At 70.3% G+C, this 218662-nt stretch carries 205 protein-coding genes, 2 tRNA genes, 2 pseudogenes and 1 riboswitch (1 of these 210 cut by a window edge); of the genes and pseudogenes, 90 read left to right on the top strand and 119 right to left on the bottom strand.

All coding sequences use genetic code 11. The annotated features are described in order from the left end of the window. The 3 genes in view from ACLF3G_RS13480 to ACLF3G_RS13470 are tightly spaced (at most 44 nt apart) and all read left to right on the top strand, a layout consistent with a single transcriptional unit that may run on beyond the window. On the top strand, positions 1 to 18 hold the end of the coding sequence (locus ACLF3G_RS13480; protein WP_430669896.1) for a ketopantoate reductase family protein. 996 nt of this gene lie to the left of the window's left edge; the window shows 18 of its 1014 coding nt (coding positions 997–1014); the start codon falls outside the window, past its left edge; the stop codon is at positions 16 to 18. A 44-nt stretch (positions 19 to 62) separates the two neighbouring features. Then, positions 63 to 1058 carry a Bug family tripartite tricarboxylate transporter substrate binding protein gene (locus ACLF3G_RS13475; RefSeq protein WP_430669895.1) on the top strand — a complete coding sequence of 332 codons (996 nt, stop codon included), beginning with the start codon at positions 63 to 65 and terminating at the stop codon, positions 1056 to 1058. Between the two features lie 44 nt (positions 1059 to 1102). Further along, positions 1103 to 1963, top strand: a complete 861-nt coding sequence (locus ACLF3G_RS13470) for an alpha/beta fold hydrolase (protein ID WP_430669894.1) — start codon at positions 1103 to 1105, stop codon at positions 1961 to 1963. A 21-nt stretch (positions 1964 to 1984) separates the two neighbouring features. On the opposite strand, the gene ACLF3G_RS13465 is transcribed toward ACLF3G_RS13470, so the two are convergent. From ACLF3G_RS13465 to ACLF3G_RS13455, 3 genes are read right to left on the bottom strand one after another with little or no spacing between them, the layout of a single operon-like run. After that, complete coding sequence (locus ACLF3G_RS13465) at positions 1985 to 2953, bottom strand: Bug family tripartite tricarboxylate transporter substrate binding protein (RefSeq protein WP_430669893.1); 969 nt, start codon at positions 2951 to 2953, stop codon at positions 1985 to 1987. After that, positions 2950 to 4080, bottom strand: coding sequence for a CaiB/BaiF CoA transferase family protein (locus ACLF3G_RS13460; protein WP_430669892.1), 1131 nt, complete (start codon positions 4078 to 4080; stop codon positions 2950 to 2952). Before ACLF3G_RS13460 ends, ACLF3G_RS13465 begins: the two co-directional genes overlap by 4 nt. Next, positions 4077 to 5063 carry a Bug family tripartite tricarboxylate transporter substrate binding protein gene (locus ACLF3G_RS13455; protein WP_430669891.1) on the bottom strand — a complete coding sequence of 329 codons (987 nt, stop codon included), beginning with the start codon at positions 5061 to 5063 and terminating at the stop codon, positions 4077 to 4079. Before ACLF3G_RS13455 ends, ACLF3G_RS13460 begins: the two co-directional genes overlap by 4 nt. A 131-nt stretch (positions 5064 to 5194) precedes the next feature. Here ACLF3G_RS13455 and ACLF3G_RS13450 point away from each other — a divergent pair, with 131 nt between their 5' ends. Beyond that, positions 5195 to 6172, top strand: coding sequence for a hydroxymethylglutaryl-CoA lyase (locus tag ACLF3G_RS13450; RefSeq protein ID WP_430669890.1), 978 nt, complete (start codon positions 5195 to 5197; stop codon positions 6170 to 6172). Between the two features lie 23 nt (positions 6173 to 6195). Here ACLF3G_RS13450 and ACLF3G_RS13445 read toward each other — a convergent pair whose 3' ends face one another. The 3 genes from ACLF3G_RS13445 to ACLF3G_RS13435 are packed head-to-tail and all read right to left on the bottom strand — an operon-like array spanning position 6196 to position 9739. Then, complete coding sequence (locus ACLF3G_RS13445) at positions 6196 to 8313, bottom strand: molybdopterin cofactor-binding domain-containing protein (RefSeq protein ID WP_430669889.1); 2118 nt, start codon at positions 8311 to 8313, stop codon at positions 6196 to 6198. Further along, entirely contained in the window at positions 8310 to 8774 is a 465-nt protein-coding gene (locus ACLF3G_RS13440; RefSeq protein WP_430669888.1) for a (2Fe-2S)-binding protein, read from the bottom strand. The genes ACLF3G_RS13445 and ACLF3G_RS13440 overlap by 4 nt, the downstream gene beginning before the upstream one ends. Then, positions 8771 to 9739 carry a Bug family tripartite tricarboxylate transporter substrate binding protein gene (locus ACLF3G_RS13435; protein WP_430669887.1) on the bottom strand — a complete coding sequence of 323 codons (969 nt, stop codon included), beginning with the start codon at positions 9737 to 9739 and terminating at the stop codon, positions 8771 to 8773. Before ACLF3G_RS13435 ends, ACLF3G_RS13440 begins: the two co-directional genes overlap by 4 nt. 153 nt (positions 9740 to 9892) lie before the next feature. Between ACLF3G_RS13435 and ACLF3G_RS13430 the strand changes: the two genes are divergently transcribed. After that, on the top strand, positions 9893 to 10579 hold the full coding sequence (locus ACLF3G_RS13430) for a GntR family transcriptional regulator (RefSeq protein WP_430669886.1): 687 nt from the start codon (positions 9893 to 9895) through the stop codon (positions 10577 to 10579). 108 nt (positions 10580 to 10687) lie between these two features. After that, positions 10688 to 11355 (top strand): annotated as a pseudogene (locus tag ACLF3G_RS13425) (IS3 family transposase); the annotation flags it as partial. A gap of 22 nt (positions 11356 to 11377) precedes the next feature. Here ACLF3G_RS13425 and ACLF3G_RS13420 read toward each other — a convergent pair. The 5 genes from ACLF3G_RS13420 to ACLF3G_RS13400 form a co-directional block, all read right to left on the bottom strand. Beyond that, complete coding sequence (locus tag ACLF3G_RS13420; RefSeq protein ID WP_430669885.1) at positions 11378 to 12397, bottom strand: MBL fold metallo-hydrolase; 1020 nt, start codon at positions 12395 to 12397, stop codon at positions 11378 to 11380. A 247-nt stretch (positions 12398 to 12644) separates the two neighbouring features. Continuing rightward, complete coding sequence (locus tag ACLF3G_RS13415) at positions 12645 to 13052, bottom strand: Zn-ribbon domain-containing OB-fold protein (RefSeq protein ID WP_430669884.1); 408 nt, start codon at positions 13050 to 13052, stop codon at positions 12645 to 12647. Between the two features lie 5 nt (positions 13053 to 13057). Beyond that, entirely contained in the window at positions 13058 to 14254 is a 1197-nt protein-coding gene (locus ACLF3G_RS13410; RefSeq protein ID WP_430669883.1) for a thiolase family protein, read from the bottom strand. Next, a complete protein-coding gene (locus ACLF3G_RS13405; protein WP_430669882.1) occupies positions 14251 to 15471 on the bottom strand; it encodes a CaiB/BaiF CoA transferase family protein in 1221 nt (406 codons plus the stop codon). The genes ACLF3G_RS13410 and ACLF3G_RS13405 overlap by 4 nt, the downstream gene beginning before the upstream one ends. 21 nt (positions 15472 to 15492) lie before the next feature. Beyond that, positions 15493 to 16635, bottom strand: coding sequence for a CaiB/BaiF CoA transferase family protein (locus ACLF3G_RS13400; RefSeq protein ID WP_430669881.1), 1143 nt, complete (start codon positions 16633 to 16635; stop codon positions 15493 to 15495). An 89-nt stretch (positions 16636 to 16724) separates the two neighbouring features. Here ACLF3G_RS13400 and ACLF3G_RS13395 point away from each other — a divergent pair, with 89 nt between their 5' ends. Next, the gene (locus ACLF3G_RS13395) at positions 16725 to 17441 is read left to right on the top strand and encodes a GntR family transcriptional regulator (protein ID WP_430669880.1); all 717 of its coding nucleotides are present in this window, start codon (positions 16725 to 16727) and stop codon (positions 17439 to 17441) included. A 72-nt stretch (positions 17442 to 17513) separates the two neighbouring features. Here the strand turns inward: ACLF3G_RS13395 and ACLF3G_RS13390 are convergent, their stop codons facing one another. From ACLF3G_RS13390 to ACLF3G_RS13375, 4 genes are all read right to left on the bottom strand, one after another. Then, positions 17514 to 18938: an ABC transporter substrate-binding protein gene (locus tag ACLF3G_RS13390; RefSeq protein WP_430670046.1), complete on the bottom strand. Its 1425-nt coding sequence runs from the start codon at positions 18936 to 18938 to the stop codon at positions 17514 to 17516. A 214-nt stretch (positions 18939 to 19152) separates the two neighbouring features. Continuing rightward, positions 19153 to 20061 (bottom strand): ABC transporter permease, encoded by a 909-nt coding sequence (locus ACLF3G_RS13385; protein WP_430669879.1) that lies wholly within the window; start codon positions 20059 to 20061, stop codon positions 19153 to 19155. 19 nt (positions 20062 to 20080) lie between these two features. Next, positions 20081 to 21034 carry an ABC transporter permease gene (locus tag ACLF3G_RS13380; protein WP_430669878.1) on the bottom strand — a complete coding sequence of 318 codons (954 nt, stop codon included), beginning with the start codon at positions 21032 to 21034 and terminating at the stop codon, positions 20081 to 20083. Positions 21035 to 21046: 12 nt separating this feature from the next. After that, positions 21047 to 23092 carry a dipeptide ABC transporter ATP-binding protein gene (locus ACLF3G_RS13375; protein ID WP_430669877.1) on the bottom strand — a complete coding sequence of 682 codons (2046 nt, stop codon included), beginning with the start codon at positions 23090 to 23092 and terminating at the stop codon, positions 21047 to 21049. A 94-nt stretch (positions 23093 to 23186) separates the two neighbouring features. On the opposite strand from ACLF3G_RS13375, the gene ACLF3G_RS13370 reads away from it, so the two are divergent. Both ACLF3G_RS13370 and ACLF3G_RS13365 read left to right on the top strand, forming a co-directional pair. Further along, the gene (locus ACLF3G_RS13370) at positions 23187 to 23954 is read left to right on the top strand and encodes an SDR family NAD(P)-dependent oxidoreductase (RefSeq protein WP_430669876.1); all 768 of its coding nucleotides are present in this window, start codon (positions 23187 to 23189) and stop codon (positions 23952 to 23954) included. Between the two features lie 199 nt (positions 23955 to 24153). After that, positions 24154 to 24282: pseudogene (locus ACLF3G_RS13365) on the top strand (transposase); the annotation flags it as partial. Between the two features lie 29 nt (positions 24283 to 24311). Here the strand turns inward: ACLF3G_RS13365 and ACLF3G_RS13360 are convergent. From ACLF3G_RS13360 to pdxH, 3 genes are read right to left on the bottom strand one after another with little or no spacing between them, the layout of a single operon-like run. Next, positions 24312 to 25190, bottom strand: coding sequence for a universal stress protein (locus ACLF3G_RS13360; protein ID WP_430669875.1), 879 nt, complete (start codon positions 25188 to 25190; stop codon positions 24312 to 24314). Between the two features lie 46 nt (positions 25191 to 25236). After that, on the bottom strand, positions 25237 to 26718 hold the full coding sequence (locus ACLF3G_RS13355; protein ID WP_430669874.1) for an AAA family ATPase: 1482 nt from the start codon (positions 26716 to 26718) through the stop codon (positions 25237 to 25239). Next, positions 26715 to 27269 (bottom strand): pyridoxamine 5'-phosphate oxidase, encoded by a 555-nt coding sequence (gene pdxH / locus ACLF3G_RS13350; RefSeq protein WP_430670045.1) that lies wholly within the window; start codon positions 27267 to 27269, stop codon positions 26715 to 26717. The genes ACLF3G_RS13355 and pdxH overlap by 4 nt, the downstream gene beginning before the upstream one ends. Positions 27270 to 27435: 166 nt before the next feature. On the opposite strand from pdxH, the gene fabI reads away from it, so the two are divergent. The 3 genes from fabI to aroC all read left to right on the top strand — a co-directional run bounded on the left by fabI (position 27436) and on the right by aroC (position 29970). Then, entirely contained in the window at positions 27436 to 28284 is an 849-nt protein-coding gene (fabI, locus tag ACLF3G_RS13345; protein ID WP_430669873.1) for an enoyl-ACP reductase FabI, read from the top strand. A gap of 69 nt (positions 28285 to 28353) precedes the next feature. Beyond that, a complete protein-coding gene (locus ACLF3G_RS13340) occupies positions 28354 to 28821 on the top strand; it encodes a hypothetical protein (RefSeq protein ID WP_430669872.1) in 468 nt (155 codons plus the stop codon). A 45-nt stretch (positions 28822 to 28866) separates the two neighbouring features. Then, a complete protein-coding gene (gene aroC, locus ACLF3G_RS13335; RefSeq protein ID WP_430669871.1) occupies positions 28867 to 29970 on the top strand; it encodes a chorismate synthase in 1104 nt (367 codons plus the stop codon). On the opposite strand, the gene ACLF3G_RS13330 is transcribed toward aroC, so the two are convergent. Further along, on the bottom strand, positions 29967 to 30539 hold the full coding sequence (locus tag ACLF3G_RS13330; RefSeq protein WP_430669870.1) for a Crp/Fnr family transcriptional regulator: 573 nt from the start codon (positions 30537 to 30539) through the stop codon (positions 29967 to 29969). The genes aroC and ACLF3G_RS13330 overlap by 4 nt on opposite strands. Before the next feature lie 68 nt (positions 30540 to 30607). Here ACLF3G_RS13330 and ACLF3G_RS13325 point away from each other — a divergent pair, with 68 nt between their 5' ends. From ACLF3G_RS13325 to ACLF3G_RS13305, 5 genes are all read left to right on the top strand, one after another. Next, positions 30608 to 31141, top strand: coding sequence for a Spy/CpxP family protein refolding chaperone (locus ACLF3G_RS13325; RefSeq protein ID WP_430669869.1), 534 nt, complete (start codon positions 30608 to 30610; stop codon positions 31139 to 31141). Positions 31142 to 31201: 60 nt separating this feature from the next. Then, on the top strand, positions 31202 to 34066 hold the full coding sequence (locus ACLF3G_RS13320; protein ID WP_430669868.1) for a molybdopterin oxidoreductase family protein: 2865 nt from the start codon (positions 31202 to 31204) through the stop codon (positions 34064 to 34066). Then, a complete protein-coding gene (locus ACLF3G_RS13315; protein ID WP_430669867.1) occupies positions 34063 to 34800 on the top strand; it encodes a 4Fe-4S dicluster domain-containing protein in 738 nt (245 codons plus the stop codon). Before ACLF3G_RS13320 ends, ACLF3G_RS13315 begins: the two co-directional genes overlap by 4 nt. A gap of 91 nt (positions 34801 to 34891) precedes the next feature. Beyond that, complete coding sequence (locus ACLF3G_RS13310; protein WP_430669866.1) at positions 34892 to 35830, top strand: dimethyl sulfoxide reductase anchor subunit family protein; 939 nt, start codon at positions 34892 to 34894, stop codon at positions 35828 to 35830. A gap of 90 nt (positions 35831 to 35920) precedes the next feature. Beyond that, a complete protein-coding gene (locus ACLF3G_RS13305) occupies positions 35921 to 37117 on the top strand; it encodes a hypothetical protein (protein WP_430669865.1) in 1197 nt (398 codons plus the stop codon). A 44-nt stretch (positions 37118 to 37161) separates the two neighbouring features. Here ACLF3G_RS13305 and ACLF3G_RS13300 read toward each other — a convergent pair whose 3' ends face one another. The 4 genes from ACLF3G_RS13300 to ACLF3G_RS13285 form a co-directional block, all read right to left on the bottom strand. Beyond that, on the bottom strand, positions 37162 to 38712 hold the full coding sequence (locus ACLF3G_RS13300; RefSeq protein WP_430669864.1) for an FAD-binding oxidoreductase: 1551 nt from the start codon (positions 38710 to 38712) through the stop codon (positions 37162 to 37164). Positions 38713 to 38942: 230 nt separating this feature from the next. Beyond that, a complete protein-coding gene (locus tag ACLF3G_RS13295) occupies positions 38943 to 39587 on the bottom strand; it encodes an NrsF family protein (protein ID WP_430669863.1) in 645 nt (214 codons plus the stop codon). Continuing rightward, a complete protein-coding gene (locus tag ACLF3G_RS13290; RefSeq protein ID WP_430669862.1) occupies positions 39574 to 40218 on the bottom strand; it encodes an RNA polymerase sigma factor in 645 nt (214 codons plus the stop codon). The genes ACLF3G_RS13295 and ACLF3G_RS13290 overlap by 14 nt, the downstream gene beginning before the upstream one ends. 1 nt (position 40219) lies before the next feature. Next, the gene (locus ACLF3G_RS13285) at positions 40220 to 40681 is read right to left on the bottom strand and encodes a YHS domain-containing (seleno)protein (RefSeq protein ID WP_430669861.1); all 462 of its coding nucleotides are present in this window, start codon (positions 40679 to 40681) and stop codon (positions 40220 to 40222) included. Positions 40682 to 40805: 124 nt separating this feature from the next. Between ACLF3G_RS13285 and ACLF3G_RS13280 the strand changes: the two genes are divergently transcribed. From ACLF3G_RS13280 to ACLF3G_RS13235, 10 genes are all read left to right on the top strand, one after another. Continuing rightward, on the top strand, positions 40806 to 41381 hold the full coding sequence (locus ACLF3G_RS13280; RefSeq protein WP_430669860.1) for an NUDIX hydrolase: 576 nt from the start codon (positions 40806 to 40808) through the stop codon (positions 41379 to 41381). Then, positions 41378 to 41830 (top strand): GNAT family N-acetyltransferase, encoded by a 453-nt coding sequence (locus tag ACLF3G_RS13275; protein WP_430669859.1) that lies wholly within the window; start codon positions 41378 to 41380, stop codon positions 41828 to 41830. Before ACLF3G_RS13280 ends, ACLF3G_RS13275 begins: the two co-directional genes overlap by 4 nt. 139 nt (positions 41831 to 41969) lie before the next feature. Further along, positions 41970 to 43664 (top strand): flagellar basal-body MS-ring/collar protein FliF, encoded by a 1695-nt coding sequence (gene fliF, locus ACLF3G_RS13270; RefSeq protein WP_430669858.1) that lies wholly within the window; start codon positions 41970 to 41972, stop codon positions 43662 to 43664. Further along, positions 43661 to 44665, top strand: coding sequence for a flagellar motor switch protein FliG (gene fliG, locus ACLF3G_RS13265; protein WP_430669857.1), 1005 nt, complete (start codon positions 43661 to 43663; stop codon positions 44663 to 44665). Before fliF ends, fliG begins: the two co-directional genes overlap by 4 nt. Then, positions 44662 to 45279 carry a hypothetical protein gene (locus tag ACLF3G_RS13260; protein ID WP_430669856.1) on the top strand — a complete coding sequence of 206 codons (618 nt, stop codon included), beginning with the start codon at positions 44662 to 44664 and terminating at the stop codon, positions 45277 to 45279. The genes fliG and ACLF3G_RS13260 overlap by 4 nt, the downstream gene beginning before the upstream one ends. Then, positions 45276 to 45599, top strand: coding sequence for a flagellar motor switch protein FliN (gene fliN / locus ACLF3G_RS13255; RefSeq protein WP_430669855.1), 324 nt, complete (start codon positions 45276 to 45278; stop codon positions 45597 to 45599). The genes ACLF3G_RS13260 and fliN overlap by 4 nt, the downstream gene beginning before the upstream one ends. A gap of 12 nt (positions 45600 to 45611) precedes the next feature. Continuing rightward, complete coding sequence (locus ACLF3G_RS13250; RefSeq protein WP_430669854.1) at positions 45612 to 46985, top strand: sigma 54-interacting transcriptional regulator; 1374 nt, start codon at positions 45612 to 45614, stop codon at positions 46983 to 46985. Positions 46986 to 46988: 3 nt separating this feature from the next. Further along, positions 46989 to 49052: a flagellar biosynthesis protein FlhA gene (flhA, locus tag ACLF3G_RS13245; RefSeq protein ID WP_430669853.1), complete on the top strand. Its 2064-nt coding sequence runs from the start codon at positions 46989 to 46991 to the stop codon at positions 49050 to 49052. After that, positions 49049 to 50026, top strand: a complete 978-nt coding sequence (locus ACLF3G_RS13240; protein WP_430669852.1) for a GTP-binding protein — start codon at positions 49049 to 49051, stop codon at positions 50024 to 50026. The genes flhA and ACLF3G_RS13240 overlap by 4 nt, the downstream gene beginning before the upstream one ends. Next, positions 50023 to 50838, top strand: coding sequence for a cellulose synthase operon protein YhjQ/BcsQ (locus ACLF3G_RS13235; protein WP_430669851.1), 816 nt, complete (start codon positions 50023 to 50025; stop codon positions 50836 to 50838). The genes ACLF3G_RS13240 and ACLF3G_RS13235 overlap by 4 nt, the downstream gene beginning before the upstream one ends. Here ACLF3G_RS13235 and ACLF3G_RS13230 read toward each other — a convergent pair. After that, the gene (locus ACLF3G_RS13230) at positions 50766 to 51968 is read right to left on the bottom strand and encodes a tetratricopeptide repeat protein (protein WP_430669850.1); all 1203 of its coding nucleotides are present in this window, start codon (positions 51966 to 51968) and stop codon (positions 50766 to 50768) included. The two genes, ACLF3G_RS13235 and ACLF3G_RS13230, sit on opposite strands and share 73 nt — an antisense overlap. A 29-nt stretch (positions 51969 to 51997) precedes the next feature. Between ACLF3G_RS13230 and ACLF3G_RS13225 the strand changes: the two genes are divergently transcribed. From ACLF3G_RS13225 to ACLF3G_RS13215, 3 genes are all read left to right on the top strand, one after another. Next, entirely contained in the window at positions 51998 to 53167 is a 1170-nt protein-coding gene (locus ACLF3G_RS13225; protein WP_430669849.1) for an OpgC family protein, read from the top strand. A gap of 5 nt (positions 53168 to 53172) precedes the next feature. After that, a complete protein-coding gene (locus tag ACLF3G_RS13220; protein WP_430669848.1) occupies positions 53173 to 53931 on the top strand; it encodes an SGNH/GDSL hydrolase family protein in 759 nt (252 codons plus the stop codon). A gap of 145 nt (positions 53932 to 54076) precedes the next feature. Continuing rightward, complete coding sequence (locus ACLF3G_RS13215) at positions 54077 to 54298, top strand: NepR family anti-sigma factor (RefSeq protein ID WP_430669847.1); 222 nt, start codon at positions 54077 to 54079, stop codon at positions 54296 to 54298. 138 nt (positions 54299 to 54436) lie between these two features. On the opposite strand, the gene ACLF3G_RS13210 is transcribed toward ACLF3G_RS13215, so the two are convergent. The 6 genes from ACLF3G_RS13210 to ACLF3G_RS13185 all read right to left on the bottom strand — a co-directional run bounded on the left by ACLF3G_RS13210 (position 54437) and on the right by ACLF3G_RS13185 (position 61812). Beyond that, positions 54437 to 56107, bottom strand: coding sequence for a formate--tetrahydrofolate ligase (locus tag ACLF3G_RS13210; protein ID WP_430669846.1), 1671 nt, complete (start codon positions 56105 to 56107; stop codon positions 54437 to 54439). A gap of 68 nt (positions 56108 to 56175) precedes the next feature. Then, positions 56176 to 57144 (bottom strand): Bug family tripartite tricarboxylate transporter substrate binding protein, encoded by a 969-nt coding sequence (locus tag ACLF3G_RS13205; protein WP_430669845.1) that lies wholly within the window; start codon positions 57142 to 57144, stop codon positions 56176 to 56178. A 41-nt stretch (positions 57145 to 57185) separates the two neighbouring features. After that, positions 57186 to 58328 (bottom strand): M24 family metallopeptidase, encoded by a 1143-nt coding sequence (locus ACLF3G_RS13200; RefSeq protein WP_430669844.1) that lies wholly within the window; start codon positions 58326 to 58328, stop codon positions 57186 to 57188. Beyond that, positions 58328 to 59314, bottom strand: coding sequence for a Bug family tripartite tricarboxylate transporter substrate binding protein (locus tag ACLF3G_RS13195; RefSeq protein WP_430669843.1), 987 nt, complete (start codon positions 59312 to 59314; stop codon positions 58328 to 58330). Before ACLF3G_RS13195 ends, ACLF3G_RS13200 begins: the two co-directional genes overlap by 1 nt. A gap of 165 nt (positions 59315 to 59479) precedes the next feature. After that, on the bottom strand, positions 59480 to 60802 hold the full coding sequence (locus ACLF3G_RS13190; RefSeq protein ID WP_430669842.1) for a ferredoxin reductase family protein: 1323 nt from the start codon (positions 60800 to 60802) through the stop codon (positions 59480 to 59482). After that, positions 60799 to 61812: an NADP-dependent phosphogluconate dehydrogenase gene (locus tag ACLF3G_RS13185; protein WP_430669841.1), complete on the bottom strand. Its 1014-nt coding sequence runs from the start codon at positions 61810 to 61812 to the stop codon at positions 60799 to 60801. The genes ACLF3G_RS13190 and ACLF3G_RS13185 overlap by 4 nt, the downstream gene beginning before the upstream one ends. Positions 61813 to 61986: 174 nt before the next feature. On the opposite strand from ACLF3G_RS13185, the gene ACLF3G_RS13180 reads away from it, so the two are divergent. The 3 genes from ACLF3G_RS13180 to ACLF3G_RS13170 all read left to right on the top strand — a co-directional run bounded on the left by ACLF3G_RS13180 (position 61987) and on the right by ACLF3G_RS13170 (position 63626). Continuing rightward, positions 61987 to 62970, top strand: a complete 984-nt coding sequence (locus ACLF3G_RS13180) for a Bug family tripartite tricarboxylate transporter substrate binding protein (RefSeq protein WP_430669840.1) — start codon at positions 61987 to 61989, stop codon at positions 62968 to 62970. A gap of 184 nt (positions 62971 to 63154) precedes the next feature. Beyond that, positions 63155 to 63292, top strand: a complete 138-nt coding sequence (locus tag ACLF3G_RS13175) for a hypothetical protein (protein WP_430669839.1) — start codon at positions 63155 to 63157, stop codon at positions 63290 to 63292. Between the two features lie 127 nt (positions 63293 to 63419). Next, the gene (locus tag ACLF3G_RS13170; protein WP_430669838.1) at positions 63420 to 63626 is read left to right on the top strand and encodes a DUF1289 domain-containing protein; all 207 of its coding nucleotides are present in this window, start codon (positions 63420 to 63422) and stop codon (positions 63624 to 63626) included. 50 nt (positions 63627 to 63676) lie between these two features. Here the strand turns inward: ACLF3G_RS13170 and ACLF3G_RS13165 are convergent, their stop codons facing one another. Further along, positions 63677 to 64792, bottom strand: a complete 1116-nt coding sequence (locus tag ACLF3G_RS13165; protein ID WP_430669837.1) for a 2-aminoethylphosphonate--pyruvate transaminase — start codon at positions 64790 to 64792, stop codon at positions 63677 to 63679. A 47-nt stretch (positions 64793 to 64839) separates the two neighbouring features. Then, the gene (locus ACLF3G_RS13160; protein ID WP_430669836.1) at positions 64840 to 65463 is read right to left on the bottom strand and encodes a DUF1194 domain-containing protein; all 624 of its coding nucleotides are present in this window, start codon (positions 65461 to 65463) and stop codon (positions 64840 to 64842) included. An 87-nt stretch (positions 65464 to 65550) separates the two neighbouring features. On the opposite strand from ACLF3G_RS13160, the gene ACLF3G_RS13155 reads away from it, so the two are divergent. The 4 genes from ACLF3G_RS13155 (at position 65551) to ACLF3G_RS13140 (ending at position 70504) form a co-directional block, all read left to right on the top strand. Next, positions 65551 to 66516, top strand: a complete 966-nt coding sequence (locus ACLF3G_RS13155) for a Bug family tripartite tricarboxylate transporter substrate binding protein (RefSeq protein ID WP_430669835.1) — start codon at positions 65551 to 65553, stop codon at positions 66514 to 66516. A gap of 322 nt (positions 66517 to 66838) precedes the next feature. Further along, positions 66839 to 67498 (top strand): exopolysaccharide biosynthesis protein, encoded by a 660-nt coding sequence (locus ACLF3G_RS13150; protein ID WP_430670044.1) that lies wholly within the window; start codon positions 66839 to 66841, stop codon positions 67496 to 67498. A gap of 16 nt (positions 67499 to 67514) precedes the next feature. After that, positions 67515 to 68135: an exopolysaccharide biosynthesis protein gene (locus tag ACLF3G_RS13145; RefSeq protein WP_430669834.1), complete on the top strand. Its 621-nt coding sequence runs from the start codon at positions 67515 to 67517 to the stop codon at positions 68133 to 68135. 36 nt (positions 68136 to 68171) lie between these two features. Beyond that, positions 68172 to 68406: riboswitch (cobalamin riboswitch) on the top strand. Positions 68407 to 68560: 154 nt separating this feature from the next. Beyond that, the gene (locus ACLF3G_RS13140) at positions 68561 to 70504 is read left to right on the top strand and encodes a TonB-dependent receptor plug domain-containing protein (RefSeq protein ID WP_430669833.1); all 1944 of its coding nucleotides are present in this window, start codon (positions 68561 to 68563) and stop codon (positions 70502 to 70504) included. A gap of 141 nt (positions 70505 to 70645) precedes the next feature. Here ACLF3G_RS13140 and ACLF3G_RS13135 read toward each other — a convergent pair whose 3' ends face one another. Beyond that, a complete protein-coding gene (locus tag ACLF3G_RS13135; protein WP_430669832.1) occupies positions 70646 to 72052 on the bottom strand; it encodes an alpha,alpha-trehalose-phosphate synthase (UDP-forming) in 1407 nt (468 codons plus the stop codon). Then, positions 72049 to 72783, bottom strand: coding sequence for a trehalose-phosphatase (gene otsB, locus ACLF3G_RS13130; protein ID WP_430669831.1), 735 nt, complete (start codon positions 72781 to 72783; stop codon positions 72049 to 72051). Before otsB ends, ACLF3G_RS13135 begins: the two co-directional genes overlap by 4 nt. 132 nt (positions 72784 to 72915) lie before the next feature. Here otsB and ACLF3G_RS13125 point away from each other — a divergent pair, with 132 nt between their 5' ends. From ACLF3G_RS13125 to ACLF3G_RS13115, 3 genes are all read left to right on the top strand, one after another. Further along, complete coding sequence (locus tag ACLF3G_RS13125) at positions 72916 to 73314, top strand: cupin domain-containing protein (RefSeq protein ID WP_430669830.1); 399 nt, start codon at positions 72916 to 72918, stop codon at positions 73312 to 73314. A gap of 28 nt (positions 73315 to 73342) precedes the next feature. Beyond that, positions 73343 to 73427, top strand: a tRNA-Leu gene (locus ACLF3G_RS13120). A gap of 35 nt (positions 73428 to 73462) precedes the next feature. Then, positions 73463 to 74872 (top strand): FAD-binding oxidoreductase, encoded by a 1410-nt coding sequence (locus tag ACLF3G_RS13115; protein WP_430669829.1) that lies wholly within the window; start codon positions 73463 to 73465, stop codon positions 74870 to 74872. On the opposite strand, the gene ACLF3G_RS13110 is transcribed toward ACLF3G_RS13115, so the two are convergent. Both ACLF3G_RS13110 and ACLF3G_RS13105 read right to left on the bottom strand, forming a co-directional pair. Beyond that, on the bottom strand, positions 74857 to 76146 hold the full coding sequence (locus tag ACLF3G_RS13110) for a hypothetical protein (protein WP_430669828.1): 1290 nt from the start codon (positions 76144 to 76146) through the stop codon (positions 74857 to 74859). The genes ACLF3G_RS13115 and ACLF3G_RS13110 overlap by 16 nt on opposite strands. Positions 76147 to 76190: 44 nt before the next feature. Next, complete coding sequence (locus ACLF3G_RS13105) at positions 76191 to 77528, bottom strand: aspartate aminotransferase family protein (RefSeq protein ID WP_430669827.1); 1338 nt, start codon at positions 77526 to 77528, stop codon at positions 76191 to 76193. 129 nt (positions 77529 to 77657) lie between these two features. On the opposite strand from ACLF3G_RS13105, the gene ACLF3G_RS13100 reads away from it, so the two are divergent. Genes ACLF3G_RS13100 through ACLF3G_RS13075 form a run of 6 tightly spaced genes read left to right on the top strand, consistent with a single transcriptional unit; the run spans position 77658 to position 82801 of the window. Then, positions 77658 to 77948 carry an acyl carrier protein gene (locus ACLF3G_RS13100; RefSeq protein ID WP_430669826.1) on the top strand — a complete coding sequence of 97 codons (291 nt, stop codon included), beginning with the start codon at positions 77658 to 77660 and terminating at the stop codon, positions 77946 to 77948. Positions 77949 to 77980: 32 nt separating this feature from the next. Continuing rightward, positions 77981 to 78436 carry a 3-hydroxyacyl-ACP dehydratase FabZ family protein gene (locus ACLF3G_RS13095; RefSeq protein WP_430669825.1) on the top strand — a complete coding sequence of 152 codons (456 nt, stop codon included), beginning with the start codon at positions 77981 to 77983 and terminating at the stop codon, positions 78434 to 78436. Continuing rightward, positions 78429 to 79622 carry a beta-ketoacyl-ACP synthase gene (locus ACLF3G_RS13090; RefSeq protein ID WP_430669824.1) on the top strand — a complete coding sequence of 398 codons (1194 nt, stop codon included), beginning with the start codon at positions 78429 to 78431 and terminating at the stop codon, positions 79620 to 79622. Before ACLF3G_RS13095 ends, ACLF3G_RS13090 begins: the two co-directional genes overlap by 8 nt. Then, positions 79619 to 80887, top strand: coding sequence for a beta-ketoacyl-ACP synthase (locus ACLF3G_RS13085; RefSeq protein WP_430669823.1), 1269 nt, complete (start codon positions 79619 to 79621; stop codon positions 80885 to 80887). Before ACLF3G_RS13090 ends, ACLF3G_RS13085 begins: the two co-directional genes overlap by 4 nt. Further along, positions 80887 to 81909: a zinc-binding dehydrogenase gene (locus tag ACLF3G_RS13080; protein WP_430669822.1), complete on the top strand. Its 1023-nt coding sequence runs from the start codon at positions 80887 to 80889 to the stop codon at positions 81907 to 81909. The genes ACLF3G_RS13085 and ACLF3G_RS13080 overlap by 1 nt, the downstream gene beginning before the upstream one ends. 1 nt (position 81910) lies before the next feature. Next, entirely contained in the window at positions 81911 to 82801 is an 891-nt protein-coding gene (locus tag ACLF3G_RS13075; RefSeq protein ID WP_430669821.1) for a lipid A biosynthesis lauroyl acyltransferase, read from the top strand. On the opposite strand, the gene ACLF3G_RS13070 is transcribed toward ACLF3G_RS13075, so the two are convergent. The 6 genes from ACLF3G_RS13070 to ACLF3G_RS13045 all read right to left on the bottom strand — a co-directional run bounded on the left by ACLF3G_RS13070 (position 82802) and on the right by ACLF3G_RS13045 (position 87912). Then, positions 82802 to 83920, bottom strand: a complete 1119-nt coding sequence (locus ACLF3G_RS13070; RefSeq protein ID WP_430669820.1) for a THUMP domain-containing class I SAM-dependent RNA methyltransferase — start codon at positions 83918 to 83920, stop codon at positions 82802 to 82804. Further along, a complete protein-coding gene (gene ychF, locus ACLF3G_RS13065; protein WP_430669819.1) occupies positions 83917 to 85011 on the bottom strand; it encodes a redox-regulated ATPase YchF in 1095 nt (364 codons plus the stop codon). Before ychF ends, ACLF3G_RS13070 begins: the two co-directional genes overlap by 4 nt. A 13-nt stretch (positions 85012 to 85024) precedes the next feature. Continuing rightward, positions 85025 to 85483 carry a hypothetical protein gene (locus tag ACLF3G_RS13060; protein WP_430669818.1) on the bottom strand — a complete coding sequence of 153 codons (459 nt, stop codon included), beginning with the start codon at positions 85481 to 85483 and terminating at the stop codon, positions 85025 to 85027. 5 nt (positions 85484 to 85488) lie between these two features. Further along, entirely contained in the window at positions 85489 to 86064 is a 576-nt protein-coding gene (pth, locus tag ACLF3G_RS13055; protein ID WP_430669817.1) for an aminoacyl-tRNA hydrolase, read from the bottom strand. Positions 86065 to 86070: 6 nt separating this feature from the next. Beyond that, positions 86071 to 86772, bottom strand: a complete 702-nt coding sequence (locus ACLF3G_RS13050) for a 50S ribosomal protein L25/general stress protein Ctc (protein WP_430669816.1) — start codon at positions 86770 to 86772, stop codon at positions 86071 to 86073. 180 nt (positions 86773 to 86952) lie between these two features. After that, complete coding sequence (locus ACLF3G_RS13045) at positions 86953 to 87912, bottom strand: Tim44 domain-containing protein (RefSeq protein ID WP_430669815.1); 960 nt, start codon at positions 87910 to 87912, stop codon at positions 86953 to 86955. A 163-nt stretch (positions 87913 to 88075) separates the two neighbouring features. Between ACLF3G_RS13045 and ACLF3G_RS13040 the strand changes: the two genes are divergently transcribed. After that, entirely contained in the window at positions 88076 to 89662 is a 1587-nt protein-coding gene (locus ACLF3G_RS13040) for an ABC transporter substrate-binding protein (protein WP_430669814.1), read from the top strand. A 25-nt stretch (positions 89663 to 89687) separates the two neighbouring features. On the opposite strand, the gene ACLF3G_RS13035 is transcribed toward ACLF3G_RS13040, so the two are convergent. The 3 genes from ACLF3G_RS13035 to thrC are packed head-to-tail and all read right to left on the bottom strand — an operon-like array spanning position 89688 to position 93720. Then, positions 89688 to 91019 (bottom strand): TldD/PmbA family protein, encoded by a 1332-nt coding sequence (locus ACLF3G_RS13035; protein WP_430669813.1) that lies wholly within the window; start codon positions 91017 to 91019, stop codon positions 89688 to 89690. Then, complete coding sequence (locus tag ACLF3G_RS13030; RefSeq protein WP_430669812.1) at positions 91016 to 92281, bottom strand: M16 family metallopeptidase; 1266 nt, start codon at positions 92279 to 92281, stop codon at positions 91016 to 91018. The genes ACLF3G_RS13035 and ACLF3G_RS13030 overlap by 4 nt, the downstream gene beginning before the upstream one ends. 35 nt (positions 92282 to 92316) lie before the next feature. Further along, positions 92317 to 93720 (bottom strand): threonine synthase, encoded by a 1404-nt coding sequence (gene thrC, locus ACLF3G_RS13025; protein ID WP_430669811.1) that lies wholly within the window; start codon positions 93718 to 93720, stop codon positions 92317 to 92319. A gap of 88 nt (positions 93721 to 93808) precedes the next feature. Between thrC and ACLF3G_RS13020 the strand changes: the two genes are divergently transcribed. Beyond that, positions 93809 to 94774 carry a Bug family tripartite tricarboxylate transporter substrate binding protein gene (locus ACLF3G_RS13020; protein WP_430669810.1) on the top strand — a complete coding sequence of 322 codons (966 nt, stop codon included), beginning with the start codon at positions 93809 to 93811 and terminating at the stop codon, positions 94772 to 94774. Positions 94775 to 94778: 4 nt separating this feature from the next. Here ACLF3G_RS13020 and ACLF3G_RS13015 read toward each other — a convergent pair whose 3' ends face one another. The 7 genes from ACLF3G_RS13015 to argH all read right to left on the bottom strand — a co-directional run bounded on the left by ACLF3G_RS13015 (position 94779) and on the right by argH (position 102880). Then, the gene (locus tag ACLF3G_RS13015; RefSeq protein ID WP_430669809.1) at positions 94779 to 95612 is read right to left on the bottom strand and encodes an alpha/beta fold hydrolase; all 834 of its coding nucleotides are present in this window, start codon (positions 95610 to 95612) and stop codon (positions 94779 to 94781) included. A 26-nt stretch (positions 95613 to 95638) separates the two neighbouring features. Continuing rightward, positions 95639 to 96148, bottom strand: coding sequence for a GNAT family N-acetyltransferase (locus tag ACLF3G_RS13010; protein ID WP_430669808.1), 510 nt, complete (start codon positions 96146 to 96148; stop codon positions 95639 to 95641). Between the two features lie 4 nt (positions 96149 to 96152). Next, on the bottom strand, positions 96153 to 98858 hold the full coding sequence (locus ACLF3G_RS13005) for a DUF4175 domain-containing protein (protein ID WP_430669807.1): 2706 nt from the start codon (positions 98856 to 98858) through the stop codon (positions 96153 to 96155). Beyond that, positions 98855 to 100201, bottom strand: a complete 1347-nt coding sequence (lysA, locus tag ACLF3G_RS13000; RefSeq protein WP_430669806.1) for a diaminopimelate decarboxylase — start codon at positions 100199 to 100201, stop codon at positions 98855 to 98857. Before lysA ends, ACLF3G_RS13005 begins: the two co-directional genes overlap by 4 nt. A gap of 96 nt (positions 100202 to 100297) precedes the next feature. Beyond that, positions 100298 to 101272: a Bug family tripartite tricarboxylate transporter substrate binding protein gene (locus tag ACLF3G_RS12995; RefSeq protein WP_430669805.1), complete on the bottom strand. Its 975-nt coding sequence runs from the start codon at positions 101270 to 101272 to the stop codon at positions 100298 to 100300. Positions 101273 to 101363: 91 nt separating this feature from the next. After that, positions 101364 to 101489 carry an LPS translocon maturation chaperone LptM gene (locus tag ACLF3G_RS12990; RefSeq protein ID WP_430669804.1) on the bottom strand — a complete coding sequence of 42 codons (126 nt, stop codon included), beginning with the start codon at positions 101487 to 101489 and terminating at the stop codon, positions 101364 to 101366. After that, complete coding sequence (gene argH, locus ACLF3G_RS12985; protein WP_430669803.1) at positions 101486 to 102880, bottom strand: argininosuccinate lyase; 1395 nt, start codon at positions 102878 to 102880, stop codon at positions 101486 to 101488. The genes ACLF3G_RS12990 and argH overlap by 4 nt, the downstream gene beginning before the upstream one ends. A 15-nt stretch (positions 102881 to 102895) precedes the next feature. Here argH and ACLF3G_RS12980 point away from each other — a divergent pair, with 15 nt between their 5' ends. Next, on the top strand, positions 102896 to 103477 hold the full coding sequence (locus ACLF3G_RS12980; protein WP_430669802.1) for a TlpA family protein disulfide reductase: 582 nt from the start codon (positions 102896 to 102898) through the stop codon (positions 103475 to 103477). 15 nt (positions 103478 to 103492) lie between these two features. After that, the gene (locus ACLF3G_RS12975; RefSeq protein WP_430669801.1) at positions 103493 to 104752 is read left to right on the top strand and encodes an aminopeptidase; all 1260 of its coding nucleotides are present in this window, start codon (positions 103493 to 103495) and stop codon (positions 104750 to 104752) included. A 7-nt stretch (positions 104753 to 104759) separates the two neighbouring features. Here ACLF3G_RS12975 and ACLF3G_RS12970 read toward each other — a convergent pair whose 3' ends face one another. The 3 genes from ACLF3G_RS12970 to ACLF3G_RS12960 form a co-directional block, all read right to left on the bottom strand. Then, on the bottom strand, positions 104760 to 105506 hold the full coding sequence (locus ACLF3G_RS12970; protein ID WP_430669800.1) for an SDR family NAD(P)-dependent oxidoreductase: 747 nt from the start codon (positions 105504 to 105506) through the stop codon (positions 104760 to 104762). A gap of 70 nt (positions 105507 to 105576) precedes the next feature. Continuing rightward, entirely contained in the window at positions 105577 to 107169 is a 1593-nt protein-coding gene (locus ACLF3G_RS12965; protein WP_430669799.1) for a GMC family oxidoreductase, read from the bottom strand. After that, positions 107166 to 108167: a Bug family tripartite tricarboxylate transporter substrate binding protein gene (locus ACLF3G_RS12960; RefSeq protein ID WP_430669798.1), complete on the bottom strand. Its 1002-nt coding sequence runs from the start codon at positions 108165 to 108167 to the stop codon at positions 107166 to 107168. Before ACLF3G_RS12960 ends, ACLF3G_RS12965 begins: the two co-directional genes overlap by 4 nt. 160 nt (positions 108168 to 108327) lie before the next feature. Between ACLF3G_RS12960 and ACLF3G_RS12955 the strand changes: the two genes are divergently transcribed. Continuing rightward, a complete protein-coding gene (locus ACLF3G_RS12955) occupies positions 108328 to 108783 on the top strand; it encodes a cytochrome c (RefSeq protein WP_430669797.1) in 456 nt (151 codons plus the stop codon). 15 nt (positions 108784 to 108798) lie between these two features. Here the strand turns inward: ACLF3G_RS12955 and ACLF3G_RS12950 are convergent, their stop codons facing one another. Beyond that, positions 108799 to 109485: a cytochrome b/b6 domain-containing protein gene (locus tag ACLF3G_RS12950; protein WP_430669796.1), complete on the bottom strand. Its 687-nt coding sequence runs from the start codon at positions 109483 to 109485 to the stop codon at positions 108799 to 108801. A gap of 78 nt (positions 109486 to 109563) precedes the next feature. Here ACLF3G_RS12950 and ACLF3G_RS12945 point away from each other — a divergent pair, with 78 nt between their 5' ends. Next, complete coding sequence (locus ACLF3G_RS12945) at positions 109564 to 110262, top strand: hypothetical protein (RefSeq protein WP_430669795.1); 699 nt, start codon at positions 109564 to 109566, stop codon at positions 110260 to 110262. A gap of 57 nt (positions 110263 to 110319) precedes the next feature. On the opposite strand, the gene ACLF3G_RS12940 is transcribed toward ACLF3G_RS12945, so the two are convergent. The 4 genes from ACLF3G_RS12940 to ACLF3G_RS12925 all read right to left on the bottom strand — a co-directional run bounded on the left by ACLF3G_RS12940 (position 110320) and on the right by ACLF3G_RS12925 (position 113987). After that, positions 110320 to 110631: a c-type cytochrome gene (locus ACLF3G_RS12940; RefSeq protein ID WP_430669794.1), complete on the bottom strand. Its 312-nt coding sequence runs from the start codon at positions 110629 to 110631 to the stop codon at positions 110320 to 110322. A 221-nt stretch (positions 110632 to 110852) separates the two neighbouring features. Continuing rightward, the gene (locus ACLF3G_RS12935) at positions 110853 to 112127 is read right to left on the bottom strand and encodes a PQQ-dependent sugar dehydrogenase (RefSeq protein ID WP_430669793.1); all 1275 of its coding nucleotides are present in this window, start codon (positions 112125 to 112127) and stop codon (positions 110853 to 110855) included. Between the two features lie 256 nt (positions 112128 to 112383). Further along, entirely contained in the window at positions 112384 to 113184 is an 801-nt protein-coding gene (locus tag ACLF3G_RS12930; protein WP_430669792.1) for an alpha/beta fold hydrolase, read from the bottom strand. 14 nt (positions 113185 to 113198) lie between these two features. Beyond that, entirely contained in the window at positions 113199 to 113987 is a 789-nt protein-coding gene (locus ACLF3G_RS12925) for an SDR family NAD(P)-dependent oxidoreductase (protein ID WP_430669791.1), read from the bottom strand. A 99-nt stretch (positions 113988 to 114086) separates the two neighbouring features. On the opposite strand from ACLF3G_RS12925, the gene ACLF3G_RS12920 reads away from it, so the two are divergent. The 7 genes from ACLF3G_RS12920 (at position 114087) to ACLF3G_RS12890 (ending at position 117978) form a co-directional block, all read left to right on the top strand. Then, positions 114087 to 114890, top strand: a complete 804-nt coding sequence (locus tag ACLF3G_RS12920) for a DUF3750 domain-containing protein (protein ID WP_430669790.1) — start codon at positions 114087 to 114089, stop codon at positions 114888 to 114890. 139 nt (positions 114891 to 115029) lie between these two features. Continuing rightward, the gene (locus ACLF3G_RS12915; RefSeq protein ID WP_430669789.1) at positions 115030 to 115479 is read left to right on the top strand and encodes a Rap1a/Tai family immunity protein; all 450 of its coding nucleotides are present in this window, start codon (positions 115030 to 115032) and stop codon (positions 115477 to 115479) included. 17 nt (positions 115480 to 115496) lie between these two features. Next, positions 115497 to 115787, top strand: coding sequence for a glycine zipper domain-containing protein (locus ACLF3G_RS12910; protein WP_430669788.1), 291 nt, complete (start codon positions 115497 to 115499; stop codon positions 115785 to 115787). 9 nt (positions 115788 to 115796) lie between these two features. Then, positions 115797 to 116267 (top strand): M23 family metallopeptidase, encoded by a 471-nt coding sequence (locus tag ACLF3G_RS12905; protein WP_430669787.1) that lies wholly within the window; start codon positions 115797 to 115799, stop codon positions 116265 to 116267. A gap of 63 nt (positions 116268 to 116330) precedes the next feature. Then, on the top strand, positions 116331 to 117251 hold the full coding sequence (locus ACLF3G_RS12900; RefSeq protein ID WP_430669786.1) for a LysR family transcriptional regulator: 921 nt from the start codon (positions 116331 to 116333) through the stop codon (positions 117249 to 117251). Between the two features lie 97 nt (positions 117252 to 117348). Beyond that, positions 117349 to 117705 carry a hypothetical protein gene (locus ACLF3G_RS12895; RefSeq protein WP_430669785.1) on the top strand — a complete coding sequence of 119 codons (357 nt, stop codon included), beginning with the start codon at positions 117349 to 117351 and terminating at the stop codon, positions 117703 to 117705. Between the two features lie 69 nt (positions 117706 to 117774). Then, on the top strand, positions 117775 to 117978 hold the full coding sequence (locus ACLF3G_RS12890) for a DUF4170 domain-containing protein (protein WP_430669784.1): 204 nt from the start codon (positions 117775 to 117777) through the stop codon (positions 117976 to 117978). Here ACLF3G_RS12890 and ACLF3G_RS12885 read toward each other — a convergent pair. The 6 genes from ACLF3G_RS12885 to ACLF3G_RS12860 form a co-directional block, all read right to left on the bottom strand. After that, positions 117946 to 118905 carry a sterol desaturase family protein gene (locus tag ACLF3G_RS12885; protein WP_430669783.1) on the bottom strand — a complete coding sequence of 320 codons (960 nt, stop codon included), beginning with the start codon at positions 118903 to 118905 and terminating at the stop codon, positions 117946 to 117948. The genes ACLF3G_RS12890 and ACLF3G_RS12885 overlap by 33 nt on opposite strands. After that, positions 118902 to 119357, bottom strand: a complete 456-nt coding sequence (gene mntR / locus ACLF3G_RS12880; RefSeq protein ID WP_430669782.1) for a manganese-binding transcriptional regulator MntR — start codon at positions 119355 to 119357, stop codon at positions 118902 to 118904. Before mntR ends, ACLF3G_RS12885 begins: the two co-directional genes overlap by 4 nt. Positions 119358 to 119411: 54 nt before the next feature. Further along, positions 119412 to 120266 carry a metal ABC transporter permease gene (locus ACLF3G_RS12875; protein WP_430669781.1) on the bottom strand — a complete coding sequence of 285 codons (855 nt, stop codon included), beginning with the start codon at positions 120264 to 120266 and terminating at the stop codon, positions 119412 to 119414. Further along, complete coding sequence (locus tag ACLF3G_RS12870) at positions 120263 to 121111, bottom strand: metal ABC transporter permease (RefSeq protein WP_430669780.1); 849 nt, start codon at positions 121109 to 121111, stop codon at positions 120263 to 120265. Before ACLF3G_RS12870 ends, ACLF3G_RS12875 begins: the two co-directional genes overlap by 4 nt. 181 nt (positions 121112 to 121292) lie before the next feature. After that, positions 121293 to 122165 carry an ATP-binding cassette domain-containing protein gene (locus ACLF3G_RS12865; protein ID WP_430669779.1) on the bottom strand — a complete coding sequence of 291 codons (873 nt, stop codon included), beginning with the start codon at positions 122163 to 122165 and terminating at the stop codon, positions 121293 to 121295. Further along, on the bottom strand, positions 122165 to 123082 hold the full coding sequence (locus ACLF3G_RS12860) for a metal ABC transporter substrate-binding protein (RefSeq protein ID WP_430669778.1): 918 nt from the start codon (positions 123080 to 123082) through the stop codon (positions 122165 to 122167). Before ACLF3G_RS12860 ends, ACLF3G_RS12865 begins: the two co-directional genes overlap by 1 nt. Before the next feature lie 277 nt (positions 123083 to 123359). On the opposite strand from ACLF3G_RS12860, the gene ACLF3G_RS12855 reads away from it, so the two are divergent. Beyond that, the gene (locus ACLF3G_RS12855; RefSeq protein WP_168051108.1) at positions 123360 to 123566 is read left to right on the top strand and encodes a cold-shock protein; all 207 of its coding nucleotides are present in this window, start codon (positions 123360 to 123362) and stop codon (positions 123564 to 123566) included. Positions 123567 to 123682: 116 nt separating this feature from the next. Here the strand turns inward: ACLF3G_RS12855 and ACLF3G_RS12850 are convergent, their stop codons facing one another. The 5 genes from ACLF3G_RS12850 to rplM form a co-directional block, all read right to left on the bottom strand. Further along, positions 123683 to 124267, bottom strand: coding sequence for a hypothetical protein (locus ACLF3G_RS12850; RefSeq protein WP_430669777.1), 585 nt, complete (start codon positions 124265 to 124267; stop codon positions 123683 to 123685). A gap of 176 nt (positions 124268 to 124443) precedes the next feature. Continuing rightward, positions 124444 to 124971: a gamma carbonic anhydrase family protein gene (locus tag ACLF3G_RS12845; protein ID WP_430669776.1), complete on the bottom strand. Its 528-nt coding sequence runs from the start codon at positions 124969 to 124971 to the stop codon at positions 124444 to 124446. Between the two features lie 18 nt (positions 124972 to 124989). Continuing rightward, positions 124990 to 125949 (bottom strand): N-acetyl-gamma-glutamyl-phosphate reductase, encoded by a 960-nt coding sequence (gene argC / locus ACLF3G_RS12840; protein WP_430669775.1) that lies wholly within the window; start codon positions 125947 to 125949, stop codon positions 124990 to 124992. Between the two features lie 129 nt (positions 125950 to 126078). After that, entirely contained in the window at positions 126079 to 126603 is a 525-nt protein-coding gene (gene rpsI / locus ACLF3G_RS12835) for a 30S ribosomal protein S9 (protein ID WP_430669774.1), read from the bottom strand. Positions 126604 to 126605: 2 nt separating this feature from the next. After that, complete coding sequence (rplM, locus tag ACLF3G_RS12830; protein ID WP_430669773.1) at positions 126606 to 127109, bottom strand: 50S ribosomal protein L13; 504 nt, start codon at positions 127107 to 127109, stop codon at positions 126606 to 126608. Between the two features lie 218 nt (positions 127110 to 127327). On the opposite strand from rplM, the gene ACLF3G_RS12825 reads away from it, so the two are divergent. The 4 genes from ACLF3G_RS12825 (at position 127328) to ACLF3G_RS12810 (ending at position 131538) form a co-directional block, all read left to right on the top strand. Next, positions 127328 to 127753, top strand: coding sequence for a VOC family protein (locus tag ACLF3G_RS12825; protein WP_430669772.1), 426 nt, complete (start codon positions 127328 to 127330; stop codon positions 127751 to 127753). Further along, on the top strand, positions 127737 to 129452 hold the full coding sequence (locus tag ACLF3G_RS12820; RefSeq protein WP_430669771.1) for a dihydroxy-acid dehydratase: 1716 nt from the start codon (positions 127737 to 127739) through the stop codon (positions 129450 to 129452). Before ACLF3G_RS12825 ends, ACLF3G_RS12820 begins: the two co-directional genes overlap by 17 nt. Next, on the top strand, positions 129453 to 130298 hold the full coding sequence (locus tag ACLF3G_RS12815) for an SDR family oxidoreductase (protein WP_430669770.1): 846 nt from the start codon (positions 129453 to 129455) through the stop codon (positions 130296 to 130298). Between the two features lie 61 nt (positions 130299 to 130359). Next, positions 130360 to 131538: a M20 aminoacylase family protein gene (locus ACLF3G_RS12810; protein ID WP_430669769.1), complete on the top strand. Its 1179-nt coding sequence runs from the start codon at positions 130360 to 130362 to the stop codon at positions 131536 to 131538. Positions 131539 to 131541: 3 nt separating this feature from the next. On the opposite strand, the gene ACLF3G_RS12805 is transcribed toward ACLF3G_RS12810, so the two are convergent. From ACLF3G_RS12805 to ACLF3G_RS12775, 7 genes are all read right to left on the bottom strand, one after another. Continuing rightward, positions 131542 to 133560, bottom strand: coding sequence for a hybrid sensor histidine kinase/response regulator (locus tag ACLF3G_RS12805; protein WP_430669768.1), 2019 nt, complete (start codon positions 133558 to 133560; stop codon positions 131542 to 131544). 91 nt (positions 133561 to 133651) lie between these two features. After that, entirely contained in the window at positions 133652 to 134617 is a 966-nt protein-coding gene (locus ACLF3G_RS12800; protein ID WP_430669767.1) for a Bug family tripartite tricarboxylate transporter substrate binding protein, read from the bottom strand. Positions 134618 to 134744: 127 nt separating this feature from the next. Beyond that, entirely contained in the window at positions 134745 to 145448 is a 10704-nt protein-coding gene (locus tag ACLF3G_RS12795; protein WP_430669766.1) for an SdrD B-like domain-containing protein, read from the bottom strand. 159 nt (positions 145449 to 145607) lie between these two features. Then, a complete protein-coding gene (locus tag ACLF3G_RS12790; protein ID WP_430669765.1) occupies positions 145608 to 147599 on the bottom strand; it encodes an acetyl/propionyl/methylcrotonyl-CoA carboxylase subunit alpha in 1992 nt (663 codons plus the stop codon). A 5-nt stretch (positions 147600 to 147604) separates the two neighbouring features. After that, positions 147605 to 149227: a carboxyl transferase domain-containing protein gene (locus ACLF3G_RS12785; RefSeq protein WP_430669764.1), complete on the bottom strand. Its 1623-nt coding sequence runs from the start codon at positions 149225 to 149227 to the stop codon at positions 147605 to 147607. Between the two features lie 145 nt (positions 149228 to 149372). Further along, positions 149373 to 150458: an OmpA family protein gene (locus ACLF3G_RS12780; RefSeq protein ID WP_430669763.1), complete on the bottom strand. Its 1086-nt coding sequence runs from the start codon at positions 150456 to 150458 to the stop codon at positions 149373 to 149375. 147 nt (positions 150459 to 150605) lie between these two features. After that, positions 150606 to 151712, bottom strand: coding sequence for an alpha/beta fold hydrolase (locus tag ACLF3G_RS12775; protein WP_430669762.1), 1107 nt, complete (start codon positions 151710 to 151712; stop codon positions 150606 to 150608). A gap of 71 nt (positions 151713 to 151783) precedes the next feature. Between ACLF3G_RS12775 and ACLF3G_RS12770 the strand changes: the two genes are divergently transcribed. Next, positions 151784 to 152695 (top strand): aminotransferase class IV, encoded by a 912-nt coding sequence (locus ACLF3G_RS12770; RefSeq protein WP_430669761.1) that lies wholly within the window; start codon positions 151784 to 151786, stop codon positions 152693 to 152695. On the opposite strand, the gene ACLF3G_RS12765 is transcribed toward ACLF3G_RS12770, so the two are convergent. From ACLF3G_RS12765 to ACLF3G_RS12755, 3 genes are read right to left on the bottom strand one after another with little or no spacing between them, the layout of a single operon-like run. Next, positions 152688 to 154745 carry a hydantoinase/oxoprolinase family protein gene (locus ACLF3G_RS12765; protein ID WP_430669760.1) on the bottom strand — a complete coding sequence of 686 codons (2058 nt, stop codon included), beginning with the start codon at positions 154743 to 154745 and terminating at the stop codon, positions 152688 to 152690. The two genes, ACLF3G_RS12770 and ACLF3G_RS12765, sit on opposite strands and share 8 nt — an antisense overlap. Further along, positions 154745 to 156340: a hydantoinase B/oxoprolinase family protein gene (locus ACLF3G_RS12760; protein WP_430669759.1), complete on the bottom strand. Its 1596-nt coding sequence runs from the start codon at positions 156338 to 156340 to the stop codon at positions 154745 to 154747. Before ACLF3G_RS12760 ends, ACLF3G_RS12765 begins: the two co-directional genes overlap by 1 nt. Beyond that, positions 156340 to 157959 carry a thiamine pyrophosphate-binding protein gene (locus ACLF3G_RS12755; protein ID WP_430669758.1) on the bottom strand — a complete coding sequence of 540 codons (1620 nt, stop codon included), beginning with the start codon at positions 157957 to 157959 and terminating at the stop codon, positions 156340 to 156342. Before ACLF3G_RS12755 ends, ACLF3G_RS12760 begins: the two co-directional genes overlap by 1 nt. A 105-nt stretch (positions 157960 to 158064) precedes the next feature. Between ACLF3G_RS12755 and ACLF3G_RS12750 the strand changes: the two genes are divergently transcribed. The 3 genes from ACLF3G_RS12750 to ACLF3G_RS12740 all read left to right on the top strand — a co-directional run bounded on the left by ACLF3G_RS12750 (position 158065) and on the right by ACLF3G_RS12740 (position 160919). Beyond that, entirely contained in the window at positions 158065 to 158811 is a 747-nt protein-coding gene (locus ACLF3G_RS12750) for an SDR family NAD(P)-dependent oxidoreductase (protein WP_430669757.1), read from the top strand. 91 nt (positions 158812 to 158902) lie between these two features. After that, positions 158903 to 159313 (top strand): hypothetical protein, encoded by a 411-nt coding sequence (locus tag ACLF3G_RS12745; RefSeq protein ID WP_430669756.1) that lies wholly within the window; start codon positions 158903 to 158905, stop codon positions 159311 to 159313. Between the two features lie 58 nt (positions 159314 to 159371). Beyond that, the gene (locus ACLF3G_RS12740) at positions 159372 to 160919 is read left to right on the top strand and encodes a UxaA family hydrolase (RefSeq protein WP_430669755.1); all 1548 of its coding nucleotides are present in this window, start codon (positions 159372 to 159374) and stop codon (positions 160917 to 160919) included. Here the strand turns inward: ACLF3G_RS12740 and ACLF3G_RS12735 are convergent. Then, positions 160909 to 161928 (bottom strand): phosphotriesterase family protein, encoded by a 1020-nt coding sequence (locus tag ACLF3G_RS12735; protein WP_430669754.1) that lies wholly within the window; start codon positions 161926 to 161928, stop codon positions 160909 to 160911. The genes ACLF3G_RS12740 and ACLF3G_RS12735 overlap by 11 nt on opposite strands. 189 nt (positions 161929 to 162117) lie before the next feature. Here ACLF3G_RS12735 and ACLF3G_RS12730 point away from each other — a divergent pair, with 189 nt between their 5' ends. Further along, entirely contained in the window at positions 162118 to 162759 is a 642-nt protein-coding gene (locus tag ACLF3G_RS12730) for a DUF4189 domain-containing protein (protein ID WP_430669753.1), read from the top strand. A gap of 7 nt (positions 162760 to 162766) precedes the next feature. Here the strand turns inward: ACLF3G_RS12730 and ACLF3G_RS12725 are convergent, their stop codons facing one another. The 3 genes from ACLF3G_RS12725 to ACLF3G_RS12715 are packed head-to-tail and all read right to left on the bottom strand — an operon-like array spanning position 162767 to position 163945. Then, positions 162767 to 163123, bottom strand: a complete 357-nt coding sequence (locus ACLF3G_RS12725) for a DUF952 domain-containing protein (RefSeq protein ID WP_430669752.1) — start codon at positions 163121 to 163123, stop codon at positions 162767 to 162769. Between the two features lie 10 nt (positions 163124 to 163133). Continuing rightward, on the bottom strand, positions 163134 to 163580 hold the full coding sequence (locus tag ACLF3G_RS12720) for a cell wall hydrolase (RefSeq protein ID WP_430669751.1): 447 nt from the start codon (positions 163578 to 163580) through the stop codon (positions 163134 to 163136). Continuing rightward, entirely contained in the window at positions 163577 to 163945 is a 369-nt protein-coding gene (locus ACLF3G_RS12715; protein ID WP_430669750.1) for a hypothetical protein, read from the bottom strand. Before ACLF3G_RS12715 ends, ACLF3G_RS12720 begins: the two co-directional genes overlap by 4 nt. 48 nt (positions 163946 to 163993) lie before the next feature. Here ACLF3G_RS12715 and ACLF3G_RS12710 point away from each other — a divergent pair, with 48 nt between their 5' ends. Further along, on the top strand, positions 163994 to 164215 hold the full coding sequence (locus ACLF3G_RS12710; RefSeq protein WP_430669749.1) for a hypothetical protein: 222 nt from the start codon (positions 163994 to 163996) through the stop codon (positions 164213 to 164215). Here the strand turns inward: ACLF3G_RS12710 and terL are convergent. From terL to ACLF3G_RS12650, 12 genes are all read right to left on the bottom strand, one after another. Beyond that, positions 164207 to 165649, bottom strand: coding sequence for a phage terminase large subunit (gene terL, locus ACLF3G_RS12705; protein WP_430669748.1), 1443 nt, complete (start codon positions 165647 to 165649; stop codon positions 164207 to 164209). The genes ACLF3G_RS12710 and terL overlap by 9 nt on opposite strands. Continuing rightward, positions 165646 to 165942, bottom strand: coding sequence for a hypothetical protein (locus ACLF3G_RS12700; protein WP_430669747.1), 297 nt, complete (start codon positions 165940 to 165942; stop codon positions 165646 to 165648). The genes terL and ACLF3G_RS12700 overlap by 4 nt, the downstream gene beginning before the upstream one ends. Then, entirely contained in the window at positions 165939 to 168224 is a 2286-nt protein-coding gene (locus ACLF3G_RS12695) for a phage tail fiber protein (RefSeq protein WP_430669746.1), read from the bottom strand. Before ACLF3G_RS12695 ends, ACLF3G_RS12700 begins: the two co-directional genes overlap by 4 nt. Positions 168225 to 168256: 32 nt before the next feature. Beyond that, on the bottom strand, positions 168257 to 168697 hold the full coding sequence (locus ACLF3G_RS12690) for a hypothetical protein (RefSeq protein ID WP_430669745.1): 441 nt from the start codon (positions 168695 to 168697) through the stop codon (positions 168257 to 168259). Beyond that, positions 168697 to 170577, bottom strand: a complete 1881-nt coding sequence (locus ACLF3G_RS12685; protein ID WP_430669744.1) for a hypothetical protein — start codon at positions 170575 to 170577, stop codon at positions 168697 to 168699. The genes ACLF3G_RS12690 and ACLF3G_RS12685 overlap by 1 nt, the downstream gene beginning before the upstream one ends. 3 nt (positions 170578 to 170580) lie before the next feature. Beyond that, a complete protein-coding gene (locus ACLF3G_RS12680) occupies positions 170581 to 171150 on the bottom strand; it encodes a hypothetical protein (protein ID WP_430669743.1) in 570 nt (189 codons plus the stop codon). 98 nt (positions 171151 to 171248) lie between these two features. Further along, on the bottom strand, positions 171249 to 172088 hold the full coding sequence (locus ACLF3G_RS12675) for a phage capsid protein (protein ID WP_430669742.1): 840 nt from the start codon (positions 172086 to 172088) through the stop codon (positions 171249 to 171251). 154 nt (positions 172089 to 172242) lie between these two features. Further along, on the bottom strand, positions 172243 to 172971 hold the full coding sequence (locus tag ACLF3G_RS12670) for a capsid assembly protein (RefSeq protein WP_430669741.1): 729 nt from the start codon (positions 172969 to 172971) through the stop codon (positions 172243 to 172245). 8 nt (positions 172972 to 172979) lie between these two features. Beyond that, the gene (locus ACLF3G_RS12665; protein ID WP_430669740.1) at positions 172980 to 174398 is read right to left on the bottom strand and encodes a portal protein; all 1419 of its coding nucleotides are present in this window, start codon (positions 174396 to 174398) and stop codon (positions 172980 to 172982) included. A 5-nt stretch (positions 174399 to 174403) separates the two neighbouring features. After that, positions 174404 to 174661 carry a hypothetical protein gene (locus tag ACLF3G_RS12660; RefSeq protein WP_430669739.1) on the bottom strand — a complete coding sequence of 86 codons (258 nt, stop codon included), beginning with the start codon at positions 174659 to 174661 and terminating at the stop codon, positions 174404 to 174406. Between the two features lie 164 nt (positions 174662 to 174825). After that, positions 174826 to 175254, bottom strand: coding sequence for a hypothetical protein (locus ACLF3G_RS12655; protein WP_430669738.1), 429 nt, complete (start codon positions 175252 to 175254; stop codon positions 174826 to 174828). A 32-nt stretch (positions 175255 to 175286) separates the two neighbouring features. After that, a complete protein-coding gene (locus ACLF3G_RS12650; RefSeq protein ID WP_430669737.1) occupies positions 175287 to 175712 on the bottom strand; it encodes a hypothetical protein in 426 nt (141 codons plus the stop codon). 173 nt (positions 175713 to 175885) lie between these two features. Between ACLF3G_RS12650 and ACLF3G_RS12645 the strand changes: the two genes are divergently transcribed. Beyond that, a complete protein-coding gene (locus ACLF3G_RS12645) occupies positions 175886 to 176530 on the top strand; it encodes a S24 family peptidase (RefSeq protein ID WP_430669736.1) in 645 nt (214 codons plus the stop codon). Positions 176531 to 176540: 10 nt separating this feature from the next. On the opposite strand, the gene ACLF3G_RS12640 is transcribed toward ACLF3G_RS12645, so the two are convergent. Next, positions 176541 to 178478, bottom strand: a complete 1938-nt coding sequence (locus ACLF3G_RS12640) for a lysylphosphatidylglycerol synthase domain-containing protein (RefSeq protein ID WP_430669735.1) — start codon at positions 178476 to 178478, stop codon at positions 176541 to 176543. Then, entirely contained in the window at positions 178475 to 180094 is a 1620-nt protein-coding gene (locus tag ACLF3G_RS12635; RefSeq protein ID WP_430669734.1) for a lysine--tRNA ligase, read from the bottom strand. The genes ACLF3G_RS12640 and ACLF3G_RS12635 overlap by 4 nt, the downstream gene beginning before the upstream one ends. Positions 180095 to 180284: 190 nt before the next feature. Between ACLF3G_RS12635 and ACLF3G_RS12630 the strand changes: the two genes are divergently transcribed. The 4 genes from ACLF3G_RS12630 to ACLF3G_RS12615 all read left to right on the top strand — a co-directional run bounded on the left by ACLF3G_RS12630 (position 180285) and on the right by ACLF3G_RS12615 (position 185434). After that, positions 180285 to 181295, top strand: a complete 1011-nt coding sequence (locus ACLF3G_RS12630) for an aspartate-semialdehyde dehydrogenase (protein WP_430669733.1) — start codon at positions 180285 to 180287, stop codon at positions 181293 to 181295. 166 nt (positions 181296 to 181461) lie between these two features. Further along, on the top strand, positions 181462 to 184236 hold the full coding sequence (locus ACLF3G_RS12625) for an ATP-dependent DNA helicase (RefSeq protein ID WP_430670043.1): 2775 nt from the start codon (positions 181462 to 181464) through the stop codon (positions 184234 to 184236). Between the two features lie 58 nt (positions 184237 to 184294). Then, a complete protein-coding gene (locus ACLF3G_RS12620) occupies positions 184295 to 184726 on the top strand; it encodes a tellurite resistance TerB family protein (protein WP_430669732.1) in 432 nt (143 codons plus the stop codon). A 51-nt stretch (positions 184727 to 184777) separates the two neighbouring features. Continuing rightward, positions 184778 to 185434: a hypothetical protein gene (locus tag ACLF3G_RS12615; RefSeq protein WP_430669731.1), complete on the top strand. Its 657-nt coding sequence runs from the start codon at positions 184778 to 184780 to the stop codon at positions 185432 to 185434. Here the strand turns inward: ACLF3G_RS12615 and ACLF3G_RS12610 are convergent. Genes ACLF3G_RS12610 through ACLF3G_RS12600 form a run of 3 tightly spaced genes read right to left on the bottom strand, consistent with a single transcriptional unit; the run spans position 185427 to position 188520 of the window. Then, positions 185427 to 186332, bottom strand: a complete 906-nt coding sequence (locus ACLF3G_RS12610) for an MBL fold metallo-hydrolase (protein ID WP_430669730.1) — start codon at positions 186330 to 186332, stop codon at positions 185427 to 185429. The two genes, ACLF3G_RS12615 and ACLF3G_RS12610, sit on opposite strands and share 8 nt — an antisense overlap. 53 nt (positions 186333 to 186385) lie before the next feature. After that, complete coding sequence (locus ACLF3G_RS12605) at positions 186386 to 187567, bottom strand: amidohydrolase family protein (protein ID WP_430669729.1); 1182 nt, start codon at positions 187565 to 187567, stop codon at positions 186386 to 186388. Further along, the gene (locus ACLF3G_RS12600; protein WP_430669728.1) at positions 187564 to 188520 is read right to left on the bottom strand and encodes a threonine dehydratase; all 957 of its coding nucleotides are present in this window, start codon (positions 188518 to 188520) and stop codon (positions 187564 to 187566) included. Before ACLF3G_RS12600 ends, ACLF3G_RS12605 begins: the two co-directional genes overlap by 4 nt. Positions 188521 to 188595: 75 nt before the next feature. On the opposite strand from ACLF3G_RS12600, the gene ACLF3G_RS12595 reads away from it, so the two are divergent. After that, positions 188596 to 189135 (top strand): hypothetical protein, encoded by a 540-nt coding sequence (locus ACLF3G_RS12595; protein ID WP_430669727.1) that lies wholly within the window; start codon positions 188596 to 188598, stop codon positions 189133 to 189135. Positions 189136 to 189170: 35 nt separating this feature from the next. On the opposite strand, the gene ACLF3G_RS12590 is transcribed toward ACLF3G_RS12595, so the two are convergent. From ACLF3G_RS12590 to groES, 3 genes are all read right to left on the bottom strand, one after another. After that, positions 189171 to 189374: a cold-shock protein gene (locus tag ACLF3G_RS12590; protein ID WP_430669726.1), complete on the bottom strand. Its 204-nt coding sequence runs from the start codon at positions 189372 to 189374 to the stop codon at positions 189171 to 189173. 282 nt (positions 189375 to 189656) lie between these two features. Continuing rightward, positions 189657 to 191306: a chaperonin GroEL gene (gene groL / locus ACLF3G_RS12585; protein ID WP_430669725.1), complete on the bottom strand. Its 1650-nt coding sequence runs from the start codon at positions 191304 to 191306 to the stop codon at positions 189657 to 189659. Positions 191307 to 191404: 98 nt separating this feature from the next. Further along, positions 191405 to 191716, bottom strand: coding sequence for a co-chaperone GroES (groES, locus tag ACLF3G_RS12580; protein WP_304814245.1), 312 nt, complete (start codon positions 191714 to 191716; stop codon positions 191405 to 191407). A 282-nt stretch (positions 191717 to 191998) separates the two neighbouring features. Between groES and ACLF3G_RS12575 the strand changes: the two genes are divergently transcribed. Continuing rightward, a complete protein-coding gene (locus ACLF3G_RS12575) occupies positions 191999 to 192292 on the top strand; it encodes an usg protein (RefSeq protein WP_430669724.1) in 294 nt (97 codons plus the stop codon). Here ACLF3G_RS12575 and ACLF3G_RS12570 read toward each other — a convergent pair. From ACLF3G_RS12570 to ACLF3G_RS12560, 3 genes are read right to left on the bottom strand one after another with little or no spacing between them, the layout of a single operon-like run. Then, positions 192279 to 192803: a hypothetical protein gene (locus ACLF3G_RS12570; RefSeq protein ID WP_430669723.1), complete on the bottom strand. Its 525-nt coding sequence runs from the start codon at positions 192801 to 192803 to the stop codon at positions 192279 to 192281. The genes ACLF3G_RS12575 and ACLF3G_RS12570 overlap by 14 nt on opposite strands. A gap of 57 nt (positions 192804 to 192860) precedes the next feature. Continuing rightward, positions 192861 to 193556, bottom strand: a complete 696-nt coding sequence (locus ACLF3G_RS12565; protein WP_430669722.1) for a TVP38/TMEM64 family protein — start codon at positions 193554 to 193556, stop codon at positions 192861 to 192863. Further along, on the bottom strand, positions 193556 to 194410 hold the full coding sequence (locus tag ACLF3G_RS12560) for a glycosyltransferase family 2 protein (RefSeq protein WP_430669721.1): 855 nt from the start codon (positions 194408 to 194410) through the stop codon (positions 193556 to 193558). Before ACLF3G_RS12560 ends, ACLF3G_RS12565 begins: the two co-directional genes overlap by 1 nt. 47 nt (positions 194411 to 194457) lie before the next feature. Between ACLF3G_RS12560 and ACLF3G_RS12555 the strand changes: the two genes are divergently transcribed. Genes ACLF3G_RS12555 through tldD form a run of 3 tightly spaced genes read left to right on the top strand, consistent with a single transcriptional unit; the run spans position 194458 to position 199267 of the window. Next, positions 194458 to 195525: a COX15/CtaA family protein gene (locus tag ACLF3G_RS12555; protein ID WP_430669720.1), complete on the top strand. Its 1068-nt coding sequence runs from the start codon at positions 194458 to 194460 to the stop codon at positions 195523 to 195525. Positions 195526 to 195548: 23 nt separating this feature from the next. Beyond that, positions 195549 to 197840 (top strand): PAS-domain containing protein, encoded by a 2292-nt coding sequence (locus tag ACLF3G_RS12550; RefSeq protein WP_430669719.1) that lies wholly within the window; start codon positions 195549 to 195551, stop codon positions 197838 to 197840. Continuing rightward, positions 197837 to 199267 carry a metalloprotease TldD gene (gene tldD, locus ACLF3G_RS12545; RefSeq protein ID WP_430669718.1) on the top strand — a complete coding sequence of 477 codons (1431 nt, stop codon included), beginning with the start codon at positions 197837 to 197839 and terminating at the stop codon, positions 199265 to 199267. Before ACLF3G_RS12550 ends, tldD begins: the two co-directional genes overlap by 4 nt. Positions 199268 to 199281: 14 nt before the next feature. On the opposite strand, the gene ACLF3G_RS12540 is transcribed toward tldD, so the two are convergent. The 3 genes from ACLF3G_RS12540 to ACLF3G_RS12530 form a co-directional block, all read right to left on the bottom strand. Then, a complete protein-coding gene (locus tag ACLF3G_RS12540; protein ID WP_430669717.1) occupies positions 199282 to 200295 on the bottom strand; it encodes an aldo/keto reductase in 1014 nt (337 codons plus the stop codon). Between the two features lie 85 nt (positions 200296 to 200380). Further along, positions 200381 to 201073, bottom strand: a complete 693-nt coding sequence (locus ACLF3G_RS12535) for an ArsR/SmtB family transcription factor (RefSeq protein ID WP_430669716.1) — start codon at positions 201071 to 201073, stop codon at positions 200381 to 200383. A gap of 78 nt (positions 201074 to 201151) precedes the next feature. Continuing rightward, positions 201152 to 201367 (bottom strand): DUF1127 domain-containing protein, encoded by a 216-nt coding sequence (locus ACLF3G_RS12530; RefSeq protein WP_430669715.1) that lies wholly within the window; start codon positions 201365 to 201367, stop codon positions 201152 to 201154. A 136-nt stretch (positions 201368 to 201503) separates the two neighbouring features. On the opposite strand from ACLF3G_RS12530, the gene ACLF3G_RS12525 reads away from it, so the two are divergent. From ACLF3G_RS12525 to ACLF3G_RS12505, 5 genes are all read left to right on the top strand, one after another. Then, complete coding sequence (locus ACLF3G_RS12525; RefSeq protein ID WP_430669714.1) at positions 201504 to 202835, top strand: TrkH family potassium uptake protein; 1332 nt, start codon at positions 201504 to 201506, stop codon at positions 202833 to 202835. Beyond that, complete coding sequence (locus ACLF3G_RS12520) at positions 202828 to 203493, top strand: potassium channel family protein (RefSeq protein WP_430669713.1); 666 nt, start codon at positions 202828 to 202830, stop codon at positions 203491 to 203493. The genes ACLF3G_RS12525 and ACLF3G_RS12520 overlap by 8 nt, the downstream gene beginning before the upstream one ends. Positions 203494 to 203565: 72 nt before the next feature. Then, on the top strand, positions 203566 to 204744 hold the full coding sequence (locus ACLF3G_RS12515) for a pyridoxal-phosphate-dependent aminotransferase family protein (protein WP_430669712.1): 1179 nt from the start codon (positions 203566 to 203568) through the stop codon (positions 204742 to 204744). 98 nt (positions 204745 to 204842) lie between these two features. Next, positions 204843 to 205184 (top strand): GNAT family N-acetyltransferase, encoded by a 342-nt coding sequence (locus ACLF3G_RS12510; protein ID WP_430669711.1) that lies wholly within the window; start codon positions 204843 to 204845, stop codon positions 205182 to 205184. Positions 205185 to 205212: 28 nt separating this feature from the next. Further along, positions 205213 to 205686 carry an N-acetyltransferase family protein gene (locus tag ACLF3G_RS12505; protein WP_430669710.1) on the top strand — a complete coding sequence of 158 codons (474 nt, stop codon included), beginning with the start codon at positions 205213 to 205215 and terminating at the stop codon, positions 205684 to 205686. A 4-nt stretch (positions 205687 to 205690) separates the two neighbouring features. Here the strand turns inward: ACLF3G_RS12505 and ACLF3G_RS12500 are convergent, their stop codons facing one another. Continuing rightward, complete coding sequence (locus ACLF3G_RS12500; RefSeq protein ID WP_430669709.1) at positions 205691 to 207034, bottom strand: glutamate--cysteine ligase; 1344 nt, start codon at positions 207032 to 207034, stop codon at positions 205691 to 205693. A gap of 52 nt (positions 207035 to 207086) precedes the next feature. After that, entirely contained in the window at positions 207087 to 207806 is a 720-nt protein-coding gene (locus ACLF3G_RS12495) for a 16S rRNA (uracil(1498)-N(3))-methyltransferase (RefSeq protein ID WP_430669708.1), read from the bottom strand. Positions 207807 to 207835: 29 nt separating this feature from the next. On the opposite strand from ACLF3G_RS12495, the gene ubiA reads away from it, so the two are divergent. From ubiA to ACLF3G_RS12480, 3 genes are read left to right on the top strand one after another with little or no spacing between them, the layout of a single operon-like run. Next, positions 207836 to 208735, top strand: coding sequence for a 4-hydroxybenzoate octaprenyltransferase (gene ubiA, locus ACLF3G_RS12490; RefSeq protein WP_430669707.1), 900 nt, complete (start codon positions 207836 to 207838; stop codon positions 208733 to 208735). Next, positions 208732 to 209367, top strand: a complete 636-nt coding sequence (locus tag ACLF3G_RS12485) for a class I SAM-dependent methyltransferase (RefSeq protein ID WP_430669706.1) — start codon at positions 208732 to 208734, stop codon at positions 209365 to 209367. Before ubiA ends, ACLF3G_RS12485 begins: the two co-directional genes overlap by 4 nt. A gap of 11 nt (positions 209368 to 209378) precedes the next feature. Then, positions 209379 to 209792 carry a type IV secretion protein Rhs gene (locus ACLF3G_RS12480; protein ID WP_430669705.1) on the top strand — a complete coding sequence of 138 codons (414 nt, stop codon included), beginning with the start codon at positions 209379 to 209381 and terminating at the stop codon, positions 209790 to 209792. Position 209793: 1 nt separating this feature from the next. On the opposite strand, the gene ACLF3G_RS12475 is transcribed toward ACLF3G_RS12480, so the two are convergent. Next, complete coding sequence (locus ACLF3G_RS12475) at positions 209794 to 211047, bottom strand: hypothetical protein (RefSeq protein WP_430669704.1); 1254 nt, start codon at positions 211045 to 211047, stop codon at positions 209794 to 209796. On the opposite strand from ACLF3G_RS12475, the gene ACLF3G_RS12470 reads away from it, so the two are divergent. After that, entirely contained in the window at positions 211038 to 211886 is an 849-nt protein-coding gene (locus ACLF3G_RS12470; RefSeq protein WP_430669703.1) for a creatininase family protein, read from the top strand. The genes ACLF3G_RS12475 and ACLF3G_RS12470 overlap by 10 nt on opposite strands. Before the next feature lie 61 nt (positions 211887 to 211947). Here the strand turns inward: ACLF3G_RS12470 and ACLF3G_RS12465 are convergent, their stop codons facing one another. After that, positions 211948 to 213708 carry a M10 family metallopeptidase gene (locus ACLF3G_RS12465; protein WP_430669702.1) on the bottom strand — a complete coding sequence of 587 codons (1761 nt, stop codon included), beginning with the start codon at positions 213706 to 213708 and terminating at the stop codon, positions 211948 to 211950. A gap of 233 nt (positions 213709 to 213941) precedes the next feature. On the opposite strand from ACLF3G_RS12465, the gene ACLF3G_RS12460 reads away from it, so the two are divergent. Then, positions 213942 to 214016, top strand: a tRNA-Gln gene (locus tag ACLF3G_RS12460). Positions 214017 to 214279: 263 nt separating this feature from the next. On the opposite strand, the gene ACLF3G_RS12455 is transcribed toward ACLF3G_RS12460, so the two are convergent. The 4 genes from ACLF3G_RS12455 to ACLF3G_RS12440 all read right to left on the bottom strand — a co-directional run bounded on the left by ACLF3G_RS12455 (position 214280) and on the right by ACLF3G_RS12440 (position 218309). Further along, positions 214280 to 216019 carry a recombinase family protein gene (locus ACLF3G_RS12455; protein ID WP_430669701.1) on the bottom strand — a complete coding sequence of 580 codons (1740 nt, stop codon included), beginning with the start codon at positions 216017 to 216019 and terminating at the stop codon, positions 214280 to 214282. Beyond that, positions 215997 to 216509, bottom strand: a complete 513-nt coding sequence (locus ACLF3G_RS12450; RefSeq protein ID WP_430669700.1) for a DUF2924 domain-containing protein — start codon at positions 216507 to 216509, stop codon at positions 215997 to 215999. Before ACLF3G_RS12450 ends, ACLF3G_RS12455 begins: the two co-directional genes overlap by 23 nt. Positions 216510 to 216520: 11 nt before the next feature. Further along, entirely contained in the window at positions 216521 to 217099 is a 579-nt protein-coding gene (locus ACLF3G_RS12445) for a DUF3489 domain-containing protein (RefSeq protein ID WP_430669699.1), read from the bottom strand. A gap of 259 nt (positions 217100 to 217358) precedes the next feature. Next, on the bottom strand, positions 217359 to 218309 hold the full coding sequence (locus ACLF3G_RS12440) for a toll/interleukin-1 receptor domain-containing protein (RefSeq protein ID WP_430669698.1): 951 nt from the start codon (positions 218307 to 218309) through the stop codon (positions 217359 to 217361). Positions 218310 to 218662 lie beyond the last annotated feature (353 nt).

Genomic DNA, 218662 nt, shown 5'->3' with positions numbered 1-218662 from the left:
CCGGTGGTGGCCGGCTGACCCGACACGCCTGATCAATCCGCCATCAACAAACGGAGGAAACAATGAAATCGACACGACGGTCACTGCTACCGATCCTGGGCTGCCTCGCCGCCCTGGTCTCAGCGACCACGCCGGTGCTGGCGCAGGAGTGGCCCAACCGGCCAATCCGCCTGATCGTCCCCTTCGGGGCTGGCAGCGGCACCGACATCGTCGCGCGCATCATCTCCAATGACGTGGCCGAGATCCTCGGTAAGCCCGTGGTCATCGAGAATGTCGGCGGCGCTGGCGGCACCATCGGCGTCACCCGCGCCGCGCGCGCCGCGCCGGATGGCTACACGATGGTGATCGGTGCGGTCGATACCTTCGCGCAGAGCCAGTACCTGTTCCGCAGTCCGCCCTCCAATACGGTCGAGGAATTCGCATCCGTCGGGCTGGCGGTGGAACAGCCGCTGGTGCTGCTGGCGCGTAAGGACCTGCCGGGTGGTTCGCTGCGCGAGTTCGCCGACTATGCCCGCGCCAGGCCGGGGCAGATGAGCTTCGCCTCCGCCGGCATCGGTGCTGCGCCCTACCTCGCCTGCGCCATGTTCAACGCCGCGGTTGGCATCCGCGATGTCGTCCATGTTCCCTATCGTGCCGCGGCGCCGGCGCTGCAGGACATGATGGCGGGTCGGCTCGACTACTACTGCCCGCTCGCGGCTGCGGCGGTCAGCTTCATCCAGGACAACTCGCTGCAGGTGCTTGCCGTACTGACGGCGGAGCGTTCGCCGCTGTTCCCCAATCTGCGCACCGCCCAGGAACAGGGCATAGCCGTCGTTGACGGCTACTACTGGAATGCCTTCTTCATGCCGATCGGGACGCCCGAGCCGATCCTTGATGCGATGAATACCGCGCTTCGGACGGCGCTCAGCCGGCAGGCCGTTCAGGATCGTCTGCGAACTGCCGCTTCGACCGCCGTGGCGCCGGAGCGCCGCTCCCGGGAATACCTGGCGACCTTCCTGCGCAGCGAAATCACGAAATGGGCGTCGATCATGCGGACGGCCGAAGTTCCGCAGCAGTAGCCGCCCAACAGGCAAGTGCGTGCGGACAGGAAAGGATGACGAAGATGCCGGATGCCAAGGTACGGGGCGTGACCCTGAACTACCAAGTGATCGGCGACCAAGGCCCATGGATCGCGCTGACCCCCGGCAGCCGGCGTGGCTATGCGGAGCTGGTGCCCATGTCGCGCGAGCTGGCGCGGCATGGCTACCGGGTGCTGCTGCATGACCGGCGCAACTGTGGCGCGTCTGACGTCTCCATCGACGGTGAGGGGTCGGAGTACGAGATCTGGGCCGACGACCTGCGAGAGCTTGCGCAGGGCCTGGGCGCCACGCGGCTGCATGTCGGGGGCTCATCCTCTGGCGCGCGGCTGGCCGTGCTGTTCGCGCTGCGGCACCGCGCATCGCTGGATGCATTGCTGCTGTGGCGCGTCACCGGTGGGCGCCATGCCTCTGAAAAGCTCGCCGCGCGATATTATGGCGACTTCATTCCCTTGGCTGAATCAGGCGGCATGGCGGCGGTGGCGGAGACCGAGCATTTCGCCGCCTGCATCGCCGCCAGGCCGTCCAACCGCGACCGCCTGCTGGCGATGGATCCGCAGCGCTTCATCGCGGTGATGCGCAACTGGCAGGATCATTTCATTCGCGCCGCCAACATGCCGATCATTGGCGCGACGGAGGAGCAGCTGCGGGCCATGGATGCGCCGACCTGCATCATCGCCGGCAACGATCTGGTCCACAGTCCGGAAACGGCGCGGAAGATGGCGGCGCTGCTGCCTGACTGCACCTACCACGACGACGTGGTGGCGCAGCGATCCGATGAGGACCTGCTGGTCGAGTGGGACCGAGCCGAATGGAAGTCGGCGGAGCCACGGATGGTGCGGATCTTCACCGGCTTTCTGGCCCGACATAAGCGCGACGCCGGATAGCCGGGCGCCACCGCGGGTTGTTCAGTCCACCTTGAGCTGAGCCCCGCGGACCACCGGTTCCCATCGCACCAGGTCAGCGGCAATGAACCTGGCGAAGGCGTCGGGGCCGCTGACATCGGGCACCATGCCCTGGCGCGCCAACGCCTCCAGCACGTCGGGCGCTCCGAGAGCTGCGACGCAGGCCGCATGAATTGCCAGCACTGCCGCCCGCGGCGTTCCTGCCGGTGCGACAAGACCGTACCAGGCATCGCCAGAGACGCCTGGCATCCCTGCCTCGGCAAAAATCGGCGCCGGCTGCGGGCCGGGCATGCGCACCGGACTGGTCAGTGCAAGTGGCACGGCACCTCCCTGGATCGCGGCGGAAAGCTCGCTCGGGGCGCCCCAGGTCAGCTGGACATCGCCGGATGCCAGGGCTGCCATCGCCGGCCCAGCACCGCGATACGGCACGTGCGTGATGTCCAGGCCAGACTGGGCCTTCACCAACTCCAGCAGAAGATGCGCAAGGCTGCCATTTCCGGAGGTGCCGCAGGCAAGACCCCGGGCCGAGCGGAGATCCGCAAGCTGACGAAGACCGGATCGCGGACCAGCCACCAGCATCATTGGAGAAGACATCAGCTTGGTGACCGGCGCCAGGTCGCGCTGAACGTCGTACGGCAAGGTCGGGTACAGGAAGGGCGTGATGGTCAGCGGTGCCGGAGCGAGCAGCACGGTATGCCCATCCGGGGCGGCCCTGGCGACCAGCGCCGTGGCGATCGTCGTGCCGGCTCCGGCGCGGTTCTCGACCACGACCGGGACCGGCCATTGCGCCTCGAGCTTGCTGGCAAGGATCCGCCCGACAGCGTCGGTCGCGCCACCCGGCGCGAAGGGGACGATGAGGCGTACAGGCTGCCGGGGCTGCCAGCCTGCCGCGACGGCCTGGGCCGACGCCTCGCTGTTGCGCAAGGCAAGGGCGAGGCCCAGCGCCCCCGTAAACGCGTCTCGTCGTTTCATGGCTTCAGCACTTCCTCGTTGTGGGCACCCAGGCGGGGGGCTGCGCCCCTCACGCGCGGACGCTCCCCGTCGAGGGACAGCGGAAGCGCGACCAGCGAGAAATCCTCGCCTGGGACATTCTGCATCATGCCGAGCGCCTGGGTCTGCGGCTCGGCCAGTGTTTCCGGAATGCTGTTGATCGGCGCGCAGGGGACGCCGGCACGCTGCAGCCTCTCAAGCCAGGCGGCACGCGGCGTCTCCCGCATCACGGCCGAGATCATCGGGAGCAGTGCCTTCTGGTTCGTAAGCCGTGAACGGTTGGTGGCGAACCGGTCATCGGCCGCCCATCCGGCGTGGCCAAGTTCTGCGGCGAAACGCACGAAGAGACGGTCATTGCCGCAGCAGACAAGAATCGGGCCATCCGCCGTGTCGAAGGACTGGTAGGGCACGAAGTTGGGGTGGCCGGAGGCGTGGCGCTCCGGCAGCTTGCCCGTGTTGACGTAGCTGCTCATCTTCTGGCCAGCCCACAGTAGGGCGGTTTCGAGCAGCGAGGTGTTAACCACGCCGCCGATTCCCGTGCGGTGCCGTCGCTCCAGCAGTGAAAGTGCGCCAAGGACGGTCCACAGGCCCGTGCCCTGGTCGACGACAGAGGCGCCCATCCGCACCGGAGGGCCGTCCGGCTCACCCGTGATCGACGACAACCCACCAAAGGCCTGCAGCAGCGGCTCGTAGCCCGGCCGCAGCCGCTCCGGTCCGACATGCCCGAAGGCGGACATGGCGCAGTAGATAAGCCGCGGGTGACGCGCACAGACCTCGCCGGGCCCGATCCCCAGGGCCTCCGCCACACCAGGGCGGAGGTTGTGCAGCATGATGTCGGCGGTCTCGAGCAGGTCGTGCAGTGCATTGACCCCGGCGGGCGACTTCAGATCCAGCGTGACCGATCGCTTGCCGCGGTTGAACTCGTGGAAGTTCAGCGCATCGCCGTAGCGGAATGCCGGCCCCATCTGGCGTGCGTCGTCGCCGCCATCGGGCTTCTCGACCTTGATCACATCGGCGCCAAGATCCGCGAAAATCGCGCCAGCGAAAGGGCCGGCAAGCACCTGGCCCAGCTCGACCACGCGCAGGCCGGAAAGGACTCCCTCGTTCACTGCAGTTCGATTCCGGCTGCTGTCACCAGGCGCTTCCACTTCTCGATCTCCGCGGCCTGGAAGCTACTCAGGTCCTCGGGCGTCCCGGGGCGCAGCACCATGCCGTTGGCGGTCAGGCGTTCGGTGACGCCGGGGCGCACCATGATGTCGTTGATCAGCCGGTTCATGCGGGTGATGATCGGCACGGGCGTGCCGGCAGGTGCATAGATCGCGTTCCAGGACAGCATCTCGTAGCCGGCGAAGCCCTGCTCCTCCACCGTCGGAACGTTGGGTAGCATGGGAACGCGCTGCCGGCTGGTCACGCCGATGGCACGCACGCGACCTTCACGTGCATGTGGCGCCGATGTCGTGGCATCGACGAACATGACCTGCACGACACCGCTGATCACGTCCGTGATGCCGAGAGGGTTCGAGCGGTAGGGGACGTTGATCATGTCCACATTGGCGGCCGACTTGAACATCTCGCCGGCGACGCGCGAGGAGGCCGAACCGGACGCGAAGTTGAGCCGCCCCGGATTGGCGCGCGCATAGGCGGCGAGTTCCTGCATGGTACGGACCGGCAGGTCGTTGTTCACCACCACCAGAAGCACGCCAACCCCGATCAGGGCCACCGGCGCGAAGTCCTTCACCGGGTCGTAGGGCAGCCGACGGAACAGCGCGGGGTTGGAGCCATGCGTGGTATTCGCGGTGGAGAGGAACGTGTATCCGTCTGGCCTTGCGCGCGCCACAGCCTCGCTGGCGATGAAGCCGTTGGCACCGCCCCGGTTGTCCACCACGACCGGTTGGCCGAGATCCGTGGAAAGTGGATCAGCAAAGTAGCGCGTCGTCACGTCCGTACCGCTGCCAGCCGGAAAGGCGACGATGAATTGGATGGGACGAGCGGGCCAGTTCGGCTCGGACGGTTGTGCAGCGGCGATGCGGGATACGGCAGGTGCTGCAATCAACGCAGTCAGTGCCGCCCGTCTCGAAAGGGTGCGATCCATCAAGCATCCTCCAGTTCCGGAGCCCTCTGGCGGGGCGCCTTTCGCGGCGTTAGCCTTTGCCGTGAGCGACAGCGTTCCCGCTACTGCGGGCAAGTGTCAATGTTCCGCCGTGCATGACAGGAGCAGACGCCATGTCTGATCTACCCAAGCGGGTTCACTTTCACGAGGAAGGCCCGCGCGAGGGTTTCCAGATTGAGCGCGAGACGTTTCCATTGGCGCAGCGCGCTGCGCTGGTGAACGCCCTGTCCGAGACGGGGCTGGAGGAGATCCAGGTTGCCTCCTTCGTGTCGCCGAAGGCCGTACCGCAGATGGCGGATGCCGAGGCGCTGTTCGAGGCAGTCAAGCGAAAGCCGGGCGTGCGCTATGATTCGGTTTGGCTCAACGAGCGGGGGTTCGAGCGCGCCCGTGCTTGCCCTGGCGTGCATGTCACCGGACGCATCGCACTTTATGCTTCCGATGCCTTCGCGCTGCGCAACAACAATTGCACCGCTGCGGAAATGCGAAGTCGCGTGAATGGTTGGCTCGACCGTTATGCTGAAGTCGGCGTGCCGATGGAACGCGCGCTCGTGATGGCAGCCTTCGGCTGCAATTTCGAGGGCGAGGTCCCTCCAGCGCGGGCGATCACCGAGCTCGTTTGGGCGGACCGTGCCTGCCGCGAACGTGGCTTCACGCTGCCGCGCGTCTATCTCGCGGACACCATGGGCTGGGCCAATCCACAGTCGGTGCGCCGTCTGGTTGGAATGCTGCGCGAGGCGCTGCCGGAGGCGGAGGTGGGGCTGCACCTGCATGACACGCGCGGCCTTGGCGCTGCCAACGTGCTGGCGGCGCTCGAGATGGGCGTCAGCCACTTCGACAGTTCGGTTGCAGGCCTGGGTGGCTGCCCCTTCGCAGGTCACGGAGAAGCCAAGGGTGCCGGTAACATCTGCACGGAAGACATGGTCTTCCTCTGCCACGAGATGGGCATCGAAACCGGCATCGACCTCGACGCGCTGGTCGAGGCGGCGCGGCTCGCTGAAAGCATCATCGGGCGAACCCTTTCGGGGCGCCTGATGCATGCGGGTACGCTGGCGCATTACAGGGATCGGCAGGCGACCGCGCGCAGCAGCTGATCTGGCCGCGCGCGTGGCGCCGCTCAAGGCAATTGCGGTGCCTGCGCCAGGTTTTCCACGGTGAAGGGCATGGCACGTGGGCGTACGCCCAGGGCACCATGGATGGCATTGGCGATCGCGGCGACGGTAGGGCCGAACGAGGGTTCGCCGGCACCGAGCGGCGGCTGGTCGGGGCGGTCGAGCAGCCGCACCTCGACCTCCGGAACTTCTTGGAAACGCAGGATGGGATAGCTGTCCCAACTGTCGCTGGTGATCCGGCGGCGATCGAAGCGCACGGCTTCCTTCAGCGCCTGGCTGGTCGCATGGATGGCACCACCTTCCAGCTGGTTCACGACGCCGTCGGGATTCACGACCTCGCCAAGGTCGGCCGCGATCCAGATGCGGCGGACGCGGATCTCGGCTTCCGCCTCGACCTCCGCCACCACCGCGCACCAGCCGCCGAGGTTCTTGTAGCGCGCGACAGCCAGGCCGAAGCCGCCCCCTTCCCGCGCCTGGCGGCTGCTCCAGCCGGCCATGTCGGCCGCCGCGCGCAGGACCTCCGCCGCGCGTGGGTCGTCGATGTGGTCCAGGCGGAAATCCAGCGGGTCGCGGCCGGCGCGGGCCGCGAGTTCGTCCATGACGGATTCGATCGCCCAGACATTCACCGGCGCGCCGAGGCCACGCATGGCGGAGGTGCGGATCGGCATGTCCGTCACCGTACGCAACCGCACGCGCAGCGACGGGACGCGATACAGCGGCACGGCGTTGCGATGCGCGCTGCCACCGCGTTCCAGCCCGTGATTGATCGCGGGCGGCACGGCGAAGGGCTCGGCGAGATGTGCAGCGGCCAGCAGCGTCGGCAGCTTGCCGCGCCCGGGCCGGGAGGAATGGCCGTTGCTAGTGACGTCCACCTCGAAGCCGGCGAGCCGGCCTTCGGCATCCAGCGAGGCCGAGACATCGACCACCATCGCGGAGGATACCGGCGACCAGCCGAGTTCATCCGCGCGCGTCCACAGCACGCGCACCGGCCGGCCCGGCGCGGCCCGTGCGGCCAGCGCGGCATCGAGCGCCACGTCGTCGGCGCCGTTGTGGCCGTAGCAGCCGGCGCCCTCGACGTGGCGGACGAGCACCTGCGCCTCCGGCATGCGCAGCGCCTTCGCGAGGTCCATGCGAAGGTTGTAGGGCCCCTGCGTGTGCGACCAGACCTCCACCCGCTCGCCGTGCCACTGCGCGATGGCGCAGGACGGGCCGATGGAGGCGTGCGCGACGGGCGGGCGGAAGAAGCTGGCGGTGACGATGTGAGCTGCGGCCGGCGCCGGGTCACTGCGCTCGAAGGCGACCGATTCATCGGCGGGCGCGGCACGCAGCCAGTCCGCCATCGCGCCTTCCTCCGGCAGGCTGTCCCGCTCGTCCCAGCATGCGGCGGCGGCGAGGCGGGTCGCGGCGGTCTCGGCGTCGGCCTCCGTCTCCGCCAGCACGGCGAGGAAGCTGCCGTCGCGGTGGATCACGGTGCCCGCCGGCAGCTTCGCGGCCGGCAGATCCAGCAGCGTCGCGGCGCGGGAGGGTGGGCGCAGCACGCGCGCGTGCAGCAGGCCGGGCGGGCGCATGTCGTGCAGGAAGCGCGGGCGGCCGAAGACCTTGTCGGGCAGGTCGCGGCGCGGCGCGGACTGGCCAGCGATGCGGCGCGCCGCGGCGGGCTTGGCGCGGGCGCCGGGCGTCGCGTCGCAGTCCAGAAGCGCCTGGTCGGCGAGCTGCCAGTAGGACCCGGCCTCGCCCTGCGGACCGATGAAGGCGCCATCCTCGACGCGCAGTTCAATGAGGCTGGCGCCGCTGCGCTGGGCCGCGACCTGGAGGAAGATCGCGCGCGCCTCGGCACAGACATGGCGCAGCGCGGCGCCGCTGTTCTGCACGGAGAGCGAGCCGGAGGTCACGCCCTCATCCGGGCTGTCCGGCGTGGCGACGGTGGTGACGTCGATGCGCGACAGCGCCACGTCGAGTTCATCGGCGGCGATCTGCGACAGCGCGGTCAGGATGCCCTGTCCGATCTCGACCTTGCCGGGGCGGATCACGACGCGGCCGGATGCGGTGAAGCCGAGCCAGCGCGACAGGCGCGGGTTGGCGGCCAGGCTGCCAGGCAGAGGCGGGGACGGCTTCGCGCTCATGCCGCCATCTCCCGGGCTGCGCGCAGCACGGCGCGGATGATGCGGTTGTGGCTGCCGCAGCGACACAGATGCGGGTCCAGCGCCTGGCGGATCGCGGTGGCATCCGGGGCCGGGTTGTCGCGCAGCAGGGCGGCGGAGGCCACCAGGATGCCAGGCAGGCAATAGCCGCACTGGCCGGCCTGCTCGGCCAGGAAGGCGGACTGTAGGGGATGCGGCGCCTCCGGCGTGCCCAGCCCCTCGACGGTGGTGACCTCCCGGCCGGCGACGCTGCCGCTGGGCAGGGCGCAGGACATGGTGGGCCTGCCGTCCAGCAGCACGGCGCAGGCGCCACAGGCTTCGGCGGCGCAGCCGAAATGCGGGCCGGACAGGCCCGCCGGGCCGCGCAGCGCGGCCAGCAGTGGCATGTCTTCCGCCACGTCGAGTTGGACGGCGGCGCCGTTCAGCCGGAAGGCAATGCTCATGTCGGCTGGATGCCCGCGAGGCGGATCCACTCGCGGCGGCGCTCGATGTCCTCGCGCAGCAGCGTGTCGTACTCCGCGACGGTCATCGGGGCGATCTCGGCGCCGAGGCGGGCGAAGGCGGCCTGGATGGAGGCGGTGCCCAGGATGCGGTTCACCGCGGCATTGAGCTTCTCCACCACCTCCCGCGGGGTGCCGGCCGGCGCCATGACGCCGTTGAAGCCGACCTGCTGGAAACCCGGCAGCGTCTCCGCAATGGTTGGCGTATCCGCCATCAGGGAGGAGCGCACGAGGCCGGTGGTGCCCAGGGCACGAACGCGGCCGCTTTGAATCAGCGGCATCATGGTGGCGATGCCGTCGAACATCATCGGCACGGTGCCACCGGCTACCGCGTTGCGGGCGTCGCCGCTGAGGCGGAACGGCACGTGCTGCACCTCGATGCCGGCGGCATGGCGGAACACCTCGAAGGCGATGTGGTAGGGGGTGCCCGGGCCGGAGGAAGCGTAGTCCATCGCGCCGGGCCGCGCCTTGGCCAAGGCGACAAGCTCGGCGACGCTGCGCGCCGGCACGTCCGAATGCACCACCAGTACCTGGTAGGTGCGGTTGAGACAGGCGACGGGGACGAGGTCCCGCATCAGCACGTAGGGGCGGTTTGGCAGCAGCGTCTCGTTCGCCGTATGGGTCACCGTCAGCATCATCAGCGTGTGGCCGTCGGGGGCAGACCGCACCACGGCATCGGTGCCAATGACGCCGCCACCGCCCGGCCGGTTCTCCACCACGAAGGGCTGGCCGAAGGCCTCGCCCAGGGGCTCCGTCAGCAGGCGAGTGAAGGTATCGGCGCCGCCGCTGGCGGCGAAGGGGATGATGATGCGGACGGGGCGGTTCGGCCAGGCGGCCTGGGCGCTGGCCAGGCGTGGCGCGGCGAGGGCCGATCCGGCGAGTGCGGCAAGGCTGCGGCGGGTGAACATGGCATTTCCTTTCCCTCGATGACCACCGGCGGCAGGGAGGTGATAAGGCTGCTGCCAGCAAAATCGATTTTTCTTATGGGCGCCACGTTATGTCGACGATCGGGTTGGCGCAATGGGCTTGGCTGGCGCGGGACGGCGCGGCTATGTCGGGGCATGACCCGCCCAGCGGCCAAGGCCGAGCCGACTACCCTGTCGACGCAGATCTATCGGCGCCTGCGCGCCGAGTTGATCGACGGGCTGCTGCCACCGGGAACGAAGCTGAAGGTGCAGGCGCTGGCCGATGCCTACGGTACAGGCACAAGCCCGGTGCGGGAGGCGCTGAGCAGCCTGGCGGCGGAAGGGCTGGTGGAACGGCTGGATCAGCGCGGCTTCCGCGCAGCCCCGGTGACCCTGCCGCAATTCGAGGAACTGCTGCGCGCCCGCTGCTGGGTGGAGGAAGTGGCGCTGCGGGAATCCATCCTCGCTGGGGATGCGGCGTGGGAGGAGGCGCTGGTGGTGGCGCGCTACCGCCTCGGCGGCCTGGCCCGGCGCAGCGACCCGTCCAGCCCGCGCGACGACCCTGCCTGGGATGCCGCGCACCTGGCCTTCCACCGGGCCCTGGTGGCGGCCTGTCCCTCCGCCACCATGATCGGCTTCTGCGAGACGGTACGCGAACGCGCCGCCCGCTACCGAGGCCTGGCGTTGACCGTCGCCTATCCATCCCGCGACGTGGCGGCGGAGCACGAGGCGCTGGCCGAGGCAGCGCTTGCCCGGCGGGTGCCGGAGGCCTGCGGGCTGCTGGTGGCGCATTACCGCCGCACCGCGGATTACCTGCGGCTGGCGCTGGAACGCCTGACCTGACCCGGGCTGCGGCGGGCCCCTCAACCGGGCGCGCCTGCCATCCAGAACCGCATCCGTCCATCTGGCCTGCTGCCGGTTTGGTGGACACCTGGATAGGCTTTTCACCCGATCCGCAGCCCTTGCAGGGGACGAAGGACATTCAGCCGCAAGTTCAAGCTCGAGGCGGTAAAGTTGGTCAGGGATCGCGGAGTGGCGATGACTCAGGCCTGGCGCGACCTCGAGATGGCGGAGAGCGTGCTGCGCCGGTGGATGCGGGAGACCGAGGCTGACCCTCGGCATGCCTTCCCTGGTCCTGGGCAGGTGAAGCCCGAGCAGCAGGAGATCGACCGGATGCCACATGAAGTCCGCCTTCATCGCGAAGCACAGGGGTATCTGGCCGCTGCCCTGGTTGTGCTCGGCGCTGGGTGCAGCGCGCTCCGGCTTCCATGCCTGGCTGACCCGCAAGCCGAGCCAACGCGCCTGTGACGAAGAGCGGATCGGCGCACTGGCCCGCGCCAGCTTCCTGGCGAGTGACCGGACCTATGGCGCCCGCCGGGTATGGCACGGCGTCCTGGCGGACGGCGTCGATTGCGGTCCGCACAGGATCGAGCGGTTGATGCGCCAGGGCGCGCTGCGGGCCAGGCCGCGGCGACGTGGCCTGCCGCCGGACCGGAGCGAACGGGCACCAGGCGGCGGGTCCCAACCAGAAGTGGGCGGCCGACTTCACCTACGTCTGGACCGCCAAGGGCTGGCTCTATGTCGCCGTCGTCATCGACCACTGCGATGAGGAGATCGTCCGTCTCACCGGCGTGGTCGCGATCAGTCCACGACCGGCTTGACGAAGCGCAGGATTCCGGCCGCATCGAGGCTCGGCATGAGCTGATTCCGTGCCGTGAGGTGGTGCAGGTGGGCCTGTGCCTCGGACAGAGCGAAGCCTAGCGCTGCATGGTCGAGCGGCCGCGTGAAAATCGGGCCGAGTGCGTCATGCACAGTCAGCCCCACCCTTCCTGCCCTGCCAGCTGCCTCCAGCAGCAGCGCCAGCCGCTCCTCGTGATGTGCGATCAGGTAATCGATTCGTTCGTGCAGCCCGAAGAAGGGCTCGCCGTGGGAGGGCAGGACGAGAGCGCTGTCGGGCAGGACGCGAAAGCGTGCCAGGGCGGTGAGGAAGACGCCCAGCGGATCCCCCGCGGGCTCCGTCGGCTGCACGCTGATATTCGGCGTGATTCGCGGCAGCACATGGTCCGCCGAGATCAGCACCCCATCCGCAGCATTCCACAGACAGGCCATTTCTGGCGCGTGCCCGGCCCCAATCATCACCCGCCAATCCCGGCCGCCCACTTGCAACACGTCCCCCTCTCCGATCACGCGGAAGGTTCGCGGCAGCGGTGAGACGGTGCGCGCGTAGAGCATCCCGCGCGCCCGCAGGAAATCGAGGTGCTCCTGCGGGCTGCCAGCTTTTCGGTAAAATTCCACAAGCTGCGCCACGCGGGCCTGCTGGTCGTCCATGCACAGCAGCCAGGCTCGCTGCCACTCGCTACGCGGCATCAGCAGCGGCGCCTTCCAGCGCGCGCATATCCAGCCGGCTGAACCGATGTGGTCAGGGTGGAAGTGGGTGACCAGGACGCGGCTGATCGGGCGGCCGCGCAGTGCAGTGGCGAAGATCCCCTCCCACAGCGCTCGTGTTGCTTCGGTGCCGTGGCCAGTGTCCACCAGCAGCCAACCCTCGCCGTCCTCGATCAGCCAGGCATTCACCTGCCTCGGCGGAAACGGAAGCGGCAACGAGATGCGGTACAGGCCTGGCGCAACCTGCATCACCTCGCCCGGTGCATGGTCCGTCACGCAGGCCCCGTCGACGGCTTCACTTCGGCCCTCATTCAGGCTTCTCCACTTTTCGCGTCGGGTCCCAGGATGATCTTGAAGATGCCGCACAAGAGCCGATAGCCAGCCACCGGTAAAACAGACGCCTTCTCATCCTCCGTGGTGATGACAATCACCTTGCCAATCCATCGGCATTCTCACTCCATTCCGACAGACTGGCGAAACGAGCCGACCCACTCATCAAGCAGGCAGGCTCCACCTTTTTCCGTTACGCCAATGACCACCGTGGCAAAATTACGCCATCCGGCATGATCGCGTAGACCAGACCCACCTCGCGCCCCATGCTGTCTTCGCCCAGCATTGCGCCTTCCAGGTTGCTGATCATGGTCGGTCCTTCCTCCAGACGCACCGCTATCGCGTTGTAGGGCGGTGGATAAGCCGGCAGGTAATGCCGGTGGAACACGACCCACGAGACGATGCGCCCTCGTCCAGAGAGCGGCGTCCAGACCAGTTTGCACGAGAGGCAGCTGGGGCACGAGGGGCCGGGCGGGTAGAGCCAGGTCCCGCAATTGGCGCAGCGCTGCAGCTTCATGCCGCGAGTCTTGATGCTCTCCCACATGGGTTGGTCGTAAAGCCCCATGACAGGGCGCGGGGTCTGGGCGTCAATGGCGTTCATGGGGCTCACCGTCCGTAGATGACCGAGAAGCATTTGCCCGCGACATCCGAGGTGTAGTGGACATGGCGCGCATCGGCGACCTGGCGCTCGCCGCATTCACCGCGAAGCTGCCGCACGCATTCGATCTGGTGCGCCCAGCCCTGCATGTAGGTCTCGCTGAGGTGGCCACCGCTGGTGTTGGTGGGCAACTTGCCGCCGGGGCCGATGCGGCTTTCGCGCAGGAACTTGCCAGCCTCGCCGACACTGCAGTAGCCGTAGCCCTCCAGCGCCAGCGGCACATGGACCGAAAAGCTGTCATAGACCTGCAGGATGTCCATGTCCTTCGGACCGAGGCCCGATACCGCGTAGGATTGTGCCGCGGCTTCCTGCTGGGCGGGCAGGTAGAACTGGTCGATGCGCGGCTCCAGGCTGGTGGCGCCGCGATTGAGGTCGGACCGCCCCACACCCTCGATGAAGATGGGCCGGTCGGTCATGCGCTTGGCGCGTTCGGCCTCGGCGATGATCAGCGCCACGCCGCCGTCGTTGATGAGGCAGTAGTCGAACAGGTGCAGCGGCTGGCAGACGAAGGCCGAGCCCAGATAATCGTCCAGCGTGATGGGTTTGCGCATGATCGCGTTGGGGTTCATCGAAGACCAGCCGCGCTGAGCGACCGAGACCTCGCCCATCTCGGCTTCGGTGAAGCCGCGCGCGTGCTTGTAGCTTTGCAGCGTCAGCGCGTAGAGCGCGCCCTGCGAGGTGAAACCCCAGGGTGAGTGGTACACGTAGGACAGGAAGGCGCCGCCGCCCATCGCCTCGGGCCCGCCATACTGCGTGCCGACGCTGCGCTGGTCGTTGCCGTAGACCAGCGCCACAACCTCGGCATAGCCCGCCTCGATGGCCATCACGGCCTGCGCGACGGCAAGCACGGCGTCGGCCTGCCCGCCCCAGCGTGGGTCAATGCCAGCCAGTTCGCCCAGGCGCTCATAGGCGGTGGTCGGGCCTGCGATCAGCCCGTCCACCTCGTCGCGACTGATCTTCGCATCCGCGAGGGCGTTGCGGAACGCCTCCAGCCCATAGCCGTAGGAGTCATTGGGCCGCTCGCCATTGCGGCAGCGCTTCCAATCGCCCACCCAGTCGGTGTGGCCCACGCCCACCACTGCGGCTGCGCGTTTGTTGCGTGGACTGGGATGGCGCGCCGCGCGCACCGTGCTGGCTTGGCTCATGCGAGGATCTTTCTCTCTGCGAGTGCGGCGATCTCGGCGTCGCTCATGCCCAACAGGCCTGTCAGCACCTGCTGCGTGTGTTCGCCGAACAGCGGTGGACGGCGCAGTTCCACGCGCTCGCCATCGATGTTGAACGGGGGCGACGTGAAGAGCGAAGGCCCCATCTCCGGATGATCCAACGTCTGCCAGTAGCCACGCGCGGCAAGCTGCGGATCCTCCTCGACCAGATCACGCGCGGAGGAGACGCGCGCCGCCGGAACGCCCGCATTCTGCAGGATGCCCGCTGCCTCGACCGCGCCCCGCGCACGGGTCCAGGCGGTAACCGCGGCCTCAAGCTCCTCCATCGCGGCCAGGCGCCCTGCGGCCGAGCGCAGCTCGGTGCGCGTAGCGAGATCCTGCCGGTTAATGGTTGCAGCCAGCGCCAGCCATTCCGCATCGGTTTCCACGGCAATGGCGCACCATGCGTCCTCCCCGGCGCAACGGAAGACGTTGTGCGGTGCATCCCGGCGGGAGCGGTTTCCCGTATGCTCCGGCTCGCGGTCATGCGTGGAGGCTTCCAGGATGGAAGCGCCGACGAAATTCGCGGTTGATTCAACCTGGCTGAGGTCGATCTTCATGCCATGCCCGGTATGGCGGCGGTAGCGCAGCGCGGCCAGGACGGCGAAAGCGGCATGGTAGGGATTGGCCGCGTGGTCCGGGTAATGCGTTCCGGGGCCGAGCGGCTTCTCGCCACCGCCATAGCCCGTCATCCACATCAGCCCGGTGACGGCGGCGATCGTCATGCCCACGCCGAGCAGCGTGGAGAGCGGCCCGTCCTCGCCGTACATCGGCATGGAGAGGTAGATAATGTCGGGCTTGACGGCTCGGACCTCATCATAGGTGAGACCCAGTCGCTCCATTGCACCCGGCCCGAAGTTGTTGCTCACCACGTCGGATTGCGCGATGAGCCGAAGCGCGATCTCACGCCCCTCCGGATTCTTCAGATCCAATGAGATGCTGCGCTTGCCGGTATTGCGGGAGGCGAAGTAGCCGCTGCGGTTGGTCCCCGCGACGCCATCCTTGAACGGCCCCCCGCGACGGACGGGATCGGGGCGGGACATGCTCTCGATCTTGAGGATCTCGGCGCCGAAATCAGAAAACACCTTGGTGCCGAAGGGGCCGGCGCCAGCCCAGGTGAGATCGGTGAAGCGGATACCGCTCAGGAAGTCGGGATGCATGGGGAGGCTCCTTCTCTGCTGTCAGCCGCGCACCGCCGGCGCGTCGTGCTGGCCGAGCGCCGGCGGTGGGGCGACGCCCCACACCGGTTCGGACATCTTGTAGGGTGCGCCGGGGAAGCGCGGACCGCCCTCGTTCAGGCGCACGAAGTAGTCGCGGTAGGCGAGCTGCGGGTCGTCGAGCACGTCACGCACACGGCTCACTGGCGCCATGACGATGCGGCGCTTCAGCGCGTTCTCGACCAGCTCCTGCCGAGTGAAGTTGCGGGTGAAGGCCTCGAAGATCGGCTTGAATGCGGTCCGCGCCTCGGGCTTCGAACGATATTTGCGGTCCAGCCATTGCGGCTCGCTGAACGGTGCCAGAGAGGGGTGTCCGACCTCCGCCATCCATTCCAGCAGGCCCTTCCAGGACACGCCGGTGGTCGGGGGCGAGGCCAGGAACACGTGTCCGTCGCGGCATTCGTAGATGTTCTCGCTGGCGTCGCGCGTGCCTTCGCCGGCGCGGTGGGAGACGCGCCGCTCGAGATCCCACACCTGAATCGCGTTCTGTAGCGAATGCGCGATGGCCTCCTGCGCCGAGACATCCAGGATGTGCCCGCGCCCGCGCGTCTCCGCGTCGTACAGGCACATCGCGGTGGCAACAGCGGCATAGACGGAGACCACCATGGCCGATTGTCCGCCAGGCAGGCGCAGCGGCGGCTCATCGCCGTTGCCGGTCATCCAGGCAATGCCGCCCGCGGCCTGCAGCGTGAGGTCGGAGGCGGGAGCGTCCTGCAGGGGGCCGCCCAGGCCGTAGGGTGAGACATGTGTGATGATGGCGCCGGGGTTCAGATCCCGCAGCCAGGCGATGTCATCGGCTCCCAGCGGCCCGCCGCGTTCCAGAACCACCACCTGCGCCTCCCGTGCCAGGTCGGCGAAGGCCGAACGGCCCTCATTCCCGCTCAGGTCCAGCACGCGGCTCTGCTTGCTGGCGTTGTGGAAGGCGAAGGTCTCGGCGCCACCGGGGGTTTCGGCCGTGTCGCGCGCGCGGTCCGGCAACCCCCCCGGCGGCTCGATGCGGATGACCTCGGCGCCCAGATCGGCGAAGAGCCGGGTGGCATAGCGTGCGAGGTCATGCGTCAGGTCAAGCACGCGTACCCCGGTGTAGGGGCGGAATGCTGAAGTCATGAGGAATCTCCTGCCGGCCTGGCGGGACCGGGTGTTAAGGACGTGTAAGTCGGCGTCCGCAAATATTTTATATTGTGCGGCGCACAAGAATGGCACATTGCACCACGGCCGATCCGCTTCCGGTTCGGCCGGTACGGGGCGACGTGGCCCTGTCGTGGCGAGAGAGCAGACGAATGGCGTTCAAGACCAAGCAGGATCAGGTGGCGGACATCATCCGCGCGCGCATCATCTCCGAGGCCTATCCGCGCGGTACGAAGCTGAAGCAGTCGGATATTGCGAAGGAACTGGGCGTCTCTATCACCCCGGTGCGCGAGGCGCTGCACATGCTGGGCGCCGAAGGGTTCGTTCAGGCGATTTCGCACAAGGGCCTCATCGTGCCGCTGGTGCAGACAGACACGGCACGCGAGACCTATGAACTGCGCGTCATGCTGGAGCGGGACCTGACCGCGCGTGCGCTGGACCGATTGGACGACGAGACTCTTGCCGCGCTGCGCGAGAGTCAGCGTGTCATCGCGGCGCTGGCGGCGGGTGGCGGGCGGCTGGCCAGCCGCACCGAAAACTACCGCTTCCATTTCCGCCTGTACGAGCTTGCCGATCGGCCGCAGACCCTGCAGTTCGTCCGCGTGCTGTGGGCGCGATACCCCTTCGTCACGCAGGAGCGCGGCGGCGCCCGCCTCAAGAACATCGACGAGCATGAGTGCTTCCTCCGCTTGGCGGAAGCGGGCGACAAGGCGGGCGCGGTCGAGGCCATGGTCGCGCATATCCAGAGCGGCTGGACCGATCTCCTGGCGAGCGGGGTGGTCTGATCCCGACCCTCGCCGAGCGGCGGACCGCGCCCTGTTGGCCCTCATCAAGGACTGCAGCCCGCCGGTCATGGCTCAGCTCCGCTCAGGCGCCAGCCAGACGTCACGCAGATCCTGGTAGATCATGTGCGTCGGCGCCATGGACCAACCACGCACGCGCTTGTTCATCACCACGATGCGCTGCCACCACAGCAGCGGAACCGCATAGGCCTGCTCGAACGCGCGCGTTTCAAACTGGCGCAACAGGCGCTTGCGTTCTGCAGGATCGGTGCTCTCCGCCTGGACGTCGAACAGCCGGTCCAGCTCCCGGTCGGTGGCACGGGCGGTGGCCACCGATGCCTTATCGAAGGAGACGTACTTCACCAGCACGTTCGTCGGATCGTCGCTGAACTGGGTGAAGCTGTCGACCATCACGTCGAATCCGCCACTGCCCTGCGCCGCGTACCAGGCCGCCAGTTCCACCTGCTGGTGTTCGGCCCGGACGCCAATCTGTCGCCACTGGTCGATGAGGAAGATGCCTGAGGTGACATAGGGCTGGTGGTTGCGGTTCATCAGCGTGAAGGTCAGGTTCTCATGTCCGGCCTCCCGCAGCAGGCGGCGCGCTTCCGCGCGGTTCGCCGCTATGTCGCGGCCATAGCCGGGCCACTGCTGCATCTCCTCCGGCGTTGCGGACCAGACACTGCCCGGCCGCACGAGGCCGCCCACGGCACCAAGCTGCGAGATACGGCTGAGCGACGCCGAACCGCCCCAGCGGTCGATGGCGAGCGACAGGGCACGCCGCACGCGGGCATCGTTGAAGGGCGGACGTTCCGTGTTGAAGCTGGCGATCATGTGCAGCATCCAGCTGCTCTCATGGACCTGCGCATCCTCCCCGAGGCCGCGCACGATCCGGTCACGCTCGTTCGGCGTGAAGCCGCGGAACTCTGCCATGATCTGCCGCCCGGCGAGCGCATTGACCATGGCCGAGGGCGTCATGGTGATGGCGCGGAATCCATCGAGATAGGGCTGGCTCTCACGGAAATAGCCATCAAAGCGCTCGCCTACCCAGTGCGAACCGGCGACATGCTCGACGAAGCGGAAGGGGCCCGTCCCCATCACGTTGCGGACCGGGAAGGCCGGGTTCTGTGCCAGGCGGGCGGCGCTGAAGATGGAGTTCCAGGGCGATGCGAAGGTATCCAGGATCGACGCGTCCACCTTCTTCATCGTCATCACGACGGTCAGCGGGTCAGGCGTCGTGATCTGGTCGATCTGCTCGAAGGCCGGCAGGCGGTTGGAGTTCACGCCCTCCGGTGGCGCACGCAACCTTTCGTAGCTGGCTCGCACATCCTCCGAAGTCAGCACGGTGCCGTCATGGAAGCGGACGCCGGAGCGCAGCTTGAAGGTGAAGGTCTTCTGATCCTCGGAGACGGTCCAGCTCTCCGCAAGATCCCCCACGATGTTCGGATAGTTCCCCGGCTCATAGGTGAGCAGCGTCGAGTAATGCGGCGCAACGCGATGCATCACGGCGAAGGTGCCTGTCTGATGCAGATCATAGGTGGGCGGCTCCGCACCCACAGCGAAAGTCAGAACACCCCCCTTCCTCGGTGCACCGCCATCCTGGCGCTGCTGCGCGAGAGCGGGCGAGGCGAATGCAAGCGCGGGCAATGCAAGAGCGGCTCTTCTGGAAATGCTGGTCATCTCGGGTTCTCCCTTGGATGAGGTGTTCTTCTGGGGCTCACATCCGAAATTTCGGATCGAGCCAGTCGCGCAGCGAGTCGCCGAAGAGGTTGAAGGCGAACACGGCGAGCGAGATGGCGAGGCCAGGGAAGATGATCATCCACGGGGCCTCCTGATAGAAATTGGAGCTATCGCCCGCGAGCATGAGACCCCAGGCGGGCTTCGGCTCCGACACGCCAAGGCCAAGGAAGGAGAGCGATGCCTCCAGCAGGATAGCCTGCGCGATGTAGGCGGTCAGCAGGATGAGGTAGGGCGCGAGCACGTTGGGCGCCATATGTCGGGTTATGATGTGCCAGGCTGAGTATCCACCGGCACGGGCGGCATCGATGTAGGGCATCGAGCGCACCGAGAGCGCAGCCGATCGCACGACGCGCGAGGAGCGCGGGATGATGGGGATGGCGATGGCCAGGACGAGGTTCATGTCGATGCCCAGCACTTCCGCCTTGCCCAGCACGGCAACGACGACCAGCGCGAGGACGATGATGGGAAAGGACAGCATCACGTCGACGAAGCGCTGGATGATGAGGTCGGCTCTGCCGCCGAAGTAGGCTGATGCAATGCCGAGAAGGCCACCCAGCGTGCATCCGATCAAGGAGGACAGGAAGCCGATGGTGAGGGCGGTGCGCGCGCCATAGATGATGCGCGAGAGGATGTCGCGCCCGAAGGCATCTGTGCCGAAGGGATGCTCGAGGGAGGGCGCGGACAGCATCGCGGCGAAGTCGATCACCTCGGGCTCGAAGGGTGCGATGACGTCTGCGAATATGGCGGCAAGGCCCATGACGAGGATGACCAGCAGACCCGCGGCCCCGAGCGGCTGGGCGTAGCAGAAGGCGAGGATCGCGTTGGGCCGGCGCGGCGCCGCTGGCGCGTCGGCAGCGGGTGCGGTCTCGGCTGTGGTGGTGGACATGTGGTGCCTCCCCTCTGTCTCAGCCGTGCCGTACGCGCGGGTCAAGGACGCCGTAGAGCAGGTCCACCAGCAGGTTCATTGTGACGAAGACAGCGGCTAGCAGCATGACGAGGGCCTGGATCAGGATGAAATCGTTGCGCGAGATCGCCTCGACGAAGAGGCGGCCGATGCCGTTCAGGTTGAACACCTGTTCGGTGACGACCAGACCGCCGATGAGGAAGGCGAATTCCAGGCCGATGATGGTGACGGCGGGGAGCAGGGCATTGCGCATGGCGTGGCGGCCGACGACCAGGCGCTCGAACACGCCCTTGGCGCGTGCGGTGCGGATGTAGTCCTCGCGCATCACCTCGATGATCGAGGATCGCACCATTCGGGCGACCACCGCGGCGTAGCGGTAGCCGACGGCGAGTGCGGGCCAGATGAGCTGCGACATGTTCTGCAGCGGTGATTCGTGGAAGGGGGTGTAGGTGACCGGAGGGGACCACTGGAACACCGTCAACAGCATCAGGATGATGATCATGCCGAGCCAGAAGGACGGCACGGCAAGGCCGGCGATGGTGAAGACGCGGACGACGTAGTCGATCCATGTATCGCGGAACAGCGCAGAGATGGTGCCCAGCGGGATGGCGATCAGCACCGAGATGATGGCAGCCATGAGGGCGACCTGGACGGTGAGCCCGATGCGCACGCCGATCTCCTCGGCAACCGGGCGTCCAGTCCACATGGAGTTGCCGAGGTCGAGGGTGACGAGCCCGGTCATCCAGTCGGCGAACTGGACGGGCAGCGGCTTGTCGAGGCCAAGACGTGCGCGTTCGCGCTGCAGGATCTCTTCGGTGACGTGCCCGCCATCGGCCCTCAGCTTCACCTCGACGACGTCGCCCGGGACGACGCGCAGCATGAGGAAGGTGAGAAGCGCGACGCCGAACAGGGTCGGAACCATGAGGGCCACGCGGCGGGACAGGTAGCGGAGCATCGCGCGGTTTCCCTAGATCTTGATGCAGGCGGCCATGTGGCCGGGGCGGATTTCGCGCAACTGCGGGATGGTGCTGCGACATTGCGCGTCGGCCAGGGGGCACCGCGTGTGGAAGACGCAGCCCTGCGGCGGTGACAGCGGTGACGGCAATTCGCCGGTCAGCGAACGTGCGGCACGTTGCCGTTCCACCGCGGGATCCGGGATCGGTGCTGCATCGAGCAGGGCCTGGGTATAGGGGTGCAGCGGCTCGGCGTAGAGCGCGTCACGATCTGCCGTTTCCATGATGCGGCCGAGATACATCACGACGATGCGATGCGAGAGGTGGCGCACCACTGCCAGGTCATGCGCGATGAACAGGTAGGCAATGCCGAGGCGCTCCTGCAGCTCGGCCAGCAGGTTTACGATCTGGCCCTGGATGGAGACGTCCAGTGCCGAGACGGGTTCGTCGCAGACGATGAAGTCGGGCTCCATGGCGAGTGCGCGTGCGATGCCCACACGCTGGCGCTGTCCGCCGGAAAGCTGGTGTGGGTAGCGTTCCGCCATCTCGCGCAGCAGCCCGACCTGGTCGAGCAGCTCGTCCACCCGGGCTTGAGCTGCCGAGGTGCTGAAGTTCAGGCGCTTGCGCAGCGGCTCGCTGATGGTGCCACCGACAGTCATGCGTGGGTTGAGCGAGGAGTAGGGGTCTTGGAAGATGACCTGGATGCGTGTGCGCAGTGCCTTCATCCGCCGGGTGGAGACGGTGGCCAGATCCTCGCCGTCGAACAGGATTTTCCCACCAGTGGCTTTCTCGAGCTGCAGCACGAGCCGGCCGACCGTGGTTTTGCCGCAACCGCTTTCGCCAACGAGCCCCAAGGTTTCCCCACGGGCGATGCGGAAGGAAACGTCCTGCGCGGCACGTACGGTGGCGGTGCCGCCGAAAAAGCCGCGCAGCCGGACGGGAAAGTGCTTGGTGAGGCCGCTGACCTCGAGCAGCGTGGCGCCCTGGTTGGGGCGCGCGAGAGCGCGGCCGCTCAGCGGCTGCGGCGCGGGCGGCATGTGCTCGGCGAAATGACAGGCGGATGATTGCTCGGGGGTGACCTGGCGCAGTGCGGGGTCGGTTGCGCAGATGTCCTGCCGCCAGCGGCAACGCGGCGCAAAGCGGCATCCCGCAGGCGGGTGCAGCATGTTGGGCGGCGCGCCCTCGATCGTCTCCAGCATTCCACCGCGGGCTTGGTCGAGGCGCGGGACGGAGCGCAGCAGGCCCACGGTATAGGGATGACGCGGAGCACCAAAGACACGTGCCGCGGGGCCCTCCTCGGCGATGCGCCCGGCGTACATGACAGCCACACGATCTGCGTAGCGGGCCACGACGCCGAGGTTGTGGGTGATGAGCACGAGGGTGATGCCGAGCCTGCGGGAGAGGTCCTTCATCAACTCCAGGATCTGCGCCTGGATGGTGACGTCGAGCGCGGTGGTCGGCTCATCGGCTATGATCAGGCGCGGATTGCAGGCAAGGCCGATGGCGATCATGACGCGTTGGCGCATGCCGCCTGAGAAATGGTGCGGGTACTGGGTAAGCCTACGTTCTGCGTCGGCGATGCCGACCAGGCCGAGCAACTCGATGGAACGCGCGCGAGCCTGATCGTCGTCCATGCCCATGTGGATCTTGAGCGGCTCGGCCAACTGCATCCCGATACTGAGCACCGGGTTGAGACTGGTCATCGGCTCCTGGAAGATCATGGCGATGTCGCGCCCGCGGCGCTCACGCATCTGTGCTTCGGAGAGGGCGAGAAGATCCTGGCCTTGGAACATGATGCGCCCGGCGGCGATGTGCCCGATCGGCTTGGCCAGCAGGCGCATGACAGCCAGCGCCGATACCGATTTGCCGCAGCCGCTTTCACCGACGAGGGCCAGCGTCTCCCCGGCCCGAACCGACCAGCTCACGCCATCCACCGCGCGCACAACGCCGCGGCCTGTACGGAATTCAACCACCAAGCCTTCGACGGAGAGGATGGGCTCCTTCCCGCTCTCGGCGTAGCTGTCCGGAGGCCTCTCATCGAGGTGGAGCAGCTGATTCATGGCTTTCCCCCGCTTCTCACCGATATAAAATGCATTCTATATGGCCGGGACGCAAGCCTGCATTCCGCATCCTGTTCAGCCAAGGACCCATCTGGTGAAAATCGACGACCTTGCCGGCAAAGCCGTGCTCATCACCGGCTCCTCGACCGGCATCGGTGCCGCAGTGGCCCGCGGCTTCGGGGCGCAAGGCATGCGGGTTGCCGTGCATGGCAACAGCAACATGGAACAGGCGGAGCAGGTAGCGGCGGATGTGCGCGCCGCCGGTGGCGAGGCCGTCGTTCTACGCGCGGACGTGCGTGACGCCACCGCCTGCACGGAACTTGTGGAGACGGCCTGCAAGGCCTTCGGCCGCCTCGACATCCTGATCAACAATGCCGGCGGCCTGGTTCGGCGCTCCCCAATCCGGGACGCATCCGATGATCTGTTCGACGAGGTGGTGGGGCTGAATGCGCGGTCTGTCTTCAGCTGCTCGCGCGCGGCACTCCCCTTCATGGAACGCCAGAACGGGGGCGTGATCATCTCCACCACGTCGCTCGCCGCACGAAATGGTGGCGGCGGACGATCGGTGCTGTACGCCGCCTCCAAGGGCTTCGTCTCCAGCTTTACCAGAGGCCTCGCGAAGGAGGTCGCACGCTTCAACATCCGGGTGAATGCCGTGGCGCCCGGAGTGATCGACAAACCGGATAAATCCGCCTCGACACCCGCGCATCAGATCGACGCGGCGCTGCGCATGACGCCGATGCGACGGCAAGGCAATCTGGAGGAATGCGTCGGTGCCTACCTCTACCTGAGTTCGCATGCGCTCTCCTCCTTCGTGACGGGTCAGGTCATTGAAGTGAATGGCGGCCTGCTAATGCCTTGAAGCCGGCGAGGGTGTCGCGTCTGCCGGCACCGGAGATGCCGCTTTTCCGGTCCACTCAGCGGCGACCGCGGCTATGACAGCGGTCGCTTCCGCACCGCCCTGCAGGACAGGGGCATTACCCCCGTTCAGGGCAGTGCCCTGAACACCCGCAACGCGCAGACGCAAACTGCCCGCCCCGCATGGCACCGCGCTCTACCGCCAGCGCCACCGCATCGAGAACATGTTCGGCAGGATCGAAGACTGGCGCCGCATCGCAATGCGCCAGGCTCGCTGCGCCCACACCTTCTTGAGCGCCATCACCCTCGCTGCCACCGTCACCTTCTGCCTCGAGCAACGAGTCCTGACCCTAGGCTTGCGTCAGCGGCACATCAAAATCGGGATTTCCGAATTCTCCAGCACGTGCCGCGTCACGCCGCCCAGAATCAACTGCCGCAGCCGCGAATGGCTGTAGGCGCCCTGGCACATCAGGTCCGCGCCGAAGTCGCGTGCCGCGCCCAGAAGCCCGGCGCCGACTTCCCGCGTCTGCGACTTGAAGGCCACGGCCTCCGCCTCGATCTCGTGCCAGCGCAGATAGGCGCGGATGCCCTCGGCGGAGGGGCCGCGGCGCTGGTAGTCCTCGGAGTGCAGGATGCGCACGGCGTCCGCCTGGTGCAGCCAGGGCAGTGCCGCGGCGACCGCGGCGGCGCTTTCGGCACTGCCGTTCCAGGCGATGCAGATGCGCTTGCCCATCACCTCCGGCGCCGCGCGCGGCGCGATCAGCACCGGGCGGCCCGAATCGAACAGCACGGCGTGCAGCGCGTCGGAGGAGGAGACATCCTCGTCCGCCTCGGGGTGCGGCACCACGGCCATGTCGTAGAGGCGCGACTGCTGCGCCACCACATCCTCCTCCCGCCCCGCGATCGATTCGAAGGACAGGGTGACACCCGGCACCTTCAACGCGGTGTCGGGGTTCGACGCCATGGTGAGGTCGCCATGCGTCGCGGTGAACCGCTCGAACAGCGCGCGCACGCGGCCGGCACGCTCGCCGCTTTCGCGTTCGGTGGCGGCCATCATCTCCTCGATCATCGCGCCCGACAGGCCCTCCCCGGCCAGCGGCGCGACATCGCGCGCGTCGACGCGGACATGCAGGCAGTGCAGGTGCGCGCTCCAGATCCTGGCCACCTTCAGCGCGGTGGCGAGGGCGGCCTCCCCGGCGGCGGTTCCGGTCAGTGGCAGCAACAGGCGTCGATAGGCCATCGCGCCTCTCCTTTATCCAGTTGGTCTCAAAGCCTTCCCAACGCCTTTATGCCCTATTCCGGGGGCGCAAGGCCAGTGTAGCCCGCGCGATATCGAAAGCGTCCGTGGCATCCAGGATCGTCCAGGTGATCTTGCCCGGATCGGCCGCGGCCGCCCGCTCCAGCACCTCCACGGTCGCGTCGGAGGCGTCGCGCCCCTCGGCCGTGCGGGCCGCGACACGGCGGCGCAGCAGGTCGATCGGCGCAGCCAGCCACAGGCCGGTAAAGGGGTAGGGCCGCGCTGTATCCTCCGCCGCCCGGCGCTGCGCCGGGTCCAGGAACACGGCATCGAGCACCACCGAATGTCCGGCGGCCAAGGCCTGCCGGGCTGCCGCGTAGATCTCGGCATGCACCGCCTGGCTTTCCGATTCGGCATAGGCGGCGGCGGGCAGGCGCGCTTCCGGCGCGACACCGGCGCGGCGCTTGCGCGTCTCATCCGTCCGCAGGTGCAGCGCACCGGGCGCCACGCCGAGATCGGGCGCCAGGTCGCGCGCCAGCACCGTCTTGCCGGTGCCCTGCAACCCGCCCACCGCGACCAGGCGCGGCGCCACCGGGCGCAGGAAATCCCGTGCCGCGACCAGGTAGCGATGCCCGTCGCCGCCGCGCCGCGCCTCGACATGCGCGCGCACCATCGCCCGTAGCGCCAACCAGAAGCCGAGCGCCGGCAGCAGCCCGAAGTCGCCGGTGCGCGCCAGGTAGCGGTTCATCACCCGGTTCGCCGCCGCGCGCTGGCCGAACTGGCACAGATCCATCAGCAGGAAGGCGAGGTCGTAGCCGGTATCCGTGGTGGCCAGCGCCTCGTCGAATTCCAGCGCGTCGAAGGGCGTTGGCCGGCCCTGCCACAGGCACAGATTGCCGAGGTGCAGATCGCCATGGCAGCGGCGGACGCAGCCCGCGGCGGCGCGGGCGGCAAGGTGCGGCGCCAGGGCCGCCAGCCGCGCCTGCATCGCCGTGCCGAGTTCGGCGACCTCCGCCTCCGGCAGCCCGGTCGCGCGGCAGTCGCGGATGTTGCCCGCCAGCACGCGGCCGGCGGCGGCCGGCGCGTCGAAATCCGGCGGCGCCGGCGGGGCGGCCTGGTGCAGCGCCACAACGGCATCGGCGGTGGCATCCAGCAGCTCCGGCGTCAGGCCGCCGCGCCGGGCGATCACGTCGAGGAAGTCGCCGGGCGGGACAGGCGCCATGCGCAGCACCCAGTCGACCGGCTCGCCGCTCCCATCCAGCGCCAGATCGCCGCCATCCTGGCGCGAAACCGGGACCACGTCGCGGTACAGGCCCGGCGCGTGCGGCTGGTTCAGCGCCAGCTCGCGACGGCAGAAATGCTCCCGCGCCGCCAGCTCGGAGAAATCGAGGAAGCCGAGGCGGACCGCCTTCTTCAGCTTCCACACCGTGTCCGCCCCGATGAAGACGGCCGAGATATGCGTCTCCACCGGCTCCGCCCCTGCCAGCCGGCGCAGCAAGGCGGCGGCCGGACCTTGGGCGTCGGGGATCACGGGTAGAGCATTTCCAGCGCCCAGCCATCGCCATGGCGGTGGAAGACGCGGCGCTCATGCAACCGGAACGGCATGTCACGCCACAACTCTATGCGATCCGGCCGCAGTCGGAAGCCGGACCAGTGCGGCGGGCGCGGGATCTCGCCGAGGCCGAAGCGCAGCGTCTGTTCCGCCACTGCCTTCTCCAGCGCGAAACGGCTTTCCAGCGGGCGCGACTGCCGGCTGGCCCAGGCGCCGATACGCGACCCGCGGGCGCGGGAAGCGTAGTAGGCATCGGCCTCCGCGTCCGAGACCTGTTCCACGCGCCCCTCGACGCGCACCGAGCGTTGCAGGGTCTTCCAGTGGAAGCACAGCGCGGCGAAGGGGTTGGCGGCCAATTCGCCGCCCTTGCGGCTCTCCAGGTTGGTGTAGAAGACGAAGCCGCCCCCGGGGCGGTCACGATCGACGCCCTTGAGCAGGACCATGCGGGCCGAGGGACGCCCTTCGGGCGATGCGGTGGCCAGGCAGACGGCGTTCGGGTCGTTCGGCTCGGACTTCGCGGCTTCTGCCATCCAGTCCTCGAAGACGGCGATAGGGTCGTCCTGCGTCGGGGTATCCAAGGCGCGTCTCCTGCTGGCGGCCGGTGGGAGGCCGACAGGTGCGAGGCCCCTTGCCCGTGGCAAGGGCATGTGCCACCACCGGAAGCCCATCGCAACCAGGCGCCGAGGCCCCTTCCCCATGCCAGATGACGTTACGTCCGAACCCGCCAGCACGGGGGTGCCCACCGGCACGCTGATGGCAGGGAAGCGCGGCGTCATCATGGGCGTGGCGAATGACCGTTCGATCGCCTGGGGCATCGCGCGCCACCTGGCCGCCCAGGGTGCCGAGATCGCCTTCACCTACCAGGGGGAGGCGCTGGAGCGCCGGGTGCGCCCGCTGGCCGAGAGCATCGGCAGCCAGCATGTGCTGCCCTGCGACGTCACGGACGATGCCAGCGTCGATGCGGTCTTCGCCAGGCTCGGCCAGGAATGGGGCGGGCTGGATTTCGTGGTCCATGCCATCGGCTTCGCCGACAAGCAGTTCCTGCGCGGGCGCTACATGGACACGCCGCGGCCGGCCTTCCTGCAGGCGATGGATATCTCGGTGTACTCCTTCGTCTCCGTGGCGCAGCGCGCGGTGCCGCTGATGAAGCCGGGCGGCAGCCTGCTCACCATGTCCTACCTGGGCGCGGAAAGGGTGACGCCGCACTACAACGTCATGGGCGTGGCCAAGGCGGCGCTGGAGGCCAGCGTGCGCTACATGGCGGCCGACCTCGGCCGCTCCGGCATCCGGGTCAACGCGATCTCGGCCGGGCCGATCAAGACGCTGGCGGCCAGCGGCATCGGCGATTTCCGCTACATCCTGAAGTGGAACCAGTACAACGCGCCGCTGGAGCGCAACGTGACCATCGAGGATGTCGGCGGCGCCGGGCTGTACCTGCTGTCCGACCTCGCCTCCGGCGTGACCGGTGAGGTGCACCATGTGGATTGCGGCTACCACGTCGTCGGCATGAAGAACCCGGACGCACCGGATATCGCGACGGTCTGAGGCGTTTCGCCGCAACTGCCGGCGCCAAGCCGCGTTCGGCGGCGCGATCCATCGAGGGGATCGCCAGCCATGCCCACCCGCCCGGCGCTCGCCACCAGCCTGTTCCTGACCGCGCTGAACCTGGGGCTCGGCTTCAGCCACATCCTGCAGGCCGGACCGAAGCTGGAATGGCCGGGCGCGCTGTGGCGCACGGCAATGGAGACCCTGTACCGCAACTACGCCCTTGTCGGTGGAGTGGTGGAAATCGGCTCCATCCTCGCGGCCTGGCTGGTGGCGTTCCTGCTGCGTCGGGACCGGCCGGCGCGCGGCTGGGCGCTCGCTTCGGCGGTGCTGCTGACCCTGGGTTTCCTGGTGGTGTGGGTCGGCTTCGTGGCGCCGCTGAACGCCATCTTCGCAACCTGGACGCCGGCGACGGTGCCACCCGACTGGCACGGCCCGGCCAGGGCCTGGGAGGTGTGGCACGCGGTGAAGTTCGGCGTCACCACCCTCGCCTTCCTGGCGCTGACCATGGCGGTGCTGGCCGATCGGCCGCGCTGAGGGTGCCTCGCGCCGCGCCGAACATTGCGGTAAGCGAGGCTCACCATGTCCCACAACACCTTCGGCCACCTGTTCCGCATCACCACCTGGGGCGAATCCCACGGCGCCGCCATCGGCTGCGTGGTCGATGGCTGCCCGCCGCGCCTGGCGCTGACCGAGGCTGACATCCAGCCGTACCTTGATCGCCGCCGCCCCGGCCAGTCCAAATTCGTGACCCAGCGGCAAGAGGCCGATGCCGTCCGCATTCTGTCCGGCACCTTCGAGGGCGTCACCACCGGCACCCCCATCGCGCTGCACATCGAGAACACGGACCAGCGCTCCAAGGACTACGGCGAGATCAAGGACCGCTTCCGCCCCGGCCACGCCGACCTGACCTATGAGCTGAAATACGGCGTGCGGGACTACCGCGGCGGCGGCCGCTCCTCGGCGCGCGAGACCGCGATGCGGGTCGCCGCCGGCGCCATCGCGCGGCGCGTGCTGGAAGGCGTGACAATCCGTGGCGCCCTGGTGAACATGGGCGGCGATGCCATCGACCGCGACCGCTTCGATTGGGCCGAGGTGGACCGAAATCCCTTCTTCTGTCCGGACCCCGCCGCCGCCGCGCGGTGGGAAGCGCGTCTGACGGCCGCGCGCAAATCCGGCTCCTCCCTCGGCGCCATCGTCGAGGTCGTGGCCGAAGGCGTGCCGCCCGGCCTCGGCGCGCCGATCTATGGCAAGCTGGATGCCGACCTCGCCGCGGCGCTCATGGGCATCAATGCCGTGAAGGGCGTCGAGATCGGCGATGGCTTCGCCGCCGCTGCTTTGTCCGGGGAGGGCAATGCGGACGAGATGCGGATGGGGCCGGGGGGCGAGGTCCTGTTCGCCTCCAACCACGCCGGCGGCATCCTCGGCGGCATCTCCACCGGCCAGCCCATCGTGGCGCGCTTCGCGGTGAAGCCGACGAGTTCCATCCTGACGCCGCGCCGATCCGTCGATCGCTTCGGCGAGGATGTGGAGGTGCTGACCAAGGGCCGCCACGACCCCTGCGTCGGGATCCGCGCCGTCCCGGTGGGGGAGGCGATGCTGGCCCTGGTCCTGGCCGACCACCTGCTTCGCCACCGCGCGCAGAACCCGGACGCGCCGGGCAGCGCAAGGCTGCCGCGCAACTAAAGCCGCACCACGCCAGGCGCCGGCCGCGCCAGCCGCCCGGCGCGTTCCAGCCGCGCAAGGGCGCGATAGACGGCCTCGTGCGTCAGGCCGAGTTCGGCGGCGACCGCCTTCCAGCTGCGGCCGATGCGGCGCGCGCCGTCTGGTGACGCGGGCAGCGCGCCGAGCAGGTCCAGCAGCCGGTCCTCGGCGCGTGGCAGCGCCAGGCGCTGCGCCCGCGCGCGTTCCTCCACCAGCCGCGCCGCCAGATGCGCGGTCAGGGCCCAGGCCAGCGCGGGCTCGGCCATGGCGGCCCGGCGCAGGGTGGCGGCGGGGTGGATGGTGACCTCGGACGCCACGGCGGCGATGCCGTCGCAATGGTGCGTCTCGGCGAACAGCGCCGCCTCGGCGAAGCTTTCGCCCGGGCCGGCGCGGTGCAGGATGGCGGTGCGGCCTTCGGCGGAGACGCGGCGCAGTTCCAGGGCCCCGCGCCGGACCAGGACCAGGCCGATGCAGGGGTCGCCGGTGCGGAACAGCGCCTCCCCGGCCAGGAGGCTGCGGCTGTGGCCATGTGGCAGGCTTGGCAGGGGCATGTGACCCGGATCATACGGCCCGCGCGCCGCCGGCGCTATCAAACGGCAACCGCCGAGGACCCGCCTCCATGCGCCGCCTGGTCGCCCTGGCCTTTCTGTTCGCCCTGCCCGCCGCCGCGCAGCACGCGCATCACCACCCGCATGCCTCCCCGGCCGCGCAGCCCTATGCCGGGATGCAGGCCCGCGCCATCAAGGCGATCTCGCCCGAACAGGCCGCGGACCTGCTCGCCGGGCGCGGCATGGCGCTGGCGCTGGCGGCGGAACTGAACTTCTATCCCGGCCCGATGCACGTGCTGGAACATGCCGAGGCGCTGGCGCTGACACCGGACCAGCGCGCGGAGGCAGCGCGGCTGCGCGACGCCATGGCCGCCGAGGCCCGCGCCCTCGGCGCCCGCATCCTGGCGTTGGAGGCGGAGCTGGACGCGCTGTTCGCCGGCGGCCGGGCCGAGGCCGGGCCGCTGGCCGCGCTGACGGCGGCGCTGGGTGGCCTGACGGGGCGGCTGCGGGAGGTGCATCTGACGGCCCACATCGGCATGCGGGCCGCGCTGACGCCGGCGCAGCGCGCCACCTATGCCCGCCTGCGCGGCTACGCCCCGCCCTGAGCGAAGGGGGCTTCCCGCCGGCCCGATCCTTCGCGACACTCGGGGGCCGCGGAGGACAGCATGCCGGATACCCACCTGCCACGCCGTATGACCGGCCAGGACGAAACGGTCGAGACGCAGCGCCCGATCGGCGACACGGTGAAGACCACCACCTGCTACATGTGCGCCTGCCGCTGCGGCATCAAGGTCCACCTGAAGGACGGCCGCGTCCGCTACATCGAAGGCAATCCGGACCACCCGGTGAACCGCGGCGTGATCTGCGGCAAAGGCAGTGCCGGGATCATGACGCAGTACTCGCCCGCCCGGCTGCAGGCACCGCTGAAGCGCGTCGGCCCGCGCGGGTCCGGCGAATATGCCGAGATCTCCTGGGCCGAGGCGATGGAGACCGCCACAGGCTGGCTGCGCCATGTGCGGGAGACGGCGCCGGAGCGCCTGGCCTTCTTCACCGGCCGCGACCAGTCGCAATCCCTGACCGGCTTCTGGGCGGCACAGTTCGGCACGCCGAACTTCGCGGCGCATGGCGGCTTCTGCTCGGTGAACATGGCGGCCGGTGGGCTCTACACCATCGGCGGCAGCTTCTGGGAATTCGGCGAGGTCGACTGGGAGCGTTCGAAGTACCTGGTAATGTTCGGCGTGGCGGAAGACCACGACAGCAACCCGATCAAGATCGGGCTGGGGAAGATGAAGGCGCGCGGGGCGAAGTTCGTCTCGGTGAACCCGGTGCGCACCGGCTATTCCGCCATCGCCGATGACTGGATCGGCATCCGCCCCGGCACGGACGGGCTGTTGGTGATGGCGCTGATGCATGAGCTGCTGCGCACGGATCGCATCGATCTCGAATTCCTCGTGCGCTACACCAACGCGACCTGGCTCGTGGTGCGCAACACGGGCGGCGCGGATGACGGGCTGTTCCTGCGGGATGCCGACGGGAAGCCGATGGCGTGGGACCGCGTGGCGCAGGCGCCCCGCGATGCGGCGACGGCCGAGATGCAGCCGGCCATCGTCGGCGAGTTCACGACCGAGGATGGCCGCAAGGTCGTGCCGGTCTTCCAGCTCATGGCGGAACGCTACCTTGGCGCGGACTACGCGCCTGCCGCCGTGGCTGAACGCTGTGGCATCGCGGCGGAGCGGATCGTGCGGCTCGCCGACGAGATCGCCGATGTCGCCTTCAACCAAACCATCACCATCGACCAACCGTGGACCGATGCGCTGGGCCGGCGGCACGAGACGATGGTGGGGCGGCCGATCTCCTTCCAAGCCATGCGCGGCATCTCCGCGCATTCCAACGGCTTCCACACCTGCCGCGCGCTGCACCTGTTGCAGATGCTGCTCGGCGCCGTCGATACGCCGGGTTCCTGGCGCTACAAATCGCCCTTCCCGCGGCCGATCCCGCCGGGGCCGGGGCCGGCCGGGAAGTCCTTCGCGCCGAACACGCCGATCGCGGGCAACCTGCTCGCCTTCCCGCACGGTCCGGACGATCTGCTGGTGGATGATGACGGGCATCCGCTGCGCATCGACAAGGCCTTCAGCTGGGAGGCGCCGCTCGGCCTGCACGGGATGATGCACACCGTCATCCACAATGCCGGCGCCGGCGATCCCTACCCGATCGACACGCTGTTCATGTTCATGGCGAACATGGCGTGGAACAGCGCGATGAACCCGCTCGAGACCATCCGAATCCTGACGGAGCAGAACCCGGATGGCAGCTACCGCATCCCGCACGTCATCTACGCCGACGCCTTCTTCTCCGAGACGGTGCCCTATGCGGATCTGATCCTGCCCGACACGACGTATCTGGAACGCTGGGACTGCATCTCCATCCTCGACCGGCCCATCGGCAGCGCGCACGGCCCGGGCGATGCGATCCGTCAGCCCGTCATCAAGCCGGACCGCGACGTGCGGCCGTTCCAGGACGTGTTGATCGAATTGGGCGCGCGCCTCGGCCTGCCTGCCTTCGTGAAGGAGGACGGCTCGCCGCGCTGGAAGGATTATCCAGACTACATCACCAACCACCAGCGCATGCCCGGCGTCGGCCCGCTGGCCGGATGGCGCGGGGAGGACGGGACGAAGAAGGGCGTCGGCGAACCCAACCCCGACCAACTCGCGAGATACATCGAGAATGGCTGCTTCTGGCAGCACAAGCTGCCGCCCGAGCAGGGCTACTTCAAGCAGGCCAACCGCGCCTACCTGGACGATGCCAAGGCGATGGGGATGATGGGGCAGTCGAACCAGATCGTGATGCAGATCTGGTCGGAGCCGTTGCAGAAGTTCCGCCTGGCAGCCCAGGGCCACGGCAAGCGCCAACCGCCCGAACGTCTGCGCCCGCGCATCGAGACCTATTTCGACCCGCTGCCCTTCTGGTACGCGCCGCTCGACCAGCAGGCGCATGACCTCGCGCCTTATCCGCTGTCCGCCGTCACGCAGCGGCCGATGGCGATGTACCATTCCTGGGGCTCGATGAATGCCTGGCTGCGGCAGATTCACGGCGCCAACCGGCTGTACATGTCCCGCGCCACCGCGACGAAGCAGGGCATCGCGCAGGATGACTGGGTCTGGGTCGAAAGCCGCGCTGGGCGGGTGAAGGGCCAGGTGACGCTGATGGAAGGCGTGAACCCGGACACGGTGTGGACCTGGAATGCCATCGGAAAGCGCAGCGGTGCGTGGCAGCTTTCGGCCGACAGCCCGGAAGCCGAGAAGGGCTTCCTGCTGAACCACGTCATCACCGAATGGCTGCCGGCGCAGGAGGGCTTCCGCAGCGCGAATGCCGACCCGGTGACCGGGCAGGCGGCCTGGTACGACCTGCGCGTCTCGGTCACGAAATGCGCGCCGCATGAATTCGGGCATACCTCGCCGCACCCGCCGACTGTGAAGGCGCCGCCGAACATGCCCGCCATACCGCTGATCATCCGGGAGCCGGCGCGATGACCGAATTGCCACCGGCCTCCGCGAAGAAGCTCGGCCTGGTCATCGACCTCGACACCTGCGTCGGCTGCCAGGCCTGCGCCACCAACTGCAAGGAATGGAACGCCGGCGGCCACTCCGCGCCCCTGCCCGATCTCAATCCGTACTCCGCCGGTGCGGAGGGGGTCTGGTTCAACCGCGTGCATTCCTACGAAGCCGGCGAGGGCGAGGCCGGACGCACCGTGCATTTCCCGCGGTCCTGCCTGCATTGCGAAACGCCGGCCTGCGTCACCGTCTGCCCCACCGGCGCCAGCTACAAGCGGGCCGAGGACGGCATCGTGCTGGTCAACGCCGATGCCTGCATCGGCTGCGGGCTGTGCGCCTGGGCCTGCCCCTACGGCGCGCGGGAGATGGACGAGGATGCGGGGGTGATGAAGAAATGCACCCTCTGCGTCGACCGCATCTACAACGAGACCATCCCGGAGCCGCAGCGCCAGCCGGCCTGCGTCATCGCCTGCCCGGTCTCGGCCCGTCATTTCGGCGACCTCGGCGATCCGCAAAGCGCCGTGTCGCAACTGGTGGCGTCACGCGGCGGCTACGATCTGATGCCGGAGTTGGGCTACAACCCGGTCAACAAGTACCTTCCCCCGCGCCAGCGCCCGGCGCCCAACCCGAACCCGCCGGCGGAGGCGGAACTGGCCACGCACGACATCAGGAACCCGCTGCTGCGCTGGCTCGACCGGGCGCTGAGCCGATGAGCCCTGCCATGGCGGAAGCGCCGCAGGCGGCCCCCCTCACCCAACCCTCTCCCCCCAGCGGGGGAAGCGGGCTGTTCAGGATTGACCCGACGTGAATCCGGCGCCGTCCATCGTCTTCTTCACCACCGCCTCCGGTGCCGGGTATGGGCTCCTGTTCTGGCTCGGCGTGCTGCGGCCGCTCGGGCTGATGCCGGGCTGGCCGGGCTTCGCGCTGCTGGCGCTGGGGCTGGCGCTGCTGCTGATCACGGCCGGGTTGTTCTCCTCCCTGCTGCATCTCGGCCGTCCGGAGCGGGCCTGGCGGGCTCTGTCGCAGTGGCGGTCATCGTGGCTGTCGCGGGAAGGCGTCGCGGCGCTGGCGACCTACGTGCCGGCCGGGCTGTTCGGGCTGGCGTTGTTGTTCGGCTGGCCGGTTATCGGCACGCTGTCGGGGCTTCTGGCGGCGGCCGGGGCCGCGGCGACGGTCTGGTGCACCGCGATGATCTATGCCTCGCTCAAGCCGATCCGGCAGTGGCACCAGGACCTGGTGGCGCCGGGCTACCTGCTGTTCTCCGCCTTCTCCGGCGCGGCACTGCTGGCGGCGCTGTCCGGCCTCTCAGGGCGCCCCACCGTGCCGGCGCTGCTCGCCGTGGCATTCGGCGTCGCCTCGCTTCTACTGAAGCGGCGCTACTGGCAGGTGATCGACGCGCCGGCGCCGGCCGGCGGACCTACGATCGAATCCGCCACCGGATTGGGCCGGATCGGTCGCACCAGTCCGCTCGATCCCCCGCATACCGAGCAGAACTGGCTGCTGCGCGAGATGGGATTCCGTCTCGCCCGCAAGCATCGGGACCGGTTGCGGCCCTTGGCGCTGGCGGGTTTCGCCGCCGCGGCGTCCCTGGCGCTGGCGGCCCTCCCCATCGGCGGCGCGCTGGGGGCCACGCTGCTGGTGCTGGGTGCCGTCGCAGCATTGCTTGGGCTGCTGGTCGAGCGCTGGTTGATGTTCGCCGAGGCCACTCACACCGCAACTTTGTATTACACCGGCGAGGGCTGATTTCTTCGTCCCATCACGTATCCGAAACTTGACGCTGCCCCCTCCGATAGCGTTAGGGAATGGGAAGAACATCAAGAACGGGTCATCGTGATGCCCTTCGCCGATCATCGGCCAGATCCGGCCGATCTGGACCGTTTCCGTACCCTCTGCGGCGCCCGGCTCTGGGCGAAACGGCTCGGCGACCTGACGCAGCGTGCGGCGGTGGCGTCCCTGTCGGGCAAGGCGGCGCAGCAGCGCCATGCACTGGAACTGGTGCTGGCCCGCTTGGCCGATCCGAAGGCGTTCGCCCGCGCCACCCCTGCCGAACGCCATGCCACCGCCTTCGCGCGGGAGGCCGTGAAGCTGGCTGAGCGCCTGCCCACGCCGCAGCGCGCCAAGCTGCATGCTGAGATCGCAGCCGGCCTGACCGGCGAGGCGACCCTGATGCCGCTGTTCCACCTGCTGCGCACCGCCGCGCTGCACCGCCGGCGCGGCTTCGAGGTGACCTTCGCCGGCCTGACGGAGGATGCGTCCTACGACCTGCTGATCCGTCGCGAGGGCGTCGAGGCCGAGGTGGTCTGCGAGGCGGTCTCCGCCGAGGATGGCCGGGAAGTGCATCGCGGCGACTGGTGCGCGCTGGTCGACAAGGTGAACCCGGATCTGCAGACCTGGCTCGCCGCGCATCCCGGGCGCTACCTGCTGAAGATGACCCTGCCCGGCGGCATGGCGACGGACAGCCAGGTGGCTGAGTTGCACCGCCGCATCGCCGGCCTGTTGACCGCGGAGAAGCGCCAGGATTCCAGCGCCGATGCGGTGCTGAAGCTGGACCCGCTGGTGCTGGCTGGCGCCCAGGCAACCCGCCAGGGCCTGCCCGCCCAGCTCCGCGCCCAGTTCGGCGAGGAAGCGCACCTTGCGGTAACCCAGGGCGGCGGCTCCGTCTTCGTCATGGCGGCACGGGCGGGGCGGGAGAATTCGATCTCCGCTGCCGTCACCCGCCGTTGCGCCCTGGTCGCCGAAAGCCGCCTGAGCGGCACGCGGCCCGGCCTGCTGGCGATGTTCGTCGAGGATGTGGACCGCGCGGAATGGCGCGGCCTGCGGGATCGCCTGGAACTGGAAGGCGCCGCCCGCCGCTGGCTGACCGAGCCGGCCGCCCGCCATGTGGTGGCGGTGGCCTGCACCAGCCGGATGGAGCTGTTCGGCGTGGCGCCGCCGGATGGCGCGCCGGAGGGCGAGTTGCGCTTCCGCAACCCGGGCCATCCGGCCGGCAAGAACCCGGCGCTGGCGCCGGCGGTGGCCTCCTCAAACTAGCCCCCTCACCCGATCCTCTCGCCCAAAGCGGAGGAGGGGGCTTTTCAGCCCTGGCTGCCTTCGAGCACGCCAGGGTTCATCCGCCCGCGCGGGTCGAGCATGGACTTCACTCGCACCAGCAGCGCCGCCGCCCCGGGGTCCATGCGGGACGCCAGCGGGTAGAAGCGGCCGATCTGCGCATGCACCGCGCCATGCGCATCCATCACGCCGAACAGCACCTCCCGCGCGCGGCGCACAAGGGCGCGCGCCGCCGGGTTGGGCGCGAAGCCGGCGAAGCGGGCGCGGCTGGAATCGGCCAGGTGCTTCAGGTGCAGCGGGTCCAGCGCGTCGCGCCAGTAGAACATCGGCTCGATCGAGACATAGGCTCCGGCCGAGGAGACCATGTGGCCGACGGCGATGCCGTGTTCCGCCATCTCAGCCCCCATCGCGACATGCGCCGCCTCCAGCGCCGCCAGGCAGTCCCGCGCGGTGGCCAGCGGCAGCATGCCGTGCACCGGCACCCAGCGTTCTCCGGCTGGCCCGACCAGGCCGCGGATGGTGTAGGGCCGCGCGCGCAGTGCCCTCGGGATGGTGGCGGACACCTCCTGCCCTCCCGCCGCGGCAGCGATGCGGCGCGCAGCCTCGATGCCGACTTCCGCCACCGCCTCCGTCAGGCCCTCCGCCGTCAGGTGCAGGGTCCACGCCGCCTCGGCGGGGCGGCTGCGTTCGCGGACCGCGGTGCCGCCGCCGGCGATGCCCGCCACATCCCGCATGGCGCGGTAGACGGACCCGGCGCGGGCGGCGACGGCGCCGGCGGTGCGCAGCGCCTCCATCGCCGGCAGGTCGCCCGCACCGCGCACCCGCACGGGGTCCATGGCGAAGGCGCGCGCCACGGGCACGGATTGCGCGATCTCGACCAGGGCCGACATCATGGCCGCGCCATTTCCGAAGCCGAAGGAGCCGTGCGCCGCTTCGGATTCGGGGGCCAGGCGCAGCGCCACCTCCGTCTTCACGCCGAAGGCGCCGCAATCGCCCAGGAACATGCCGGTCAGGTCCGGCCCCATGTGGCGCCAGAAGGGCGGAGCGTGCTGCAGGGTCAGCGCGCCGGTGCGGGCGATGCTGCCATCCGCCAGCGCCACCGCCAGCCCGAGGATGCCGTCCATCGTGCCCGGCAGGTTCTGCGCCGCGACGCCGCCCACGGTGCTGACCGAACCCGAGACCGGGGAGGCCTGCGCCGCGCGCAGCCGGTGCGGCGCCAGCGCCTGCGCCAGCGCCTGCCAGGTGGTGCCGGCGCCGACCACGGCGGTCAGGTTCGCCGCATCGATGCTGATGGAGGTGAGCCTCGTGGTGTCCACCACCACCGCCGGCCCCTTCGGCACCACCCCGGCGGAGTAGGACATGCCGGCGCCGCGCGGCACCACGGCCCGGCCGAATTCCGCCAGCAGGCGCAGCGCAATGCCGGTCTCGGCGGTGCTGCCGGGGCGGATGACGATCTCGGCGGGGACCGCGTCCGGCCATTCGAACAGATCGGAGCCGGCCAGCGCGCAGGCCTCGGGGTCGGTGCTGACATGCGCCGCCCCCAGCCGTTCGGCCAGCGCGGCCGCCAGGCTGCTCACGCTGCGCCGCGTCCGGCGCGGGGGGACATGCGGCCCGTCCCGTCGTGCATAAGATCACCCCACACACCGACCTGGGAAATTTCATGTAATCATACCGAAGCGGAACGGGGTCGGTTCGTGAACGCACGCATAGTCCCGTCAGGCGGTGGGTCAAGATATCTGTTGGACCATCTGGCCGATGTGGCAGGAGGCGGCGCCTCCGCGCCGATCACATCGCCGTCAGTCCAATTTCAAGCGGCCGGCATGGCCCGCATCGCCCGCGCGCCCCACAGCCGCGCCAGCAACACCACCAGCAGCACGGACCCGCCGTGCCAGATCAGGACCATCGCCGCCGCATCCAGGTGATGCACCAGGGACAGCCCGACGGAGGCCAGGGCCGCCGCTGCCAGCCCCGCCAGGGCCGCCACCGGCCCGGGCCGGATGCGCGCCGCGTGCCGTGTCATCCACAGCAGGCCCAGCGTCAGTGGCAGACTGAAGCCGAGGATGAAGCGCATGCACTGGAAGCTGACACCGAGGGCGGGAAATCCCCGCTCGGCGAATTCCGTCAGGCAGCCCCAGCCGAGGCCGGAGATCCAGAACACCGCGAAGGGCAGCGGCAGCAGAGCCCAGCGCTCGCTGCGGTCCGGCAGCGCCAGCCGGAAGGCGGCGAAGGCGGCCGCAACGCCGGTGGCCAGCGCCGCGGCCAGGTTCACCTGCTCATGCATCAGCATCAGGCGCTGTTCCAGGTCGTGCCTGAAGCCAGACAGCAACACACCCGCCGCCACCACCGCCACCGCCAGCGCCAGCCAGCCCAGCGCGGCCCGGCCCGGCGGCGTCACCCGGCGCACAGGTTCGAGGCCGTGCGACAGGCGGCTGATCAGGTCATCGGTCTGCACGGTCATCTCCTTCATCCACGCCGAAGCGGCGGCGAAGCGATTTCATGGCGCGGTGCGTCGCGACCTTCAGCGCGCCGACACTGAGGCCGGACCGTGCCGAGGCCTCGGCCAGCGACAGGTCCTCCAGCTTCGCCAGCCGCAGGGCGGTGCGCTGGCTTTCGGGCAGGTCCGCCACCGCGTCGCGCAGGTTGCGCGCACCGATGCGCTCCTCCGCCACCGGCGCGACGGAGGCCAGGCCCTCCGGCAGGTCGTCGAGGTTCGATTCGCGGCCATTGGTGCGGCCGCGGCGGCGCAGCCGGTCGATGGCGCGGCGCGTCGCGATGGTGGTCATCCAGGGCCCGAAGGGACGCGCCGGGTCGTAGGTGTGGCGCAGCGCGTGGATGGTCATCAGCGCGTCCTGCACCGCGTCCTCCACCTCCGCCACGTCGCGGATGCGGGCGCGGCACAGCTGGCGCAGCCGCGGCGTCACCTCCCGCAGCAGCGTGTCGTAGGCGCGGCCATCACCGCCCTGGGCGGCGGCCAGCAGCCCGCCCCAGCGCAACTCCTGCGTCTGGCGCAGGTCCTGGTCGCCGATGCTCATGGCGCGGACCGGCGGCGCCAGGCCGATCCCGAGGCAGGCGGCGGCGGACATGTCAGGCGGCCGCGAGCCGGGGCCAGTTGGCCTCGGCACGGGCGATGTTGCCGGGAATGTCCCGTTGCCACTGCCTCTGCACCCCGCGGTCGTAGTTCAGGTAGAGCGAGCCGCCGTGGATGTGCCATGCCTCCGGATCGATATCCACCTTGTAGCCGCGCGCCACGCCATAGGCGCAGAAGCCGCCGAAGCGCGGCAGGTGGGCGGTCGGGTCGGCCTCGAAGCGGGCGAGGTTGGCAGCGGAGGCGAAGTGCCAGGCAACGCCCGCATGTTCCGCCAGAAGGGCCGGGTTACCGCGGCGTGGGCGGCCTTCGGCGAACCAGGCCACGGTGTCGTAGCCGTCCAGCGCCACGCCCGCCTTGTGGTTGATGGCGCGCGTGGTGGGCGCCGCGCTGGCGGAGGCCGCCATGACGGCCGGTGCAAGAAATCCTGGTGCCAGGGCGATCAGGGTGCGTCGATGCATGTTCGGTGGCCTTCCCGCGTTGCCGTCGAACCCGCTTCGCCGGCGCGGGGCGCCTGGTTACGCGGATGAAGATGCAGCGGCCCGCGGCCTTGCCGGAGGGGCCGGCGGCGCGCGAGGGTGGCGCATGGATCAAGCCGCGCCCCCCTGGACCACCACGCATTCCGAAACCCTGATCGACGACCGCTGGATGCGGCTGCGCGCCGACAGGCTGCGCACCGCCACCGGGATGGAGATCGCGCCCTGGTATGTGCTCGACTATCCTGACTGGTGCTGCGTCGTGGCGCTGGCCGAGGATGGCCGGATGGTGTTGGTCCGCCAGTGGCGGCACGCGGTGCAGCGCTGGTCGCTGGAACTGCCGGGCGGCGTGATCGACCCGGCCGACGCGGACCCTATCGCCGCCGGACGGCGGGAGACGCTGGAGGAAACCGGCTTCGGTGGCGGCACCTGGCGCAGCATCACCGCCGGCCATCCCAACCCCTCGATCCAGACCAACCGCCTGCATGTGGTGCTCGCTACCGGCCTGTGCCCCATCGCCGCGCCCACGCCCGACCCGACTGAGGCGATCAGCGTGGAGTTGCTGGAGGTGGACCAGGTGATGGCGGGGCTCGCTTCGGGGTTGATCGGGCAATCCATGCATGTCGGCGCCATCTGCCTCGGCCTCGCCGCCGCCGGACGGATCAAGCTGGGAGAGATCGCATGACGGGTTTTTCGATTTCGCCGCTGCAGCCACGCCACCGCGCGGATTGGGAGCGCCTGTATGCCGGTTACGCCGGCTTCTACCGCGTGGACCAGACCGCGGAGATGCGGCAGCGCGTCTGGGGCTGGATCATGGACCCGGCGCATGAGGTGGAGGCGCTGGTGGCTGAGGATGCGGATGGCACCGCTATCGGACTGGCGCATTTCCGGCAATTCGCACGGCCGCTGATGGCCGCGACCGGAGGCTTCCTGGATGACCTGTTCGTCGACCCGGCGCAGCGCGGCCGGCGCGTGGCGGATGCGCTGATCGACGCGGTGGCGGAGGTCGGGCGGCAACGTGGCTGGGGCGTGATCCGCTGGATCACCGCGGATGACAATTATCGCGGTCGCGGCGTCTACGACCGGCTGGCGACGCGGACCATGTGGATCACCTACGACCGCAAGCTCGGGTAGCCCGCCCCCGAATCCTCGCCCAGCGGAAACTTCGCCGGCCTTAACGCCTCCGACACCTGAAACCCGGCAAAACCTGCCCAGCCGGCAGGTGCCGGCGGAAGGGTCGCAGGATGCGGGTCGGTCTCGGGCGGGGCGTTGAATGGGCGGGCTGATCGCCCAGTTGCGCGGCTTCGGGGCGCTGCGGCTGGCAGCGCTGGCCGGGGTCGGTCTTGCCGTGCTCGGCCTGGTCGCAATGCTGGCACTGCGGGCCTCCGAACCGCCGATGGCGCTGCTGTATGGCGACCTCGACCCGCGTGACGCCGGGCAGATGGTGGCAGCGCTGGAACGCGCCCGCATCCCGCATCGCCTGGCGGCCGGAGGCGCCCAGTTGATGGTGCCGGAATCGGAGGTACCGCGCATCCGGCTGATGCTGGCGCGCGATGGCCTGCCCTCTGGCGGGTCCGTCGGCTACGAGATCTTCGACCGCGGCGAAAGCCTGACCACCACGCCGTTCCAGCAGGACGTGAATCGCCTGCGCGCGCTGGAGGGCGAGTTGTCCCGCACCATCCGCGGCCTGGCCGGCGTGCGCACCGCCCGCGTGCACCTGGTGCTGCCGCGCCGCGAGCCGTTCTCGCGCGAGCGGGGTGAGGCGCAGGCGAGCGTCGTGCTCGGCATGCAGGGCGCGCAGCGGCTGGACCGGGAGGGCGTGCAGGCCGTGCTGCACCTGGTGGCCGCCGCGGTGCCGGGGCTGCGGCCGCAGGGTATCTCCATCGTCGACAGCCGCGGCGAATTGCTGGCGCGCGGCGGCCAGGCGCTCGCCGGCCCCGCCGCCGCCCAGACCGGGGAGGAGTTGCGTCGCAATGCGGAACTGCGCCTGGCCCGCGCGGTGGAGGAATTGTTGGAACGCACGCTCGGCCCGGGCCGGGTGCGGGCGGAGGCCTCGGTCGAGATGGATTTCGACCGCGTGCAGACCACCGAGGAAATCTTCGACCCTGAGAACCAGGTGCCGCGCAGCACGCAATCCGCCACTGAAAGCAACCGCACGCGTGAGTCCGGCGGCGTTTCCGTCGCCAACCAGCTTCCCGGCGCGGACGCCAATGCCAACGGCCCGCGCAGCGAGCAGTCGCGGCAGGAGGAAACCACCAACTTCGAGATCGGCCGCACCACGCGCAACATCCTGCGCGAACAGCCGGCCCTGAAGCGCGTCTCCCTCGCCGTGCTGGTCGATGGCGTGTGGGAGCCGCAGCCGGATGGCGCGCCGGCCCGCTTCCGCGAGCGCAACGCGGACGAGATCGCGCGCATCCTGTCGCTCGCCCGCTCCGCCATCGGCTTCAACGAACAGCGCGGCGACAAGGTGGAGGTCGTCAGCCTGCGCTTCGCCGAGCCGCCGTTGGCGGAGATGACGTCGGAGGGCTTCAGCATCCTCGGCCAGGCGCTGCCGCCGGCCGTGATGGGACGCGTCGTCGAATCGGCCATTCTGGCGCTGGTGGCTCTCGCCGCCATCCTGCTGGTCGGCAGGCCGGTGGCGAACCGGCTGGTGCTGGCGATGACGCCGGCCCCGGTGATGGTGGGCGTCGGCGGCACGCAGGTGAGCTTCGCCACGGAAGCCGAGGCCGCGCTGGCGCAGGCCGGGGGGCGGGCCGGTGCCGCCGGCGAAGCCCTGACAGGTCCCGATGGCACGCCGCTGCTGGCGGCGGATGGCACGGAGGGCGAGGACCAGATGGTCCGGCTGTCGCGTGTCGAGGGCCAGATGCGCGCCTCCTCCCTCGCGGCGCTGGCGGAGCTTGTGGACAACAACCCCGATGCCGCGGTCACGGTGATTCGCCGCTGGCTGGCGCCGAAGGACCTGGAATGAGCGGCACCCTTGACCTCAACGGCCCACAGAAGGCGGCGACGCTGATGCTGGCGCTGGGCGACGAGCACGCGGCCAAGATCTTCACGCGCCTGCACGAGGATGAGATCCGCGACCTGTCGCTGGCCATGGCCGCGCTCGGCTCGATCTCCGCCCATAACGTGGAGCTGGTGGTGCAGGAATTCGCCAGCCAGCTTGGCCAGGCGGGGCATCTGGTCGGCTCCTACGAAAGCACCGAACGCCTGCTGCTGAAGACGCTGCCGAAGGAGCGCGTCGCGCAGATCATGGAGGAGATCCGCGGCCCGGCCGGCCGCACCATGTGGGACAAGCTGGGCAACGTGAATGAATCCGTGCTCGCGAACTACCTGAAGAACGAATACCCGCAGACCGTGTCCGTGGTGCTGTCCAAGGTCCGGCCGGACCATGCAGCGCGCGTGCTGGCGCTGCTGCCGGAAGGCTTCGCCATGGAAGTGGTGATGCGGATGCTGCGCATGGAGACCGTGCAGAAGGAGGCGTTGGAAGGCGTCGAGCGCACGCTGCGCATGGAGTTCATGTCCAACCTCGCGCGGGGCTCGCGCCGCGATGCGCATGAGGTGATGGCGGAAATCTTCAACAACCTGGATCGCGCCGCCGAAGGCCGCATCCTGACGGCGCTGGAGGAACGGTCCCGCGACAGCGCGGAGAAGATCCGCGCGCTGATGTTCACCTTCGACGACCTGCAGCGGTTGGACCAGGCCGGCGTGCAGGCGCTGCTGCGCGCGGTGCCGAAGGACAAGCTGACGCTGGCGCTGAAGGGCGCCTCGGAAACGCTGCGCGACATCTTCTTCCGCAGCCTGTCGGATCGGGCCTCGAAGCTGTTGAAGGACGACCTCGCGGGCATGGGGCCGGTGAAGCTGCGCGACGTGGACGACGCGCAGGCGCAGATCGTCGGCATCGCCAAGGATCTGGCGGCGCAGGGCCAGATCCAGATCGCCGATGGCCGCGACGACGAGATGCTGGCGTGAGGCACACGCTGCGCCTGCCCGACCTCGGCGCGCCACCGCCACCGCCACCACCACCGCCACCAGACCCGGAGGTGCTGCTGGCGGAGGCGCGTGCCGCGGGTGTGGTGGAGGGCCGCGCCATCGGCCATGCCGCCGGCCTTGCGGAAGGCCGGGCGGAGCAAAAGCGGGCGCAGGAAGCGGCGATGCAGCGGGCGCTGGAGCGCATCGCGGTGCTGCTGGCGGAGGCCGAGGTGGCTGGCCGTCGCACGGCGGAGGAGGCGGCGCAGGCGCTGGCGGCGCTGCTGATGGAAACCCTGGACCTGGCCTTGCCCGGCGTGGCCGCGCGGCTGGGGCCGGAGATCGTGGCGCATGTCGTCGTGCCGCTGATCCCGGCCATCGCCGACCGGCCGGAGGCGGTGCTGCATGTGGCGCCTGGGCTGGTCGAGGCGATCGCGGCGCGCCTGCCGCAGGGCGCGCCGCCGGTGGTGGCGGATGAAGCGGTGCCGCCCGGCGATGGGCGCATCGCGTGGCGGGACGGCGCCATCGTCATCGACCTCGCGCACCGCCGCGCCGCCATCGCGGAGACGCTGCGGAGGGTGGGCATCTGGCCGGACAATCAGGAGAGCGAAGCATGACGGCGCAGGATGGGTTCGAGGCGGTGCCGGCGCAGGATGCGCAGCAGGCCACCGGCAATCCCGGCGGGCCGCGCGACCTGGACGCGGTCTACGACATTCCGGTGCAGGTCAGTGCCGTGCTCGGCCGCGCCACCATGCAGGTTTCGCAGTTGCTGAAGCTCGGGCGCGGTGCGGTGGTCGAGTTGGATCGCAAGCTGGGCGAGGCGGTCGACATCTATGTCAACAACCGGCTCGTGGCGCGCGGCGAGGTGGTGATGGTGGATGACAACCGGCTGGGCGTGACGATGACGGAAATCGTCAAGTCGGACCGTGGTGGCTGAGGGGAACGGTTGATGGCGCGCCTCCTCATCATCGGCTCGCTGGAAGGCGAGCTGGGTGCCGCCGCCCGCGTCGCCATCGCGCGGGGCGCGAAGCTGGGCCATGCGGAGGGCGTGGCGGCCGGGCTGGTGCGGCTGCGCGCGGAAGGCGCCGACCTGGTGCTGGTGGACCTGCGGCACGACGTGGTGTGGCTGGTGCAGGCACTGGCGGCCGAGCGCATCGCCTGCCCCGTGGTCGCCTGTGGCCGTGCCGAGGATGCCGATGCCGCCGTGCGCGCCATCGAGGGTGGGGCGCGCGATTTTCTTCCACTGCCGCCGGATGCGGATTTGATCATCGCCATGTTGGAGGCCGCCGGCGCGGCGCCGCAGGCCGAAGGCCCGGTGGCGCGCGATCCGGCGATGCTGGCGATGCTGGCGCGTGCGGCGCAACTCGCCCGCGCCGAAGCCTCGGTCCTGCTGACGGGCGAGAGCGGCACGGGCAAGGAGGTGATGGCGCGCCACCTGCACGCCTCCTCCCGCCGCGGTCGTGGCCCCTTCGTCGCACTGAACTGCGCGGCGCTACCGGAATCGCTGCTGGAATCGGAATTGTTCGGCCACGAGAAGGGCGCCTTCAGCGGCGCCGTCGCGGCGCGCAAGGGCAAGTTCGAACAGGCCGAGGGCGGCACGCTGCTGCTGGACGAGATCGGCGAGATGGACCCACGCCTGCAGGCCAAGATTCTCCGGGTCATCCAGGAGCGGGAGGTGGATCGTCTCGGTGGCTCGGCGCCGCTGAAGGTGGATGTGCGATTGCTGGCCGCGACGCATCGCGACCTGCGCGCCGAAGTCGCGGCGGGACGGTTCCGGGAGGATTTGTATTTCCGCCTCAACGTGGTCGCCCTGCACATCCCGGCGCTGCGCGAAAGGCCGGCCGACATCCTGCCGCTGGCCGAGCATTTCTGCACCCGCTACGCGCAGGTGAACGGCCTGCCCATCCGGCCGCTGGCGCCGGCGGCACGGCACCGGCTGCTGGCGCATGCCTGGCCGGGCAATGTCCGCGAACTGGAAAACGCCATCCACCGCGCCGTGCTGCTGGCAGAGGGCCCGGAGATCGGGCCGGAGGCGATCGAGCTTTCGCGCCCCGCCCTCGCCAGCGCGACGCCGGCATCGACCGAGCCGGCTGCGCAGCCGTTGCGCCGCGTGACCGGACTGGTCGGCCGGAAGGTGGAGGAGGTGGAGCGGGAGTTGATCCTGGAGACGCTGTCGCATTGTCTCGGCAACCGTACGCGGGCGGCGGAGATCCTCGGCATCTCCATCCGCACGCTGCGCAACAAGCTCGGCGAATACCGCACCGCCGGCCTCGCGGTGACGCCCGCGCCCGGCCAGGCCGTGCCTATGCACATCGCCGTCTGAACGATGCAGGGCCTCGTCATCCCTGGCTGGCTGGTCCGCGCGCGGCCGACCGGCGACGTGGCACTCGGCCTCGGCGTCGTGCTGCTGGTGGCCGTGCTTGTGGTGCCGCTGCCGAACTGGCTGATGGATGCGGGGCTTGCGCTGTCCATCACCGCCTCCGTCCTTGTGCTGATGGTGTCGCTGTTCATGCGGCGGCCGCTGGACTTCACCAGCTTCCCCACCGTTCTGCTGCTGACCACGCTGCTGCGCCTGGCGCTGAATGTCGCGACGACACGGGCCATCCTGACGCATGGGCATGAGGGGCCGACCGCGGCGGGGCATGTGATCTCCGCCTTCGGCGGCTTCCTGATGGGCGGCGATGTGCTGGTCGGCCTCATCGTCTTCGCCATCCTGCTGCTGGTGAACTTCGTGGTCGTCTCGAAGGGCTCCGGCCGCATCGCGGAGGTCGCCGCGCGGTTCAGCCTGGACGCGATGCCGGGCAAGCAGATGGCGATCGATGCCGACCTGTCCGCCGGGCTGCTGTCCGAAGACCAGGCGCGCCTGCGCCGGCGCGAGCTGGAGGAGGAAAGCGGCTTCTACGGCGCCATGGACGGCGCCGCGAAATTCGTCCGCGGCGATGCCATCGCCGGCCTGGTCACCACGCTGATCAACCTGCTCGCCGGCATCGCCATCGGCACCATCCGCCAGGGCCTGCCGTTCGGAGAGGCTGTGACCACCTATTCGATGCTGACGGTGGGCGATGGGCTGGTCGGGCAGATCCCGGCGCTGCTGGTCTCGCTTGCCGCCGGCATCGTGGTGACCAAGGGCGGCGTGGAGGGCCGCGCCGACCAGGCGCTGGTGACGCAGTTGGGCGGGCCGAAGCCGCTGGCGCTGGCCGGCGGCGCCGCGGTGGTGATGGGGCTTCTGCCGGGCATGCCGCTGATCCCGTTCCTGGCGCTGGCCGGCCTCGCCGCTTGGGGCGCGCGGATGCAGCACGACACCGCGCAGGTGCAGCGCGCCATCGCGGAGGCGCCGCCGCCACCGCCTGGCGAGCCGCCGGCCAGCGACGCGCTGCGGATGGACCTGCTGCGGCTGGAACTCGGCTACGGCCTGCTGAGCCTGGCGGCCGGCGACGCGCCGATCCTGTCCGAACAGATCAAGACGCTGCGGCGGACCACGGCGCAGGACCTCGGCTTCCTGCTGCCCAGCGTCCGCATCCAGGACAACCTGCAACTGCCGCCGGACACCTATGTGATCCGGGTGAAGGAGATCGAGGCCGGGCGCGGCGTGCTGAAGCCGCCGCTGCATCTGGCGATCGACCCGTCCGGCAATCCGCCCGCCCTGCCCGGCGAACGCGTGCAGGAGCCCACCTTCGGCCTGCCCGCCGCCTGGATCGAGGAGTTCCGGCGCGAGGAAGCGCTGGCGCTCGGCTGCACCGTGGTCGATGCCGCCGGCGTGCTGGCGACGCACCTGACCGAGGTGACACGGGAAAACATGCCGGAGCTGCTGTCCTTCGCGGAGACCCAGAAGCTGCTCGACGAATTGCCGCCGGAGCACAAGCGCCTGGTCTCCGACCTGGTGCCGGCGCTGGCCAGCATCGGCACCGTGCAGCGGCTGTTGCAGGCGCTGCTGGCGGAACGGATCTCGATCCGCGACCTGCCGACGATCCTGGAAGGCATGCAGGAAGCCGCCGCCGGCGGCGCGCGCTCCCTCGGCCCGATCCTGGCCACCGTGCGGATGCGCCTGGCACGACAGATCAGCGACGCGGCGCGCGGGCCGCAGGGCTACGTGCCGATCATCGCGCTATCCAACGAGTGGGAGCAGGCCTTCGCCGAATCCCTGCTCGGGCCGGGCGAGGAGAAGCAACTGGCGATGGCGCCCTCCAAGCTGTCCGCCTTCATGGCGGCGCTGCGGGGCGCCTTCGACGCCGCGAGCGGCAGCGGCGAGCCCGCCGTGCTGGTCTGCTCCGGCAGCATCCGCGCCCATGTCCGCGCGGTGGTGGAGCGCTTCCGGCCGGCGACCAGCGTGCTGGCGCATACCGAGATCCACGCCCGCGCCCGCATCCGCACCATCGGCACGGTTCAATGAAGCTCCGCGTCATCCGCGCCGCGCGCATGTCGGATGCCATGGCGCAGCTTCGCGCGGAACTCGGCGAGGACGCCGTGTTGCTCTCCACCCGCCGCGTGCCCGGCGGTGTCGAGGTGACGGCGGCGCAGGACCAGGATGACGAGCCGCTGATGATCGCACCGGATGCCGCGCGGCCCGGCCGCGCCATCCCGCCCGACCTCGCCCGTCACAACGTGCCGCCGGCCCTGGCGCAGCGCCTGGCGGAGGGCCGGCTGGCAGCGGCGCTGGGGACGGTGCTGGGCTTCGCGGCCCTGCCGCTCGGGGATCGGCCGCTACTGCTGGCCGGGCCGCCGGGCGCGGGCAAGACGCTGACGGTGGCCAAGCTGGCGACGCGGCTGGTGCTGGGTGGTGCGAAGCCGCTGCTGGTCAGCGCCGATGGCCGGCGGGCCGGCGCCGCCGAACAGCTGGCCGCCTTCGCCCGCGTGCTGGACCTGCCGCTGGCCATCGCCAGTGGGCCGGCGGCGCTCGGCAAGGCGTTGGCGCGACGGGGGACGGGGCAGCCGGCCCTTGTGGACCTGCCGGGCTGCGACCCTTTCAACCCCACCGGCGCCCGCCTACTGGCCGGGCTGATCGAGGCGGCGCGCGGCACGCCGGTGCTGGTGCTGCCCGCGGGCCTCGACCCGGACGAGGCCGCCGAGACCGCCAGCGCCTTCCGCCTGCTCGGCTGCCGCCACCTGCTGCCGACGCGGCTGGACGCGGCGCGGCGGCTGGGCGGCGTGCTGGCGGCGGCGGCAACCGGGCTGGCGCTGACCGAGGCCGGCACCGGCTGCGATGCCTCCGGCGGGCTGGAGCCGCTGACCGCCGAGGGGCTGGCCCGCCGCCTGGCCGCCCCGGCCCATGCGGTGCCGCGGCCCGAACCGGCGCCCGCGCCGCCGCCCGCGCCGGCCTACCGCACCCCGGTTTTCCCGCCCGCCCCGAAGGACCGCCCGAGATGACCGCGGCAACAGGAACCGGGCGGGTCATCGCCATCGCCTCCGGCAAGGGCGGCGTCGGCAAGACCTGGCTGGCGATCACGCTGGCACAGGCACTCGGCCAGCAGGGCCGGCGGGTGGTGCTTCTGGATGCCGATCTCGGCCTGGCGAACGCCGATGTGCAGCTTGGGCTGAACCCGGCGCGGGACATTGCCCATGTCCTGGCCGGTGGCGCGACGGAAGATGCGGCGCTGGCGCTGCCGGCGGGCTTCCACCTGCTGCCGGGACGCTCCGGCTCCGGCGCGCTGGCCGGGCTGGCCGGCGCGGCGCTGGACCAGGCGGTGGCGCTGCCGCGGCGGCTTGGAGCCTCCTGGCAGGATGTGGTGGTGGATCTCGGCGCCGGCGTCGGCGCGGCGCAGCGTCGCCTGGCCGCTGGTGCCGACATCGTGCTGGTGGTCGCGACGGAGGAACCCACCAGCCTGACGGATGCCTATGCCGTGCTGAAGCTGCATGCGGGCGATGCGCCTGCCGGCGATGCGCGGCTGGTGGTGAACCTCGCCACCACTGCCGCCGCCGGCCAGCGCACCCATGCGACGCTCGAAGCCGCGACACGGCGCTTCCTGCGGCGCGGCCTGCCGCTGGCCGGGATCGTCCGGCGCGATGCGAAGGTGCCTGACGCGATACGGCACCAGACGCCGCTGCTGACTCGCCACCCCGCCTGCACAGCCGCGCAGGATGTGCGCGCCCTGGTGCGCGGCCTGAATCAGCCGGCGGCCAGCACCAGCAGCACGCCGGCGACCGGCACACCCTTCTCCTCCCGCAGCGCGGCGTCCTGACGCGCCAGCGGCGCCAGGCCTGCGGCCTGCGCCAGCGCCAGCACATGCGCGGGGTCGTGGCGGTAGCGCAGGCCGGGGCCGAGCGCGTAGGGCGCACCCTCCCCCGCCTCCAGGCTGAACGCCGCGGCGCCGCCCGGGGCCAGCGCGCGGGCGATGCCGGACAGGGCCGGGGCGAGGTCGCCCAGGTAGTTCAGCACATCCACCGCCGCAACCAGCCCGAACCCGCCGCGCTGGCGAGCCAGGAAATCCTCCAGGTCGGCCTCGTGCAGCGCGTCGTACACACCCCGCGCGCGCGCCTCCGCCAGCATGCGCGGCGACAGGTCCAGCCCCTCCAGCCGCTTCGCGAAGGGCCGCAGCGCGAGGCCCGACAGGCCGGTGCCGCAGCCGAGGTCCAGCACGCGGCGGCTGCCATCCGCGGCGATGCCCGCCGCCTGCAGCAGCCCGGCCAGCAGCGCGGGCGTGCGGTAGCCGAGGCGGCCTTCCAGGTCCGCGTCGAAGCGCGGCGCGTACTGGTCGAACAGGTCGCGCACGTAATCGGCCGGCGCCCGGTCCGGCACCGCCTCCGCGCCCAGCGCCGCCAGCAGGAAATGGGCCTGGGCGGCGAGGGCCGGCGGGGCCAGCGCAACGGCACGGCTGGCGGCCTCCGCCGCCTGCGCCACGTCGCCGGCCTCGCGCAGCGCATGCGCCAGCGCCAGCCATGCTTCGGCCGACTGTGGCACCAGCGCCACCGCCTGGCGCAGCGGCGCCAGCGCGGCCGGCGCCTGGCCCTGCGCGCACAACGCCTGGCCGAGGTTGCGCAGGCTGGTCGCATCCGCGGGCCGGCGCGCCAGGGCGGCGCGCAGGGCAGCGATGGCGGCATCGAGTTGCCCGGCCTCGGCCAGGGTGGCGCCGCGGCTGGCCAGGAACACCGGGCTGTCCGGCTGCGTGGCGAGGGCCTGGGCGGACAGCGCCAGTGCCATCGGCAGGTCGCCGCGCTGGCGGGCCAGGACCGAGAGCAGGTTCAGCGCATTGCCATCGCCCGGGCGCAGCTTCAGGACGCGGCGGTACAGCCGTTCCGCCAGCGCCCATTCGCCGCGGGCGTGGCGGCTGGCGGCATCCGCCAGCAGGTCGTCAGCCGATGCTTGCGCCAAGCCCGGCCCTTCCGCGATGCTGACGGTGCATGACATTCCCCTCCGACTCGCCCCAGGCGACGAAGCCCGGCCGCGACCTGCGGGTGGATTTCTTCCGCGGCGTGGCGCTGTGGTTCATCTTCATCACCCATACGCCCGGCAATCTGCTGGTCTATGGCACGCTCCGCAACGTCGCCTTCAGCGATGCTACGGAAACCTTCGTGCTGCTGGCCGGCTATGCCGCCGGCATCGCCTATGGGCGGATGCTGGAGCGTGAGGGCTGGGCCTCGACGGCGGCGCGCATCGTCGGCCGGATCGGCACGCTGTATGTCGCGCACATCTTCCTGTTCGTCGTCTTCGCCGCACAGGTCGGCTATTCCGCCGCTGCTCTGAACCAGGCCGCCTATTTGGACGAGATGCACCTCGACCCGCTCTCGGCCGAGCCCTACCGGGCACTGCTGGAGGCGCTGCTGCTGCGATACCAGCCGGCTTTCCTGGATATCCTGCCTCTGTACATCGTCGTGCTCGGCCTGTTCGCGCTGGCGCTGCCGCTGATCGACCGGCCGCTTTGGCTGCTTGGCCTGTCCTTCGCGATGTACGCGACGACGCGGCTGACCGGGCTCGAACTGCCGTCCTGGACCGGCGGCGGCTGGTTCTTCAATCCGTTCGCCTGGCAGTTGATCTTCGCCATCGGCGTGGTGCTGGGCCGGGCCGACCCGGTGGGCCTGGCGCGGCGCTTTCCCTGGCGCCGCGGCCTGGCGATGCTGGCCGTGGCGTTGCTGGCGGCGGCGGCGGTTTCGTTGAACTGGGTCTGGCACGGGCCGGCACGCGGGCTGCACCCGCCGGAATGGCTGGCGTCCGCCATCGGCAGCGTGGACAAGACGGCGCTGCACCCGGTGCGGCTGGGGTCGATGATGCTGATGGTCTGGCTTGCCGCGCATCTGGTCGCGCCGGCGGCGCGCTGGCTCGGCAACCCGATCGCCGCCGGCTTCGTGCTGATGGGCCAGCAGGGGCTGCCGGTATTCTGTTCCGGCATCTTCCTGTCCTTCATCGGCCGCGTGGTGCTGGAACAGGCGGACGGGTTGCTGCCGCAGGTCACAGTCAATGCGGCCGGGCTGGCCGCGCTGCTGGCCGTGGCGGCGGTCTCGGCCTGGTATGGCGGCGAGCGAAGGCGGACGCCGAAGTCCTTGCCCGCCGCGCCGGCGCCGGCTAGCCCATGACCGCCATGAGCCCCCTGCCCGCCCTGCTCGCCGCCCTGCTGGCCCTGGTGCTGATCCCGGCGGGACCGGCCCGGGCTTCGGAGCCTGCCTGCGGCGCGCCCGCCGAGGCACTGGAGGCCTCCGCCCCGCTGCCCGGGGTCTTCGCGGCTCTGGCGAACACCGAGTTGCGGATCCTGGTGGTTGGCAGCGCCTCGACGCAGAGCGGCGGCACCTCCAGCCCCGCGGCGACGTGGCCCGAGCGGCTGAAGGCCCACCTGGGCGCCGCGATCCGCCCAGTGTCGGTTAAGGTGGAGGTGTTCGGCGGCCGCGGCACCACGGCCGCGGACCATGCCGCAATCCTCGCGGCCAAGGCCGCGGAGGTGCGGCCACATCTGGTGATCTGGCAACTCGGCACGGTGGAGGCGGCGCGGGGCCTGCCTTCCGAGGTTATGGCGGAGACGGTGCAGCAGGCGGTCGCGCGGCTCGGCGCCACGCGGGGCGAGCGCACCGACGTTCTGCTGATGGACCAGCAGTTTTCCCGATTCCTGCGCGGAAACGCGGATGTCGACCTGTACCGGGATGCCCTGCGCGTCGCCGCGGCGGCAAGCGGCGCGCAGCTGTTCAGCCGCTGGGCCATCATGCGCCACTGGGTCGAGGCCGACATCCTGGACCTGGAGCGCGCGCCGCGGCGGCAGCGGGTGGAGGTGGCCGACCGGTTGCATGACTGCCTGGCGCAGGCCCTGGCAGCCTACATCCTGGATGGCGCCAACCGCGGCCGGCGTTGAACGTCCAGCCATCTTGTCAGCCGCGGCCCGCGCTTGCTCGGGACCGTTTCAATTTTGATCTGGCTGCCGGTGATGCAGGAAGGTCACAGTGTTTCGTGTCGTTTCACGTCAAGGAACCTGGACGCCTCTGCTGCGCTTCGCTTGCATGGAGACACAGTTTCAACCGCAGGCTGCGCCGCGGACGCCCGCTGACCCCTCGGATCGACCAGGCCCTCGGCCGCTGGATCGCCGGCCCGAGCGTCCGCCGACCGCCTTCGACCGTTGGCTGCAGGCCGAGCTGTCGCAGGCCTATGAAGACGCGCTGCGCGAGCCGGTGCCCGATGAACTGCTGAAGCTGATCAACGACCCGATCCAGGGCCGCGGCTGATACCTCTCCCTCTCAACCGCCGGTCGCGGCCTCCGGCCGCTTAATTACGCGGCACTAGCCGCAGCGCCCGTTCGGGCGCCCGGCCGGCGGTGCCGGCCGCAAGTCATCTCCTGATACCGCTGATTTGACCCTTCCGGGTCAGAACAGCCCCTCGATCCGGCCTTCCGCATCCAAACCGATGGTTTCCGCCGCGGGGCGCCGCGGCAGGCCGGGCATGGTCATGATTTCCCCGCAAACCGCCACCACGAAGCCAGCCCCCGCGGAGAGCCGTACGTCGCGCACCGGCAGCACGTGGTCCACCGGCGCGCCCAGTGCAGTGGGGTCGGCGCTGAAGGAATACTGGGTCTTCGCGACGCACACCGGCAGGTGGCCGAACCCCTCCGCCTCCCACCGCGCCAGGCGCTGCATCGCCGGCGCCGGAATCGCCACGTCCTTCGCGCGGTAGATTTCCTTCGCGATGGTGCGCAGCTTGTCGGCCAGCGGCATGGCATCCGGGTAGATCGGCTGGAAGCGCGCGGCACCGGCCTCGATTCGCGCCTGCACCGCGCGGGCGAGTTCCGCCGCCCCCGCGGCGCCGTCGGACCAATGGGTGCAGAGGATGGCCTGCGTGTCCAGCCGCGCCATGGCGGACTGGATCGCTTTGATCTCCGCCGGCGTGTCGGTGTCGAAGCGGTTCAGCGCCACCACCACGGGCAGGCCGAACTTGTGGATGTTCTCGACGTGGCGGGCGAGGTTCGCGATGCCACGCTCCACCGCCGCCACATCCTCCCGCCCCAGATCGGACTTCGCCACGCCGCCATGCATCTTCAGCGCGCGAACGGTGGCGACGATGACGCAGGCGGCTGGGTTCAGTCCGGCGAGGCGGCACTTGATGTCGAGGAATTTTTCCGCCCCCAGGTCGGCGCCAAAGCCCGCTTCCGTCACCACCACATCGGCCAGCCCCAGGCCGAGCCGCGTCGCCACCACGCTGTTGCAGCCATGCGCGATGTTGGCGAAGGGTCCGCCATGCACCAGAGCGGGCGAACCGGCGATGGACTGCACCAGGTTCGGCGCCAGCGCATCCCGCAGCAGCGCCGCCATGGCGCCATCCGCCTTGATGTCGTGCGCCGTGACGGCGGTGCCGTCCCGCCGGCGGCCGACGATCATCCGCCCCAGCCGGTCCTGCAGATCCGCCAGGTCGCGCGACAGGCAGAACACCGCCATGACCTCGGAGGCCACGGTGATGTCGAAGCCATCCTCCCGCACCACACCCTGGCTGGCGCCGCCCATGCCGACGACGCAGTCGCGCAGGTTGCGGTCGTTCATGTCCATGGCGCGGCGCCAGGACACCCGCCGCGGGTCCAGGTTCAGCTCGTTGCCCCAGTACAGGTGGTTGTCCACCATGGCCGAGAGCAGGTTGTTGGCGCTGGTGATGGCGTGGAAGTCGCCGGTGAAGTGGAGGTTGATGTCCTCCATCGGCAGCACCTGGGCATAGCCCCCGCCGGTCGCCCCGCCCTTCACCCCGAAACAAGGACCGAGGGAGGGCTCACGTAGCGCGATCATCGTCTTCGTCCCCAGCGCGTTCAGCGCATCGCCGAGGCCGATGGTGGTGGTGGTCTTGCCTTCGCCGGCCGGGGTCGGGCTGATGCCGGTGACCAGGACCAGCGCGCCGGCAGGCCGCGCCGAGGCTTCCGCCACGAAGCCGTTGCCGATTTTGGCCTTGTACTTGCCGTAGGGCTCCAGCGCGCTGTCCGGGATGCCGGCACGCTCAGCGATCTCCGCGATCGGACGCAGGCTCGCCGCGCGGGCAATGTCGAGATCGGTGGCCATGTTGTCTCGAATTCCCCGCGTGATGATTTCCGGCTTATCCGGACCTTCCGGAGCCGGCAACCCGCCTCTCAGTTGATGCCGATGCCGGCATCGCGGGCCACCTGCTGCCAGCGGGCGGCGTCGGCGGCGAACCAGTCCGGCAGCTCGGCCGGCGGCACTGTCAGCGGATCGACGAAGGCGCGCCGAAGCTTCTCCGCCAGCGCCGGGGTCTGGATGCGGGCCACCGCCTCGGCGAGCCGGGCGCGCGGCGCGGCAGGCGTGGCGGTGGGGGCGAAGACGCCGAACCAGACGCTGAGCGCGTAGCCGGCCAGCCCCGCCTCCTGCATCGTCGGCACATCCGGCAGCGCCGAGGACCGCCGGGCTGTCGTGACGCCCAGCGCGCGGAAGGCGCCGGACTGCACATGCGCGGTGGAGGTGGCAGTGGTGTCGAAGCCGAAGTCGACTTCCTTCGAGAGCATCGCCGTGACCAGCGGCGCGGAGCCGCGATAGGGCACATGCGTCGCCTCGATCCCCTGGCTCTTCAGCAGCAGCACCGCCGAGAGGTGGGAGGAGCTGCCATTGCCGACCGACCCGTAGGTCAGCGTGCGCCGCTTCGCCTCCGCCACCAGCTCGGCGACGTTGGTCGCCTGGATGCGGGAGGGGATGGCGGAGAGCACGTTCGCCGCTTCCCCCAGCATGCCGAGCGGTACGAAGTCGCGCACCCCGTCGACGCCGGAATTCGCGTAGAGGATCGGGTTCACGCCGAACATCGCGACGGTGCCGAGCAGCAGCGTGGTGCCGTCCGCCGGGGCGGCCAGCGCCGCCTGCATGCCGACATTGCCGCCGGCACCCGCGCGGTTCTCCACCACCACCGGCTGGCCGAGTTCCTGGCTCAGCGCATCGGCCGAGATGCGGCCGACGATGTCGGTGACGCCGCCGGGCGGATAGGTGACGAACATCCGCAATGGCCGGTTCGGCGTCCAGGCCGGCTGGGCCAGCACCGTGGGCGCGGCAAGGATTGTCGCCAGGCCCGCAAGGGCGCCGCGCCGTGTCGTCATTGGATGTGTTTCCCCCGTTCAGCCGGAACAGTCTGGAGCAGCTAGTGGTCCACCACCAGCAATTCCTGGAAGCCCTCGGTCAGTCGTTCCCCGCCCGCATCCCGGACCACCACCACATCCTCGGTCCGGGCGGAAAAGCCTGTGTCCTGCAGGATGCTGGGCTCGATGGTGAACATCATGCCCTCCCGCAGCACCGTCGTGTCGCCGCGGGTCAGGAATGGCGGCTCGTGCACGTCCCAGCCGATGCCGTGGCCGAGGCGGTGGCGGAAGCCGGCGCCCAATCCCGCATCCAGGATCACCTGGCGCGCCAGCGCATCGACGCTTTCGCAGGTCGCGCCCACTTTCAGCGCGGCGATGCCGGTGCGCTGCGCCTGGATCACCAGCGCGTGGACGCGGACCTGCTCGGCGGAGGGTTCGCCGAAGGACACCGTGCGGCCGTAGTCGTAGCAGAGGCCCATGTGGGAGGCGCCGAAATCGAACAGCACGGAGACCGGCGGCTCGATCCGCCGCTTCCAGCTTTCCATCCGGCGCCCGAGCATCAACGGGTTGTTCGGCCCAGTGTTGTAGAGCGTGGTGGTGAAGGTCGGGCCGAGGCTGTCCTGGCGCTTCATCTGCCAGTCGAGTTCGGCGATGGCGTCGAGTTCCGTCATGCCGAAGCGCAGCTTCGGCAGCAGCGCGGCGAAGGCGGCCTCCGTGCGCCGCCCGGCCTCGCGCATCAGCGCGATTTCCTCCGGCGACTTGATCAGGCGCTGTTCGCGCAGGATGGCCGTGGCCGAGACGAAGACGGCATCCGGCAGCAGCGCCTGGAGGTGGATCAGGCTGTCGGCATGGGCACGCTCGCTGATGGCGATGCGCGGCCTCGCCGGCAGGCGGAGGCCGGCCAGCAGGTCGGAGACCAGCTTCGCCGGATCGTCCCAGTCGCCGAGCACGCGCAGTTCCACGCCGTCCGGTGCGCCACGCCCGCCGAACTCCGCCGTCATGCGCGGCAGTGCCAGGACCGGCGCATGGCCGGGCGCCACCCAGGCGCCCTCCAGCCAGTCGCCGGGATGCATGGTGACGCCATACTTCGGAATGTCCCGCGCCAGGCCCGCCAGGTAGTGCAGGTCGGTCGTGCCGAGCGGGATGAAGGCGAGGTCGGCTCGTCCCTCCAGCGTCTGCTGGAAGGTCGCGATGCGGTTGGTCATCAATCCACCGTGGCGCCGGAGGCAAGGACGAGCGGCCGCCAGGTCTCGACCTCGTTCGCGACGAAGGCCTGGGCGGCGTCGCCGAAGCGGGTGCCCGGGTCGATCGCAAGCTGCTGGTAACGGGCGATGATGGAGGGCAGTTCCAGCACCTCCTTCAGCACGGCGGCGAAGCGGTCCTGGATCGGGCGCGGCGTCGCGGCGGGCATCGCCATGCCGGCCCAGCCTTCCGCGACCAGCCCGGGGAAGCCATGCTCGACGAAGGTCGGCATGTCGGGGAACAGCGGCTGGCGCGTCGGGCCGGTGATACCGATGCCGCGGATCTGTCCGCCCCGCATCAGCGCCACCGAACTCGCGATGCCATCGAGCGTCACCGGCACCACGCCCGCCACCACGTCATTCACCGCCTGAGCGCCGCCGCGATAGGGGATGTGCTGCAACTCGATGTTGGCAGCCTGGGCGAAGCGCAGCATGAACAGATGCGGCAGCGAGCCGACGCCGCTGGTCGCATAGGCGAGGCCCGGCCGGGCGCGCGCGGCGGCGGCCAGGTCGCCGGGGTTGCGGTACGGCGTGGCGTTGTTCGCCATCAGCGCGTAGTAGCCGGACTGGATCATGCCGACATGCGCGAAGCTGCGCACCGGGTCCCACGTGATGCGGCCGCGGTACAGCGTGCTGCCCACCGAGAACGCGCTGATCGCCGAAAGCAGCACGGTGTAGCCATCCGGCGGCGCATCGGCGACCACGCCGGTGCCGAGCGTGGCGCCGGCGCCTGGCCGGTTCTCGATGACGAAGGGCTGGCCCAGCCGCGGCGACATCTGGTCCGTCAGCAGCCGCGCCAGCACATCGGTGGATCCGCCAGGCCCGAACGGCACCACCAGCCGGATCGGCCGGTTGGGCCAGGGCGCCTGCGCCAGCGCGGGCGCCGCGAGCAGGGTGGCACCGGCGCCCATCAGCAGGCGGCGGGTGACCGAGGGGGCATTCATCTGCATGGCAGGGTTCCGGCTGAGCGATACGGAACTGTAATCCTGTGCGCGCGCCGCCGGCAATCAGTCCTGTCAGCGCAGCAGCGCGAAGCCCAGCGCCATCAGCAGCACCAGCAGCCCGGTCAGCAGGGCGAGGAGAAGCGCGATCCGGCGACGCATCGGTGCCTCCCTTCAGGCCAGCTCGAAGATTTCAGTCTGGATGTGCGAAGCCGGCACGCCCATGCCGCGCAGCGCCGCCTCCGCGGCCGCGGTCATCGGTGTCGGGCCGCACAGGAAGCAGTGGAGGCGCGGGCGCGGGTCCGGCGGCAGGTGGCGTTCCAGCACGTCCTGCGTGACGAAGCCCGTCTCGCCCTGCCAGCCCTCCGGCGGCTCCTCCAGGATGTGGACCAGGCGCAGGTCGAGCCGGCTCGCCAGCGCCTCCAGCTCCTCCCGGTAGGCAACGTCCGCCCAGTCCTTGTTGCCGTAGAACAGCCAGATGGGCCGAAGGTCGCCGCGCGCGACCAGGCTGCGCAGCATGCTCAGCATCGGCGTGATGCCGACGCCGCCGACGACGCCGACGATGCCCTCCGCATCCGGCTGGCGGTCGATGGAGAAGACCCCGTAGGGCGCATCGATCCAGGCCGGGTCGCCGGGACGCACCTCGCCGATCCGCCCGGTGAAGTCGCCCAGTTCCTTGATGCCGAACTCCAGCCGCGGCAGTTCCTCCGGCGCCGAGGCGATAGTGAAAGGATGCTCGCGCAGCCCGAAGGGCGAGTTGCGCAGCGTCAGCCAGGCGAACTGGCCGGGCAGGAAGGGCCGCAGGCCCGGGTGCCCGTCCGGTTCGATGGCGATGGTCCAGACATTGTTGCGGCCGGGCCGTACTTCCACCACGCGCCAGGGCTCGCGCCTCTGGTTCAGCGGCTTCACCAGCCGGGTCCAGACCAGCAGCAGCAGCCAGGACAGCGTCGCCAGCAGCCACAACGCGCGGTTCAGCGGCGAGGCGGTGAAGTAGCCGATGCCCAGGATATGCGCGACCGCGGCGGCGAAGCCGAGCGTCGCCAGCACGACATGGGTGTAGCGCCACAGCCCGTATTCCAGCCGTAGTCGCCGGCGCCATTCGGAGGTGACGACGGCGAGCCCGAACAGCACCAGCGCCGCGCGCCCCGCCGTCAGCTCCCACGGCGCCTCCAGCGGATTGATCGTGTGCCCGAGGCGTTCCTCGTACCACAGCCACAATATGCCGAAATGCGTGGCGACGAGAGCCAGCGCGATCCAGGCCAGATAGCGGTGGAACAGGTAGATGATGTCGACGCCGAAGGGCGAGGTCATCGGCCGGATGCGCGCCGTCAGCGCGAACTGCACGCCCATCATCGCCATGCCGGCGAAGCCCAGCGCCATGGAGAAGTTCCACCAGAAGTCCCGCCCCGGCGGTATCTCGCCCAGGAACAGCAGGGCCTGCGGCGTTAGCACGAGCAGCAGGTACAGCGCGATCCAGGCCGCCTGGCGCAGCGTCATGCCCTGCCCCGCCCCGTGTTGGGATCGTGCAGCGGGCCGACGCGGCCTTCCTGGCGTTCCTTCGCGATGGAGGCCTCGGGTCCGTGCGGATGGCCGCCGAAGCCGTGCCGCATGGCGATGATGGCGCGCGCATCGTCCCGGTCGCGCGGTGCCTGGCGGGAAGCCAGCAACTGCATCACCGACTGTGCGATGACTGGCACCGGCACCTCCATCCGGATCGCATCCATCACCAGCCAGTTCACCTCCCCCGTATCCTCGACGAAGCCGCTCTCGGCACGTTTCAGGCCCGGATCGCCGCCATGCGCCTGGGCCAGCAGATCCACCAGCCAGGACCGGATGACGGAACCATGCCGCCAGCATTCCAGCGTCGCCTGGATGTCCAGCGGTGCATCGTGGTGGCGCAGCAGCGCATAACCCTCCGCGATCGCCTGCAGCATGCCGAACTCGATGCCGTTGTGGACCAGCTTGACGTAGTGCCCGGTGCCCGGCCCGCCGGCATGCACGAAGCCGCCCGGCACGGCGAGCGCCCGGCACGTCGCCTCCAGCCGCGCCACCGCCGCGGCCTCTCCGCCCGCCATGAAGCAGGCGCCGTCGCGCGCGCCGGACAGGCCGCCGCTGGTGCCGAGGTCGACGAAGCCGAGGCCGCGTCCGGCCATGCGGGCGTGCCGGCGGATGGAATCGCCCCAGTAGGAGTTGCCGCCATCGGCGATGACGTCGCCCGGCTCCAGCGCCGCCGCGACCGCCTCCAGCACCGTGTCCACCACCGGCCCGGCCGGCACCCACAGGAAGACCAGGCGCGGCGGCGCGAGCGCGGCGCGGAAGCCGGCCAGGTCGCGCAGCGCGACAAGGCCCGCCTCGACCAGGTCCGGCGGCGGATCGCCGCGGGTCTGACCCGCCACCCGGAAGCCCTTTGCCAGCGCCTGCCGCGCGATGTTGCCGCCCATCTGGCCGAGGCCGACGATGCCGAAGGCACGGCTGGCCTCGTCACGCTGGTCCTGTTGCCCGCCCATGCGGCGTCCTCCTCACGAAATGGCGCACCTGCCTCTCCGAACGCGGCGTGGCTGCAACCGTTCGGCGGGCAGGCGGGATTGGGCTCGCTGGCGGGCTTGTCAGCTTCCGGAAGGCTTCCCCCGCTCCGCGCCGCGCAGCATTATCCCGGCAAAAGCCCACCCGGAGGACACACCATGCTGCGCCGAACCCTGCTGAGTGCGCTCGCCGCCACGCCGCTGTTGCCGGGCCTTGCCCGTGCCCAGGGCAATGCCGCGCCCTGGCCAAACCGCCCGGTCACCATCCTGGTGCCCTTCGTCGCCGGCGGCCCCTCCGACATCATCGCGCGCACCATCGCCAACCGCATGGCGCAGTCGGTGGGCCAACCGGTAGTCGCGGAGAACCGGCCGGGCGCGAACGGGGAGGTCGCGGCGCGGCAGGTGATGCGGGCGCCGGCGGATGGGCACATGCTGTTCGTGGGTTCGATCGGTGTCTTCGCCATCAACGCCGCGCTGCGGCCGAACCTCGGCTACGACCCGATCCGCGACCTGTCGCCGGTGACGCTGGCGGTGACCACGCCGAATGTCCTGGTGGTGAACGCCGAGAAGGTGCCAGCGCGGACGCTGCCGGAGGTGGTGGCCTGGCTGAAGGCGAATGGCGGGCGCGCCAGCTATTCCACTTCCGGCGTCGGCTCCTCCGACCACCTGACGATGGAATTGTTCAAGCAGCGCACCGGTACCGAGGTGACGCACATCCCCTACCAAGGCGGCGCCGCGGCGGCGACGGATCTCATCGCCGGCAACGTGCAGCTTTCGTTCCAGAACCTCGGCACCGTGGCGACGCATATCCAGGGCGGCCGGCTGCGCGCCATCATGCTGACGAGTGCCACGCGCAGCACAGTGCTGCCGGACGTGCCGACGGCGGCGGAGGCGGGGATGGAGGATTTCGTCGTCACCTCCTGGCAGGCGCTGATGGCGCCGGCCGGCGTGCCGCAGCCGATCCTGGCGAAGGTGCATGAGGCGGCGGTCGCGGCGCTGAAACACCCCGAGAGTGTGCAGCGCCTGGGCGCCATCGGCTTCGACGTGGTGGCGAGTTCGCCGGAGGAATATCGCACCTTCCAACAGGCGGAGATCGCCCGCTGGCGCGAAGTGGTGCGCAGCGCCAACATCAGGGCGGAATGATCGGCGCCAGGTCGTTGCCCGACCTGCATCAACGGCGCGCCGCCCACCCGGGCGCATAGCCGGCACCGCGGCTGCGCAGCAGGCGCGCCGCGGTGAGAAGGCAGGATCATGATGCGGACGATCTGCGCTGCCACGTTGGCGGTCGTGGTCAGCGGCGGCTCCGGGGCTTGCGCAGGAACCGGCGGTGCGCGGCAGGCTGGCGGGCAACCTGGTGCTCGGCGGCGGCATCATCGGCGTGCTGCCGACGAATGGCGGCGACACCACCATCGGCGGCACGCCGCATGCGAGCACGACGGCCACGGCACAGCTCGACCTCAGCTAATTCTTCACGCCCAACGTCGCCGTCAACGTGATCGCTGCGACCTCGCGGCATGATGTCTCGGTGCGTGGCCTTGCCGGCGGCAGACACCGGGTGGCCAAGCTCTGCCCGGCGCCCCATCTGCCGGGGCATGGCAAGCCCCTGCATCGATATCTGCCGCTACGACGAGGCCACCGGCTTCTGCCTCGGCTGCGGCATGCTGAAGCCCGAGAAGAAGCGCTGGAAGAAGGACCGCGACCAGCGCCCGGCGATCCGCGCCGCGTTGCCGGACCGGATCACCGCCTTGCAGAAGGCGGGGCTCGCCACCGGCAAAGCGGCGAAGCGCAAGAAGGGCTAGGCGGCCGCGCGGCGGAAGAAGGGCTAGGCGGCCGCTCGGCGGAAGAAGGGCTAGGCGGCCGCGCGGCGGCCGACGCCCATCTCCGCCAGCACCGCATCCATCTGCGCCAGGGCGAAGCGCAGATCATTCTCCCCGATTGCCCCGATGCAGCCGATGCGCATGGTCGGCACCTTGGTGGCCGAGAAGTCGCTGAGGATCACGCCGCGCGCTTTCATCCCGCGCTGGAAGCGCTCCAGGTCCCAGTTCGGATCGCTCGGCTGGTAGACGTTGACGATGATCGGCCCCTGGTGTTCGCGCGCCACATACGGCGTCAGGCCGAGCGCCTGCACACCCTCATACAGCACGTCCCGGTTGCGGCTGTAGCGCGCCAGGCGGGCCGGCTGGCCGCCCTCGGCCTCGTAGATCTCCATGGCCTTGCCGAAGGCCCGCAGCGCCTGCACGGCCGGAGTAAAGCGAAAGCTGCCCCAGCCGTTCTTCAAGGCGTGGTCGTAGACGTCCACCAGATCCATCACCCAGGAGCCGGCCTGGCCGCGGCAGGCCTCCAGCCGCGCGACCGGCGCCACCGCGAAGCCGAAGCCGGGCAGGCCCTCCAGGCACTTGTTCGAGGTGAACACCACCACGTCGCATTCCGCGTGGTCGGCCAGACGGAACGGGATGGCGCCGAAGCCGGACACCGCGTCGCAGATCATCCGCCGCCCCGCCGCGCGGATCACCGGGCCAAGCACCGCCGGGTCGTTGATGATGCCGGTGCCGGTCTCGCTGACCACCAGGGCGACATGCGTGCAGTCCGGATTCTCGGCCAGGGCGCGGGCCAGGATGTCCGGCGCCATCGGGACGTTGTCCGGCCCGTCGAGGGCCACCACCACGCGCCCGGCCTCCTGCGCCAGCCGCGCCAGGCGCTCGGCGTAGCCGCCGTTGCGCACCACCAGCAGCTTGCCGCCGGCGGGCACGAAGGTGCGGATCGCCGCTTCGATGATCATGTGGCCGCAGCCGGGCAGTGGCAGGGAGACATGCGTGCCCTCCACCCCGCCGGCGATGGCGGTGATGCGCGGCCGCATCGCGGCGTATTCGGCGCGGAAATCCTCGTCCCAGGGGGCGATGTCCTCGGCCATGCAGGCACGGACTTCGGGGCGGGTCTGCACCGGGCCGGGGATGAGCAGCAGCATGAGTATTGTCCGTGAAGAAGCGTCGGCGTGAAAGGCGTCGTCTTGGGCTATACCATCAGGGCATCCCCCAGCAATTCCCGCCGCAGCTTGCGAAGGATGGCATCGGCGAAATCGACCGGGTCAGCGCAGGTCATGGCGAAGGAGCCGGGGCCGCCGATGACCTCCGCGGCATAGTGGGCGAGGAGGTCCGGCTCCTCGTGCAGCAGCGCCAGGCCGTTCACCGTCAGCCCCGCCGCCACCGCCAGGTCGCGCACCGGCCCGGGCGGGCGCCCGGCATTGTGGCGGCCATCGCCCGAAACATCGAGCACGAGGCGCGTCGCCAGCCCCGGTGCCCGTGCCAGCACGACGAGCCCCGCCGCCATCCCCTCCCCCAGCGCGGTCGCACCGGGGCGGGGCAGGCGCGGCGCATCCTCGATGGCTGCGGCGACGGCCTCGGCGGAGGCGGCATCGGCCACCCGCATCCAGCCGACGGCGAGATCCTGCGCGCCGACGCCCGACCACAGCAGCAGGCACACCGCCGCCGCGCCGCGCGGCCCACCGGTCGCCGCCGCCAGCACGCCGGGGTCGCGGAAGGCGGCCGCCGTGCCGCCGGCCATCAGCTGGAATTCGGCGAAGTCGACGCTGGCGGAGACATCCATCGCCAGGCACAGCGCGATATCCACCGGGTTCATCGGGTCATCCAGGCTGGTCCACGGAACGATTTGCGTCCCGCATCGCACGATGCCAGCATCGTGAGAAACCTGGACAGGGCTTCGAACATGATCGGCAGGCGCGGCATTCTCGTGGCAGGCGGCGGCCTTCTGGCGGCACCGGCCCTGGCACAGGCCCCCTGGCCGGCGCGGCCTGTGCGGGTGGTGGTGCCCTTCACGCCGGGCGGTGCGACGGACGGCATGGCCCGCGTTACCGCCGCCAAGCTGCAGGAGAAGCTCGGCCAGCCCTTCGTGGTGGAAAACCGCCCCGGCGCCAATGGCGCGGTGGGCGGCCAGTTCGTCGCGAGTGCGGCGCCGGATGGCTACACCTTCCTGTTCTCCGCCAGCATCCAGACCCTGGCGCGGCTGGTGATGCGCAGCCCCGGCTACGACCCGGTGGCCGACCTGCTGCCCGTGACGCGCGTCGGCGAGGGCCCGCTGCTGCTGGTGATGAACGCCGCCCGGCCACAGACCACCCTGGCCGAGATCGTGGCCGCCTGCCGGGCCAATCCGCGGGACTGGTCGTTCGCGGTGTCCTCGCTGGGCGCCGCCGGGCATCTCGCCACCATCGAGTTCGTCCGCCAGGTCGGCCAGGATCTGGTGCAGGCGCCCTATCGCGGCACCGCTCCGGCGCTGACCGACGTGGTCGCCGGCAATGTGCAGTTGATGTTCGACCCCATCCTGGCCACCCTGCCCCAGGTCCGCGCCGGCCGCGTGAAGGGCATCGCCATCACCGCCCCCGCCCGCAGCAGCGCCGCACCGGAGATCCCGACGGCAACGGAGGCCGGGATGCCGGGCCTCGACATCCAGTCCTGGTGGGCGCTGTGGGGGCCGCGCGGGGTGCCGGCCGAGATCGTGGCCCGGATCGGGGAGGCGCTGACCGCCGGGATGTTCGAGCCGGATGTGCAGGCCCGGGTCGGCAGCCTGGGCATCAGCCCCAAGGCAGAGGTCGGCGCGGATTTCGCTACCTTCATCCAGCGCGACTTCGCCCGTAGCCAGGATTTGTTGCGGATCGCGAAGTTCGAGCCGCAATAGGCCGCGGTCACGCGCAGTTCGGTCGGCACGAGGCCTGCGGGTCTGGCGCCGCCCCAGCCCGAAGCCTAGACTCGTGCCCTGGCAGGAGAACCGCAGGAATGGGTGGAACGGCGTTGGTAGGCGGCCCTGGACCGTGGTCCGTGGCGAACAAGCTTGGCATGCCGATCCGTTGATGAAGCCGGCCCTGTCGTGATGGCGCGCAGGTCCGCAGCCGCAGCGGTCTCACGGCTTCGTGAAAATGCGACTGTAAGCCCCATCCCGCCCGTGCTACGCCTCCACCCAAGGCGCAGCGCAAGCGCCGGCGAACAGGAGTGGGCGCGCCATCGACGGGCTTCAGGACGCGCAGCATGCGGCTGCGAATCACGACCATCCCATCCCGGTCTCGGAACTGGTCACCGGCATCGCGCGGGACTGGCCATCGGAACGGCTGACCCTGGGCGACCTGATGGAGGCGCTGGGCGCGCGCGGCTATGGCGTGCTGATCGTGCTGTTCGCCCTGCCCAACCTGCTGCCGGTCTACATCCCCGGCCTCAGCCCGATCTTCGGCGTGCCGCTGCTGATCATCTGCGCGCAACTCGCCTATGGCCTGCCGACACCGAAGCTGCCGGCGCTGCTGACGCGGCGGTCCATGCGCCGGGCCGATCTGCGGATGATCGCGGAGAAGGCGCTGCCCTGGCTGCGCCGGGTCGAACGCTACGTGAAGCCGCGCCCCTCCTGGATCACCACCCGGGCCGGGGAAAGGCTGATCGGCATCTACGGCGTCTGGCTCGCCGCAATCGTCTGCGTGCCGCTGCCCTTGACCAACGGCCCGCCGTCGCTTGCCTGCCTCATCATGGCGATCGGGCTGATGGAGGAGGATACCCGCACCATCCTGGCCGGCGCCGCCTTCGGCGTCTTCGGCAGTTTCATCGGCCTGTCCATCATCGGCAGCGTAGGCTGGATGCTGATGGCCGGCTTCGCCTGGTTGTTTGGCCTGTCCTGACTGCGGAGTCGTGCGCGTGAGCCCGGAGGGCCTCCATGCAGAGGATACCGCGCCGATCTCGCGCATCGTGGCGGAGGTCGCGGCCGCCTTCCCGGGCGAGCGCATCAGCCTCGGCGAAATGGCCGAGGCCTTCGGCGACCGCGCCTTCGGGATGCTGCTGCTGCTGCTGCTGCTGCCCGGCCTGCTGCCCGGCATGGCCAGCGTCTTCGGCACGCCGCTGCTGATCCTCGGCGTCCAGATGGGGCTTGGGCTGACGGTGCCGAAGCTGCCGGGTGTCCTGGCGCGACAGACCGTCAAGCGGTCCGACCTGCTGCGGCTGGCGTCGGCCTCCTCGAAGGGCCTCGGGCGGATCGAGCGCTACGTGAAGCCGCGGCCGGGCTTCTTCACCTCGCCGATGGGCGAACGCATCATCGGTTGGTTGACCGCCTATGTCGCGATCATGCTGATCCTGCCGGGTCCGGGCACGAACGGGCCGCCGGCCTTCGGCAACATCGTCATGGCGCTCGGCCTGATCGAGCATGACAGCAAGGTGACGGGTTGGGGCGTGGTGCTGACCCTCCTCGGCTGCATCTTCGCCACCGCCGTGCTGGGCATTCTGGGTTGGCTGGGGGTCAAGGCGCTGGGCTGGATGATCTAGCCGGCGGCGGATTGTGCCCTGGCGCGCCGCGGTGGTAAGCACCCGGCATGCGTCGGTGGCCCGCAAGGGCTGAAACGGGAACGCGCGAAGGCCAGGTCAGGCGCAAGCCGAAGCCGGGCCACGTCCGCGGCTGCCCCCGCAACTGTAGGCGGAGACCCTGTCTCCCTCATGCCATTGGGCCCATCGGGTCCGAGAAGGCGGGGACAGGCACCGGGAGGACCCCTCCTGGATCTCCGCGAGCCAGGAGACCGGCCGGCGCAGAGACGTCACGCGCGTGCCGGGCGGGGTGCACCGGCGCAACGGAACGACAGGCCAGGGGCGCGGTGCGCCCTGATGCCGCTCGTCTCCGCCTGCGGCGACGACGCCAACCGCCGGGTTGGCCGCAAGGCTGATCCGGCATGTCGTCTTCTCGCACGGAGGAACCGATGCGAACCAAGTCCAGGCTTCTGGCCGCGCCCCTGGCGCTGGCCCTGTCCACCCCTGCCCTCGCCCAGCAGGTGATTCCCGAAACCATCGTCACCGCCACCCGCATCCCGACCGATGCGGAACGCGTCCCCGCCGCCGTCACGGTCTTGACGCGCCAGGACATCGAGGAACGCGGCTACCAGACCATCGCCGAGGCGCTGGCGATGGTGCCTGGGATGAACACCGTGCAGACCGGCGGCTTCGGCCAGCAGACCAGCGTCTTCATCCGCGGCACGGCATCCCGCCACGTGCTGGTGCTGCTGGATGGCGTGCCGGTGAACGACCCCTCCGAGCCCAACGGCGCCTTCAACTTCGGCAATGAGCTGCTGGGCGACATCGAGCGGATCGAGGTGGTACGTGGCCCCGGCTCGGCGCTGTATGGCTCGGGCGCCATCGGCGGCGTCATCAACCTTGTGACGCGGCGCGCCCCGGCCGGCACGCCGTTCCAGCTGTTCGGCGATATCGCCGGCGGCAGCCAGGGCACGGCACGCGGCGTGCTCGGCGCGGCCGGCACCACCGGCGGCTTCAACTACCTGGTGGTGGGCCAGGGCCTGACCAGCCAGGGCAGCGACGCCACGCCGCGCCGCTTCACCCGCGACACGCGGGAGACGGAGGATTTCCGCGCCGGCGCCGGCACCGCCCGCTTCGGCTGGGCGAATGGCACCGGCACGATGGTCGAGGGCCTGCTGCGCTGGCGCGAGAACCAGGTGGAACTCGACAACGTCCCGAACGACGACCCGAACTACGACGGCAACGACCGTCGCTGGTTCGGCCAGGTCCGCGGCGAGACCACGCTGCTTGATGGCGCCTGGACCACCGGCCTGCGCGCCGCGGTGACGGAGGACCGTCGCCGGTACCTCAACCTGCCCGACGGCCGCAGCACCGCCAGCACGGACGACCTGTTCCGCGGGCAGCGCCAGACCTTCGACTGGGGCAACCGCATCCGCCTCGGCGATGTCGGTCCCTTCGCCGCCGCGGGCCTCGCCTTCGGCGCGACGCATGAGCGGGAGAGCGTCGATGCCGCCTCCGGCTCGCCGTCCTTCCGCACCGTCACCGATGCTTCCGCGCGCAGCACCGCGGTGCATGGCGGCGTGCAGGGGCAGTTGTTCGGGCGGCTCGACCTTTCGGCCGGGCTGCGGCAGGACATCGCGGAGGATTACGATGGCGCGCTGTCCTGGCGCGCCGGTGCCGTGCTGGCGCTGCCGGAAATCGCCTCGCGCCTCCGGCTCTCCTCCGGCACCGCCTTCAAGGCGCCGTCGCTGTTCCAGCGCTTCGGTCGCATCGGCACGAGCTTCCGCGGCAACCCGGACCTCGATGCCGAAACCTCCTTCGCCTGGGAGGCAGGCTTCGAAACCGACATGCCGGTGTTCGGCCGCGCCGACGGCGCCACCGCCAGCGCCACCTACTTCGACACGCGCACCAAGAACCTGATCAACTTCAACCGCAGTTTCTCGACGCTGGAAAACATCGAGCGTGCGACCAGCCGCGGCGTGGAGCTTGGCCTGACGGTGCGGCCGGCGCGCTGGCTGGATGCACGGGTGGGCTGGACGGTGACGGAGGCGCGTGACGATGTGACGGATGCGCCGCTGGCCCGCCGCCCGCGCAACGTGGTGACCTTCGGCGCCCGCATCGCGCCGACGGACAGGCTGGTGATCAGCCCGGAGTTGTTGTTCACCGGGCCGTCGCCGGAAACCGCCACCTACGACAACGCCGGCCGCTTCATCTCCGGCGTGAACTACAACAAGTCCGGCACCGTGGTGAACCTGACGGCGTCCTACCGGGTCACGCCCGCCATCACCGCCTATGCCGAGGGCCGCAACCTGACCAACAGCCGGTGGGAGCCCTCGAACGGCTTCGTCACCCCCGGCCGCAGCCTGCTCATCGGCTCCCGCTTCACGTTCTGAAGCCCTCAGACGGCGGGCGGCCGCTCCGCGGCTTGGCCTTCGCGCCCTGTACGGCAGCGCTTCGCTGCGCTGTCGGGCTGGGCGCGGTCCGCTGTGGCGGCCTCGGCCGGCTCTGCCGTCCGCCTCGGTCGGTCGAGCCAGTCAGGCCGCCTTCTTCCGCGTCCGCCGCGGCTTCGATTCGGCAGCGGAGCTGCCGGCATCCGCCACAGCTTCCTTGCCCTCCAACGCCGAGAGGAACCGCCGGCACCAGACGCTGGCCGAGTTGGCTTTCACCGCGGTCCACATGCGGCTCCACCGATCCAGCCGTTCATCCGCCGGCATGTCCATGGCGACGTCCAGCGCCTCCGCGATGTCGTCGGGATCGAGCGGGTTGACGATCAGCGCGCCATCCAATTCCCCCACCGCGCCGGCGAAGCGCGACAGCACCAGCACGCCGGGGTCAGCCGGGTCCTGCGCCGCCACGTATTCCTTGGCAACCAGGTTCATGCCGTCGCGCAGCGGCGTGACCAGGCCAATGCGCGCCACGCGCATGAAGCCCGCGATGGTCGGGCGCGGCACGGCGCGGGTGATGTAGCGGATCGGTGCCCAGTCGGGCTCCGCCATCTGGCCGTTGATGCGGCCGACGCCCTCGTCCAGCTCGCGCCGCAACTGGCGGTACTGCGCCACGTCGCCGCGGCTGACCGGGGCAACCTGCAGGAAGGTGATCTTGCCGCGATGCCGGGGAAAGCGTTCCAGCATGGCGCCGAAGCCGGCGATGCGCTGCGGCAGGCCCTTGGTGTAGTCCAGCCGGTCGACACCGATGGCGAGCGAGCGGCCACCAAGCGAATCCTGCAGCCGCACCACGTCCTTGGACCGCACGCGCTGCGCCGCGAGTTGTGCGAAGCCCAGGGCATCGATGCCGATGCCGAAGGCGCCGACGCGAATGGCAACATCGCCCTTGCCGATCGCGATCAACGCGCCGCGCAGATTTTCCGCATCGTCTTCCGTCTGCACGCCGATGGCATCCACGGCCGCCAGCGCTTCCAGCAGCTTCTCCGCATGCGGCAGGCCGTTGAAGACGGCGCGCGGCGGAAACGGCACGTGCAGAAAGAAGCCGATGCGCTGCTTGCAGCCCAGGGCCCGCAGGTCGGCCGCCATCAGGAACAGGTGGAAGTCGTGGATCCAGACCACGTCATCCTTCTGCAGCAGCGGCGCCAGCGCCTGCGCGAAGGCCGCGTTGACGTGCTGGTAGCCGGCGAAGTCGCGGCGATCGAAACGGGCGATGCCCAGGCGATAGTGCAGCACCGGCCACAGCGCGGCGTTGGAGAAACCCTGGTAGTAGTGCTTGTAGTCGTCGTGACCCAGGTCGACGGTGGCGTAGGTGGTGGTGCCGTGGCGGACCAGCGCAGCCTCCGTTCCCGTCGCATCCGCCGTGCGGCCAGACCAGCCGAACCAGACGGAATCGCGCTTCGCCAGCGCATCCTTCATCGCAACGGCCAGGCCGCCGGCCGTCGCCCCACTTTCCTTCGGGTCCGGCACGCGGTTGGCGACGATGACAAGCCGGCTCATGCCGCGAACCCCTTATCCGGCGCCTGCTCGAAGCGATGATCCAGCGCGGCCAGCCAGTCGCGAAACACGGCGGGCGAGCCGAAGCGGTCCTGCAGGCGCAGGCCGAGGCCGCCCGTGGCGCGCGCCACGGCCATCCCGGCCTCATCCGTCACGTCGTCGCCGACGAACACCGGCAGCCGGCCGGCGAAGGGCGCACGCGCCATCAGCGTGGACACCACGGTGCCCTTGGACACGCCGCTCGGCGTGATCTCCCACGCCATGTGCGCGGGCAGCAGCACGAAACTGTCGGGGGCTTCCGCCACCAGCGATTCCATCAGCGCGCCCGCCGGCCCGCCGGCCTGCGGCGCCTGGCGGTAGTGCAGCGCGAAGCCATGCGCCTTCTCTTCGACGAAGGCACCGGGAAACGATTGCACGAATTCCTCCGCCCGCGCCCGCCAGGCGGCCGGCACCTGCGGCAGCACCGGCTGTTCCACCGGGCCGCCAGGGGTCAGGCGCAGCGCGGCACCATGGTTGCCGGCCTTTGCGATCGCCACCGGCAGGAAATGGTCGAGGTCGGCAAGCGGACGGCCGGAGACGATGGCGAGCGCGCCATCCAGCCGCGCTGAAAGACGCTCCAGCAGTGCTGGAAGCTCCGGCGGCACAAGCACGGCTTCCGGCCGTTCGGCGATGTCCACAAGGGTACCATCGAAATCGAGGAAGAGCGCGGCGTGCGCGTGGGGGAAGTCCTGCATGCCGCGTTCTAACACGTTGTATGCGTTCTGGTGCGCACGCGGTCGCGCGATCGTGAGCGCAATCGCGCACAATGCCGCAATGGCGACGCCATCGCGCTGTGCTGGCGTCATACTTTCGTCATGGAGGCCCAAATGCCCAACAGTACTTCAGAGACGCCCCGCACCACCATCAGCCGTGCGGAGAATGCCACCTTCGACCAGGGCCTGCGCGCCTTCTTCGCCTACCGCGACCTCGGCGTGAAGCAGGCGACGGGCGGGGCCTTCGGAGCGCATGTCATCCGCGCTGTGCCCGGCACCGGGGCCGCGCCGCAGTGGCATACGCACGACCTCGGCTTCCAGTTCGTCTACGTGCTGCGCGGCTGGGTGACCTTCACCTACGAAGATATCGGCGAGGTCACCTTCCGCCCCGGCGACAGCGTGGTGCAGCCGCCGATGGTCCGGCATGTCGAGGTGGCACATTCGGACGACCTGGAACTGCTGGAAATCACCTCCCCGGCCGAGTTCGAGACAGCCAGGGCCGGTTCCCCTTGAGCGCAATCCGCGCTAGTCTCCGCGCCGCGCGGGCGTGGTGGAACTGGTAGACGCGCCGGACTCAAAATCCGGTTCCGAGAGGAGTGTCGGTTCGATTCCGACCGCCCGCACCAACCCTGCCGCCCGGCAGAAGGCAGGAGCATCGCCCATGGGCGCCACGGACCGCCTCGATGCCCTGGCCGCACTGGTCGGCCCGGCGCAGGTGCTGACCACACCGGAGGCCACCGCCCCCTATTCCTGCGACTGGAGCGCCCGCGACCACGGCACGCCGCTGGCCGTGCTGCGCCCCGGCACCACGGCGGAGGTCGCCGCCTGTGTCGGCCGCCTCGCCGCCTGGGGCCTGCCGATGGTGCCCTCCGGCGGACGCACCGGGCTGGTCGGCGGCATGACGCCGGCCGATGGCGCCGTCGTCATCAGCCTGGAACGCCTGAACCGCATCCGCGACGTCGATGCCCGCGACATGAGCCTGGTGGCCGAATCGGGCGCCACCGTGCAGGCGGTGCAGCAGGCGGCGGAGGCGGTGGGCCGGCTGTTCCCGCTGTCCTTCGGCGCGGAGGGCAGCGCCCAGCTCGGCGGTGCGCTGTCCACCAATGCCGGCGGCATCCGCACCATCCGCTGGGGCAATGCCCGCGACCTGGTGCTGGGGCTGGAGGTGGTGCTGCCGGATGGCCGCGTGCTGCACGACCTGCGCCGCGTGCGGAAGGACAATTCCGGCTACGCGCTGCGCCACCTGTTCATCGGCGCGGAAGGAACGCTGGGCCTGATCACCGCCGCCGCCCTGAAGCTGGCGCCGCCGCTGCGGGTGCGGGAGACCGCGCTGGCCGCCGTGGAGTCTCCCACAGCCGCGCTGGCGATCCTGGAAGGGCTGCAGGCGGATGGCGCGGAGCTGGTGGCGTTCGAGCTGATCAACCGCGAGATCATGCAGAACGTGGCGAAGCACGGCGCGCGGGTGCGCATGCCCTTCCAGCTGGAAGCGCCCTGGTACGTGCTGGTGGAACTCGGCACCGGTGCGCGGCAGGCGGATCTGCGGACGCCACTGGAGTCCGCCCTGGCCGAATGTCAGGACGCCGTGCTGGCGGAAAGCGAGGAGCAGCGCCAGGCGATGTGGCGGCTGCGGGAGATCACACCGGAGTGCAACCGGGCGGAGGCGCCGATGGAGAACTACGACGTCTCCGTGCCGGTCTCCGCGGTCCCTGCCCTGCTGGACCGCGTCGCGACGCTGATCGCGGCGCGCTGGCCGGAGGGGCGGCTGATCGCGGTCGGCCATGCCGGCGACGGCAACATGCACATCAGCGTCATGGCGCCGCGCGGCACGACGCGCGAGGCCTGGCGCGCCCGCATGAGGGGCGGCGATGTCGCGGTCCACGCCCTGGCGGTCGAATTAGGCGGCAGCTTCAGCGCGGAACACGGCATCGGCCGCGCCAAGCTGGACGCCATGGCGACGCTGAAGGACCCGGTGGCGCTGGACCTGATGCAGTCCGTCAAGCACCTGCTGGACCCGCGCGGGCTGATGAACCCGGGCAAGCTGCTGCCGGCAGCCACTCAAGCCAGCGCGTAGCTGTAGCGCCACAGGTTGAAAACCTTGCGGCGCCGGTCGTCACCAGGGCGGCCGGCTTCCGCATCGGTCATCGCAGCGTCGCAGTGCAGCCCGATCTTCACCCAGGTGCGCCGCGTGGTGGCGCGGAAGCGGAGGGCCTCGCTCACCTCCGGCCGCCGCTCCGCCTGCCAGGCCACCGGCACGTCGTCCACCGTCACCCGCAGCGCCCGGGGCAGGCCGGGATCGACCCATCCCTTGTTGAAAAGGCGCAACTCCAGCGGCAGGCCCGGACCAGGAACCGGCAGGTACAGTGCCGACTCCGGCTCCGCGCCGAACCAGCAGCAGCACTCCCGGGTGCCGGGCGAATCGCGGCCATGCAGGCCGAAGCCGGGCAGCGGCATGTTCATGTCGAACACATGCTCCGCGCCGATCAGCACCGGGGCCAGCGCGGCGAGGCGCGTTGCCGCGAAATCCCGCTCGAAATCCGCAACCGTGTGGGCCGGGTGCGGATGCTGGCGCAGATGCGCCACCAGGCGTCGGTACAGCAGGCGGTCGGCAGGAACCAGCGCCTCGGCCGCGGCGAGATCGGCGGCGGAGGGCGCCGGCGCATCGGTCACGTTGCGCCGTTCCATCCGGGCCGGCGGGCACCAGCCGAGGTCGCGCGCCACGGCGGCGGCGAGCGCATCGACCTCCTCCAGCACGCCGGCGCGCTGGCAGCCCGCCTGCACGAACTGCCAGGCGGCCTCGGCGCGCGCCTCCGGTTGCAGGCTGTTGAACTCCACTTCCGGAATCGCAGCCTGGGTCAGGGCGCGGCACTGGTGGTCCTCGAACATCCGCCGGAAATGCGCCCTGCCGCGGAAGGTCGCGGCCAGGGCGGCGAAATTCGGCAGGGTGCGGCAGGCCTCGTGCAGCGCGCGCCAAGCCGCGTCCTTGCCGGCATAATCATGTGGCGCGAGGCGCCGGTAGTCCCGGAACTGCGACAGCACCCGCGCCGCCGGCTCGCGCAGCACGGTCAGGACGTAGGACCCGGCAGGCAGCCAGGGCGAAAGATCCGTGTGGCCATGCAGCAGGTCGAACCAGTCGATGCTGTCCCGCGCGACAGCCGCGCGCAGCGCCAGCATCGCCGGGTCCGCCTGGTCGAGATCGTCCATCCGACCGCCGCCGCGCCGCGCGGTTTCCTGCGCGGCGAAGCCGGCCGCCCGGGCGCGTTCCGCATGTACCTGGGTGTCGAGCCAAGCGTTCAGGCCGGTGCCGCCGCACTTCGAGACATGCGCATGGAAGATCTTGGGCATCATCCCCCCGGGGCTGGCAACCCCAGGTTGACGAGTATGCTCCTGGTCTACAAGGACATGGCGCCGAGGAGCGGGCGGCGGGAGGTGCAGAAGCCCTCCACCACCGCCAGGAACCGAGCCGTCTCCGCCTCCCCCACCGGCAGGCTCAGCGCCACCATGCCGCGGCGCGCGAGGTAGATGCCGTCCCGCATCAGGTCGAGGAAGAACAATTCTCGCAGCGCCTCCTCCCCCGGTGTCGGGTCGTAGGGGCGCTCTATCGGGCCGCTGCGGAAATGCGGCTGGATCATGCTGCCGATCCCCGTGAACTGCATCGCCACGCGATGCCGGCCGGTGATCGCGTTCAGCGCCTCCCGCAGCGAATCGCCACGGGCGCGCAGGGCCTCGGCGGCCTCGGCGTCGAAGATTTCGCCCATCGCGACCAGGCCGGCGGACATCGACAGCACGTTGTTGTTGAAGGTGCCGCCATGCGGCAGCGCCCTGGGGTGCGCCGGGTCATAGACCGACATGATGTCGGCCCGCCCGCCGAAGGCGCCGAAGGACATGCCGCCGGCGATGTATTTCCCGAGCGTCGTCAGGTCCGGCAGGATGCCGTGCATCTGCTGCAATCCGCCGGCGGTGTGGCGGCTGGTCATCACCTCGTCGAAGGTCAGGACGATGCCATGGTCCGTCGCCGCCTGTCGCAGGGCGGCGAGAAATTCCGGCGTCGCCGGGATGCAGCCGCCGCTGCCCAGCATCGGCTCCAGCAGGATGCAGGCGAGGTCCGCCGCATGTTCGCGGATCAGCGCCAGCGCGCCCTCCGTGTCGTTGAAGCGGGCCAGCACCACCGGGAAGGGCGCGTTCACGGCGTGGTGGATCCCGCCGGTGAACGTCAGTTGCCCGCCATGGTAGCCGCCCTGCATGGCCAGCACCTTTGACCGGCCGGTGAAGGCACGGGCGGCGGACAGCGCCATCAGATTCGCCTCCGTCCCGCTGTTGGTGAAGCGCACCAGCTCCACCGAGGGAAACCGGGCGCAGAGGATCGCGGCGAAGGCGACCTCCCGCTCCCCGGCCGCGGCCAGGTTCAGGCCGCGGCCGATCGCGGCCTCCAGCGCCTTGATGATGCGGGGTTCGGAATGGCCGAACAGGCCCGCTGTGTATTCGCCGCACAGGTCCAGGTAGTCGTGCCCGTCGATATCCCGCAGGTGGCAGCCCTGGCCGCTCTCCATCGCCGTCGGGAAGGGCGAGTAGTGCAGGGTGGAGCGTGTGTTGCCGCCGGGCATCACCTTCCGGGCACGGGCATAGGCGGCGGCGCTGTTCGGGCGGGCGGCGGCGTAGGTCTCGCGGGCTTCGGCCAGGGCCGCGTCCAGGTCCGTGTTGCGCGGGGCGGGGGCATCGAGCGGGGCCATGGCGGAACTCCTCGGGCCGGTCGTCAGGAAGACCAGGGCATCATGGCGAAGGGCGTGCGCTCTGGACAGGGCGGCCGGATCGCGCGAAGACGCGCGCTTGTCCCGCCGCCGCCCCGGAGCCTGCTCCCCATGACCTCCCCGGTTTTCGACCGTATTGCCGATATCATCGCCGAGAACAGCGAAGTGGCGCGGGAGTCCATCACGCCGGGCGCGCATGTCATCAACGACCTGGGCATCGACAGCCTGGACTTCCTGGACATCGTCTTCGCCATCGACAAGGCCTTCGGCATCAAGGTGCCGGTCGAGACCTGGACGCAGGAAGTCAACGCCGGCACCGCCCCGGCCGAGCAGTATTTCGTGATGGGCAACCTGGCCCAGCGGATCGAGGAACTGGTGGCGGCGAAGCAGGCCAAGGCCTGACGCGCGCCCATCCGGGCTGAGGGACGCAGCGGATGCGCCTGGAATACTTCCAGATGGTCGACCGCGTGGTGACGCTGGGGGCCGACCACATCGTGGTGGACAGCACCGTGCCGGAAGCCAGCCCGGTCTTCGAGGGCCACTTCCCCGGCTACCCCATCGTCCCCGGCGTGCTGCTGGTGGAGACGATGGCACAGACCGCCGGCTGGCTGCTTCTGGCCATCGAGCGGATGCAGCACATGCCCTTCCTGCTGAAGGTGAAATCCGCCAATTTCCGCGGCTTCGTCGGTCCCGGCACGCCGCTGCGGGTGGAGGCCACGCGAACCCATGACGGGTCGGGCTATGCGGTCGCCGAGGCCCGCATCCTGGCCGACGGCAAGCGCATCGCTGATGCCGAGATCACCTTCCGCATCATGCCCTTCCCGGCCGAGGCGCTGCGGGAGGCGATGACGGCGACGGCCCAGCGCATCGGGCTGCCCGAATATGGCTGAGATCTGGATTACCGGCATCGGCCTGGTTTCCCCCGCCGGTGAGGGGCGGGAGGCGCATCGCGCCGCGCTCGCCGCCGCCACCCCGGCGCCGGTGGACCTCGACAGCCACGCCCCCTTCCCGCTGCACCCCGGCCCGGCGCTGGAACTGGACCGCCAGATCCCGAAGAAGGGCGACCAGCGGCAGATGGAGCCCTGGCAGCGCCTCGGCACCTATGCCGCCGGCCTGGCGCTGGACGATGCCGGTGCCCGGTCGCTGGTGGCCGACATGGACCTGATCGTCGCGGCCGGCGGTGGCGAACGCGACCTGGCGCTGGATGAGAGCGTGCTGGCGGCGCTGGCCGGCCTGCCGCCGGCGGAAGCGGCGACGCAGTTGAACGCGCTGCTGGCCGGCGGGCTGCGGCCGACGCTGTTCCTGGCGCAGCTGTCCAACCTGCTGGCCGGCAACATTTCCATCGTCCACCACGTCACCGGCGCGTCCCGCACCTTCATGGGGGAAGAACAGGCCGGCGCCGATGCGGTGCGCATCGCGGCGGTGCGGCTGGCGGAGGGCCGCGGGCGCATCGCCCTGGTCGGCGGCGGCTTCGTGGCGCCGCGTTGGGATTTGCTGGTGCTGTATCATTCCGCCGGGTTGCTGCGGCATGGCGCCGGCTTCGCGCCGGTGTTCTCCCGCGACGAGGCGCCGGGCGCCATCCCGGCGACCCTCGGCGCCTTCCTGGTGCTGGAGACGGCGGAGAGCGCGCGGGAGCGTGGGGCGCGCGGCCTGGCGCGGATCATGGGCGTCGAGTGCGAGCAGGCCCGGCGCAACGACGGCGACACCGCGGCCGCCGCGGCGACGCGCGCGTTTGCCCGGCTATCCATGCCGGAGGGGCCGCTCTTCGTGCTGTCCGGCGCCACAGGGGCCGCCGGCGCCATGGCGGCGGAGCGTGCGTTCCTGGCCGGGCTGGACCGGGACGTGGTGCTGCGCGCCGCCGGCAACCGCGTCGGCTGGGGCGTCGAGGCCAGCTTCCCGGCCAGCCTGGCGCTTGGCGCGCTGATGCTGGCGGATGGCATCGCCCCGCCCGCGCTGGAGCCCGCCGAGGGTGCCATGCCGGCCGCGCCGCGCGACCTGCTGGTCACCGGCTTCGGCGCCTGGCGCGGGGAAGCGCTGGCGCATCTGCAGGCGATTCCGGCGGAGGAGCAGCCGTGACGGACACCGACCATCGCGGCCGGCCCATCGTCGCCGTCACCGGGCTTGGGCTCGTCACGCCACTCGGCTTCGGCGTGGCGCAGAACTGGGCGGCGCTGCTGGCCGGCACCTCCGGCATCCGCCGCATCACCCGCTTCCCGACCGACCACCTGCGCACCACCATCGCCGGCACCGTCGACCTGCCGGAGGAAGCGGGAGGCCCGCCGATGACGGCGACGCCGCGGGTCATGCGCATGGCGGAGATGGTGGCGGAGGAGGCGCTTGCAGAAGCAGGCTTCGACCCTGGCCACTTCCCCGGCCCGCTGATGCTCGGCATGCCGCCGGTCGAGCTGGAATGGCCGCACCGTTTCAAACTCGCCCGCCGCGTCGCCCCGGCGCCGGCGCTGTACCCGGCGCTGACCCAGGCGGCGACGGGCTGGGAAGACCTGTACCGCCATGCCGCCTTCGCCAGCGTCGGCGAACACCTGGCCGCCCGCTTCGGCACGCGGGGTGCGCCCATCGCGCTGACAACCGCCTGCGCCACCGGCGCGTCGGCCATCCAGCTCGGCGTCGAGGCGATCCAGCGCGGCGAGACGCAGGCGGTGCTGGCGATCGGCGCCGATGGCACGGTGCAGCCGGAGGCGCTGATTCGCTTCTCCCTGCTCTCCGCGCTGTCCACCCGCAACGACGACCCGACCGGCGCCTCCCGCCCATTCGAGAAGCATCGCGGCGGCTTCGTGATGAGCGAGGGCGCCGCCTGCCTGGTGCTGGAAAGTCTTGCCCACGCCCGCGCCCGTGGCGCCAAGGTGCTGGGCATCCTGCGCGGCGCCGGCGAGAAATCGGACAGCTTCCACCGCACCCGGTCGAACCCGGACGGCAGCGCGGTGATCCGCGCCATGCGCAACGCAATCGAGGATGCGGGGCTGGCGCCCGGCGACATCTCCTACGTCAACGCGCACGGCACCGGCACGCCGGAGAACGACAAGATGGAGAACTTCGCCATGCGCGCCGTGTTCGGCGAGGCGGCGCCGCCGATTTCCTCCAACAAGTCGATGATCGGCCATACGCTTTCGGCCTCCGGCGCCATCGAGGCGGCGTTCAGCCTGCTCGCGATCCGCGACCAGGTGCTACCACCCACCATCAACCATGTGGAGCCGGACCCGGCCATCACGCTCGACGTGGTGCCGAACGTGTCCCGCTCGGCGCGCGTGACGCATGTGCTGTCGAACAGCTTCGGGTTCGGCGGGCAGAATGTGTGCCTTGTCCTGAGTGGAGCCTCCTCCTGATGCGCGCGCTGCGGCTGCATGGCGACCGCGACCTGCGGCTGGAGGAGATCGAGCCGCCGCCGCCGCCGGCCGAGGGTGAGGTGCAGGTGCGCATCCGCGCCATCGCGCTGAATCACATCGATGTCTGGGGCTGGCGCGGAATGGCCTTCGCGCAGCGCACGCTGCCGCTGGCGGTGGGCGCCGAAGCCTCGGGCGAGGTCGCGGCGGTCGGGCCCGGCGTCAACGGCTGGCGCGTCGGCGATCGCGCCGTGCCGTACGGCGCCCGCACCTGCGGGCATTGCGACGCCTGCCGCGAAGGGCGCGACAATTTCTGCGAGAACGTCTCCGGCGTCGCCGGCTTCCATGTCGATGGTTTCGCACGCGAACTTGCGAATGTCCCGGCCCGGCTGCTGGTGCGCGTGCCGGATGGCGTGGGCTTCGAGGACGCGGCCTGTGCCACCGTCACCTTCGGCACCGTCGAGCACATGCTGTTCGACAACGCGCAATTGAAGCCGGGCGAGACCATCCTGATCCAGGCCGCCGGTTCGGGCATCGGCTCGCTCGCCATCCGCGTCGCGAAGGCGATCGGCTGCACGGTCATCGCGACGGCCGGCGACGACGAGAAATGCGCCAAGGCGAAGGCGCTCGGCGCCGATCATGTGGTGAACTACAGCGACAAGAACTTCTCAACCGTCGCGCGCCGCGTCACCGGCAAGCGCGGCGTGGACGTGGTGTTCGAACATGTCGGCGCCACCACCTGGGCCGGATCGCTGCTGTCCTTGCGCATGGGCGGGCGGCTGGTGACCTGCGGCAGCACCTCCGGCGTCTCGGCGGAGACAAACCTGATGATGGTTTTCCAGCGCCAGCTCCGCATCTTCGGCAGTTTCGGCTGCGCCATGCGGAACGTCGGCGATGCGCTGGGCAAGATGGCGGGCGGCATCCTGCCGGTGCTGGATACCGTCGTGCCGCTGGAACGCTTCACCGAGGGACTGGAACGGCTGGAATCACGCCGTGTCTTCGGAAAGATCGTGGTGAAGTTCTGAGATGGGGCGTCGCGCGGATGAAGCTTTGGCCGCGCTGGTCCGTGGTGGCTTCGCCCTGGTCCGCGCCCTCGGCCCGGATCGTGCCGGCGCCATCGGCGCGGCGGTGGCACGGACGCTCGGCCCGCTGACCTCCGCGAACCGCATCGCGCGGGAGAATATCGACGCGGCGTTCCCGGAGAAGTCCGCCGCCGAACGCGCCGCGATCCTGCGCGAAAGCTGGGAGAATCTCGGTCGCACCGCCAGCGAGTACGTGCATCTCGGAGATCTGTGGGACTTTGACCCCGCCCGCCCGAACACTGGCCGCATCCTGCTGGACGAGGCCAGCATGGCCCGGTTCGAGACACTGCGGGATGACGGCAAGCCCGCCATCATCTTCGCGGCCCACCTGGCGAACTGGGAATTGCCCGCCGTTGCGGCACTGCGCCACGGTCTGCCCGCCGCCGCGCTGTACCGCACGCCGAACAACCAGGCGATCGCGCGCGACATCCTGGCACTGCGCCGCGGCGTGATGGGCGCGCTGATCCCGGCCGGCCCCGCCGCGCCGATCCGCATGATGGAAGCCCTCGATGAGGGCCTGCATCTCGGCATGCTGGTGGACCAGCGCTTCGGCCGGGGTCCCAAGATCCGCTTCTTCGGGCGGGAGGCCACCGCCATCCCGATCCTGGCCCGCCTGGCGCGGCGTTTCGACTGCCCGATCCACGGCGCCCGCGCCATCCGCCTGCCCGGCGGCCGCTTCCGGCTTGAACTGACGGAAGCGGTGGACCTGGTGCGCGACGCCAAGGGCTTGGTCGACATCCAGGCGGCGACGCAGCAGGTGAACAACATCGTCGAGGGCTGGATCCGCGAATACCCCGGCCAATGGCTGTGGCAGCACCGCCGCTGGCGGATGTAGTCAGCCCAGCGGGCCGGTCCGGTACAGCGTCACCCGCAGGCCGCCATGCGGCACCGGCGCGCCCGGTGGCAGGAAGGGCAGGCGCGTGGCGTGCGCGAGCCTGGAATCGGCTGTGACCAACCCGACCCGCCAGCCGGCGAAGCGGCTCATCAGCACCTGGCCGAAGGCGCGGTACAGCGGGACGAGGTCCGTCCCCTCCCCCATCCGGCTGCCATAGGGCGGGTTGACGATGACCAGCCCCGGCGGCCCTTCGGGCGGCGTCAGGTCGCTGATCGGGGCCTGCCGGAACTTGGTGAACGCCGTGACGCCGGCACGTTCGGCATTGGCGCGGCACATCTCGATTGCACCGGCATCGCGGTCGCTGCCATGGCAGCGCGCCACCGGCACCCGCCCGCTGCGCACCGCGCGCATCACCTGCCACGCCTCGGCATCGAAGGTGGTGAGGTGTTCGAAGGCGAAGGCGCGGGACCGGCCCGGGTTCAGCCGCGCCGCGATCTCCGCCGCCTCGATGACGAAGGTGCCGGCACCGCACATCGGGTCGACCAGCGGCTCCGTGCCGTCATAGCCACAGGACAGCAGGAACAGGGAGGCCATGGTCTCCCGCATCGGCGCCGGATTCACCGCCTGCTTATAGCCGCGCTTGTGCAGCGGCTCGCCGGAGGTATCGACGCTGATGGTGCACTGGTCGTTCTCCAGCCGCACCTGCACCAGCACGCCATCCTCGGCCTGCCCATTGGCCATCGGGGCGCCGAGCGTCTCGCGGATCGCGGTCTCGATGCGCTGGGCAGCGGCGCCGGAATGGTAGATGCGCGACTTGGCGCAGGACGCCTCGACGCGGAACGGAACATCGGCGCGCAGCACGCCCGCCCAGTCCACGCGGCGGGCCTTCTCGTCGAGTTGTGCGAGATGCACCACGCGGAACTCCGCGATGCGGGCCAGCACGCGGCTGGCGCCACGGACCCAGAGGTTGGCGCGCCACACTTCCGGCCAGCCACCCTGGATCACCACGCCGCCCGGCACCGCCTTGGGACGCTTGAAACCTTTGCCGCGGACTTCCTCGAACAGCGCCGGCTCCAGGCCGGGCGCGGTGGCGAGGAAGATCTCGAAGGTATCGGTCACACGTTGAACCGGAACAGCAGGACGTCGCCGTCCTTCACCACGTATTCCTTGCCCTCGACCCGCATCTTGCCGGCTTCCTTGGCGCCCTGCTCGCCACCGAGGGAGACGTAGTCGTCATAGGCGGTGGTCTCGCAGGCAATGAAGCCGCGCTCGAAGTCGCCATGGATCACGCCGGCAGCCCCAGGCGCCTTGGTGCCGCGGGTGATGGTCCAGGCCCGCGTCTCCTTCGGCCCGACGGTGAAGTAGGTGATCAGGCCGAGCAGTTCGTGGCCGGCGCGGATGATGCGGTCCAGGCCGCTGTCCTCCAGGCCGAGCGATTCCAGGAACTCGGCGCGGTCGGCCTCGGCCATCATGCTGATCTCGGCCTCGATGGCGGCGGAGACGATGACGGCCTTGGCCCCCTGCGCCTTCGCCATCTCGAACACCTTGGCCGAATGCGCGTTGCCGGTGGCGGCGGACGCTTCCTCGACGTTGCAGACATACAGCACCGGCTTGCTGGTCATGAGCTGCAACCGGCGCACCGCCTCCTCCTCCCCCTTCGGGATGGCGGTGCGGGCGGCGCGGCCGGCGGTCAGCGCGGCCAGGATCGGCTCGATCAGCGCGAGCTGGGCGGTCGCTTCCTTGTCGCCGCCACGGGCGCGCTTGGTCAGGCCGTGGGCCCGCTTTTCCAGGCTGTCGAGGTCGGCGAGCATGAGCTCGGTCTCGACCGTCTCGGCGTCGCGCACCGGGTCGACATTGCCTTCCACATGCGTGACGTCGTCATCCTCGAAGCAGCGCAGCACATGGATGATGGCGTCCACCTCGCGGATGTTCGCCAGGAACTGGTTGCCCAGCCCCTCGCCCTTGGAGGCGCCGCGCACCAGGCCGGCGATGTCGACGAACTCAAGGCTGGTCGGGATGATTTTCTGGGACTTGCCGATCTTCGCCAGGATGCCGAGGCGCGGGTCGGGAACGCCCACCCGCCCGACATTTGGCTCGATCGTGCAGAACGGGTAATTCGCCGCCTGGGCGCTGGCGGTGGCCGTCAGCGCATTGAAAAGCGTGGACTTGCCGACATTGGGCAGGCCGACGATGCCGCAGTTGAAACCCATATCTCTCTCGTTCTCAGGCCGGGTCGCGCGCCAGCAGCGTGCAGAGGTCGGCGGCAAGGGTGGAGGCGGCGATGCGCGCCGCCGCGTCGTCGGTGCGGAAATCCAAGGCCGCGGAGCGCAGGAAGGGCGCGAGCGTCGCCGGTGGCAGCCCGACCTTCTTGGCCGCCTCCGCGATCCGCGCCGCCTGTTCGACCGGCGGGCGGGATTTGGCCAGCAGGGCGGCCGCATCCAGCGCCAGGGCGGCACGAACCGAAGCCTCGCCGGCGGTGTGGATCACCATGCGCTGGCGCCTGACATCGGAAACGGCCTGCACCGGGCCGGGGGTGGCGGTCGCGACCAGGGCGGCGGCGGCCTGCGCCAGGCCCTGCGCTTCCCGGATCAGGCCGGCGGCCAGCGCCGCGGCACCATTGGCGAAATCCTCGGGGCCGGGGCCGCCGAAATCGCCGTCGAAGATCGACTCGTCCTGCTGCATCGCAGTCATGCCTCCTGTGTCAGCAACGCGACGCGCGTCATGAAGGCCTCGTGCTGCCCGCCCGCCAGCAGCGGCGCCGCATCAGCGATGGCGTCCAGCAACGGCTCCACCCAGGTTTCCACCTTGGCAAAGTTGCCGAGCACATGGCCGGTGACGCGGTCCTTGTGGCCGGGATGGCCGATGCCGAGGCGCACGCGCCAGAAATCCGCATTGCCGAGCGCGCGCTGCATGTCACGCAGCCCATTGTGCCCAGCCGTGCCGCCACCCTTCTTCACCCGCAGCTTGCCGGGGGCGAGATCCAGCTCGTCGTGGAAGGCCCAGATATCCGGCGACCCCAGTTTCAGGAAGGCGGCTGCCTGCTGCACCGCATCGCCACTGGCGTTCATGTAGGTTTCCGGCTTCAGCGCCAGCACCTTCTGGCCGCCGAGCATACCCTCCGCCACCTGGCCCTTGAAGCGCTTCCGCCAGGAGGAGAAGCCGTGCTTCCGGGCGACGGCGTCCATCGCCATGAAGCCGATGTTGTGGCGCTGCTTCGCGTGTTCGGACCCCGGATTGCCGAGACCGACCCAAAGCAGCGCCATGCCGGATTACTTCTTCTTGGCGGGCGCCGCGGCCTTGGCGGCCGGGGCGGCGGCGGCGGCAGCCGGCTTCGCGGCGGCCTTGCCCTTGCCCTTCACCGGCTCCGGCGCCGCGACGACGACGGGTGCCAGTTCCTCGTCCACCGTCGGCGCGGCGATGGAGGCGATCATGAAGTCGCGGCCGACGATGCCGGGGCGCGCGCCCTGGTGATCCTTGATGGAGGACCAGCGCAGGCCGTCGCCGATCTTGGCCTCGGCCAGGTCGATCTCGAACTGCTCCGGCACGCGATCGGTCTCGGCGAGCACCTCGACCTCGCGGCGGACGACGTTCAGCACGCCGCCGGCCTTGATGCCGGCCGAGGTGTCCTCATGCAGGAACACCACCGGCACGCGCACGCGGATACGGGCGCCCGGCGCCACGCGCTGGAAGTCGATGTGGATGGGGCGATCCGTCACCGGGTGGAACTGCACCTCGCGCATGATGGTGCGCTCGGTCGGGCCGTCCTTCACGACGACCTCGTACAGATGCGACTGCCAGCCGCCCTTGGTGAGTTCCTTCATGATGTCGCGCGGGTCGAAGGCCACCAGCGTCGCCGCCTGCTTCGCACCATACACCACACCGGGGACCAGCCCCTCCCGCCGGGTCGCGCGCGCTGCCCCCTTACCTGCATCTGCGCGCGCCACGGCTTCGATCCGCACTGTCTGGACCATTGCCAGGCTCCTTCAAGAATGAATGCGCCCTGCCTGTTGCCAGGGCGGGCGCAAAGAAAATGCGCCGGCCTCCAGGGGTGCCGACGCAGCGGGGACGCCTAGCCGATGCGCGGCGTGGAAGCAAGGCCGCGAGGTAGCCGGTGGAAGGGGGGCCGGCGAACCAGCCCCCAGCCCGAGAGCTCAGCCGGTCTGCTGGATCGCCGACAGGCGCCATTCCTCACCCGGGAAGCGGGTGTAGGTCAGCAATTCCGTCACGGTCTGGCGCTCCGTCGGATGGCCTTCGACCACCTTGCCGGAGGCGTCCGTGGTGACGTCCACCATCGAATAGCGCATCGCCACGGTCGCGTAGTGGCGGTTCTCCTCCTGCCACGCCTCGGACAGGTCGCCAGCTTCCAGCTTGGTGTCGCTGGTCACGTTGGTCCAGCCACGGGCGCGCAGGTCCTTCAGGTCCTGGGCGAAGTAGTTCGTCATCTCCGATGTCGAGAGACGGCGCAGCGCCTCCAGGTCCTGACGCGACCAGGCTTCGTTCACCGCGTGCAGGTTCTGCTCGAAGGCCTGGTAGTCGGCCTCGCCGATCTGCAGCGGCTTCGTCTCCACGGCCGGGGCGGCGGCGCCCATCGCACCGCGCGGCGCCGTCATCCCACCGGTCATCGGGCGCGGCGACTGGCCCTGCATATCGCGGGCATAGGCCTGCGGCGCGCCGGCCGTGGCGGTGCGGCGGCTGCGGATCAGGCGCATGACGAACCAGATCACGCCACCGATCAGCGCCACCTGCAGCAGCAGGCCGAGGATCGAGGCGAAGCCGCCCAGGCCGCCGAACAGGCCTGCGCCGAGGATCATGCCGAACAGGCCGGCGCCGAGCAGGCCGCCCATCAGGCCGCCGCGCATGCCGCCCCGTGCCGCGGCCGCGGCCCCGGTGGCCGCCGTCGCGCCCGCGGCAGCGGCCGCCGGCGCCTGCTGCGTGCGCTGCATCGGCTGTGCTGCGCTGGGCGCCGTGGTGGTCGGAGGCGGCGCCTGGTAAGTGCGGGCGCCGCGGCTGCCGGAGGAGAAGCCGCCCCCGCGGCGCGCTTCCGCGAAGGCGGGGGCGAGCGCCAGCGCCACGACGGCGAAGGCGGCGAGGATGGATGCTTTGCGGCGCATGATGAGGTTCCGTGGCTCCAGCTTGGGTTTCCTGGCGGTAATATAGGGAGGTCTCGCCCGGATTGCGACTGGCCTTCGCGCGAGCGCCTGGGCCACCCCGAATCCGTTGCGGAAGCCCTCCGTCCTGCGCCACGCTGGGGACTCACCGATAGGATCAGCACCGATGGCGCGACAGGCTTGGCTTTGGGGTGCGGCGGCGGCCGCCCTCCTTTCGGCGGGAACCGCGGCAGCCCAGGCGCCGCAACCGCGGCTGTTCCGCATGGCCACCAGCGTCGATGCCGCAACCCTCGACCCGCACGCGACCAATGCCCTGTTCACCTACCTGGTGGTCAGCCAGGTCTATGAGACGCTGACGCATCGCGCCGACGACCTGAAGGTGCAGCCCGGCCTGGCGCTGCGCTGGGAACAGGTGGAGCCGACCCGCTGGCGCTTCCACCTTCGCCCGGACGTGAAGTTCGCCGGCGGCGAGGCCTTCGATTCGGATGACGTGGTGTTCAGCATCACCCGCGCCCTGGCCCCGAGTTCCAACTACGGCATCTATGTGGACACCGTGGCCGCGGTAGAGGCGCGGGGCCCGCTGACCGTGGATGTGGTCACCCGCGTGCCGGACCCGGTGGTGCCGGACAAGCTGACCCGCGTGCTGATGATGGATCGCGGCTGGTCGGAGGCGAACCGCGCCACCGTGCCGCAGAACTTCGCGCAGCGCGAGGAAACCTTCACCGTCCGCAACGCCAACGGCACCGGCCCCTACGTGATCCGGAGCCGGGAGGCCGACCAGCGCACCGTGATGGTGCGGAACCCAACCTGGTGGGGCGCCACGGAAACACAGGGCAATGTTACCGAATACCACCACGTGACGCTGAATTCGGACGCGACCCGTGTCGCCGCCCTCCTGTCGGGCGAGGTCGACATGGTGCATGTCGTGCCGGTGCAGGACGTGGCGCGCATCCAGCGCGACCCGCGACTGCGCATCCTGCCGGGGCAGGAGAACCGTACCACCTGGATCGGCATGCGGCAGGATGTCGATGAACTCGCCGGATCGGACGTACGCGGCCGCAACCCGTTCAAGGACCTGCGGGTGCGCCAGGCCATCGCGCATGCGCTCGACATCGAGGCGATGCGCCGCACCACGCTGCGCGGGCAGGGCGTGCCCACCGCCAGCATGTGGACACAGTTCGTCAATGGCTGGTCTGAGGATCTGGACCGCCGTCCCGCCTATGATCCGACGCGGTCCCGCGCCCTTCTGGCCGAGGCCGGCTACCCGAACGGCTTCTCCGTGCCCTTTGAATGCCCGACCGGCACCTATGACGAGGCCTGCCAGGCGGTGGCGGGCATGCTGGCGCGCGTCGGCATCCGGGCGCAGTTGAACATCCAGCCCAACGCCCTGTTCAGCCAGCGCATAAGGCGACAGGAGCCGATGATGTATGTGCTGTCCTGGGGCGTGCCGACCTTCGACGCCAGCTATACCATCCGAGCCGTCATGGCTTCACGCAGTGTGGGCGGTGCCGCGACCTGGAATGCCGGCGGCTGGTCGAACGCGGAATTCGACGCGCTGATCCCGCAGATCGATAACGAGCAGGAGCCGGAGGCGCGGCGCGGCCTGATCCGCCAGGCGCATGCCCTGCACAACGCCGACCTCGGGCACATCCCGATGTACCACATGATGATCCCGTGGGCGCACCGGGCGGGGGTGGCGGTGACGCACCGGGCGGACAACCAGGTGCAGGTGCGGGAGATCCGGGTGGAGTAGCCTCAGCCGGATAGCGCCGGCGCCATCAGGCGCCGGCCAGGGTCAGCCCCTCGATCCGGATGGTCGGCGCATCCGTGCCGCGGCGAAACTCCAGGTCGTTCGCCACGGTCAGGTTCAGGAAGATGTCGCGCAGGTTGCCGGCGATGGTGATCTCGCTCACAGGCTCGGCCAGAGCGCCGTTGCGGATCATGAAGCCGGCGGCGCCACGGCTGTAGTCGCCGGTGACGCCGTTGATGCCCATGCCGATCAGGTCCGTCACGTACAGCCCCTCGGTGATGTCGCCCATCAGGTCGGCCGGCGATACGCTACCCGGCTCCAGCCACAGGTTGCTGGCGGCCGGGCCGGGCGGGCCGCCGGTGCCGCGGCTGGCATGGCCGGTGGAGGCCATGCCCAACTGCCGGGCGCTGCGCCAGTCCAGGATCCAGGTGGTCAGCACGCCATCCTCGACGATGGCGCGCGGCTGGCCCGCCATGCCCTCGCCGTCGAAGGGGCGGGAGCGCAGGCCGCGGCGGCGTGTCGGGTCGTCCCGCACCGTGAGCCCCTTCGCCAGCACCTGCTTGCCCAGGCTGTCCGCCAGGAAGGAGGTGCCGCGCGCCACGGAGGCGCCGTTGATGGCGCCGAGCAGGTGCCCGAGCAGGGAGGACGACACGCGCGTGTCGAACACGACCGGCAGGCGCGCCGTCTTCGCCCGCACCGGGTTCAGCCGCGCCACCGCGCGTTCCGCCGCCTGCCGCCCGATCGTCGCGGCGTCACCGAGGTCGGCCAGGTGCACGACGGAGGACCAATCATAGTCCCGCTCCATCGCCGTCCCCTGCCCCGCCAGCGCGGTACAGGACAGGCCGTGCGAGGTGCGGACATACTGGCCGAGGAAGCCGGCGCTGGTCGCGAGCGTGATGCGGATGCGGCCCCAGCTGGCGTCGGCGCCCTCGCTGTTGGTGACGCCGGCGACGGCCAGCGCCGCCTCCTCCGCCGTCGCGGCGCGGGCGATCAGGTCCTCGGCCGTCGGCTCGGTGGGGTCTTCCAGGTCCAGCGGGCCGGCGTCGCGCGGCGGGTCGAACTGGTCGGCGAGCCCGCCGAACGGGTCCTCCGGCACCACCTTCGCCATCGCCACGGCGCGTTCCGCCAGAAGGGCGAAGCCGGCCGGATCGGCCGCGGTGGTCGAGACGATGGCTTGGCGCTTACCCACGAACACGCGCAGCCCGATGTCGAAGCCCTCGGAGCGTTCCAGCTGCTCGATCTTGCCGAGGCGCCGGGAGACGGACAGGGAAGCGTTCTGCACATGCAGCGCATCGGCGCTGTCGGCACCGGCCCGCTTGGCGCAGGCGACGAGTTCCGCGATCAGCGACGCATCGCTCATGCCGCCAGCCTCTCGGCGATCGCGGGCAGCCCCGGCACCTTGCCGGCCGGGCCGAGGGCCGCCAGTGTCGGCGCGCCGCGAAACGCCATGGCGGCGGCTTCCTGCACATCGGCCACGGTGACGGCGGCGATGCGGGCCTTGGTCTCCTCGGTCGGGATGATGCGGCCATGCACCTGGAGCTGGCGGGCGAGCTGCTCGCAGCGGCTGCCGGTGGATTCCAGGCTCATCAGCAGGCTGGCGCGCAGCTGCGCCTTGGCGCGGTTCAGCTCATCCTCGCTCACGTCGTGCTGCACGCGGCGCAGTTCCTCCAGCGCCACCGGCACCAGTTCCTCCGCCTGGTCCTCCCCCGTCCCGGCGTAGACGGCAAAAACGCCGCCGTCCGCGAAGGGCGAAGCAAACGAATAGATGGAATAGACCAGTCCGCGCTTCTCCCGGATCTCCTGGAACAGGCGCGACGACATGCCGCCGCCGAGCAGGGTGGACAGAAGCTGCGTCGCCATGTGCAGCTTGTGCGTCGAGGAGACGGAGGGAAATCCGAGGCAGAGATGCACCTGGTCCAGGTCGCGTTCCTCGCGGAACTCGCCGCCGGTGTAGCGCGCCGGTTCCGGCACCGCGGCCAGGGATGCCGGCAATTCGGAAAAATGCCGCTGGGCGAGTTCGAGCAGGTCCTCGTGTTCCAGCGCGCCGGCGGCGGCTACGACCATGCGGGTCGGGCCGTAGTGGCGGCGCATGTAGCCGGTCAGCGCCTCCCGGCTCATTGCCTTGATGGTGTCTTCCGTGCCGAGCACCGGGCGGCCCATCGCCTGGGTGCCGTAGGCGGTCGCCTGGAAATGGTCGAAGACGATGTCGTCCGGCGTGTCGTTCGCCTGGCCGATCTCCTGCAGGATGACGCCACGCTCGCGCTCCAGCTCCTCCGGCACGAAGGTGCTGTGGGACAGGATGTCGCCGATGATGTCGGCGGCCAGGCCCACATCCTCCTTCAGGATCTTGGCGTAGAAGGCGGTGTTTTCGCGGGATGTGTAGGCGTTCAGGTGGCCGCCGACATTCTCGATCTCGCGTGCGATGGCGGCGGCGTCGCGGCGCTCGGTGCCCTTGAAGGCCATGTGTTCGAGAAAGTGGGAGACGCCGTTCTCGGGCGCCGATTCATGTCTGGTCCCGGCATCGACATAGGCGCCGATGGAGACGGTCTCGACCCGCGGCATCTTCTCGGACACCACGGTCAGGCCGCTGGGCAGCCGGGTCAGGCGGATGGCGTCGTTCATGGTCTTCCTTCGCCAGTCAACGGGAGACGCCGGGTTTACGCGGCGTTGCGGAGCGTGTGGGCGCGCACGAAGGCCTCGATGGCACCGAGGTCCGCGGGCAGGCGCGAAAAGCGTTCGGGACGCTCATATAGGTCGGCGAGGCGCGAAGGCAGAGGGGCCTCGATGCCGGTCGCCTGCCGCACCGCATCGGGGAACTTCGCAGGATGCGCGGTGGCGGCGACGACGATCGGGATGGCGGGGTCGGAGGGAGGGCTCGCCATGGCGGCGGCGGTGCCGATGGCGGTGTGCGGATCGGCCAGGTAGCCCTGCCCGTGCAGCCGCCGGATTTCCGCCAGCGTGCCCGCATCATCCAGGGCAAATCCGCGAAAGACCTGGCAGGCGCTGCGCCAGGCGGCATCGGGCACTGGCATGCGGCCCTCGGCACGGAAGCGCTGCATGGTCGCCGCCGTCGCGGCCGGGTCGCGGTGCAGCAGTTCGAACAGGAGGCGCTCGAAGTTGGAGGAGACCTGGATGTCCATGGATGGGGAGAAGGAGGGCTCGACCGCCCGCATGGTCATGTCGTTGCCCGACAGGAAGCGGGTCAGGATGTCGTTGCGGTTGGAGCCGATCAGAAGCTGCGCGATCGGCAGCCCCATCCGCCGCGCCGCCCAGGCCGCAAGGACATTGCCGAAATTGCCGGTGGGGACCGAAAACGCGACCTCCCGGTCCGGCGCGCCGAGCGCCAGCGCCGAGGCAACATAGTAGGGGATCTGGAGTGCGATCCGTGCCCAGTTGATGGAGTTGACCGCCGAAAGCTGCATGTCCCGGCGGAACGGCTCGTCCGCGAACATCGCCTTCACCAGGTCCTGGCAATCGTCGAAGGATCCCTCCACCGCCAGGTTCGCCACGTTCGGCGCCAGCACCGTGGTCATCTGCCGCCGCTGCACCGGGCTGGTGCGGCCTTCCGGGTGTAGGATGACGATGTCGATGGAGGCGCGGTCCCGGCAGGCCTCGATGGCGGCGGAGCCGGTGTCGCCGGAGGTGGCGCCGACGATGGTTACCCGTTCGCCCCGCCGCGCCAGCACATGGTCGAACAGCGGGCCGAGGGCCTGCATCGCCATGTCCTTGAAGGCCAGCGTCGGGCCGCGGAACAACTCCAGCGCGAACATCCGGCTGTCGAGCTGCACCAGCGGCGCCACGGCAGGGTGATCAAAGCTGGCATAGGCCTGGCGGAACATCGGCAGCAGCGTCGCCTCATCCGGCTGTCCGCCGGTGAACTTCGCAACGATGTGGGCAGCCAGGTCCGGATAGGGCAGGCCGCGCAGGCCGCGCCATTCGGCGCTGGTCAGCACCGGCCAGGCCTCTGGCACGAACAGCCCGCCGTCCTCGGCGAGGCCGGCCAGCAGGACACCTTCGAAATCACGGGGAGCGGCGTCGCCGCGGGTCGAGATGTAGCGCATTCCGCCGAGACTAGCCCGCCGGACCGACGGCGGCGAGGGGCGGCACGGCGGTTGCAGCGCGAGCGGCGATCACCGAGGGATTCGTTCCATGCGCCGCCTGATTGCCCTGTTCCTGCTCATCCCCGGCCTCGCGCTCGGGCAGACCGGGGGGCAGAATGGCCCGCCGATCCGCCTGATCGTGCCCTTCGCCCCTGGCGGCGCCTCCGACGTCACGGCGCGGATCGTGGCGCCGCCGCTGGCCGTGACGCTGGGGCGGACCATCGTCATCGAGAACAGGCCCGGCGCCGGCGGGATGCTGGGGGCGGAGGCGATGGCGCGCGGGGTGGCGGATGGCACCGTGCTCGGCATCTCCAACACCTCCCCGCACGGGACGGTGCCGCTGGTGGCGGCGAGTCCGCCCTATGACAGCGACCGCGACTTCACCCATATCGCCATGGTGGCGGAAACGCCGACGGTGCTGCTCGTGCCGATGGCCAGCCCCTTCGCCACGCTGCCGGACTTCCTGGCGGCGGCGCGCGCCCGCAGCGGCGGGCTGAGCTTCGCCTCGACCGGCGTCGGCTCGCTGCAACACCTGCAAGGGGAGGCGCTGGCCCAGGCGGCGGGCGGGCGGCTGGTGCATGTGCCCTATCGTGGCACCGGCCCGGCCCTGCAGGACCTGATCGGCGGCACGGTGGACAGCCTGCTGACGCCACTCGCCGGCACCACCGGGGCGATCTCGGGCGGCCAGGCGCGGGTGCTGGCAGTGTCCTCCGCGCAGGGCTTCGCACCGCTGCCGGGCGTGCCAACCTATGCGGCGCTTGGCTTTCCCGGGCTGACGGCGACGAGTTGGACCGGCATCTCCGGCCCGCGTGGCCTGCCGCCGGCCTTCGTCGCGCAGGTGAACGCGGCGGTGAACCGCATCGTGGCCCTGCCGGAGACGGCGGTACGGCTGGAGGCGGCGGGGCTGTATCCGCCGGCCGTGGCGCTGGATGCCGCAAGCTTCCAGGCCGTGGTGGCGGATTTCGCACGGGTGTGGCGGCCGGTGGTGGCGGCCGCGAACATCCCGCGTAACTGAGGTCTCAAGCTGGCTCGGCCAGGAATGCCTCCACCAGCGCGTTGAAGGTCGCGGCGTGTTCGAAGTAGGCGGAATGGCCGGCGGCGGGGATGGTGGCGACACGCGAGCCGGGGATTTCCGGCGCCATCGCCTCCGCCGCGAAGGGCGCGATCACCTGATCGCGGCCGCCCGCGATGAACAGCACCTGGCAGCCGGCGGCGGCAAGGTCCGCGGGCGGGCGGCGGCGCATCTCGCCCATGCGGGCGCGCACCGCTTCCTTGTCGAACCCGGTGGTGAGCTTGTCCATCTGCGCATACAGGTGGTGCAGCGCCGGCTGCGCCTCCGCCATCGCCGGGCCACAGGCCGGCAGGATGTTGCGGCCGAGCATGGCGGTCCGCGCCTCCGCCGCATCGCGCGCCCAGCCGGCGAGGCGCCCGCGCTCCGGCTCCCGCATCTGCCGCGGGTCGAGCGAACCGGTGGTCGCCGCCAGCACCAGCTTGCGCACACGGCCCGGCCGCATCAGCGCGTATTCCACCCCGGTCCAACCGCCCATGGATTGGCAGACCAGCGTGATGTCGCCGAGACCGAGATGGTCCACCAGCGCCGCCAGGTCGTTCGCGTACTCGCGCGGGTCCGGCCCCCCCTCAGGCGCGGTGGAGGGGAAGAAGCCGCGGTGGGAGAAGCTGACGCAGGTGTGGCGCGGCGCAAAATACGCGACCTGCTGCCACCAGGACATGTAGCAACCGCCAAGGCCGTGCGCGAAGACGATGGGCGGGCCGCTTCCCGAAACCTCATAGGCGATGCGGCAATCCGGGCGGTCCAGCATCTGGCGCTGGCGCGGCGGGGCAGTGAAATCCATGCGGCGGGTCCTCCTGGCCCGACAGCCTAGACCTGATGGCGCGCCTGGGTAGGGGGTGGCAGCGCCAGGACGAAGCGCTGCTCCGTCACGCGCACGCCCCAGCTCGTAGCCGGCGCCTCCGCCAGCAGCCGGAAGCCGGCCTGTTCGTACAGGCGACGTGCCGCGTCGAGGCCGGCGAAGGTGGTCAGCCAGATTTCCGTGAGTTCGCGCCCGACCGCAAAATCCAGCGCTTCGGCCAGCAGCCGCCTGCCCAACCCGCCGCGGGCGCCTTCCGCCACGATGAACCAGCGGATGCGCGCGGCCGGGCGGGCGCGGCCATCGAGTGCGATGGCGCCCAGCACCTCCCCCGCGTCGCCGAGTGCCAGGAACAGCCGGGCATCGGGGTGCGGCAGCGCCTGCGCGAAGGCCCCGAGTTCCTCCGCCACCTTCGCCTCGAAAGGCAGTCCGAAGCCCCAGTGCCGGGCGTACCAGTCGGCGTGCAGGGCGATGATGCGGGCGAGGCAGCCCGGCACCGGCACGTCCGAAACCAGCGCCATGGAGTCAGAAGCGCCGCAGCAGGCGGTCGATGTAGTCCAGTTCCTCCTGCGGCCGGGTCCGCTCGGCGCCGCGCTTGCGCAGTTCTTCCTGGATGCGGCGGGTGCGGAGCAGCTCGGCCTCGTCTGGCACGCGGGTGTCGCTGCCATTGTCCTGCGCGCCTGGGGCTTCGCGGGTGCGGCGGCCGAGCGGGTCGCGGCCCTGGCCCTGGCCCTGCGCCTGGTCGGTGCCCTCGCCCTGGCCCTGCCCCATCATCGGGCCCTGGCCTTCGCCCTCGCCCTCGCCTTCCTCGCCCTCGCCCGGCTCGCCCTGGCCGAACTGGCGCTGCATCTGCTGCGCCATCTGGCGGCCGCCTTCCTGCAACTCGCGGATCGCGGTCTGTTGTGGGGTGCGGGCGTCGCCGCCCTGCGCCAGCGCCTCCTGCGCCTCCCGCATCGCCTGGTCGGCGCGGCCGAGCGGGGCGGGGATCTCGCCGGCCAGGTCGCCGAATTGCTGCATCACCTCGCCGAGCGCGCGGCGCAGGGCACGTTGGACCCGCGCCTCGTTCTGGGCCTCGCGCAGCGCCTCCGCCTCGCTTGCGCTGCGGCGGTCCTGCTGCTGCTGATCTTGTTGCGGGACCGGACGGGACCAGGGGGCTCGGTTCTGCAATTGCTGGGCGCGGCGGTCCGCCTCCCGCTGCTCCGCCTCGGCCTCGGCGCGGCGGTGGCCGCTGTCCAGCATCTGCGTCTGGCGGCGGACCATGTCCTGCACCACGCCCATCTGCCGCTCGCCGCGCTGGCGCTGCTGGCGCTGGCGTTCCTGCGCTTCGGATCGCGGCGTGCGGCCTTCCTCCAGCGCGCGCAGCATCTCCTCCAGCTCCGCCAGCTCACGCTCGGCGTCCTGGGGGCGGTCCTGGCGGTTGGCCTCGCGCATCCGATCCGTCCGGCGATCCAGGTCGCGGCGGTCCATCAGGCGGTTCTGCGGGTCGGTCGGCATCGACTCCGCGTTTTCCTGCTGCAGGCGTTCCGCCAGCGCTTCCAGGTGGCGGCGGATGGCGTCACGCAGTTCCTGGATGCGGCGGTCGGTTTCCTGGCGCTGCTGCTCGGTCTGCTCGGCGCGCTGCTGCTGGTCCGGCTGCTGGTCCTGCGGCGGCTGCTGGTTCTGCTCCTGGCCCTGTTCGCGGTTTTCCTGGGGCGGCGTCGCCTCGCGATTCTCCTGCTGCTCCCGCATCGCCTGTTCCAGCTGCTCCCGCAGCTCCGCGATGGCCTGTTCCAGGGCGCGGGCGGTGCGCTCGGCGCGGCCTTCCTCCAGCGCCAGGGCGGTTTCCCACATCGTCTCCTGCGCTTCCGCCACCGCATCACCGCGGCGATCACGGGCCAGGCGGTGGCGGGCGCTGCGCAGCGCCAGGAAGGTGGTGGTGTCGTGCTCGAAGGCCTCCGGCGCGTTCGCCAAGCGGTCGAGTTCGATCTGCGCCTCGCGCCGCCTGGTCGGGTCCAGGGACAGCGACTTGCGCAGCGCGATCAGCGCCTGGGCCACCGGATGGGCGAAGGCGCGTTCCGGCAGGGTCAGGCTCGCGGCCTCCGACCGCCCCTCCTGCCCCGCGCCGTCGCGCGCCATAAGCTGCACCTGCACCTCCAGCCCCGCCCAGGGGTGGGCGGACAGGTCGGGTCCGGCATTGCCAGTGGCCTCCCTGGGCTGGGCGCTGGGCAGGTTGATGTCCAGCGTGTGCGCCGGCGCCTGCGGCCGGGCGACCAGGCGGAACTGCGCCTCCAGATGCGCCACGCCCCAGTCATCCGCGGCGCGCCAGGGCAGCCGCAGGCCGAGGCCGCGGGCGGCGCGGGCAGGTGGGTCGGTGAACTGCGTGGTGGGCGGCTGGTCCGCCTGCACCGTCAGGGTCCAGCCCGCCACTTCGAACCCATCACGCCGGATCACCAGCCGCGCACCGTGGTCGAGCTGCGCCTCGGCGGACCAGGACCGGGCATCGAGCGCGCGGAATGGCGTTGTGGCGCTGCCGATCACCAGATCCGGCGTGCTGCCGATGCCACCCGAGAACGCCACCTGCAACCTGCTGCCCTGCGGCACCGTCAGGTCGCCGCCGGCGGCATTGAGGAAGATCGGCGCGGCGCCGGTATAGCCAGGCGGCGTCACCCAGGCTTCCAGCCGTAAGGCGGGCGCGGCTGTGGCCAGGCCGAAATTCGGCACCAGGGCACGGCGCAGCCGCTCCGGCGCCTCCGGCCCGGCGATGACGAGGGCGGCGATCAGCGCGAGGCCCAGGCCGGCGCGCAGCGCGATCGGGTCGCGCCGCGCCAGACCCGGGCGTGGCAGGCCGACGTGCAACTGGCGAATGGAGGCGGCGGCACGGCGCCGATGCGCCTCCCACAGCGCCAGCGCCATCGGATCACTGCCCGCCGGCCGGTCCGCCAACGCGGCGAGCGGACGGTGGGCAAGGCCGGAGGCCGATTCGAGGCGGCGATCCCCCTCGTCCCGCCCCGGCACCGAAAGCCGCCGGAAGCCGCGCCAGGCGGCCACCGCGATGCCGGCCAGGAAGACCAAGCTCAGCACCGGCCGCGCCCAGGGCGGCAGCAGCAGCGGCACGCCGAGAAGCGCCACCAGCAGGAAGACGCCCAGCACGCCGAGCGGCGGCCACAGTGCCGGCCACACACGTTCCCACCCCAGCGCCGCCCTCGCGGCCAGACGTTGGCGCGACAGGTTGCGGAGGGGCTTGTCGGTCATGTGGCCATCCAGGGCGGCAGGTGCTGCCCGGCCAGAAGCTGCTCATGGGTCTGGCGCGGCCGGATCACGGCGAACCGGTCGCCATCCACCAGCACCTCGGCGGCCAAGGGCCGGTTGTTGTAGGTGCTGCTCATCGCCGCGCCATAGGCCCCCGCATCCAGGATCGCGACGAGGCTACCCGGTTCGAGGTGCGGAAGGCCACGATCTCGGGAAAACGTGTCCCCGCTCTCGCAAACCGGACCGACCACATCGGCCGGGGAGGTCGCGGCGGTGAAGGCGGCGGGGCCCACGGGCACGATGCCGTGCCAGGCCTCGTACATCGCCGGCCGGATCAGGTCGTTCATCGCGGCATCCAGCACCACGAACCGGCGGTCGGTTCCCTGCTTCTGCAGGATGACGGAGGCCAGCAGCACGCCGGCCGGCCCGGCGATCCAGCGGCCGGGCTCCAGCATCAGCTCCACGCCAAGGTTGCCCAATGTCGCCTGGATGGCGCCGGCGAGCGCCGCCGGGCTAGGCGCCGGCTCGTCGCGGTAGGGGATGCCGAGGCCGCCGCCGCAATCGACGCGATCCACCGGCAGCCCGGCGGCGCGCAACTGGCGGACCAGGTCGGCCAGGTGGGCGTAGGCGATGCGGTAGGCGGAGACGCCGGCGGTGATCTGGCTGCCGATATGCACCGCGACGCCGACCGGCTGGATGCCGGGCAGCGCCGCCATGCGCGCATACAGCGCCGGGGCCTCCCCGATCGCGACGCCGAACTTGTTCTCCGACTTGCCGGTGGTGATCTTGGCGTGGGTCTTGGCGTCCACGTCCGGGTTCACCCGCAGCGCCACGCGGGCGGTGCGGCCCATGGCGGTGGCGACGGCGGAGATCATCTCCACCTCCTCCGCGCTTTCGGCATTGATCTGCTGGATGTCGTGGACGAGCGCGAAGCGGATCTCGGCCAAGGTCTTGCCGACGCCGGAGAATACGATGTGCCCGGGGGCGATGCCGGCGGCCAGCGCCACGCGCAGTTCGCCCTCGCTGACGATGTCCGCACCCGCGCCGGCTTCCGCCAGCACCCGCAGCACGGCGAGGCTGGGGTTGGCCTTGACGGCGAAATGCACCTCGGCCGGCAGGCGCGCGTCGGTCAGCGCCGATTGCAGCGCGCCAAGGCGGCGGCGCAGCGCGCCGGCGGAATAGACCCAGGTCGGGCTGCCGGCTTCCGCCGCGATGCGCGCCAGCGGCACCTCCTCCATCATCAGGCCCGCGAGCGGGTCCATGGTGAGGTGGGGGCGGAGGGCGAGCAGCTCGGGGAAGCTCGGGTCGGAGGCGGCGTCGAGGGCGACGGCAGGGAGGGCGGCCATCCCTTCACTTTGGGGTGGCCGCGGCACTTCGCCAAGCTCCATGTCCTGCCGCATCTTCAGAGCCGCCCGGCGCGCACGCCGGGCTTGAAGATGCGCCTAGTTCGTCAGCCGGATATCGGCCGCCCGCACCACCTCCGCATAGCGGCCGAGTTCGGCGCGGATGAAGGCCTCGGCCTCCGCCGGGGTGCTGGAACGCGGGGTGAGGCCAAGGGTGGCGAAGCGCTCCCGCACCTCCGGCGCCGCCACCGCCTCCGCCACTGCGGGCGCCGTGCGGCGGGCGACGGCGTCCGGGATGCCGGCGGGGCCGAGCAGGGCAAACCAGCTTTCCACGACGAGATCCATGCCCTGTTCCCGGAAGGTCGCGACCTGCGGCAGCGCCTCCAGCCGCGCCTCCGACAGCACGCCGAGCGCCTTGATCCGCCCTTCGCGCAGCAGCGGCAGGCCGGAGGCGATGGTGGCGAAGAACAGCTGTACCTGGCCGGCGGCGAGGTCGTTCATCGCCGGCGCGGCGCCGCGATAGGGCACATGGGTCAGTTTGATGCCGGTCAGCAGTTGCAGGCGCTCAGCCGTCAGGTGGCTCGACGTGCCCTGCCCGGCCGAAGCGATGGCAATGCTGTCAGGCCGGGCGCGGGCGGCGGCGATGGCCGCGGCGGCATCGGCGGGGGCGAATTGGGCGGCGGCGAACAGGATCTGCGGCGTGGCGGCGACCAGCGAGATCGGCGTGAAGTCCCGCGTAGGGTGGTAGGGCAGACGGTCGTTCAGCGCCGGCAGGATGGCGTGCGGCGTGTCCGCCAGCAGGATGGTGTGGCCGTCATTCCCTGCGCGGGCCACCGCCTCCGTCCCCAGCAGGGCGCCGGCGCCGGCGCGGTTCTCCACCACCACGGACTGGCCGAGGCTGGCCTGCAGCCGGGGCGCGATCAGGCGGGCGACGATGTCGCTGCTGCCACCGGCGGCGTAGGGCACCACCAGGCGGATGGTGCGGCTGGGCCACGCCTCCTGCGCCAGGACATGGCGCGAGGCGAAGACGGCGGCGGTGGCACCGAGCAGCGTGCGGCGTCCGGGTCCGGACATGGTGTTTTCTCCCGATCGGCCTGGTTGATCCGGCCGACTGGGAGTGTGCTTGGGTCATAGATACGGATCAATGGCCCTTCGGGATCGCCTGCTAGCGGCTGGGATAGGCCCGCGGGAATGTCACCTGGTCCGGAGGCCCGGGCGGGCGAATGCCCCCGGCGCGGCCACAGGCGGCGAGCGTTCCGGCGACCAGCAGCAGCGCGATCAACAGCCTCATGCCAGCTTCTCCTGCCATTCCGCCGCCATCCGCGCCACATTGGCCGGCGCGGTGCCGCCATAGGAAATGCGGGACCGGACGGAGGCGGCGACGGACAGCACGCCGAAGACGGCCTCCGTGATGCCGGGCTCCACCGCCTGCATCTCCGTGATCGTCAGCCCGGCGAGGTCCACGCCCATCGCCTCCGCCTTCGCCACCAGCCGGCCGGTGACGTGGTGGGCATCGCGGAACGGCAGCTTCAATTCACGCACCAGCCAATCCGCGAGGTCGGTCGCGGTGGAGAAACCGGCGCCGGCGGCTTCCGCCAGGCGGCCCGGCTGCGGCTGCATGTCGCGCACCATGCCGCCGGTGGCGGCGAGGCACAACGCCAGGGTCTCGGCACTGTCGAAAATGCCTTCCTTGTCCTCCTGCATGTCCTTCCCGTAGGTCAGGGCGAGGCCCTTCATCACGGTCAGCATGCCGACCAGCGCCCCCACCACGCGGCCGGTCTTGCCGCGCACCAGCTCCGCCGCATCCGGGTTGCGCTTCTGCGGCATGATGGAGCTGCCGGTGGTGAAGGCGTCGGAGAGCTTGACGAAGCCGAAGTAAGGGTTGGTCCAGATCACCACCTCCTCCGCGAAGCGGGACAGGTGGGTAGTGCACATGGCGCAGGCGAACAGGAACTCCGCAGCGAAATCACGCGACGCCACGGCATCCAGGCTGTTGCGCATCGGCGCATCGAAGCCGAGCGCGGCGGCCGTCATGTGGCGGTCGATCGGGAAGCCGGTGCCGCACAGCGCCGCGGCGCCGAGCGGGCATTCGTTCAGGCGGCGGCGGCAATCCGCCAACCGGCCACGGTCGCGCGAAAGCATTTCGACATAGGCCAGCAGGTGGTGGCCGAAGGTGGTGGGCTGCGCCGGTTGCAGGTGGGTGAAGCCGGGCATCACGGTGCCGGCGTGCTCCGCGGCACGGGAGACCAGGGCGCGCATCACGTCGGCGACCTGCGCGTCCAGGCCGTCGATGGCATCCCGCACCCACAGCCGGACATCCAGCGCCACCTGGTCGTTGCGGCTGCGCGCGGTGTGCAGGCGCTTGCCGGCCTCCCCGATCCGCTCCGTAAGCCTTGCCTCGATGTTCATGTGGATGTCTTCGAGGGCGTCGCTGAAGGTGAAGTTTTCCCCCTCGATCTCCTCGGCGATGTCAGCAAGGCCCTGGCGGATCTTGGCCTCGTCCTCCGCGCTGATGATCCCCACATGCTTCAGCATTGCGGCATGGGCCAGGCTTCCGGAAATGTCCTGGCGCCACATCTTGCGGTCGAAGCCGATGCTGGCATTGATCTCCCGCATGATGGCGGAGGGGCCTTCAGCATAACGCCCGCCCCAGAGGTCATGGCTCGCACGCGGTTCGGTCACGGAGGAGGTCTTTCGGTGCAGAAGTTCATGCGGGATCGCCGTGCCATCCTGAGTCTGGCGGCAGGCGCGACCTTACTCGCCGCCGGCCCGATGCGCCAAGCGGCGGCCACCGGCCTGCAACGCCTGACCGAGCACCCGGAGGCGAAGGCGCTGCCCGAAGGTCTGTCCTTCACCGATGCCGAGGGCCGCGCCACCGGGTTCGAGGCGTTCCGCGGCAAGGCGCTGGTGGTGAACTTCTGGGCCACCTGGTGCCCGCCCTGCGTCGCCGAGATGCCGGCGCTGGACCGCCTGCACGCCCAGGTGGCGCGGGAGGGGATCGAGGTGCTGGCCCTGTCCAACGACCGCGGCGGCCGCGCCCAGGTGGAGCCGTTCTACCAGCGCACCAACCTGCGCCACATGGGCATCTGGCTCGACCCGCGCGGCGCCACCGGCCGGGCGCTCGGGGTGCGGGTGCTGCCGACCACGATCATCATCGACCGGCGGGGGCTTGAAGTGGCGCGGCTGATGGGCGAGGCGGAGTGGGACCAGCCGCCGGTCGTCGCCGCCATCCGTCGCCTGACGCGCACGCCGGCCGCGCCCGAAACCGCCCGTACCTGAGACAGGATTTCCGCCATGCCCGATGATTCCATGACCGCCACGACCGCCTTCGAGACGCGGCTGGACAAGCTGGCGGCGCTGGCCGTGAAGGTGGGGCTGAATTTGCAGCCGGGGCAGGAGCTGGTGATGACGAGCCCGGTGGAGGCGCTGCCGCTGGTGCGCCGCATCGCGGTCCACGCCTACCAGGCCGGGGCGACGCTGGTGACGCCGCTGATCGGTGATGACGAGGTGGCGCTGGCCCGCTACCGCCACGCCGCGCCGGAGGCCTTCGACGTGGCGCCTGGCTGGCTGTTCGAGGGCATGGCGGCGGCGTTCCGCGGCAATGCGGCGCGGCTGGCGGTGGTCGGCGAAAGCCCGACCCTGCTGGCGCAGCAGGACCCGGAGAAGGTGGCGCGCGCCAACCGGGCGCGCTCCATCGCCTATCGGCCGGCGCTGGAACTCATCACCAGCTTCGCCATCAACTGGAACCTGGTCCCGGCCTCCACGCCCGGCTGGGCACGGGAGGTGTTTCCGGGCCTGCCGGAGGCCGAGGCTGTCGCAAGACTGTGGGACGCGACCTTCGCCGCCTGCCGCGTGGATGTGGCCGACCCGGTGGCGGAGTGGGCCGCCCATAACGGCCGCCTGCACGCCCGCACGAAGTACCTGAACGAGCGGGACTTCCTGGAACTGCGCTACCGCGGCCCGGGCACCGACCTGACCATCGGCCTGGCCGATGGCCATCTGTGGGCCGGCGGCGCCGAACCCGCCAAGAACGGCATCACCTGCAACCCGAACATCCCGACCGAGGAGGTTTTCACCACGCCGCACCGGCTGCGGGTGCAGGGCACCGTGCGCTCGACCAAGCCGCTCGCCTACCAGGGCACGTTGATCGAGGATATCCGCGTCACCTTCGCGGAAGGCCGGATCGTCGAAGCGAATGCCTCCAAGGGCGCGGAGGTGCTGCGCAAGGTGCTGGAGACGGACGAGGGCGCGGCCCGGCTGGGCGAGGTGGCGCTGGTGCCGCATTCCTCGCCGATCAGCGCGTCCGGACTGCTGTTCCGCAACACGCTGTTCGACGAGAACGCAGCCAGCCACATCGCCCTCGGCCAAGCCTACACCACCTGCCTGCGCGACAGCGTGGGCGTGCCGATGGACCGGCTGGCGGAGCGTGGCGCCAACGCGTCGCTGATCCACATCGACTGGATGATCGGCAGTGGCGCGCTGGACATCGACGGCGTGACGAAGGATGGCGCGGTGGAGCCGCTGATGCGCGGCGGGGAGTTCGTGGCGGTCTAGCGCCGTCTCAGGTCTCCGCCCCGCCATTCACCTGCAGCATCTGGCCGTTGACGAAGGCGCCGTCTTCCGAGGCCAGCATCCGCACCACCGCCGCCACCTCCCGCGGCCGGCCCATGCGGCCGACGGGGACGCGGGCGACCATCTTCTGGCGGTACTCGGTGGGGTTGTCGTCCTCGTCATCCGCGGCGATGGGGCCGGGGGAGATGGCGTTCACCGTGATACCCTTCGGCCCGAACTCCTTGCCCATCGACTTGGTCAGGCCCCAGAGACCGTGTTTGGCCACCGAGACGGGGGCGCGGCCGGCGTAGCCGTGAATGGCGTTCATCCCGGTGAAGTTGACGATGCGGCCCCAGCCCTGCGCCAGCATCCCCGGCAGCACGGCCTGGGACAGCCAGATCGCGGCCTCCATATCCACCGCCATCACCCGGCGCCAATCCTCCACCGTCAGGTCCAGGAAAGGCTTCTGCGGGCGCAGCGCGGCGTTGTTCACCAGCACGTCCACCGTGCCGAACTCGGCCAGCGCCTCGCCGGCGATGCGGGCGCATTCGGAGGGGTGGCCGACATCGCCCATCGCGACCAGGGCGCGGACGCCGAGCGCGCGCGCCTCGGCGGCGACGGCTTCGGCGGCAGCGCGGTCGGAGGAGCCGTTGACCACGACGTTGAGCCCCTCCGCCGCCAGGGTCAGCGCCACGGCGCGGCCGATGTTGCGGCCGGCGCCGGTGATCAGGGCGGTGCGGGCGGTGGCAGTCGTCATCGTCGATAATCCTTGGGATGGAGCGCAGCCCCCTCACCCGACCCTCTCCCCCCGAAGCGGGGGGAGAGGGCTAGGCAGGGCGCCGCATGAAGTCGGCGCAGCGTTCGCCCACCATCAGCGCGGCGGGCTGGATGTTGGGGGATGGGATCAGTGGGAAGACGCTGGCATCCGCCACGCGCAGGCCCGTCACGCCGCGCACCCGCAGTTCCGGGTCCAGCACCGCGCGGCTGTCGGTGCCCATGCGGGCGGTGCCGCAGGGGTGAAAGACGGTGCCGGCGGTGGCGCGTATGCTTTTTTCGAGATCCGCGTCGCTGGTGGCGGCGGGGCCCGGGCGCAGTTCCTCCTCGATCAGGGCGGCGAAGGGCGCCTGTGCGGCGATGCGCTGGGACAGGCGGGCGGCGCCGAGCATGATGCGCAGGTCGTTCGGGTGGTCCAGGTAGTTCGGCCGGATCACCGGCTTGTCGGCCGGATCGGGCGAGGCCAGCACCAGCGTGCCGCGGCTGTCCGGCCGGCAGGGGCCGTAGTTCCACATCACGCCAGGGAAGCCGTGCAGGCCCTTGGTGTAGTCGAACGTCGAAAAATTCACGAACAGGAACTGCGCCTCGGCTTCCTCCGCCCCTGGCGTGATGCGGGCGAAGGCCGTCGCCTCCCCGGCGCCGATGGCCAGCGGGCCGGCGCGGCGCAGCAGCCAGTCGAGGCCCATGGCACCCTTGCGGAAGTGGCTGCCCAAAATCTCGTTCAGCGTGGCGCAGGGCTTGGTGCGGAAGATGAATTTCGCGATCAGGTGGTCCTGCAGGTTGCGGCCGACATCGGGGCTGTGCGCCACCGTCGCGATGCCGAATTCCGAAAGCGCTGCGCCATCGCCGATCCCCGACAGCATCAGCAGTTTCGGCGTCTCGATCGCCCCGGCGCTGAGCACGATTTCACGGGACGCGCGGAACACCCCCTGCCCGGTCTCCACCCCCACCGCCCGCGCGTCCTCGAACAGGATGCGGTGGACGGAAATGCCGGTGCGGACCTCCAGGTTCGGACGGCGCATCGCTGGATGCAGGTAGGTGCGCGCGGAAGATGAGCGAAAACCGCTGCCGACGTTGAGCTGCACCGGGCCGACGCCCTCGATCGGGCCGCCGCCATTCACGTCCCGGAAGCGCGGCAGGCCGGCGGCGACGCAGCTTTCGACGAAGGCCTGCGCGGCCGGGGCCAGGCGCTTCGGCTCGCTGACGCGGATCGGGCCGTCGCTGCCGCGCGCCTCGGATGGCGCGCCCTCCCAGGTCTCCAGCTTGCGGAAGAAGGGTGCGACTTCCTCATAGGCCCAGCCGCGGGCGCCGGATTGCGCCCAGCGGTCGTAGTCGTTCGGGCTGCCGCGCAGGAAGACCAGGCCGTTGACCGAACCCGAACCGCCCAACACCCGGCCCCGCGGCCAATGCACGGCGCGGCCATCCAGCCCAGGCTCGGCTTCCGTCATGAAGCGAGGGTCGTAGCGGCCGCTGCCATACAGTTTCGCATAGCCCATCGGCAGCCGGATCCAGGGGTCGCGATCCGGCGGCCCCGCCTCCAGCAGCAGCACGCGGGTGCGCGGGTCCTCCGACAGCCGCGCGGCGACGACGCAACCGGCGGAGCCGCCGCCGATGACGATGACGTCGGCCGTGGTTGGGGCGCTCACTGTTCCAGCTTCACCCCGGTGCGCGCGACCACGTCGCGGAACTTCGCCATCTCGCTGCGGAAGAAGGCGGCGGCATCGGCCGGCGTGTTGGGCCGGGTCCAGGGCGCGACGCCGGCCAGCAGCAGGCGCTCCCGCAGGGTCGGCTGCACCAGCGCATCGCGGATCGCCTGGTTCAGGCGGGCCACCACGGCATCCGGCATGCCGCGCGGGCCGATGACGGCGAACCAGTTCTCCAGGTCGAAACCCGGCAGCGCCGTCTCGTTCAGGGTGGGGATGTCGGGGAAGGAAGGAAAGCGCTCCAGCCCCGTCACCGCCACGCCCAGCACCCGGCCATCGCGGACCTGCGCCGCGGCGGAGGCCAGCACGGCCACGCCCCACTGGGTCTCCGCCTTGGCGATGCTTTCGACCATCAGCCCGCCGGAGCGGTAGGGCACATGCGCGAAGCGGCCGCCCTGCCCCATGACCGAGGCGAACATCTCCGCCGAGAGATGCGGCATGGAGGCGACGCCGGAGGAGGCGAAGGGCAATGTTTCCTGCCCGCCTTCGCGCATCCGCGCGACCATCGCCTGCGGCGTGCGGGCCGGGAAGCCGGGCTGGGCGACGACGATCATCGGGCCGGTGCCGACCACGGCGATGTGGGTGTAGTCCGCCAGCGGGTCGTAGCGCGTGCCGCCGACCAGCGCGTTGGGGGCCAAAGCGTGGGACGACGCCTCGACCAGCATCAGCACATGGCCGTCCGGATTTTGCCGGCGCAGCCAGTCGCTGGCGATCATGCCGGAGGCGCCGGCGCGATTCTCCACCACTACGCGGCCCTCGGCGCCCAGCGCCGGGCCGAGCCGGTCGGCGAGGAGGCGGGAGGTGATGTCGGTGGAGCCGCCGGGGGCGAAGCCGACGGCGAGGTTGATGGTGCGGTCGGGGAAGGCCAACGCGGGAGAAACCAGGGTCGGAAGCGCCAGGGTGGCGGCCAGGCCAAGGCCGAGCAGGCTGCGTCGCAACATCTTTTCGTTCCTCCGTTCGTTCCGCCCAGCCTCCCGCTTCACCGGCGGGCTTGCAAGGGTGGCGCCGGGCTTATTGCCGATTGCAACGGGGCGGAGAGCCTCGTTGCGGTGATGGCGCCTTGCTGCCAACCTTCCCGGATCGACAGGGAAGGTATCTGGAATGCGTTATGCGGTGATGGCGGCGGGGGTGCTGGTGGCATTGGCGGCGGGCGGCCCCGCCGGGGCGCAGGGCGACATGATCGCGGAGCGCCGCGCCGGGCTCGGCGGGCTTGGGCAGACCATGGAGGCGGTCGCGAATACCGTTCGCTCCGGCGGCGACACACGGGCGCTGGTGCCACGGATCGAGGCGATGTCGGCCTTCATGTCCACGCTGCCGAACCTGGTGCCGGCCCCGTCCCTCACCCCGCCGCAGGCCCAGGGCACGAATCCGGGACAGACCCGGGCGCTGGCCGCCATCGATGCGAACCGGGCGGATTTCCAGACCCGCGCCAACAACATGCAGACGGCCTTTGCCACGCTGCGGACGGCGGCGGCGGCCGGCAGCATCTCGCCGGACCTGCTGCGCAGCACCGGCGGCACCTGCGGCGCCTGCCACCAGCAGTACCGCGCGCGCTGACCCAGACCGGGGGCGTCAGCCGTAGCGGCTGATGCCCCACACCGCGCCGGCGGCCGCGGCCAGCAGCGCCACGGCCAGCAGGTTGCTGCCCATGCGCGGCTGCGGGCCGCGGTAGACCACCGGCAGGCGCAGTGCCCCGGTGATCATCGGGCCGACCAGGTTCTGCCCGCGCAGCACGCGGTAGGCCAGGATCGCCACGATGTGCAGCACCGCCGCCGCCACGATGAACCAGAACACCCGCAGGTGGATGGAGGTGGCGAGCGCGCTGGTCGCGGTCTCGACCTCCCGCGCCAGGGGGCCGCGGCTGAAGATCTCGTCATCGGCGAACAGGCCGGTGGTCGCCTGCGCCAGCAGCAGCAGCAGCATCACCAGCACCATCCAGCCGCCGGCGGCGTTGTGGCCGATCTCGACCGCCGCCTGGCGGCGGCGGAGATGGCCGAAATGGCGCAGGGCCTCGATGGGGGATTTCAGGAACTGGCCGAAGCGCGCGGTCTGGCTGCCGACCAGGCCCCAAGCGATGCGGAACAGCAGCAGCGTCAGCATGGTGTAGCCGGACAGCATGTGGATATCGAAGCGATGCGTGACGGCGGACCAGTAGGACAGTGGGATCAGGATCACGATGGCCCAGTGCACCAGGCGGATCCAGGGGTCCCAGACCTTCAGGCGACGGGTTCCCGGCTCGGTTGTGGTCTCGCGCGCCATCCTGGAGTCCCATGCCTGCAACGAGCCCGATTAGGCCGTGCCGCCGGCGTGCGGCAAGTTTCGTAAGGTGACGAGTCCATGCGAACCCTGATCCACGCCTGGCCTGCGGTGGCCGTCGCGATGCTGGCGGCGCTGGCGGTTCTGCTGGCGGCGCGGCGCTGGGCGTGGCTCGGCGGGCTGGTGGCCGGGGCCGGGGTGCTGGTGGGCTGGTGGTGGGTGTTCGGGTCGCTGCCGGCCTCGCCCCGGCAATTGCCGGAACGGCTGCCGCTGCTGGCGCTGGCGTTGCTGGCCTGGACGGCGCTGGGGCTGGGCTGGCGGCGCGCGCCAGGAACCGCGATGGCCGTGGCGGGCGCGCTGGGCGCGGGGTGGTGGATGGCCGGGGCACCGCGCACCCTGTCTGACCTGATCCAGGCGGCGCCGGTGCTGGGGGCGGTGGCGCTTTATGCGCTGCTCGCGCTGCGCGGCGCCGGCTGGGCGCCGGTGCTGGCGGCGGCGGCGCTGCTGGTCGGGCTGGTGCTGGCTGGGCTGCCGGGGCCAGGGCCATTGCTGGGCGCGGTGCTGCTGGTGGCGAGCCTGGTGGCGCGCTTCGCCCCGGCGGGCGGTTTGCTCGCCGGCCTGCCCGTCGCCGTGGCCCTGGCGGCGCTGGCCAGCGTGCCAGTGCTGGCGCGTGGGGCAGCGGTGGATTGGGCGGCGGCGGCGGTGCCGCTGCTGGTGATATCGGGGCTGCGGCGCTGGGGGCGACGAGGTGCCGAGGGAGGTGGGGCGAAACGTCGATGACGCGCCGGGAGCGGTCATGCAGTTCGGAGCCACCTGTCCCTATCGCCAGCGGCGACGCTACCGGTGCGACAGGATCCACCTGACCAGTGTTTCGGCTTCCTCCCGCGAGAGAGATGATTGCGGCGGCATCGGCATCTGCCCCCAGTTTCCGCTGCCGCCGGTGATGACCCGTTCGGCCAGCGCCCCGACCGCGGCGCTGTCATTGGCATACCGGGCGGCGATCAGGGTGTAGGCGGGGCCAATCATCCGTCGTTCGGCGTGATGGCAGGCTATGCAGTTCTTGCTTCGCGCCAGATCGGCGCTTGCCACTGCCGGCGACGACATGACGACGGCGCCGAGAACAAGGGCGAGCCGGTAGGACTTGATCATCGGAAGGGCCTTCATGCTGTGGCGTCCAGGCCGGACGGCATTGCAGCGGAACAGTGGTATCGGGCGAACGACCTCGGGCCGAGGCCGGCGGGCAGGGCTGGTCGCGGCTGCACGCCCAGGCAAGCCGCGCCGACATACGCAAAACGAGCCTCGGACAGGATGGAAGGCTGGACGGCCGCAGGGGGCGCCTTGCGGACCCTGCGGCCGGCCGCCGTCACGGTTCAGTTCGGGCTCAGACGGAAGATCTCGCCCGTGTCCGTACCGAGATACAGGTGGCCGTCCGGCCCCTGCACCGCCGAACGGAAGCGGGTGGCCGGCATCGGCAGCGGGATGCTCGTCCGGTTCGAGGAAAGGCCGTCCTCGGCGATGTCGAGAATGTCGACGCGGTTGCCCACCGGCGTCCCGTGGATGCCGATGCCGAGATAGGTCACCGCCATCCGCCCGTTCCAGGCGCCCCACCGCGCCCCGTTGAGGAAGGTGCAGGAGGACATGCCCTGCGACATGCCGTCATTGACCCAGGCCGGCCGCATCGCGTTCGGATAGGCGCGCAGGTCGGTCATCGGCATGAAGGCCGCGCGCTCTGCGTTCGGCATTGCGCCCATCTGGTTTGGGCTGTAGCCGCAATAGCCATCGGGGCAGTCGCCGCGTCCGTTGACGTTGGCGCGCGGATCCCACCCGGCATTGCCGCCGGGCGCCAGAGCGGTCACCTCGTCGCTGTGCCAGGGGCCATGCTCGGCTGCGAAGGGACGGTTGTCGGACGGGCGGAAGCAGATGCCCTGCGGGTTGCGGTGCCCATAGGTGAAGATGCGCGGATCGAAGCCCGCCGGCGCGTTGTTGCCCGGGGCGGGCCGCCCGTCGCGATCGATCCGGAGCACCTTGCCGCCGATCAGCGTCGGGCTCTGTGGCACGGGCCCGTTATGGGTATCGCCGGTCGTCACGTAGAGGAAGCCGTCCGCAGGCCCGAAGCGGAGCCGCCCACCATTATGCGCGCCCGAATCGCCGAACGGGTGGTCGGAGGGCCGCGGCTTGTACTGGATGTCGGTGACGATGTCGGTGCGGTCGGCGACGCGTGTCAGGTCGGCATTCACGCTGAGCCGCAGCACGCGGTTGGTGCCCGGCGCCGTCATACGAGACGCCGAGTAGATGTAGATGAAGCGGTTCTGCGCGAACTCCGGGTCGACCGCCACGCCGCTCAGCCCGGCCTGGCCGTCGCAGAACAGGTCGGCTGCCGTATCGGGGTAGCCTTGCGACCCCCCGATGCCGAGCAGCGCGTGGGTGGTGCCCGAAGGCAGGCGCACCGAGAGGCCTCGGCACTTCTCGGTGAAGAACATCGTGCCGTCCGGCAGGAAGGCCATGTCCCAAACGAATTCCCGTCCCTGCACGATGGTCGTGCTTGTTAGGTTCGGCCCGCCCTGGGCGAGCGCGGGGATGGGCGAGGCGAGCGCGGCTGCGGCGAGAAGTACGCCGGGCAGCGCGAAACATGAATGTCGTTGCAAAGCCGGTCCCTCCCATTCTCGTTCAGGCTTCCATCCGGAGCGGCCTTGATCCGTGCGCCTCTTGTGGCCGGGCACCGCCATCTCCGGATGATGGACGGTATCCGGTCCGCGCATCGAGGAGAATGCAAACCTGAGCCGAGCCGCTCCGAGGCTCAGACATTTCGGCGCGAGACGGCACCTCCCTTCCGGCCGTCGGAGTGTTGCGACAGTCCGGTTCGGGTCGAATGCGCGCCGCCCCGCCCCCGCCGCGCAGATCTCAGGCGCCGAACAAGAAGTCCCGCACCAGCGCCGCCGTCTCGTCCGGGTCCGAGGCGGCGACGTGGTAGCTGTCGTTGTCCACGACCACGAGGCGCGAACCGGCGATGCGTTCCTGCCACGCCCGCACCTCCGCCACGGACCCCAGGCCGCTGCCCGTCGTGGTCACCACCAGCGTCGGCGCCTGGATGCGCCCGACCTCCGCCGTCACATCCACGGACGGCACCATGCGCAGAAACCCGTCCAGGGTGGAGGCGGCGGTGCGGCCCATCATCCGCGTCCACCAATCCAGCGCCTCCGGCGACATGCGGCTGCCCATGCGGCCGGCGTTGGAGGCGGCGACCCAGGCCGGCACCCCCTCCGCCGCGATCTGCGCCCGCCAGCCCGGCGTGCGCCCGGCCATGTTGGTCAGCGAGGCCGGGCCGCCGAGCACCGCGAGCTTCGCCACCAGGTCCGGGTGCCGCGCCGCCAGCGCCAGCGCGATGGTGCCGCCGATCTTGCCGCCGACGAGATGCAGGCGCGCGACTCCGAGGTGCCGGATCAGCGCCACCACGTCCGACACGAGTTCGTCGAAGCGCCAGGGGTGGTCCGCCGGCATGGGGGTGGAGCCGCCGTAGCCGCGAAGGTCCAGCCGCACCACCCGCGCGTGCCGAGCCAGCGCCGGGACGAAGGCGCGAAATGCCTCCCGGCTTTCGGCCAGGCCGTGCAGTAGCAGCACGGTGGGCGCCGGAACCCAGGGGTCGGTGAAATCATCCACGGCATAAGACAGGGTGACGCCGGGGGAAACCTCGAATTCGGGCATGCGGAAAGAACCCCTCAGATGCAGCGGGTGCCGCCGCCGTCGATGTCGATGTTGGTGCCGGTGATGAAGCCGGCGCGGTCGGAACACAGGAAGGCGACCAGGCCCGACACCTCCTCCACCGTGCCGAGGCGGCCGAGGGCGACTGAGCCGATGGCCGCGGCATTCTCCGCATCCGGGTCACGGCCGCTGCCGGCCGCACCCTGCGCCACCAGCGCATCCCAGCGCGGCGTCGCGATCGGGCCGGGATTGACGCCGACCACCAGCACGTTGTCCGGCGCGCAATCCTGCGCCAGCGCATGGGTGAAGCTGAGCAGCGCGGCATTCACGCTGGATCCCACGATGTAGGTGGCGCGCGGCTGATGGCCGGACCGGCCGATGATGTTCACCACCCGCCCCCAGCGCCGTGCCCGCATCCCCGGCACCAGCAGCCGGGCGCAGCGCATGTAGCCCATCAGCTTCAGGTCCAGCGACTTGCGCCAGGTCGCGTCGTCCGACTCCGCGATGCGGCCCATGGGCGTGGCGCCGGCATTGTTCACCAGGATGTCGATTCGCCCGAGCGCCGCTTCCGCCTGCGCCACCGCGGAGTCGAGCTGCGCCGCATCGACCAGGTCCGCGGCGACCGGCACGGTGCGGCCGCCGGTTTCGGCCGCGATGGCGGCGGCGGCCTTGGCCAGGCGCTCCGCGTCGCGGGCGACCATCGCCACCGCCACGCCTTCCGCTGCCAGTTCCCGCGCGATGGCGAGGCCGATGCCAAGCGAGGCCCCGGTGACCAGCGCCGTCCTGCCCTTGAGGCCGAGTTCCATGCCCTGCGTCCCGCTCCGTCCCACGCGCCAGAGGCCGCGCGGCGGGCGAAGTGTCAACTGGTTGCGCTTCCGCGGGCGGGACCAAACATGCGGCTCATCATGTCCTTGCTGAAAACTGCCCTGGCGCTGTTCGCGCTGTTCTTCCTGCTGCCGCTCGGAATCTCCGCGGCGCTTTATCAACGCGACGGCATCGGCCCCGGCTGGTGGACCGCGGATCGTGGCAGTGCCGGCCTGCTGCCGCCGGCGGCGCAGAACCCGGGCGCCGTAGTGCGCGTCTTCGCCGCCCCCACCGTGCGCTGGCGCGGCATCTTCGCCGTCCATAGTTGGGTTGTGTTCAAGCCGGAGGGCGCGAGTGCCTACACCCGCTACGACTACACCGCCTGGGGAGACCCGATCCGCCTGAACGGCTTCGAGGCCGATGGCCGCTGGTTCGGCCGCGCGCCGCAGGTGGTGTTTGCCGCCGATGGGGCGGAGGCGGCAGCGATGATCCCGCGTATGCAGGCCGCGATCGAAGCCTATGAATGGCGCAACCGTGGCGACTACCGGGTTTGGCCCGGCCCGAACTCCAACACCTTCGTCGCCGCGGTGATGGATGCGGTGCCGGAGATCAACGCTGTGCTGCCGCCCAACGCCATCGGCAAGGATTTTCCCCATGATGGTCGCTGGCTGCGGCTGACGGAGACGGGGGTGCGCCTGAGCCTGGGCGGCTATGCCGGGCTGGCCGTGGGCTGGGTCGAAGGCCTGGAGGTCAATATCCTCGGGGCCGTCGCTGGCGTGGATGTGCGCCGGCCTGCCCTGAAGCTGCCGGGTTTGGGGCGCATCGGTCTGGCGCCGGTGGCGGAGGCAGCTCTGCCTCCACCGCCACCGGTCGGTCCCTCATCGGCCGCCTCGCCATCAGGTTGATGCAGGGCGGATAAATTTGATGTTGGATTGAACGAACCGTTCCCGAAGGCGTTGAGACCTCGATGCCGGATGCGCCACGCGCCATGCGTCGCACGTCCCGGCAGAGACTTCGCCTCCACTTCCGAGGAAGGAAATGATCATGCGCCTTGTGGCAACCGCCGCAGTGCTCGGCCTGCTGGCAGCCCCGATGATGGGGATATCGGCCGCCTCCGCACAGGGACCACGCGGACCTATGAACCAGGACGACGTCACCGACCACGTCCAGACCACCCGCGACCTCGCCAATGTCTGCGACCCCCAGGTGCGCGGCGTGCGGCGGTACGAGGCGATCGCCTATTGCCAGGGCTTCCTGACAGCGGCCGGCCAGTACCACGCGATGATGTTCCCGACCGGTGGCCGTGGACGGCCGATCTACTGTGTGCCGACGCCCGGGCCGACCGTGGCTGAGGCCGGGCTCGGCTTCTCCGCCTGGGCGCGGGAGAATCCGGGGCGCTGGAACGAGCCGGCGCTGGATGGCTTCCTGCGTTGGGCGCAGGAGCGTTTCCCCTGCGAGCCGGCACAGCCCCGCCGCAACCGCCCGAACCGCTGACCGAAGGAGCCACCATCATGCGCACCATGCGCCTCGCCCTCCCCCTGGTTGCCGCCCTCGGTCTCTCGGCCTGCGGTGACCTGAACCCGACCCAGCAGCGGGTCGCCACCGGCGCCCTCGGCGGCGGCGCCGTCGGCGGCGTCCTCGGCTCCTTCAGCGGCAACACTGGCCTCGGCGCCTTGCTCGGTGCCGGCGTCGGCGGCGCCGGCGGCTTCCTGTACGACCAGTCGCAGTCCCGCTACGAGCCGCGCTACGACGACCGGCGTGGCCCGCCGCGGCGCTACCGGGACGAGCGCCGCTACCGCTGAGGAGACCCGATGCGGCGCCTGATCGCGGCCTTCCTGTCGATCACGGCGACCGCATCGGCGGAGCCCGCGGCGCTGCTGGCGCCGGTCACCCCCGCCTGCATCTCCTCCTCCTTCGGGGAACGGCGGGAAGCCGCCGGCGGGCCGCGGGCGTCGCGCCTGCACCAGGGCATCGACCTGCCGGCACCGGCCGGCGCCTGGGTCGTGGCAGCCGCCGCCGGGCACGTCGTCGCGGTGCGGCGGCGCGGCGCGGCGGGGCTGGAGGTCGAGCTGCGGCACCCGGATGGGAGGGTGACGCGCTACGCCCATCTCGGCAGCGTGGCGCCGGCCATCGCCACCGGCCGCCGGCGCGTCGCGCAGGGCGAACGGCTTGGCCGCATCGGCCGCAGCGGCATCACCTACGGCACACACCTGCATTTCGAGGTGCTGGTCCAGGGGATCCGGGTGGACCCGGCGACGCATCTGCCCGTCAGGCCCTGCTGAGGCCGGAACCATTCAGCCATCGCCGGCGAAGCCCGCACAGACCCCAACGGGCGGAGCACCGGCGTGGAACTGCGCGAGATGGCCTATTTCCTGGCGGCCAGCCAGACGCTGCACTTCACCCGCGCCGCCGCCCTGTGCGGGGTGACGCAGCCGACGCTGACGCGCGGCATCCAGAAGCTGGAGAAGGAGCTTGGCGCGCCCCTTTTCGTACGGGAGGGGAGCACGACGCACCTGACCGCACTCGGCCGCATGGTGCAGCCGCGCATCGAGGATATCGTGGCGCGCAGCCGGTCCGTGCGAAAGCAGGTCTCGCTGCACCTGCGGCTGCAGGGCTCCGACCTGCGGCTGGGCGTGATGTGCAGCCTGGGGCCGGCGCGCTTCGGGGCTCTGCTGGGGCGCTTCCGCATCGCCCAGCCGGGGATCGACATCAGCCTGACGGATGCCACGCCAGACCGGCTTTCGGAACTGCTGCTGCAGGGCGACCTGGACGCAGCGCTGATGGTGCAGCCGGAGGCCTTCCACGAGCGGCTGAAGCCGGAGCCGCTCTATGCCGAGCGCTACCTGGTGGCCTGCGCGCCGTCGCACCCGTTCGCCGGCCGCAGATCCATCGCGATGCGCGACATGGACGGCCAGGCCTACCTGTCCCGCATGAACTGCGAGCATCGCGATATCCTGCGCGACCACCTGCATGCGGCAGGCGCCAGGCTGGTCAGTGCCTGCCGTAGCGAACGGGAGGACTGGATCCAGTGCCTCGTCGCCGCTGGCATGGGCGTCTGCTTCCTGCCGGAGTTCAGCGCCGTGCAGGCCGGCCTGGTGCTGCGTCCGGTGGAGGATGCGCCGGTGGCGCGGCAGGTCTGCCTGGTGACGGTGGCCGGCCGGCGCTGGCCCGCGCCACTGGCCCGCTTCGTCGAGGCCACACGGCGCACGCGCTTCACGAATGGCCATTCCTGCGACCAGACGAATACGCGCTGCGCATCGGTTTGATGCGGGGCGCACATGGGGGGCTGCGGCGCGCCGCCGTCATGGCGAAATCCGGAGCGGCGCCGCCGTTGCCGGCGCGCACAACGAACGGAGACGCACCATGACGACCAGCCGAAACACCTTTCTCGCCGCCGCCCTGCTGCTGGCGGTGCCGGCCGCCCTGCCCGCTGACGCGATGGCGCAGAGCTACCCGCGGGTGACCGGCACGGGCGAGAACATGATGGTGGACTACGGCCCGATGGGCCAGGGCACGCTGGTTGGCGGCGGCCGGGTGATGGTGTCGGAGCCGGGCGGCATGGACGTGCGCATCCTGCACCTCGACGCGATGTTCTCGCAGACCCCCCGCGCCGGCTACATCCCGGTGACCATCGGCACCGGCGAATCGACCGAGACCATCTACGTCCCTGCCAACATGATGGAGATGTTCCGCCGGGCGCGCGGCAACCCTCAGCGCTGAGCAGGTTTACCCCTGTCGCGGCGGCGGCGCAGCGGCTATTGCTGCGCCGCACTATGATGGGGTTCGGGCATGGTCGAGCGGCAGATCTGGGTGGTCTGGGGCGGCATCTTCACCGACACCAGCTTCGCGACGCTGGAGCCGGGGACGGAGGAGCTGCACGGCCCCTACCACGACGAGGCGACGGCGAACCGGGCCTGGCAGGACCATATGCGCCGCAAGGTCGACATCGCGACGCACCGGCTATTCGTGCTGCTGGCGCGCCCGACGTCTTGAAGGCCTGAGCCGGGACAGCGCGGCGCGCAGCCCGGCCGCCTGCTGCGCCAGGAAACCGCCGGTGACGATCGCCGGGTCCGCCCCAGGCACGCCGGTCGCCGGGAAGTGGCGCCGGTTCCAGTCGGCGGTGCCGAACATCCAGTCCCAGACCGGCAGCAGCACCCCGTAGTTCACGCCCTGCACGTCGGTGGCCTGTTCGCCGTGATGCGCCCGGTGGAAGCGCGGCGAGACCAGCAGCCGTTCGCCGAAGCCCCCGAAATGCAGCCTTGTGTTGGCGTGGGACAGCGATTCGACCACCCGCGTGACCAGCACGATCAGCGGGAACTGCGCCGGCGGCACGCCGATCGCCAGCGCCAGCACACCGAGCCAGACGGCGGCGATGGCATCGTCCACCAGGTGGTTGCGGTCGTCGGTCCAGAAGGTCATCTGCTTCTGCGCATGGTGCACGGCGTGCAGTTCCCACCACCACGGGATGGCGTGCTGCAGGCGGTGGCGCCAGTACTCGCCGAAATCCAGCACCACGATATAAACCAGCAGCGCCACCATCGGGTGGTTGCGCAGGGCCGGGATCAGCGATTCCAGCGTCGGTGGCACCGCGCCGAAATCCACGATGGTCCCGTGCAGCCAGACCTGGACCGGACGGAACAGGACGAAGACCGCCAGTGGCAGGATGCCGAGGCGGATCAGCAGGGTGTACAGGATATCGGTGTGCACCGGCCCCTGGTCCGGCCAGCGCTCCACCGGGCGCCACTTCTCCAGCGTGCCGCACAGCAGGATGCAGACGGCGATCTGCACCAGGCCCAGCAGGGCGAAGCCGAGCCAGTCGAAGGCCTCCTCCTCCCACCCCATCAGACCCGCCTCGTACAGCAGCGGGATCAGGTAGGCCTCGTGCAGGCTGGCGCGGACGCCGTCGAGGAATTCGATCATCGGGCAGTCCCGCGCGCCAGGAAGCGTTCGAAGGCGGCCAGCGTGGCGTCGCTGACATGATGCTCGATGCCCTCGGCATCGGCCTCCGCGATCTCCGCCGGCACGCCAAGCGCGGCGAGGAAGGCAACCACGGTCTGGTGCCGGGCGCGGACACGGCGGGCGAGGTCGTGGCCGGCCTCGGTCAGGAAGACGCCGCGATAGGGCTTTGAATGCGCCAGGCCGTCCCGCTTCAGGCGGCCGATGGTCTTGATGGCGGTGGCGTGGGTGACGCCGAGGCGGCGGGCGATGTCGGTCGGCCGCGCCTCCGCATCGCGGGCCAGCAGGTCGGCGATGATCTCCACATAGTCTTCGGCCAGCGCGGCGGCACGGGCGGTGCGCGCGGAGGCATGGCGCGCAGCCTCATCCGGCTGTTCGGCGGCAGGTAGCTCCGGCTGGGAATTGGCCGTGGTCATCTGACCAACCTAGCATCGCGACGCTCCGGCGCAAATTGTTGCACCGGCTTCATTCTACTCCGCGGCGACCGCCGAGGCGGCAGGCCTGCGGCGCAGCAGGCCGTGGCGGGGCGAGGCCAGCAGGGCCGCCACGAAGATCGCCGACAGCGCCAGCACGATGGATCCGGCGGTGGAGGCATCCAGCATGAAGCTGACCTGGATGCCGACCAGCGTGGAGGTGCAGGCCGCGGCCACCGAAATCCAGACCATCCGCCCGAAGCGATCGGTCATCAGCAGGCCGATGGCCCCGGGCGTGATCAGCAGCGCCACCACCAGGATGACGCCCACCGCCTGCACCCCGGCCACGATGCTGGCCGCCAGCACCGTCAGCAGCAGCAGCCGCAGCCGCCCGACATGCAGGCCGATGACACGCGCCTGCCCCGGATCGAAGCAGTACAGCACCAAATCGCGGCCGCGCAGCGCCAGGATCAGCAAGGCCGTGCCAGCGATAGCCAGCGTCTGCCAGAAATCCGCCGTCTCGATGCCGAGAATGCTGCCGAACAGCACGTGGGAGAGGTGCACGTCCGACCGCACCTGCGACAGCATGATGAGGCCGACGGCGAACATGCCGCTGAACACCACGCCCATCGCCGCATCCTCTTTGACGCGGGAGGTCGCACGGATGGCGCCGGAGGCGATGGCGCAGGCGAGGCCGGCGGCGAAGGCGCCGATCACCAGCGGGATTCCGGCCATCCAGGCGCCGACCACGCCGGGCAGGATGGCATGGCTGACCGCATCGCCCATAAGCGACCAGCCCTTCAGCACCACGAAGCAGGACAGGATGGCCGAGAGCGTCGCCACCATCAGCCCGACGACGAGCGCCTGCTGCATGAAGTCGTAGGTCCAGGGCTCGATGAACGCGGTGATCATGCAATGGCCTTTGCCGCGGCGCGGCGGCTGGCGCGGATGCCGTGCTTCGGCGCGAAGACCAGTACGGCGACGAAGATGGCCGCCTGCAACGCCACGATGCTGCCGCCGGTCGAGCCATCCAGGAAGTAGCTCGCATAGGCGCCGATGATGCCGGTGCTGGCGCCGATGCCGGTGGCGATCGCCGCCATGCGTCCGAAGCGGTCCGCCAGCAGGTAGGCGGTGGCGCCCGGCGTCACCAGCATGCCGATGACCAGCACCGCGCCCACCGCCTGCAACCCGGCGACGGCGGTCGCCGCCAGCAGCATCAGCAGCAGCACGCGCATCAGCCCGGGACTGCCGCCGGACGCGACGAGCTGCACCGGATCGAACAGCGACAGCATCAGGTCGCGCCCCCAGATGCCCAGCGCCAGCGCCACCACCACGGCGATGATCGCCATCTGCACGATGTCGGCATCGGCGATGCCCAGCACGTTGCCGAAGATGATGGTCTGCAGCCGGACGTTGGAGGGCCACAGCGACAGCAGGAACAGCCCGAGGCCGAAGAAGCCGGTGAACACCACGCCGATCACCGCATCCTCCCGGATCGGCGTCCGGCCACGCAGCCCCGCCATGCACAGCGCGGCCAGCATGCCGGAGGCGAAGGCGCCGATGGCGAAGGGGATGCCGCCGAGCCAGGCCAGCACCACGCCGGGTACCACCGCATGGCTCAGCGCATCGCCCATCAGCGACCAGCCCTTCAGCACGACGTAGCAGGACAGCAGCCCGGCCACGGCGCCGACCAGGCCGCTGATGCCCATGGCGCGCAGCATGTAGTCGTACTGGAAAGGGATCAGCAGTTCACTCATCGCCCGGACACCGCGAAAGTCCTCTCTCCCTTCAAGGGGGAAAGGGTTGGGTTAGGGTGTGCCGGGCGCGCGGACTCGTTCCAGGCGGAGCAGCGGGGTAGCCCCTCCCGCCCACCTTTCGACGCAGCGCGTCGACCCCTCACCGGAGGAAGTGGGCTTCGAGCGGCCTTCAAGTGCACCATCAAAGATCCTGCGTCAGGCGGCCAAGCACACGGCCATCCGGCGCCATGACCAGCGGCCGCTCGTCATCCGACAGCACCACCACATTCCCGGCTTCCAGCGGGGCATGCGCCTTGGCCTGCTCCGGCAGGCTGTGCTGGCGCAGCGCGCCACCGAAGGCGCGCAGCAGGTTGGGGCCGGTGAAGACCCGTTCGGTCGGGCCGGAATCCAGCACGGTTCGGTTCACCAGGACGACGTGGTCGCAGAAGGTCGGCACGCTGCCGAGGTTGTGGGTCGAGACCAGCATGATCTTGCCTTCAGTCCGCAGGGCCTTCAGCAGCTCGATGATCGCATCCTCCGTCGTCACGTCGACGCCGGTGAAGGGCTCGTCCAGCAGCAGCAGTTGGCCGCCCTGCGCCAGGGCGCGGGCGAGGAAGACGCGCTTGCGCTGGCCGCCCGACAATTCGCCGATCTGGCGGTCCGCCAAATCCAGCATGCCGACGCGCGCCAGCGCCGAGTCGACCGCCGCGCGATCGGCGGCGCGCGGGATGCGCAGCATGTTCATGTGGCCGTAGCGGCCCATCATCACCACGTCGCGCACGCCGACGGGGAAGGACCAGTCCACCTCCTCCGCCTGCGGCACATAGGCCACCAGGTTCTTGCGCAGCGCCGCCTGGATGCCCTCCCCGCCGATCAGGACACGGCCGGCAGCGGGCTTCACCAGGCCCATGATGGCCTTGAACAGCGTTGACTTGCCGCTGCCGTTGACGCCGACCAGCCCGCAGACCGTGCCGGGCGCCAGGGCAAAGCTGGCATCGCGCAGCGCCAGGTGGCCGTTCGGGTAGCTGACGGAGATCCCCTGGACAGACAGGCCCGGTGCGGCACCGCCGTCCATTATCGGGCGCCCTCCGTTCCGAAGAAGCCGCGCAGGATGATCTCGGCGTTGGCTTCCAGAAGCTTCAGGTAGGTCGGCGCGGCACCGTCCTCCGCCGTCAGGCTGTCCACGTAGAGCGCGCCGCCGTAGCGGGCCCCGGCTTCCCGCGCCACCTGGCGCATCGGGCGGTCGTTCACCGTGCTTTCGCAGAACACGGCGGGCACGCGGGTGCGGCGGACGGTGTCGATCATGGCGCGGACCTGGCGAGGCGTTCCCTCATCCTCGGAGTTGATCGGCCATAGATACGCCTCCTGCAACCCGTAGTCGCGGGTCAGGTAGCTGAAGGCGCCCTCGCAGGTCGCGAGCACCCGGCGATCCGCCGGCAGCCGGGCCAGGCGCTCGCGCAGGCGGGCGTCGACAGCGCGGATCTGGTCGGCGTAGCGCGCGGCGTTGGCCGCATAGGTTTCGGCATTGGCCGGGTCGAGGTCCGACAGCGCACGGCGGATGTTCTCGACATAGACCAGCGCCAAGGTGGGCGACATCCAGGCATGCGGGTTGGGCTGGTTGCGGTAGGGGCCGTCATTGATCCCGACCGGCTCGATCCCCTGGGTCAGCACCGCCTGCCTCGTCGCGCCGGTGCGGCTGAAGAAGCGCTCGAACCAGCGCTCCAGCCCCATGCCGTTCCACAGGACCAGGTCGGCCGAGCGCGCCCGCACCACGTCCAGCGGCGTCGGCTCGTAGTCGTGGATCTCGCTGCCGGGGCGCGTCAGGCTTTCGACCAGCGCGGCCTCCCCGGCCACGTTCTGCGCCATGTCGGCCAGTACGGTGAAGGTGGCCACGATGCGCTTCGGCGCGGCCTGCGCAATGGCGGGCACGGCCGGCAGGGTCACGGCGGCGAAGCTGCTGCCGAGCAGCAGGCGGCGGGAGACGTATGGCATGGCGATCCCTGATGAGGGTGGCAACGAATGTCGGCGCTGGTTGAACATCTGGCTTGGCCGTCAGTATGTAGCCAAGGCTACAGACGATGCAAGGGCAGCGACTCCTGGCCTTGCAATCCAGGCCGCCACCCGTCATACCAATCGGGTCATCGTCGTTCGGTTCGGCCTGCTCTTCCTCGCTCACCCTCGAGCGCCGAGCCTTGTGTCCGTTTCCCCTCAGCGTGATCCGCATCGCGATGTCGTGGCGCGGCCTACTCTCATGAACGGATACCCCATCATGGCTATCGGCACCGTCAAGTGGTTCAACGCGACCAAGGGCTACGGCTTCATCCAGCCGGAAGACGGCTCCAAGGACGTCTTCCTGCACATTTCTGACGTGCAGCGCGCCGGCCTGCAGGACCCGCGCGAGGGCGACAAGATCGAGTACGAGATCCAGCGCGGCCAGCAGGGCAAGGAATCCGCCGGCAACCTGAAGCGCGTCTGACGCGGACAGGCTGACGGTCCGGCCTCGGCCGGTTCTGTTGCAGGCGGCCCCGGTGCAAACAGCACCGGGGCCGTTTTGCGTTTCGGCTCACCCCAAGGTGAGCAGGCGGGACGACCTCAACGATTCCAGTCATCCCGGCCGCGGTCGGAATCGCGCCGGTTCAGCGCGTCCCGCGCCCGTGCGGTGGCCGATGCGGCGCGCGGCAGCGGCGGCAGGTTCGCCAAGCGGGCCAATGCGGCCTCCGATCCGCCAGGCGGCGCGAGTGGCACGAGCGCGGCACCGGCGGCGGCGCCATCGTTGCGCCGCAGCGCCACGGCGGTGCCGTACAGCGCATTGACGGCAACCTGTGCGGTGGCGGCTTGGCGGAAGCCCAGCGCGGCCCGCGCCTCGTCCCGCGCCTGGCGCAACTCCACCGAGACGAGCGGGTCCATGTCCCGCCAGGCGCCACCGGTGCCGAGTTCGGCGGTGAGGTATTCCAGTTGCGCCAGCGCCTCCGCCGCCGCCGCCGGATTGCCCTGGAGCGTGGCGGGGCGGCCGAAGGCGTAGGAGGATGCGAGGATCGCACCGCGTGTTGGGTCGCCCGCCCCCAACGGCAGGCCCGCCGCCGGCAGGTTCACCGTCTCGGCCGGTGCGGTCGGCGCCAATGGGGCGCAGCCGGCCGCGAGAAGAAGCGTCAGCGTGGCGCGGCGGGGCAGATGCATCGCAACCTCCTTAATCGTTGCTCCGGAAGGTGGGTGCCCGTGGCCAGCCCGCCACCCAACGTCGCCCCCGATCAACGCACCACGATGGCGCCTGTTCAACGCGCCAGGCTGGCGCGCGCCATTCAACGCGCCAGGCTGGCGCGCGCCATCTAACGCGCCAGGCTGGCGCGCGCCGTTTAACGCGCCAGGCTGGCGCGATGCCGCTTGGCCAGCGCGACATAGGACGGCGCGGTGCGGTCGAACTTGGCGCGTTCCTCGGCTGACATCACCCGCACCAGCTTGGCCGGGCTGCCCATCCACAACTCGTTCGGGCCGATCACCTTGCCCGGCGGCAGGAGGCCACCGGCGCCGAGCATGCCGCCCTCCTCGATCACCGCGCGGTCCAGCACCGTGGCGCCCATGCCGACGAAGGCGCGGTTCTTCAGGGTGCAGGCATGCACGATGCAGGCGTGGCCGATGGTCACGTCGTCACCGATCAGCAGCGGCTCCGCCCCGGCATTCAGGTGCAGGATGCTGCCATCCTGGATGTTGGTGCGGGCGCCGATGCGCATGATGTTCGTGTCGCCGCGCAGCACGCAGTGATACCAGACGCTGCTGTCCTCACCGATCTCGACGTCGCCGACCACGACGGCCGTCGGCGCCACCCAGGCCTCCGGGTGGATTTTCGGCAGTTTGTCCTCGAAAGGCAGGATGGGGCCGGTCATTGCACTTCTTCCCTTGAGTCAGGCCGCCAGCGGCAGGGCCGCGGCGACATCCACGCCGAGCATCAGCCCGATGTTCTGGACCGCCGCACCGGACGCGCCCTTGCCGAGATTGTCCAGCCTGGCCACCAGCACGGCCTGGCCATGCTGCGGGTGGCCGAAGACGCGCAATTCCAGGAAATTGCTGCCGTTCAGATCCTCCGGCGCCAGCCGCGCCTTCGGGTCCGCCGCCGCCACCCGCACCCACCCGGATTGCGCATAGGCGGCGCGCAGACAGGCCTCAAGGTCGGCGGGGCTCGGCCGGCCCGTCAGCAGGTCCAGGTGCAGCGGGACCGAAACCAGCATGCCCTGCGCGAAATCGCCGACGGAGGGCACGAAGATCGGCCGCCGCGCCAGGTCCGAATAGCGCTGCAACTCGGGCACATGCTTGTGATCGAGGTTCAGGCCGTACAGGAAGAAGGGCGCCGCAGTGCGGGCCGGCTCGAACTCCGCGATCATCGACTTGCCGCCGCCGGAATAGCCGGAGACGGCGTTGATGGTAATGGGATAGTCGCGCGGCAGGATGCCGGCCTCGACCAGCGGGCGGATCAGCGCGATGCCGCCGGTGGGGTAGCAGCCCGGGTTGGAGACGCGCGCGGCGCCCGCCACCGCGGCCGCCTGGGCCGCGTTCAACTCCGGAAAGCCATAGACCCAATCGGGATCGACGCGGTGCGCGGTGGAGGCATCGATCAGCTTCGGCGCGTCGGCGCCGAGGCCGGCGGCCATCGCGGCGCTTTCCTTGGCGGCGTCATCCGGCAGGCAGAGCACCACCAGGTCCACCTCCGCCATCAGCGCGCGTTTGGCGGCGGCATCCTTGCGCTGGGCGTCGGGGATGCTGCGCAGCGCGATGGCGGGGAATCGCGCCAGGCGTTCGCGGATCTGCAGGCCGGTGGTGCCGGCCTCGCCATCGATGAAGACGCTAGGGATGGATCCCTTGGCCATGGTGGTGTTCCCTCGATCGCAGCCATGCCGCCCTCCGGCGGCCGAAAAAGCAAGAGGGGCAGGTCCTTGCGGACCTGCCCCCCTGATGTACCAGCCATGCGGCCGGGCGTGACGCCCGTCCGCGAGGCGTCAGCGCTTGGAGAACTGGAAAGAACGTCGGGCCTTCGCCTTGCCGTACTTCTTGCGCTCGACGACGCGCGAGTCGCGGGTCAGGAAGCCGGCCTTCTTCAGGATGCCGCGCAGGCCCGGCTCGTAGTAGGTGAGCGCGCGGGTGATGCCGTGGCGCAGCGCGCCGGCCTGGCCGGACAGGCCGCCGCCGACCACCGTCGCGAAGACGTCGAACTGCTGGTCGCGGTCGGCCACCAGGAAGGGCTGGCCGATCACCATCCGCAGCACGGGGCGCGCGAAGTAGGTGTTGGACGGCTTGCCGTTGATGACGATGTTGCCCTTGCCCGGCTTCACCCAGACCCGTGCGATGGCGTTCTTGCGGCGACCCGTGGCGTAGGAACGGCCCTGGGCGTCACGCTTCGGCTGGACGACGACGGCGGCTTCACCGGCGGTGCCGCCAGCAGCGTTCACCAGGTCCTTGAGTTCGGACAGCGAGCCGCTGCGGGGGGCAACAGCGGGGGCCGCGGAGGGGGTGGTTTCGCTCATGCTCAGGCAGCCTTACCGGCGCTGGCCTTCGCAGGCGCGCCAAAAACGTTCTTGCGGTTCATGGCGGCGACATCCAGGGCCTGCGGCGTGTTGCCGGCATGCGGATGCTCGGGGCCGGAATAGACGTGCAGGTTGCGCATCTGGGCGCGACCGAGCGGACCACGCGTGATCATGCGCTCCACCGCCTTCTCCAGCACCCGCTCCGGATGCGGGCTGTCCAGGCGCTCCGCCAGGGTGCGGCCCTTGATGCCGCCGGCATAGCCAGTGTGCCAGTAGAACACGGCCTGCTCGGCCTTCTGGCCGGTAACGCGCACCTTCTTCGCGTTGATCACGACGACATGGTCGCCGCAATCGACATGCGGGGTGAAGACGGCCTTGTGCTTGCCGCGCAGCCGGTTCGCGATGATGCTGGCGAGGCGGCCGAGGACCAGGCCCTCCGCATCGATCAGCACCCAGTTCTTCTTGACCTCGGCCGGCTTCAGCGAGCGGGTCTCTCTCGTCAGCATTTTTGGGCAATTCCGCAATTCAGAGTGGCGCGGGGTATCGTCCCTGGGCGGCGGGAAGTCAAGCAAAAGCCGGGCATTCAGGGCTGTGGTATTGGGATACCGTCAGCCGCCGGCAGCTCCGCAAGACGGATCAAGCGCCCCCGTGGCAAGCCGCCACCAGTCCCGTGGCAGCCGCCACCAGCCCCGTGGCAGCCGCCACAGCAGCGAAGGAGCCAGCCATGTTCAGCCACGTCACCCTCGGCACCAACGACTTCAACCGCGCCCTGGACTTCTACGACCGCCTGCTCACCCCGCTCGGCCTGCCGCGCTTCCACACCGACCACGCCCAGGGTCAGGCCGGCTATGCCGCGGGGCCGGAGGCCTCCCCACAATTCTGGCTGATGCGCCCGATCGATGGCCAACCGGCCAGCGCCGGCAACGGCACCACGGTGGCCTTCGAGGCGCCGGACCGCGCCGCCGTCCGCGCCTTCCACGCCGCGGCGCTCGCGATGGGCGCGCGGGAGGAGGGTAGCCCTGGGCTGCGGCCGCATTATCATGCCGACTTCTACGGCGCGTATCTGCGCGACCCGGATGGCCACAAGCTGTGCTGCGTGTGCCACCGGCATGAAGCGACCTCGGAGGAACCGGATGACCGGCCCAGCTGACAAACCCAAGCCCTTCGGCCTGGGTCGCAACGCCTCGAACTACGGTGATCCGGATTTCGCCCTGTACCTGCGCCGGTCCTTCGCCAAGTCCATGGGCTATTCCCAGGCGATGCTGGACAAGCCGGTGGTCGGCATCGCCGACACCGGGTCCGACTACAACAACTGCCACCGCACCGCGCCGGAGCTGATCGAGGCGGTCAAGCGTGGCGTGCTGGCGGCCGGCGGCCTGCCGCTGGCCTTCCCGACCATCAGCATCTGCGAGCCCTCGCTTTCGCCGTGCTCCATGCACTACCGCAACCTGATGGCGCTCGACACCGAGGCGATGTTGGCCAATCAGCCGATGGACGCCGCGGTGCTGGTCGGTGGCTGCGACAAGACGGTGCCGGCGCAGTTGATGGCGGCGATCAGCGCCGGGACGCCGAGCGTCATGCTGGTGGTCGGCCCGATGCTGGCGCAGTCCTTCGCGGGCGAACGCCTGTCTGCCTGCACGGACTGCCGGCGCTACTGGGCACGCTACCGGGCCGGGGACGTGTCCTCCGAGCGGATCGCGACGCTTGAAGGAAAACTCGCCACCACCGCCGGGACCTGCGGCGTGATGGGCACGGCGAGCACCATGGCCTGCATCGCCAGCACCTTGGGCTTCATGCCGCTGGACGCGGCCTCCGCCCCCGCCGTGCATGCCGACCGGCTGCGCATGGCGGAGGAAGCCGGCGCGCAGGCGGTGCGGCTGATCCACAAGCCGGTCTCGCCGCTGTCCCTGATGACGCAGGGCAACCTCGACAACGCCGTGCGGGTGCTGCTGGCCCTCGGCGGGTCCACCAACGCGGTGGTCCATCTGGCCGCGATCGCAGGGCGGGCGGGCCTTTCGCTGGACCTGCGGCGGCTCGACGCGCTGTCGGAAACCACGCCGGTGCTGGTCGACCTGAAGCCGACCGGCGAGGGCTACATGGAGGATTTCCACGCCGCCGGCGGCATGCAGGCGCTGCTGTGGGAAATCCGGGACCTGCTGGACCTGGAGACGCTGGACCTGGACGGCGTGACCCTGCGCGACCGCATCGGTGACGGCAGCCACTTCGTCGACCGCAAGATCATCCGGGCGCGGGACAAGCCGGTTTCGCCGGTTGGCGGGCTGGTCACGCTGTACGGGTCGCTCGCCCCGGATGGCGCCATCCTCAAGCGCAGCGCCGCCACCGAATCACTGTTCGAGACCGAGGCGCGCTGCCTGGTGTTCGACGGGCTGGCGGACCTGTCCAACCGGATCGACGACCCGGACCTCGACGTGCTGGCGACCGACATCCTGGTGCTGAAGAACGCCGGGCCGCGCAGCCCGGCGGGGATGCCGGAGGCCGGCTACCTGCCGATTCCGAAGAAGCTGGCGCGGGCCGGCGTGAAGGACATGGTGCGGATATCCGACTGCCGCATGTCCGGCACCGCCTTCGGCACCATCGTGCTGCATGTGGCGCCGGAGGCTTCCGTCGGCGGTCCGCTGGCGCTGGCGCAGACCGGCGACCGCATCCGGCTTTCGGTGAAGGACCGCCGCATCGAATTGCTGGTGGAGGAGGCGGAGATGACCCGCCGCCGCGCCGCCTGGTCCCCCGCCCCCGCCCCGGCGCGGGGCTGGGACCGGCTGGTGCATGAACAGGTGACGCAGGCGCCGCAGGGTGCTGACCTCGCCTTCATGCTGCCGCCGGCCCGCTGATTGGGCGAAACGGCGGTCATCGGCGCCGGCGGCCGCAGCGGTTCGGCCCTGTGCCGGGCGCTGCTGGCCGCGGGACGCCGTGTCCGGCCCGTGGTGCGGGACCTTGGCCGCTGGCAGGCGCTCGGCCTGCCGGGCGAGGCGCGCGTCGCGGATCTCCGCGACGCGGCCGCCGTGGCGCGGGCGCTGGAGGGTGTGGTGGCGGTGGTGAACTGCGCCCATGCCCGGCACGCGCCGGCGGTGCTGGCCGCGGCACCCACGGATGCAAGGCTGGTGCTGCTGGGTTCCACCCGCCGCTTCTCCCGCTGGCCGGACGAACATGGCGACGGCGTGCGGCAGGGCGAGGCGGCGTTCCTCGCCAGTGGCCGGCGCGGCGTCATGCTGCACCCCACCATGATCTATGGCGCGGCCGGGGAGGACAATGTCCAGCGCCTGGCCGCTTTGCTGCGCCGCCTGCCCTTCGCTCCGCTGCCCGGCGGCGGCCGCGCCCTGGTGCAGCCGATCCACCAGGAGGACCTGACCCGCTGCATCCTGGCCGCACTCGACGTGGACTGGCAGGGGCCGGAGGCGCTGGTGGTGGCGGGGCCGGAGCCCCTGCCCTACCGCGATTTCGTCGCCGCCGTCGCGCGCGCCGCCGGGCTGCCGCCACCCCGCATCCTGCCGCTGCCCGCAGCCCTGCTGCGCGCCGCCGCGCCGCTGACCCGGATCATCCCCGGCCTGCCGCGTATCCGGCCGGACGAGTTGCGGCGGCTGCTGGAGGACAAGGCCTTCGACGTGGCGCCGATGTGCGACCGCCTCGGCGTCGTCGGCATGCCGCTGGAGAATGGACTCGCACGCACCTTTGCCTGAGGCCCGTCTTGCCCTCCGCCCGGCGCCGACGCACACAGGCTGAAACGCGCGGAGCACGAGCATGCCCATCATCAACCGCATCGCCGAATTCCACCCGGACATGACGGCGTGGCGCCAGGATTTCCACCAGCACCCCGAACTCGGCTTCACCGAAACCCGCACCAGCCGCGTGGTGGCGGAGAAGCTGCGCGAATTCGGCGTGGATGAGGTGGTGACCGGCATCGCCACCACCGGCGTCGTCGGCGTGATCCGCGGCACCGGCAATTCCGGCCGCGCCATCGGCTTCCGCGCCGACATGGACGCGCTGCCGATCGAGGAAGCCACCGGCAAGCCCTATGCGTCGAAGACCCCTGGCATCATGCATGCCTGCGGCCATGACGGGCACACCACCATGCTGCTCGGCGCCGCGAAGTACCTGGCGGAAACCCGCAACTTCGACGGCACCGTCTACCTGGTGTTCCAGCCGGCGGAGGAGAACCTGGCCGGCGGCGAGGTGATGGTGAAGGAAGGCCTGTTCGAGCGCTTCCCGATGGACCGCATCTTCGGCCTGCACAACTGGCCCGGCGCGCCGGCCGGCATCTTCCTGCACGCACCCGGCCCGGTCATGGCGGCGGTGGCCAACCTGGAGGCGACCATCACCGGCCGCGGCGCACACGGCGCCATGCCGCACAACGGCGTCGACCCCATCCTGATCTCGGCGCACATCGTCACCGCGCTGCAATCCATCGTCGCCCGCAACCTGAACCCGCTGGAAGCCGGCGTCATCACCATCGGCCACATCACTGGCGGCTTCACCTTCAACGTCATCCCGGAGAGCGTGAAGCTGCAGGGCACGGCGCGCTGGTTCCTGCCCGAGGTCGGTGACCTGCTGGAGAGCAAGTTCCGCGAGATCGTCACCGGCGTCGCCAGTGCATTCGGCGCCAGCGCCGAATGCAGCTTCACCCGCGCCTATCCCGCCACGGTGAATGAGCCGGAGAGCACCGACATCGCCGCCAAGGCCGCCGCAACCGTGGTCGGCGAGGCGCGAGCCCAGAAGCTGCCGCAACCGACGATGGGGGGCGAGGATTTCAGCTTCATGCTGAACGAGAAGCCGGGCGCCTACCTGTTCCTCGGCGGCGGCAAGGGCGAGGGCGATGCCATGGTCCACCACCCGAAGTACGACTTCAACGACGAGATCCTGCCCATCGGCGCCTCCTGGTTCGCCACGCTGGCAGAACAGGTGATGCCGCGGCGGGGGTAGCGCCTACACCCCCTGCGCGACCCGGCCGCGCAGCCCGTCGACCAGTCCCAGCAGGCGCCGGGTCTCGAAGGGCTTGCGCAGCACGGCGTCGAAGCCTGCGGCCCGGCAATCGGCCTCAACCCATTCGCCGGGGTCGGCGGTCAGCGCGATCAGCGGCACGCGGCCCAGCGTGCCGGGCATCTCCCGCACCGCCCGCGCCACGCCGAGACCGCCCAGACCCGGCATCTGCAGGTCCAGCACTGCCAGGTCGAAGCCCGCGCCATGCAGGGCGGCGAGCGCGGCGGGGCCGTCCTCCACCGCCGTCACCGCATGCCCGGCACGGGCCAGCATGGTGGTCAGCAGCATCCTGCTGGCCGTCACGTCCTCCGCCACCAGGACGCGCAGCGCGGGACCGCTGCGGGGCGCCGGCGGCGCTGCGCCCGGGCGGAAGGGCAGTTGGAAGGTCAGGCGCGTGCCACGGCCTGGCAGGTTCGCCGCCGTGATGCCCCCACCCATCGCCCGCGCCAGCAACCGGCATAGCGCAAGGCCGAAGCCACCGGCGGCGCCGCCGCCCTCGAACAGCCGCGCCAGATCCTCGGCCGGGAGCCCCGGACCGGAATCCACAGCCGTGATCTCCACCTGTTCTGGGCGCGGGGTCAGCCGGGCGGCCAGCAGCACCTCCCCCGCCGTGCTGGCGCCGATGGCGTGTTCCAGCAGCCGCAAGGTGACCTGGCGCAGGCGCAGCGGGTCGCCACGCAGCCAGCGTGGCAGGCCGGGATCGATGGCAACGCGCAGCGCCACCCCCTTTTCCTGCGCCAGCGGGCGCAGCCGGGCCGCGCAGTCATCCAGCAGGACGGCGATCTCGATATCGGCATCCTCCAGTACGATGCCGCCATCCTCCAGCCGGGCGAAATCCAGCACGTCGTCGACCAGGGCGAGCAGTGCGGTGCCGGCGCGGCGCTGATCCTCCACCCAGCCCCGCGCCGGCTTCGGCAGGCCGGCTTCCGCGAGGCGGGCATTCTGCGCCAGCAGCGCTGCCAGCGGCGGGCGCAGGTCCTGGCTCACGGCGGTCATCAGCTCGATACGGCTGCGCTCCTGCTTCAGCGCACGCGTCAGCGCATCCGCCTGCCGACGCTGCATCTGTGCCGCCTGCCCCCGGTCCCGCCGTTGCAGCCGCACCGCCAGACCAAGCGCCGCCAGCAGGGCGGAGGCGCCGAGTGCCGCGATCAGCCATCCAAGCCCGGCCTCGGCCAGGCCATGGCGTGGCGCCGCGACCACCAGGGACCAGCGCGAATCGCCAACCGGCAGGGCGAGCGCCAGCATGTCCCCGACGGCCACCGGGCTGCGGCGCTGGTCGAGCGCCGGGCGCAGCATCTCGGCCTCCGCCCCGCCGGTCGCGGCGCGGGCGATCATCCGACCTTCGCCATCCAGCAGCAGCGCGGACCAGCCGGGGCGCAGGCCGACGCGATCCAGCAACTGCGCGAAGCTTGTCGCTTCCTGCGTCGCCACCAGGGCGTAGCGCACCGCCCCGTCCGCCCGCACCGGAACGCGGAAGGACACGCGGCCATCCACGAGCCCGCCCGGGGCCGGCAGGCCGCTGCGCAGCACGCTGCCGACGGCGGCCAGGTCCTGCACCGGCGGCAGCAGCGCACCCTCGGGGAAGCGCAGGTTCAGCAATTGCCGCTCGCCATCGGTCAGGGCGATGGTGAACCACTGCGGCTCCCGCGCCAGCAGCCGCTGCGCCTCCTGCCGAAACCCGGCCAGGTCACCCGCCGCCAGGCGCGGCGACCCGGACAGCGCATCGAGCGCCCGCATCCCGGCACGCAGCTCGGCATCCAGGCCTGCGGCCAGCGCGGTGGCGCTGTGCAACACGTCGTCCCGGCGGTCCGCCCGGCGATCCGCGGCGACGGCCACCAGAAGCAGCAGCCCGAAGGCGGCGAGCGGGACCAGGGCCAGGAACGGGCTGGCCAGGACCAGCCGGTCCCAGCGACGGGTCTCGCCACCGGCGGCCGGAGAGGCAGGTGGCGCGAGGGTGTTGAACACGGGCGGAGGTGCCTTCGGGACCAGGGGGCGCGCCCGAGGTTACCACCTATGCGTGTATAACCACAACATCACGCTACCAAAGAACGAAATACTATTGCGGCTGGATGCGAGCGGCGGCCACCAGTGCCTGGTTGCGGGTGATCTCCGCCGCGATGATTTCGGCGAAGCGCTCCGCCGATTCGGACAGCGTGGTCAGGCCGAGATCAGCCATGCGGGCGGCCACCGCGGGTTCCGCCGCCGCCTGGTTCACCGCCGTATTGGCGCGGGTGACGAAGTCCGCCGGCAGGCCTCGCGGACCCCAGATGCCGGTCCAGCCCTCGTAGATCATGTCGGCAAAGCCGCCCTCCACCAGCGTCGGCACCTCCGGCAGTACGCGCTGGCGGCTGGAGGAGGTGACGCAATAGGCGCGCAGGCGCCCGTCACGGACCAGCGGGATCGCTGGGCCGAGCGGCGCGAAGAACAGGCTGACGGCGCCGGAGACCAGGTCGTTCATCGCCGGGCCGGTGCCGCGGTAGGAGACGAAGGTGGTCTCCACGCCGAGCTTCTGCCACAGCGCCGCCGTCGCCAGCTGCCCGACGGAGCCGAGCGAGGAGCCGGCAAAGGAGAAGCGGTCCGGCGTCGCGCGCAGCGCCGCGAGCAGCGCGGCGAGGTCCGGCGGCGCCAGGCCCGATCCGCCGACCAGCACATAGGGTATGGAGACGGTGCGCGCGACGGGGGTGAAATCCGCACGCAGGTCGAAGGGGATGTTGCGCTGCACGAAGGGCAGCACCGTCAGCACCTCGTTCGAATACAGAAGCGTGGTGCCATCCGCGGCACTCCGCGCCACCGATTCCGCGCCGACCACGCCATTGGCGCCGGAGCGGTTCTCGATCACCCAGGACTGTCCAAGATCCTCAGCGGCCTTCGGGGCGATGAGACGGGCGGTGAGGTCCGTGGTGCCGCCCGGTGGGTAGGGCACCACCAGCCGCGTGCTGCGGGTGCCCTGCGCCAGGGCGGGGGCGGTGAGCGCCGCGAGGCCGATGGCCAGCGCGCCTCGGCGTGTCGTCTCGTGCTTCATTGTGACAATCCCCCCTGCCGCCGCAGCGTCGCCACGCCGTCGGCGGACAACACTTCGGCTTCTAAGCATGGTGCAGGGGGTCCCGCGCCTGTCAAGCCGCGCCCAGTCAGGGCGCGGCCGTATCCGGTCAGAGGTTGAAGTCGGACTGGAACAGCGTGTGCAGGCCGGCGAGCCGGATCGCCAATTCGGCCGCGCCGCCATCGCCGGCATCGACCAGCACCATCGTATCCGCGCCAACCTGCTCGTAGCGCACGGAGCCCTGGCCACCGGCCGTGAAGGCGCCGGTGCCGACGAAGGCGAAGGCCTGGTTGCCGGCTTGGCCGAGATGTCCGTCGATCGGGCTGAGGTTGATCTTGTCGCCCTCGAACCAGGAGAAGTCGAGGATGGTATCGGGGTTGGCGACGGCGCTTTCCGCGAAGCCGTAGTACAGGAAGCGATCCGCCCCGGCACCGCCGGACAGCACATCCGCGCCAAGGCCGCCGACCAGTTCATCGAGCCCGCCGCCGCCGGACAGCACATCGTCGCCCTCCGCGCCGGTCAGCCGGTTATTGCCGTTGTCGCCGGACAGCGTGTCGTTGTAGGCGGAGCCGAGCAGGTTCTCCACCTGCACATAGGTATCGCCAGCGGCGATGCCGGTATTGCCGGCCGGCGCGCCGAGCGAGGCGCGGATGCCTATGTTGGAGGACCCGTAGCTCACCGTGTCGACGCCGGCGCCGCCATCGAGCAGGTCGGCGCCGGGCCCACCGTTCATCGCGTCGTTGCCGTCGCCACCGTAGATCGTGTCGTTGCCACCGCCGCCGCCCAGCACGTCGTTGCCCTGCAACCCTTCGATCACATTGGCCGCCGAATTGCCGATGATGGTGTCGTTGTCCAGGGTCCCGGTGAACGGCGCGCGTTCCACCGGCAGGCCGGGGGCGAGGTTGACACCGGGGACGAAGGTGATGCCGGGCATGGTCCCATCGGTCGGATAGAAGTCGTTCATCACGATGGCGCTGTCGGTGCCGAGGTAGATCACGGCGCGGCCATCCACCCGCTGTACCGCGACTGGCGCGGCATAGCCGTAGATGGTCAGCGTGTCGCCCTCGGCGGGCTTGAAGTCGAGCAGCAGGTCCACGCCGTCGCCCTTCTGCCAGATGAAGCGGTCGGCGCCGCCATCGCCGGACACCGTGTCGCCGATCACCACACCGGTGATGTAGCCGCCGATGAAGGACGCGCGGCCGAAGTCGGTACCGCCCAGGACGGTGTCGTTGCCGTCGTGGCCGGTGACGCGGTCGTTGCCGGCGCCCCCGAAGGCGATGTCGTTGCCGGCATTCGCCTCGACGATGTCGTTGCCGAGGCCACCGAACAGCGTGTCGTCGCCACCCTCGCCCTGCATCCGGTCATCGCCCGTGCCACCTTCCGCCCAGTCATTGCCCTCGCCGGCCTCGATCGTGTCGTTGCCGTCACCGCCGTAGATGACGTCGTTGCCGCCATTGCCGTGCAGGTTGTCGTCGCCGGCATCGCCCTTGATCTGGTCGTCGCCCTCATGACCGTTGATGACGTCGTTGCCATCGTTGCCGCGCAGGCAGTCATCGCCCCGCAGGCCGTTGATGTTGTCGTTGCCGCCCAGGCCATCGATCTTGTCGCCGGCCTCGGTGCCCGGGAAGGCGTCGTTGCCGTTGGTCAGCACCGTGGTGGGCAGGTCGCAGGTGCCGACGACGTCCGGGATGAAGCCGGCATCGACATGAGTGATGACCGCGCCCTGCGCCAGCGTGATGGTGCCGGTGCGGCCGCTCGGCGCGGCGTCGCTGTCCGTCGCGTCGTTGCCGGCATCCCGCACCGTCGCGGTGTGGCCGGTGGGCGTGTTGAAGCGCACCACGTAGTCGCCCGGCCGCAGGCCATCGAACAGGTAGAAGCCCGAGGCATCGGAAGTGGTCGTGGCGATCACCGCGCCCGATGTGCTGAGCAGCCGCACGATGACGCCGCCGATGCCGGGTTCCTCGGCATCCTGCTGGCCGTCGCCGTCCCGATCCGCCCAGACCCTGTCACCGATGGAGCCCGCGAAAAGCAGCCCCGCATCCAGCGACGTGTTCACCTGGCCGGAAGTCAGCGTGACCTGCTGCGTCTGTCCCGTGGCGAGGTCGGCATCGCTGTCACGATTGTCGTTGCCAACATCCCGCGTGGTGAACACGGAGCCGGCTGGTGCGACGAACTGCACCGAATAGCTGCCCGGCAGCAGGTTGTCGAAGCTGTAATGTCCGCTGATGGCGGTGACGGTGGTGGCGATGACGGCGCCGCCGGCATCAAGCAGCCGCACCGTAACGCCCCGCGCACCCGGCTCTCCCGTATCATGCACTCCGTTGCCGTTCAGGTCGCGCCACACCCTGTCACCGACCGTGACGCGCTGGAACAGCCCGGCATCGAGATCGGTCCGGGCATCGCCGGAGTACAGCATGACAGGCGGAACACTTCCGTCGGCGAGCGCGTCGCTGTCCAGCGCGTCGCTGCCGATGTCACGCGGCGAGACCTCGTAGGTCGCCGGCGCCACCACCTGCACGCCGTACTGGCCAGGGGCGAGGCCGGCAAAGTTGTAGAGGCCGGTCGCATTGGTCTGCGTCGCACTGATGATGGCACCGGTGCCATCCAGCAGGTTCACAGTGACCCCAGCCAGGCCAGGCTCCCCGACGTCCTGCACGCCGTCCGCATCCCGGTCGAGAAAGACCCGGTCGCCGAGAGAAGCGGGAACGTACAGGCCCGCATCGAGGTCGCGCGTGACCTGCGCCGGCAGCACCTGCACCGCATGCGTGATGCCGGTGGCGGGCAGCGCGTCGCTGTCCACTGTGTCGTCAACGCCCTGGTTCGGCAGGGTCAGGCGTTCGCCGGCCGGCGCCGCGACCTGCACGCGGTAGAAGCCGGTGATCAGGTCCTCGAACAGATACTGGCCCGTGGCGTCCGTGGTGGTGGTGCGGCCGGTCGGCGTGCCGTCCGCGTTCAGCAGGCGGACGGTGACGCCGGCGCGCGGCGCCTCCGCCGCATCCTCGATGCCGTCGCCGTCGCGATCCACCCAGACGCGGCCGGTGAGGTCGCCAAGCAGCAGCAGCCCGGCATCGACATCGGTACGGTCCTGGCCGGAGGCAAGCGTGACGAGATCGGTGCGGCCGGTGGTGCGGTCCGCATCGCTGTCGGCCGCATCGCCGCCCTGGTCCTTCCTGGCGAAGGCGCGGTCGGCGGGGGCGACGAACTCCACGCGGTAATCGCCCGGCGCCAGATCCTCGAAGCGGTAGAGGCCGCCGGTGCCGGTCGTGGTGGTGGCGAGCACCGTCAGCCCATCGGCCGACAGCAGGCGCACGGTGATGCCGGCAAGGCCCGGCTCTCCGATATCCTGGATGCCGTCATTGTCGAGGTCGTCGAACACCTTGTCGCCGAGCGAGGCGTAGCGGTACAGCCCGGCATCCACCGTGTCGTCGGTCTCGCCGGAGGACAGGTTGACGAAGCCGGTGCGGCCGTTGGCGGCGATGTCGCTGTCACTGCCATCCGCGCCCTGGTCCTGGCGCGTCGGCACGTAGCCGGCCGCCACCACTTCCACCCGGTAGTCGGCGGGCGCCAGGCCGGTGAAGGCGTAGCTGCCGTTGACGCCGCTGGTGGTGGTGCCGATGACGGTGCCGCCGGCGTCCAGCAGGCGGATGGTGGCGCCGACGATTCCGGGCTCCCCCGCATCCTGCTGGCCATCGCCGTCCAGATCCTCCCAGACCCGGTTGCCGATGGCGGCCGGGGTATAGACACCGGCATCGAGCGTGCGGTTGTCGCCACCGGAGACCAGCGTCACCTGTTCCGTGGCGCCGGTCAGCGGGTTCGCGTCGCTGTCCAGGCCGTTGTCGAGGCCGACATTCGCCTTGGTGAAGGGCATGGCCCCGGAGGGGGCGAAGGTGACGCTGTAGGTGCCGGGCGCCAGGTTGTCGAACAGGTAGTTGCCGTTCGAATCGGTCAGCGCCGTGCGGCCGGTGGAGACGCCGTTGGCATCCAGCAACGTGACCAGGCGACCGAAGATGCCGGGCTCGCCTGCCCCGTCCTGGAGGCCGTCGCCGTCCACATCCTCGAAGACCGTGCCGCCGAGCTTGGCGCCGCGGTAGAAGCCGGCATCGAGGCGGGGCTCGGCCTCGCCGGAGTCCAGGTTGAAGACATCGCTGCGGCCGGTGGCGTTGACGTCGCTGTCGCCGGCCTCCTCGCCCTGGTTGCGCTGCGTCGCCGTGAAGCCGTCCGGCAGCACCTGGATGCTGTAGTCGCCCGGCACCAGGCCGGTGAATTCGTAGAAGCCGTCGGCGCCGGTGGTGGTGGTGCCGATGACGCTGGCACCCTTCAGCAACTGCACAGTGGCGCCGACGATGCCGGTGGCACCGTCATCCTGGCGGCCATTGCCGTTGGTATCTTCCCAGACCCGGTCACCGATGCTGGCGAGCTGGTAGTAGCCAGCATCGACGTCGCGGCGGTTCTCGCCATTCACCAGGGTGTAGACCGGCGTGAGGCCGCTGGCCTGGTCTGCGTCGCTGTCGACGCTGTCGATGATCCCCTGGTTGCCGAGCGTCCGCTTCTCCAGCCCCGCCTCGCCGAACCGAACGCGGTAGCTGCCGGGCACCAGCGCATCGAACAGGTAGGACCCATCCGAGGCGGTGACGGTGCTGAGGCCGGTCGGGCTGCCGTCGGCGTTGAGCAGGACCACCGGGATGCCGGCGACCACCACCGTCTCGCCCGGGCCGCGGATGCCGTCGCCATCGGTGTCGCGGAAGGCGATGCCGCCGAGCGAGGCACGCACCACCGTCAACACTTCCGGCTCGGTGACCGTGACCTGGTTCGTGCTGGGGGTGACGCCGTAGGCGTTCACCGGCACGGAGGACACCACTGCGCCCGTGTTGGTCAGGATGGTCCCGTTGGCCTGATCCGCCACCTGCGCGATGACGCGGAAGGTGATCTGGTCCGTGGCGGTGCTGGCGTTCTCGACGGGATTGGCAATGTCGCCGAGCGCAAAGCTCAGCGTGCGGCTGCCGGCATCGTAGCTGCCGGACGCGCCGACCGCGAGGGCGGAGCCGGTGATGCCGCCGAGCGAGATCAGGTCCGAGCCGATATAGGTCAGGCCGGTCGGCAGGACGTCACGCAGCACGATCCGCTGGGCGCCCTCCCCCAGCGTCGCGGTGACGAGGAAGCTGACAAATTCGCCGACACCGACATTGCTGCCGGTGGTGGCGACGAAGCTGGTGGCCTCCAGCGTCTTGCTCACGCTGTTCACGATATCAACCAGCACCGTGGCCGGGTCGCTCTCCGTCACGCTGGCGCCGTTGGTCGGGGCTGAGGCGTAGGTGATTTGCGCCGTGTTGACGATCGCCTGGCCATCCACGACGTTGGCCGCGAGGCGGCCCTGGTAGGTGATCACGATCGGCGCGTCGGTGCGCAGGAACTGGCCGAGGCTGTAGCTCAGCGTGCCGCCGGCGATGCTGGCGGTGCCGGTGCTGGCCGTGGCGCTACCCGCCAACAGCGCGACGCCGGCCGGCAGGATGTCCTTCAGGGCAAGGTTGTAGGCCGCGGCCGTGGAACCGGCGGCGTGGCTCAGCGTGACGGTGTAGGTGACGAGGTCACCGGCATCGCGGGCGCCGGGCAAGGCGTCCTTCACGATGACCAGGTCCGGCCGCACCACGTCGATGGCGGCCAGGTCCGTCGCGCTGCCGAGGCCGGGCGTGCCGCCGCCAGGCGCGTAGGTCTCGACCTTCGCGGTGTTGATCAGCGTGCTGCCCGGCGTGGCGTCCGCGGCAACGCGCGCGTTGACCAGGATCGTGACGGTGTCGCCTGCATCGCGGTCATTGTCGCCAGCATTGACGATGGTGCCGAAGTCGAAAGTGTAGGAGCCGCCGACAACCGAGGTGGCGGCCGCGCCGACGGCAAGCGAAGATCCGCTGATGCTGGCGCCGATGCTCTCGACCGAGGCGCCGTTGAAGGTCAGGCCGGTCGGCAGGCTGTCGGAGATCACCAGTCGCTGCGTGCCCTCGCCCAGGGTGATGGTGAGGCGATAGGTGACGGTCTCTCCAGGCGCGGCATCGGGGTTCGAGACGTTGCCGAAGGCGCTGCCGGAATTCGCGTCGCCGGTCGCGACCACCGACTTATCGATGGTCGGCGCCAGCACGACCGTCCGCGTCTCGGTGTCCTGCGTGCTGTAGCTGCGGCTGGCCAGGTCCTCGGCCGGCGTCGGGCTGCCCGGGGTCACGAAGTCCGCCGGGTTGCTGTCATAGGCCAGGGTCGCGGTGTTCGACAGCACCTGCGCCGGCGTCACGCTGTCCAGCAGACGCGCCTGGTAGGTGATGGTCACCGCCGTGGCGCCGAGCAGGTACTGGTCAGCCGACCACGAGATGGCATTGCCGGTGCTGCTGACGCTGCCGGTGCTGGCGGTCAGCGTGCCGGCGACCAGCGACATGCCGGCGGGGATCAGGTCCGCCACCTTCAGGTCGTAGGCCGGCGCGTCGGAGTTGTTGGCGTGCCGGATCGTGATGGAGTAGCTGACGATCGCCCCGGCATCGAGCGCCTCGCCGGAGACGATGGTGGAGGCCTTGTCGATGCTGAGCACCGGCTCGACCACGTCGATGACCACCTCGGGCAGCACCACACTGGTAGCCGGCGCGCCCGTCGTGCCGGTATCGACGCGGGCGATGTTGCCCAGCTGGTCGGCGTCGCTGTTGTGGCTGAGGTCGTTCACCACGGCCTTCAGCCGCAGCACTATGACCTCGGCATCCGTATTGGCGTTATTCGAGACGTTGCGGACGCTGCCGAAGTTCAGCTCGAACCGATCGTCACCTGTCGTGCTGCCCGTGTTCGAGGTGGTCACGACCGGCGCGCCGACGGCGCCGCCGGCATAGGTCTGCAGGTTGCCGCCGACCGAGACCACCTCGAGCGAACCTGGGATGAAGGTCAGCGTGCCGTTGACGCCGTTGGTCAGATCCTCCAGCACATCGGTGATGCGGAAATTCGGGCTGTCGCCTTCCGGCAGCCGTACACGGATCTCATAGGTGACCTCCTCGCCGATGCGAAGATCGACGCGACCGCTGCCGTGCCGGTCCAGCGGCACGGTGCCCTCGGCAGAGGGACCACGGGTGTTGGGATCGGAGGTCGCGATGATGGTCTTGGTGATGGAGGGCGCGTCGATGGTGACGGTGTGGCCGTCGCTCACTGTGCTGACGCGGTCGCTGGTGCTGGCGGTTCCGTCCATGGAGCTGCCGACAGCGGTCGCGGTGTTGACCAGCGTCTCCCCTGCGTCGACCTCGGACTTCACCACGACGTCGAACTTGACCGTGATCTTCTCGCCCGGGTCCAGATAGTCCAGCGTGATGTCGACCGGCGTCGCACCATAGGTGATGCGGCCGGCGGCGATCCCGGTGACGGTCAGCGTGGCGCCCTGGTAGATGGCGTCGAGCTGCACATCCGTCAGCAGGTCCTTCAGGTTCACGTCCCAGGCGCGGGCGGTGAAGTCGCTCGTGCCGGCGCCAGCCGCGGGGGCACCCTTGTTCTCCAGCGTGATGGTGTAGTTGATGGTATCGAAGGCATCGGCCTTGGCGGTATTGGCCGTCTTGTCGATGACCAGGTTCGGCGCCACCACGTCGATCTGCGAGGTCGCGCTGGTGCTGCTGCGCCCGCCCGGCGCATTCGCGTTCGCCGCGCTTGCGATGACCGTATTGGTCAGCACGTCGCCACGCAAATTGGCAGCGTTGTCCCGCACCACCGCATCGACTTCCAGTGTCACCGTCACCGGTGCCGTGGCGGTCGTGTCGGCCTTGTTGTGCACGTTGCCGAAGGCGAAGGTTACCTTGTCGGCGCCGTTCAAGCCGTCCGTGTCGGTCAGCGTGATGGCCGGCGTTTCATCGAAGGTGCTGTTGTTGCTCAGGCCGGTCACGCTGATGAAGCGCCCCGCCAGCGCCGTCATCACGCCGCCGCCGCCGGCATCGGAGGTCGGCAGGTAGTCCTCGACGCGGAAATCCGTCATGCGGCCTTCCGGCACGGTGACGGTGATGCGGTAGGTCACGATCTCGCCGATCGTCGTATCGACGCGCGCATCGTTGCCGGCGAGCAAGCCGGTGTGCGACTCGCTGGTAGCGGAGACGAACTTCGCGATGGCGGGCGCCTGGGTGCGGACGATTGCGGCATCCGTCAGGTCGCCGGCCGGGGTGTAGGCCGTACGGTCGATCCCGCCTTCCATCGCGGCGAAATGCTCGATGGTCGCGGTGTTGGTGAGGTCCACGCCGAACACCGGCACGTCCGCGACCAGTTCCAGGTCGTAGGTGATGATGACGATGTTGTCGCCGCTGCTGGCGCTGTAGGCGCCGATGCTGCCGCTGTTCACCGCATCGCCGAGGCGGATACCGCCGGCCGGATCGAACAGGCCGGTTCCCTCCACCGTGAAGGGAATCGCGTTGCCGGCACCGTCCGTGACGCGCAGGTTCAGGCCACCGGTCGCCGGCTCGAAGCCCGCGGGGATGGTGTCGTGGATCAGGACGTCGAAGGCGCCCTTCAGGGAGCTGCCGGTGTTCTCTACCACGATGGCGAAGGACACGCGGTCTCCGGCATCGGCGCCGGTCAGGTTCGCGTCGATCGGCACGCTGTCGAGGTTGGTGCTGGTGATGGTGCCGGTGAAGCGGTTGCCGGCGCTGCCCGGCGCGCTGAAGGCGACGGGGCCCGCCGTGGCTGTCAGCGTGCCGGCGCCACTGTCGGCGATGACACCCTTGGTGATGTTCAGCTCCGGCTCGCCGAGCACGAACTGAACGATGGAGTTGTCTTCCGACACGTCGCCGAAGCTGTTTGTCTCCGTGCTGGTGACCTGGTTGGTCAGCAGCAGGCCGTCGCCGAACTCCTCATCCTCCACCACCACGGTGAACAGCAGGTCGATGCGGCTTGGCAGGTTGTTCGGGGCGCGTGCGTCGCCGAAGTCGAACTTCAGGAAATTGCTTGCAGAGTCGAAGGAGATGGAAGGCGTCGTGGTCGGGTCGCCGGAGCTGTCATAGGTGGCACCCGGGCCCCACTTGGCCTGGTTGGCGCCCGGCACTGCCGCGCTGACGATGTCCGTGAAGCTCATCCCGGCCAGCGCCTTCAGCACCGGCAGCGGCAGGAAGTCGGTCAGCGCCACGTCGTGTGCGCCGGTCAGCGGCATGTCGAGCGTGAGGCGAAAGGTGATCTGGTCGCCGGCGGAAATCGGGCCCGGCGCAAAGGAGGTGTTGCCGTTGATGGCATAGATGGACTTGCCGACCTCGCTGACCGGCATCACCACGCCGGCGCTGCTGTCGTCGCCCTTCGGCGCGTCGGTCTCGTCGACCACGCCGTCGAACACCACGTCGTTGACCAGCGGGTCGCCCTGGTCCACCAGCGGCTCGTTCGAGGGGGCCGGGCTGGTGGAGATGTAGCTTTCCTGGATGGTGCTGTGGAACTTCACCAGCACCGTCGCCTGGTTCTCCACGCCGCCGGGCCGGCCGTTCAACACGTCGTCGATGCCACGGTCGCGCATTTCCTGCGAGACGTCGAAGCGAATGGTGGACAGGCCGGTCAGCGCATCGCGCACGACCGAGATGTTGGTGGGCGCGATGGTGCCGCTAAACAGCACCGCACCGCCTTCGCGCATCGTGATGGTAGCCGCGAAGGATGGGTCATAGACCTGCCCGTCGCCGAGCGTGTCGACCAGCACCAGGTCGTCCATGTTGAAGTAGTTGGAGACCTGGCCGTCCAGCGTGTATTCCAGCGTCTCGCCGGCCTGCAGCGTGCCGAGCGGCTGGACGGACTTCTGCACCGCGATCGACTTGGCGGTGATGATGTCCTCCGGCCCGGCCGGGTCGATTGCGAAGACCACCAGCGGGTCGCGCGCATCGAGGGGCTGCCATTCGGCATCCAGGCGCGCATTGTTCTCCAGCACGCGGAAGGCACCGGTCGTGGGGTCCAGCACCGGCGTCACGCCATCGCGCAGGAACTCGTCCACGTAGAAATCGATCTTCAGCGTCGGCGCCGGATTGCCGCCGGTGTAGCCGCCGGTCAGCGTGGCGACGACCAGGCCCGTTGCGTTATCGTAGGTGACGCTGCCGGTGCCGTTGACGATGCTGGCGCCGGTGATGATGGTGCCGTCCGGCATCTGGTCGGTCAGCACCAGCTTCGTCACGGTCTGGCCGTCCGCGATCAGCGCCTTCACCAGCCACTCGCGCGGGTAGGAGGGGCCGGTCGCCGTCTCCTGTTCCGGCCCGACATAGACCTTGTCGAGTTCCAGCACCGTCGGTGTCACCGAAAGGCTGCTGGTGGCGCCCGTCACCGGGTTGTCCGTCACCGGGTTCAGCAGCGCATCGCGTCCATAGGCGAAGCCGCCGGAGGCCTGCAGGTTCAGCGGCTGAGCGAGGTCCGCCAGCGGGCTGAGCTGGAGCGAGACCTGGAGGTCCGAGGGTGTCTGGCCGGCCGTGAAGCTGCCGAAGGGCAGCCGCAGCACCACCAGCGTATCGCCCGGCGTGCCAGTAACGGCCAGCGGCGTCCCGGCGGCGGTGGTGGCATAGGGGTGGATGACCTGCCCGTTGGCCGGGAATTCCAGGACCCATTGCTGCAGCGGCACGCCGAGGTAGCTGGCGCCGAGATAGGCGAGGCCGTCATTCGCGGTGGCCCCGGCGCTGCCGGCACCCGCGCCGTCCTTGCCGTTCGTCGGGATGACCAGGTTGACGTAGGGCGCATAGCCGACATCGGAGCCGGCCGCGCCATTCGGCACGTTGTCGAAGCGCACGGTGACGGTCTGAAGTCCGCCGATGGGCGCGTTGATCGCGCTGCCCTGGAGGAAGGTGACAACAGGCTGTGCGGACATCCAGGCGCTCTCCGTCGGAAGATCCGGCGGCCGCGCCACCTCATTCCGTTAACCGAAGAGATACCAAGGTTCAAATATTGTGCAACAGCTATGTACCAAACATAAGCGCTTTTACTATTTTTGAGACGTTTTCGTATCGTTGCCGGGGTTGGCCGATGGTCAGTCTGGCAGCGGCCCAAGCATGGCGAGTTCCGCCCCGTCCTCCACCAGATCACCGACGGCGCAGTTCAGCGCAAGCACCACGCCATCCGCCGGTGCCGGGATACGCATCTGCACCTTCATCGCCTCCATCACCAGCAGCACGGCGCCGCGCTGCACCGTCTCGCCCTCCGCTACCAGAAGTTGTAGGACCCGGCCCGGCATCGGCGCCAGCACCTTGCCACCGCCTTCCTGCTGATTGCCGGAGGCAGCACCGGTATCGATGCATTGCAACTCATGCGTCGCGCCGTCCAGAAGCACGCTCAGCACGGCTCCCTCGCGCAGCACCACGGCCTGTCGCGCCTGACCATCCAGCGTGAAGCCGATGCGATCGCCGGACCAGACGAGCCCGCCAGCCTCGGCCACGCCATCCGGCAGTTCCAGCCGGGGCGCCGCGCCGGGATGCGCGCGCAGCGCCAGGCGGGCCGCACCGTCCAGCAGCACGAAGTCCTGGTAGCCGGCGCCATTCAGCCGCCAGGCGCTGGCCGTGCCCCAGGGCGAATACGGATCGGCAGCCGCGTTGCCCGCGGCGTCGCGCAGCAGGCGCAGCAGGGCCGCGGCCAGGGCGGCGCGCGGCGCCGGGCCCTGCGGCGCCAGCAGCGCCTCCGCATGGCGGGCGATGAAGCCGGTGTCCAACGCGCCGGCGCGGAAGTCCGAATGAGCAACGATGCCGCGCAGCAGCGGCAGGTTGGTGCGGATGCCGGCGACGGCCGAGACGGCCAACGCCCGGTCCATCCGCCGTAGCGCCGTGGCGCGATCCGGCCCGTGCACGATGATCTTGGCCAGCATCGGATCGTAGTGGATCGGCACCACATCGCCCGTTCGCACGCCGGCATCCACGCGCGTCCCCGGCAGCCCCTGGGGCAGAGCCAGGTGCCGCAGCGTGCCGGTGGAGGGGGCGAAGTCCCGTGTCGGGTCCTCGGCATACAGCCGCACCTCGATGGCGTGGCCTTCCAGGGGCACCTCCGCCTGGGCCAGCGGCAGCGCCTCCCCCATCGCGATGCGCAACTGCCATTCCACCAGATCGAGGCCGGTTATCGCCTCCGTCACCGGGTGCTCGACCTGGAGGCGGGTGTTCATCTCCATGAAATGGAAGGTGTCTTCCGTCGCGATGAACTCGACGGTGCCGGCGCCGACATAGCCGACCGCGCGCGCGGCGGCACAGGCGGCCTGCCCCATGGCGGCGCGGCGCGCGGCGGTCATGCCCGGCGCCGGCGCTTCCTCCACCACCTTCTGGTGGCGGCGCTGCAGGGAACAGTCGCGCTCATGCAGGTGGATGATGTTGCCGTGGCTGTCGCCGAAGACCTGGATCTCGATGTGGCGCGGCTGTTGCAGGTAGCGCTCCAGCAGCAGGCGGTCGTCGCCGAAGGCGGCGCGGGCCTCGCCGCGCGCCAGCGCCAGGGCCTCCTCCAACTCGGCCGCACTGGCCGCCACCTTCATGCCCTTGCCGCCGCCGCCAGCGCTGGCTTTGACCAGCAGCGGGAAGCCGATGCGCTGTGCCGCGGCATGCAGCGTGGCGTCGGACTGATCTTCTCCGTGGTAGCCGGGCACCAGGGGCACACCGGATTGCTCCATCAGCGCCTTGGCCGCGGCCTTCGATCCCATGGCGCGGATCGCCGCAGGCGGCGGGCCGACCCAGACCAGGCCGGCGTCCAGCACCGCCTCGGCAAAGTCGGCGTTCTCCGACAGGAAGCCATAGCCGGGGTGAATGGCCTCCGCCCCCACCGCGCGGGCGGCGGCCAGGATGGCGGGGATGTGCAGGTAGCTTTCGCGCGCCGGCGCGGGGCCGATCCGCACCGCGGCATCGGCTTCCGCCACATGCACCGCGCCGGCATCGGCATCCGAAAACACCGCGATACCGCGCAGGCCCATGCGGCGGGCGGTGCGCAGGATGCGGGCGGCGATCTCGCCACGATTGGCGACCAGCAGGCTGTCGAAGGGCCGGTGGGGCATGGGGGTCACAGCCGGAACAGGCCGAAGCGCGGCTCGCCGGTCCAGCCGGCCACCGGGGCGTTGCGCGCGGCGGAGAGCGCCAGTGCCAGCACCAGCCGCGTATCCTCCGGCGGAATCACGCCATCATCCCACAGCCGGGCGGAGGCATAGGCGGGGCTGCCCTGCGCATCGTACTGTGCCGAGATCGGCGCCTTGAAGGCGGCCTCCTCCTCCGCCGTCCAGGTGCCGCCGCGCGACTCGATGTTGTCGCGCCGCAGCGTCGCCATCACGGCGGCGGCCTGCGGGCCGCCCATGACGCTGATGCGCGCGTTGGGCCACATGAACAGGAAGCGTGGCGAATAGGCGCGGCCGCACATGCCGTAGTTGCCGGCGCCGAAGCTGCCGCCGATGATGACGGTGAATTTCGGCACCCGCGCGGTGGCCACCGCCGTCACCATCTTGGCGCCATCCTTGGCGATGCCGCCCGCTTCATATTTCCGGCCGACCATGAAGCCGGTGATGTTCTGCAGGAACACCAGCGGGATGCCGCGCTGGTCGCACAGTTCGATGAAATGCGCGCCCTTCTGCGCCGATTCGGAAAACAGCACGCCGTTGTTGGCGACGATGCCGACCCGGTAGCCCCAGATGCGGGCGAAGCCGGTGACGAGGGTGGGGCCGTACAGCGGCTTGAACTCGTCGAATTCGCTGCCATCGACGATGCGGGCGATCACCTCCCGCACGTCATAGCCCTCGGCAAAGTCGGTCGGTACGACGCCGCCGATCTCGCCGGGCGGATACAGCGGCTCGCGCGGCGGCGCTGGGTCGTCGAAACCCGCCGGCTTGGCGCGGTTCAGCCCACCCACGATGCGCCGCGCCAGGCCGAGCGCGTGGTCGTCCGATTCGGCCATGTGGTCGGTGACGCCGGAGACGCGGCTGTGCAGGTCGGCGCCCCCCAGATCCTCCGCCGTCACCACCTCCCCTGTCGCGGCCTTCACCAGGGGCGGGCCGGCCAGGAAGATGGTGCCCTGGTTGCGGACGATGATGGCCTGATCGGCCATGGCCGGCACATAGGCGCCACCGGCGGTGCAACTGCCCATCACCACCGCGATCTGCGGGATGCCCTGCGACGACATGCGCGCCTGGTTGTAGAAGATACGGCCGAAATGGTCGCGGTCAGGGAAAACCTCGTCCTGGTTCGGCAGGTTGGCGCCGCCACTGTCCACCAGATACAGGCAAGGCAGCCGGTTCTGTTCGGCGATTTCCTGGGCGCGCAGGTGCTTCTTTACCGTCAGCGGGAAGTAGGTGCCGCCCTTCACGGTGGCGTCGTTGGCGATGACCACGCATTCCCGGCCGGCGACGCGTCCGATACCGGTGATCAGGCCGGCGGCCGGTACATCCCCACCATACATGCCGTGCGCGGCGAGCTGGGAGAACTCCAGGAAGGGCGAGGCGGGGTCGATCAGGCCACGGATGCGGTCCCGCGGCAGCAGCTTGCCGCGGTCGAGATGCCGCTTGCGGGCGACCTCCCCGCCGCCCTGGCGGATGCCCTCGACGGTGGTGCGGAGGTCGGCCACCAGGGCGGCCATGCGGGCGGCATTGGCACGAAAGGCTTCGGAGCGTGGCTCGGCCGTGCTGACGATCACCGGCATGGGCTCACCCCTGCATCCTGCGCCATCGGCCGTCCCCCTCGCTTTGCCGCCACTGCGCCATGTCCGGATGTGCCGCGTCAACCCGGCAGCCAGGCAACAAAAAAGGGCGCCCGGAGGCGCCCTTTCGTGCGGGAGTCCGGCGCGATCAGCGCAGGACGATCTCGACGCGGCGGTTCTGCGGCTCGCGCACGCCGTCGGCGGTGGGCACCAGCGGACGGCTCTCGCCGAAGGCCTGGATTGCCATCGCGGCGCGCGGCACGCCACGGCGCTCGAGCTCGGACGCCACGGCGGCGGCGCGGCGCTCGGACAGGCGCTGGTTGTACTGCGGCGTGCCCGAACGGTCGGCGTGGCCGGAGACTTCGATGCGCGTCGTGCCGGCGCGCTGCGAGTTGGTGGCTGCCTCGCCGATGATCTGGCGGGCGCGGTCGGTCAGGTCGGCACGGTCGAAGTCGAAGAACACCAGGTAGGTGCGGGCGATCTCGGGGGCCTGCGCGACCGGGGCCTGGGGCGCCACGACCGGCGGCGGCGGCGTCACGCCGAAGGCGTAGCGCAGGCCGATCAGGAAGCTGTGGTTGAAGTTGTCGATCTCGGCGCTGCCGCGGGTGTTGGTGATGCCGGAGGCCGCATCCATGTCGGACGAGAGCGTGCCCATGAAGCGGTACTCGGCAGTCACCGCGAGGCCCGGGAACTCCGCGACCGGGAAGGCGCCGCCGACGATCGCCTGGTAGGCGAAGGCGCCCTCGGTGCCATCGAGGATCACGGTACCATTGCTGGCCGCGCCGCGGACGCCCCTGTACTCAAGCCACTGGTAGCCGGCGCCGACGCCGACATAGGGGATGATCGGGGCGCCGGGGAAGGAGAAGTCGTACAGGGCGTTCAGCATCACGCCATAGTTCTGCGTCAATCCGAGGGTACGTGTGGGCCGGGCCAGGCCGGCGCCGGAGAAGCTGTCCACGTCGTTCTGGCGGTAGGATACCTCGAGTTCAGCGCGGATGCCGTTGCCGTAGCCGTAGCCCACGCTGAGCACGCCGGCAAGACCGTAGTCGAACTCGATGCTGCCGCTGCGGGCGGCGGTCGTCGCACCCATCCCGCGGGACAGCTCGAAATCGGTTTCCTGCGGCACGTTCACGCCAATGCCGGCACCCACATACAAGCCGCTGATCGGCTGCGCCTGCGCCGCCACGGGAAGGGCCAGGAAGGTTGCGGCCAGCAGGGCGTTCCGAACGTGCATCACTCTGGATCCTCCAAGCGCCGAACGCCTTCGCAGGTCGCGATCGGGCAATGACTTGTGGTCTTGTAACCACCGCAAGCGCCAGGAGCGAGGAGCCTTTGCGACGCTAAACGCAAACGGCGCCACGCTGTTACTCCAATGCAACACCTACTTGGCTGACGCCGGCGCCGCAAAGGCGAGCAGGCGCGCAACAACACGCTCTGGTTGTTCCTGCTGCACCCAATGCCCGGCGCCCGGAATGAGATGCGCCCCGCGGAAGTCGGCGCAGGCCTCCGCCTGCATCCGCGCCAGGGCGCCGGGAAACTGGTGGATGCCCCAATCGCTGGCGCCCGCCAGGAAGATGGCGGGCACTTCGATCCGCCGGCCCGCGAACAGCACCAGGTCGGCCGCATTCGCCCCTCCGGTATTGCAGCGGTAGGATTGCAGGCCGCCGGCGAAGCCGGTGCGGGCGTATTCCGCAGCATAGACGGCAAGTTCCGCGTCGGTCAGCCAGGGCGCCTCGCCCGGCGGCAGGAAGGGCGCCACCGCCTCCGGCATCGTCGCGCGCAGCGGCATCACGTAGTAGTCCGGCAGCTTCGCCAGCTCGCCTGCCGTCCAGCCGGACAGGGGAAACGGCTGGTTGCCGGGCCAATCGGCGCTCTTGTGGTGGTAGTAGGCGCGCAGGAAGGCGTGCAGCCCCTGCGGTGGGTTGTCCATGTCACCCGCGGCGCGGCGTTCGGCGTAGTACCACTGGTAGTGCTTGCGCGGCGGGTCGAGCGCGGCGAGCCCGGCATGCACATTCTCCCCCCGTGGTGGATTGCGGGCGGGCGGGCCGGCGAAGGGCGAGCTCATCAGCGCCACGCGGCGGAATACGTCCGGCCGGATCAGCGCGCACCAGGCGGCGACCGGCGAGCCATAGTCGTGCCCGGCCAGCAGATGCACCTGCGCGATGCCCATGGCATCCAGCAGCGCCAGCTGGTCACGCACCATGTTGAGCATCTGGAACGGCGCCAGCGGCTCGTCGTAGCCGGCCGTCCAGCCGGTGGTGCGGCCATAGCCGCGCAGGTCGGGCGCCACGACGTGGTAGCCCGCCTCGGCCAAGGCCGGCATGACCTTGCGCCAGGAAAACGCCAGCTCGGGGAATCCGTGCAGCAACAGGATGCAGGGCCGGCCCGCCTCCCCGGCTTCCAGCACATGCACCGCCAGCCCATTCACCCCGGGCACGATGCGGGCGCGGAGGCCGGGCGGCAGCAGATGGGCGTCGAGCGGGTTCATGCAGGGGGCAACCTTGTTGACTGTGGATCGGCCGCGCACACTCGCCGGGACGGGACCAGGGAACAAGCGGCATGTGGCAGGCGCGGCGCATCATCCACAACGGACAGGACATGCCCTTCGCGGATGCGCGGCTGCACCCGCTGTCGCTCGCCGTCGCCTACGGGATCGCGGTGTTCGAGGGGCTGCGCGCCTACCGCAACCCCGCCGATGGCAGCTTCAGCGTGTTCCGGCTGGAGGACCATCTGGCACGCCTGCAACAGGGCATGAAGGTGATGCGCTTCGATGCGCCGCCCACCACCGATGTGCTGCGCGCCGCAGTGCTGGAGGTCGTGCGGCTGAATGCGCCGGACGACGACGCCTATATCCGCGTGCAGGCGCAGATCGAGGGCCTCGGCACCATGGCCACCACCGGCCCGGTCGGCTGGATTGCCGCGGCGCTGCCGCGCGAACGATCCGCCAAGTTCGCGACGGGGCTCGCCGCCGGCGTGTCCTCCTGGACCCGGCTGCCGGACAATTCGATGCCGCCGCGCATCAAGGCGAGCGCGAACTACCACGCCGGGCGCCTCGCGACCCTCCAGGCCAAGGCCGATGGCTACGACAGCGCCCTGCTGCTGACCGCGCGGGGAAAACTCTCCGAGGCCGCCGCGGCCTGCGTCTTCCTGGTGCGGGACGGCGTGCTGGTGACGCCGGATCGCGCCAGCGACATCCTGGAAAGCGTGACACGGGACACGGTGCTGGTGCTGGCGGCGGAAGCCGGGCTCGCCGTGGAACAGCGCGCGGTGGACCGCACGGAGCTGTATGTGGCGGAGGAGGTGTTCGTCTGCGGCACCGGGCAGGAGTTGGTCGCGGTCACCAGCGTCGATCGCCTGCCGGTGGGCGATGGCGATCCGGGGCCGGTGACGCGCCGGTTGCAGGCAGCGTATGAGGCGGTGGTGCGCGGCACCACAGGCGCGCATGTCACATGGCGCACGCCGGTCAGCTGAACGTCACCACCAGGTTCAGCGCCGCATCGCAGGTGGCGGTGGCACCAGGCGGCAGGACCAGCGTGCTCTCGCGTTCCTCGACCAGGGCGGGGCCGGCAATCCTGTCGCCGGGCCGCAGGGCGGCGCGGTTCCAGGTAGAGGCCTCAAGGAAGCCGCTGCCGAACCAGGCCTGCCGTGCGCCCTTGCGCGCCAAGCCCTCCCCGCGCGCGCCCGCCAGTTCCAGCTCCGGCGTCGGGCCGGCGACGATGACGCGCCAGCCGACGAGTTCCACCGGCAGGCTGGCTTCCTCGCGGCCGTACAGGCGCAGGTACTCCGCCTCGAAGGCGGCGCGGATGGCGGCGCGGTCGGCCTGCGCGCCCTCGGGGATCTCGGCCTCCACCTGGTAGCCCTGGCCGGCATAGCGCAGCGCAGCGTAGCGGCGGATGAGGGGGCGTGCGACGCCGGCCTCGGCCACCATGGCGCGACCCTCCGCCTCCATCGCGGCCAGCATCGCGTGCAGCGCGTCCAGGTCCAGGCTGGCCAGCGGCGCCACCATGGCGCGCAGCAGCGCGAAGGAGATCGGCGCGGCGAGGAACCCAAACGCGGAGGCGACGCCGGCGCCAGGCGGCGAGACCAGGCGCGGCAGTGCCAGCTTGCGGGCGATGGCGCAGGCATGCACCGGACCGGCACCGCCGATCGGCACCATGGTGTAGGCCTCGATCCGCCGCGCCTTCTCCAGCGTATGGATGCCGGCTGCCTGCGCCATGGCCTGGTTCACCGTCTCATGGATCGCCCAGGCGGCATCGAGGGCGGAGAGGCCCAAGGGCTTGCCGATGTGCTCCAGGATCGCGCGCTCGGCGGCGGCGACATCCAATGTCATGTCGCCGCCGAGGAAACTGTCGGGGGCGAGGTAGCCCAGCAGCAGGTCGGCATCCGTGACGGTGGGCAGCGTACCGCCGAGGCCATAGCAGGCCGGGCCGGGATCGCTGCTGGCGCTGTCGGGGCCGACGCGGATCAGCCCGAGGCCGTCGACGCGGGCGATGGAACCGCCGCCGGCGCCGATCTCGATCATCTCGATCACCGGCACCTTCAGCGGAAAGCCGCTGCCCTTGCGGAAGCGGTCGACGCGCGAAACCTCGAAATCCAGGCTGCGTTGCGGCTGGCCGGCGTCGATCAGCGCGGCCTTGGCGGTGGTGCCGCCCATGTCGAAGCACAGGATATCCTCGGCCCCGGCCGCGGCGCCGATGACACGCGCCGCCTGCACGCCGCCGGCGGGGCCGGATTGGACCAGGCGGATTGGGTGCCGCGCCGCGACGCCTTCCTGCACCGTGCCGCCATCGGACAGCATCAGGAACAGCGGGCCGGTGAGGCCGGCACCGCGCAGCCCGTCGCCGAGGCGGGCGAGGTAGCGTTCGAAGACCGGCTGCACATAAGCGTTGCAGATGGTGGTTGTGCCACGCTCGTATTCGCCGATCTCGGGGACCAGGTCGGAGGACAGGCAGAGCGTCAGGCCGGGTGCTTCCTCGCGTGCCCATTCTGCGAGGCGACGTTCATGCAGCGGGTTGCGGAAGGCGTGCAGCAGGCAGATCGCCAGCGCCTGCGCGCCTTCATCGCGCAGCGTGCGGATGGCCGTGCGGGCGGCGGCTTCGTCGAGCGGCAGCAGCACGTTGCCATCGGCGCCGAGGCGTTCCGGCACGCCAAGGCGGAGGCGGCGCGGCACCAGCGGCTCCGGCCGGCGCATGAACAGGTCGTAGGTGTCGTGGCGGAGCTCGGTGCCGATCTCCGGGATGTCACGGAAGCCGGCCGTGGTGAGGAAACCGGTGGGCACGCCGCGGCGCTCGATCAGCGCGTTGGCGACCAGGGTTGTGCCGTGGATGACGTGCTGCACGGCATCGGGCGCCACGTCGTGCCCGGCCAGAAGCTGCGCGATGCCGGTCAGCACCGCCTGTTCCGGGGCGTGCGGGGTGGTCAGCACCTTGCCGTTGAACAGGCGGCCATCGCGTGTGTCGAGCAGCACGAAGTCGGTGAAGGTGCCGCCGATGTCGACACCGATGCGCCAGGGTTTCCGCACTACACGTAGCCCTCGGTGGCATCGGTGCTTCTTGCCTCGGGCGCGCGGTCGGCAGGGGCGCCGAAGCCGCCGCCGCCGGGGGTCTCGAACACCAGCGTGTCGCCTGGCTTCAGCACCAGGCGTGCCTTGGCGGCGACCTGCGTGCCGTTCAGCAGGTCCCGCCCGCCCCGTCCTGCCGCGCCACCGAGCAATCCGCGTGGCGGGTGCTGCACGCGCTCATGCCGGTAGGTGGCGGTCACCGGCTTCTCGCCGACGACCCGGAAGCCGATGCGCTGGCCGAGTCCGCCCCGCATCGTGCCGTCGCCGCCGCTGCCCTGGATCAGGGACTTCTCCGTGACCAGCATCGGCACCGCATTCTCGAACTGCTCCACCGGCTGCGTCGCGACGTTGGAAGGAAAGGACAGACAGGCGGCGCCATCATGGGAGGCGGCGGCGCCGTGGCCGCCATTCATGAAGAACATGCGGACATAGCGGCGGCCGTCAGGCTGCTCGCCGGTGAAATACACGTTCCACAGCGGGCTGCCGGATTCGGCGACGACGCGTTCCGGGATCAGCTGGCCGAGCGCCGACAGCACGAGCATCGGCAGGTAATGGCCGGTCAGGTGGCGGCCCCAGACCGGCGCGGGGCGACGCGGATTCACGATGGAGCCTTCCGATGCAATCAGCGTGATCGGGCGGAAGCAGCCATCGTTGTTCGGCGTGGTCGGGTCGAAGGCGCATTTCACGGCGTAGTTGGAATAGGCGCGGGAAAAGTTCAGCGGTGAGTTCACCGGGCGCGCGATCTGCGGGTCTGTGCCTGTGAAATCGAGCGTCAGCGCATCGCCGCGGATCGCCAGGCGGAGCCGGATGGTGACCGGGTGTTCGAAGCCGTCGGCCGTGACCTCATCCGTCACCTCGCCATCCGGCACCGCGGCGATGGCCTGGCGCATGGCGCGCTCCGACCGCGCGAAGATCTCAGCGGAGAGCGCATCGGCGGAGGCAATGCCCTCCTCGGCCAGGATGCGAAGCAGGCGCGGCGCGGCTTGGTCGTACATGGCGAACTGCGCGCGCAGGTCGCCAAGCACTTCCTCCGGCTGGCGCAGATTGGCTTCGAGGAAAGCGACCACGTCCTCGTTCTCGGCACCGCCGCGCAGGATGCGTGCGACGGGGATGGTCAGTCCTTCCTCCCAGGAATCGCGGGCCTCCACGCTGGGCGCGCCGCCGATATCCGTGGCGTGGAAGGTGCTGCCGATCCAGGCCGTGATCCGGCCGCCGGCAAAGATCGGCTTGACCATGGTGATGTCGTTGAGGTGGCCGGTGCCGAGGTAGCCATCGTTGGAGATCAGCACGTCGCCTTCCGCCAGCGACGCCGCCGGGATGCGGCGCAGCATGGCGGCGAGCGTCACCGGCATTGTGCCGACGAAGCTGGGGACCGAGCGCGAGGATTGCGCGAATTGCCGGCCGGCGCTGTCCATCAGCCCGACCGCCATGTCCCAATTGTCCCGCACCACGGAGGAGAAGGAGGTGCGGACGAAGCTTTCAGCGGCCTCATCCATCAGCCCGGCGATGCGGGCCCAGGCGGTGCCGAGGCGGAGTGCGGAGAGAGGTTCCGACATCAGCCGCGCATCGCCTGGAGCTGCGCCGGATAGCCGGCGGGGTCGACCTGCACGTCGATCAGGCTCGGGCCGTCATGCGCGAAGGCTTCGCGCAGGGCGGTACGGTATGCGTCCGGCGTGGCCGCACGCAGGCCCTTCACGCCGAAGCCTTCCGCGACCGCGGCGAAATCGGTCGGCCGGAACCGCACGCCGGCGGGCGCGAGCTGGCGCTGCTGCTGCTTGATGTCGATCAGCGACAGGGCGCTGTCGTTGAAGACGATGGTGACCAGCCTGGCGCCGATCTGCGCCGCCGTCGCCAGTTCTCCGACACACATCATCAGCCCGCCATCGCCGGTGAAGGCGATGGCGCCGCGCGCCGGGTCATGTGCCGCGGCGGCCAGGCCGGCTGGCAGCGCGAAGCCCATGGTGGCCAGGCCGTTCGAGATCAGCAGGTCGCGCGGCTGGTCGCATTGCCAGAAGGCGGTGGCGGAGAACATGTGCGCGCCGGCATCCACCGCGACCCTTGGCGCGCGGCCGGCGGCGCGGGCTACCTGCTGCGCGATGCGGACGATGTCGGGCGGCGAGACGCCGCCCTGTCCCTGCCATTCCAGCGCCGCCAATGCGGCGTCGCGAAGTCCGGCAATTTCCGCGTCCGTCCACAGCGAACGCCGTGCCGCTTCGTGCAGCGTGGAAATGCTGGCCGCGAGTGCGCCATGCAGCGCCGCCTGTGGCTCGGCATAGCGGATGGGATGCGGGCGCAGCGCCACATCCAGGATCGGCGCCTTGTAGCGCCAGGGTTGCAGGATGAGTTCGACCGGATCCAGGCCGATCTGGATGATGAGGTCAGCGGCGCCGACGCAGGGTGCCTCCAGCGTGCCGCCGGTGAACAGGCCGGCGTAGAGCGGGTGCTGGTCGGGCAGCACGCCCTTCGCCTTGTAGGTGACCAGGACGGGGCAGCCCAGCGCCTCCGCCAGCGCGCGCAGTGCGGCGGTGGCCGCGGGCTCGGCGGCTTCCACGCCGGCCAGGATCACCGGGCGCCGGGCCTGCGCCAGCAGGGCCGCGGCATCGCCAAGGGGCGGCACGGCGAGCGCGGCGGCCACGCGTGGTGCGGCGGGGGCGGCATTGCGGCGGGCGGCGGCGCCGGTCAGGTCCAGATGCACGGCGCCGCGCGGGGCGGCCTGGGCGAGGTCCAGCAGCGCGGCGATTTCCTCGGCCGGCGCCTCGCCTTCGGCACGGGCATGGCCCTTGGCGATGGCAGCGGTGGCGGCCTGCTGGTCGAAGGCCTGGTGCGTCACCCAGGTCAGTTGCGCGGCGGTGAAGCCATCCGACAGCAGCAGCAGCGGCGCGCGTTCCAGCGTGGCGCAGGCGAGTGCATTGGCGGCGTTCGAGACGCCCGGGCCCTTCGTGGTCATCACCACGCCCGGCGCAGCGGTCAGTTCCGCATCGGCCAGGGCCATGATGCCGGCATTGGCCTCCTGTCGGGCCAGGATGAACTCGATGCCGAAGCGTGGCGCGGCGGCGATGACGTCGAGCGAGGACCCGCCGCCCGGCACGCCCCAGATGCGCCTGGTGCCGCGTCGCGCCAACTCGGCCAGCAGGGCCTCCGCCACGGTCTGACTGGTTGCATTCGCATCCGGCATCGCGCTGTTCCCGTCCCGCTGCAAGGGGTCTGCCCTGCCCTGCCCGACTTGCCAAGCCATGCCCGGCGGGCTTCTGCTGCGGGCGTGAGGCAAGGGAGACGCGCGATGGCGAGGTTTGCAGGCAAGCGGGTGCTGGTGGCGGGCGGCAGCCGGGGCATCGGGCGGTCCATCGCGCTGGGTTTCGCGCAGGAAGGCGCCAGCGTTTCGATCTGCGCCCGCGATCCGATGGCTCTGGAGGCGACGCGGGCGGAGATCGCGGCGCTCGGCGTCACCGCGCATGCGATGGCCGCCGACCTTGGCGTGGCGGATCAGGTGACCGGCTGGGCGGAAGCCGCGGCGGCGGCGCTCGGCGGGGTGGACGTGCTGGTGAACAACGCCAGCGGCTTCGGCGCGCGGGACACCGAGGAGGATTGGGCGAAGGGTCTGAACGTCGATGTGATGGCGACGGTGCGCGCCAGCCGGACCGCGGCGCCGCACCTGAAGGCGTCGCGCGGCAGCATCGTCAACGTGTCCTCGATCTCGGGCTTCCGGCCCTCGCTGCGCACGCCGGCCTATGCGGCGGTGAAGGCGCTGCTGGTGAACTACACCTCGAGCCAGGCGGCCGCCTTCGGGCCGGACGGCGTGCGGGTGAATGCGGTGGCGCCGGGGTCCATCGAATTTCCCGGCGGGTCCTGGGAACAGCGCAAGTCGAGCGACCCGGCGCTGTATCAGCGCATCCTCGGCGCCATCCCCTTCGGCCGGCTCGGCACGCCGGAGGAGGTGGCGGAGGTGGTGCTGTTCCTGGCCAGCGACGCGGCGCGCTGGGTGACGGGGCAGACCATCATCGTCGATGGCGGCCAGATGCTGGGCTGAAATGCAAGAAACACGATTGGACGGCGTGGCGAAACCGCGCTGAAACCCAAGGGGATCAGAAGGCCCGCCGCACATATCGCGGAGAGACCCCATGGCCCGCCTGCCCCTGTTCTACCTGATCGCCGCCGCCGCCTGCATGGTCGGCGGCGTCTGCCTCGGCGTCTTCATGGGCATCGCCCATGATTTCCAGCTCGCACCGGTGCACGCGCACCTCAACCTGCTAGGCTGGACCTCGCTCGGCCTGATGGGTCTGGTGCATCGCGGCTGGCCGGAACTGCTGGCGGCGCGGGTGCCTGCCCTGGCACAGTTCGGGCTGTGCGTGTCGGCCGCCGCGCTGTTCCCCTACGGCATCTACCTGTCCATCACGCAACAGGCGCCGGGCCTCGCGATCGGCGCCTCACTGGCCTGGCTCACCGGCGTCGTGCTGTTCCTGGTGCGTCTGGTGATCCTGGCGCTTCGCCCCGCCCATGTCCGCATGCCGGCCATGCTGCCGGCAGAATAGCGCGCCGCTGACTTTTGATGGCGGACGTGGTGAATTGGGGGCAACAGGAGACGCCCCCATGATCGACCTTTCGTCCAAGCGCATGAACGGCCCGGTGATCCGCCTGCACCCCGACGACAACGTGGTGGTCGCGCGGGTGGACATCGAGCCGGGCACCTCGATCCCCGGCGAGAACATGCTGGCCCGCAACAAGGTGCCGGCCGGCTACAAGATCGCCACGACCCAGCTTCGCAAGGGTGACCCGGTGCTGAAGTACCAGGTCACCATCGGCTTCGCAGCGGAGGACATCCCCGCCGGCACCATGGTGCACGCCCACAACATCGACTTCCGGGAGTTCGACCGCGACTACGCCATCGGCCGCGACTACAAGCCGGTGGAGATGGTGCCGCTGGACCAGCGCAAGACCTTCGAGGGTTTCGTGCGGCCGGACGGCCGTGTCGGCACGCGGAATTTCATCGCGGTGGTGTCGTCGGTGAACTGTTCCGCCACCGTGTCGCACGCCGTGGCGGACTGGTTCACGCCGGAGCGGCTGGCGGAGTTCCCGAACGTCGATGGCGTCGCCGCCTTCACCCATTCCACCGGCTGCGGCATGGAACTGTCCGGCGAGCCGATGCAACTGCTGCGCCGCACCCTCGGCGGCTACATGCGGCATGCGAATGTCGCCGGCGTGGTGGTCATCGGCCTGGGCTGCGAGCGCAACCAGATCGCCGGCCTGCTGGCCGAGCAGGGCCTGACGCCCGGGCCGCTGCTGCGGTCCCTGGTGATGCAGGAAGTCGGCGGCACGCGGAAGAGCATCGAGGCCGGCGTGGCGGTGGTGAAGGAAATGCTGGTGGAGGCCAACAAGGCCACGCGCAGCACCGTGTCCGCCGAGCATCTGAGCGTCGGCCTGCAATGCGGCGGCTCGGACGGGTTTTCTTCCATCACCGCGAACCCCGCACTGGGCGCGGCGATGGATCTTCTCGTGCGCCACGGCGGCACGGCGATCCTGTCGGAAACGCCCGAGATCTATGGCGTCGAGCACACGCTGACGCGCCGCGCCGCCAGCCAGGAAGTTGGCGAGAAGCTGATCGAGCGCATCCGCTGGTGGAAGGACACCTACACGCCGGGCCGCGACACGCAGATCAACGGCGTGGTCAGCCCGGGCAACCAGGCGGGCGGGCTCGCGAACATCCTGGAGAAGTCGCTGGGCTCCTCCATGAAGGGCGGCACCGGGCCGCTGATGGATGTGTTCCGCTATGCCGAGCCGGTGACGACCAAGGGCTTCGTCTTCATGGACACGCCCGGCTTCGACCCGGTTTCCGCCACCGGCCAGGTAGCCGGCGGCGCCAACATGATCGCCTTCACCACCGGCCGCGGGTCCATGTACGGCGCCAAGCCGGTGCCAAGCGTCAAGCTCGCCACCAACACGCCGATGTTCCGGCGGCTGGAGGAGGACATGGACATCAACTGCGGCGAGATCCTGGACGGCACCGCCAGCCTCGCGGAGATGGGCGAGCGCATCCTGGACCTGCTGCTGCGCACCGCCTCCGGCGAGCCGACGAAGAGCGAGCAACTCGGCGTCGGTAAGCATGAGTTCGCGCCGTGGCAGATCGGCATCACCGGCTGAGCGTCAACAGCCGGCGCGGCGTTTCGACCAGGATCGCGTCGAGCTCCGACTGGGAAAAGCCCTTCTCCCGCATGAAGGGCACGACATTTCGAAAAATGTGGCCATAGCCGTGGCCTCCGTAGGCGCGGAGGCGGGTCAGCCGGCAGATGTCCTGGCTGATCACCACCTGGTCGCCATGGCCGCGGTCCACCAGGCGGCGGATCATGTCGATGCGCGTACCATCATTCGGCATGTTGATCGGCGCGAAGGACCAGTAGGCGTGTTCGTAGCCGAACAGGTCGAATTCCAGCACGCAGCCGGTATCGGCCAGGGCGAACAGCCTGCCGTCGTCGAAGATGGTGCGGTCGACATGGTCGATGATGGTGCGCGGGATATCGCCACCGTGGCCGCGCAGGAAGGCGATGATCTCGGCCGGCTGGTCGGGATGCACGCCGGGATGAATGGTCAGCGCCGCCCCGGTTTCCTGCTGCGCCAGGGCGGCACCGGCCATGACGCGGCGCTCCAGCGCGGTCCAGGGCGCGGAACAGCCGATCTCGCCGATCAGCCCGGCGCGCACATCGGTGCCCCAGGCACCCTGGCGTAGCGCGCCGACCATCTCGGCGGCGAAATCCTCGATGCTGCGGTCGTGGTTCGCGGGGTCCTGGAAGTCCTCGACATATTGGCCGCAGCCCATCACCAGCGTCACGCCGGTCCGCCGCGAGACCTCCGCCAGGCCGAGCGGGTCGGGCGCCAAGCCGCCGATGGTCATCTCCACCATGGTGGCGCCGCCCTCGGCACGGAACAGGTCCAGCTCCGCCACAGCCAGGTCGCGGTCCAGCATCACGGTCTTGCCGGCATGCGGGTGGCGGCCGTAGTCGATGTCGTAGCGGCTGGTGAGGGTGATGGGTGGCACCACCTGCCCGCGCAGGCTGCGCGGCGTGATGTCGCACAGGACGTGCTCGTGCATCAGGGTGGCGCCCAGGCTGTCCGGCGCCACCGGGCCCAGCACCGTCTGCACGAAATCCGCCATTGCCCTGCCCCGCTGCGTGATGGCGGCCAGGATGCGGCGCCGGCGACAGGCCCGCAAGGCTGCGGCCGCGTTCACGTTTCACGCCAAGGTTGAAATAGGCCGCACCGAAAATTGTATTTCGTGTAATCGAGCGGCACGGGATGCATTGTTCTCCCGCGTGCCCCGATCCGATTGCAGGAGACTGCGCAGATGCAAGTCAAGTCGATCTCGCCATGGCGAAGACTGCTGCCGGTTTTCTTGCTGGGGCTGCTGCTACCCGCCACTGCGGCCGAGGCCCAGGCGCCCGCCGCCAGCCAGTCCTGCCGCCGCCAATGCGCATCCCAGATCCAGAACTTCGCCCAGGATGAGCGCGCGGCGCAGGTCTGCCGGGTGCGCTGCGGCGCGGGCGAACGGCACCTGCGGCAACAGCGGCGGTCCGGCACCGCGGAGGCAACGGGTCGCGGCGTGGCAACGCGCGACACGGCAAGCTTGCCGGGTCAGCGCAGCCTGGTCGCCTATGCCGGGACCCTGCCGCAGGTCGCCCTGGCCATCTCCACCCCGTCCGACCGCATGACGGCGCATCGCAACGCCGAACAAGCCTGCTCCCGCAGCAACGGCAGCCGGCCGTGCAACCTGCTGGTCGAGACGCAGGACCGCTGCATGGCGATCTCGCGGGCGGTGCGCGGCACGGGGCTGGTGATCACGCGGGATCCGGCGACCTACACGGTGGTGCACTACGGCGCCGGCAGCGGGCCGACGCTGGCCGCGGCGCGCACGACCGCGATCCAGGATTGCCGGGTCAGGCTCGCACCTGGAACCTATTGCCGCATCGCCGCCACACGCTGCGGTTGAAACCGCTTCAGGGGATGTTGGCGGGGAATTCGTGCAGGCCATCAGGCCGCAGCGGCAGGCGCGTCGCCGACAGCACGGCCGAAAGTGGCAGGGTGCCGTACAGATGCGGGAACAGGCCGGGGCGGCTGCCGCCCGAGGCCGCCTCCCACCGTAGCGCCGCACCGAGCGCCGCGGCATCCGCCTGCACCAGCCAGAGGTCGGCCACCCTGGCGCGGTGCTTGGCCGCGCTGGCGCGCACCTGCGCGGCGGTGGAGAAATGCAGGAAGCCGTCGCGCGCATCGTCGGCGCTGCCGGCGTAGTACCCCGCGCGTTCCGCCGCGCGCCAATCCTCCTGCCGCACCATGGTGTAGATCAGGGCTTCCATGGGCGGTGTTTCAGCCGAGCAGGCGATAGAACGCAACCCCGCCCCGCTCCGCCGTCGGCATCAGGCCCACTGCCCAGCGCGGCATCCGTTCGAACCCGTGGTAATGGGTGGCGCCACCGGTGCCGTCCGGCAGCGCGCCGGCCAGTGCCCGGGCGGCGATGCGGCGGCATACGGCGAAGGTCGCGTCCTCCTGCACCGATTCCGCCTGCATCGCCAGGTGGCGCGGATGCTTCGGGTGCCAGCAGCCGAACTGGAAGGGGGCACGGCAGATGCCGGCGACGCCGCGGCCGAGGTGCCGGGGGCCGTCCTTCAGGCCGGCCAGGCGCGCGCGGTTCATCACCACCGCGGCGATGCCCTCGATGCCGCGCACCGGGCGGTGGCCCCCCTCCCCCCAGAGGGTCAGCTCCAGGATGCCGGCGGGGGTCAGCAGGCGTGGACGGGCCAGGCTGGCGCTCATCGAGCTTCCTCCGACTCGGCGCGGGCGCCGAAGCCCATCTTGCGGTTCGGCATGGACTGGCCTGCGATGGCGGTCGCGGTGGTGGCGGTGCGGCTGACCTCGTCGAGTTTCTCCTCGATCCGCAGCAATTGCAGGGACAGGCGGCTGTCCAGGTCACGGATCAGCGACAGCGGCACATAGGTGCGCGCCACCTCCAGCTTGAAGTCGACCAACTCGTTATGAGACGGGTTGCCGGCGGCCGGCGGCGGCGCGTCCGGCCGGTGCTGCATCTCGCGCCGCAGATTGTGCAGCATCCACAGCATCAGGGCGGCGAGCGGCGCATCCGCCAGCGCATTCAGGATCTGCGGCGGGATATCGGGCATCATGGCGGGGAACTCCTTGAAGAGGAACGGCGGCGGGGCCACCCTGGGGCGATGTGGAACCAGCCCTATCTCGAAACCTGCTGCCGGTCGGCGCTGCACCGGCTGACACTGGTCGGCCGGCCGGGCCGCCCGGATGGGCTGAAGGACGGCCCCTGCCTGGCGCGGCTTTCCGGCATGGGACTCGCCCGGCTGCGGCCGGATGGGCGCTACGAGGCGACGGCAGAGGGGCTTGAGCGCCACGCGACCGAGATCGCGCCACGCAAATCAGCCTGAGGCACCACGCCAGGAAAGCGTCGCCGGTCGCAGCGGCGGCGCACCGGGCAGGCGCACCGGTTCGGACAGCAGGCAGCCGGCCACGGCATCCAGTGCATCGTCGCGCTGGCCCGGCGCGTCCGGGCGCCATTCCGCCATCTCCCGCGCAAAGCGCGTGCGGAAGACGCTTTCATGCGCCAGCAGGCGGCGCGCGGCGAGCACCGGGTCCAGCGCCGCCAGGATGCGTTCGGACTTGGCGCGCCGGCTGGTGGCTTCCAGCACGGTGCAGTTGATGCCGGCGCGCTGCATCTCCCGCTTCAGCAGGCCAGGCAGGAACTTGCCGATGCCGTTGGTTTCGACGCGTAGCACCGGCAGCAGCAGGTCGCGCGCGATGTGCGCCACGGCGCGGCATTGCTGGGTCGCCGCATCCTCCTCCGCCTCCGGGTCGTGCAGCAGGTAGGCGATGCGGTGCAGGTAGTGGCGGCCCTGCCCATCGGCGTAGGTCGCGGCCAGCACGCTGGCATCGCCGGTGCCGGGCCGGCCATAGGCCGGGTCCCACCAGCCGCCGCCGGAGACCATCTGCGCGCCCATCAGCGTCAGCACGCCGCGGCCATTCGCCTCCCGATACTCAGTCTCCGCTGCGTAGCGCAGGATCAGGCCGGGATCGAGCCGCGCCGCATCCTCCGCCACCGCCTCCAGCAGCATCTGCCGACGGAACGCCAGCGGGCCGACGCGGGTGCGGAGGGCCGCGATGCCGGCCGGCGTGAAACGCTCCGGCCAGGCACTGTCACCCGCGTCATCCAGCAGCGGCAGCACCAGGCGGCGGTAGCCGGACAGGAAGGCGCCAGGGCCGTCCACGTACAGGCTATCCGCCGTGTGCGGCGTGCCGACGAACAGCATGCGGCCGCCGGGGACCAGCACGAACTCGGTCTCCGTCAGCCGCTCCCGCAACTCCTCCCGCTGGTAGGGCGTGCCGCAATTGCCGGCGACCTCGACATCGTCGCAGACGATGAGGTCGGCGCGCGCGCCGGTGATGTTGCCGCCGATGCCGGCCGCCAGCATGGAGGCATCGCGCAGCACCGCCTGCCGCGCCACGGTGAAGCGGTCCGACGCCCACGAGCCCTCGCCGTGGTCCGGCAGCAGCGCGCCGCAAAGCGGATGCCGGCCGAGGATGCGCCGCACCGTCGCCACCATGCGGGTCGCCAGCGCATGGTCCGCGGCGACGACGAGGATCCGCGTCTCCGGCGCGCGGTACAGCTGCCAGGCGCAGTACAGCCCGACCAGCGTGGACTTGCCGCAGCCGCGGAAGGCCATCAGCAGCAGCCGCAGATCGCCCTGCTCGCCGCGGTCGGCCAGCCAGCGCAGCATGCGACGGTGCACGGCCGGCGTGCCGAGATTGGCGAGGCGGTTCCAGATCCAGGCGAATTCGAGCAGATCGGCGGGCCGCTCGCTCATCCATCGCCCTCCTTCGCCATCTCCTCGCGCATGCGGCTCAGCACCCCCTCCTCCTCGCCTTCCGGCGACTTGGCGTCACCGGCGGACATCGCCGCGAGTTCCTGCATGTGTGCGAGCGCCGCGCGCGCGGCCGCCTGATGCGCGGCGAAGGCCTTGGGATCCGGCACCGCCTCGCCCCGCGGCCAGGACGCGACGAAGGCAGCGTAGTCGCCGGCGACGCGCAGCATCGCGGCATCCAGCGTCTCCTTCGGCAGCGGCGAGGCCACAGGCACCGCGCGGGTCGGTCGCCTCATGCCTTCACCACGCGGGCGCGAACCGTCCCGGCGCCGAGATCCACCGCGACGCCGGTGCGATTCCACGCCGTGACGGTGACCACATCCTGCGCCCCGACCTGCGCCATGAAGACGATCCCGGAGGTCGACAGCGAGAACGCCGCCTGCGCGAAATCCCCCGGCCGCGCGCCCGGCAGCGGCACGTTGACCGCGGCGTTGCCGCCCGCGGCGATGGAGGGCGGGTCCCAGGCAAGATCCGCCGCCAGGTCGCGCACGCCGATCCGCAGACCCGGCAGGCCATACAGCAAGGCCGGCGCGTGCCGCGGGTCGCAGTTCAACCGCAGCGCGCGCAACTCGTAATCCGCCGAGATGCGCGCGACGCCGATGATGGCGGTCGCGACATGCGGCGCCAGGCGCAGAGCTTGCAGCCGAGTCAGCCCGGCATCGGTCATGTCGGACCCCCCCTGCCACCAACGGGCCGCCGCATTCCACTGCATGGACTGGCCGGAGGCCAGCACCAGCGGCCCGGCCGACTCGCCCAGCAGGTTGCCCGCCGCATCGAAGGTCATCACCACCAGCCGTGGCGAATCCGCATCGACGCCGAGCGCGAAGTCCCGGCAACCGCGCGCATCGACCACGAAGCCGACGCCACGACCACCGGTGAGCAGCACGCCGCGATCCGTCATCACATAGGCGTCCAGTGCAGCGAAGGCGAAATCCGCCAGCGCCACGGGCGTGCCCGAGACATTCGAGGACAGGCAGGCCATGCGCTCGAAGCCGGTTTCCGTCGCGCTCCAGCGGATGGCCGCGGCGCGCAGGCTGGGCGTGGCGGCAACCTCCCGCGTCGCCTCCCGATGCGCCGCGGCCTGATGCAGGGTCTGGACCACGCCGCCGAGGCGCGTCGCCGTACCGGTGTGCTCGATCTCCACCAGGTAGCCCTGGCTGGCCCAGGCGACCTCGTAGACATGGTCCTGCGCCGCCGCGGTATGACGCGCGACGAAGCCGGTGCAGCCTTCCATGCGCAGGCCGCGTGCGATCACACTGCGGCTGTTCACCTCGCACAGGAAGGGAATGCCGGCGATCGGCCGGCCTTCCGCATTCAGCTCGAAATTCGGCCCGTCGAAGACGTGGCGATTGTGCGCGACATAGGCGCCGGGGGCCGCGGAAAAACGGATGCCAAAGCGGTCCTTGTCCACATGCACGGTGGACCCCACCGCGAAGTGTCCGCCGTAGTAGCGGATCGAGGTGTTCCAGGCGCCGGCCGTCAGCGTATGCGCATCCAGGCCGATGCGGTTGTTGACGATGCGGCCGAGCACCAGCGTGCAATCCTCGAAGCCGCGGCCATCGCCCAGGGTGCGCACGCCGATGGTGAAGCCCTCGACGCGCCGTACCTCAATGACGGAGGCGTCGTGGTTGCGCAGGACGATGCCGATTTCCCCCTCGTCCAGCCAGTCGCCGATGCCGTCGCGGATCACCGACAGCCCGCTGTGCTGCTTACTGGCATTTCGGGCAATGCCGCCATCGCCGATCGTCAGCGCAGGCTGGCCGGCCGGTCCGGCATACAGGATGGTGCCGCGCATGGTCAGGCCTGCGGCTGCACCCGGCAGCGTCAACGGCTGCGCGGTGCGGTACGTACCCTCCCCGATCAGCAGCGTCTTGCCGGAAGCGCCGGCGGCATTCATCGCCGCCTGCAAGGCGGGGCCATCCTCCGTCACACCATTGCCGGTCGCGCCGAAGTCACGCGCGCTGAGCTGCTCGCCGAGCTTGTCCTCCACGGTAAAGGGCACGGCGCCGGGGAACGGCGCGCTGATCAGGCCGGAATCGCGCGGCAGCACCACGACATTGCCGGTGCCGTCGAACCCCAGCATCCGGTTGGCGCGCGCGCCGCGCAGCGGCAGCACCAGGTTGCCGCCGACCTCCGCCGGGTCCTGGCGCAGGGTCGAGGACAGGTCCTCCCGCTGTTCCTGCAAGGTAGCGACCAGCCGGTCCAGCTCATCGTTCAGCGTGCGGGCGCGCAGGATCCCGTTGTCCTGGAAATCCGTGCTTCGCTCCACGCGCAGGGTGCGCCGCAGGGTCACCGTGCTGCCATTGGCGGCCGGCGTAGCGAGGCTGACGGTGCCGCCCTCGGATTGCCCGGCGCCGGTGACGGTGAAGCCGCCATTGAGCAGCACGCCATCCAGGCGCACCTCGATGTCTTCGGCCCGGAAGATCGGGAAGGGATAGGTGAACGCAACGCGCGTGCCGTCGCCCAGATACTGGACGCGCGGCGCGACGTCGCCGATGCGGATATGCTCGGCCATCATGGGCTCCGGACTCTGTGGGGGTGGGTGCGGGATCAATCCAGCAGGTTGCGCAGCGAGGTCCCGAAGGTGCTGCCGGCGCGCAGCCAGCTGGTCAGCGATCCGTCGTTGTTCAGCAGGCTGCGGCGCCCGGCGGAGATGCGCGCGGCGAAGACCTGGTCACTGTCCGACTGCGCCGCGGCGGCATCGCGTTCGAGCCCCGCCGTCAGCGCGGCGGCGGAGCCTTCATCTGCCGAGATGCCGCCGGCGGCCAGGCGCGCACGGGTCGAGGCCAGCGTGCCCGCCAGCCGCTGCTCCCGCGCACGGGCATCGACAGATTGCTGCACGCTGGCCTGCGCGACACGCGCCGCCTCCTGTTCGCGCGCCGCATTCGCCTGCGCCTTCGCGCTGGCGGACTGCGTCTGCGCCTGCTGCACGCTGCCATAGATGGATGCGCCCGCGCCGATGGCGGTGGCGATGGGGGCGAGTTGCGCCATCAGCTGGTGATCCTCATGTCGGTGGTGACGGAAAGCAGCGTCATCGGCAGCGGCGTCTCACCCTCGATCCGCCACAGCGGCGCCATCGCGTCGCGCCGCCAGCCGAGCGCGCGCAGTGCGATGTCGCCGGTGAAGGGGACCGGCGCCGCATCGAGCAGCGCGGTGTCCAGGCGGCGGAACGGCACCGGCTGCACGCCGCGGCCGAGATCCACCTCCAGCGCCGGCGTCGCCAGGATGCGGAAGGTGGCGGAGACCAGGCGTAGCGGAGCGGCAGCGGCACCCGATGCGCCACCGAGTGCCATCGGCAGCGGCTCGATCACGTGCCGGAACGGCAGCCCGGCCTGCACCGTGGCGGCGGGCGGTTCCACCGGGATGGCGCCGTCCACCACCGTCTCCGCCGCGCGCGGCGCGCCATCGGCAAGCAGGCCGACCTGCTGGCCTTCGAGATGCGCGAGGCCGGACCAGCTGTCCTGCGGCAGCGCCGCGATGCCGGCAAGCGCCGCATCCAGCCCGGCGGCGGCGTCGAAGCGCTCCAGTCGATGCGTACCGAAGCGTTCCACCAGGGCGTAGACGCGGCCTTCGGTTTCCGCGACGGCACGGAACGCGCCCTGCGTTTCCAGCCGCGTCCAGGCGGTCACCTGCTCGGCGCGGTACAGCGTCAGCGTCGCGATGCCGCCATCCGCCATCACCACGTGCAGCAGCCGTGCCGTCTGGTCGTAGGCCATGGAAACCGGGGTCTGCACCAGGTGCCGCGCGACCAGCGCCAGGTCATTGGCCTGATAGGCATCGGCGACGTCGGTGTAGGCGAATTCATGCACGCCGCGGCCCGATCGCGCGACGAACAGCGTCGCGCCATCCACGTCCACCGGCGGCACCTGGCGCTCCACCACGCTGCCGATCCGCGTCTGCCGGTTGAGCTGGATGGAGGACGGCGTCAGCGGATCGCCCGTCACCATCCACTCCGCACCGGAAGTGAATACCTGGAGATGGCGGCCAGAGAACACGGCGCGGATCGCGTTCACCTGGTCCGAGACCAGCGCGAACTCGATGCCCTCGTCGTCCAGCCCGCTGCCGCTGTCGAAGTCGCCGAGGTCGCCGGTGCGCGACAGCCACAGCCGGTTCGGCAGGTCCCGCGAACCGCCGAGCACCAGGCGGTCCTGGTGGAACCCGGCGCAGACCGGCTGGCCGCGTACGCTGCTGAAGGCGCTTTCCTGCCAGTCATTCGTCGGCAGAACATCCTCCAGCAACTCGTCGCAATGCGCCGTCGCGGTCAACGCATCCAGCACCGTGAAGACCTGGATGCGCCGGCCCTTCAGCCGCATGTGGGTGGCGACATGGCCCGGCTGGAACAGCGGGGCCGATGCGGTGACGGTGATCATGCCGCTGGTGCCGGATGGTGTCAGTGCGATGTCCGGCCGGAAGGCATGGAACGGCATGCGGCTGAAGGCGAAGGTCGTGATGGTCCAGGCGGTGTGGCTGCTGCGGGTCAGGCGCTGCGGCGGCATCTCGGGATGGAACAGCAGCAAGGTGTCGGCGCTTTGCGTGTAGGACAGTTGTGGCAGCATCGCCGCGGTCCAGGGCGCGGGCAGCGACGCCACCTCGGCATCGCCGAGGAACACCTGCAGCCGCGCGTCGCTCAGCGCGAGCAGGTAGGTCTGCTCGGTATTGAACTCGAAGGGCATCAGGCGTGCCGCACCCGGCAACGCCGCGACATGCACCAGGCCGGGGCGACGGGCGACGCCGCCGGTCGGCTGGATGACGACGTTGCGCAGCCGCCGTGCGCCATTCTCGAAGGCGCGCAGATCGGCGCGACCGAACAGCTCCGGCGCCAGCTCGCCCGCGGTGAAGCTGGACTTGATGCGGCGCGTGGCGATCGTCATCCCTCAGCCTCTCACATCGACGAGCGGAAAGTGCTCGATGGCGCGCGGCGTATCCTGCTGGCTGTCCACCAGCCTTGCGCTGCGCAACTCGGACTCCGCCAGGCGGAACAGCATCTCGGCGCGGGATTGGCTTTCGGTCAGCGGCAGGCAGAATTCCGCGGCAAGCCGTGCCACCAGCGCCTGCGCGAAGAAGGGCGGGAAGGCGCTTTCGTCGGGGCGGAAGATGTAGGTCAGCGTGACGGCCGGCGAATCCGCGTGCAGCCTATCCTCATGGATGCGGTAGGGCATGCCGCGGCCACGGCCACCCGCCCCGGCAGACAGCGCGCGCAGGAAGCCACTCGGCAGTTGGAAGGCGTGCGCCATGTCCGCATGCGGCACGGCGGACAGTCGCGGCAGGTCGGTCTGACCTGTGGCGAAGGACCAGGGATGCGCCGAGATCAGCGTGTCGCGCACGGGTGCGTAGAGGTTCGCCGCCACCTCCGCCTCCGCCGTGCCCTCGTCCAGCGAGGCGACGGGCTGCGCGCCAAGGCGCAGCAGGGCGCGCGAGCACAGCGCGAGCGCGGTCAATGCCATGTTCGTGGGTCCGTTCGTTCGAAAGGGGGGGTTCGGCGTGGTGGGGCGTGGCCCCCTCACCCCACCCTCTCCCCCAAAAGGGGGAGAGGGCTTCGCGGCTATTCCGCTGCGCGCATGCGCACGACACCGAAGTCGTCGACCAGCGTGGCGCCCTGGCTCATCATGTTCGCCACGAAATGCGCCGCACGGTCGCCGTGCCAGGTGATGTCGGTCTCGACCTCGGCGGCGGAGGCGTGGCCGATGGCGGTGCGGTGGTAGAAGTAGCAGTAGCGCAGCGCACCGGACTTGGTCAGGCCTGAATGCGGCACCCACATCGCGCCGAGCCAGCGCTTCGCCTGGCTGCCCTTCCACGGCAGCGCGTCGTCGCCGACATACTCGGAAGATGCGAACTCCTCGATCTCGAGCAGCTGCGACCACTGCTTCCAGCCGACCACGGCATAGCGGCCGCCATCATCCGGCACGTCTGCCGCGCCCATCATCTCGAAGGCCAGCAGCACCTTCGCCTTGGTCAGACCATCGGCATCGGTGGTGCCGGCAGCGCTGCCCACGGCGTCGCGCGTCGCGCTGTCCAACGCGGCGATGATCAGCTCATCGGTCTTGCGACCCAGCGCATAGGCGCCGGCATTGGCGACGACGGTGCGCTCGTCGATGTTCGTCTTCAGCTCATCGAGACGGTCGATCCAGTCGCCGGCGTAGTAGTCCTGCAGCACGCATTCTGCCTGCGCGTGTTCCAGGTTCATCACGGGCACGGAGCCATGCCGAGTCTTCGCGGCGGCGACGCCCTTGCCGACCTTCGGGAAGAAGGTGCTGGTGCCGGTCACGCCGGTCTTGGCGCGGATGGTCGGGCGCAGCTTGCTGCCCTGGCGCTGATAGGCCTCGTGCACCTCGGCCTGGAACTGGCGGGTGAAGACGGCGTCGATCTGGGTGGATGCGGACATCTGTTCGGGGCTCCGGATCTAGGGGGGTAGAGCCACGCGGCCGGTTGCCTGGGAGGGCCGGCGGCGCGGCGCTTGGCCGCAGGCCCTTGCGGGTTGCCTGCGGAAATCGGGGCCCGGCGCGGCGCCAGGGGCGGGGCCGGGCCGGGCCGGGTGGCTATTCGCGAACCAGGCGCCGGAAGCCTTCCGTCACGCGCTTCACGAAATCTGGCTCGCGGGACCGCCAGTAGCGCGGGTCGCGCATCATCTTGCGCAGCTCCGCCTCGTCCGGCCCCGCCTCGGCCTGCGCATCGCGGGACAAAGCGGGCTCGCGGCCCTCCATCATCCGGTGCAGCGCCACCACGCCATCGGCGGTGGAGGACAGCGCGGTGAACACGACCTCGGGCAAATGCGCGCGACCCCAGGCGGAAAGCTGGCCGGCGATGCGGCGGTAGCGGTCCTCGCCGCCGAAATGCGCGCGCAGCTTCTCCACCTGCCGCCCGGCCTCGAATTCGGACGCGGCTTCGGCGATCAGCGGCAGCAGGCGCTCCGCCGCCAGGTCGTACACCAGCTGCACCTGGCGCGCGTTGAAGCCGGCCTCGTGCAGGCGCTGGTTCACGATTGCGTCCGGCGTCAGCAGTTCGTTCGGCGCCGTCACCTCGTAGCCCTCCGGGCTGTCAGGGATGCCGAGCGCGCGGCGCCAGCGCAGCCGGTCCTCCTCCGGTGCATCGTCGCCGGGCGGCGCGAAGCGCTGGGAAAGCCGCCGCTCCAGCTCCATGTAGGATTTCAGCAGCGCATCGACGCGCAGGGCACCCTTCGATTCATCCCAGAATTTCTCGGGGATGTCGGCAGGGCGGCTACCTGTGCTGGCGGTCTCGGTCGCGGCGTCGAGAAGGTTTTCGGACATGCCGGGGCTCACTCCTGGATCTGTACGGGACGAATGATCTCGGCCGGCGCACCGAGGGTGCGGGCCAGCCAGCGCGCGGCGGCCGGCGCATCCAGCACCGCCTGCGCCTCCGCGCCGAGTTGCGAGGCCGCCTGCAGGAACAGCAGCGTGTCGGCTGCATCCGCACGCGCCTGCACGCGGGCAAGCGGCGAGGCGTAGACCAGCCGCGCCTCCTGCCCGTCCGCGAACAGCGGCGGCACCTCGCCGCGCCGGCGCAGGATGGACAGGCAGCGTGCCACCAGCGGCCCCAGCAGCTCCGCCTGCAACCGGCCATAGATCGCGCCGAGCAGGCGGATGGAGATGGCGCTGCGTGCCGTCACCTCGGTGGCCGTCATCGCCGCCTTGTCGGAGGCCTCGATACGGTCGGCCAGCAGCGCACCGCGAATGCGGGTTCGCAGGTCCTCCAGGATCAGCTGGGAGACATCGAAATTGCCCGGCGCCGCGAGCGGCGTCAGCCCCGCCGAGCCCTGCGCCTTCGGGATGATGGCCCCCGGCACCAGCCGCACCGTGGTCGGGTTCAGCACGCCGTCATCCTCCGCCTGCCAGATGCCGGTGGCGGCGATGGAGGCGTTCTTCAGGATCAGCTCGACCACCTTGTTGGCGGTGCGGATATCCGGCAGCGCCTTGGCAACGGGGCCGCGCCCATAGGTCTCGCCCGGCACCTTCAGCCAGCGGAAGGCGATGAAGGGATTCTCCGCGAAACGCCCCTCGGCCAGGATCTCGGCCGAGGCTTCGCCACCCTCCAGCACCACCGCGAAGCGATGGCCGGAACGGGTGTCGGGCCACACAGCCTCCACCACCCGCAACTGCGCCGGCACTTCGTCGGCGGATTGCTTCGGCAGGACCACCTGCGCCGCCGGCCAGCGTGCCCGGATTTCGGCGGGCGTCAGCCGCATGGCGCGGAACACGGTGTCGAGCCGCCCCGAGACACCTTCCTCCAGCACCGTCTCGCGCAGCGGCACCGCGGTGAAGCGGAGCGCGGAGGCCTCGCCGGGCGGCGCCTCCTCCACCAGCAGCACGGCGGTGCCGGTCACCACCAGTTCGAGGAAGGCCTGGTGCAGTTCCAGGCCGAAGTTGGACCGGTCGAGATGGCCCTGCAGCGTTTCCGCTGCATCCTCCATCACCCGCGCCACCTCCTGCGCCTGCGCGCCGTCCGCCATCCGGCGGGACGGTGCCAGGCCAAACCAGCGCGACCAGGGCGGTGCGAGTTCGGCGAGCAGCGAGGCCGCCAGTTGTTCCGCCGCATCCGCCGCCGTCGCATCGAACAGTGGCGCGGCGTCGTGCGCCGGCAGCGCGTGGTCGTAGCAGTCCTGCCAGCGGCCCTCGAGCGGCCGGCGGCGGGCGGCGGCGCGGGCATGCGCCGCCAGGATCGTATCGGGCGTCATCATGGCGCTCACTCGCCCAGCAGCGTCTTGCGGGCGGCGAAGCCTGGCGCCGGGTCCAGCACTCCGCGGGCGGAGGTGGCGATGGTGCCGGACACGCCGCGGCGTGCGCGTTCCAGCGCCCGCAGCCTAGCCTGGCGGGCGGTTTCCTCCGCGGCGGCTTCGGTAGCGGCCGCCTGCGCGGCCGCCCCCTGGGCCGCCTGGCTGGCGGCGACGCTGGCATCCGCGGCGGACACGGCCGGCTTCGGCGCCTTGAACAGGCCACCCATGCGCGCTTCCTTCGGCTTGAGAGGGGGCCCCAACAAAAAGACCCGCCCGGCAAGGCCGGACGGGTCGGAGTTTGAGGACCGGGAGAGGAGGATGTCGTGGAGCGCAACTCGCCCCGTGGCAGGGGCTTGATAAGCCGGATGCCGCGCGGCGTCAATATTTATTCCTATTTTTCCTGATTATATTCCTTTCCGCCCAGCTCGCGGAACAGCTGGAACGGCGTCCAGGCCCGCGGTGCCGCCGGCCCCAGCAGCGCGCGGCACAGCGCCACGCAGGTGAACGGTGCCAGCGGCGGCAGGCTGCGGGGCGCCGCCTCCGCCGGGATGAAGGGGCCGAGCACGCGCAACCCGGCGCGGCGATAGAAGCTGGGCAGGTCGAAGCCGCCCGGCACCGGCAGGCGTGCCACCAGCAAGCGGCCCGACAGCGGCTCCAGCACCGTCCATCCGGCCTCATCGCCGAGTGCTGCGAAACAATGCCTGAAGCCGGGCCGCAGCAGGTGCAGCCAGGGCTGGTCGGCGCCGCCGCCGAAGGCGACCCACACGGTCTGCCCCGTTGCATCCGTCACCCGCCGATGCGCCAGGCGGTGCGTGGACAAGGGTTTGGTCGCGCCGTTCAAGGTTGCGCCGGTCATGCCACACGCCCCCGGAACGCCACCACCTCGCCTTCCGGCAATCCGCGGGGCGGACCGCCGACGATCCCCTTGGCACGCAGCGGAAAGTCCAGCCGCTCCATCGCCTCGCGCCACAGCCGCAGGTCGCCGGCCTCGGTCGGAATGCGCGGGCTGGGAGATTCATGCCGCTCGCCCCAGATACGCAGGATGCGGGCATGCGCCAGGTCGATGCGGCGCTGGCGGTAGAGCCGGTCCAGGCACTTCACCACGTCATCCGGCTCGCAGGGCCGCACCACCAGGCCGCGCCCGGCGCCGAGGCGCGCGCCGTCGCGCCGGGCGGTCAGCGCCGCCATGGTCCAGAACCAGGCATCCTCGGCGGAGGCGAACGGTTGCGCGCGGTCCAGGCTGGCCAGGACGGGGGCGTGGCGGGGGGCGATGGACATATCTCGGGGGTCCTCGAGGGCTAGTTCCTGAACAAAACAGGAACAATAGCTTTCTAGACCGTTCCATCTACGGTTGCAAGGATATGGTTCCTATTGCCTCCCGACTCGAAACCTAGGATGGATCACCCAGAGCAGGCGCAGGTCGCCTGTAACGAACAGGGAAATCCGCATCCATGCGGCACGAGGATGTCTGGCGGGCAATCGATGCGCTCGCCGCCGAACATGGGCTCTCCGCCTCCGGCCTGGCCCGCCGCGCCGGGCTGGACGCCACCGCCTTCAACCCGTCCAAACGCACCGGTGTCGATGGCCGCGCCCGCTGGCCCTCCACCGAAAGCGTCGCGAAGGTTCTGGCCGCCACCGGCACGGGCTTCGAGGCCTTCGCCTCCCTCGTCACCGGCGCCCCTGCCCTGTCCCGCGGCCGCAGCGCCATCGCCCGACGCATCCCGCTGATCGGCCTGGCCCAGGCCGGCAGCGAGGGGTTCTTCGACGATGGCGGCTATCCGGTCGGCGGCGGCTGGGACGAGATCTCAGTGCCCGACGTGCCGGACCCGAACGCCTACGCGCTGGAAATCAGCGGCGAGAGCATGGAGCCGGTGTTCCGCGATGGCGACGTCGTCATCGTCTCCCCCGGCGCCCCGGTGCGACGCGGCGACCGCGTGGTGGTCCGCACCCGCGCCGGGGAGGTGATGGCCAAGCAGTTGCTGCGCCAATCCGCCCGCCGGGTCGAACTGGCCAGCCTGAACCCAGCGCATCCGAACTACAGCTTCGACCTGGCAGAGCTTGCGTGGATGCACCGCATCATCTGGGCAACGCAGTAGGCATCGCCGCCTACCGCCCCGGCAGCAGCGGCGCCAGCGTTTCCAGGTCCTTCTCCGCCCGGCAGGCCAGGAAGCGCGGCCCGTCGCCCGGCTTCGGTGCGCCGATCGGGAAGGCCGTCAGCCCGATATCGCCATAGACCCGCAGCAGCCCCGGCCCGACGCGCCAGAAGGCGGCATCCACGCCCTCCCGCTCGCACATGTCGCGAAAGCGCCAGATGGCGGAAACGCGGTCCCGCTCCTCCCCCGCCGGGTCGCCGAGCGCCAGCCAGATGCCGTTGCGGCGGACGAAGCCGAAGCCGGCGCGGCCGGCCTCGCCGAACACCGCGCCATCGGCGATCTCCGGCGCCTCCGCCCCCAGCCCCTTGAGCCGCGCCCGGACCTCGGCGTCCCAGGGCACCGGCTGCAGCCGCGCAGGGCGCAGCAGCCGCACCGCCGCCACCAGCAGCAGCACCGCCGCGAGGCCCACGGAAAAGCGCAGGCTGTCCGGCGCCAGCGGCGAGACCACCACGCCCCACCAGCTGTCGCCTGCAACCTTGCCGCCATAGCTGACCAGCGCGAGCATCAGCGCGCACAGCCCCACCACCACCAGCGGCAGCAGCGTCGAACCGGCCAGCGGTTCCGTCATCAGACGCGCGGTGCGGTAGAAGGCGCTGCGCATCGCCGCCAGCAGCCCGGCCACCAGCAGGAAGGCGCCCCACAGCCACCAGCCATCGGCCCGCAGCCAGCAGATCAGCGCGCCGGTCAGCAGCAGCGCGATGCCGGTGCCCCAGGCCAGCGTCAGCCGTCGCAGCAGCCCGTAGCCCATCACCAGCAGCAGCGACCCGATCAGCGAGGCCGCAAAGTGGGAGGCGACCGCCGCCTCATACCCCGCCCATTCCGCCACCGCCGTGCCCTGCGCCGGCAGCGCGCCAACGAAGATCAGCAGCGCCCCGCCGAGGCCCACCAGGCCTGCGATCACCGGCACTTCCAGCGCATCCGTCACGCCCTGTTCCGTGGCGAAGCGCTTCAGCGCGTGGCGGCGCTGCGCGATCTCGAAGCCGGCAAACAGGATGCCGGCCAGGAACAGCGGCACGATGTAGTAGTACAGTCGGAACAGCAGCAGCGCGCCGACCACCTGCGCCGGCGTCAGCCAGGGCTGCAGGCCGATCAGGATGGCGCCATCGAACACGCCGATGCCGCCCGGCAGGCTGGCGGCGATGCCGGCGGTGTAGGCCGCGACATAGATGCCGAGGAAGCGCAGGAAGGTCAGTCCCTCCGCCGGCGGCAGCAGCACGTAGAAGATCATCGCCGTGACCGCGACATCGACGCTCGCCAGCACCGTCTGCGCCACCGCCATGCGGAAGCCCGGCAGGTCGATGCGGTACTTGAAGATGGTGACGTGGGACCGAAGACGGGACATCGTGACGTAGGCGATCACGGTCGCCCACATCGCCAGCCCGACGATCCGCATCGCCCAATGCGGCACATGCTCGCCGAGGCCCGGCACCACCTCCGGCTCCACCACCAGCACCAGCCCGCCCAGCGCGAAGCCGCCAAGTCCGAAGGTCAAGCTGGTGAAGGCCACCACCTTGGCGATCGCCAGCGGCGGCAGCCCCCAGGCGGCATAGAAGCGATAGCGCACCGCGGCGCCCGACACCGCCGCGAAGCCCAGATTGTGCGCCAGCGTATAGGCGCAGAAGGACGCCAGCGAGGTGCGCGCATAGCTGACCGGATGCCCGGCATAGACGCTGCCGAGCCGGTCGTAGATCGTCAGCACCGCATAGGCGAGCAGCGTCCACCCCACCGCGATCCACAGCGTCGTGGTCGAGATCGCGGCGAGGGAGGTCTGGATATCCGCCACCGAAAGGCTGCGGAATTCATGCTGTACCACCCAGATGGCGGCGGCGAGCAGCAGCAGCCCGAAGCCGGCCACGCCATGCCGGCGAACCAGGCCCCAAAGGCGCTTCATGCGGCGGCGCCGTCCGCATCCTGCCGCTGCAGCGCGGCCTCGATCAGCCCGATGGTGCCAGCGATCCCGTACAGCGCCACGAAGCCGCCGAAGCGCGGCCCCTCCGGCTGGCCCAGCAGCACCTGGTACAGCGCGTTGAACCAGGCCCGCGAGACGCCCATGCGGCCGTCCTTGGCGGGTTCCAGGAATGGCTCCCGACGCCCGGCGTCATAGACGATGTCCTGGATGGCGCGCGCCTGCTCGTCCGGCGCCAGCGCCTCCAGCTCGGCAAGCTGCGCCCGCAGCGCGGCGGCCAGCGCCTCGAAGGCCGGGCGCTCCGCCTCGGTCGCGGCGCGGTGCTGCTTGGTGGGGGCGACGCGGTCGCGGTAGTAGGCCACCGCGTGCTCGACCAGCCGCGCCAGCAGCGGATGCGTCTCGCCGCTCGCATCCGGCGCGTAGCGGCGCAGGAAGCCCCACAGCATCTCCGGCGCATCGGCGTTGATGACGCTGGCCAGGTTCATCAGCATGGTGAACGACACCGGCGTGCCCGGATCGTTGGTCGGCCCGCCATGGATATGCCAGGCCGGGTTGTCCGGCCCCGGCGCCGCGCGCAGGCGGTCCAGGTTCTGCACGTATTCGTCGACGGCGCGCGGGATGACGTCGAAATGCAGGCGCTTGGCGCGGCCCGGCTGGTTGTACATGAACTGCGCCAGGGATTCGGGCGGCGCATAGTGCAGCCACTCGTCGATGGTCAGCCCGTTGCCCTTGGACTTGCTGATCTTGTGGCCGTCCTCGTCGAGGAACAGCTCATAGGTGAAGCCGATCGGCGGCTCGCCGCCCAGCACCTTGCAGATGCGGGAGGAGAGCTTGACGCTGTCGATCAGATCCTTGCCCGACATCTCGTAGTCCACGCCGAGCGCGAACCAGCGCAGCGCCCAGTCCGCCTTCCACTGCGCCTTGCAGTGCCCGCCGGTGATCCGCGTGCCGTGCCGTTCCCCGGTTTCCGGATCGACCCAGACCAGCAGATCCTCGCCCGGCCGCACCTCCTCCATCGGCACCTGCATGACCACGCCCGTCTTCGGGTGGATCGGCAGGAAGGGCGAATAGGTGCCGCGGCGCTCCGGGCCGAGCGTCGGCAGGATCACCTCCCGCACCGCCTCATGCCGCTCCGCCATCCGCAGCAGCGCCGCATCGAAGCGCCCTGAGCGGTAGTAGTCCGAGGAGGAGGCGAATTCGTATTCGAAGCCGAAGCGGTCGAGGAAGGCCCGCAGCCGGGCATTGTTGTGGTGGCCGAAGCTCTCATGCGTGCCGAAGGGGTCGGGCACGGCGGTGACCGGCCGCCCCAGGAAGCCCGCCAGCATCTCCCGGTTCGGCACGTTGTCTGGCACCTTGCGGAGGCCGTCCATGTCATCGCTGAAGGCGACCAGCCGGGTCGGCAGGCCCGTCAGCGCCTCGAAGGCGCGCCGTACCCAGGTGGTGCGCGCCACCTCCCCGAAGGTGCCGATATGCGGCAGGCCGGAGGGGCCATAGCCGGTCTCGAACAGCGCCTCCCCCTTCGCCGAGGCTTTCACCCGCAGGGCGACCTTGCGCGCTTCCTCGAAGGGCCAGGCCTTGGCTGCGGCGAAATCGACGGACATGCGGGTCGGCACCTCGGGCTGCGGGCAACGCGGCCTTATAGAAGGCGCGTGCTATCCAGGCGAGGGCACCGCCCGGCCCGGCGCCCAATATACCCGCCTTGGTTGCAGCCGCCAGCGTGCCGCGGACGCCTGACAGCGCCCGCACTTTGCGCTAGATGCCCAGCATCCTTGATGGCAGGAGCAGCGTGCGATGCGTGTCGGTGTGATCGGCGCCACCGGAGCGGTGGGGCGGGAATTGGTGGAGGTCCTTGGGCGGCGTCGCTTCCCGGTGACGAAACTCCGCCTCTTCGCCTCCGGCCGCAGCGCCGGCACGGTGCTGCCCACGCCCTTCGGCGACATCGCGATCGAGGAATTCTCCCAGGCCGCCGCGAGCGACCTGGACCTCGCCCTGCTCGCCGTCTCCGGCGACTTCGCCAAGGCGCATGCCCCCGGGCTGGTCGCTGCCGGCGTCACCGTGGTGGACAATTCCTCCGCCTTCCGGCTGGACGACGCCGTGCCGCTGGTGGTGCCGGAGGTGAACGCCCAGGCACTCGGCGAGGCCCGGTTGATCGCCAACCCGAACTGCACCACCGCGATCCTGGTCGTCGCGCTCGCCCCGCTGCACGCCGCCTTCGGCCTGAAGCGCGTCATCGTCTCCACCTACCAGGCCGCCTCCGGCGCCGGGGCGGAGGGCATGGCGGAGCTGGAGCGGGAGACGCGGCGCGTGCTGGTCGAGGGCCAGCCGGCCCGCGCCGAAGTCTTCGCCCACCCGCTCGCCTTCAACGTCATCCCGCACATCGACAGCTTCCAGCCCAATGCCTACACGCGGGAGGAAATGAAGGTGGTCTGGGAGACCCGGAAGATCATGGGCCTGCCGGAGCTGCTGATCTCCTGCACCGCCATCCGCATCCCGACCATGCGCGTGCACGGCGAGTCCGTGACCATCGAGACCGAGCGCCCTGTCACGGCCGAGGCGGCGCGGGACGTGCTGCGCCGAGCCGCCGGCGTGAAGCTGGTCGATGATGTCTCGAAGAACCTCTACCCGATGCCGCTGACCGCCACCGGCCAGGACGATGTCGAGGCCGGCCGCATCCGCGCCAACCCGGTCTTCGGCGACCGTGGGCTGGACCTGTTCCTGTGCGGCGACCAGTTGCTGAAGGGCGCCGCGCTGAACGCGGTGCAGATCGCGGAATGGCTGCCGGCGCTGGCGGTCCCGGCCTGAAATCCACCGGCCGCGCGCATGAATCGCGGCCTATCCTGGGTTTCGCCCTTTGTTCCCGCCGCTCATGCCGCCACATTGGCGGCATGAGCCGATTCCCCGAACAGGGCACGTGATGTCAGGCCGTCGTGCCGATGGCACCACCCCCCGCGCCATCGCCACGACAGCCATGGTCCAGCCACGCCTGCTGCTGCCCGACAGCCCGGCGCTGATCGCCGGCTTCGGCCGCGGTACCCTGCTGACCCCGGATGGCGAGTTGTTCACCGGCTCCGCCCTCGAGATCGGCCGGCGGCTGCGCGACATGCCGCCACCAATGGTGGTGCACGCTCCCGCCACCGCGAAGCGCCTCGGCATCGGCGCCTTCCCGGCCTGCGACCTGCTGGAGCTGTTCGCCTTCTGCCAGCCCGCGCGCCCCGCCGCCCCAACCCCGCGCGGTCTCGCCATCGCGCTGGACCGCGACCCGCCGGCCGATGACGAGGCGATGGCCGCCCTGCTGCCGGATCTCGCCACCGCCCTGCTCCGCCACCTGGCCGCCGGCCGCAACGCGCCGCTGAACCGCGACGCCGCCGCGCTGGCCGCCAAGCTCGGCGCCGATGGCAACTGGCCCTGGGCCGATTCCATCCTCGCCGCCCTCGGCCAGCAGGCCCGCCCCTCGCTCGACCCGTTGAAGGTCTGGCGCCGCCTGCCGGACTGGGAGGAGGTGGCGCCGCCGCCGCCGCCCTCCGCCCATCCCGTCACCTCCGCCGATGCCCGCCGCCGCCTTGCGGAGATCCTGGGCGACGGCGCCGAGCAGCGCCCGCAGCAATCCGACTATGCCTCCGCCGCCTCTGCCGCATTCGAGGCGCGGGAGACCCGTGGCGCGCCCAACCTGGTGCTGGCGGAGGCCGGCACCGGCACCGGCAAGACGCTGGGCTACGTGGCGCCGGCCAGCCTGTGGGCGGAGCGCAACGGCGCCCCGGTCTGGATCTCCACCTTCACCCGCAACCTGCAACGCCAGATCGACCAGGAAACCGCCCGCCTCTACCCGGAACCCGCCGAGCGCCGCCGCCGCATCGTCGTGCGCAAGGGCCGCGAGAATTATCTGTGTCTCCTGAACATGGAGGAAGCCGTTGGCGCCGCCGGCATGGCCGGGGCGCTGCTGCCGCTGGCGCTGGTCGCGCGCTGGGCGCTGGCGACGCGGGATGGCGACCTGATGGGCGGCGACTTCCCCGGCTGGCTGACCGAGTTGTTCGGCCCGCACGCCGTCTGGCCGCTGGCCGACCGCCGCGGCGAGTGCATCCACTCCGCCTGCGGCCACTACAAGCAGTGCTTCGTCGAGCATTCCATCCGCCGCGCCCGCGGCGCCACCCTCGTCATCGCCAATCATGCCTTGGTCATGGTGCAGGCGGCGCTCGGTGGTGGGGAGGATGGGCGCCCGCTGCGTCTGGTCTTCGACGAGGGCCACCACCTGTTCGATGCCGCCGACGCCGCCTTCAGCGCCGACCTGACCGGCGCCGAGGCCGCCGAACTACGCCGCTGGCTGCTTGGCGCCGAGGGTGGGCGTTCCCGCGCCCGTGGCCTGTCGCGCCGACTGGAGGATCTGGTCGGCGATCGCCCCGACCTGCTGCTGCCGCTGGAGGAAGCTTTGCAGGCCGCCCGCGCCCTGCCCGCCCCAGGCTGGCCCAACCGCCTGTCCGATGGCGACGATCCGCGCACCACCGCCGAAGGCTTTCTGCAATCCGTCCGCCGCCAGGTGCTCGCCCGCGCCAAGGACGAGGAAGCTGGCTACGGCATCGAATGCGACATCCACCCGCTGCCGGAGGCCGTCGCCGAGGCCGCCGCGACCCTCGCCGAAAGCCTCATCCGGCTGAAGACCCCGCTCCAGTCCTTGCACGACCGCCTGGCCGCGCGGCTGGAGGATGAGGCGGAGGAGCTGGAAGTCGGCGACCGCATCCGCATCGAGGCCGCCTGCCGGGGCCTGGAACGCCGCGCGCTGATGCCGCTGACCGCCTGGACCGCCATGCTCGGCACATTGTCGGCACCGCCCCGTGCGCCCGGCACCCGCCCCGACTATGTCGACTGGTTCGCGCTGGATCGGCGGGAGGGGCGCGAGGTCGATTGCGGCATGCACCGCCACCACCTGGACCCGACGCAGCCCTTCGCCATGGCCGTCGCCGCCCCGGCGCATGGGCTGCTGATCACCTCCGCCACGCTGCGCGACGAGACCGGCGCGGCGGAGGACGACCCGGAAGCCGCCTGGCGCGCCGCCGAGGCCCGTACCGGTGCCGCCCACCTGCCCAACCCGGCCATCCGCGCCGCCGTCGCCTCCCCCTTCGACTATGCGAGCCGCACCCGCGCCTTCGTGGTGGAGGATGTCAGCAAGACCGAACCGGCCCAGATCGCGGCCGCCTATCGCGCCCTGTTCACCGCCTCCGGCGGCGGCGCGCTCGGCCTGTTCACCGCCGTCCGCCGCCTGCGCGACGTGCAGTCCCGCATCGCCCAACCTTTGGCGGAGCGTGGCATCCCGCTCTACGCCCAGCACGTGGATGCCATGGACAACGCCACGCTGGTTGACGTGTTCCGCGCCGAGGAAGCCGCCTGCCTGCTCGGCACAGATGCGATGCGGGACGGCGTGGACGTGCCGGGGCGCTCGCTGCGCCTGCTGGTCTTCGACCGCGTGCCCTGGCCGCGGCCTTCCATCCTGCACCGGGAACGCCGGACGCATCTGTCCGAAGGCCAGCCGAAATCCTACGACGACGCCATCGCCCGCCACCGCCTGCGCCAGGCCTTCGGCCGGCTGATCCGCCGCGCCGATGACAAGGGCGTCTTCATCCTGCTCGACCGCTCCTGCCCCTCTCGCCTGATGGCCGGCCTGCCGCCCGGCGTGGTGGTGCGGCGCCTCGGCCTGCGCGATGCGGTGGCGGAGACGCGCGCTTTCCTGGACGAGACGCCCGCAACCCCGTGACTTGACCCGCGCGGCGCGCCGCGTGACCAATCCACCCGCCTCACTGGAGTCCGCTTCCATGCCTCATCGCACGGCCGAAACCATCCGCTTCAGCGCGCAGGAGGCGCTGGTCTGCGCCATGGTGCTGATGTCGGTCGCCGATGGCCCGATGTCGGATGCGGAACTCGCCATGATGTCCCGCATGGTGCAGGAACTGCCCGCCTTCGCCGACTTCCACAGCGCCGGCATCGTGACAGTGACGGACACCGTCGCCCGCCTGCTCGGCCGCACCGATGGCCTGGACCGTGCCATGGAGATGCTGCGCGACACCCTGCCGATGCGGCTGCGGGAGACTGCCTACCTGCTGGCCTGCGAGGTCTGCGCGGCGGATGGCGACGCGACGCAGGAGGAACTGCGCTTCCTGCAGGACCTGCGCATCGGCCTCGACCTCGACCGCCTGATCGCCGGCGCCATCGAACGCGCCGCCAAGGCCCGCTACCAGGTAATTTGAATCGCGCTTCCGGCGGAAACGCGGCAGGCTTTGGCATCGGGAGAAAACACCATGCGAAGCTGGATCAGGCTTTCCGCCGCTGCCGCCCTGCTGGCCTCGGTCGCCGTCACGGCGCAGGCCCAGACGCCCCCCACCGAGATGAGCTTCTTCATCACCAGCGCCAACCCTGGCCGCGGCGGTGACCTTGGCGGGCTGGCCGGCGCCGATGCGCATTGCCAGTCCCTGGCCCAGGCGGCCGGCGCCGGGGGCCGGACCTGGCGCGCCTACCTCTCGACCCAAGGCGCCAACGCCATCAACGCCCGCGACCGCATCGGCGCCGGCCCCTGGCGCAACGCGCGCGGCGAAATCATCGCCCGCAGCGTCGCCGACCTGCATGGCGAATCCAACAACCTGACCCGTGAGACCGCCTTGACCGAGCGCGGCATGCCGGTGACCGGCCGTGGCGAGCAGCCGAACAACCACGACATCCTCACCGGCTCGAAGGAGGACGGCACCGCCTTCGAATTCACCCCGGACCGCACCTGCCGCAGTTGGACCCATGGCGAGGCGGACGGCACGGCGATGGTCGGCCATCACGACAGGCAGGGGCTGCGCGACGACGCCTCCTCGAAATCCTGGAACACCTCCCACCCCACCCGCGGCTGCACCATGGAAGCCTTTCGCAGCACCGGCGGCGCCGGGCTGTTCTACTGCTTCGCCGTCAACTGACCTCGGCGGCCGCCTCGCCGCCATCCGCTGCGATCGGCGGCGCGTAGTCGCTCTCGCTCCAGGCCGACATCGCCACGAACTCGACCGGGTCGTGGGTGCAGAACACCGCGATGTCGGCCACTGGCTGGCGCAGCATCTGCCGCAGCCGCGCCAGGCTCTCGCGCTGCGCCGTGATGTCATCGGCCATGAAGCGCTCATAGGCACCGACCAGCGGCGGCGGCGTGCCGTCGCCATGCGCCTCGTCCCGGTTGAAGTAGGTGTCACCGGCATGCAACATCCAGCCACGCGCGCCCTTGACCGCGACGCCAGCATGGCCGGGCGTATGGCCGGGCAGCGGCACCAGCAGGATCTCGGGCGGAAGGCCCTGCATCTCCCGCACGTTGCGCAGGCCGAAGAAGGTCTCGCCGCCGCCCCGCCGGCCGAGCCGCGTCTCCACCGGCTGCCAGCGCCCGGTATCGCCCCACTGCACCGGCCGCCAGCGCGTGCGGTCGAGGAAGCTGCGCCGGTCCGTCGCCGCCTCGGCTTCGGCCGCCGTCAGGTGGACGGTCGCGTGCGGGAAATCCACCAGCCCGCCGGCATGGTCGAAATCCAGATGTGTCAGCACGATGTGCCGCACATCACTCGGCGCGAAGCCCAGCTTCTTCAGGCGGCGGATCGCGGTGTGCTCCGGGTCCATCCGGGCGCGTAGCAGCGCCAGGTTCCACCCCGGCAGCCGCGGCGTCGGACGCATCGTGTCGCGTAGTCCGAAGCCGGTATCGACTAGCACCAGCCCATGTGCCGGCGTCTCCAGCAGCAGGCAGTGGCAGGTGATGCGCGCCACCAGGCCAGGGCTGACTCCATCCATCAGCCGGCCGCCGAGCGGGCGGCATGGCCCCAGGTCGAAATGGTGGATCTTCATCGGCGTCTCCTGCCCTCGCTGGGCAGGAAACGGCGGAGCCGCACAGCCGTTCGTTACGGTACCAACGTGCCATCCCGCCCCATGACCTGGCCATGGCTCAGCACCAGCCGCCGCGGCGGCGTGGCCACCACCGCCTCGGCCACCGTCTCCGCCTCCACCAGCACCAAATCGGCCCGCGCCCCCGGCACCAGGCCGTACCGGTCAAACCCGCAGCCCTCCGCCGCCCACTCCGTGACGGTGGCGAGCGCCCAGGCGATTTCGTCGTCACGCCGGAACTCGTTCTTCAGCCCGACCAGCATGGCCCGCTGCAGCATGTCCGGCATGTTGTAGGGGGTCCAGGTGTCACGGATGCCGTCATTCCCCGCGAAGATCTTCCCGCCCGCCGCCCGCACCGCTCTCACGGACGGTACGGCGCGGGAGGGTGGCGCGGTGGTGGCGATGGCGATGCCGGCCTCCGCCAAAGCCGCATACAAAGCCGGCGCACGCGCCACATCGCCCAGGCAGAAGCCGTGGCTGATCACCACCCGCCCCTGCATGCCCAGCGCCAGCGTCCGTTCGATCGTCAACTCCAGCGCGAAGGCCCCCAACTCCCCCGGCTCATGCAGGTGGATGTCCAGCGGCTTGCCGTGTCTCTCGGAGAGCGAAAAGACCGCATCCAGATGCCCCTTCGGATCGCGGTCGATGCCGGAGGGATCAAGCCCGCCGACGATATCCGCGCCGTTCCGCAGCGCCTGTTCCAGCAGGTCCAGCGTCCCTGGCCGCACCAGCAAGCCGGATTGCGGAAAGGCCACCACCTGGATGTCCATCCGCCCACGCAGCGCCTCACGCAGCGCCACCAGTGCGTCGGAATGGGTGGTGCCGATTTCCGTATCGACATCGGCGAAGCTGCGGATGCGGGTGGTGCCGCGGGCCAGGAACTGCTCCGCCAGCCGTGCCGATTGCGCGGCCGGGTCGAAGCCGTGGTGACGCGCGGCGCGCTCCGACTCGATTCGGTCGATCAGTCGCGGCCCGACCTCGTTGGTCCACCAGCCCATGCCCCAGCGGGACTTGTCGAGATGGGTATGCCCCTCCACGAAGGCAGGCAGCGCCAGCAGGCCCTGCCCGTCCTCAAGCTTGGCCCCGTCCGGCGCGGCAAGTCCCGCACCAATGGCGGAAATGGTGTCGCCCGCGACTATGATATCGACGGCGGCGCCGCCCATTGGCCGGCAGTTGCGCAGCAGCAGATGTTCGTTCATGGCGCCATCACCCAGTCCCGGAACAGATCAAGGTCTATGTTGCCGCCGCACAGGATGGTGGCGACGCGCTTCCCTGCCATGCGGTCGCGTTCCTGCATCAGGGCCGCCAGCGGTGCCGCGCCGGCACCCTCCGCCAGGTTGTGCGTGTCCTGCCAGTAGGCGCGGATTGCCGCCGCAACCTCGTCATCCCTCACCGTCACGATGCGCGCGGCGCCCTTCGCGATGATCGCCAGCGCGCCGGCATCCGGCACCCGCGTCGCCATGCCATCCGCGTTGGTCTCCGCCCGTTCCGTCGTCACCACCCGTCCCGCGGCGACGCTGCGGGCGTAGGAATCTGCGCCGGTGCTCTGCACGCCGATGATCTCGGTCGACAGGCCTAGCAGGTTCCGCGCCATGATGCAGCCGCAGATGCCCGAGCCGAGCCCGATCGGCACATACAGCGAATCCAGCGGCGGGGCCGCCCGGAAAAGCTCCAGCGCATAAGTGGCGACACCCCGCACCAGATCCGGCGCGAAGGAGGGTGCGAATTCCAGCCCCTCCACCGCCGCCAGCCGCATCGCCTCCTCCCGCGCCGCGTCGAAATCGGCGCCATGTTCGACCAGTCTGGCGCCCTGCGCCCGCATCGCCGCGTTCTTCTCAACGCTGTTGCCGACCGGCACGACGATGGTCACCGCCACCCCGAGCCGCGCCCCCGCATAGGCCAGCGACTGCCCATGGTTGCCCCGCGTGGCGGAGATGATGCCCGGCACCTGCGGCCGTTCCCGCTTCAGCCGCTCCATGAACACCAGCCCGCCGCGCACCTTGAAGGCGCCGGTCGGCGTGTGGTTCTCGTGCTTCACCCAGACCTCCGCCCCGGTGCGCGTGGCGAGCAGAGGCCAGGCGAATTGCGGGGTTGGCGGGAACACGGCGTGGACCAGCCTTGCGGCGTCCTCCAGCGCGGGCAGGTCGAACACGCGGCATCCTTTCTCGGAACAATCGGCGGCGGAGGGCGTTCTCCGCTGTGACGCAACTTAACGGAGGATTCCGCCATGGCCATCACGGTGGACAGCAGCCAGTGGACCGGACAGGGCCAGGATGCCGCCAAGGCGGTGCCCGTTGTTTGGGGTGAGTTCGCCGACGATGCCGCGCGCGACCGCGCGGCCGGGCTGCTGCGCGCCGAAGGCGCGAAGCGGGACGACCCGACGACCCCGCCCGCCACCACGGAGACAGACGCGCCGTTGAACCCGCCGGACGAGCACCCGGAGGAGGCGGACCTGCGCAACCGCCGTCAGCTCGCCGTTGGCACCGCGATGGCGGCCACCGCGATGGGTGCCGCGGGCCTGGTGATCGCAACGGGCGGCGCGCTGCTGCCGGCAGTCGCGGCCGCGGCGGCCGCAGGAGCCGGGACGGGCATCGCCGGCGAGGCCGTGGCCGCCGCCGTCTCCGACACGCCTGGCGAGGAAACCCGACCGCCGCCGACCAATGGTGCGCTGATCGGTCTGCGCGCCCCGGACGAAGCCACACGCCAGGCGGCGGAGGCGCGCCTGCGCGAACTGGGCGCCATCAACATCATCTACGACGACGCCTGAATTGGAACGGGCGGGGTGGTGCCCCGCCCGCCCTGTCACAACGGACGCAGGTTGATGGCCGCCGCCTTGCCGCGTTCCATCGCGACCTCATAGGATACCTGCTGGCCCTCGTTGAGGCCTTGCAAGCCGGCCTTCTGCACGGCGGTGATGTGGACGAAAACGTCCTTCCCGCCATCCTGCGGGACGATGAAGCCGAAGCCCTTCGTCGCGTTGAACCACTTCACGGTGCCAGTCGCCATGCGAGCCGGGCTCCTTCCCTGGACGAGCAGACCTGGGCGACCATCGCCCAGGCAGGCCATGCGGCGGCGGAACCTGGAGGCGGCCCGGGGCATGGTCCGGGAGGCACGGCGAGGCAAGCCGGTACGCGATGACAAGGCCAGCATGGGCAGCGGTATATCGGCTGTCAAAGCCAGGACGAGGCGGTCACGCCCTTGTCAGAATTATGTCCCAACGCACAAAAAAGAGGCGGACCTTTCGGTCCGCCTCCTTTTCGTTCAGCGTGGAGCCTGATCGCGGAGCGATCAGAAATCCATGTCGCCGCCCATGCCGCCCATGCCGCCGCCGCCACCGCCGCCGCCGGCCGGAGCCTTCGCCGGCCGCTCGGCCACCATGGCTTCGGTGGTGATCAGCAGCGATGCGACAGAGGCCGCATCCTGCAGCGCCGTGCGCACGACCTTGGTCGGGTCGATGATGCCGGCTTCCACCAGGTTCTTGTACTCGTCCTTCTGGGCGTCGTAGCCGAACTCGTAGGTATCGGTACGCAGCACCTCACCGGCCACCACGGCGCCGTCCTTGCCGGCGTTCTCGGCGATCTGCTTCAGCGGCGCCTGGATGGCGCGCCGAACGATCTCGATGCCGACCTGCTCGTCGCTGTTCGCACCCTTCAGGGTGTGCAGGTTGGTGGAGGCGCGCAGTAGCGCGGTCCCGCCGCCCGGCACGATGCCTTCCTGGACCGCGGCGCGGGTCGCATGCAGCGCGTCGTCGACGCGATCCTTGCGCTCCTTCACCTCGACCTCGGTCGAGCCGCCGACGCGGATGACGGCGACGCCACCGGCCAGCTTCGCCAGGCGCTCCTGCAGCTTCTCGCGGTCGTAGTCCGAGGTGGTCTCCTCGATCTGCGCCTTGATCTGCTCGCAGCGGCCCTGGATCTCGGTCTTCTCGCCGGCGCCGTCGACGATCGTGGTGTTTTCCTTCTCGATCTTCACGAGCTTGGCGCGGCCGAGCATGGCGAGCGTCACGTTCTCGAGCTTGATGCCGAGGTCTTCGGAAATCACCTGGCCACCGGTCAGGATCGCGATGTCTTCCAGCATCGCCTTGCGGCGATCACCGAAGCCCGGCGCCTTGACGGCGGCGATCTTCAGGCCACCACGCAGCTTGTTCACGACCAGGGTTGCGAGCGCCTCGCCCTCGACGTCCTCGGCCACGATCACCAGCGGGCGACCGGACTGCACGACGGCCTCGAGCAGCGGCAGCATCGGCTGCAGCTGGGACAGCTTCTTCTCGAAGATGAGGAGGTAGGGGTTCTCCATCTCCGCGATCATCTTCTCCGCATTCGTGATGAAGTACGGGGAGACGTAGCCGCGGTCGAACTGCATGCCCTCGACGACGTCGAGTTCGGTCTGGATGGACTTGGCTTCCTCGACGGTGATGACACCCTCGTTGCCAACCTTCTCCATCGCCTTGGCGATCATCTCGCCGATCTCGTTCTCGCCATTGGCGGAGAGCGTGCCGACCTGCGCCACTTCGGCGGACGTCGTGATCTTCTTCGTCTTGGTCTCGAGCTCGGCGACGATCTGCGTCACGGCCTTGTCGATGCCGCGCTTCAGGTCCATCGGGTTCATGCCGGCGGCCACGGCCTTGGCACCCTCGCGGATGATGGCCTGGGCCAGCACCGTCGCGGTGGTCGTGCCGTCACCGGCGGTGTCGTTGGTCTTCGAGGCCACTTCGCGCACCATCTGCGCGCCCATGTTCTCGAACTTGTCGGCCAGCTCGATTTCCTTGGCGACCGTCACACCGTCCTTGGTGATGCGCGGGGCGCCGAAGGACTTGTCGAGGACCACGTTGCGGCCCTTGGGGCCCAGCGTCACCTTCACGGCGTCGGCCAGGATGTCCACGCCACGGATCATGCGCTCGCGCGCCGAGGCGCCGAACTTAACGTCTTTCGCTGCCATGTATTCTATTCCCTATCGTTCCGTTGAGGAGACCAGGCGAAGGTGCGGATGGCCGGTGGGCGGCATGGCGCGGAGTCCCGCGCCGCCGCCCAAGGGACTCAGGCCGCCTTCGCCACGGAAGGGGTGTCGAGGATGCCCATGATGTCGGACTCCTTCATGATGAGGAGCTCCTCGCCATCGAGCTTCACTTCGGTGCCCGACCACTTGCCGAACAGGATGCGGTCGCCGGCCTTGACGTCCAGGGCGCGGAGTTCGCCCTTGTCGTTCAGGGTGCCGGAGCCGACGGAGATGACTTCCCCTTCCTGCGGCTTCTCCTTGGCGGTGTCGGGGATGATGATGCCGCCCTTGCTCTTCTCTTCGGCCGTCACGCGGCGGACGAGAACGCGGTCATGCAGTGGACGAAAGCCCATGGACTTCTCCTGTCGCTTCCAAAAGATGGCAAGCTCTTCCGGAGATTTCACGGCCGACGGACCCGATTGGCGCCCGCTAGCACTCCCCCCAGAGGAGTGCCAGCGATGTAGGCCAGACCCACATTCCCGTCAAGTATCGGCAGCACTCTCGGAGTGCGAGTGCTAAGCGCTTGTTTGTGAAGGTTTTTCTTGCAACCTGCTGGTTTCCTCATGCGATGCTGCACTGCCGGCCACGCACGGCGCGGCATGTCGGAAGGCCCGGCCGGGCCAGGAAGGAGCACGATGGAACTCAGTGGCCTCGAACGCTTCGCACGATCCCCACTCGGCGCGCCGCCGCCGGACTGGCGGCTGACTACGGCGGAGATCCTGTACCACATGCCGGACCATCCCGGCCTGTTGCAGACCTTCATCTGGCAGAAGCACGACCTGGCGCCGAAATTCCCGGCGCTCGGCCAGTTCCTCGCCTTCTGGCAGCGCGAGATCGAGGGCCCGCTGCATTCCGTGCGCGTCGCCTCCGCCGCGCTGATCCGCCCGGCGGAACTGCGCTACGCCAACGGCCAGTTCATCCTGCACTGATCCCGGGCAGGACGCGCGCCAGACTGGCCGCGAACTCCTCCGGCTGGCCCCGGCCGAGCGGCGTGTTGTAGTGCCGCTTCCAGTAGGCGGCCATGCCGGCCACGTCGCCAGCGGCCGGCAGCCGGCCCGGGGCGCGCCGGTAGCGCAGCCGGGCCATCGCCGCGGCATAGACCGGATCGCGCAGCAGGACCTCCGGCTCCGGCTGCCCCTTCGGCAGCCCAGCCAGTGCCCGCATCCGCGCGGCCAGCGGCGGCCTGAAGGCCAGGAAGGTTTTCCAGATGTCGTCGTGGGTCACCGGCTCCATCTGGAAGTAGCCCAAGGCCGGACCGCGCGAGCCATCCCGGTTCGGCAACTGCCGTAGGTGGCGCAGCAGGCTTTCCTGCAAAGCTGTGCCCAGCAGCAGCAGCCGCACGCCCGGTCGCGCTGCCGGTGGGTCCAGCGCCAGCGCCACCAACGCCGGGTCGATGACCTTGAGGACGAAGGCACCCGGCGTCCAGATCACCTGTTCCATGCCGCGGCTCCTTCCGATCGAAGGTGCGACTAGCACGAATTAGGAACAAATTCCAGATCAATCCGGATCGCCATCCATCGCCCGCGCCGCCCGGTGCCGCCGCAGCAGCCACAGGCCCAGTCCGAAGGACACCAGCAGCAGCGCCGCGGCCAGGCCGAGTTGCCACGCGCCCTCCACCCGGATGCCCTTGCCGAGCAGCGCGAACACCACCGTCTGCGGCAGGTAGCCGATCGCCGAGCCCGCCAGGAACGGCCAGGCCGCCAGCCCCGCCATGCCCGCCAGCAGGTTCAGCGCCAGGTTGTTGCCCACCGGCAGCAGCCGCAGCGCCAGCGTCGCCTGGAACGGGCTCTGCACCAGCGCGTCGCGCAGCGGCCGCAGCCGGTGCCCGAAGCGGCCTGACATGCGCTTTTCCGCCCAGCGTCGCCCGAGCAGCCGTGCCCAGCCATAGCTCGCGGCACAGCCCAGCAGTTGCGCCAGCAGGCCGAGCAGGATGCCGAGCACCGTGCCGAAGCCGTAGCCGCCGAGGAACACCACGCTCTGCCGCGGCGCGCCCACTGCGGTCAGCGCCGCGCCGACGAGCACGAAGACCAACTCCCCCCACAGCCCCTCGCCGCGGATGTCGCGATCAACCCATCCCTTGCCGGGCATCCCGTCAAAGCTGCGCAACAGCACCGCCGCCGCGAGCAGTCCACCCGCCAGCAGCAGCAGCTTGCCGAGCGACTGCCAACGCAGGGATTTTCCGACACCCGGCATCAGCCAGCCGGTGGAACCGCGGCTGGCTCCACGACCCGGACTGAAACCCGCTCCACCACCGGCCGCCGCCAGCGCCGCTGCAGCCAGATCACGCCCAGCATGTCGGACACCGCAACGCCCAGGCGGTCCAGCGTGCCGTAGTTGGACTGCCCGCGCAGCCGCGGCCGGTGGTTTACCGGCTCGCTCACCACCCGCCCGCCGGCGCGCAGCACGAGGGCCGGCAGGTAGCGGTGCATGTGGTCGAATCGCGGCAGGTCCAGGAACAGCGCCCGGGAGAACACCTTCAGCCCGCAACCGGTATCCGGCGTCCGGTCGCCGAGCAGCCGGGCGCGGATCGCATTGGCCAGGCGGCTCGTCACCCGCTTCACCCGGTTGTCGCGCCGCTGCGTGCGGTGCCCGGCCACCATCAGGTCCGTGGCCGATTCGGCCTGCGCCCGCGCCCAGAGGCGGGGAATGTCCGCCGGGTCGTTCTGGCCATCGCCGTCCAGCGTCGCGATCCAGGGCGCGCGCGCCGCCAGCACCCCGCTGACAATGCCGGCCGATTGCCCGCAGGCCACGGCGTGCCGCAGCACCAGCACCGGAAATTGCCCGGCTGCCTCGACCAGTCGCGCGCCGGTATCATCGGTCGAGCCGTCATCGACGCAGACGACCTCATACGGCGTTCCCGCCAGTGCCGCCGCGATCTCGCCGATCAGCGGCAGCACGTTCGGTCCCTCGTTGCGCATGGGGATCACGACAGAAATTTCAGGCGCCGGTTCGGCGCGGACGGGCCGGTCCGGCCTCGGGGACGGGTCGGGGGCCATGGCGGGGCGGGTAGCAGGGGTCAGCGCGGGCGGCAAGCGCACGGCCGGCATCGCACCGGCGATGCTGCGCTCCGCGATTTCGGCTTATATGATGCGCCATGCCCTTCGACCCGCCCTCCCACGCCTCCGCCACCACCCGCGCCGCGGATGCGCGCGCCGTCGCACGCTGGCTGCTGGGCGTCGCCGGGCTGGTCTGGATCATGGTCGCCATCGGCGGCGCCACCCGCCTTACCGGCTCCGGCCTGTCCATCATGGAATGGGCGCCGCTCTCCGGCACGCTGCCGCCGCTGAGCCAGGCGGAATGGCAGCGCCTGTACGACCTGTACCGCACCGTCCCGCAGTATGAGCTGGTCAACCAGGGCTTCGGCATCGATGGATTCAAGCAAATCTTCTGGCTGGAGTGGCTGCACCGCTTCTGGGGCCGCCTGATCGGCCTGGCCTATGCCGCCGGCCTCGCCTGGTTCTGGCTGCGCGGGCGCATCCCGGCCGGCAGCAAGCCGCGGCTGCTCGGGCTGCTGGCGCTGGGCGGGCTGCAGGGCGCGGTCGGCTGGTACATGGTCGCCTCCGGCTTCGAGGCGGATCGCACCGCCGTCTCGCCCTACCGGCTGGTGATCCATCTCGGCCTGGCGCTGGTGATCTTCTCCGCCCTGGTCTGGACCGCGCTGGGACTGCTGCGCCCGGTGGGCTCGGCGCCGCCGGAGGCCCGTCCGGTGCGGCGCATGGTGCAGGTGGCGGCCTGGACGCTGGCGGCGGCCATGCTGGCGGGCGGCTTCGTCGCCGGCATCCGCGCCGGGCTCAGCTTCAACACCTTCCCGCTGATGGACGGCCAGTTGGTGCCGGACGGCTATTGGTTGCTGTCGCCGGCCTGGACCAACCTGACGGCCAACATCCCCGCCGTGCAGTTCAACCACCGCTTGCTGGCAACGCTCACGGCGCTTTTCACCCTCGGTGCCGTCTGGGCGGCGCTGCGGCGCCTGGCGCCGGGTACGGCCCGCCGCGCCGTGCTGGCGCTCGGCGGCGCCGTCGCCTTGCAATACGCCCTAGGCATCGCGACGCTTGTCTATGTGGTGCCCGTTTCGCTCGGCACGCTGCACCAGGCGGTGGCGGTGCTGGTGCTGGCCGCGGCGCTGGTTGCGCTGCACGCGCTGCGCCCGGCGCCGCGCTGACCATGCCGGCTGTTCCGCCCGACATGCTGCAATCCGTCCTGGCCACGCTGCCGGTCGCGATCGCGGTGTTCGACGCGGAGGGGCACCTCGTGCTGGCCAGCGACGTCAACCTGTCCTGGCACGGCCTCGACCCCGGCCTGACCCCGCGCGGCATGCCGCATGCCGAGGTCGTCCGCGTGCTGGCCTGGAACGGTGCCTATGGCCCGGGCGATCCGGAACAGATCGTCCGGTCCATCATGGCGCTGGATCGCAGCCGACCGCACAGCCGCCTGGTGCGCAGCCGCGCCGGGCGCATCGGGCAGGTGGAAAGCCGCCCCCTGCCCGACGGCGGCTTCCTGACCTGCGCAACGGACGTCACCACGCTCAGCCGCGCCGAAGCCGAATCGGCCAGCCGCGCCCGGCTGCTGGAGGCCGTGCTGGCGCGCCTGCAGGCCGGCGTCGCACTGTTCGATTCCGACCTCACGCTGATCCAGTCCAACGCCGCCTATGAGGAGGCGATCGGCCTGCCGGCGGGCTCGGTCCGCCCCGGCATGGCGCATGCCGAAATCCTCGCTTTGTTGCAGGATCGCGGTGAGATGGATGCGGAGGAACGCGCGGATACCGCACGCCGGGTCCGCGATGGCCGCTTCCTCACCGCCACGCGCCAGCGCATCCGCCCCACCGGCCAGGTGCTTCGCGTTGGCAGCCAGCCGCTGCCCCCCGGCGGCTTCATGATCGAGGTGGACGACGTCACCGCGCTCAAGCAGGCCGAGGACGAGGCGCAGCGACGTGCCGCGCTGCTCGACGGGGTGCTGGAGGCGCTGCCGCATGGCGTCTGTGTGTTCGGGCCGGACCGCCGCGTGACGATGTTCAACCAGGCCTACAGCCGCATCATGTCGGGCTCCACGATCGCGCTCGGCGACCTGCTGGAGGACATGGTCGCGCGGCGCGAGGCGGAGGGCGAATTCACCGCGGAGGAAGCCGCCCTGGTCCGGCGCCGCCCGGCTGGGTCGGGGTCCGGCGTCTCGGGCTCCGGCGGCCTGCTGCGTCATGTGCGGCCGAACGGCACGGCGGTGGAAAGCCGCGTCGCGCAGCTCCCGGACGGCGGGCACATCAGCGTGCTGACCGATGTCACCGCCCTCCATCGCGCCGAATCGGAGGCGCGCCTGCGTGCCACGATGATGGAGGCGATGCAGAGCTCCATTCGCCAGGGCATCTGCATGTACGGCCCCGACCGTCGCCTGGTGGCCATCAACAGCCGCACCTCGGAGATGATCGGCCTGCCGGTCGAGTTCCTGCAGCCGGGCCGCCTGGTGGACGAGGTGCTGGACGAGCAGGTCCGCCGCGGCGAGATCAGCCCGGAGGCCGCGGCCCGGGCGAAGGCCAACGACCGCTCCCGCTCCTACCGCTACCACCGCAGCAGCCGGGGCGGACGGGTCATCGAGGTCGTATCCGATCCCACGTCGGATGGCGGCTTCGTCATGACCTTCAGCGACGTGACGGAGGATTTTCGCATCCGCGCGGAGCTGGAACGCGCCCGCGCCGAGGCGGAGGCGGCCTCCGAAGCCAAATCGCGCTTCCTGGCCACCATGAGCCACGAGCTTCGCACCCCGCTGAACGCCGTGATTGGCTTCTCCGCGGCGCTGGATGGCGAGCGTGACCGGGCCCGCCTCGACGACTATGCGCGCGCCATTAATGAGGCCGGTCGCCACCTGCTGCTGCTGATCGACGACATCCTCGACGTCGCCCGCAGCCAGAGCGGCGCGCTGAAGCTGGCCGAGGCGCCGGTCGCGCTCCGCCCGCTGCTGCAAGGCGCCGCGGAAGCCGTGGCCGGCGCCGTCCGCCAGGGTGGGCTCACGCTGGATCTGTGCCTGCCGCCGGACCTGCCCGCTCTGCGCGGTGATGCCGACCGGCTGCACCAGTTGATCCTCAACCTGCTGTCGAACGCGGCGAAGTTCACGCCCTCCGGCGGGTCCATCAAGCTGTCGGCCAAGACCGACGCGCAGGGCCTGGCGATCCGGGTCTCCGACACCGGCATCGGCATCGCGCCGGAGGACCGGGAACGGGTCTTCGAACCCTTCACGCAGGTCGACAATTCGCTGTCCCGGCGCTTCCAGGGCTCCGGCCTTGGCCTGTACCTCGCCCGCACGCTGGCCGAGGCGTTGGGCGGCACCCTGGGGCTCGAGGCACCTGCCGGCCCCGGTACCGTCGCCCTGTTGCGGTTTCCGGCCGACCGGCTGATGGATTTTGCCGAAGCCCCTGGTGACTCCCCCCTGGGCGACGACCCGCCCCCGGCCCCATATCCTGCCAGACCCCATCCGAAGGACCCGCCGTGACCGATGCCCTGGCTGCCACCGACGCGCTGTTCTTCACTCGCCTGGATCGTGCCGCCGCCGAACGCCTGACGCGCAGCGCGACCCAGGGCGCCGAGGATGGCGAGTTGTTCCTGGAGCATCGGGAGTCCGAGGCGATCAGCCTGGAGGACGGCCGCATCCGCTCCGCCAGCTTCGACGTCACCAGCGGCTTCGGCCTGCGCAGCGTGGCCGGGGAGGCCGCCGGCTACGCCCACGCCGCGGAGATCACCGAAGCCGCCCTGGCCCGCGCCGCGGACACGGTGAAGGCGGTGGCCGCCGGCCATTCCGGCACGCTCGATGTCGGCCCGCGCGCCACCAACACCCACCTGTATTCCGACCTCAACCCGCTCTCGGCCATGGAATTCCAGGCCAAGACGGAGATGCTGGCCGAGATCGACGCCTATGCCCGCGCCCGCGACCCGCGCGTGAAGCAGGTGATGGCCTCGATCTTCGGCGAATGGCAGGCGGTGCAGATCCTGCGGCCCGACGGCTCGCGCGTTGCCGACCTCCGCCCGCTGGTGCGGCTGAACGTTGCCGTGGTGGTCGAGAGCAACGGGCGGCGTGAGACCGGCAGCACCGGCACCGGCGGCCGCTTCGCCTATGACCGCGTGCTGAACGCCGCCACCTGGAAGGGCGCAGTGGAGGAGGCCCTGCGCCAGGCGCTGCTGAACCTCGACAGCGTCCCGGCTCCGGCCGGGGAGATGGAGGTGGTGCTGGGCCCGGGCTGGCCCGGCATCCTGCTGCACGAGGCGATCGGGCATGGGCTGGAAGGCGACTTCAACCGCAAGAAGACCAGCGCCTTCGCCGGCCTGCTCGGCCAGCGCATCGCCTCCCCCGGCGTGACGGTGGTGGATGACGGCACCATGCCGGACCGCCGTGGTTCGCTGACGGTGGATGACGAGGGCACGCCCTCCGGCCGCACCACGCTGATCGAGGACGGCATCCTGGTCGGCTTCCTGCAGGACCGGCAGAACGCCCGGCTGATGGGCGTCACGCCGACCGGCAACGGCCGTCGCCAGTCCCACGCGCACATCCCGATGCCGCGCATGACCAACACGGTGATGCTCGGCGGCGACATGGCACCCGCGGAGATCCTCGCCAGCGTCAAGCGCGGCATCTACGCGGTGAATTTCGGCGGCGGCCAGGTCGACATCACCTCCGGCAAGTTCGTGTTCTCCGCCAGCGAAGCCTACCTGATCGAGGACGGGAAGATCGGCGCACCGGTGAAGGGCGCGACGCTGATCGGCAACGGGCCGGATGCGCTGACCAAGGTCGCCATGGTCGGCAACGACATGGCGCTCGACGCCGGCATCGGCACCTGCGGCAAGCAGGGCCAGGGCGTCCCGGTCGGCGTCGGCCAGCCGACCCTGAAAATGACCGGGCTGACCATCGGTGGGACCGCCGTATAGCAAGCCCGCCCTGATCAGGCGCCGCCGGGCAGCGGCGCCGCCGGGTGCACCAGCCCCGCCTGGCGCAGCGCGCGCCAGAATTCGACCGGTACCGTCTCCTCCAGCGCAGCCCGGTCCTCGGCGATGCGGTCCGGCCGGCTGGCGCCCGGGATCACCGCGGCAACCGCCGGGTTGGCGAGCGAGAACTGCAGCCCGGCCGCCTTCATGCTCACGCCGTGCCGGTCCGCGATCGCCTTGATCCGCGCTACCTTGTCGAGGATGGCAGGCGGTGCCGGCGCATATTCGAAGTTCGGCCCGCCGACCAGCGCGCCGGAGCTGTAGGGACCACCGACAACGATGCCGAGACCGCGCTCGGCCACCATTGGCATCAGCCGCTGCAGCGCCCGGTCATGGTCGAGCAGCGTGTAGCGCCCGGCGAGCAGGGAGCCGTCCGGCCGCGGCCCCTCCAGCCCCAGCAGCAGCTCGACCGCCTCCACCCGGTTGACGCCCAGGCCCCAGGCCTTAATCACCCCCTCGTCGCGCAGCCGGTCGAGCACCTTGAAGGCGCCCTGGCGCGCTTGCTCGAACTTGGCGATCCATTCGTCGCCGTAGAAATCCTGCGCCAGATCATGCACCCAGATGATGTCGATGTGGTCCGTCCGCAGGCGCTTCAGGCTGTCCTCGATCGAGCGAAGCGTGGCATCGGCGGAATAGTCGTTCACCACGCGGTTCGGGCGGCCGTGCTTGAAGACCTCGCTCTTCTCGCCCTGGTCGCGGGCGCTGACATCCTCGACCTCATCGAGGATGACGCGGCCGACCTTGGTGCTGATGACGTAGTCGGCACGAGGCTTGCCGGCCAGGGCCTCGCCCATGCGCAGTTCCGCCAGGCCGGCGCCATAGAAGGGCGCGTTGTCGAAGTAGCGGATGCCGTCGGACCAGGCGGCCTCGACCGTCGCCAGCGCCTCCTGCTCGGGAATGTCGCGGAACATGTTGCCGAGCGGCGCCGAGCCGAAGCCGAGCTTGCCGGGAAGAATTTTCGCGAGCTTCATGCGGGTTCCTTGTCGTCTGCCGGGCGACGCCTCCACCAGTCCAAGGTGCGGCGGCGCAGGTGTGAAGTGATCCGGTAGCAGGGGATCAGCCCAGCTCGATCCCGAACGCCTGCCGCAGCCCCGCCTCCCCCGCGCGCGTCACCAGCACGGTGCGGGAGTGCGGCACCCGCCTGACCCAGCCGAGTTCGAAGCACCGCGCGCACAGCGCGGCACCCAGCCCTCCGGCCAAGTGGTGCCGCCGCTCGCTCCAGTCCAGGCAGGGCCGGCAGAAGGCGCGTCGCGCGCCACCCGGCTGTGGCGCGATGCCCAGCCCCGCCAGGAAATCCTGCCCCGCCGCCGTCACGGCACCGCCATCCGGCACAAGTTCAACATGCCCCCGCGCCACCATCCCCTCCGCGATCGCCACGCCGAGCCGGCCGGCCAGGTGGTCGTAGCAGGTCCGCGCCGCCCGCATCGCGGCATCGGCCGGGCCGATCCGGCGCGGCCGGACCGGTGGAGGCAGACTGCCGGCGACCAACATGATCGCCTCCAACATCCGTGCCACCGCCGGCGTCGCCAGCCGGTGGTAGCGGTGCCGCCCCTGGCGCTCCACCGCCAGCAACCCGGCGGCGGACAGCTTTGCCAGATGGCCGCTGGCGGTCTGCGGGGTGATGCCGGCGACGCCGGCCAACTCCGTCGCGGTCAGCGCGCGGCCATCCATCAGCGCGTTCAACATGCTGGCACGGGCCGGGTCGCCGACCAGGGACGCGGCTTCCGCCATGGCGGCGTTGCTGGACATTGATGCCTCCGGGCCTTGCGGGGCGAGGATGCCGCAGCAGGGGGCTGTCCTGCTACGGCACGGGCCGAACCTTCGGCGTCACCGCTGCCAGAAGGGCCGCCGCGCCTCCCGCAGCGCCTGGCTCTTGGTCAGGCCGAGGTCGCGCAGCAGATGCGGGCAAAGGTCGCGCAAGGCGATGCGGGTGCGATGGCGATGCGCGCAGGCGGCCAGCCAATCCAGCAAGGCGGCCAATACATCGGTACGGCGGACCGGACCCGCAGGAAGCCCGGCGGCGGGTCGGGAGAGGGCGGGCATCGGGCGAGACTCCTGTCGTCGGCCCCCACCCTGGCCGCCCCGCCGGCACCGCGGCTTCGGTGCCGGCCGAACCCCGTGGCCCTTCCGTTGCGGCCCGGCACCAGCTAACGCGGTGCCGCACGGCATCGAGGCCCCTTTGCTGAAGCCGCTCAAGCATCCCGCCCGCCTGGTGCCCCTTGCCTTCTTCCTGGCCATCCTGCTGGGGACGGCGCTACTGGTCCTGCCGATCTCGCGCGCCGGGCCGGGTGGCGCGCCTTTCCTCACCGCGCTGTTCACCGCCACCTCCGCCGTCTGCGTCACCGGGTTGGCCGTGGTGGACACCGCTACCTACTGGTCTGGCTTTGGCCAGGCGGTGATCCTGGTGCTGTTCCAGGTCGGCGGCTTCGGCATCATGAGCGGCGCGACGCTGCTTGGGGCCCTGGTCAGCCGCCGCCTGCGCCTGTCCACGCGCCTCGTGGCCCAGGCCGAGACCCGTGGCCTGGCGCTGGGCGACATCACCGCCATCCTGCGGCTGGTGCTACTCGTCACCATCGTGGTGGAGGCGGCGATCGCCGTCATCCTGGCGCTGCGCCTGCACCTGACCTATGGCGAGCCCTGGCCGGACGCCATCTGGCACGGCGTGTTCCAGGCCGTCTCCGCCTTCAACAATGCCGGCTTCGCCACCTATTCCGACAGCCTGGTGGGCTTCGCGCTGGACCCGGTGATCCTGCTGCCGATCATGCTCGGCGTGGTGCTGGGCGGCATCGGCATGCCGGTGCTGCACGATCTGCGACGGGAGCCGTGGCGGGCGGGCCGCTGGTCGCTGCACACCAAGCTGACGCTGTTCGGCACGGCGCTGCTGCTGCCGGCCGGGATGCTGGCGACGCTCGCCTATGAATGGTCGAACGCCGACACGCTCGGCGCGCTGCCGCCGGCCGGGCGGCTGCTGGGGGCTGCGTTCCATTCCGTGATGGCCCGGTCAGGCGGCTTCAATGCCGTCGATGTCGGCCGGATGGAGACGGAGACGCTGGCCATCACCTATGGCCTGATGCTGATCGGCGGCGGCAGTGCCGGCACCGCCGGCGGCATCAAGGTCGGCACCTTCATGATCCTCGGCCTGATCGTCTGGGCGGAAGTGCGGGGCGAGCGGGATTCCATCGCCTTCGGCCGCCGCGTCTGCCCCACCGCGCAGCGCCAGGCGGTGACCATCACGCTGCTCGCGGTCGGCATGGTCGGCACGGCGAGCCTGGTCATGGTCACATTGACCGGCCTGCCGCTGCGCGACGTGCTGTTTGAGACCATCTCCGCCTTTGCCACCGTGGGACTATCGACTGGCGTGACACCGGACCTGCCGCCTTCGGCACAGGCGCTGGTGGTGTTCCTGATGTTCGTCGGCCGGGTCGGCACCATCACCGTCGCCACGGCCCTGGCACTGAGCCGCCGCCAGAACCCCTACCGTTATCCAGAGGAGCGCCCGATCGTTGGCTGACCAGTCACATGAGAATGGGGTCGTGGTGATCGGCCTCGGCCGCTTCGGAGGCGCGGTGGCCGAATCGCTGGTGCGGCTCGGGCACGACGTGCTCGCCATCGACGAGAATGCGGAGCTTGTGCAGTCCTGGTCGGACCGGCTGACCCATGTGGTGCAGGCGGACACCACCAACAGCGACACGCTGCGCCGGCTTGGCGTCGCCGAATTCGGCCGCGCCGTGGTCGGCATCGGCACGGACCTCGAGGCCAGCGTGCTGACCGTGCTGGCCCTCAGCGAGCTGGGCCTGCCGGATATCTGGGCCAAGGCGCTCGGCCCGAAGCATGGGCGCATCCTGGAACGCACCGGCGCCCACCACGTGGTCTATCCCGAGGCCGCGATGGGAGAACGCGTGGCACATCTGGTGACCGGCCGGATGATCGACTTCATCGAGTTCGACGACGGCTTCGCCATCGCCAAGACCCGAGCGCCGCGGGAGGCCCTGGGCCGCACGCTGGCCGAAAGCGGCTTGCGCAGCAAATACGGCGTCACCGTCGTCGGCGTGAAGCGGCCGCGCACCGACTTCACCTACGCGCGGCCGGAAACCGCCATCGCCCAGGGCGACATCCTGATCGTCTCCGGCGCCACGAAGCTGGTCGAGGCGTTCGCCGGGATGACCTGAGCCGGCTTCCCTTTTCGGCCGTTTGGGGGAACAAAGGCGGCGGGGGTCATGGTGGCCCGAGGGGCAGGAAACATGACACCGCGCGGCCGGCACTTCTTCGCCAATCCCGGGCCCACCAACATCCCGGACAGCATCATGCAGGCCGTGAGCCACCACACGGTGGACTTCAACGGCCCGGATTTCCTGGAAATCTACGATGGCTGCCTGTCCGGGCTGAAGCGGGTGCTGCGGACGGAACAGCATCTGTTCATGTACACGGGCTCCGGCCACGCTGCCTGGGAAGCCACGCTGGTCAACCTGCTGTCGCCCGGCGACCGAATCCTGGTGATCGAGACAGGCCACTTCTCCGAAGCCTGGGGCCGCATGGCGACCGACCTCGGCATCACGGTGCAGACCCTGGCAGCCGACTGGCGCCGCGGGCTCGACTACGCGGACCTGCGCGCGGCGCTTGCCGCCGATGGCGGGCACGCCATCAAGGCGGTCTGCGCCGTGCACAACGAGACCTCGACGGGCATGACGCTGGACCTGGCGCGCATCCGCTCCCTTCTCGATGAGGCGGAGCATCCGGCGCTGCTGCTGGCGGACATCATCTCCTCCCTCGGCTCCATCGATTTCCGCTTCGACGAATGGGGCATCGATGCTGCGGTGGGTGGAAGCCAGAAGGGGCTGATGCTGCCCGTGGGCTTTTCCTTCTCCGGCGTCTCGGACAAGGCGATGGCGGCGCACAGGCAATCCAGCTTCCCGAAGCACTACTTCAACTGGACGACCATGCTGACCCGCCGCCACCGCAGCTTCATCGGCACCGTGCCGATCGCGCTGTTCTACGGGCTGCGGGAGGCGCTGCGCCTGATCGAGCAGGAAGAAGGCCTGGACAACGTCCTGGCCCGCCACGCGCGCCTGGCTGAAGCGACACGCCGCTGCGTCCGCCACTGGGCCGGCAACAACGGCCCGCAACTGTTCTGCCTGTCGCCGGAGCGGGTCTCGAACTCCGTCACCTCGATCCTGCTGCCCGAGGGCCATGACGCGGAGGCGTTGCGCAAGCGCGTCGGCACCATGAACGTGGCGCTCGGCACCGGCCTCAGCCGCCTGAACGGCAAGGTTTTTCGCATCGGCCACCTTGGAGACCTCAACGAGCCGATGCTGCTGGGGACCCTTGGTGCCACCGAGATCGGCCTGCGCCTCCAGGGCGTGCCGCACGCGCCGGGCGGGGTCGACGCCGCCATGGCCTACCTGGCGGAGACCGCCGCCTGATCCGGCGCGCCACCCTTGCGGAGGCGCCCGCGCTCGCCGCGCTGGTCGAGCGCGCCTACGCGCCGTGGGTGCCGATCATCGGCCGCCGCCCGGCCCCAATGCAGGATGATTACGCCGCCCGGTGCGCCGCCGGCCAAGCCTTCGGCCTTTTCATGGATGGTCGGCTGGAGGGGCTGATCGTGCTGGAGGATCTTCCGGAGCACCTCTGGATCGACAACGTCGCGGTGGAACCGGCCTTGAAGGGCAAGGGACTCGGCCGGCGATTGATGGCCTTCGCCGAGGATGAGGCACGGCGGTGCGGAAAAGTTGAAATCCGCCTGCTAACCAACCTGCTGATGTCAGCGAACATCCACCTCTATGCCCGCCTCGGCTACGCCGAGACCGAGCGGCGGGAGGAGGCTGGCTTCTCCCGCATCTACATGGCGAAGCGGCTGGCGTGATGCCGGGTGCCCGCCGAGGCACCGGACCATGGCTCAAACGACCGATACCATCCGCCTGCTGCTGGCCGAGGACCTGCCGGTCCTCATCGACCTGATCAATGCAACCGGCCTGTTTCCCGGTGCCATGCTGGCGGACATGGCGGCGCCAGGACTTGCGGGTGCCGAGGATGCCGAGTTCTGGCTGGTCGATGCACGCGGCTCGCCTGTGGCGCTGGCCTATTGCGCGCCGGAGCGCATGACGCAGGGCACCTGGAACCTGCTGCTGATCGCCGTGCATCCGGCCCGGCAGGGCCAGGGACATGGCACCGCGTTGCTGCGTGCGGTGGAACGGCGGCTGGCGGAGGCGGGTCACCACCTGCTGCTGGTCGAGACTTCGGCCCTGCCGGAATTCGAAGCCAGCCGTGCCTTCTACTTGGCGCGCGGCTTTGCCGAGGAAGCGCGTATCCGGGACTTCTACCGGGCTGGCGAGGACAAGGTGGTGTATCGCAAGCGGCTGCCCTGACGCGTCAGGCCTCGGCCTCGGCAAAGATGCGCGACACGTCGCCGCCCCAGGCCGTCGCATGCCGTTGCAGCCAGCGTTCCGCCTGGGTGATCCCGCTGGCGGCGATCTCCTCCAGCGGCGCCAGATAGACTTCCTCGCCCAGCCCACGCGCCTTCAGGCCCTGGCGCGAGATTTCCACCGCATCCCGCGCCACGTCACGCAGGCTTCGGCCGCGGATCGTGGCCGCCAGCGCCTGGGCCGGCACCGCGTTGCGCAGCGCCCGCATCTCCTCCACCGTCCAGCCCCGGATCAGAGCGGCGGCGGCCTTCTGGGCCGCGTCGTCATACAGCAGCCCGGTCCAGAAGGCCGGCTTGGCCTGCAGCATGGCGGGGCTGCCGGCATCGGCTCCACGCATCTCCAGGAAACGCTTCAGGCGCACATCGGTGAACACCGTGGTCACATGATCCGCCCAATCGCCCATGGTCGGCTCATGGCCGGCCAGCTTCTCCGCCCGGCCTTCCAGAAAGGCGCGGAATGGCACGCCGGCGGCATCGATGTACTTCCCCTCCCGCATGATGAAGTACATCGGGACATCGAGGACGAACTCGGCAAATCGGGAAAAGCCGAACCCGGATTCGAAGGCCACCGGCGGAATGCCCGTGCGGTCCGGGTCGGTATCCGTCCAGACCCGCCCGCGCAGCGTCAGCAGGCCGGAGGGCTTGCCTTCGAGGAAGGGCGAATTGGCGAACAGCGCGGTCGCCAGCGGCTGGAGCGCCAGCGAGACCCGCAGCTTCTCCACCATGTCGGCCTCATCGCCGAAGTCGAGGTTCACCTGCACCGTGCAGGTGCGCAGCATCATGTCAAGGCCCATGCCGCCCACCATCGGCATGTAGCGCCGCATGATGGCGTAGCGCCCTTTCGGCATCCACGGCATGTCCTCCCGCTTCGCCAGCGGGTGAAAGCCGAGCGGCGCGAAGCCAAGGCCGAGCGGCCCGGCCACCTCATGCACCTCCCGCAGGTGGTCGCCCAGTTCCACGCGCGTCTCGTGCAGGTCGCGCATCGGCGCGCCCGACAACTCGAACTGCCCACCCGGCTCCAGGCTGACCGAGCCGCCGTCGCGCTTCAGGCCGATGACGTTGCCGGCATCCAGGATCGGCTCCCAGCCCTTGGCCTGGAGGCCCTCCAGCATCGCCTTGATGCCGCCGGGCTCATAGGGCGGTGCCGCGAAGCCATGCCGGGAGAAGCCGAACTTCTCGTGCTCCGTGCCGATCCGCCAGTCGGCCTTCGGCTTGCTGCCGGCCGCGAACCACTCCGCGAGCTGACGCGTGGAGGTGATGGGCGTGAGGTCGGCCTCGCCAGGATTCGACATCGATTCGCGTTCTCTATCCTGGCAGTCGGGCCGGAGCGGATGCCCCTGCCGTTCAGGCCCAATCACCCCAGAGCGCCTGCAGCGCCGCGAGGCCGGCCACGGCCGCGGTCTCGGCCCGGAGGATCCGGGGCCCGAGTGCGGCCGGCACTACAAAGGGCCGCCGGCGCAGGTCGTCAAGCTCCGCCGCCGTGAACCCCCCCTCCGGCCCGACCAGCAGGGCGAGCGACGTACCCGCCGGCAGGCCCAGCGTGCGCGGCGGCGCGGCGAGGCTGCGCTCCATGGCCACCACCAGGCGCGCGCCATCCCAGGCATCCAGCACCCGGTGCAGCGGCGCGGCCTCGGCCACCACCGGCACCGAAAGCCGCTCGCATTGCTCGGCGGCACCGCGGGCGATGGCGGACAGCCGGGCGACATTGGCGCGGTCGGCAACGCTGCGCTGCGTCAGCACGGGCTGGATCAGGGTGGCGCCGAGCTCGGCTGCCTTCTCCACCACCCAATCCATGGCGTCCCGCTTCAGCGCCGCCACCAGCAGCCGCACCTCCGGCTCCGCCGCCGGCGGCCGCACCCGCGCGCCGAGGGCGAATCGGGCGCGGTCCTTGCGGATCGCCTCGATGGTCGCGTCCCATTCGCCGTCGCGCGGGTTGAACAGCAGCACCGCGTCGCCCGGTCCGCGCCGCAGCACGGTGCCGATGTGGTGCGCCTGGCCCGGCGCGGCCTCCACCACCAGGCCCTCCGCGAGAGGCGCTTCGACGAACAGGCGGGGGATGGACATGAAGAACCTCCGCGGACAGGTATAGGGCCATGACCGGCTGGACCGATATCCGCGCCCAGGGCTGGGTGGCCAGGCTGCCGCCGGGCTGGCGGCCCTATGCGCTGCTCGGACGGTTCGACCGGCCGATCGGCGCCTGGCTGCTGCTGCTGCCTGGCTTCTGGGCCTTTGCCATCGCCGCCCCAGGCTGGGGCGAGGGGCTGCGGCTGGCGGCGCTGTTCACCATCGGCGCCTTCGCCATGCGCGCCGCCGGCTGCGTGGTGAACGATTTGTGGGACCGCGACCTGGACCGGCAGGTGGAACGCACGCGCGACCGGCCGCTGGCCGCGGGCACCGTGACGCCGTTCCGGGCGCTGGTCTTCCTGGCGGCGCTGTGCGTGGTCGGGCTGCTGGTGCTGGTGCAACTGCCGCCGGCGGCGATCTATGTCGGCCTCGGGTCGCTGCTGCTGATCGCGCTGTATCCGCTGGCCAAGCGGGTCACGGATTGGCCGCAGGCGGTGCTCGGCCTGGTGTTCTCCTGGGCCGCGCCCACCGGTTATGCGGCGGCGACCGGCGGGCTGGATGCGGTGGCGGTGGCGTTGTGGGCCGCCGGCTTTTTCTGGATACTGGGCTACGACACGATCTACGCGCACCAGGACCGTGCCGATGACGCGCAGATCGGCATCCGCAGCAGCGCGCTGAAACTCGGCGACCACACGAAGCCGTTCCTGGCGGCCTGCTACGCCGGCACCATCGCGCTGCTGGCCCTGGCGGGCTGGCACGCCGGCCTGTCCTGGCCCTTCGTGCCAGCCCTGGTGCTGCCGGCCGCGATGCTGGGCTGGCAGGTGCGAACGCTGGACATCCACGATCCCGCCCGCTGCCTGATGCTGTTCAAGTCGAACCGGGAGGTCGGCTTCGCCATCGCCCTGGCCTTCCTGGCCGGCCATCTGTGATCGACTTCATCCGCGCCCATACCGCCATCGCCCGCCCCGCCCTGGTGCCGGAAATTGCCCTGTACCTCGCCACCGAAATCACCCCGATCTGGCAGGCCACGGAGGCCTGGCTGGCCGAGACCGGCATCGAGCCGCCCTTTTGGGCCTTCGCCTGGCCCGGCGGGCAAGCCCTCGCCCGCACCATCCTGGACACGCCCGCCCTGGTCGCCGGCCGGCGCGTGCTGGACTTCGCCGCCGGCTGCGGCATCGGCGCCATCGCCGCCGCGCTGGCCGGCGCGGTGCGGGTCGAGGCCGCCGAGATCGACCCGCTCGCGCTGGCCGCCACCCGCCTGAACGCCACACTGAATGGCGTCATGGTCGAGACGCCCGAGGGTGATGTCGTCGGCAGCCCCTGCCGCTGGGACCTGATCCTGGCCGGCGATGTCTGCTACGAGGCGCCGATGACGGCCCACATCCTGCCCTGGCTGCGCCGCATGGCGGGGGACGGTGCGGAGGTCTGGATCGCCGACCCGGGCCGCGCCTATCTGCCGGTCGCCGGCATGGACCTGCTCTCCCGCCACACCGTCCCGACGACGCGGGAGTTGGAGGACCGCAGCGAGCGCCTGGTCACCATCCACCGCCTGCGGCCGTGACGATGCCACCGATGCGCCACCTCCTCCCCCTGTTGGTCCTGCTGCTGGCCCTGCCCGCCACCGCCCAGACCCAGCGCCAATACGATGCGCAGGGCCGCAGCCTCGGCCGCGCCGAGACCCAGGCCGGCACCACTCGCTTCTACGACCCACAGGGCCGCGCAATCGGTCGGTCCGAGACCCGCAACGGCGTGACCCGCCACTACGATGCACAAGGCCGCGGTACCGGCCGCAGCGAGCAGCGCGGTGGCACCGAGCGGCACTACGACGCCCAGGGCCGATCCTCCGGCCGCAGCGAAGCCCGCGACGGCACCCGCCGGGACTATGACTCCAGCGGCCGCTTCCAGGGACGCGCCGAACAGCGTGGCGACACGCGACGCCTGTACGACGCGCAGGGCCGCAGCCAGGGGCGGATCGAGAAGCGATAGCTCAGCGCGTCGCCGCCGCCAGGAAATCCAGCAGCGCGTCCAGATCCTCCGCGTTGCCGACGGTCTGGATTGGCATGCGGGTTCCGGGCGTCACCTCGTCCGGCCCGCGGGTGAACAAATCCGCCACCGTCTCCCGCGTCCAGGTGATGTCCCCGCGCGCGAGGCGCTCGGAGTAGGCATAGCCGGGCACCATGCCCATGCGGCGGCCGAACAGGCCGTGCAGGTGCGGCCCGGCCATCGGCCCGGCCGCCGGCGTCAGCGCATGGCAGGCGCTGCAGGCGCGGAAGACACGCGCGCCCTGCGGGTGCAGGCCGGCTGGTGCCGCCTCCTCCGGAGCTGGGCCGACAGGCCCCATTGGCCGGCCCGTTGACGCATCCCAGCGCCGCACCCGGCGATCCGTCCCGCCGGTCCACAGGCTGGCTCCATCCGGGGCATAGGCCACGGACCACACCGGCAGGCCTGGACCCTCCAGCGTATGGACCAGGCGCAGCGACGCCGCCTCCCACAGCGTCACGCTACCGCCGAGCCCCGCCACGGCCAGGTGTCGCCCATCCGGCGCGGCGGCGATGGCGACGATCGGCCGGGCGCCGGCCCGCACCTCCCGCACCCCACCATCGGGCCGGACCAGCCGCAGCAGCCCGTCCGCCCCGCCCACCGCCAGCACATCCCCGGGCAGCGCCACCAACGCGTTCAGCGGCAGGCCGAACTCGGCCAGCGTCACCGAAACCCCCCGGTCGGGCCACAGCCGCAGCGTGCCGTCGAAGCCGGCGGTCGCCAGCATGCCGTCGCCGCGGAAGGCCACCGCGTTGACGTTGCCCTGGTGCCCTTCCAGCACCCGGACCGGCCCTCCACCCAGGTCCCAGACCCGCGCCGTGCCGTCCCAGGATGCCGAGCCCAGCAGCCCGCCCCGCACAGCCAGCGCCGCGACCGGCCCGCCATGCCCTTCCAGCACCCGCAGCGGCTCCGGCCCCGGCACGGCCGGCCACAGCGCCACCCGGCCATCCTCTCCGCTGCTGGCGAAGCCGCCGCCAGGCAGCGCCGCCAGGGCGTTCACCGCACCGCCATGCCAGCGCACCACCGCGCGCGGCCGGTGGGCCTCCGCGTCCCACAGGATCATCGCCTGGTCGAAGCCGGCCGAGGCCATCGTGCCATCGGCCGCCACCGCCAGGGCGCGCACCGGGCCTCCGTGCACCGCCTCCTGCGCATGGGTCGGCCAACCGGCCAGAAACAGCATCAGGATCAGCAATGCGCGCATCACACCAGGATGGCGCCTCCGCGCGGCTCGTCTACCCTGCCGCCGCAACGGAACGGGATTTTGCGCAGATGACCCTCGACATCGCCTCCGAAGTGCTCTGGGCCCGGCTGACCGCGGCCGAGATCCAGGCCCGCGCCACGCCGGACACGGTGGTGCTGATCCCGGTCGCGTCCATCGAACAACACGGCCCGCACCTGGCCGTCGGCGTCGACACGGTGCTGGCCGGCGGCGTCGCCGAACGGACCGCGCGCCGCCTGGTGGCAGCCGGCACGCCGGCCCTGGTGACCCCAACCATCTGGTCCGGCCTCGCCGAGCACCACATGGCCTTTGGCGGCACCATGACGCTGGACCTCGCTACCTTCTCCGCCCTGGTCGGCGGCATCGCCCGCAGCGTCGCCCGGCACGGCTTCCGCCGCATCGCCCTGATCAACGGCCATGGCGGCAACACGGAGGCCATCGGCAGCGTCGCCATCGAAGCCACCCGCGCCCTCGGCGTGCCGGTGATCGGCCTGACCTACTGGCTGGCCAATGCCGACACCTTCGCGCCGATCCTGGAGGCCCAGTCCAACGTCCAGCACGCCTGCGAGGCCGAGACCTCCATGATGATGGCACTGGCGCCGGATTGCGTGCGCACGGATCGGATCGAGGCGGCGGTGCCGAAGCGCTTCGCGCCGCCTGCCCCACCCGGCTTCAAGCGTAGCCGCCCCTTCACCGAGATGACCGACACCGGCGTGATCGGTGACCCGCGCACAGCCAGCGCCGCAAAGGGTGAACGCCTGCTGGAGGCCGCAGCGGCGCGCCTGGCCGAGGAATTCGGCCGCGCCGAGTTGTGGCGCTGAGCCGGAGCCGTTCTGGCGCATCTTTGAGCCGCCAGGCGCCTACGCCGGATCTGAGGATGCTCTACGCGATCAGATCGGTCGCCAGCAGATGCTGGCGGGCCAGCCCCGCGAGCAGTACGCCATCGCCCTGGCCGAGGTCGAGCCGCAGGCCGCCCACGACCTCCTCCGCCAGGCCCATGACCTGCGCGGCGCTGAGTCCGAAGCCGAGCAGCGCCAGCTTGTCCACGCCATTGGTGAAATCCTCCACCAGGTCGAAGCCATCGCCGGGCCGCAGCAGGAAGATGTCCGCCCCAGCGCCACCGGCCAGCGTGTCGTTGCCGCCACGGCCTTCCAGCACATCGGCGCCGCCACGACCTTCCAGCCGGTTGCCCGCCGCGTTGCCGGTCAGCATGTTGGCCAGGTTGTTGCCGAGGCCGGTGACGCCGCCGACCGCCAGCACCAGCGCCTCCACCGCATCCGGCAGGGTGGTGGTGGCGAGGCCGGAGACCACGGTATCCATCCCCTCCCCGTTCAACTCGATCACCAGGTCACCTGCATCGTCGATCAGGTAGCGATCGTGGCCTGATCCACCGCGCAGCGTGTCCGCGCCGCCGCCGCCATCCAGCACATCGTCCCCGGCGCGTCCTTCCAGCACGTCCCGCCCGACACCGGCGGACAGGTGGTTCGCCGCCTCGTTGCCCAGCAGCGTGTCAGCCCCGGCCCCGCCCACCGCGTTCTCGATCAGCGATGCGGTGTTGTCCTGGTGCAGCAGTGCATTGAAGACATTGCCGCGCGCCTTCACCTCAAGCCCCGATCGGCTGTCGAGCAACGCCAACTGGGTCCAGGAGGTCACGGACCAGGCACCAGGTGCCAGATCCACCGCAACACCGCCGGTGTAGGCGGACAGGTCGTAGGTATCGACGCCGCCACCATCCCAGACGGTCAGGAACACGCGGTTACCGGCGCCGCCCGTGCCATCGCCCGGCGCACCCTGGCGGATGCCGTCGATCAGCGTCTCCCCGGTCGCGGGGTCCCAGGCATAGACGGTGTTGCCGGCCTGCATGGTGTAGTCCGCGCCGTACAGGTGCTGCAGGGCGGCGATGTCCAACATCATCCAGCCCTGCGGGTAGTCGAAGGTGCCGTTGACGTAGCCGCCGGTGGTGGTGAGCCCGGCATGGGAGCGATAGGACATGACGGTGAATTCCAGCATGTCCCATTCCAGCGGCATCGGCCCGAAGCCGTTCCAGCTTTCATGCGGGTGCTTCAGGCCCAGCGCGTGGCCGATCTCGTGCACCGCGACCAGGAAGCCATAGTTGCCGAGCTTCGGGGCATCGAAGGTGGCGCGGTTGCCGAACCAGACATCGCCGCCCTCCCGCCCGTTCGGGTAGTAGGCCCATGCGGTGCTGGGGGCGGAGGATTTGGCGAAGCGCATGTCGGCGGCCCAGTCATCCGCCGACTCGGTTATGAACAGGTTGGTGAAGCCGGTGACGTGCGGCCCGGGGCTGCCCGGGGCCCCGGCCACGCCACTTCCGCCCGAGGGCTCGCCGACCAGGATCTGGCGCACCGCGTCGCGCATCGGGGCCGCGACCTGGCTGAAGCCGCGGGTCGGCTCGCTGGTGCCGTACCAGGATTCGTAGTCGCCGCCGCTGTCGGGAAAGGCGAAGCTCAGGGGGTCGCTCATCGACCAGGCATAGCCGCTCAGCACGCCATCCACGCCGGCATGGCCGGAGGAGGTGAACTGGAACCGGGGCGCCGTCGGCAGCGGTTGGTCCGCGCGCAGCGTCGTGGCAACGAAGGCGCCGTCGTCGGTGGCCCCTCCCTGGGGCCTGCAAAGCCAGCACATGGCTGAAGTTTCCGGGCCGACCGGCGCATGGGCCCGTGGTACCGGCCAGGAGCCGCTTTTGCGGCCGAGGCCAGACCCGGTGCCCGCCCTCCGCATGTTGCGGGGCTGGTGAGGCGGCCCACGCCGGCAGGCCCCTCCCCGCCATCCTGGGGCCATCGGATGAACCCGTGGTGAATCGGAGGCCGGGACCGGTTGTGCGACGGCGCGCCCTGCGCTACCCGATGCCTACCGGCTGGGGCGTCGCCAAGCGGTAAGGCAGCGGTTTTTGGTACCGCCATTCCCAGGTTCGAATCCTGGCGCCCCAACCAGCCAGTCAGCCTGTCACAGCCGTTTTCCGATTTTCGAGACGGCAGCCGCAAAAGCCCCAGGCTTCCGGCCAGACACGCGACCGCGTTTCCTCGGGTGTACATGAGAGACGCCGGTCCGGAGGTTTCTGGCGGCCAAAGGGAGCCCGCGTCTCCCAAGGGCATTTTGGCAGTACGGGTGGGGTGCGTGAGCGGCGCTCGTGCTTGCCGTGCGGCAGCCGGCCGCTGACCTACCAGCGCGGCCGATGGTCGGCCGGCAGCCCGGCTCAGACGAAGCCGAGCGCCTGGCGCTGTTCCTGCCAGTCGGTTGGGATGCGGGTGTCCCGCATCAGCCGGGACGCGCTCAGACTGGTTGGCTGGCGACCACCGAGGATCGCCTCAATTATGTCCGGCGCCAGCCAGGCAAGACGGACCAGCCGCGTTGCGTAGGATTGGGAAATTCCCTGTGCGGCCGCGAATGCCGTCAGGCTCTGGGCGCTGCTCAAAACCAGCGCCTCGCGCAGTGCCCAGGCCTTCGCGACCAGCCTGACCAGCGAAGGAACTGACTGATCCGCTGCAACCGTCGATCCCACCAGCAGCGCCATCTCCCGACCCATCCGCCGCAGTGCTACCGCCTCCGTGATCGTGATGCGCGGAAGGTCCCCACCAGCCTCGTCATTGGAAGCGGATGCCGCCTGAGGGGCCTTTCCGGAGAGGACCGTCAGCAACCGCTGCGGTGAGAGGTGGATGGCTATCTCGTGCCTCTGCACCGCGATCTGTGCTGCCAGAGCCAGCAGCGTCTCGCGCTGCACCGTGTTCCCCTGCTGCTGCCATCGCCGGGCCAGGTTCTGCGCTGCGGCAAGCACACTGCGCTGCTGTGCGCCCTCCGGTGGCAAAATGCGCGCGGACCGCATCGCTCCCAGCAGTTCGGGCCCATCGGAGAGCAGGCGGATGACCCTCCCAGCAACCACCCGCTCCAGCGCTGCCGCCGGCACTCGCAGCCCATCGGCGTGTTCCTCGCGAAGGCCGGTGAGCAGTCGGCTCGAGACATAGTAGCGGTACCGCCGTCCCGCCTTATTCGCATGCGTCGGCACCATCGGTTCGCCGGTGGGATCCGTGAGCAGCCCCGCCAGCAGGCTGGGGTGGCTGGCATCGGCACCCGACCGGCGATCCACTCGCCCCTGGGCAAGCCGCTGTTGCACCGCCTCCCACAATGGGACACCGACGATCGCCTCGTGCTCCCCGGCATAAACCTGGCCTCGATGCGCGATCTCGCCGCGATAGAGGCGGTTCTGCAGCAGGTGAAACAGCGCCCCCCGCTCCAGCGCGCGGCCGCCCTTGCTTGTGATGCCCTCGGTGGCAAGTTGTTGCTGCGCCAGTCGCACTGTCCCGAGATCGAGATAGATTTGGTAGATGCGGCGGACCAGCGCGGCCTCGGCCTGGTGGACGATCAGCTTGCGATCCCGCACCTCGTAGCCGAGGGGGATGGACCCGCCCATCCACATGCCCTTGCGCTTGGAGGCGGCGATCTTGTCGCGGATGCGCTCGCCGGTGACCTCGCGCTCGAACTGCGCGAAGGACAGCAGCATGTTGAGCGTCAGCCGTCCCATGCTGGTGGTGGTGTTGAACTGCTGGGTGACCGAGACGAAGGAGGCGCCGTGGCTGTCGAACACCTCAACGATCTTGGCGAAGTCGGACAGCGAACGGGTCAGGCGGTCGACCTTGTAGACCACCACCAAGTCGACCCGGCCTGACGCGACATCAGCGAGGAGGCGCTGCAGGGCCGGACGGTTCATGCTGCCGCCGGAGAGGCCGCCATCGTCGTAGTGGGCAGGGAGCAGGGTCCAGCCCTCGTGCCGCTGGCTACGGATATAGGCCTCGCAGGCCTCCCGCTGGGCGTCGAGGGAGTTGAACTCCTGCTCGAGGCCCTCCTCAGACGATTTGCGGGTGTAGATGGCGCAGCGGAGGCTCGCGCGACCAGCAGGCTGAGCGGAGATGCGGCGGCTACGCATCGTCAGTTCCAGCATTGGGAGTGCGTCGGCCGGATGCGCCGCCTCCGCGCCTCAAGCCGAAGAACCGGGGCCCGGACCAGTGCGCCCCGGTGATGTGGCGCGCGACCTCGGACAGCGATGCGAAGCGTTGCCCGGCCAGCTCGAAGCCCTTGTCCAGGACCAGCACAGTGTAGGTCCTGCCGCTCCATTCCCGCACCAGGGTGGAACCTGGCTTGATCCGGAGCGTGGGGGTCCGCAGTTGCGGCAGCGGGCCTGCCTCAGCGCCGGCCAAGGCAGCCAGCCGACGACGCAAGGCAGTACTCAGCCCACCGTGCCGGTCTGCCTGCTGACGGTGAGCGATGTCACGCCGCAGGAAGTCCAGGCTCAGAGCGGCCGGCGGCGCCATGCGATGGAGGCGCTGCCATTCCGCCCGCAGCGCCACCACGTCAGCGCGCCCCCTGTTTGGCACGGACGTCAGGTCATAGGAGCGGGGCAGACCTCTGCCTGCTCCGCCTTGCCGAACCATCGCCGCCCGCCTCAGCCAGCTGCCGTCAAGCGATAGGCCTTTCGCCCATCGTGCTGGGCGAGGTGGACGGCGAAGCCGCGCTGGCGCAGACCGGTGAGGGCGGCCCGCGCCGTATGCGGCAACCAGCCCGTGAGGGTGGTGATCTCAGCCAGCGTCGCTCCGGTCTCGGCCGAGATCGCCTGCAGGACCTGACCCAGCTTTCCCTCCGGCCGCCGAAGCAAGGGCTCCGGTGTTGGTGTCTCATCTGCGGTGGGCGAGCCACTGGAGGAAGTTGGGGCTGGCTCCTTGGTGACGTCCCGAGCTGCGGGCGGCGGCACCTCCTGCGGAGCGCCAGCAGCGGCGAGACCGGCGGCGGTCAGGCGAAGGCCGATGTGCTGGTCGGACTCATCCCTCCGCCAGGCGGTGGCGGCGGCGCCGACGGTGACCTCCTCGACCAGTTCCAGGGCGAGCAGGGCGGTGAGCAGCTTGCGCTGGGTCGCGCCACGAACGCGGATTGTCGACGGCAGCGGCAGGATGATGTGATCAGGGCGTTGGGCAGCGGTGTTGAGAACGAGCAGCTGAGCGACCGTCAGGATCTTGCGGTGGGACATGGGTGGGCTCCGTGCTGGAGCGCTGCCCGATGCAGCGCCGCCACCACCCAAAGCCCGGATCTCGCCGGGCATGGCCTCGCGGGCTCCCTGCCCCCTCCGCCCGATAGCACCAATGCTTCCCGTCGCCCGGAAGTCGAGCGAGAAGAAGCCGCCGAGGCCCGCATCACGCCGGTCCAAGCCTCGGGAGGCAGACCATACACTGGATCACGCGATGGATCCCATTCCGGCCATTCGTGCAATAGAGCCATTTTAATGTCAATTAAAGCAATCCAAACTTCATGAGCTCTCTAATCATCAGTCCTAGATATATCACGATTGACATGAAAAAAAGCGTGAGTAGAGTGGCGTCTTCTGTGAGCCTGTGGAGATTTTGCGTAGTCAGATACATCTCCGAAATTCTCATGCCGCATATGGTCGATAAGCCAGCTAAAATCATAAAAAATGCTATAGCTATCGGCTCATCCGTTGCGATGCCTGCCGCTTTCTGTTTTTCTTGTTCGCCGGCGATTATTAGAAATACAATGGCTATCATTCCACCGAAGCCTCCTGCTAAAGAGCCGTTGATAAAATTGACCCATAGGTTTTTGTGGGCGTAATTCTGCATAAACCAGCGTGTGAAAAAAGGCACTAGCAAACCAAGCGTATGTATCGCAGCTCCCCCGAAAAACTCATCAGATCTTTCGATAAAGAAATAGGGCACTGCTATTAGAACAGCCACAACGAAGACGAATGGAAAATTAACTGGGAAAGCGACCGCCGGCGGAAGCGTATTCATTTTTAAAGCAGCGTTGATGATTGCTGCGCATATTTTACGAGCCCACTGACGTTCCCCCGTCACTTTCGTTCTGATATCGCTTGCTGGGAGAAATTGCAATCGAGACAACCCTTCGATGCTGTCCAATGAGACGTCCTCAATTAATACGGGTATTATACAAGACCGCTTTCTTTTTTGTTGAGAGAGAGATTGAGTAAGTTCTACTTCAGCTATGTATTTGGAAGAAATCCAAGATTTGGAGATCATCAAAATAATTACATCAGCTGCGGCCAGATTTCTCCTAAGCTCGTCGTCCCATAAGTCTCCCGGGCTGATTCTACGATCATACCAAAGTTCGAGCACGCCGCTTTCAATGTACGGCTCTAATTCTTCTTTCAATAAGGTCCAATTGATTTCGTCTTTGTGGGCGTAAGATACGAACAATTTTATAGCCATTCCGCGCGACTCCGGCTTCTCTCGACTTGGCTATCTGAAGAGGCACTCGTCCCCTCCCGGCCCTGTAGGTCTCAAGCTAGCATATCGTGGGGGCTGTTTTGCATAACTGAGATGACGGTCAGGGTTCTCATTTCCCAGACATCCTCATCCTACGGCTTCAGTGACCGATATTCCAAGCGCGGTGAAGCCGTTTAAGACGGCCACACGAACCTGGAACTCGGCGACCTTTATGGTCGAAGTCGGCTCTGAAGCTCCTATATCGGTCAAGCGGTTGCTGGAGCATTTTTGGGCGGGCCGGGGGGGCGGCAGAGATAGCCGAAGATCTCGCGGGCCACGAAGCGCTTGAGGCAGCA

This window comes from Falsiroseomonas sp. HC035, assembly GCF_050563525.1.
GTDB lineage: Bacteria > Pseudomonadota > Alphaproteobacteria > Acetobacterales > Acetobacteraceae > Falsiroseomonas.
Note: the sequence above shows the minus strand (reverse complement) of the source record. Positions and strands in the feature narration are given on the sequence as shown.

What these genes read in the sequence shown, in the direction of transcription:
- ACLF3G_RS12920 (WP_430669790.1), top strand. Translation starts at nt 114,087, where the DNA reads ATGTCCTTGCTGAAAACTGCCCTGGCGCTGTTCGCGCTGTTCTTCCTG.
- ACLF3G_RS12955 (WP_430669797.1), top strand. Translation starts at nt 108,328, where the DNA reads ATGCGTTATGCGGTGATGGCGGCGGGGGTGCTGGTGGCATTGGCGGCG.
- ACLF3G_RS13400 (WP_430669881.1), bottom strand. Translation starts at nt 16,635, where the DNA reads ATGACTTCAGCATTCCGCCCCTACACCGGGGTACGCGTGCTTGACCTG.
- ACLF3G_RS12860 (WP_430669778.1), bottom strand. Translation starts at nt 123,082, where the DNA reads ATGCCATACGTCTCCCGCCGCCTGCTGCTCGGCAGCAGCTTCGCCGCC.
- ACLF3G_RS12870 (WP_430669780.1), bottom strand. Translation starts at nt 121,111, where the DNA reads ATGAGTGAACTGCTGATCCCTTTCCAGTACGACTACATGCTGCGCGCC.
- ACLF3G_RS13410 (WP_430669883.1), bottom strand. Translation starts at nt 14,254, where the DNA reads ATGAGCCAAGCCAGCACGGTGCGCGCGGCGCGCCATCCCAGTCCACGC.
- ACLF3G_RS13280 (WP_430669860.1), top strand. Translation starts at nt 40,806, where the DNA reads ATGGATCAAGCCGCGCCCCCCTGGACCACCACGCATTCCGAAACCCTG.
- ACLF3G_RS12725 (WP_430669752.1), bottom strand. Translation starts at nt 163,123, where the DNA reads ATGGAAGCCCTGATCTACACCATGGTGCGGCAGGAGGATTGGCGCGCG.
- ACLF3G_RS13330 (WP_430669870.1), bottom strand. Translation starts at nt 30,539, where the DNA reads ATGCCCCTGCCAAGCCTGCCACATGGCCACAGCCGCAGCCTCCTGGCC.
- ACLF3G_RS12710 (WP_430669749.1), top strand. Translation starts at nt 163,994, where the DNA reads ATGTGGAACCAGCCCTATCTCGAAACCTGCTGCCGGTCGGCGCTGCAC.
- ACLF3G_RS13050 (WP_430669816.1), bottom strand. Translation starts at nt 86,772, where the DNA reads ATGGTCCAGACAGTGCGGATCGAAGCCGTGGCGCGCGCAGATGCAGGT.
- ACLF3G_RS12505 (WP_430669710.1), top strand. Translation starts at nt 205,213, where the DNA reads ATGGCTCAAACGACCGATACCATCCGCCTGCTGCTGGCCGAGGACCTG.
- ACLF3G_RS12930 (WP_430669792.1), bottom strand. Translation starts at nt 113,184, where the DNA reads ATGCCCGAATTCGAGGTTTCCCCCGGCGTCACCCTGTCTTATGCCGTG.
- ACLF3G_RS12910 (WP_430669788.1), top strand. Translation starts at nt 115,497, where the DNA reads ATGCGCACCATGCGCCTCGCCCTCCCCCTGGTTGCCGCCCTCGGTCTC.
- ACLF3G_RS13385 (WP_430669879.1), bottom strand. Translation starts at nt 20,061, where the DNA reads ATGTCCACCACCACAGCCGAGACCGCACCCGCTGCCGACGCGCCAGCG.
- ACLF3G_RS12755 (WP_430669758.1), bottom strand. Translation starts at nt 157,959, where the DNA reads ATGCCGGATGCGAATGCAACCAGTCAGACCGTGGCGGAGGCCCTGCTG.
- ACLF3G_RS12940 (WP_430669794.1), bottom strand. Translation starts at nt 110,631, where the DNA reads ATGATCAAGTCCTACCGGCTCGCCCTTGTTCTCGGCGCCGTCGTCATG.
- ACLF3G_RS13035 (WP_430669813.1), bottom strand. Translation starts at nt 91,019, where the DNA reads ATGAGCGATGCGTCGCTGATCGCGGAACTCGTCGCCTGCGCCAAGCGG.
- fliG (WP_430669857.1), top strand. Translation starts at nt 43,661, where the DNA reads ATGAGCGGCACCCTTGACCTCAACGGCCCACAGAAGGCGGCGACGCTG.
- ACLF3G_RS13275 (WP_430669859.1), top strand. Translation starts at nt 41,378, where the DNA reads ATGACGGGTTTTTCGATTTCGCCGCTGCAGCCACGCCACCGCGCGGAT.
- ACLF3G_RS12560 (WP_430669721.1), bottom strand. Translation starts at nt 194,410, where the DNA reads ATGCCGGCCGTGCGCTTGCCGCCCGCGCTGACCCCTGCTACCCGCCCC.
- otsB (WP_430669831.1), bottom strand. Translation starts at nt 72,783, where the DNA reads ATGCAGGACTTCCCCCACGCGCACGCCGCGCTCTTCCTCGATTTCGAT.
- ACLF3G_RS12895 (WP_430669785.1), top strand. Translation starts at nt 117,349, where the DNA reads ATGACGACCAGCCGAAACACCTTTCTCGCCGCCGCCCTGCTGCTGGCG.
- ACLF3G_RS13115 (WP_430669829.1), top strand. Translation starts at nt 73,463, where the DNA reads ATGGGCGCCACGGACCGCCTCGATGCCCTGGCCGCACTGGTCGGCCCG.
- ACLF3G_RS12825 (WP_430669772.1), top strand. Translation starts at nt 127,328, where the DNA reads ATGTTCAGCCACGTCACCCTCGGCACCAACGACTTCAACCGCGCCCTG.
- ACLF3G_RS12800 (WP_430669767.1), bottom strand. Translation starts at nt 134,617, where the DNA reads ATGAAGCACGAGACGACACGCCGAGGCGCGCTGGCCATCGGCCTCGCG.
- ACLF3G_RS13455 (WP_430669891.1), bottom strand. Translation starts at nt 5,063, where the DNA reads ATGGATCGCACCCTTTCGAGACGGGCGGCACTGACTGCGTTGATTGCA.
- ACLF3G_RS13095 (WP_430669825.1), top strand. Translation starts at nt 77,981, where the DNA reads ATGCGCCTGGAATACTTCCAGATGGTCGACCGCGTGGTGACGCTGGGG.
- ACLF3G_RS12680 (WP_430669743.1), bottom strand. Translation starts at nt 171,150, where the DNA reads ATGGCATTGACCGCGCTCGCGCTGTGCTCGCGCGCCCTGCTGCGCCTT.
- ACLF3G_RS12570 (WP_430669723.1), bottom strand. Translation starts at nt 192,803, where the DNA reads ATGGAACAGGTGATCTGGACGCCGGGTGCCTTCGTCCTCAAGGTCATC.
- ACLF3G_RS12480 (WP_430669705.1), top strand. Translation starts at nt 209,379, where the DNA reads ATGCGCCACCTCCTCCCCCTGTTGGTCCTGCTGCTGGCCCTGCCCGCC.
- ACLF3G_RS13060 (WP_430669818.1), bottom strand. Translation starts at nt 85,483, where the DNA reads ATGCAGCAGGACGAGTCGATCTTCGACGGCGATTTCGGCGGCCCCGGC.
- ACLF3G_RS13240 (WP_430669852.1), top strand. Translation starts at nt 49,049, where the DNA reads ATGAAGCTCCGCGTCATCCGCGCCGCGCGCATGTCGGATGCCATGGCG.
- ACLF3G_RS12735 (WP_430669754.1), bottom strand. Translation starts at nt 161,928, where the DNA reads ATGGCGGATTTCGTGCAGACGGTGCTGGGCCCGGTGGCGCCGGACAGC.
- ACLF3G_RS13185 (WP_430669841.1), bottom strand. Translation starts at nt 61,812, where the DNA reads ATGGGCGGGCAACAGGACCAGCGTGACGAGGCCAGCCGTGCCTTCGGC.
- ACLF3G_RS12530 (WP_430669715.1), bottom strand. Translation starts at nt 201,367, where the DNA reads ATGCCCGCCCTCTCCCGACCCGCCGCCGGGCTTCCTGCGGGTCCGGTC.
- ACLF3G_RS12740 (WP_430669755.1), top strand. Translation starts at nt 159,372, where the DNA reads ATGATCGACCTTTCGTCCAAGCGCATGAACGGCCCGGTGATCCGCCTG.
- ACLF3G_RS13005 (WP_430669807.1), bottom strand. Translation starts at nt 98,858, where the DNA reads ATGACCGACAAGCCCCTCCGCAACCTGTCGCGCCAACGTCTGGCCGCG.
- ACLF3G_RS13020 (WP_430669810.1), top strand. Translation starts at nt 93,809, where the DNA reads ATGCGCCGCCTGATTGCCCTGTTCCTGCTCATCCCCGGCCTCGCGCTC.
- ACLF3G_RS13205 (WP_430669845.1), bottom strand. Translation starts at nt 57,144, where the DNA reads ATGACGACACGGCGCGGCGCCCTTGCGGGCCTGGCGACAATCCTTGCC.
- ACLF3G_RS12620 (WP_430669732.1), top strand. Translation starts at nt 184,295, where the DNA reads ATGCCTCATCGCACGGCCGAAACCATCCGCTTCAGCGCGCAGGAGGCG.
- ACLF3G_RS12775 (WP_430669762.1), bottom strand. Translation starts at nt 151,712, where the DNA reads ATGAACCCGCTCGACGCCCATCTGCTGCCGCCCGGCCTCCGCGCCCGC.
- ACLF3G_RS12745 (WP_430669756.1), top strand. Translation starts at nt 158,903, where the DNA reads ATGGCCCGCCTGCCCCTGTTCTACCTGATCGCCGCCGCCGCCTGCATG.
- ACLF3G_RS13325 (WP_430669869.1), top strand. Translation starts at nt 30,608, where the DNA reads ATGCGCCGCCTGGTCGCCCTGGCCTTTCTGTTCGCCCTGCCCGCCGCC.
- ACLF3G_RS12855 (WP_168051108.1), top strand. Translation starts at nt 123,360, where the DNA reads ATGGCTATCGGCACCGTCAAGTGGTTCAACGCGACCAAGGGCTACGGC.
- ACLF3G_RS12535 (WP_430669716.1), bottom strand. Translation starts at nt 201,073, where the DNA reads ATGTCCAGCAACGCCGCCATGGCGGAAGCCGCGTCCCTGGTCGGCGAC.
- ACLF3G_RS12795 (WP_430669766.1), bottom strand. Translation starts at nt 145,448, where the DNA reads ATGTCCGCACAGCCTGTTGTCACCTTCCTCCAGGGCAGCGCGATCAAC.
- ACLF3G_RS13465 (WP_430669893.1), bottom strand. Translation starts at nt 2,953, where the DNA reads ATGAAACGACGAGACGCGTTTACGGGGGCGCTGGGCCTCGCCCTTGCC.
- ACLF3G_RS12605 (WP_430669729.1), bottom strand. Translation starts at nt 187,567, where the DNA reads ATGAACGAACATCTGCTGCTGCGCAACTGCCGGCCAATGGGCGGCGCC.
- ACLF3G_RS12475 (WP_430669704.1), bottom strand. Translation starts at nt 211,047, where the DNA reads ATGCGCGCATTGCTGATCCTGATGCTGTTTCTGGCCGGTTGGCCGACC.
- ACLF3G_RS13045 (WP_430669815.1), bottom strand. Translation starts at nt 87,912, where the DNA reads ATGCGCCGCAAAGCATCCATCCTCGCCGCCTTCGCCGTCGTGGCGCTG.
- ACLF3G_RS13375 (WP_430669877.1), bottom strand. Translation starts at nt 23,092, where the DNA reads ATGAATCAGCTGCTCCACCTCGATGAGAGGCCTCCGGACAGCTACGCC.
- ACLF3G_RS12495 (WP_430669708.1), bottom strand. Translation starts at nt 207,806, where the DNA reads ATGTCCATCCCCCGCCTGTTCGTCGAAGCGCCTCTCGCGGAGGGCCTG.
- ACLF3G_RS13470 (WP_430669894.1), top strand. Translation starts at nt 1,103, where the DNA reads ATGCCGGATGCCAAGGTACGGGGCGTGACCCTGAACTACCAAGTGATC.
- ACLF3G_RS13220 (WP_430669848.1), top strand. Translation starts at nt 53,173, where the DNA reads ATGAGCCCCCTGCCCGCCCTGCTCGCCGCCCTGCTGGCCCTGGTGCTG.
- flhA (WP_430669853.1), top strand. Translation starts at nt 46,989, where the DNA reads ATGCAGGGCCTCGTCATCCCTGGCTGGCTGGTCCGCGCGCGGCCGACC.
- ACLF3G_RS12540 (WP_430669717.1), bottom strand. Translation starts at nt 200,295, where the DNA reads ATGAAGCTCGCGAAAATTCTTCCCGGCAAGCTCGGCTTCGGCTCGGCG.
- ACLF3G_RS13360 (WP_430669875.1), bottom strand. Translation starts at nt 25,190, where the DNA reads ATGGCCTATCGACGCCTGTTGCTGCCACTGACCGGAACCGCCGCCGGG.
- ACLF3G_RS12510 (WP_430669711.1), top strand. Translation starts at nt 204,843, where the DNA reads ATGCAGGATGATTACGCCGCCCGGTGCGCCGCCGGCCAAGCCTTCGGC.
- ACLF3G_RS13105 (WP_430669827.1), bottom strand. Translation starts at nt 77,528, where the DNA reads ATGGCCCCGCTCGATGCCCCCGCCCCGCGCAACACGGACCTGGACGCG.
- ACLF3G_RS13155 (WP_430669835.1), top strand. Translation starts at nt 65,551, where the DNA reads ATGATCGGCAGGCGCGGCATTCTCGTGGCAGGCGGCGGCCTTCTGGCG.
- ACLF3G_RS12970 (WP_430669800.1), bottom strand. Translation starts at nt 105,506, where the DNA reads ATGACGACTGCCACCGCCCGCACCGCCCTGATCACCGGCGCCGGCCGC.
- ACLF3G_RS13435 (WP_430669887.1), bottom strand. Translation starts at nt 9,739, where the DNA reads ATGTTCACCCGCCGCAGCCTTGCCGCACTCGCCGGATCGGCCCTCGCC.
- ACLF3G_RS13225 (WP_430669849.1), top strand. Translation starts at nt 51,998, where the DNA reads ATGACATTCCCCTCCGACTCGCCCCAGGCGACGAAGCCCGGCCGCGAC.
- ACLF3G_RS13125 (WP_430669830.1), top strand. Translation starts at nt 72,916, where the DNA reads ATGCCCAACAGTACTTCAGAGACGCCCCGCACCACCATCAGCCGTGCG.
- ACLF3G_RS13170 (WP_430669838.1), top strand. Translation starts at nt 63,420, where the DNA reads ATGGCAAGCCCCTGCATCGATATCTGCCGCTACGACGAGGCCACCGGC.
- ACLF3G_RS13165 (WP_430669837.1), bottom strand. Translation starts at nt 64,792, where the DNA reads ATGCTGCTGCTCATCCCCGGCCCGGTGCAGACCCGCCCCGAAGTCCGT.
- ACLF3G_RS13390 (WP_430670046.1), bottom strand. Translation starts at nt 18,938, where the DNA reads ATGCATCGCGTTGCGCCGCATTACTCGACGCTGCTCACCTATGAGCCG.
- ACLF3G_RS13440 (WP_430669888.1), bottom strand. Translation starts at nt 8,774, where the DNA reads ATGAGCATTGCCTTCCGGCTGAACGGCGCCGCCGTCCAACTCGACGTG.
- fliF (WP_430669858.1), top strand. Translation starts at nt 41,970, where the DNA reads ATGGGCGGGCTGATCGCCCAGTTGCGCGGCTTCGGGGCGCTGCGGCTG.
- ACLF3G_RS13190 (WP_430669842.1), bottom strand. Translation starts at nt 60,802, where the DNA reads ATGACGCTGCGCCAGGCGGCCTGGATCGCGCTGTACCTGCTGCTCGTG.
- ACLF3G_RS12595 (WP_430669727.1), top strand. Translation starts at nt 188,596, where the DNA reads ATGGCCATCACGGTGGACAGCAGCCAGTGGACCGGACAGGGCCAGGAT.
- ACLF3G_RS13415 (WP_430669884.1), bottom strand. Translation starts at nt 13,052, where the DNA reads ATGAACGCCATTGACGCCCAGACCCCGCGCCCTGTCATGGGGCTTTAC.
- thrC (WP_430669811.1), bottom strand. Translation starts at nt 93,720, where the DNA reads ATGCGCTACATCTCGACCCGCGGCGACGCCGCTCCCCGTGATTTCGAA.
- ACLF3G_RS12590 (WP_430669726.1), bottom strand. Translation starts at nt 189,374, where the DNA reads ATGGCGACTGGCACCGTGAAGTGGTTCAACGCGACGAAGGGCTTCGGC.
- ACLF3G_RS13395 (WP_430669880.1), top strand. Translation starts at nt 16,725, where the DNA reads ATGGCACATTGCACCACGGCCGATCCGCTTCCGGTTCGGCCGGTACGG.
- ubiA (WP_430669707.1), top strand. Translation starts at nt 207,836, where the DNA reads ATGACCGGCTGGACCGATATCCGCGCCCAGGGCTGGGTGGCCAGGCTG.
- ACLF3G_RS12635 (WP_430669734.1), bottom strand. Translation starts at nt 180,094, where the DNA reads ATGTCCGTCGATTTCGCCGCAGCCAAGGCCTGGCCCTTCGAGGAAGCG.
- ACLF3G_RS13285 (WP_430669861.1), bottom strand. Translation starts at nt 40,681, where the DNA reads ATGCATCGACGCACCCTGATCGCCCTGGCACCAGGATTTCTTGCACCG.
- rplM (WP_430669773.1), bottom strand. Translation starts at nt 127,109, where the DNA reads ATGCTGACGAGAGAGACCCGCTCGCTGAAGCCGGCCGAGGTCAAGAAG.
- ACLF3G_RS12905 (WP_430669787.1), top strand. Translation starts at nt 115,797, where the DNA reads ATGCGGCGCCTGATCGCGGCCTTCCTGTCGATCACGGCGACCGCATCG.
- ACLF3G_RS13200 (WP_430669844.1), bottom strand. Translation starts at nt 58,328, where the DNA reads ATGACCAACCGCATCGCGACCTTCCAGCAGACGCTGGAGGGACGAGCC.
- ACLF3G_RS13135 (WP_430669832.1), bottom strand. Translation starts at nt 72,052, where the DNA reads ATGAGCCGGCTTGTCATCGTCGCCAACCGCGTGCCGGACCCGAAGGAA.
- ACLF3G_RS12500 (WP_430669709.1), bottom strand. Translation starts at nt 207,034, where the DNA reads ATGTCGAATCCTGGCGAGGCCGACCTCACGCCCATCACCTCCACGCGT.
- ACLF3G_RS12625 (WP_430670043.1), top strand. Translation starts at nt 181,462, where the DNA reads ATGGTCCAGCCACGCCTGCTGCTGCCCGACAGCCCGGCGCTGATCGCC.
- ACLF3G_RS12820 (WP_430669771.1), top strand. Translation starts at nt 127,737, where the DNA reads ATGACCGGCCCAGCTGACAAACCCAAGCCCTTCGGCCTGGGTCGCAAC.
- mntR (WP_430669782.1), bottom strand. Translation starts at nt 119,357, where the DNA reads ATGACCACGGCCAATTCCCAGCCGGAGCTACCTGCCGCCGAACAGCCG.
- ACLF3G_RS12445 (WP_430669699.1), bottom strand. Translation starts at nt 217,099, where the DNA reads ATGTCCCACCGCAAGATCCTGACGGTCGCTCAGCTGCTCGTTCTCAAC.
- ACLF3G_RS12575 (WP_430669724.1), top strand. Translation starts at nt 191,999, where the DNA reads ATGGAACTCAGTGGCCTCGAACGCTTCGCACGATCCCCACTCGGCGCG.
- ACLF3G_RS12455 (WP_430669701.1), bottom strand. Translation starts at nt 216,019, where the DNA reads ATGCTGGAACTGACGATGCGTAGCCGCCGCATCTCCGCTCAGCCTGCT.
- ACLF3G_RS12975 (WP_430669801.1), top strand. Translation starts at nt 103,493, where the DNA reads ATGCCCGATGATTCCATGACCGCCACGACCGCCTTCGAGACGCGGCTG.
- ACLF3G_RS13405 (WP_430669882.1), bottom strand. Translation starts at nt 15,471, where the DNA reads ATGCATCCCGACTTCCTGAGCGGTATCCGCTTCACCGATCTCACCTGG.
- ACLF3G_RS12890 (WP_430669784.1), top strand. Translation starts at nt 117,775, where the DNA reads ATGGTCGAGCGGCAGATCTGGGTGGTCTGGGGCGGCATCTTCACCGAC.
- ACLF3G_RS12780 (WP_430669763.1), bottom strand. Translation starts at nt 150,458, where the DNA reads ATGCACGTTCGGAACGCCCTGCTGGCCGCAACCTTCCTGGCCCTTCCC.
- ACLF3G_RS12610 (WP_430669730.1), bottom strand. Translation starts at nt 186,332, where the DNA reads ATGAAGATCCACCATTTCGACCTGGGGCCATGCCGCCCGCTCGGCGGC.
- ACLF3G_RS12515 (WP_430669712.1), top strand. Translation starts at nt 203,566, where the DNA reads ATGACACCGCGCGGCCGGCACTTCTTCGCCAATCCCGGGCCCACCAAC.
- rpsI (WP_430669774.1), bottom strand. Translation starts at nt 126,603, where the DNA reads ATGAGCGAAACCACCCCCTCCGCGGCCCCCGCTGTTGCCCCCCGCAGC.
- ACLF3G_RS13080 (WP_430669822.1), top strand. Translation starts at nt 80,887, where the DNA reads ATGCGCGCGCTGCGGCTGCATGGCGACCGCGACCTGCGGCTGGAGGAG.
- ACLF3G_RS12720 (WP_430669751.1), bottom strand. Translation starts at nt 163,580, where the DNA reads ATGAGCGCCAGCCTGGCCCGTCCACGCCTGCTGACCCCCGCCGGCATC.
- ACLF3G_RS12925 (WP_430669791.1), bottom strand. Translation starts at nt 113,987, where the DNA reads ATGGAACTCGGCCTCAAGGGCAGGACGGCGCTGGTCACCGGGGCCTCG.
- aroC (WP_430669871.1), top strand. Translation starts at nt 28,867, where the DNA reads ATGTCCCACAACACCTTCGGCCACCTGTTCCGCATCACCACCTGGGGC.
- ACLF3G_RS12470 (WP_430669703.1), top strand. Translation starts at nt 211,038, where the DNA reads ATGCGCGCATCACACCAGGATGGCGCCTCCGCGCGGCTCGTCTACCCT.
- ACLF3G_RS12770 (WP_430669761.1), top strand. Translation starts at nt 151,784, where the DNA reads ATGTGGCAGGCGCGGCGCATCATCCACAACGGACAGGACATGCCCTTC.
- ACLF3G_RS12640 (WP_430669735.1), bottom strand. Translation starts at nt 178,478, where the DNA reads ATGAAGCGCCTTTGGGGCCTGGTTCGCCGGCATGGCGTGGCCGGCTTC.
- ACLF3G_RS13445 (WP_430669889.1), bottom strand. Translation starts at nt 8,313, where the DNA reads ATGAGCGCGAAGCCGTCCCCGCCTCTGCCTGGCAGCCTGGCCGCCAAC.
- argC (WP_430669775.1), bottom strand. Translation starts at nt 125,949, where the DNA reads ATGGCCAAGGGATCCATCCCTAGCGTCTTCATCGATGGCGAGGCCGGC.
- ACLF3G_RS13010 (WP_430669808.1), bottom strand. Translation starts at nt 96,148, where the DNA reads ATGGCGCTGGTTTCGGACGTGCCGGTGCCGGGCTGCCTCGCCCGCATC.
- ACLF3G_RS12465 (WP_430669702.1), bottom strand. Translation starts at nt 213,708, where the DNA reads ATGTGCTGGCTTTGCAGGCCCCAGGGAGGGGCCACCGACGACGGCGCC.
- ACLF3G_RS12750 (WP_430669757.1), top strand. Translation starts at nt 158,065, where the DNA reads ATGGCGAGGTTTGCAGGCAAGCGGGTGCTGGTGGCGGGCGGCAGCCGG.
- ACLF3G_RS12450 (WP_430669700.1), bottom strand. Translation starts at nt 216,509, where the DNA reads ATGGTTCGGCAAGGCGGAGCAGGCAGAGGTCTGCCCCGCTCCTATGAC.
- ACLF3G_RS13180 (WP_430669840.1), top strand. Translation starts at nt 61,987, where the DNA reads ATGCTGCGCCGAACCCTGCTGAGTGCGCTCGCCGCCACGCCGCTGTTG.
- ACLF3G_RS13450 (WP_430669890.1), top strand. Translation starts at nt 5,195, where the DNA reads ATGTCTGATCTACCCAAGCGGGTTCACTTTCACGAGGAAGGCCCGCGC.
- ACLF3G_RS12990 (WP_430669804.1), bottom strand. Translation starts at nt 101,489, where the DNA reads ATGAGGCTGTTGATCGCGCTGCTGCTGGTCGCCGGAACGCTCGCCGCC.
- ACLF3G_RS12660 (WP_430669739.1), bottom strand. Translation starts at nt 174,661, where the DNA reads ATGGGTGGCCTGTTCAAGGCGCCGAAGCCGGCCGTGTCCGCCGCGGAT.
- ACLF3G_RS12995 (WP_430669805.1), bottom strand. Translation starts at nt 101,272, where the DNA reads ATGTCCGGACCCGGACGCCGCACGCTGCTCGGTGCCACCGCCGCCGTC.
- ACLF3G_RS13110 (WP_430669828.1), bottom strand. Translation starts at nt 76,146, where the DNA reads ATGATGCCCAAGATCTTCCATGCGCATGTCTCGAAGTGCGGCGGCACC.
- ACLF3G_RS12685 (WP_430669744.1), bottom strand. Translation starts at nt 170,577, where the DNA reads ATGACGATCGCCACGCGCCGCATCAAGTCCAGCTTCACCGCGGGCGAG.
- ACLF3G_RS12690 (WP_430669745.1), bottom strand. Translation starts at nt 168,697, where the DNA reads ATGGCGCAACTCGCCCCCATCGCCACCGCCATCGGCGCGGGCGCATCC.
- pdxH (WP_430670045.1), bottom strand. Translation starts at nt 27,269, where the DNA reads ATGGCAGAAGCCGCGAAGTCCGAGCCGAACGACCCGAACGCCGTCTGC.
- pth (WP_430669817.1), bottom strand. Translation starts at nt 86,064, where the DNA reads ATGGCGCTGCTTTGGGTCGGTCTCGGCAATCCGGGGTCCGAACACGCG.
- ACLF3G_RS12850 (WP_430669777.1), bottom strand. Translation starts at nt 124,267, where the DNA reads ATGCATCTGCCCCGCCGCGCCACGCTGACGCTTCTTCTCGCGGCCGGC.
- ACLF3G_RS12865 (WP_430669779.1), bottom strand. Translation starts at nt 122,165, where the DNA reads ATGGACGGCGGTGCCGCACCGGGCCTGTCTGTCCAGGGGATCTCCGTC.
- ACLF3G_RS12875 (WP_430669781.1), bottom strand. Translation starts at nt 120,266, where the DNA reads ATGATCACCGCGTTCATCGAGCCCTGGACCTACGACTTCATGCAGCAG.
- ACLF3G_RS13140 (WP_430669833.1), top strand. Translation starts at nt 68,561, where the DNA reads ATGCGAACCAAGTCCAGGCTTCTGGCCGCGCCCCTGGCGCTGGCCCTG.
- ACLF3G_RS13290 (WP_430669862.1), bottom strand. Translation starts at nt 40,218, where the DNA reads ATGTCCGCCGCCGCCTGCCTCGGGATCGGCCTGGCGCCGCCGGTCCGC.
- ACLF3G_RS13195 (WP_430669843.1), bottom strand. Translation starts at nt 59,314, where the DNA reads ATGCAGATGAATGCCCCCTCGGTCACCCGCCGCCTGCTGATGGGCGCC.
- ACLF3G_RS12950 (WP_430669796.1), bottom strand. Translation starts at nt 109,485, where the DNA reads ATGGCGCGCGAGACCACAACCGAGCCGGGAACCCGTCGCCTGAAGGTC.
- ACLF3G_RS12665 (WP_430669740.1), bottom strand. Translation starts at nt 174,398, where the DNA reads ATGATGACGCCCGATACGATCCTGGCGGCGCATGCCCGCGCCGCCGCC.
- ACLF3G_RS12715 (WP_430669750.1), bottom strand. Translation starts at nt 163,945, where the DNA reads ATGATGCCCGATATCCCGCCGCAGATCCTGAATGCGCTGGCGGATGCG.
- ACLF3G_RS12695 (WP_430669746.1), bottom strand. Translation starts at nt 168,224, where the DNA reads ATGATGGCCGAGCATATCCGCATCGGCGACGTCGCGCCGCGCGTCCAG.
- ACLF3G_RS12555 (WP_430669720.1), top strand. Translation starts at nt 194,458, where the DNA reads ATGCCCTTCGACCCGCCCTCCCACGCCTCCGCCACCACCCGCGCCGCG.
- ACLF3G_RS12615 (WP_430669731.1), top strand. Translation starts at nt 184,778, where the DNA reads ATGCGAAGCTGGATCAGGCTTTCCGCCGCTGCCGCCCTGCTGGCCTCG.
- ACLF3G_RS12675 (WP_430669742.1), bottom strand. Translation starts at nt 172,088, where the DNA reads ATGTCCGCATCCACCCAGATCGACGCCGTCTTCACCCGCCAGTTCCAG.
- fliN (WP_430669855.1), top strand. Translation starts at nt 45,276, where the DNA reads ATGACGGCGCAGGATGGGTTCGAGGCGGTGCCGGCGCAGGATGCGCAG.
- ACLF3G_RS13210 (WP_430669846.1), bottom strand. Translation starts at nt 56,107, where the DNA reads ATGGCCACCGATCTCGACATTGCCCGCGCGGCGAGCCTGCGTCCGATC.
- ACLF3G_RS13030 (WP_430669812.1), bottom strand. Translation starts at nt 92,281, where the DNA reads ATGAACGACGCCATCCGCCTGACCCGGCTGCCCAGCGGCCTGACCGTG.
- ACLF3G_RS12885 (WP_430669783.1), bottom strand. Translation starts at nt 118,905, where the DNA reads ATGATCGAATTCCTCGACGGCGTCCGCGCCAGCCTGCACGAGGCCTAC.
- ACLF3G_RS12670 (WP_430669741.1), bottom strand. Translation starts at nt 172,971, where the DNA reads ATGTCCGAAAACCTTCTCGACGCCGCGACCGAGACCGCCAGCACAGGT.
- ACLF3G_RS12700 (WP_430669747.1), bottom strand. Translation starts at nt 165,942, where the DNA reads ATGAGGCGACCGACCCGCGCGGTGCCTGTGGCCTCGCCGCTGCCGAAG.
- ACLF3G_RS13160 (WP_430669836.1), bottom strand. Translation starts at nt 65,463, where the DNA reads ATGAACCCGGTGGATATCGCGCTGTGCCTGGCGATGGATGTCTCCGCC.
- ACLF3G_RS12650 (WP_430669737.1), bottom strand. Translation starts at nt 175,712, where the DNA reads ATGTCCATCGCCCCCCGCCACGCCCCCGTCCTGGCCAGCCTGGACCGC.
- ACLF3G_RS13430 (WP_430669886.1), top strand. Translation starts at nt 9,893, where the DNA reads ATGACCCGCCCAGCGGCCAAGGCCGAGCCGACTACCCTGTCGACGCAG.
- ACLF3G_RS13040 (WP_430669814.1), top strand. Translation starts at nt 88,076, where the DNA reads ATGGCGCGACAGGCTTGGCTTTGGGGTGCGGCGGCGGCCGCCCTCCTT.
- ACLF3G_RS13250 (WP_430669854.1), top strand. Translation starts at nt 45,612, where the DNA reads ATGGCGCGCCTCCTCATCATCGGCTCGCTGGAAGGCGAGCTGGGTGCC.
- ACLF3G_RS12810 (WP_430669769.1), top strand. Translation starts at nt 130,360, where the DNA reads ATGCCCATCATCAACCGCATCGCCGAATTCCACCCGGACATGACGGCG.
- ACLF3G_RS12630 (WP_430669733.1), top strand. Translation starts at nt 180,285, where the DNA reads ATGCGTGTCGGTGTGATCGGCGCCACCGGAGCGGTGGGGCGGGAATTG.
- lysA (WP_430669806.1), bottom strand. Translation starts at nt 100,201, where the DNA reads ATGGCCGCCCTCCCTGCCGTCGCCCTCGACGCCGCCTCCGACCCGAGC.
- ACLF3G_RS12730 (WP_430669753.1), top strand. Translation starts at nt 162,118, where the DNA reads ATGCAAGTCAAGTCGATCTCGCCATGGCGAAGACTGCTGCCGGTTTTC.
- ACLF3G_RS12440 (WP_430669698.1), bottom strand. Translation starts at nt 218,309, where the DNA reads ATGGCTATAAAATTGTTCGTATCTTACGCCCACAAAGACGAAATCAAT.
- ACLF3G_RS13475 (WP_430669895.1), top strand. Translation starts at nt 63, where the DNA reads ATGAAATCGACACGACGGTCACTGCTACCGATCCTGGGCTGCCTCGCC.
- ACLF3G_RS13380 (WP_430669878.1), bottom strand. Translation starts at nt 21,034, where the DNA reads ATGCTCCGCTACCTGTCCCGCCGCGTGGCCCTCATGGTTCCGACCCTG.
- ACLF3G_RS12945 (WP_430669795.1), top strand. Translation starts at nt 109,564, where the DNA reads ATGCGAACCCTGATCCACGCCTGGCCTGCGGTGGCCGTCGCGATGCTG.
- fabI (WP_430669873.1), top strand. Translation starts at nt 27,436, where the DNA reads ATGCCAGATGACGTTACGTCCGAACCCGCCAGCACGGGGGTGCCCACC.
- ACLF3G_RS12645 (WP_430669736.1), top strand. Translation starts at nt 175,886, where the DNA reads ATGCGGCACGAGGATGTCTGGCGGGCAATCGATGCGCTCGCCGCCGAA.
- ACLF3G_RS13090 (WP_430669824.1), top strand. Translation starts at nt 78,429, where the DNA reads ATGGCTGAGATCTGGATTACCGGCATCGGCCTGGTTTCCCCCGCCGGT.
- groL (WP_430669725.1), bottom strand. Translation starts at nt 191,306, where the DNA reads ATGGCAGCGAAAGACGTTAAGTTCGGCGCCTCGGCGCGCGAGCGCATG.
- ACLF3G_RS12785 (WP_430669764.1), bottom strand. Translation starts at nt 149,227, where the DNA reads ATGCCGGTGATCGTCAGCACGGCCGAGCCACGCTCCGAAGCCTTTCGT.
- ACLF3G_RS13320 (WP_430669868.1), top strand. Translation starts at nt 31,202, where the DNA reads ATGCCGGATACCCACCTGCCACGCCGTATGACCGGCCAGGACGAAACG.
- ACLF3G_RS12565 (WP_430669722.1), bottom strand. Translation starts at nt 193,556, where the DNA reads ATGCCGGGTGTCGGAAAATCCCTGCGTTGGCAGTCGCTCGGCAAGCTG.
- ACLF3G_RS12760 (WP_430669759.1), bottom strand. Translation starts at nt 156,340, where the DNA reads ATGTCGGAACCTCTCTCCGCACTCCGCCTCGGCACCGCCTGGGCCCGC.
- ACLF3G_RS13015 (WP_430669809.1), bottom strand. Translation starts at nt 95,612, where the DNA reads ATGGATTTCACTGCCCCGCCGCGCCAGCGCCAGATGCTGGACCGCCCG.
- ACLF3G_RS13075 (WP_430669821.1), top strand. Translation starts at nt 81,911, where the DNA reads ATGGGGCGTCGCGCGGATGAAGCTTTGGCCGCGCTGGTCCGTGGTGGC.
- ACLF3G_RS13315 (WP_430669867.1), top strand. Translation starts at nt 34,063, where the DNA reads ATGACCGAATTGCCACCGGCCTCCGCGAAGAAGCTCGGCCTGGTCATC.
- ACLF3G_RS12845 (WP_430669776.1), bottom strand. Translation starts at nt 124,971, where the DNA reads ATGACCGGCCCCATCCTGCCTTTCGAGGACAAACTGCCGAAAATCCAC.
- ACLF3G_RS13100 (WP_430669826.1), top strand. Translation starts at nt 77,658, where the DNA reads ATGACCTCCCCGGTTTTCGACCGTATTGCCGATATCATCGCCGAGAAC.
- terL (WP_430669748.1), bottom strand. Translation starts at nt 165,649, where the DNA reads ATGAGCGAGCGGCCCGCCGATCTGCTCGAATTCGCCTGGATCTGGAAC.
- ACLF3G_RS12550 (WP_430669719.1), top strand. Translation starts at nt 195,549, where the DNA reads ATGCTGCAATCCGTCCTGGCCACGCTGCCGGTCGCGATCGCGGTGTTC.
- ACLF3G_RS13305 (WP_430669865.1), top strand. Translation starts at nt 35,921, where the DNA reads ATGCCCTTCGCCGATCATCGGCCAGATCCGGCCGATCTGGACCGTTTC.
- ACLF3G_RS13215 (WP_430669847.1), top strand. Translation starts at nt 54,077, where the DNA reads ATGGAGACACAGTTTCAACCGCAGGCTGCGCCGCGGACGCCCGCTGAC.
- ACLF3G_RS13340 (WP_430669872.1), top strand. Translation starts at nt 28,354, where the DNA reads ATGCCCACCCGCCCGGCGCTCGCCACCAGCCTGTTCCTGACCGCGCTG.
- ACLF3G_RS13235 (WP_430669851.1), top strand. Translation starts at nt 50,023, where the DNA reads ATGACCGCGGCAACAGGAACCGGGCGGGTCATCGCCATCGCCTCCGGC.
- groES (WP_304814245.1), bottom strand. Translation starts at nt 191,716, where the DNA reads ATGGGCTTTCGTCCACTGCATGACCGCGTTCTCGTCCGCCGCGTGACG.
- ACLF3G_RS12790 (WP_430669765.1), bottom strand. Translation starts at nt 147,599, where the DNA reads ATGCCCCACCGGCCCTTCGACAGCCTGCTGGTCGCCAATCGTGGCGAG.
- ychF (WP_430669819.1), bottom strand. Translation starts at nt 85,011, where the DNA reads ATGGGTTTCAACTGCGGCATCGTCGGCCTGCCCAATGTCGGCAAGTCC.
- ACLF3G_RS12960 (WP_430669798.1), bottom strand. Translation starts at nt 108,167, where the DNA reads ATGTTGCGACGCAGCCTGCTCGGCCTTGGCCTGGCCGCCACCCTGGCG.
- ACLF3G_RS12915 (WP_430669789.1), top strand. Translation starts at nt 115,030, where the DNA reads ATGCGCCTTGTGGCAACCGCCGCAGTGCTCGGCCTGCTGGCAGCCCCG.